Annotated in this window: 198 protein-coding genes, 1 tRNA gene and 1 pseudogene (2 of these 200 running past the window's edge); 124 read left to right on the forward strand and 76 right to left on the reverse strand. The window is 68.5% G+C overall.

All coding sequences use genetic code 11. The features are described from left to right. A protein-coding gene (locus ACFCQI_RS11175) for a ribose-phosphate diphosphokinase (protein ID WP_395116671.1) crosses the window boundary here: on the forward strand, window positions 1-68 show its 3' portion. Its footprint begins 826 nt before the window's first position; the window shows 68 of its 894 coding nt (coding positions 827-894); the start codon falls outside the window, past its left edge; it ends in the stop codon at window positions 66-68. 110 nt (window positions 69-178) lie between these two features. Further along, on the forward strand, window positions 179-382 hold the full coding sequence (locus tag ACFCQI_RS11180) for a dodecin family protein (protein WP_395116673.1): 204 nt from the start codon (window positions 179-181) through the stop codon (window positions 380-382). 221 nt (window positions 383-603) lie between these two features. Here ACFCQI_RS11180 and ACFCQI_RS11185 read toward each other — a convergent pair whose 3' ends face one another. The 3 genes from ACFCQI_RS11185 to ACFCQI_RS11195 are packed head-to-tail and all read right to left on the reverse strand — an operon-like array spanning window position 604 to window position 3,607. After that, window positions 604-1,284 carry an ABC transporter ATP-binding protein gene (locus ACFCQI_RS11185; RefSeq protein ID WP_395116675.1) on the reverse strand — a complete coding sequence of 227 codons (681 nt, stop codon included), beginning with the start codon at window positions 1,282-1,284 and terminating at the stop codon, window positions 604-606. Continuing rightward, on the reverse strand, window positions 1,284-2,531 hold the full coding sequence (locus ACFCQI_RS11190; RefSeq protein ID WP_395116677.1) for an ABC transporter permease: 1,248 nt from the start codon (window positions 2,529-2,531) through the stop codon (window positions 1,284-1,286). Before ACFCQI_RS11190 ends, ACFCQI_RS11185 begins: the two co-directional genes overlap by 1 nt. Beyond that, the gene (locus ACFCQI_RS11195) at window positions 2,528-3,607 is read right to left on the reverse strand and encodes an efflux RND transporter periplasmic adaptor subunit (RefSeq protein WP_395116679.1); all 1,080 of its coding nucleotides are present in this window, start codon (window positions 3,605-3,607) and stop codon (window positions 2,528-2,530) included. Before ACFCQI_RS11195 ends, ACFCQI_RS11190 begins: the two co-directional genes overlap by 4 nt. Before the next feature lie 242 nt (window positions 3,608-3,849). Between ACFCQI_RS11195 and ACFCQI_RS11200 the strand changes: the two genes are divergently transcribed. Next, window positions 3,850-4,293: an Hsp20/alpha crystallin family protein gene (locus ACFCQI_RS11200; protein ID WP_395116681.1), complete on the forward strand. Its 444-nt coding sequence runs from the start codon at window positions 3,850-3,852 to the stop codon at window positions 4,291-4,293. A gap of 387 nt (window positions 4,294-4,680) precedes the next feature. Further along, window positions 4,681-5,187 carry a single-stranded DNA-binding protein gene (gene ssb / locus ACFCQI_RS11205; RefSeq protein WP_395116683.1) on the forward strand — a complete coding sequence of 169 codons (507 nt, stop codon included), beginning with the start codon at window positions 4,681-4,683 and terminating at the stop codon, window positions 5,185-5,187. A 57-nt stretch (window positions 5,188-5,244) separates the two neighbouring features. Here ssb and ACFCQI_RS11210 read toward each other — a convergent pair whose 3' ends face one another. From ACFCQI_RS11210 to ACFCQI_RS11230, 5 genes are all read right to left on the reverse strand, one after another. Then, window positions 5,245-6,549 (reverse strand): S8 family serine peptidase, encoded by a 1,305-nt coding sequence (locus tag ACFCQI_RS11210; protein ID WP_395116685.1) that lies wholly within the window; start codon window positions 6,547-6,549, stop codon window positions 5,245-5,247. Beyond that, window positions 6,546-7,181 carry a zf-HC2 domain-containing protein gene (locus tag ACFCQI_RS11215; protein ID WP_395116687.1) on the reverse strand — a complete coding sequence of 212 codons (636 nt, stop codon included), beginning with the start codon at window positions 7,179-7,181 and terminating at the stop codon, window positions 6,546-6,548. The genes ACFCQI_RS11210 and ACFCQI_RS11215 overlap by 4 nt, the downstream gene beginning before the upstream one ends. Further along, complete coding sequence (locus ACFCQI_RS11220) at window positions 7,178-7,762, reverse strand: RNA polymerase sigma factor (protein ID WP_395116689.1); 585 nt, start codon at window positions 7,760-7,762, stop codon at window positions 7,178-7,180. Before ACFCQI_RS11220 ends, ACFCQI_RS11215 begins: the two co-directional genes overlap by 4 nt. 76 nt (window positions 7,763-7,838) lie before the next feature. Beyond that, window positions 7,839-8,615 (reverse strand): hypothetical protein, encoded by a 777-nt coding sequence (locus tag ACFCQI_RS11225; protein WP_395116691.1) that lies wholly within the window; start codon window positions 8,613-8,615, stop codon window positions 7,839-7,841. Between the two features lie 316 nt (window positions 8,616-8,931). Continuing rightward, window positions 8,932-10,290: a cytochrome C gene (locus tag ACFCQI_RS11230; protein WP_395116693.1), complete on the reverse strand. Its 1,359-nt coding sequence runs from the start codon at window positions 10,288-10,290 to the stop codon at window positions 8,932-8,934. A 226-nt stretch (window positions 10,291-10,516) separates the two neighbouring features. Here ACFCQI_RS11230 and ACFCQI_RS11235 point away from each other — a divergent pair, with 226 nt between their 5' ends. From ACFCQI_RS11235 to ACFCQI_RS11305, 15 genes are all read left to right on the forward strand, one after another. Next, the gene (locus ACFCQI_RS11235) at window positions 10,517-10,954 is read left to right on the forward strand and encodes a sugar 3,4-ketoisomerase (protein ID WP_395116695.1); all 438 of its coding nucleotides are present in this window, start codon (window positions 10,517-10,519) and stop codon (window positions 10,952-10,954) included. Next, on the forward strand, window positions 10,939-11,604 hold the full coding sequence (locus tag ACFCQI_RS11240; protein ID WP_395116697.1) for an acetyltransferase: 666 nt from the start codon (window positions 10,939-10,941) through the stop codon (window positions 11,602-11,604). The genes ACFCQI_RS11235 and ACFCQI_RS11240 overlap by 16 nt, the downstream gene beginning before the upstream one ends. A gap of 6 nt (window positions 11,605-11,610) precedes the next feature. Further along, a complete protein-coding gene (locus ACFCQI_RS11245) occupies window positions 11,611-12,564 on the forward strand; it encodes a hypothetical protein (RefSeq protein WP_395121344.1) in 954 nt (317 codons plus the stop codon). After that, window positions 12,551-13,483 (forward strand): GNAT family N-acetyltransferase, encoded by a 933-nt coding sequence (locus ACFCQI_RS11250; RefSeq protein ID WP_395116699.1) that lies wholly within the window; start codon window positions 12,551-12,553, stop codon window positions 13,481-13,483. Before ACFCQI_RS11245 ends, ACFCQI_RS11250 begins: the two co-directional genes overlap by 14 nt. After that, entirely contained in the window at window positions 13,483-14,640 is a 1,158-nt protein-coding gene (locus ACFCQI_RS11255) for a DegT/DnrJ/EryC1/StrS family aminotransferase (RefSeq protein WP_395116701.1), read from the forward strand. The genes ACFCQI_RS11250 and ACFCQI_RS11255 overlap by 1 nt, the downstream gene beginning before the upstream one ends. Further along, window positions 14,637-15,890: an O-antigen translocase gene (locus ACFCQI_RS11260; RefSeq protein ID WP_395116703.1), complete on the forward strand. Its 1,254-nt coding sequence runs from the start codon at window positions 14,637-14,639 to the stop codon at window positions 15,888-15,890. The genes ACFCQI_RS11255 and ACFCQI_RS11260 overlap by 4 nt, the downstream gene beginning before the upstream one ends. Beyond that, window positions 15,887-16,816: a glycosyltransferase gene (locus ACFCQI_RS11265; RefSeq protein WP_395116705.1), complete on the forward strand. Its 930-nt coding sequence runs from the start codon at window positions 15,887-15,889 to the stop codon at window positions 16,814-16,816. Before ACFCQI_RS11260 ends, ACFCQI_RS11265 begins: the two co-directional genes overlap by 4 nt. Then, window positions 16,813-17,973 carry a hypothetical protein gene (locus ACFCQI_RS11270; protein WP_395116707.1) on the forward strand — a complete coding sequence of 387 codons (1,161 nt, stop codon included), beginning with the start codon at window positions 16,813-16,815 and terminating at the stop codon, window positions 17,971-17,973. Before ACFCQI_RS11265 ends, ACFCQI_RS11270 begins: the two co-directional genes overlap by 4 nt. A gap of 10 nt (window positions 17,974-17,983) precedes the next feature. Continuing rightward, window positions 17,984-18,802 (forward strand): Wzz/FepE/Etk N-terminal domain-containing protein, encoded by an 819-nt coding sequence (locus ACFCQI_RS11275; protein WP_395116709.1) that lies wholly within the window; start codon window positions 17,984-17,986, stop codon window positions 18,800-18,802. A 144-nt stretch (window positions 18,803-18,946) separates the two neighbouring features. After that, complete coding sequence (locus ACFCQI_RS11280; RefSeq protein ID WP_395116711.1) at window positions 18,947-19,831, forward strand: class I SAM-dependent methyltransferase; 885 nt, start codon at window positions 18,947-18,949, stop codon at window positions 19,829-19,831. Between the two features lie 4 nt (window positions 19,832-19,835). Further along, window positions 19,836-21,056 carry an amidohydrolase family protein gene (locus ACFCQI_RS11285; RefSeq protein ID WP_395116713.1) on the forward strand — a complete coding sequence of 407 codons (1,221 nt, stop codon included), beginning with the start codon at window positions 19,836-19,838 and terminating at the stop codon, window positions 21,054-21,056. A 2-nt stretch (window positions 21,057-21,058) separates the two neighbouring features. Continuing rightward, the gene (locus tag ACFCQI_RS11290) at window positions 21,059-21,760 is read left to right on the forward strand and encodes a class I SAM-dependent methyltransferase (protein WP_395116715.1); all 702 of its coding nucleotides are present in this window, start codon (window positions 21,059-21,061) and stop codon (window positions 21,758-21,760) included. 25 nt (window positions 21,761-21,785) lie between these two features. Further along, window positions 21,786-23,303, forward strand: coding sequence for a B12-binding domain-containing radical SAM protein (locus ACFCQI_RS11295; protein ID WP_395116717.1), 1,518 nt, complete (start codon window positions 21,786-21,788; stop codon window positions 23,301-23,303). 4 nt (window positions 23,304-23,307) lie between these two features. Beyond that, window positions 23,308-24,444: a glycosyltransferase family 4 protein gene (locus ACFCQI_RS11300; RefSeq protein ID WP_395116719.1), complete on the forward strand. Its 1,137-nt coding sequence runs from the start codon at window positions 23,308-23,310 to the stop codon at window positions 24,442-24,444. Continuing rightward, window positions 24,441-25,580, forward strand: a complete 1,140-nt coding sequence (locus tag ACFCQI_RS11305) for a glycosyltransferase family 4 protein (protein WP_395116721.1) — start codon at window positions 24,441-24,443, stop codon at window positions 25,578-25,580. Before ACFCQI_RS11300 ends, ACFCQI_RS11305 begins: the two co-directional genes overlap by 4 nt. Here the strand turns inward: ACFCQI_RS11305 and ACFCQI_RS11310 are convergent. Genes ACFCQI_RS11310 through ACFCQI_RS11320 form a run of 3 tightly spaced genes read right to left on the reverse strand, consistent with a single transcriptional unit; the run spans window position 25,542 to window position 29,217 of the window. Then, window positions 25,542-26,480, reverse strand: a complete 939-nt coding sequence (locus ACFCQI_RS11310; RefSeq protein WP_395116723.1) for a methyltransferase domain-containing protein — start codon at window positions 26,478-26,480, stop codon at window positions 25,542-25,544. The two genes, ACFCQI_RS11305 and ACFCQI_RS11310, sit on opposite strands and share 39 nt — an antisense overlap. Window positions 26,481-26,510: 30 nt before the next feature. Beyond that, entirely contained in the window at window positions 26,511-27,728 is a 1,218-nt protein-coding gene (locus tag ACFCQI_RS11315; protein ID WP_395116725.1) for a nucleotidyltransferase family protein, read from the reverse strand. Next, on the reverse strand, window positions 27,703-29,217 hold the full coding sequence (locus ACFCQI_RS11320; protein WP_395116727.1) for a B12-binding domain-containing radical SAM protein: 1,515 nt from the start codon (window positions 29,215-29,217) through the stop codon (window positions 27,703-27,705). The genes ACFCQI_RS11315 and ACFCQI_RS11320 overlap by 26 nt, the downstream gene beginning before the upstream one ends. Window positions 29,218-29,453: 236 nt before the next feature. Here ACFCQI_RS11320 and ACFCQI_RS11325 point away from each other — a divergent pair, with 236 nt between their 5' ends. From ACFCQI_RS11325 to ACFCQI_RS11335, 3 genes are all read left to right on the forward strand, one after another. Beyond that, on the forward strand, window positions 29,454-30,476 hold the full coding sequence (locus ACFCQI_RS11325) for a serine kinase (protein WP_395116729.1): 1,023 nt from the start codon (window positions 29,454-29,456) through the stop codon (window positions 30,474-30,476). Window positions 30,477-30,582: 106 nt separating this feature from the next. Next, the gene (locus ACFCQI_RS11330) at window positions 30,583-31,194 is read left to right on the forward strand and encodes a peroxiredoxin (protein WP_395116731.1); all 612 of its coding nucleotides are present in this window, start codon (window positions 30,583-30,585) and stop codon (window positions 31,192-31,194) included. Window positions 31,195-31,381: 187 nt separating this feature from the next. Next, on the forward strand, window positions 31,382-33,148 hold the full coding sequence (locus tag ACFCQI_RS11335; RefSeq protein ID WP_395116733.1) for an ATP-binding cassette domain-containing protein: 1,767 nt from the start codon (window positions 31,382-31,384) through the stop codon (window positions 33,146-33,148). Window positions 33,149-33,328: 180 nt separating this feature from the next. Here ACFCQI_RS11335 and ACFCQI_RS11340 read toward each other — a convergent pair whose 3' ends face one another. The 8 genes from ACFCQI_RS11340 to ACFCQI_RS11375 are packed head-to-tail and all read right to left on the reverse strand — an operon-like array spanning window position 33,329 to window position 42,894. Further along, the gene (locus ACFCQI_RS11340; RefSeq protein ID WP_395116735.1) at window positions 33,329-34,765 is read right to left on the reverse strand and encodes an APC family permease; all 1,437 of its coding nucleotides are present in this window, start codon (window positions 34,763-34,765) and stop codon (window positions 33,329-33,331) included. 49 nt (window positions 34,766-34,814) lie between these two features. Next, window positions 34,815-36,203: a sugar porter family MFS transporter gene (locus ACFCQI_RS11345; protein ID WP_395116737.1), complete on the reverse strand. Its 1,389-nt coding sequence runs from the start codon at window positions 36,201-36,203 to the stop codon at window positions 34,815-34,817. A gap of 59 nt (window positions 36,204-36,262) precedes the next feature. Further along, window positions 36,263-37,177 (reverse strand): SMP-30/gluconolactonase/LRE family protein, encoded by a 915-nt coding sequence (locus ACFCQI_RS11350; RefSeq protein ID WP_395116739.1) that lies wholly within the window; start codon window positions 37,175-37,177, stop codon window positions 36,263-36,265. Further along, a complete protein-coding gene (locus ACFCQI_RS11355) occupies window positions 37,174-37,938 on the reverse strand; it encodes an SDR family NAD(P)-dependent oxidoreductase (protein WP_395116741.1) in 765 nt (254 codons plus the stop codon). The genes ACFCQI_RS11350 and ACFCQI_RS11355 overlap by 4 nt, the downstream gene beginning before the upstream one ends. 40 nt (window positions 37,939-37,978) lie before the next feature. Then, a complete protein-coding gene (gene dgoD / locus ACFCQI_RS11360; protein WP_395116743.1) occupies window positions 37,979-39,127 on the reverse strand; it encodes a galactonate dehydratase in 1,149 nt (382 codons plus the stop codon). After that, on the reverse strand, window positions 39,124-39,768 hold the full coding sequence (locus ACFCQI_RS11365) for a 2-dehydro-3-deoxy-6-phosphogalactonate aldolase (protein WP_395116746.1): 645 nt from the start codon (window positions 39,766-39,768) through the stop codon (window positions 39,124-39,126). The genes dgoD and ACFCQI_RS11365 overlap by 4 nt, the downstream gene beginning before the upstream one ends. Continuing rightward, window positions 39,762-40,706 (reverse strand): 2-dehydro-3-deoxygalactonokinase, encoded by a 945-nt coding sequence (locus tag ACFCQI_RS11370; protein ID WP_395116748.1) that lies wholly within the window; start codon window positions 40,704-40,706, stop codon window positions 39,762-39,764. The genes ACFCQI_RS11365 and ACFCQI_RS11370 overlap by 7 nt, the downstream gene beginning before the upstream one ends. Before the next feature lie 40 nt (window positions 40,707-40,746). After that, on the reverse strand, window positions 40,747-42,894 hold the full coding sequence (locus ACFCQI_RS11375) for a beta-galactosidase (protein WP_395116750.1): 2,148 nt from the start codon (window positions 42,892-42,894) through the stop codon (window positions 40,747-40,749). Window positions 42,895-42,969: 75 nt separating this feature from the next. Here ACFCQI_RS11375 and ACFCQI_RS11380 point away from each other — a divergent pair, with 75 nt between their 5' ends. Further along, the gene (locus ACFCQI_RS11380; RefSeq protein WP_395116752.1) at window positions 42,970-43,992 is read left to right on the forward strand and encodes a phosphotransferase; all 1,023 of its coding nucleotides are present in this window, start codon (window positions 42,970-42,972) and stop codon (window positions 43,990-43,992) included. Continuing rightward, window positions 43,985-45,307 (forward strand): aminotransferase class III-fold pyridoxal phosphate-dependent enzyme, encoded by a 1,323-nt coding sequence (locus ACFCQI_RS11385; protein WP_395116754.1) that lies wholly within the window; start codon window positions 43,985-43,987, stop codon window positions 45,305-45,307. The genes ACFCQI_RS11380 and ACFCQI_RS11385 overlap by 8 nt, the downstream gene beginning before the upstream one ends. A gap of 21 nt (window positions 45,308-45,328) precedes the next feature. Here ACFCQI_RS11385 and ACFCQI_RS11390 read toward each other — a convergent pair whose 3' ends face one another. After that, on the reverse strand, window positions 45,329-46,102 hold the full coding sequence (locus ACFCQI_RS11390) for a FadR/GntR family transcriptional regulator (protein WP_395116756.1): 774 nt from the start codon (window positions 46,100-46,102) through the stop codon (window positions 45,329-45,331). Between the two features lie 449 nt (window positions 46,103-46,551). Here ACFCQI_RS11390 and ACFCQI_RS11395 point away from each other — a divergent pair, with 449 nt between their 5' ends. Together ACFCQI_RS11395 and ACFCQI_RS11400 are read left to right on the forward strand one after the other, a co-directional pair. Next, complete coding sequence (locus tag ACFCQI_RS11395; RefSeq protein WP_395116758.1) at window positions 46,552-49,107, forward strand: TonB-dependent receptor; 2,556 nt, start codon at window positions 46,552-46,554, stop codon at window positions 49,105-49,107. A gap of 217 nt (window positions 49,108-49,324) precedes the next feature. Further along, on the forward strand, window positions 49,325-51,241 hold the full coding sequence (locus ACFCQI_RS11400; protein WP_395121345.1) for a trehalase family glycosidase: 1,917 nt from the start codon (window positions 49,325-49,327) through the stop codon (window positions 51,239-51,241). Window positions 51,242-51,388: 147 nt separating this feature from the next. On the opposite strand, the gene ACFCQI_RS11405 is transcribed toward ACFCQI_RS11400, so the two are convergent. The 5 genes from ACFCQI_RS11405 to fucP form a co-directional block, all read right to left on the reverse strand. Then, window positions 51,389-53,371: a M1 family aminopeptidase gene (locus ACFCQI_RS11405; RefSeq protein ID WP_395116760.1), complete on the reverse strand. Its 1,983-nt coding sequence runs from the start codon at window positions 53,369-53,371 to the stop codon at window positions 51,389-51,391. A 106-nt stretch (window positions 53,372-53,477) separates the two neighbouring features. Next, the gene (locus ACFCQI_RS11410) at window positions 53,478-55,871 is read right to left on the reverse strand and encodes a GH92 family glycosyl hydrolase (protein WP_395116762.1); all 2,394 of its coding nucleotides are present in this window, start codon (window positions 55,869-55,871) and stop codon (window positions 53,478-53,480) included. Window positions 55,872-55,892: 21 nt separating this feature from the next. Continuing rightward, window positions 55,893-57,092, reverse strand: coding sequence for an AGE family epimerase/isomerase (locus ACFCQI_RS11415; RefSeq protein WP_395116764.1), 1,200 nt, complete (start codon window positions 57,090-57,092; stop codon window positions 55,893-55,895). Continuing rightward, the gene (locus ACFCQI_RS11420) at window positions 57,089-58,081 is read right to left on the reverse strand and encodes a carbohydrate kinase (RefSeq protein ID WP_395116766.1); all 993 of its coding nucleotides are present in this window, start codon (window positions 58,079-58,081) and stop codon (window positions 57,089-57,091) included. The genes ACFCQI_RS11415 and ACFCQI_RS11420 overlap by 4 nt, the downstream gene beginning before the upstream one ends. Then, window positions 58,071-59,390 (reverse strand): L-fucose:H+ symporter permease, encoded by a 1,320-nt coding sequence (gene fucP / locus ACFCQI_RS11425; protein WP_395116768.1) that lies wholly within the window; start codon window positions 59,388-59,390, stop codon window positions 58,071-58,073. Before fucP ends, ACFCQI_RS11420 begins: the two co-directional genes overlap by 11 nt. A gap of 154 nt (window positions 59,391-59,544) precedes the next feature. Here fucP and ACFCQI_RS11430 point away from each other — a divergent pair, with 154 nt between their 5' ends. The 4 genes from ACFCQI_RS11430 to ACFCQI_RS11445 all read left to right on the forward strand — a co-directional run bounded on the left by ACFCQI_RS11430 (window position 59,545) and on the right by ACFCQI_RS11445 (window position 65,784). Next, on the forward strand, window positions 59,545-61,842 hold the full coding sequence (locus ACFCQI_RS11430) for a GH92 family glycosyl hydrolase (protein WP_395116770.1): 2,298 nt from the start codon (window positions 59,545-59,547) through the stop codon (window positions 61,840-61,842). A 66-nt stretch (window positions 61,843-61,908) separates the two neighbouring features. Next, on the forward strand, window positions 61,909-63,705 hold the full coding sequence (locus ACFCQI_RS11435) for an ATP-binding protein (protein ID WP_395116772.1): 1,797 nt from the start codon (window positions 61,909-61,911) through the stop codon (window positions 63,703-63,705). Next, window positions 63,702-64,148, forward strand: coding sequence for a response regulator (locus ACFCQI_RS11440; protein ID WP_395116774.1), 447 nt, complete (start codon window positions 63,702-63,704; stop codon window positions 64,146-64,148). The genes ACFCQI_RS11435 and ACFCQI_RS11440 overlap by 4 nt, the downstream gene beginning before the upstream one ends. Before the next feature lie 76 nt (window positions 64,149-64,224). Beyond that, on the forward strand, window positions 64,225-65,784 hold the full coding sequence (locus ACFCQI_RS11445) for a response regulator (protein ID WP_395116776.1): 1,560 nt from the start codon (window positions 64,225-64,227) through the stop codon (window positions 65,782-65,784). Window positions 65,785-65,934: 150 nt separating this feature from the next. Here ACFCQI_RS11445 and ACFCQI_RS11450 read toward each other — a convergent pair whose 3' ends face one another. Next, window positions 65,935-67,329 (reverse strand): sigma-54-dependent transcriptional regulator, encoded by a 1,395-nt coding sequence (locus ACFCQI_RS11450; RefSeq protein ID WP_395116778.1) that lies wholly within the window; start codon window positions 67,327-67,329, stop codon window positions 65,935-65,937. A 91-nt stretch (window positions 67,330-67,420) separates the two neighbouring features. After that, window positions 67,421-69,064 carry a sensor histidine kinase gene (locus ACFCQI_RS11455; RefSeq protein WP_395116780.1) on the reverse strand — a complete coding sequence of 548 codons (1,644 nt, stop codon included), beginning with the start codon at window positions 69,062-69,064 and terminating at the stop codon, window positions 67,421-67,423. Window positions 69,065-69,177: 113 nt separating this feature from the next. Here ACFCQI_RS11455 and sucC point away from each other — a divergent pair, with 113 nt between their 5' ends. The 3 genes from sucC to ACFCQI_RS11470 all read left to right on the forward strand — a co-directional run bounded on the left by sucC (window position 69,178) and on the right by ACFCQI_RS11470 (window position 73,268). Further along, the gene (gene sucC, locus ACFCQI_RS11460) at window positions 69,178-70,527 is read left to right on the forward strand and encodes an ADP-forming succinate--CoA ligase subunit beta (protein ID WP_395116782.1); all 1,350 of its coding nucleotides are present in this window, start codon (window positions 69,178-69,180) and stop codon (window positions 70,525-70,527) included. 14 nt (window positions 70,528-70,541) lie between these two features. After that, the gene (gene sucD / locus ACFCQI_RS11465; protein WP_395116784.1) at window positions 70,542-71,414 is read left to right on the forward strand and encodes a succinate--CoA ligase subunit alpha; all 873 of its coding nucleotides are present in this window, start codon (window positions 70,542-70,544) and stop codon (window positions 71,412-71,414) included. 183 nt (window positions 71,415-71,597) lie between these two features. Beyond that, entirely contained in the window at window positions 71,598-73,268 is a 1,671-nt protein-coding gene (locus tag ACFCQI_RS11470; protein ID WP_395116786.1) for an NAD+ synthase, read from the forward strand. Window positions 73,269-73,349: 81 nt separating this feature from the next. On the opposite strand, the gene ACFCQI_RS11475 is transcribed toward ACFCQI_RS11470, so the two are convergent. Next, complete coding sequence (locus tag ACFCQI_RS11475; protein WP_395116788.1) at window positions 73,350-74,216, reverse strand: outer membrane protein assembly factor BamD; 867 nt, start codon at window positions 74,214-74,216, stop codon at window positions 73,350-73,352. A 70-nt stretch (window positions 74,217-74,286) separates the two neighbouring features. Between ACFCQI_RS11475 and rluD the strand changes: the two genes are divergently transcribed. Together rluD and pgeF are read left to right on the forward strand one after the other, a co-directional pair. Further along, window positions 74,287-75,261, forward strand: coding sequence for a 23S rRNA pseudouridine(1911/1915/1917) synthase RluD (rluD, locus tag ACFCQI_RS11480; RefSeq protein WP_395116790.1), 975 nt, complete (start codon window positions 74,287-74,289; stop codon window positions 75,259-75,261). A gap of 75 nt (window positions 75,262-75,336) precedes the next feature. Beyond that, window positions 75,337-76,086: a peptidoglycan editing factor PgeF gene (gene pgeF, locus ACFCQI_RS11485; RefSeq protein ID WP_395116792.1), complete on the forward strand. Its 750-nt coding sequence runs from the start codon at window positions 75,337-75,339 to the stop codon at window positions 76,084-76,086. Here the strand turns inward: pgeF and otsA are convergent. From otsA to otsB, 3 genes are read right to left on the reverse strand one after another with little or no spacing between them, the layout of a single operon-like run. Beyond that, window positions 76,077-77,486 carry an alpha,alpha-trehalose-phosphate synthase (UDP-forming) gene (otsA, locus tag ACFCQI_RS11490; RefSeq protein ID WP_395116794.1) on the reverse strand — a complete coding sequence of 470 codons (1,410 nt, stop codon included), beginning with the start codon at window positions 77,484-77,486 and terminating at the stop codon, window positions 76,077-76,079. The two genes, pgeF and otsA, sit on opposite strands and share 10 nt — an antisense overlap. Then, entirely contained in the window at window positions 77,486-79,291 is a 1,806-nt protein-coding gene (locus ACFCQI_RS11495; protein ID WP_395116796.1) for a glycoside hydrolase family 15 protein, read from the reverse strand. Before ACFCQI_RS11495 ends, otsA begins: the two co-directional genes overlap by 1 nt. Continuing rightward, complete coding sequence (gene otsB / locus ACFCQI_RS11500; protein ID WP_395116798.1) at window positions 79,251-80,090, reverse strand: trehalose-phosphatase; 840 nt, start codon at window positions 80,088-80,090, stop codon at window positions 79,251-79,253. Before otsB ends, ACFCQI_RS11495 begins: the two co-directional genes overlap by 41 nt. Window positions 80,091-80,250: 160 nt before the next feature. Here otsB and clpB point away from each other — a divergent pair, with 160 nt between their 5' ends. After that, complete coding sequence (gene clpB, locus ACFCQI_RS11505) at window positions 80,251-82,836, forward strand: ATP-dependent chaperone ClpB (protein ID WP_395116800.1); 2,586 nt, start codon at window positions 80,251-80,253, stop codon at window positions 82,834-82,836. 113 nt (window positions 82,837-82,949) lie between these two features. On the opposite strand, the gene ACFCQI_RS11510 is transcribed toward clpB, so the two are convergent. After that, window positions 82,950-85,370 carry a TonB-dependent receptor plug domain-containing protein gene (locus tag ACFCQI_RS11510; protein ID WP_395116802.1) on the reverse strand — a complete coding sequence of 807 codons (2,421 nt, stop codon included), beginning with the start codon at window positions 85,368-85,370 and terminating at the stop codon, window positions 82,950-82,952. Window positions 85,371-85,719: 349 nt separating this feature from the next. Further along, window positions 85,720-86,448, reverse strand: a complete 729-nt coding sequence (locus tag ACFCQI_RS11515; protein WP_395116804.1) for a CsgG/HfaB family protein — start codon at window positions 86,446-86,448, stop codon at window positions 85,720-85,722. 425 nt (window positions 86,449-86,873) lie between these two features. On the opposite strand from ACFCQI_RS11515, the gene ACFCQI_RS11520 reads away from it, so the two are divergent. From ACFCQI_RS11520 to ACFCQI_RS11605, 18 genes are all read left to right on the forward strand, one after another. Further along, a complete protein-coding gene (locus tag ACFCQI_RS11520; protein WP_395116806.1) occupies window positions 86,874-87,197 on the forward strand; it encodes an FmdB family zinc ribbon protein in 324 nt (107 codons plus the stop codon). Between the two features lie 128 nt (window positions 87,198-87,325). Then, window positions 87,326-89,089, forward strand: coding sequence for an aspartate--tRNA ligase (gene aspS / locus ACFCQI_RS11525; RefSeq protein ID WP_395116808.1), 1,764 nt, complete (start codon window positions 87,326-87,328; stop codon window positions 89,087-89,089). A gap of 49 nt (window positions 89,090-89,138) precedes the next feature. Next, entirely contained in the window at window positions 89,139-89,837 is a 699-nt protein-coding gene (locus tag ACFCQI_RS11530; protein WP_395116810.1) for an esterase/lipase family protein, read from the forward strand. 39 nt (window positions 89,838-89,876) lie between these two features. Next, the gene (locus tag ACFCQI_RS11535; RefSeq protein ID WP_395116812.1) at window positions 89,877-90,611 is read left to right on the forward strand and encodes a YebC/PmpR family DNA-binding transcriptional regulator; all 735 of its coding nucleotides are present in this window, start codon (window positions 89,877-89,879) and stop codon (window positions 90,609-90,611) included. Between the two features lie 33 nt (window positions 90,612-90,644). Further along, window positions 90,645-91,166: a crossover junction endodeoxyribonuclease RuvC gene (gene ruvC / locus ACFCQI_RS11540; protein WP_395121347.1), complete on the forward strand. Its 522-nt coding sequence runs from the start codon at window positions 90,645-90,647 to the stop codon at window positions 91,164-91,166. After that, complete coding sequence (gene ruvA, locus ACFCQI_RS11545; RefSeq protein ID WP_395116814.1) at window positions 91,163-91,759, forward strand: Holliday junction branch migration protein RuvA; 597 nt, start codon at window positions 91,163-91,165, stop codon at window positions 91,757-91,759. Before ruvC ends, ruvA begins: the two co-directional genes overlap by 4 nt. 15 nt (window positions 91,760-91,774) lie before the next feature. Next, a complete protein-coding gene (locus tag ACFCQI_RS11550; protein WP_395116816.1) occupies window positions 91,775-93,691 on the forward strand; it encodes a potassium transporter Kup in 1,917 nt (638 codons plus the stop codon). Between the two features lie 110 nt (window positions 93,692-93,801). After that, entirely contained in the window at window positions 93,802-94,851 is a 1,050-nt protein-coding gene (gene ruvB, locus ACFCQI_RS11555; RefSeq protein WP_395116818.1) for a Holliday junction branch migration DNA helicase RuvB, read from the forward strand. Then, window positions 94,844-95,263: a tol-pal system-associated acyl-CoA thioesterase gene (ybgC, locus tag ACFCQI_RS11560; protein WP_395116820.1), complete on the forward strand. Its 420-nt coding sequence runs from the start codon at window positions 94,844-94,846 to the stop codon at window positions 95,261-95,263. Before ruvB ends, ybgC begins: the two co-directional genes overlap by 8 nt. 40 nt (window positions 95,264-95,303) lie before the next feature. Further along, a complete protein-coding gene (gene tolQ, locus ACFCQI_RS11565; RefSeq protein WP_136260021.1) occupies window positions 95,304-95,987 on the forward strand; it encodes a protein TolQ in 684 nt (227 codons plus the stop codon). Window positions 95,988-96,000: 13 nt separating this feature from the next. Next, a complete protein-coding gene (tolR, locus tag ACFCQI_RS11570) occupies window positions 96,001-96,465 on the forward strand; it encodes a protein TolR (RefSeq protein WP_136260022.1) in 465 nt (154 codons plus the stop codon). Further along, window positions 96,452-97,393, forward strand: a complete 942-nt coding sequence (gene tolA / locus ACFCQI_RS11575) for a cell envelope integrity protein TolA (RefSeq protein WP_395116822.1) — start codon at window positions 96,452-96,454, stop codon at window positions 97,391-97,393. The genes tolR and tolA overlap by 14 nt, the downstream gene beginning before the upstream one ends. Next, complete coding sequence (gene tolB / locus ACFCQI_RS11580) at window positions 97,390-98,718, forward strand: Tol-Pal system beta propeller repeat protein TolB (protein WP_395116824.1); 1,329 nt, start codon at window positions 97,390-97,392, stop codon at window positions 98,716-98,718. The genes tolA and tolB overlap by 4 nt, the downstream gene beginning before the upstream one ends. 249 nt (window positions 98,719-98,967) lie before the next feature. Beyond that, window positions 98,968-99,477, forward strand: coding sequence for a peptidoglycan-associated lipoprotein Pal (gene pal / locus ACFCQI_RS11585; RefSeq protein ID WP_395116826.1), 510 nt, complete (start codon window positions 98,968-98,970; stop codon window positions 99,475-99,477). 41 nt (window positions 99,478-99,518) lie between these two features. Next, window positions 99,519-100,316 (forward strand): tol-pal system protein YbgF, encoded by a 798-nt coding sequence (gene ybgF / locus ACFCQI_RS11590; protein ID WP_395116828.1) that lies wholly within the window; start codon window positions 99,519-99,521, stop codon window positions 100,314-100,316. Window positions 100,317-100,323: 7 nt separating this feature from the next. Continuing rightward, entirely contained in the window at window positions 100,324-101,016 is a 693-nt protein-coding gene (gene queE / locus ACFCQI_RS11595; protein ID WP_395116830.1) for a 7-carboxy-7-deazaguanine synthase QueE, read from the forward strand. Between the two features lie 103 nt (window positions 101,017-101,119). Continuing rightward, window positions 101,120-101,806 (forward strand): 7-cyano-7-deazaguanine synthase QueC, encoded by a 687-nt coding sequence (gene queC, locus ACFCQI_RS11600; RefSeq protein ID WP_395116832.1) that lies wholly within the window; start codon window positions 101,120-101,122, stop codon window positions 101,804-101,806. Between the two features lie 76 nt (window positions 101,807-101,882). Continuing rightward, a tRNA-Lys gene (locus tag ACFCQI_RS11605) sits at window positions 101,883-101,958 on the forward strand. Window positions 101,959-101,995: 37 nt separating this feature from the next. Here ACFCQI_RS11605 and ACFCQI_RS11610 read toward each other — a convergent pair. The 4 genes from ACFCQI_RS11610 to ACFCQI_RS11625 form a co-directional block, all read right to left on the reverse strand. Then, a complete protein-coding gene (locus tag ACFCQI_RS11610; protein WP_395116834.1) occupies window positions 101,996-103,894 on the reverse strand; it encodes an ATP-binding protein in 1,899 nt (632 codons plus the stop codon). A 126-nt stretch (window positions 103,895-104,020) separates the two neighbouring features. Next, the gene (locus tag ACFCQI_RS11615; RefSeq protein WP_395116836.1) at window positions 104,021-104,731 is read right to left on the reverse strand and encodes a TVP38/TMEM64 family protein; all 711 of its coding nucleotides are present in this window, start codon (window positions 104,729-104,731) and stop codon (window positions 104,021-104,023) included. Continuing rightward, complete coding sequence (locus ACFCQI_RS11620) at window positions 104,728-105,288, reverse strand: nucleoside deaminase (RefSeq protein ID WP_395116838.1); 561 nt, start codon at window positions 105,286-105,288, stop codon at window positions 104,728-104,730. The genes ACFCQI_RS11615 and ACFCQI_RS11620 overlap by 4 nt, the downstream gene beginning before the upstream one ends. A 10-nt stretch (window positions 105,289-105,298) precedes the next feature. Further along, window positions 105,299-107,047, reverse strand: a complete 1,749-nt coding sequence (locus ACFCQI_RS11625) for a glutamine--tRNA ligase/YqeY domain fusion protein (protein WP_395116840.1) — start codon at window positions 107,045-107,047, stop codon at window positions 105,299-105,301. 113 nt (window positions 107,048-107,160) lie between these two features. Between ACFCQI_RS11625 and ACFCQI_RS11630 the strand changes: the two genes are divergently transcribed. The 14 genes from ACFCQI_RS11630 (at window position 107,161) to folE (ending at window position 118,330) form a co-directional block, all read left to right on the forward strand. Next, on the forward strand, window positions 107,161-107,430 hold the full coding sequence (locus ACFCQI_RS11630) for a DUF2007 domain-containing protein (protein WP_395116842.1): 270 nt from the start codon (window positions 107,161-107,163) through the stop codon (window positions 107,428-107,430). Between the two features lie 100 nt (window positions 107,431-107,530). After that, the gene (gene ldcA, locus ACFCQI_RS11635; RefSeq protein ID WP_395116844.1) at window positions 107,531-108,481 is read left to right on the forward strand and encodes a muramoyltetrapeptide carboxypeptidase; all 951 of its coding nucleotides are present in this window, start codon (window positions 107,531-107,533) and stop codon (window positions 108,479-108,481) included. 39 nt (window positions 108,482-108,520) lie between these two features. Continuing rightward, window positions 108,521-108,985 (forward strand): 6,7-dimethyl-8-ribityllumazine synthase, encoded by a 465-nt coding sequence (gene ribE / locus ACFCQI_RS11640; protein WP_136259631.1) that lies wholly within the window; start codon window positions 108,521-108,523, stop codon window positions 108,983-108,985. After that, window positions 108,982-109,428, forward strand: coding sequence for a transcription antitermination factor NusB (gene nusB / locus ACFCQI_RS11645; protein ID WP_395116846.1), 447 nt, complete (start codon window positions 108,982-108,984; stop codon window positions 109,426-109,428). Before ribE ends, nusB begins: the two co-directional genes overlap by 4 nt. Next, entirely contained in the window at window positions 109,428-109,973 is a 546-nt protein-coding gene (locus tag ACFCQI_RS11650; RefSeq protein WP_395116848.1) for a GNAT family N-acetyltransferase, read from the forward strand. The genes nusB and ACFCQI_RS11650 overlap by 1 nt, the downstream gene beginning before the upstream one ends. Before the next feature lie 30 nt (window positions 109,974-110,003). Next, a complete protein-coding gene (thiL, locus tag ACFCQI_RS11655) occupies window positions 110,004-110,972 on the forward strand; it encodes a thiamine-phosphate kinase (protein WP_395116850.1) in 969 nt (322 codons plus the stop codon). Continuing rightward, a complete protein-coding gene (locus ACFCQI_RS11660; RefSeq protein WP_395116852.1) occupies window positions 110,969-111,490 on the forward strand; it encodes a phosphatidylglycerophosphatase A in 522 nt (173 codons plus the stop codon). Before thiL ends, ACFCQI_RS11660 begins: the two co-directional genes overlap by 4 nt. A 246-nt stretch (window positions 111,491-111,736) precedes the next feature. Beyond that, on the forward strand, window positions 111,737-112,846 hold the full coding sequence (locus ACFCQI_RS11665; RefSeq protein WP_395116854.1) for a catalase family peroxidase: 1,110 nt from the start codon (window positions 111,737-111,739) through the stop codon (window positions 112,844-112,846). Beyond that, window positions 112,843-113,409 (forward strand): cytochrome b, encoded by a 567-nt coding sequence (locus tag ACFCQI_RS11670; protein ID WP_395116856.1) that lies wholly within the window; start codon window positions 112,843-112,845, stop codon window positions 113,407-113,409. The genes ACFCQI_RS11665 and ACFCQI_RS11670 overlap by 4 nt, the downstream gene beginning before the upstream one ends. Window positions 113,410-113,521: 112 nt before the next feature. Continuing rightward, window positions 113,522-114,091, forward strand: coding sequence for a lipocalin family protein (locus ACFCQI_RS11675; RefSeq protein WP_395116858.1), 570 nt, complete (start codon window positions 113,522-113,524; stop codon window positions 114,089-114,091). Beyond that, the gene (locus ACFCQI_RS11680; RefSeq protein ID WP_395116860.1) at window positions 114,088-114,849 is read left to right on the forward strand and encodes a hypothetical protein; all 762 of its coding nucleotides are present in this window, start codon (window positions 114,088-114,090) and stop codon (window positions 114,847-114,849) included. The genes ACFCQI_RS11675 and ACFCQI_RS11680 overlap by 4 nt, the downstream gene beginning before the upstream one ends. 24 nt (window positions 114,850-114,873) lie before the next feature. Continuing rightward, window positions 114,874-116,397 carry a cryptochrome/photolyase family protein gene (locus ACFCQI_RS11685; RefSeq protein WP_395121348.1) on the forward strand — a complete coding sequence of 508 codons (1,524 nt, stop codon included), beginning with the start codon at window positions 114,874-114,876 and terminating at the stop codon, window positions 116,395-116,397. Window positions 116,398-116,446: 49 nt separating this feature from the next. Further along, complete coding sequence (gene hemH, locus ACFCQI_RS11690) at window positions 116,447-117,481, forward strand: ferrochelatase (protein ID WP_395116862.1); 1,035 nt, start codon at window positions 116,447-116,449, stop codon at window positions 117,479-117,481. Between the two features lie 123 nt (window positions 117,482-117,604). Further along, window positions 117,605-118,330: a GTP cyclohydrolase I gene (gene folE, locus ACFCQI_RS11695; protein ID WP_395116864.1), complete on the forward strand. Its 726-nt coding sequence runs from the start codon at window positions 117,605-117,607 to the stop codon at window positions 118,328-118,330. A gap of 74 nt (window positions 118,331-118,404) precedes the next feature. On the opposite strand, the gene ACFCQI_RS11700 is transcribed toward folE, so the two are convergent. Together ACFCQI_RS11700 and ACFCQI_RS11705 are read right to left on the reverse strand one after the other, a co-directional pair. Next, complete coding sequence (locus ACFCQI_RS11700) at window positions 118,405-119,073, reverse strand: oxidoreductase (RefSeq protein ID WP_395116866.1); 669 nt, start codon at window positions 119,071-119,073, stop codon at window positions 118,405-118,407. Window positions 119,074-119,236: 163 nt separating this feature from the next. Next, window positions 119,237-119,962, reverse strand: a complete 726-nt coding sequence (locus ACFCQI_RS11705) for an SDR family NAD(P)-dependent oxidoreductase (protein WP_395116868.1) — start codon at window positions 119,960-119,962, stop codon at window positions 119,237-119,239. A 234-nt stretch (window positions 119,963-120,196) separates the two neighbouring features. On the opposite strand from ACFCQI_RS11705, the gene ACFCQI_RS11710 reads away from it, so the two are divergent. Beyond that, the gene (locus tag ACFCQI_RS11710; RefSeq protein ID WP_395116870.1) at window positions 120,197-120,964 is read left to right on the forward strand and encodes a MipA/OmpV family protein; all 768 of its coding nucleotides are present in this window, start codon (window positions 120,197-120,199) and stop codon (window positions 120,962-120,964) included. 90 nt (window positions 120,965-121,054) lie between these two features. Here ACFCQI_RS11710 and ACFCQI_RS11715 read toward each other — a convergent pair whose 3' ends face one another. Next, window positions 121,055-121,951 carry a LysR family transcriptional regulator gene (locus ACFCQI_RS11715; protein WP_395116872.1) on the reverse strand — a complete coding sequence of 299 codons (897 nt, stop codon included), beginning with the start codon at window positions 121,949-121,951 and terminating at the stop codon, window positions 121,055-121,057. 104 nt (window positions 121,952-122,055) lie between these two features. Here ACFCQI_RS11715 and ACFCQI_RS11720 point away from each other — a divergent pair, with 104 nt between their 5' ends. From ACFCQI_RS11720 to azu, 7 genes are all read left to right on the forward strand, one after another. Next, window positions 122,056-123,642: a proton-conducting transporter membrane subunit gene (locus tag ACFCQI_RS11720; RefSeq protein ID WP_395116874.1), complete on the forward strand. Its 1,587-nt coding sequence runs from the start codon at window positions 122,056-122,058 to the stop codon at window positions 123,640-123,642. Between the two features lie 10 nt (window positions 123,643-123,652). Further along, window positions 123,653-126,169 carry a YbcC family protein gene (locus ACFCQI_RS11725; protein ID WP_395116876.1) on the forward strand — a complete coding sequence of 839 codons (2,517 nt, stop codon included), beginning with the start codon at window positions 123,653-123,655 and terminating at the stop codon, window positions 126,167-126,169. Continuing rightward, a complete protein-coding gene (locus ACFCQI_RS11730; RefSeq protein WP_395116878.1) occupies window positions 126,166-127,170 on the forward strand; it encodes an L-threonylcarbamoyladenylate synthase in 1,005 nt (334 codons plus the stop codon). The genes ACFCQI_RS11725 and ACFCQI_RS11730 overlap by 4 nt, the downstream gene beginning before the upstream one ends. Next, complete coding sequence (cysD, locus tag ACFCQI_RS11735; RefSeq protein WP_395116880.1) at window positions 127,157-128,083, forward strand: sulfate adenylyltransferase subunit CysD; 927 nt, start codon at window positions 127,157-127,159, stop codon at window positions 128,081-128,083. The genes ACFCQI_RS11730 and cysD overlap by 14 nt, the downstream gene beginning before the upstream one ends. 17 nt (window positions 128,084-128,100) lie before the next feature. Then, a complete protein-coding gene (locus tag ACFCQI_RS11740; protein ID WP_395116882.1) occupies window positions 128,101-128,925 on the forward strand; it encodes a DUF6671 family protein in 825 nt (274 codons plus the stop codon). A 360-nt stretch (window positions 128,926-129,285) separates the two neighbouring features. Then, on the forward strand, window positions 129,286-129,912 hold the full coding sequence (locus tag ACFCQI_RS11745; RefSeq protein ID WP_395116884.1) for an OmpW family protein: 627 nt from the start codon (window positions 129,286-129,288) through the stop codon (window positions 129,910-129,912). A 298-nt stretch (window positions 129,913-130,210) separates the two neighbouring features. Continuing rightward, the gene (gene azu, locus ACFCQI_RS11750) at window positions 130,211-130,825 is read left to right on the forward strand and encodes an azurin (protein ID WP_395116886.1); all 615 of its coding nucleotides are present in this window, start codon (window positions 130,211-130,213) and stop codon (window positions 130,823-130,825) included. Window positions 130,826-130,861: 36 nt separating this feature from the next. Here azu and aroB read toward each other — a convergent pair whose 3' ends face one another. Together aroB and ACFCQI_RS11760 are read right to left on the reverse strand one after the other, a co-directional pair. Next, on the reverse strand, window positions 130,862-131,980 hold the full coding sequence (gene aroB / locus ACFCQI_RS11755; RefSeq protein ID WP_395116888.1) for a 3-dehydroquinate synthase: 1,119 nt from the start codon (window positions 131,978-131,980) through the stop codon (window positions 130,862-130,864). Further along, window positions 131,977-132,534: a shikimate kinase gene (locus ACFCQI_RS11760; RefSeq protein WP_395116890.1), complete on the reverse strand. Its 558-nt coding sequence runs from the start codon at window positions 132,532-132,534 to the stop codon at window positions 131,977-131,979. The genes aroB and ACFCQI_RS11760 overlap by 4 nt, the downstream gene beginning before the upstream one ends. Before the next feature lie 35 nt (window positions 132,535-132,569). Here ACFCQI_RS11760 and ACFCQI_RS11765 point away from each other — a divergent pair, with 35 nt between their 5' ends. The 3 genes from ACFCQI_RS11765 to ACFCQI_RS11775 all read left to right on the forward strand — a co-directional run bounded on the left by ACFCQI_RS11765 (window position 132,570) and on the right by ACFCQI_RS11775 (window position 134,090). Further along, window positions 132,570-133,403 (forward strand): NAD-dependent epimerase/dehydratase family protein, encoded by an 834-nt coding sequence (locus ACFCQI_RS11765; RefSeq protein WP_395116891.1) that lies wholly within the window; start codon window positions 132,570-132,572, stop codon window positions 133,401-133,403. A 32-nt stretch (window positions 133,404-133,435) separates the two neighbouring features. Then, window positions 133,436-133,777, forward strand: a complete 342-nt coding sequence (locus ACFCQI_RS11770; RefSeq protein WP_395116893.1) for a YbjQ family protein — start codon at window positions 133,436-133,438, stop codon at window positions 133,775-133,777. Between the two features lie 109 nt (window positions 133,778-133,886). Further along, window positions 133,887-134,090, forward strand: a complete 204-nt coding sequence (locus ACFCQI_RS11775) for a dodecin family protein (RefSeq protein WP_395116895.1) — start codon at window positions 133,887-133,889, stop codon at window positions 134,088-134,090. Window positions 134,091-134,129: 39 nt separating this feature from the next. On the opposite strand, the gene ACFCQI_RS11780 is transcribed toward ACFCQI_RS11775, so the two are convergent. Further along, window positions 134,130-134,960 carry a kinase gene (locus ACFCQI_RS11780; protein ID WP_395116897.1) on the reverse strand — a complete coding sequence of 277 codons (831 nt, stop codon included), beginning with the start codon at window positions 134,958-134,960 and terminating at the stop codon, window positions 134,130-134,132. 212 nt (window positions 134,961-135,172) lie between these two features. Here ACFCQI_RS11780 and pdxH point away from each other — a divergent pair, with 212 nt between their 5' ends. Next, window positions 135,173-135,760, forward strand: a complete 588-nt coding sequence (gene pdxH, locus ACFCQI_RS11785; RefSeq protein ID WP_395116899.1) for a pyridoxamine 5'-phosphate oxidase — start codon at window positions 135,173-135,175, stop codon at window positions 135,758-135,760. Then, the gene (locus ACFCQI_RS11790; protein ID WP_395116901.1) at window positions 135,757-136,200 is read left to right on the forward strand and encodes a secondary thiamine-phosphate synthase enzyme YjbQ; all 444 of its coding nucleotides are present in this window, start codon (window positions 135,757-135,759) and stop codon (window positions 136,198-136,200) included. The genes pdxH and ACFCQI_RS11790 overlap by 4 nt, the downstream gene beginning before the upstream one ends. Window positions 136,201-136,206: 6 nt before the next feature. On the opposite strand, the gene ACFCQI_RS11795 is transcribed toward ACFCQI_RS11790, so the two are convergent. From ACFCQI_RS11795 to ACFCQI_RS11820, 6 genes are all read right to left on the reverse strand, one after another. Continuing rightward, window positions 136,207-138,474 carry a molybdopterin cofactor-binding domain-containing protein gene (locus tag ACFCQI_RS11795; protein ID WP_395116903.1) on the reverse strand — a complete coding sequence of 756 codons (2,268 nt, stop codon included), beginning with the start codon at window positions 138,472-138,474 and terminating at the stop codon, window positions 136,207-136,209. Beyond that, a complete protein-coding gene (locus ACFCQI_RS11800) occupies window positions 138,471-139,001 on the reverse strand; it encodes a (2Fe-2S)-binding protein (protein WP_395116905.1) in 531 nt (176 codons plus the stop codon). Before ACFCQI_RS11800 ends, ACFCQI_RS11795 begins: the two co-directional genes overlap by 4 nt. 113 nt (window positions 139,002-139,114) lie before the next feature. After that, window positions 139,115-140,443 carry an APC family permease gene (locus tag ACFCQI_RS11805; protein WP_395116907.1) on the reverse strand — a complete coding sequence of 443 codons (1,329 nt, stop codon included), beginning with the start codon at window positions 140,441-140,443 and terminating at the stop codon, window positions 139,115-139,117. Window positions 140,444-140,512: 69 nt separating this feature from the next. Then, entirely contained in the window at window positions 140,513-141,400 is an 888-nt protein-coding gene (locus ACFCQI_RS11810; protein ID WP_395116909.1) for a PhzF family phenazine biosynthesis protein, read from the reverse strand. Between the two features lie 101 nt (window positions 141,401-141,501). Further along, window positions 141,502-143,406: a protease pro-enzyme activation domain-containing protein gene (locus ACFCQI_RS11815; RefSeq protein WP_395116911.1), complete on the reverse strand. Its 1,905-nt coding sequence runs from the start codon at window positions 143,404-143,406 to the stop codon at window positions 141,502-141,504. An 89-nt stretch (window positions 143,407-143,495) separates the two neighbouring features. Continuing rightward, a complete protein-coding gene (locus tag ACFCQI_RS11820; RefSeq protein WP_395116913.1) occupies window positions 143,496-143,726 on the reverse strand; it encodes a hypothetical protein in 231 nt (76 codons plus the stop codon). Between ACFCQI_RS11820 and ACFCQI_RS11825 the strand changes: the two genes are divergently transcribed. From ACFCQI_RS11825 to murD, 4 genes are all read left to right on the forward strand, one after another. Beyond that, the gene (locus ACFCQI_RS11825) at window positions 143,725-145,242 is read left to right on the forward strand and encodes a fumarate hydratase (protein ID WP_395116915.1); all 1,518 of its coding nucleotides are present in this window, start codon (window positions 143,725-143,727) and stop codon (window positions 145,240-145,242) included. The genes ACFCQI_RS11820 and ACFCQI_RS11825 overlap by 2 nt on opposite strands. A 282-nt stretch (window positions 145,243-145,524) precedes the next feature. Continuing rightward, window positions 145,525-148,140, forward strand: coding sequence for a bifunctional aspartate kinase/diaminopimelate decarboxylase (locus ACFCQI_RS11830; protein ID WP_395116917.1), 2,616 nt, complete (start codon window positions 145,525-145,527; stop codon window positions 148,138-148,140). A gap of 122 nt (window positions 148,141-148,262) precedes the next feature. Further along, entirely contained in the window at window positions 148,263-149,636 is a 1,374-nt protein-coding gene (murL, locus tag ACFCQI_RS11835) for a UDP-N-acetyl-alpha-D-muramoyl-L-alanyl-L-glutamate epimerase (RefSeq protein ID WP_395121349.1), read from the forward strand. Beyond that, the gene (gene murD, locus ACFCQI_RS11840) at window positions 149,636-150,991 is read left to right on the forward strand and encodes a UDP-N-acetylmuramoyl-L-alanine--D-glutamate ligase (protein ID WP_395116919.1); all 1,356 of its coding nucleotides are present in this window, start codon (window positions 149,636-149,638) and stop codon (window positions 150,989-150,991) included. The genes murL and murD overlap by 1 nt, the downstream gene beginning before the upstream one ends. A 413-nt stretch (window positions 150,992-151,404) precedes the next feature. Here murD and ACFCQI_RS11845 read toward each other — a convergent pair whose 3' ends face one another. Together ACFCQI_RS11845 and ACFCQI_RS11850 are read right to left on the reverse strand one after the other, a co-directional pair. Next, the gene (locus ACFCQI_RS11845; protein ID WP_395116921.1) at window positions 151,405-151,839 is read right to left on the reverse strand and encodes a type II toxin-antitoxin system death-on-curing family toxin; all 435 of its coding nucleotides are present in this window, start codon (window positions 151,837-151,839) and stop codon (window positions 151,405-151,407) included. Between the two features lie 3 nt (window positions 151,840-151,842). After that, window positions 151,843-152,062: pseudogene (locus ACFCQI_RS11850) on the reverse strand (AbrB/MazE/SpoVT family DNA-binding domain-containing protein). A 208-nt stretch (window positions 152,063-152,270) separates the two neighbouring features. Between ACFCQI_RS11850 and ACFCQI_RS11855 the strand changes: the two are divergent. From ACFCQI_RS11855 to ACFCQI_RS11935, 17 genes are all read left to right on the forward strand, one after another. Further along, complete coding sequence (locus ACFCQI_RS11855) at window positions 152,271-153,242, forward strand: potassium channel beta subunit family protein (RefSeq protein WP_395116923.1); 972 nt, start codon at window positions 152,271-152,273, stop codon at window positions 153,240-153,242. An 85-nt stretch (window positions 153,243-153,327) separates the two neighbouring features. Next, complete coding sequence (gene hemP / locus ACFCQI_RS11860) at window positions 153,328-153,528, forward strand: hemin uptake protein HemP (protein ID WP_395116925.1); 201 nt, start codon at window positions 153,328-153,330, stop codon at window positions 153,526-153,528. 2 nt (window positions 153,529-153,530) lie between these two features. Continuing rightward, entirely contained in the window at window positions 153,531-154,136 is a 606-nt protein-coding gene (locus tag ACFCQI_RS11865; protein WP_395116927.1) for a hypothetical protein, read from the forward strand. A 182-nt stretch (window positions 154,137-154,318) separates the two neighbouring features. Then, window positions 154,319-155,590 (forward strand): efflux RND transporter periplasmic adaptor subunit, encoded by a 1,272-nt coding sequence (locus tag ACFCQI_RS11870; RefSeq protein WP_395116929.1) that lies wholly within the window; start codon window positions 154,319-154,321, stop codon window positions 155,588-155,590. A gap of 173 nt (window positions 155,591-155,763) precedes the next feature. Continuing rightward, the gene (locus ACFCQI_RS11875; protein WP_395116931.1) at window positions 155,764-156,480 is read left to right on the forward strand and encodes an ABC transporter ATP-binding protein; all 717 of its coding nucleotides are present in this window, start codon (window positions 155,764-155,766) and stop codon (window positions 156,478-156,480) included. 67 nt (window positions 156,481-156,547) lie between these two features. After that, window positions 156,548-157,858: an ABC transporter permease gene (locus tag ACFCQI_RS11880; RefSeq protein WP_395116933.1), complete on the forward strand. Its 1,311-nt coding sequence runs from the start codon at window positions 156,548-156,550 to the stop codon at window positions 157,856-157,858. Window positions 157,859-157,868: 10 nt separating this feature from the next. Next, window positions 157,869-159,110 (forward strand): ABC transporter permease, encoded by a 1,242-nt coding sequence (locus ACFCQI_RS11885; RefSeq protein ID WP_395116935.1) that lies wholly within the window; start codon window positions 157,869-157,871, stop codon window positions 159,108-159,110. A gap of 141 nt (window positions 159,111-159,251) precedes the next feature. Beyond that, window positions 159,252-160,568 carry an ABC transporter permease gene (locus ACFCQI_RS11890; RefSeq protein WP_395116937.1) on the forward strand — a complete coding sequence of 439 codons (1,317 nt, stop codon included), beginning with the start codon at window positions 159,252-159,254 and terminating at the stop codon, window positions 160,566-160,568. A 31-nt stretch (window positions 160,569-160,599) separates the two neighbouring features. Beyond that, window positions 160,600-161,856: an ABC transporter permease gene (locus tag ACFCQI_RS11895; protein WP_395116939.1), complete on the forward strand. Its 1,257-nt coding sequence runs from the start codon at window positions 160,600-160,602 to the stop codon at window positions 161,854-161,856. 120 nt (window positions 161,857-161,976) lie between these two features. Continuing rightward, window positions 161,977-163,284, forward strand: coding sequence for an ABC transporter permease (locus tag ACFCQI_RS11900; RefSeq protein ID WP_395116941.1), 1,308 nt, complete (start codon window positions 161,977-161,979; stop codon window positions 163,282-163,284). A gap of 11 nt (window positions 163,285-163,295) precedes the next feature. Further along, complete coding sequence (locus ACFCQI_RS11905; RefSeq protein WP_136256885.1) at window positions 163,296-164,525, forward strand: ABC transporter permease; 1,230 nt, start codon at window positions 163,296-163,298, stop codon at window positions 164,523-164,525. 117 nt (window positions 164,526-164,642) lie between these two features. After that, window positions 164,643-165,965 (forward strand): ABC transporter permease, encoded by a 1,323-nt coding sequence (locus ACFCQI_RS11910; RefSeq protein WP_136256886.1) that lies wholly within the window; start codon window positions 164,643-164,645, stop codon window positions 165,963-165,965. Window positions 165,966-166,051: 86 nt separating this feature from the next. Beyond that, the gene (locus ACFCQI_RS11915; RefSeq protein ID WP_395116943.1) at window positions 166,052-167,263 is read left to right on the forward strand and encodes an ABC transporter permease; all 1,212 of its coding nucleotides are present in this window, start codon (window positions 166,052-166,054) and stop codon (window positions 167,261-167,263) included. Between the two features lie 180 nt (window positions 167,264-167,443). Further along, window positions 167,444-169,270 (forward strand): DUF885 domain-containing protein, encoded by a 1,827-nt coding sequence (locus ACFCQI_RS11920; RefSeq protein ID WP_395116945.1) that lies wholly within the window; start codon window positions 167,444-167,446, stop codon window positions 169,268-169,270. 266 nt (window positions 169,271-169,536) lie between these two features. Continuing rightward, window positions 169,537-170,880, forward strand: a complete 1,344-nt coding sequence (locus tag ACFCQI_RS11925) for a sigma-54-dependent transcriptional regulator (protein ID WP_395116947.1) — start codon at window positions 169,537-169,539, stop codon at window positions 170,878-170,880. A gap of 67 nt (window positions 170,881-170,947) precedes the next feature. Next, complete coding sequence (locus ACFCQI_RS11930) at window positions 170,948-171,283, forward strand: hypothetical protein (RefSeq protein WP_395116949.1); 336 nt, start codon at window positions 170,948-170,950, stop codon at window positions 171,281-171,283. Window positions 171,284-171,347: 64 nt separating this feature from the next. After that, window positions 171,348-172,766, forward strand: a complete 1,419-nt coding sequence (locus tag ACFCQI_RS11935; protein ID WP_395116951.1) for a sensor histidine kinase — start codon at window positions 171,348-171,350, stop codon at window positions 172,764-172,766. Here ACFCQI_RS11935 and phoU read toward each other — a convergent pair whose 3' ends face one another. The 5 genes from phoU to pstS form a co-directional block, all read right to left on the reverse strand. After that, window positions 172,767-173,513, reverse strand: coding sequence for a phosphate signaling complex protein PhoU (phoU, locus tag ACFCQI_RS11940; protein ID WP_395116953.1), 747 nt, complete (start codon window positions 173,511-173,513; stop codon window positions 172,767-172,769). It abuts the gene before it with no gap. Window positions 173,514-173,656: 143 nt separating this feature from the next. Next, a complete protein-coding gene (pstB, locus tag ACFCQI_RS11945; protein WP_395116955.1) occupies window positions 173,657-174,451 on the reverse strand; it encodes a phosphate ABC transporter ATP-binding protein PstB in 795 nt (264 codons plus the stop codon). Next, the gene (gene pstA / locus ACFCQI_RS11950; protein ID WP_136256896.1) at window positions 174,444-175,310 is read right to left on the reverse strand and encodes a phosphate ABC transporter permease PstA; all 867 of its coding nucleotides are present in this window, start codon (window positions 175,308-175,310) and stop codon (window positions 174,444-174,446) included. The genes pstB and pstA overlap by 8 nt, the downstream gene beginning before the upstream one ends. Then, window positions 175,310-176,317: a phosphate ABC transporter permease subunit PstC gene (pstC, locus tag ACFCQI_RS11955; RefSeq protein ID WP_395116957.1), complete on the reverse strand. Its 1,008-nt coding sequence runs from the start codon at window positions 176,315-176,317 to the stop codon at window positions 175,310-175,312. Before pstC ends, pstA begins: the two co-directional genes overlap by 1 nt. A 146-nt stretch (window positions 176,318-176,463) precedes the next feature. Next, window positions 176,464-177,498, reverse strand: a complete 1,035-nt coding sequence (pstS, locus tag ACFCQI_RS11960) for a phosphate ABC transporter substrate-binding protein PstS (protein ID WP_395116959.1) — start codon at window positions 177,496-177,498, stop codon at window positions 176,464-176,466. Between the two features lie 260 nt (window positions 177,499-177,758). Here pstS and ACFCQI_RS11965 point away from each other — a divergent pair, with 260 nt between their 5' ends. Beyond that, window positions 177,759-179,012, forward strand: coding sequence for a porin (locus ACFCQI_RS11965; protein WP_395116961.1), 1,254 nt, complete (start codon window positions 177,759-177,761; stop codon window positions 179,010-179,012). Between the two features lie 158 nt (window positions 179,013-179,170). On the opposite strand, the gene ppk1 is transcribed toward ACFCQI_RS11965, so the two are convergent. The 5 genes from ppk1 to phoB form a co-directional block, all read right to left on the reverse strand. Beyond that, on the reverse strand, window positions 179,171-181,279 hold the full coding sequence (gene ppk1, locus ACFCQI_RS11970) for a polyphosphate kinase 1 (RefSeq protein WP_395116963.1): 2,109 nt from the start codon (window positions 181,277-181,279) through the stop codon (window positions 179,171-179,173). Between the two features lie 28 nt (window positions 181,280-181,307). After that, window positions 181,308-181,871 carry a phosphatase PAP2 family protein gene (locus ACFCQI_RS11975; protein WP_395116965.1) on the reverse strand — a complete coding sequence of 188 codons (564 nt, stop codon included), beginning with the start codon at window positions 181,869-181,871 and terminating at the stop codon, window positions 181,308-181,310. Further along, window positions 181,846-182,991: a glycosyltransferase family 4 protein gene (locus ACFCQI_RS11980; protein ID WP_395116966.1), complete on the reverse strand. Its 1,146-nt coding sequence runs from the start codon at window positions 182,989-182,991 to the stop codon at window positions 181,846-181,848. Before ACFCQI_RS11980 ends, ACFCQI_RS11975 begins: the two co-directional genes overlap by 26 nt. Before the next feature lie 315 nt (window positions 182,992-183,306). Then, on the reverse strand, window positions 183,307-184,587 hold the full coding sequence (phoR, locus tag ACFCQI_RS11985) for a phosphate regulon sensor histidine kinase PhoR (protein ID WP_395116968.1): 1,281 nt from the start codon (window positions 184,585-184,587) through the stop codon (window positions 183,307-183,309). 17 nt (window positions 184,588-184,604) lie between these two features. After that, on the reverse strand, window positions 184,605-185,309 hold the full coding sequence (gene phoB, locus ACFCQI_RS11990; protein ID WP_395116970.1) for a phosphate regulon transcriptional regulator PhoB: 705 nt from the start codon (window positions 185,307-185,309) through the stop codon (window positions 184,605-184,607). 173 nt (window positions 185,310-185,482) lie between these two features. On the opposite strand from phoB, the gene ACFCQI_RS11995 reads away from it, so the two are divergent. Genes ACFCQI_RS11995 through ACFCQI_RS12005 form a run of 3 tightly spaced genes read left to right on the forward strand, consistent with a single transcriptional unit; the run spans window position 185,483 to window position 188,169 of the window. Further along, on the forward strand, window positions 185,483-186,436 hold the full coding sequence (locus ACFCQI_RS11995; protein WP_210772072.1) for an SPFH domain-containing protein: 954 nt from the start codon (window positions 185,483-185,485) through the stop codon (window positions 186,434-186,436). 15 nt (window positions 186,437-186,451) lie between these two features. Next, a complete protein-coding gene (locus ACFCQI_RS12000; protein ID WP_395116972.1) occupies window positions 186,452-186,898 on the forward strand; it encodes an NfeD family protein in 447 nt (148 codons plus the stop codon). Further along, on the forward strand, window positions 186,895-188,169 hold the full coding sequence (locus ACFCQI_RS12005) for a threonine/serine exporter ThrE family protein (RefSeq protein ID WP_395116974.1): 1,275 nt from the start codon (window positions 186,895-186,897) through the stop codon (window positions 188,167-188,169). The genes ACFCQI_RS12000 and ACFCQI_RS12005 overlap by 4 nt, the downstream gene beginning before the upstream one ends. A gap of 272 nt (window positions 188,170-188,441) precedes the next feature. On the opposite strand, the gene ACFCQI_RS12010 is transcribed toward ACFCQI_RS12005, so the two are convergent. The 3 genes from ACFCQI_RS12010 to ACFCQI_RS12020 all read right to left on the reverse strand — a co-directional run bounded on the left by ACFCQI_RS12010 (window position 188,442) and on the right by ACFCQI_RS12020 (window position 191,176). Continuing rightward, window positions 188,442-188,762 (reverse strand): H-NS family nucleoid-associated regulatory protein, encoded by a 321-nt coding sequence (locus tag ACFCQI_RS12010; RefSeq protein WP_395116976.1) that lies wholly within the window; start codon window positions 188,760-188,762, stop codon window positions 188,442-188,444. Window positions 188,763-188,974: 212 nt separating this feature from the next. Beyond that, entirely contained in the window at window positions 188,975-190,675 is a 1,701-nt protein-coding gene (locus tag ACFCQI_RS12015) for a proline--tRNA ligase (protein WP_395116978.1), read from the reverse strand. 69 nt (window positions 190,676-190,744) lie between these two features. Continuing rightward, window positions 190,745-191,176, reverse strand: a complete 432-nt coding sequence (locus ACFCQI_RS12020; RefSeq protein WP_395116980.1) for a DUF4124 domain-containing protein — start codon at window positions 191,174-191,176, stop codon at window positions 190,745-190,747. 109 nt (window positions 191,177-191,285) lie between these two features. On the opposite strand from ACFCQI_RS12020, the gene ACFCQI_RS12025 reads away from it, so the two are divergent. The 3 genes from ACFCQI_RS12025 to rimI are packed head-to-tail and all read left to right on the forward strand — an operon-like array spanning window position 191,286 to window position 193,018. Then, window positions 191,286-192,068: a CDP-alcohol phosphatidyltransferase family protein gene (locus ACFCQI_RS12025; protein WP_395116982.1), complete on the forward strand. Its 783-nt coding sequence runs from the start codon at window positions 191,286-191,288 to the stop codon at window positions 192,066-192,068. Between the two features lie 8 nt (window positions 192,069-192,076). Then, complete coding sequence (locus ACFCQI_RS12030) at window positions 192,077-192,532, forward strand: hypothetical protein (RefSeq protein WP_395116984.1); 456 nt, start codon at window positions 192,077-192,079, stop codon at window positions 192,530-192,532. A gap of 3 nt (window positions 192,533-192,535) precedes the next feature. Further along, on the forward strand, window positions 192,536-193,018 hold the full coding sequence (gene rimI, locus ACFCQI_RS12035) for a ribosomal protein S18-alanine N-acetyltransferase (protein WP_395116986.1): 483 nt from the start codon (window positions 192,536-192,538) through the stop codon (window positions 193,016-193,018). Window positions 193,019-193,069: 51 nt separating this feature from the next. Here the strand turns inward: rimI and ACFCQI_RS12040 are convergent, their stop codons facing one another. The 3 genes from ACFCQI_RS12040 to proC all read right to left on the reverse strand — a co-directional run bounded on the left by ACFCQI_RS12040 (window position 193,070) and on the right by proC (window position 197,478). After that, entirely contained in the window at window positions 193,070-195,904 is a 2,835-nt protein-coding gene (locus ACFCQI_RS12040) for a valine--tRNA ligase (RefSeq protein ID WP_395116987.1), read from the reverse strand. 177 nt (window positions 195,905-196,081) lie between these two features. Then, a complete protein-coding gene (locus ACFCQI_RS12045; RefSeq protein WP_395116989.1) occupies window positions 196,082-196,657 on the reverse strand; it encodes a YggT family protein in 576 nt (191 codons plus the stop codon). Beyond that, on the reverse strand, window positions 196,654-197,478 hold the full coding sequence (gene proC, locus ACFCQI_RS12050; RefSeq protein WP_395116991.1) for a pyrroline-5-carboxylate reductase: 825 nt from the start codon (window positions 197,476-197,478) through the stop codon (window positions 196,654-196,656). Before proC ends, ACFCQI_RS12045 begins: the two co-directional genes overlap by 4 nt. Window positions 197,479-197,826: 348 nt before the next feature. Between proC and ACFCQI_RS12055 the strand changes: the two genes are divergently transcribed. Continuing rightward, complete coding sequence (locus ACFCQI_RS12055; protein ID WP_395116993.1) at window positions 197,827-198,852, forward strand: type IV pilus twitching motility protein PilT; 1,026 nt, start codon at window positions 197,827-197,829, stop codon at window positions 198,850-198,852. Between the two features lie 154 nt (window positions 198,853-199,006). Next, entirely contained in the window at window positions 199,007-200,176 is a 1,170-nt protein-coding gene (locus ACFCQI_RS12060) for a PilT/PilU family type 4a pilus ATPase (protein ID WP_136256917.1), read from the forward strand. Between the two features lie 68 nt (window positions 200,177-200,244). On the opposite strand, the gene ACFCQI_RS12065 is transcribed toward ACFCQI_RS12060, so the two are convergent. The 7 genes from ACFCQI_RS12065 to gshB form a co-directional block, all read right to left on the reverse strand. Next, on the reverse strand, window positions 200,245-200,655 hold the full coding sequence (locus tag ACFCQI_RS12065) for a BON domain-containing protein (protein ID WP_395116995.1): 411 nt from the start codon (window positions 200,653-200,655) through the stop codon (window positions 200,245-200,247). Window positions 200,656-200,904: 249 nt separating this feature from the next. Further along, entirely contained in the window at window positions 200,905-202,689 is a 1,785-nt protein-coding gene (locus ACFCQI_RS12070) for a hypothetical protein (RefSeq protein WP_395116997.1), read from the reverse strand. A gap of 276 nt (window positions 202,690-202,965) precedes the next feature. Then, the gene (locus ACFCQI_RS12075; RefSeq protein WP_395116999.1) at window positions 202,966-203,892 is read right to left on the reverse strand and encodes an aspartate carbamoyltransferase catalytic subunit; all 927 of its coding nucleotides are present in this window, start codon (window positions 203,890-203,892) and stop codon (window positions 202,966-202,968) included. A gap of 32 nt (window positions 203,893-203,924) precedes the next feature. Continuing rightward, on the reverse strand, window positions 203,925-204,374 hold the full coding sequence (gene ruvX / locus ACFCQI_RS12080; RefSeq protein WP_395117001.1) for a Holliday junction resolvase RuvX: 450 nt from the start codon (window positions 204,372-204,374) through the stop codon (window positions 203,925-203,927). After that, window positions 204,371-204,940, reverse strand: a complete 570-nt coding sequence (locus ACFCQI_RS12085; RefSeq protein ID WP_395117003.1) for a YqgE/AlgH family protein — start codon at window positions 204,938-204,940, stop codon at window positions 204,371-204,373. The genes ruvX and ACFCQI_RS12085 overlap by 4 nt, the downstream gene beginning before the upstream one ends. Window positions 204,941-204,975: 35 nt before the next feature. Further along, window positions 204,976-205,845, reverse strand: a complete 870-nt coding sequence (locus tag ACFCQI_RS12090) for an energy transducer TonB (RefSeq protein WP_395117005.1) — start codon at window positions 205,843-205,845, stop codon at window positions 204,976-204,978. Further along, entirely contained in the window at window positions 205,842-206,819 is a 978-nt protein-coding gene (gshB, locus tag ACFCQI_RS12095) for a glutathione synthase (protein WP_395117007.1), read from the reverse strand. Before gshB ends, ACFCQI_RS12090 begins: the two co-directional genes overlap by 4 nt. Before the next feature lie 385 nt (window positions 206,820-207,204). Between gshB and pilG the strand changes: the two genes are divergently transcribed. From pilG to ACFCQI_RS12135, 8 genes are all read left to right on the forward strand, one after another. Beyond that, window positions 207,205-207,570, forward strand: coding sequence for a twitching motility response regulator PilG (gene pilG, locus ACFCQI_RS12100; protein ID WP_395121350.1), 366 nt, complete (start codon window positions 207,205-207,207; stop codon window positions 207,568-207,570). Between the two features lie 22 nt (window positions 207,571-207,592). Next, window positions 207,593-207,964, forward strand: coding sequence for a response regulator (locus tag ACFCQI_RS12105; RefSeq protein WP_395117009.1), 372 nt, complete (start codon window positions 207,593-207,595; stop codon window positions 207,962-207,964). After that, window positions 207,961-208,500, forward strand: coding sequence for a chemotaxis protein CheW (locus ACFCQI_RS12110; RefSeq protein WP_395117011.1), 540 nt, complete (start codon window positions 207,961-207,963; stop codon window positions 208,498-208,500). The genes ACFCQI_RS12105 and ACFCQI_RS12110 overlap by 4 nt, the downstream gene beginning before the upstream one ends. Before the next feature lie 134 nt (window positions 208,501-208,634). Beyond that, window positions 208,635-210,665, forward strand: coding sequence for a methyl-accepting chemotaxis protein (locus tag ACFCQI_RS12115; protein ID WP_395117013.1), 2,031 nt, complete (start codon window positions 208,635-208,637; stop codon window positions 210,663-210,665). A gap of 103 nt (window positions 210,666-210,768) precedes the next feature. Beyond that, window positions 210,769-216,648 (forward strand): Hpt domain-containing protein, encoded by a 5,880-nt coding sequence (locus tag ACFCQI_RS12120; protein WP_395117015.1) that lies wholly within the window; start codon window positions 210,769-210,771, stop codon window positions 216,646-216,648. Continuing rightward, window positions 216,641-218,422 (forward strand): chemotaxis protein CheB, encoded by a 1,782-nt coding sequence (locus tag ACFCQI_RS12125; protein ID WP_395117017.1) that lies wholly within the window; start codon window positions 216,641-216,643, stop codon window positions 218,420-218,422. Before ACFCQI_RS12120 ends, ACFCQI_RS12125 begins: the two co-directional genes overlap by 8 nt. Beyond that, a complete protein-coding gene (locus tag ACFCQI_RS12130; RefSeq protein ID WP_395117019.1) occupies window positions 218,419-218,952 on the forward strand; it encodes a chemotaxis protein CheW in 534 nt (177 codons plus the stop codon). Before ACFCQI_RS12125 ends, ACFCQI_RS12130 begins: the two co-directional genes overlap by 4 nt. A 182-nt stretch (window positions 218,953-219,134) precedes the next feature. After that, on the forward strand, window positions 219,135-222,032 hold the full coding sequence (locus ACFCQI_RS12135) for a TonB-dependent receptor (protein WP_395117021.1): 2,898 nt from the start codon (window positions 219,135-219,137) through the stop codon (window positions 222,030-222,032). A 6-nt stretch (window positions 222,033-222,038) separates the two neighbouring features. Here ACFCQI_RS12135 and ACFCQI_RS12140 read toward each other — a convergent pair whose 3' ends face one another. Both ACFCQI_RS12140 and ACFCQI_RS12145 read right to left on the reverse strand, forming a co-directional pair. Then, the gene (locus ACFCQI_RS12140) at window positions 222,039-222,788 is read right to left on the reverse strand and encodes a 16S rRNA (uracil(1498)-N(3))-methyltransferase (protein WP_395117023.1); all 750 of its coding nucleotides are present in this window, start codon (window positions 222,786-222,788) and stop codon (window positions 222,039-222,041) included. Between the two features lie 51 nt (window positions 222,789-222,839). Next, a complete protein-coding gene (locus tag ACFCQI_RS12145; protein ID WP_395117025.1) occupies window positions 222,840-224,210 on the reverse strand; it encodes an adenosylmethionine--8-amino-7-oxononanoate transaminase in 1,371 nt (456 codons plus the stop codon). Window positions 224,211-224,275: 65 nt separating this feature from the next. On the opposite strand from ACFCQI_RS12145, the gene ACFCQI_RS12150 reads away from it, so the two are divergent. The 5 genes from ACFCQI_RS12150 to mazG all read left to right on the forward strand — a co-directional run. Next, entirely contained in the window at window positions 224,276-225,073 is a 798-nt protein-coding gene (locus tag ACFCQI_RS12150) for a type II secretion system protein N (protein WP_395117027.1), read from the forward strand. Beyond that, window positions 225,070-225,846, forward strand: a complete 777-nt coding sequence (locus ACFCQI_RS12155) for an inositol monophosphatase family protein (RefSeq protein ID WP_395117029.1) — start codon at window positions 225,070-225,072, stop codon at window positions 225,844-225,846. The genes ACFCQI_RS12150 and ACFCQI_RS12155 overlap by 4 nt, the downstream gene beginning before the upstream one ends. Before the next feature lie 23 nt (window positions 225,847-225,869). Continuing rightward, a complete protein-coding gene (nudE, locus tag ACFCQI_RS12160) occupies window positions 225,870-226,427 on the forward strand; it encodes an ADP compounds hydrolase NudE (protein ID WP_395117031.1) in 558 nt (185 codons plus the stop codon). Window positions 226,428-226,429: 2 nt separating this feature from the next. Continuing rightward, window positions 226,430-227,236: a 3'(2'),5'-bisphosphate nucleotidase CysQ gene (cysQ, locus tag ACFCQI_RS12165; protein WP_395117033.1), complete on the forward strand. Its 807-nt coding sequence runs from the start codon at window positions 226,430-226,432 to the stop codon at window positions 227,234-227,236. A gap of 94 nt (window positions 227,237-227,330) precedes the next feature. Further along, a protein-coding gene (gene mazG / locus ACFCQI_RS12170; protein WP_395117035.1) for a nucleoside triphosphate pyrophosphohydrolase crosses the window boundary here: on the forward strand, window positions 227,331-228,054 show its 5' portion. The gene runs 80 nt beyond the window's last position; only the first 724 of its 804 coding nucleotides appear in the window; it begins with the start codon at window positions 227,331-227,333; the stop codon falls past the right edge of the window.

A 228,054-nucleotide genomic window follows, 5' to 3' on the forward strand; every position in this document is an offset into this window, starting at 1 on the left:
TGGCCGTCATCGACGTGAGCACGACCGTGGCCGGGGCGCTTGCCGCGATCAGCGGGCAGGGCGGGTAGTGCATCACCGGCATGTGCCGGCAACCAACCGGCTCAAAGATTGATCGAAATCAAGATGGGCAGGCCCGCCAGGCCCAGGCTGATGCTTCCGTGCCCGCTGGAGCAAGTCCATGAGCGTAGCAAAGGTCATCGAGATCATTTCCGAATCGCCCGACAGCATGGAGGACGCCGTCCAGAAAGGGCTGGAGAAGGCCGCGTGCACCCTGGACGGGATCAAGGGAGCCTGGCTCAGCGAAACCAAGGTCGTCACCGGACCTGACGGGATCATCACGGCCTGGCGTGTGTGCATGCGCGTCAGCTTCCAGCTGGACTGAGCGCCATGCGCAGACGTGTCGTGCAGGGGCGTCACGGTCATCGGGGGCGACCGTGGACGACTCTCCGCCATCGGGGGCCGGGTGCGACGCCAGCCGCGCGGAAGCGGGCCGGCGCCCCTGCGGCTCGATCTGTTGGCCCCGGAGGGGATCGGTCGCGCTGCCGCGTTCGACGTTCGACGTTGCCGCGTTGACCGACCGGCTCGCGTCAGTGGTGGCCCAGCTCACGAGGGAGGCTGGATACGGCCATCGACGACGAGGATGCGGCGATCCATCCGGGCGGCGAAATCCGGATCGTGCGTCACCACCGCGACGGCGCGCCCCTGTTCGCGCGCAAGCGCCAGCACAATGCGCTGCACGTTGCGGCTGGTGACGCTGTCCAGGTTGCCGGTCGGCTCGTCGGCCAACACCAGCATGGGGTCGTTGGCCAGCGCACGGGCGATCGCCACACGCTGGCTCTGGCCGCCCGAAAGCTGGCGCGGCCACTTGTCGCCCTGGGCCTCCAGGCCGAGTCCGTCGAGCAGCGCGAGTGCGCGCTCGCGGATCGTCGTTTCGTCGTGGGCGCCCAGGCGCCGCATCGGCAGCATCACGTTCTCGCAGGCGCTGAACTCGGGCAGCAGGAAGTGCGACTGGAACACGAACCCGATCGTGTGCAGCCGGGCCTGGGAACGAGCGGCATCGTCGTAGTCGGCGGTATCGGCGCCGCCCAGCCAGATCCGCCCTGCACTGGGCAGGTCGAGCAGGCCCATCAGATAGAGCAGGGAGGACTTGCCCGAGCCGGAGGGCCCCGTGATCGCCACGCACTCGCCGCCGTCGATGTGCAGGCTGGCATCGTCCAGCAGCGTCACCGGCACTTCGCCCTCCAGCCGGCGGGTCACGTGCTCCAGGCGGATCGCCTCGGCCATCACGTGCCGCCCCGCAGCACATCGACCGGCTCGACCTTGGCCGCGCGCCGCGCGGGCAGGTAGGCGGCGGTCATCGCGGCGAGCATCGCCACGCCGGCGGCCAGGGCGAACTGGAACAGGCTCCAGTCGATCACCAGGTAGCTGATGTCCGTGCTGCCCGGGATACGGAAGTGGATGCGCATCAGCCCGGCCATCAGCAGGCAGCCCAGGCCGATGCCGAATGCGTTGCCGATCGCGCCGATCAGCACGCCCTGCGCCAGGAACATGCGTTCGATATCGCGCGCCTCGAAGCCCATCGCCCGCAGTATCGCGATGTCGCGCTGCTTCTCCAGCACCACCGTGGAGATCACGTTGTAGATGCCGAACGCGGCAACCACCAGCACGGCGCCGACCACGGCGTACATGATGACGCTGCGGATCGCCAGCGCGCTCATCAGGTCTTCCGAGCGCTCCTGCCACGACACGGTCTTGTAGCGCACGCGCTGCTCGATGCGCGCCGCTTCGGTGCGCGCGGCGTTGGGATCGGGCAGCTTGATGACAATGGTATTGATGCGGTTGGGCCGGTTCAGCAGGGATTGCACCCGCTTCAGGGCAACGAATGCCTGGCCCGCGTCGAAGTCGGACCGGCCGGTGTGGAACAAGCCGATGATCTTGAACGTGCGCAGCTGGCCGGTCGTGCTGGCGATGCTGAGGTTGTCGCCCATCGACAGGCTCATCAATCGCGCCAGTTCATCGCCGATGACGATGCCGTTGGGATTGATCTCGAGGTCGTCCAGTGAGCCGCGCACCATGTACCGGCGAATCGTCGAGACCCGGGTGTATTCGCCGGCAACGATGCCGTTGAGGCCGATGGCGCGATCCTTGCCCGCGAAGCTCGCCAGCGCCTGGCCGCTGAGCACGGCCGACGCCTGCAGTCCGGGCGTGCGACGAAGATAGTCGAGCATCTGCGGGTAGCCGCGGATGCCGCGTGTCTCGGTCTGCGGCACGACATGGTGCAGCTGCACCAGCGCGCCGGGAAACGATTGTGCCGCCGGCTGCAGCGTCGGATGGCGGTAGTCGTCCTCGATGGTGATGTGCGGTGCGCTGTCGACCAGCCGGTGGATGATGTCCAGCTCGGAGCCGCGCATCATGGCCGAGATCGACAGGAAGAATGACACGCCGAGCACCACGCCCAGCAGCGAGACGATGCTCTGGCGGCGGCGCGACAGCAGGTGCCGGGCAGCGATGCCGACGAGCAGGCGGATCACGGGGACGCTCCGGTGGCGGCGACCCGCACCTTCGCGCCATCGCGCATCCCTTGCGCCGGCGCCGCGACCACGGCGTCGCTCTCCGAAAGTCCGGCGACGACCTCCGTCTGCCGCTCGTCACGGATTCCGGTGACGACCCGACGCGACTGCAGACGGCCTTGGCGCACCACCCACACCCGGTCGCCGTCGATGACGCCCTCGGGAACCAGGATGGCGTCATCGTGGCGGCGCACGATGATGTTGACCTCGGCCGTCATGCCCACGTGCAGCGGCGTGTTCCCGTCGAGCGCGATGCGCACGCGATAGCTGCGGGCGGTCGGATCGCCCTTGGGCGTGACGCTGTGTACGTGGCCATGGAATACCTGGCCGGGGAAGGCGTCGGCGCGTATCAGCACCGGTTGTCGGGCGGTCACGCGCGCGATGTCTTCTTCGTCGACATCGGCGGTGACGCGAAGCGGCGAGTCGACGGCAAGCCAGAACACCGCATCGCCCGGCCTGACCAACTGGCCGATCTCGCCGTCGCGGCGGATCACGGTCCCTGCCGTCGGTGCCAGCAGCCGGGCGTAGCGCAGCTCGGCGACGGCGCGGTTGGCGGCCGAATGCGCCGACAGCCAATCTGCACGGGCCCGGTCATATTGCACACGCGCGATCACTCCGCGCGAGAGCAGTGCGGCATAGCGGTCATATCCGGCATGCGCGAACGCCTCTTGCGAGCGCAACTGCGCCAGGTTGCTGGCCAGGTCAGTGTCCTCCAGCCGCGCCAGTTGCTGGCCGGCGCGCACACGGTCGCCTTCATCCGTATCCAGCTCGACCAACCGGGCAGTGATGCGCGCAGCAATAGGCAGCATGATGGAAGGCTCCACCGTGCCAGTGGCGTAAACCGCCTCGATCGCCAGCCCCCGATGGGCATGTATGACGGCAACGCGCGGCGGCAGCAGTCGCCACGCCGCCCATCCCGCCAGGCCGAAGACGAGCGCGGCTCCCACCAGCCATCGCACGACATGGCGCTGCCGTGTCGGGCGGGGGGTTGGGTTGCGGGTGGTGGAGGCCGCTTTGGCGTGGAAGGGATCGGGCATGCGTCAGGCTCCGGACGGTGGCGGCCGTCGGAAAACGCGCCGAACCGTTCATCGCGAAGCCTAGTCGGTTGCCCTGCAGCGGTTTTGATGCACGTCAACGGAATCGGGCAGTCCCCTGCAACGCCGGTGCACTTGACGTCGATCAATCCCGGCAGCGCCCTGCGGCGTACCGTTCCAGTCGGTCCCCCCGGGACATGGCGCCCAGGGGGCTCTCCCCCCACATCCCATTGGAGACTCGCATCATGACCATGCTTACCCGCTGGAATCCCCTGAAGCCACTTTCGCGCAGCGCAACCCATGACGTCGACGATTTCTTCCGCAGCTTCGGCCTGCGCCCGATGTTCAGGGATCTGGAGCTCTCGCCCGAGATCCGCATTGATGTCAGCGAGAGCGATGACGCCTATGACGTCGAGGCCGACATGCCAGGCGTGCGCAAGGACGACATCGACATCACGATCGACGGCAACCAGGTGTCCATCACCGCCGAAGCACGACGGGAATCGGAGAAGAAGGAGGGAAGCCGCGAGGTGCGCACGGAACGCTATTACGGACAGGTATTCCGCTCGTTCACCCTGCCCGGCGAGGTGGACGATGCCAAGGCGCAGGCCCGCTACGAGCACGGCGTACTGAGCCTGCACCTGCCCAAGAAGGAAAACGGACAACAGCGGCGGATCAAGGTCGGCTGAAGCCGCGGAGCCCGTGCCGGGAGGGTGCTCTTTCGAGCGCCCTTTCCTGGTCAAGATGGTTCAAGGCCGATCCGAGGCCGGAGCATGGGCCGGCTTGCGGGAACTGCCGGGTGACGGCGACCGCGCCCGAGATGGCCGCCCGGCGTGGCCGCCGCCCGGCGGGCCGGGAGCCTGGCCCGCCGCCGGCTGCGGCATCGAACACCTGCCGGGCGCGACGCTGGCCCGAGGCGTCGCCGGCCACGCACGGCAGGCTGGGCAGGCGCCCACGCCGGTGTCGGCTTCCGGCCGCTCGACGGCGGCCCGCTCGCGGTTATGATAGCCAGCCAGGTTCACCACTCCGGCTGCAACCCATCGCAGACTTGCCGCCGGCTCAACGAGGACACTCCTATGGCACGTGGCGTCAACAAAGTCATCCTGATCGGCAACCTGGGCTCGGACCCCGAGGTACGCAGCACCGGCAGCGGCACTACCGTATGCAGCTTCAGCCTGGCCACCTCCGAGTCGTGGACCGACAAGCAGAGCGGCGAAAAGCAGGAACGCACCGAGTGGCACCGCATCAAGATCTTCGGCCGCCTCGGCGAGATCGCCGGCGAGTACCTGAAAAAGGGCCGCCAAGTCTATATTGAAGGCTCCATCCGCACCGACAAGTTCACCGGCAAGGATGGCGTGGAAAAGTATTTCACCGACATCATCGCCAACGAGATGCAGATGCTCGGCAGCAATGAGGGCGGCGGCGGTGGCGGCTACCAGCGCGAACGTCCGCAGGGCGGCCAGCGCCAGGGCGGCGGCAACTACGGCGGCCAGTCCCGCGGCAACGACGATCGCGGCTCCTCGCGCCCGTCCTCGCCGGCCCCGGCCGACAACGGCTTCACGGACGACGAGATTCCGTTCTAGGACACGCCCGCCGAGGCGGTTGCCCCCGACAGCCCGCCCTCCGGCGGGCTGTTCTCGTCAGGGCCCGCCTTTTTCCTCGCTGCGCAGGCGCGCGACGGCCGACGCGGCATTCACCTGCAGCGTGCCGTCGGAAACCCGGCTGCTCTGCAGCAGCAGGTCATGCACCGAACGCGCGTCCAGTCCGGGCGCCATCGACAGCAGCAAGGCGGCGATGCCGCTCACGTGCGCGGCGGCCATGGACGACCCGGAGGTGAAGTCGTAGCCGCCGTCCGGCTGGGTGGTGAGGATGTCGTTGCCCGGGGCGCTCAGCACGCCGGGTGGCGCCCGCGACGCGTTGCTGGTGCGCACGACGATGACGCCCGGCGCGCTGTCGGGAAAGCCGCCGACGTTTCCGTCCGGCGGCATCGCCGCGATCACGATGCGGCCCTGCTCCAGCAGCCGTGCAAGCAGTTCATTGAGCAGCGGGTCGGCCGGGCCACCCAGGCTCAGGTTGATGATGCGCGTATCGGTGTCGATGATCGCGGCCAGTGCCTTGGCCAGGGTGAAGGTGTTGCAGCGTGCGCCGGCGTGGGACGCCGGCGGATACCAGCACGCCTTGTAGACGCTGAGGAAGGCCTTGGGTGCGATCCCCACGATGCCCTGCCGGTTGTTGGCGTCGGCGGCGATGATGCCGGCCACTTCGGTACCGTGGTTGTCGCGGTCGAATGCCGTGCGGTTCGCGTCGACCAGGTTGCGCGTGTCGCGGATGCGTCCGTGCAGGTCGGGATGCGCCAGGTCGGCACCCGTGTCGACGATCGCGACCTCGACCCCGGCGCCCTGGCTGAGGTTGTGCGCGAGCGCGGCATCGGTTTCGACAAAGCCGCGCTGCAGGCCGGCATAGGGATCGTTGTAGCGCGGCGCATCCCGCGGCGGCGGGTTGGCGTAGACGGAATAGTCCTGCAGCGGCTCGACAAGCCGCACCCGGGCGTCGGCGGCCAGGGCCTTGAGCAGGGCGTCGCGGGGCATGCCGGCCGGCGGCGTCAGCACGATGCAGTACAGGTCCAGCGCCTTGACCGGCCAGCCGGCCACCTCCTGCCATCCGTAGGTTTTCTTCAGCGCGGCGAGTGTCGACGCCGCCCGCTGGCCGATGCCGTAATTTCCCGACGAGACATAACCGAGCACACTGGAACCGGCATGCGTGGCGGGGGGCACCAGCGGGTTGGCGACGGCCAGCACGATATCGCGCCGGCTGTCCATGGAAGACACGCCGGCGACGGCTGGGCGCCCGGCGCGAACCGGGTCGTCGCCGGCTGGCGCGGGCCGCAAGTGTGCGCAGGCACTCAGCGCCATCGCGGCGGCGAGGGCGAGGATGCCGACCTTCATGGCGTGCTGGTGACGGGCTCGGCCAGGCGGATGCCGTGGGCGGCGCGCAGTTGCTGCAGCACGTGTTGCTCGGTCGAGGTGGAGTCCTGCGGCACGACCGTGTAGGCACCGACGTCGTTGGGGCCACCCACCACTTGCAAGCCGATGGCGTGCAGCAGTGCGTCCCAGTCGGCCAGTTTCATGCTGGCGTCGGGCACGACGCGGATCGAACCCGTGGGGGCGGGTTGGGCCGTTTCGCTGAGGGTGCGATAGCGTGGGAGGCTGCCTTCCGACCACAGCTTCATGCCCAGCACGCCGATGCCGAGCGCCTGGACCAGCACCGCGGCGACCAGGGCGCGAGTCAGCCAGCCGGCCGTCCGCGAACGGCCGGGGGCTTCCTGCGGCGCCGGTGCATCGAGGCGGCCCAGCAAGTGTTTCAGCCCCACGTTGGCGTCGAGAGGCACATCGGAGGGCAGCGACATCGCCAGCTGCAGCCGGCTCTGCCGCGCAAACTCGGCGCGACACTCCTCGCAGTGCACGAGGTGGCTCATCAGCGCCTGGCCCTGCTCGCGCGGAGCACTGCCCTGCAGCACCCAGGGCATGGCTTCCCAGGCCTGGGCGCAGTCCCGATCGGGATTCGTCTGGAATGTCATGGCACATTCTCCTCGCGCATCGGCGAGTCTCCAGCCAGAGAGGGAAGGACGTTGCGCAGCTTCACGCGCGCATGGAACAGCCGCGCCTTCACCGTGCCGACCGGACATTGCATGATCGCGGCAACGTCATCCAGCGAGTGTCCCACGCCATAGACCAGCTCGATCACCACTCGCTGATCCACCGAGAGGTGGACGAGGCCCTTGCCCAGCCAGTCGCGCAATTCGCGGTCCTCATCCGGGTTGTGCGCCGGAACGCGGCTTTCCGGCACGGCATCCTCGGCGACGGGTTCGTCGCCATGCTGGCGCAGTGCCTTCAACCCGCAGCGGTAGGCGATGCCCATGATCCAGGTGGAAACGCGCGAATCGCCGTGGAAGTTGCCTGCTTTCTGCCAGGCGATCCAGAAGCAGTCGTTGATGACCTCTTCGATGATGTCGGGACGCCGGGTCAGGCGGGACAGGAAGCGGCACAACCTGCCGTGGTAGCCGCGATACAGCACCGCCAGTGCGGCGCGGTCGCCCGTCGACATGCGCTGGAGCAGCATGCGGTCGGTGGCATCAGCATCGGTATCAGCGTCGTTCATGGCTTCGCCGGAGGTGGTCGGAACGCGGTCGGTCGGTGCATGCGTGCCGTTTCGGCCGCAAAAGGTTGCCGGTGCATCAGAACGATCGCGAGATCGTGGCCATCCAGGGCTGCGCTTTCACGTATCCGGTCGATTGCCACGATCCCAGGTCGGTCACGACACGATCGAGCTCCAGCCGCCATGGCCCGTTGACCCACATCAGGCCGATCTGGCCATAGCGGTAGAAGCCGTCGCGATCGTAGCTCCGGTAATGCCCATGACGGCGGTAGCGCGCCGGCGGGACGTGGGCGACACCGGCGCCCGCGGAGAGGAAGGCATGCTCCGTCAACGGCCAATGGAAATCGAGGTCGGCGGCAACACGCGTCCGCCGGTCGCCGGGGCCGATGAAGCGGCTGGCCGACAGGCCAAACGCCAGGGTGTCCCGGTACAGCCAGTGGACCCCGACTTCGCCGCGGTCATGGACGGACGAGCGGGTGCTCCCGGCGTAGCGGTAGTAGAGCAGACCGGCCTGCACCTGCCAGTCGGCGGAGAGCGACCAGTGGCGCGCCCCCTGGAGCAGGGTCTGGGCGATGCGCCCCGGCGAACGGGCTTCGGCACTCCCGGACAGGCCCACCGACCAGCCGGTCGACGAGGTCCACGAGGCGGCCGCCTGGACGATGGGCGTGGCCGGCGTGATCGCCAGCCCACGGTCGACCAGCTGCGAGCTGAGCGCGACCGTTCCGGTGGTCCCTGGCGCCGACTGGGCGTGCAGCAGCGCGGGATGGCAGGCGACCACCGCCAGCGCAAGCCAGGCCAGCCCGGTGCGGGCGAGGTGCCCGCCGCGGCGGCCGAACCCGGTGCGGCATCGGTGCAACGCGATGCTTGCGTGTCGTGGGCAACCTGCGGCCATGGGATCTATCTGGTGTCCAGGTGCATCGCTGCCGTGCGGTGGACGTGCGCAGCGACGATGCGCAGCGTCGGAAGACCTGGCCGGGAGGCCATCGGGCCACATCGCTTCATTGTTCGACTGACCGGGCATGGCTGCCTTGCATGACCTGCTCGCGCCACGAAAGGCGCGCGCCCGTTATAGCCGATCCGCACGGTGAAGAGAGGGCCCGTCGGCGGAGTCGGTCCTGAAGGCCCACCCGCCCGGCAGCGCGGGCCCCGCGTGCCGGCGTCCGTGCACGTCTTCAGAATGCCGCGCTCGCGGAAATCGTGAACGCGCCCAGATCCGCCGCATCGGTCTTCGGTGCCCCGGGCGGCGCGCCGAAGACGTTCGTGCGGGCGCCGTTGAACCGGCTGAAACGGAACCAGGTGGCGTAGATCCTGAAGTTGGCCAGCGAGCTGAAGGACTCCTTGCCGAATGGCACCCAGAACACGCTGACCAGGTTGCTGGTGCTGTCGGGGCTGCCGTAGGGCACATAGCGGGCGGGGTCGCGCGAGCCGGTGCTCACCATGTGGGACACGGCGATGCCGTAGCTTTGCCTGAAGGTGTAGATGGCGGTCGCGATCTGGTCGCGGGCGGAACCCTGCGGCAAGGCGAGCAGACCCGGCACGACGGGACTGGGCGGCGTACTGCCGTAATCGCGCTTCTCGAAGATGTTCACGTAGCTGAGCTGCAGGATGTTCTGCCGGTTGCCCAGGTACTGGTAGCTCAGGTCGTAACCCAGGTCGGTCACGTCGTCGGCCAGTCCTTGCCGAGGCCGCTGGCGTCTGGTCGACAGGCCCACTACGCCGGCCGAGACGAACTGGGTTTTGAACTCTTTCATGTAGGCGAAGCGGAAGTATCCCGTGTCGCTCAACTTGCCCGGATCGCCGCCGGTCGAATAGCCCAGGCGATCCTGCACCGAGGGCTGCATCGAGTTGTACGTGCCGACCTCGCCGTACCAGTTCGAGTCGAACAGTGTGTAGACCGTGGCGCCGATGACGCGGTTGGCCGGTGCCGCGGGGCTGGAAAGGTTGAGCAAGGTGCCGGTGACGCCCGGCGGGCCCAGGTTCGATGCTGCAGGAAGGACGGCCAGCGGGTCGTTGAAGCCGGGACTGTTGTTGACGCTCACGCCGAGGGTCAGGTCCTTGCCGATGAACTTGAGCGTACTGGCGACGAAGCGCAGGTCGAGGTTGCGCAGCCGGGTGTTGTATTTGCCGTCACCGACGTTGTCGGCCTCGATCTTGACGAAGCCGCCCACGTGGTCGGTGAGTCGTCCGGCCAGGTAGAGGTCCGCCTCGCTCAGCCGGGTCTGGCTGTCGCCGCGCAGCGGGTTGGTGTGCGCCAGCGTGACCTGCGCGGCCAGCGGCAGGGCGCCGCTGATGTTCGCCTCGGTATAGCCACCGAGCTTGAAGCGCATGCCGGCCGGCGTCAGCGCCGGTCCGTTGTCGCCGCCGCCGTACGCACTGGAGTGGCAGACCGCGCAGACGTAACCGGTCTGCCGCGCAAACGCGGGAACGGCCTGGGCAGCGCCGCTGGCGAGCAACAGCAGCAGCGCGAGGCCGTACCACGGGTATCGGGTTCCGGATCGGCGAATCGCGGGTCGGTGCGGGAAAGGCAGCATGGGGTTTCCTTCGTCTTGAACGGATGCGGCAGCCGCTGAGCGGCCGTGAGCCCGTCGGCGATGCCGCCCGGCCGTGCCGGTGCGTCGCCGCAAGATGCGGGTAAGTGCCGCACGGGCCGCGAAAGGTTGTGCCGGCCCTTCGCGCGCTTCGACGCAACCTTCGGCCGGCCAGGCGGCACTCAGCCATGTAAGTCGCCATCCCATGATTTGCAGCCGGATCCGACCCATGGAAATCCAACGCGTCCCCTTGCTCAAGCATGGCGACCACCGCGGCATGCTCGTCGCGCTGGAACAGGGCGGCAACGTGCCTTTCGCGATCCGGCGCGTGTACTACATCTTCGCCACGAAGGACGGCGTGCACCGCGGTCGGCACGCGCACCGTCACCTCACCCAGCTGGCGGTGGCGGTGCGCGGTTCGGTGACCTTCCTGCTGGATGACGGCAGCGGTGCGGTCGAGGTCGTGCTCGATGATCCTGCCCAGGGCCTGCTGCTCGGCAACATGGTGTGGCGCGAGCTCTACGATTTCAGCGACGACTGCGTGCTGATGGTGCTGGCCGATCACCTGTTCGATCCGGACGATTACATCACCGACTACGCCGACTTCATGCGTGAGGTCAGCGGCACCATGCAACTGGCGGACATGACAGCATGCCAAGGCCGCTAGTCCTGGTCGGCGCCGGCGAGTTCGCGCAGATCGCCTGCGAGTACTTCGAACACGACAGCGACCACGACGTGGTGGCCTTCAGTGTCGAGCGCGACTACCTGGTGCAGCCGACGCTGGCGGGGCGTCCGGTGGTCGCCTTCGAAACACTCGAAGCGGATTACCCGCCGGCCGATGTGGACGTGTTCGTCGCCGTCCCGTCCAGCCAGCTCAACCGCTTGCGCACGCGCCTTTACCGGGAGGCGAAGCGTCGCGGGTACCGGCTTGCCACCTATGTCAGCACGCGTGCCTTCGTGTGGCGCAATGCCGAGGTGGGCGAGAACAGCTTCATCTTCGAGGGCAACGTGATCCAGCCGTTCGTGCGTGTCGGCAGCAATTGCATCCTGTGGAGCGGCAACCACGTAGGGCATCGCACGGTGGTGCGCGACAACGTGTTCATCGCCTCGCACGCGGTCATTTCCGGTTACTGCGAAATCGGCGAGAGCAGCTTCGTCGGGGTGAACACCACCTTCAACGACCACGTCAAGGTGGCGCCTGACAACGTTATCGGCGCCGGCGCGCTGGTGACGCGCGATACCGAGCCGGGCCGGATCTACGTCGGCTCGCCCGCGCGTGCCGTGCCGGACAAGTCCAGCTTCGACGTGAAGCTCTGAATGCGCATGTTCGAGTGGAGCAAAAAGGGGCTGGTGTTCGAGACCGCGCGGCATGGCGTGGGCGGCTGGATGCGCCACTCGGCGCTCACGCCCACGCCGTATCGCCTCGACGAGGAGTGCATCCGCGTCTACGCGGGCTTTCGCGATGGTGACGGCGTCAGCCGCATCGGCTATGTCGACGTGCGGGCGGATGATCCGGCGACGATCGTGCGCGTCAGCGCCGAGCCGGTGCTCGACATCGGCCGGGGCGGCTGCTTCGACGACAACGGCATGATCCTCGGCGACGTGGTCGACGGACCGGGCGGCCTGCACCTGTTCTACGTCGGCTTCCAGCATGTGGCCAAGGCCAAGTTCCTGGCCTTCACCGGCCTGGCGCTGTCGACCGACGGCGGCGAACATTTTCGACGCGTGCAGGAAACGCCGATCCTCGATCGCGCGCCCGGTCGCAGCACCATCGGTGCGGTGCATTCAGCGCTCCACGAGGGTGGTCGCTGGCGGCTGTGGTACGCCGTGGGCGACGACTGGGAAATCATCGGCGGCCAGCCGTTTCCGCGTTACCACATCCGCTGTGCACAGACCGATGATCTGCGCGTCATGCCGCGCGAGGACCAGGTCTGCCTGCTGCCGCGCGGCAGCGAGTACCGGATCGGGCGGCCGCGCGTGTACCGCTTCGACGGCAAGTACGTCATGTACTTCACCCGCGGCAATCTCGGCGGCGAATACTTTCCCGGCATGGCGTGCAGCGACGATGGCGTCCACTGGGAGCGCCGCGACGAGTCGCTGGGCCTGACACTCTCCGCCAGCGGCTGGGATGCGCGAACCCTCTGCTACCCCGCGCTTGTCCGCCAGCGCGACAAGCTGCTGATGTTCTACAACGGCAACGACATGGGCGTGGACGGCTTCGGCGTGGCCGAAGCCCCCGCGTCGCACCTCGCCGGTGGCGCCGATGCTGGCGGTTAGGCCTTACGTGGCTGCCGATGCCGGCGCCTGGGATGCCGTGGTCGAACACTCGCGCAACGGCAATCTGCTGCATCGGCGCGGCTACATGGATTACCACGCCGACCGCTTCATCGACGCCTCGCTGATGATCGAGCGCCGCGGAGAGGCCGCGGCGGTGTTTCCGGCGAGCAGGCTGGGCGACGTGGTGACCAGCCATGGCGGGCTCACCTATGCCGGCCTGATCAGCAGCCACGCCCTGCGCGCCGAATCGACGCTCGCCGTGTTCGAGCAGATGGCCGGCTGGTATCGCGCGCATGGCGTGCAGCGCATCGTCTACAAGGCGGTGCCGCACGTATTCCACGCGTATCCGGCGGAGGAGGATCTGTACGCCCTGCAGCGCATGGGTGCGCGCCTGGTGCGCCGCGACCTGTCGTCCGTCATCGCGCTGCAGGAGCCGTTCCGCTTCACCGAGCCGCGGCGCCGCGCGATCAGGAAGGCTGGGCGGGCAGGCATCGAGCTGCACGTGGCCACCGATCCGGCATCGTTCCACGCGCTGCTGTCGGACGTGCTGCGCAAGCATCAGGTGACGCCGACCCACAGCCTGGCGGAACTGCGCCTGCTGCAGGCGCGCTTTCCGCGCCGGATCGTGCTGCACGAGGCGCACAGGCAGGGTGTGCTGCTGGCCGGTGCCCTCGTCTACGATTTCGGCCGCGTGGTGCATACCCAGTACCTGGCCGCCTCCGAGGAGGGGCGGCAGCTCGATGCGCTCAGCTTCCTGCTCGCCGCGCTGATCGGCAGCACGTATGCGGGCCGGCAGTATTTCTCCTTCGGGGTATCCACCGAGCAGGCCGGGACGGTGCTCAACAGCGGGTTGGTCGCGCAGAAGGAATACTTCGGCGCGCGCGGGATCGCGCACGATTTCTACGAGTGGCCGCTGTGATGGGCTCCGTCGTGATGAAGAACGGACCGGCAGGCGCTGCCTCGGGCGACGTCCCGTTCCTGAACCTCGGTGAGGTCAATGCGCGGTACGCCGACGAGTTGAAGGCTGCGGCGGCGTGCGTCATCGATTCGGGCTGGTATGTGCTGGGCGACGAACTGAAGGCCTTCGAGCGGGAGTTCGCCGCCTGGTGCGGTGCACGCCATGCCGTGGGCACGGGCAACGGGCTGGATGCGCTGTCGCTGATCCTGCGCGGCTACAGGGAGCTCGGTGTCCTCGCCGAGGGCGACGAGGTCATCGTGCCCGGCAACACGTTCATCGCCAGCTTCCTGGCGATCAGCGAGAACCGCCTGGTGCCGGTGCCGGTGGAACCCGGCGCGGCGACATTCAACCTCGATCCGGCCTGCGTGGCGGCGGCGATCGGGCCGCGCACGCGCGCGATCATGGCGGTGCATCTGTATGGCCAGCTGGCCGACATGCCGGCGCTGCGGGCGCTGGCCCGGCGGCACGGCTTGCTGCTGATCGAGGACGCGGCACAGGCGCATGGCGCCGCACGTGACGGGCGCAAAGCCGGTGCGTTCGGCGATGCGGCCGCCTTCAGCTTCTTCCCGGCCAAGAATCTCGGCGCGCTGGGCGACGGCGGCGCGGTGGTGACCGACGACGACGCGCTGGCGCAGCGCATCGCGGCGCTGCGCAACTACGGCTCCGACGTGAAATACCACCATCTGTTCCAGGGTGTGAACTCGCGCCTGGACGAAATGCAGGCGGCGCTGCTGCGGGTAAAGCTGAGGTATCTCGATGCGGACCTGGCATGGCGTCGCCGGGTGGCGCGTCGCTATCGCGATGGCATCCGCCATCCGCAGATCCGGCTGCCGGACGTGGCCCGCGAGGAGCAGCACGCCTGGCATCTGTTCGTGGTGCGCTGCGCACGGCGCGATGCGCTGCAGCGGCATCTGCACGTCCACGGTATCCAGACCCAGGTGCACTATCCGGTGCCGGCGCATCGGCAGCCGGCGTATCCCGCGCTGCGGGATTGCCGCCTGCCGCGGACCGAACAACTGTGCGATGAGGTGCTGAGCCTGCCGCTGGGGCCGACCTTGCGCGATGGCGACGTGGAGCGGGTGATCGAGGCCTGCAACGCGTTCGGGCGTGGCGCATGAACATCGCCCGCACCGGTTTCTACACGAGCATCGCCACCGCCGCGCGGCTGCTTGCCGGGCTGGTGGCGATCAAGCTGGTGGCGTGGTTCGCCGGGCCCGAGGGCGTGGGCAAGCTCGGCCAGTTCATGAGCCTGATGTCGCTGCTGGCGGTGCTGGCTGGCGGCGGCATCAGCTCGGCCGTCGTCAAGTACGTCGCCGAGTACCGCGACGATCCGCAGCGGCTGTCGCGCCTGCTGTCCGCCGCGCTGTGGTACGCGTTCCTTGCCTCCTGCCTGATGGGCGGTCTTGCCCTGTTGCTGAGCCGGCAGCTCGCGCTGTGGCTGCTGGACGATGCGGGCTATGCCGGCCTGATCCGCGTGCTCGCCGTCGCGCAGCTCGGCATTGCGCTGCTCAACTACATTCTCGCGGTGGTCAACGGCTTCATGGACGTGCGCCGGCTGGCCCTGATCCAGGTGAGCGGATCGGTGATCGGCATCGTGATGATGGTCTGGCTGGCGCGCTGGCTGCATCTGTATGGCGCGCTGCTGGCGCTGGTGCTGAGCCAGGTGCTGTGGCTGGTCGTCGGCGTGCCGGCGTGGTGGCGCAGCTCGTACTTCCGCCGCGGCATGCTGCGGCTGCGCTACGACCGTGAAATGACCTTGCGGCTGGCGACGTTCTCGGTGATGACTCTCACTTCCGCGCTGCTGCCGCCGCTGGTCAACATCGCCGTTCGGGACCACCTCGCGCTGCAGTTCGGCTGGAGCCAAGTCGGCTACTGGCAGGCGGTGGGCAAGGTGTCGGATGCCTATCTGCTGTTTCTCACCGCGGCGATCAACATCTACTACCTGCCCAAGCTGGCATCCACGCACGGACGCGAGGCGCTGCTGGCCGAGCTGCGCACCGCCTGCCGCTACGTCCTGCCGGCGGTGGTGGTGCTGGCGGCCATGGTGTACCTGCTGCGCGAGTGGGTGACCTGGCTGCTGTTCACGCCGGATTTCGCCGCCGCCAACGCGCTGTATGGCCCGCAGCTGGTCGGCGACGTCATCAAGATCGCCTCCTTCGTCCTTTCCTACCTGATGCTGGCCAAGGCGATGACGAAACTGTTCGTCATCTCCGAATGCGTGTTCGCGGCCAGCTATCTCGCGCTGGTCTGGGTGCTGGCGGCGCGCTTCGGCGTGGTCGGGGCGATCTACGCGTTCGCGGCGAACTATGTGCTGTATCTGGTCTTCAACCTGCTGGTGGCCCGGCGTTACCTGGGAGGGCTGCGATGATGAGCGACGACGTGCCGCTGGTATCCGTGCTGATACCGGCGTTCAACCACGAGCGTTTCGTGCAGCGCTGCCTGGACAGCGTGCTGCAGGACCCGTATCCGGCCAAGGAGCTCATCGTCATCGACGACGGCTCCACCGATGGCACCGCCGAGCGGATCGCCGACTGGGTCGCGACGCACTGCATGGATATCCCGATCGAGTACGTGCGGCGGGAGAACCGCGGCATCGCGGCGACGCTGAACGAGCTGGCGGCGCGCGCGAGCGGCGAGTTCCTGCGTCCCGGCGCGAGCGATGACTACCTGCTGCCCGGCGGGCTCGATGCGCAGGTGCGCTACCTGCTGGCGCATCCGGACAAGGGCGCAGTGATCGGCGATTCGGTCGTCGTCGACCAGGACGACAACAAGCTGCATGACAGCGGCATGGGCCTGCTGCACGGCGGCAGCAAGACGCTGTACCGGTCCGACGACGGCATCCGCCGCGCCATCATCAGCCACTGGGCGATCGGCGGGCCGGTGGCGCTGATGCGGCGGAGCGCGCTGGACACCGTCGACCGCTGGAGCGAGGGCCTGCGCATCGAGGACTGGGACATGTTCCTGCGCCTGGCGGCCCGCGATGCGCTCGGTTTCATCGACGTCGGCGTGTGCGCCTACCGCATCCACGGCACCAACCTGAGCCGGACGCGGCACACCGCCACACGGATCGGCAACCTCGCCGAATCGCGCCAGGTCGCGCTGCGCCGGGCGTGCCTGTTCGACGAGCCGTACCGAACCCTGCTGCGGGCGCAGGCGCACTACATCGGCGCCAAGATCGCGTTCCTGCAGGGTCAGCCGTGGTCGCTGGCGCGGCATCTGCTCGCCTGGTCCTGGTTGCGGTTGCTGTCGAGGCTGCGGCCTTCATCCGGCCACCGCGGCGCGGAGGCGACATGAAACGGTTGCCGTGTCTGCCCTCGGCGTATCTCGCACTGCCGCTGCTGCTGGCCTGCGCGCTGACCCTGCTGACCTACGATCTTCCCGTCGACTACCTGTCGGGCCTGTTGCTGCTGGCGGTGGTCGCCGCGGCGATCCTGCTGTTCGATGTCCAGGCGGGGATCAGGATTCCGTCGCCCGCGCGGTTTCGCGCGCGCAGCTACGTCGGCACCCGCGATGCGTTCGTCGCGCTGGCCTTCGCGGGCGTCGTCGCGTTGTTCTGCGTGCTCGACCTGGCGCTGTTCCCGATACCGCTGTTCAACAATCCCTCGTCCTATGCCGCGATGGGGGACGGGCGCGAACATGTCCGGCACGTGTCGGACATCTGCTGGGTACTGCCGCCGATCGGGCTGCTGTGCGCCAGGAGCCGGTGGTTGCGCACCACGCTCGTCGCCATCGGTTTCCTGTTTCCGATCCTGGTGATCGACCGCAACCGGGTATTCGCGACGGTGTTCTCGTTCGCGCTGGTGATCCTGCTGCGCCGGGACGAGGCCAGGCCCTTGCCGTGGAGGGCCGTCGGCCTGCTCGGCGTTGCCGGCGTCAGTGTCTTCTCGGTACTCGGCATGTTGCGGTCCGGGACGCTGGCTTACATCACCCTGCCGTTCAGCGCGATGTATCGCGCGGTGCCGGAAGGCGTCAAGTGGCTGCTGCTCTACGCCAGCGCCGGGCCCTACAACTTCAGCGCGATCCTGGCCAAGGGCTACGTCAACACCAGCTTCCTCACCCATCAGGTCGTTCCGCTGAGCGGGTCCGTCGCGACAGCCGGCACCGGCATTCCGCTGGACGCGCCGACCATCAACGTGGGCACGGAGTTCTTTCCGTTCCTGATGGCGTGGGGGCCGATCGGCGCGGTGGCTGCCATCGTCGTGCTCTACGCGATGCTGCGCTGGAGCGTGCAGCGCCTGCGGGCCTCGGTATCGCTGTTCGCGCTGCTGATCTTCCTGCGCGTGTCCTACGTTTGCGTGATGGCGCCGTTCGCGCCGCAGGCCTACACGTGGACGAACGCCGGCTTCATCGGCCTGTGCCTGCTCATGCAGGCGTTCGCGGCCTGGCTGCCGAATCGGGGAGCGGCAGCGTCGGGCACCGCGCGAATCGCGTCTCCCCCTTCCACCCAGTGAGTGCCCAACCATGGAACAAGACGAAATCTATCTGATCGACCTCTGGCGGATCTTCACCCGCGGATGGATCTGGTTCGCGGGCGTGCTGATCCTGGTCCTGGTCTGCACCTATGTCTTCGCGCACACGGTGAAGCGCCAGTGGGAGGCGACTGCGTGGATCCAGATCGGGCAGGTCGGGCAAGTGCTGTCGGGCCAGGACCCCAAGGTGGAGCCACTGCTGCGCGTGACCGAACGGCTGGAACTGGTGCCGTTCGAGAACGAGGTCCTGCAAGGCGCCGGCTACGCGCGCGATTCGTCGGTGGCAAAGCTCTATCGCAGCAGCCTGAAGCTGGAGCCGCTGCCCTATGCCGGCCCGTTGATCCGCCTGCGGGTGCGCGCCTATTCCCGCGAGCAGGCCGCCGAGCTGGCCACGGCGACGGTGGCCCGGTTGGGTGCGATCCACCAGCGCTTGGAAGAGGTGCCGCTGAAGGCGGCGCGTGAGCGCCTGGCCCGCAACGAGGTCGAACTGCGGACCGCCGAGGCCGACCGGGACCGTTATCGGCAGGCGGCTGTGCCGGGCAGCAAGGACGCCCAGGGCCCGGTGCTCGCCAGCCTGCTGCTGGCGAACAAGAACGAGGAGATCCGCGGCTTGCGGCAAGTGAGGATGGATCTCATGGAACGCCTCGGCCCGACCTACACCTACCAGACCTCGATGGTGTGGCCGGTCTACGTGCCCGACAGGCAGGCGTTTCCGAATCCCGAGCTGACCTGGGGCATCGGCCTGCTGCTGGGTCTGTTCCTCGGCGCATGCGCGGCCGTGGCGAAGGCCGGCCGGCGACGGATCGCCTGAACGTTTGCCGGTGCGTTCAACCAAAACGGCATCTGCATGCACTCACCGGTCAGGCCCGTGACGTGTCGCGGGCGACCCTGGCTGCACCCGAAGGTGTCGTGCTGAAGGAAAACCGGCGTCATGGCGGGACGGAGTTCGTTCGATATGCGTGGAGTGCACAAGCAGGAATCCGGGCACCGCGCCACGCCCGCCGGCAGCGTCCGCCGTCCCCCGCGGCGCGCGCCGCTGGACGAGGCGCAGCTGCTCGACACGCAGCGCGCGTTCGACAGCGTGGCCGCCGACTACGACGGGCCGCGCGGCAACAACGAACTGATCCAGCGCATGCGCACGACCTTGTGGGATGTCGTGCACAGCGAGGTGCAACCCGGCGCCCGCCTGCTCGACCTGGGCTGCGGCACCGGCATCGACGCACTCGAGTTCGCCCGGCGCGGCTTTCGCGTCGTCGCCACCGACTGGTCGCCGCTGATGGTCGAGCGCACGCGGGCGCGCGCGGCGGGTGCGGCCATGCAGTCGCGCGTCACCGTCGCCCACCTCGGCGTGCAGCAACTCGATCGGCTCGACGGCGAGTTCGACGGCATCTATTCCAACTTCGGCCCGCTGAACTGCGCGCCGGATCTCGCTGCCGTCGCCGCCGAATGCGCGCGCCTGCTGCGCCCCGGCGGCAGCCTTGTCTTCTCGGTGATGGGCCGGATCTGTCCGTGGGAGCTGGGCCACTACGCGTTGCGCGGCCGCTTTCGGCGGGCCGGCGTGCGCGCCGCGCGCGGCGCGACGGCGGTGGGCATGAACCACCACACGATCTGGACCTGCTACTACCTGCCGCGCGAGTTCTACCGCGCCTTCGCCGGGCACTTTTCGCTGGCGGGCTATCGCGCGCTGAGCCTGTTCATGCCGCCGCCGTACCTGGTGGACTGCTACCGTCGCCGGCGCCGCTGGTACGAACGGCTGGGCCGGCTTGACGACCGCCTCGGCGCGCTGCCGTTGCTGCGCGACATGGGCGACCACTTCCTGATCGTGATGCGGCGGCGCTGAGCGCATGGACTTCCTGCAGGCCGCGATGGACGTCAGCTTGTGCCGGGCCGTTTCGGTCACCGCGGAGGCCAGCTCGCGCGTGCCGCTGCCGATCCGCGCCGGACGGATCGGTTCCTCGCTGGCCGCGCGGGCGTACCGGATCGACCTGCGCGACCACCTGGCCTTTCCCGGGCTGATCAACGCGCACGATCATCTGCACGTCAACGCCGTGCCGCCGCTGCAAGCCCGCGCGCCGTTTCCCAACAGTTATGCGTGGATCGCCGCCTTCCGGACGCATTTCGGGGAGCCGGCGGTGATCGCCGCGCTGCAGGTGCCGAAGGCCTTGCGGCTGCGCCACGGCGCGCTGAAGAACCTGCTTGCCGGCACCACCTGCGTGGCGCATCACGACCCCTGGCATGCGGCGCTCGACGAGCCGGATTTCCCGGTTGCGGTGCTGCGCGACTACGGCTGGAGCTATGCGCTGGGCTGGCCCGATTACGGCCCGCCGATCCGGCAGAGTTTCGCCGCCACGCCCGCCGACCGGCCCTGGCTGATCCACCTGGCCGAAGGCACCGACGCGATCGCGCAGGCGGAACTGGCCCGGCTCGACGCGATGGGCTGCCTGGCGGCGAACAGCGTGCTGGTCCACGGGGTCGGCCTGAGCGAGCGGGACATCGATCGGGTGATCGAGCGCGGCGCGGCGGTGGTCTGGTGTCCGACCAGCAATCGCAACCTGCTCGGGCGCTCGCTGGACCCGCAGCGCCTGTGCGCGGCGGGCCGGCTTGCCCTGGGCAGCGACTCGCGGCTCAGCGGTGCCCGCGACCTGCTCGATGAAATGCGCGGCATCGCCGCGCGCGGCGAGCTGAGCCCGGATCAGCTGCTCGGCCTGGCCACCAGCCAGGCCGCGCGCATCCTGCGGTTGCCCTCCGGCGGCAGCCTGGCGCCGGGCGCGCCGGCGGACCTGGTGATCGTCGAGGATCGCGGCGGCGACGAACGCTGCGGCCTGGTCGGCATCTCGCGCAGCGAGATCCGGGCGGTGGTGCGCCACGGCGTGCCGCGCATCGCCGATCCGGATTTCGCCGAATGGTTCGACGTCGCCGGCATGGACGCCGTACCGGTGACGCTGGACGGCAGACCGAAACTGCTGGCCAGGCCGCTGGCCGAAGCGGCGCTGGTGGCGCTCGAACCCGGCCTCGAACTGGTAGCCGCGCACCACGCGCGCGATCTCGTCATGGAGGCCGGCTAGCCATGCTGCCGCGTTTGCCGATGCTGATGCCGGCCGAGGCGTATGCCTTGTGGGCATCCAGTTATCCCGCCCGCGCCCACAACCCGGTGATGCAGGCGGAGGAGCGCGCCATGCTCGCGCTGATGCCGGACCTGCTGCAGGGAGCGGCCGTGCTCGATGTCGGCTGCGGCAGCGGGCGCTACATGCTGCACGCGCTGCGACGTGGCGCGGCGCGCGTGATCGGCGTGGATCTGTCGGCGCCGATGCTCGCGCGCGCCGGCACCGAGCTGGCCCGGTGGCAGGCCGCCGCGGACATCGACCTGGTGCAAGGCAGCCTCGAAGCCCTGCCGATACCCGATGCGCGGGCCAACCTGACGCTCTGCGGCCTGGTCGTCGGCCATCTCGACAATCTGCAGCGATCGCTCGCCGAGCTGCGCCGGGTGACCCGGCCCGGCGGCACGCTGTTGTGCAGCGACGTGCATCCGATCGGGCATGCGCTGGGCTGGCTGCGCGATTTCAAGTCGGACGGCCGGCACTACGCCGTGCAGCACACGCAGCACCTGTACAGCCACTGGCACGCGGCCTGCGCCGCGCTCGGGCTGCGCATCGAACAGGTACTGGAACCGATGCTCGACCCGGCCGGCATCCCCGCCGATGCGCGCTTCGACCGCACCGCGCTGGAGGTTCCCGTGGCACTGGTGTTCCAGCTGCGGCGCGAGCCGTGACTCCCCGAATTCGCAGGCTCCTGCCATGACCCTTGCCTCACGCACCTTGCTGATCAACCCGACCATCACCTCGCGGCGCAGCGCGCGCTTTCCGCTGTCGCTGCTGCACCTGTCGGCGGCGCTGGAGCGCAACGGCCACGACAGCCAGATCATCGACGGCAACGTCGACCGCGATTTCGTCAGCGACACCTTGCGCGCGATGGAACAGGACGCCTTCGACGCCGTCGGCGTCAGCGTCATGGGCGGCCCGCAACTGGCGCCGGCAATCGCCGTGTCCGGCGCGATCCGCGCACGCTTCCCGGCGGTGCCGATCATCTGGGGCGGCTATTTCCCCACGCTCAACCCCGACGCCGCGTTGGCTGCGCCCTACGTCGACTACGCGGTGCGCGGGCAGGCCGAGGAAACCCTGCCCGAGCTGATTGCCGCGCTGGACGGCAAGGCCGACGCGAAGCTGGCGACCATCGGCGGGCTGTCGTGGAAGCGCGGCGGCGCGGTCGTGCACAACCCGAATCGCCGTTTCAGCCTGGCCGACCACGGCATGGTGCTGCCCTACGACAAGCTCGGCGACCCGCGGCGTTACCTGGCGCGCACCTATCTCGGCCGCCGCACCGTGGCGCACCAGGCGTCGGTCGGCTGCCGCTTCCGCTGCACCTTCTGCGGCGTGGCCGCGATGTTCGGCGGCACCACCGTGCTGCCGGCGGCGGAACAACTCGAGCGCGACCTGGGCTATCTCAAGCACGAGCTGGGCGCGGATTCGGTGCAGTACTTCGACAACAATTTCTTCGACCGCGAGCGGGACATGCTGCCGCTGCTCGAAGTGATGGCCAGGTTCGAGATGCCCTGGTGGTGTTTCGCCCGCGCCGACGCGCTGCTCAACCTGTCGGAGGAGGCGTGGAGGCTGGTGCGCAAGAGCCGCTTGCGGATGGCGTACATCGGCGCGGAATCACCGAACGGCCAGATGCTCAAGGAGATCCGCAAGGGCACGCGGCCGGATCAGACAATGGCGGTGGTCGAGTTGTGCCGCCGGCACGGCGTGATCCCCGAGTTGTCCTTCATGGTCGCACCGCCGGAGAACACCGAGGAGGAGACCGAGCACACCTTCGAGTTCATCCGCGCGCTGAAGCGGATCAATCCGCAGTCCGAGATCGTCATCTACGTCTACACGCCGTTGCCGGAGAACAGCCGGCACGAGCAGGACCGCGCGAGGCGGCCGGGCAAGCCGCTGCTGGACCTCCATGGCGCGCCGGTGGTGTTCCCGACGACGGCGGAGGAATGGGCGCAGCCGCGCTGGGTCGACTACACCTGCCACGCGGACGCGCCCTGGCTCGACGACCGGCTGCGCCGGCGCATCCGGGATTTCGTCACCGTGCTGCGCTGCCGCTTTCCCACCGTGCAGGACCTGCGCTCGCCGCCGTGGGCCAAGCGCAGCCTGAGCGCGATGGCGCTCTGGCGCTATCGCTACGGCAGGTACGATCGGCCGTGGGAACTGGAGCTGGCCAACCGCCTGGTGCGCCTGCGCATGCCGCAGGTGTCGGGCCTCTAGCGCGGTGCGCGCCGTGCACGTCGCGCAGCTCAATTTCCTGCCCGCGCCGGCGGGACTCGCGCCGGCCGAGGTGCTGGAACGGTGGCACTCGCTGGCGGACATCGCCGAGGCGGCCGCCAGCGCCGGCACCCGCGTGTCGGTGATCCAGGCGGCGGCGCGCGAGGAGCGGATCACGCGTGGCGGCATCGACTACCACTTCGTCGACATCCGCGGACTGGAAACGGCGACCAACCGGGGCCGCCGCTTCGCCAGCCTGCTCGGCGACATCCGGGCCGACGTGCTGCACGGGCACAGCCTGGGTTTTGCCGAGGACGCCTTCGCGATCGCACAGTGCCTGCCGCAGCTGCCGATCATCCTGCAGGACCACGCCGACCGGGCACCGCGCTGGTGGCGCCGCCGGCGCTGGCGGCGCTGGTATGCGGCCGCCACGGGGGTTGCCTTCACCGCGCGCGAGCAGGCGCAGGCGTTCGCCGTCGCCGGCATGTTCGGGCCGCGCATGCGGGTGTTCGCGATACCGGAATCCAGCAGCCGCTTCACGCCTGGCGACCGCGCCGCGGCCCGCGCCGAAACCGGCCTTCACGGCGAGCCCTGCGTGCTGTGGGTCGGCCACTTGAACCGCAACAAGGACCCGCTGACCGTGCTCGAGGGCGTGGCGCGAGCGGCGACGCGCTTGCCCGGCCTGCAACTGTGGTGCGTGTTCGGCCATGCGCCGCTGCTGGAGGACGTGCGCCGGCGCATCGTTGGCGATCCGCGGCTCGCCGGCCGCGTGCATCTGCTGGGCAAGGTGACGCATGCGCAGGTCGAGCAGCTGATGCAGGCGGCCGACGTGTTCGTCTCGGGCAGCCATGCCGAAGGCAGCGGCTACGCCCTGCTGGAGGCGCTGGCCTGCGGCGTCGTGCCGGTGGTTACCGACATCCCGTCGTTCCGCGCGCTGACCGATGGCGGCCGCATCGGCAAGCTGTGGCCTTGCGGCGACGCGGCGGGGCTCGTCGCGGCCCTGCTCGACGTCGGGTCGAGCCGGATGCCGCCGGCACGGGTGCGCGCGCATTTCGACGCCGCGCTGTCGTTCGCCGCCGTGGGCCGGCAATGGGCCGAGGCGTACGCGCAAGTGCGCGAGGACCGGCGCCGGGGCGCGTCGTGAAACTCGCGCTGGTGGTGCCGGGCGGGGTGGATCGCGGCGGCGAGTTCCGCGTGATCCCCGCCTTGCTGGCGCTGATCGAACGACTGGCGCGCATGCATGAGGTGCATGTCTTCGCGCTGCAACAGGAAGCGGTGGCCGGTCGCTGGGAACTCGCCGGCGCCACCGTGCACAACATCGGCACCGGCTGGACGCGCCTGCGCGCGATCGCGGCGGTCCGCGCCGAGCATCGCCGCGCGCCGTTCGGCCTGGTCCACGCGATCTTCTCAGGCTCGTGCAGCCTGGTTGCCGTCGCCGCGGCGAAATGGCTGCGGCTGCCCAGCCTGGTGCATGTCGCCGGCGGCGAGCTGGTTGCGTTGCACGCGATCGGCTACGGCGGGCGCCGAAAGTGGAAGGGCAGGCTGCGCGAGGCGTGCGTGCTGCGCGCCGCCGATGTCGTCACCGCGGCCAGCGCGCCGATCATCGACGCATTGCGGGTGCTCGGCATCGAGGCGCAACGTGTGCCGCTCGGCGTCGACCTGCGAGCCTGGCCGCCGCTCGCGCCGCGTGCGCGCAGCGTCGGCCCGGCGCGGCTGATCCATGTGGCCAGCCTCAACCGAGTGAAGGATCAGCCGACCCTGCTGCGTGCCCTGGCCAAGCTGCGCGAGGACGGCCCGGCTTTCCGCATGGCCATCGTCGGCGTGGATACCTTGCGTGGCGAGACGCAGCGGCTGGCGCGCCAGCTCGGGCTGCAACACTGCGTGGATTTTCTCGGCTTCAAGACGCAACGCGAATTGCGTCCGTGGCTGGAAGCGGCCGACCTGCTGGTGATGTCGTCGCAGCATGAAGCCGGCCCGCTGGTGTTGCTGGAGGCCGCGGTGGCCGGCGTGCCGGCGGTGGGCACGGCGGTCGGACACTTCGTGGAGTGGTCGCCCGCGGCGGCGTGCAGCGTGCCTGTCGGTGACGCGGGCGCGCTGGCCGATGGCATCCGGCAGCTGCTTGCCGACGAACCACTGCGGCAGCGCATGGCCGCGGCCGCGCAGTGCCTGGCGCTGGCGGAGGACGCCGACTGCACCGCGCGCCTGTTCGAAGTGCTGTACCGGCGCGTCCGTGGACACGGATCACGCGGGCTTGCGTGCGAGGTAAAGGCGGAACCGTGAAGGCTCGCGGCGGCCGCGAAGTTTCGCCATGAGCGGGCGCATTGCCCAGCGCGGGCCGTACCACGGGCGATGCACCTCCCACCGGATCGACAGCGCATCCGCCAGACGGCGCAGCCGCTCGTCGGTGAGGTAGCCCAGGCTGGCGATGGCATCCGCCGCGATGCCGTGGCGGCGCAGGAACACCTCGCGACGCTCGGTGAGCATGCGCCGGCCGCTTTCATCGCGGGCGTACCACGGCGTGTCGGCGATGATCACCGTGCCGCCGACTTTCACGCAGCGCAGTGCTTCGCGCAGGCAGGCCTCGCCGTCTTCGGCGTAGTGGAACGAGGCGTTGAACACGGCCGTGTCGAACTGCGCGTCGGCGAACGGCAGGCGGCGCATCTCGGCCTGGAAGCGCGGGAACAGCGCCGGCAGCCGCGCCCGGTAATGCCGGGCCGCGCCCAGCCCGTCGCGGTCATGGGCAAGCAGGTCGACCGCCACCGGCCGGTAGCCGGCCAGGGCCAGGCGATAGCTCATCCAGCCGTTGCCGGCGCCGAGATCGAGCACGCGATTGCCTTCCAGCAGATGCCGCACGATGTAGTCGTAGCTGCGCGCGCGCATCCGCCATTGGTCGCGATCCGTTCCGCCGGTGTCGCGGTAGGGCAGGCCGAGGTAGAACGCCTCGCTTTCGCTGCCGCGGCCCTCCGCCATCCTGATCCGCTCGTAATCCGCGATGAAGCGTGCCAGGTGCGCGGCCGATTCCGGCGGCAGCGCACGGGTGATGCCGTTCTCGACGGCGATGACGAAGCCGCATGCCGGGCAAGCCAGCATGTCGATCGAGGTCCTGCAGCGGGGGCAGTGCAGGCGCAGCTCCGCCAGCGCCGCCGCGTCCGCGGCATGGCGGGCGGGCGAGGCGTCCATCGCTGGCTGCGTTCGCGGCATCGGTGGCTGCTACGGTGCGTGGAGCGGTGGTTCCAGCGCCGCGCGCACCGCGAACATGGTGTCCATCCGCGGCACCGGTCGGGTGAGCCAGGCGAGGATGCGCCGCCGCTGCGACAGGCCAGCCCAGGCCGGGCCCTGCTGCAGCCACAGCTGCGTGCGCACCATGTCGGCCCGTTCGCGGCTGGCTTCCGGCGTGGGCCTGATCCGCTGGCGGAGGCAGCGTGCGAGTTCGCCGGGGGAGCGCGACCACTCCATGCCGTGAAGCGCATGCAGCCACAGCTCCGAAGAGGAAACGCGGGTCAGCGTCTGGCGGCGCGAGACCATCCGCAACAGCGGATGGCAGTCGACGGCGAGTCGCGCAAGCGCATCTGGCGGAACCACATCGCCGTAGTAGCGCGCAGCCAGCAGCAGCGGCGGCAGCGCATACCAGGGCGCGTCGGCGTGCTCGTCCCACAGCACGTCCCAGTCGCGCGCGGACAGGCGCGCCGACAGCAGCGCGATGTCGTGCAGATGGAGCAGGCGCAGGCTGCGGTTGCAGAGGTTGCCCGCGGCGTGCAGCAGCAGGTGGTTCATCAGCGCGCCGGGCGACGGGTAGGGGTTCAGCCCGGGTTGCGGCTGCGGCGGACGGATGCGCACGGTGATGTCGACCGCAGTGACCGGCAGCCGCTCCTGGATGCGCGTGTGCAGCTCGATGTTGACCGGCGTGTCGCGGTGCTCGCCCAGGCCGGCAAAGGGCGCGCCGGTCGCCGGCTTGAACACCCGGTGCTTCCACGCGGCGAACGACTCCACGTAGCCGAGTTCCTGCAGCAGCCCGATCGCCGGCGCGACATCGTCCTCGCGAACCAGCAGGTCGATGTCGGCCATCGGCCGCTCGCCGGCCGCGTAGATGCCCAGCGCGTGCAGGGCGCAACCCTTCAGCGCGACGATGGCGATGCCGCTGGCACGGGCGCCGACATCGATGCCCTGCAGCAGCGTCTCGATGCGCCGATGGCGATGCTCGACATGCGCGCGCTGCTCTGCCAGAAACGCCTGCCATGGCGGGTGCCGCCACGCGGAGAGACTGGATAGCAGTGGCGACACGCCGTGCACGGCAGCGGCGGCGGCGGCCAGCTGCCATTCGAGATCGCTCCACGGCGGCGTGGCGCCGCCGGGCCGCGCCAGCTCTGCGGCAAGCGTCTCGGTGGTGCGGCGCAGGCCGGCCCTAACGACGTTGAGCGGTGGCAGCATGAGGCAGCAGCCGGATGTCGATTCGCGGGGCCTGGGACGGCGAGGGCGTGGCGTCGTCGCAACGATGCGCCCGTTCGGACGCGACCAGCGCGTCCCATTTGGCGTCCAGTGCCGCGCTCGCCTGCCGGTGATGCTCCAGCGAGTCGATTGCCTTCAATTGCTGCAGCGTGACCTGCTCGTGCAGCAGGTCGCGTACGCTGCGGTAGAAATCCGAGTCGTAGGCGCCGTGGAACATCATGGCCAGGTCGCCGCTGTCCCGCCAATGCGTCTTGTCGCCAAGCTGGGCCTTGACCTTGTCGTAGAACCTGGTTCCCGGCAGCGGATAGGAGACGCTCACGCCGATGTCGTCGGGCGCGGCCTGCGCCACCAGCTCGCGGGTGGCCAGCAAGTCGTCCAGCTGCTCGCCCAGATAACCGAGCTGGATGAAGAAGCCCACGCGGATGCCACGCTGGCCCAGCCGCACCCGCGCCGCAATCAGGTCGGCGACCCGGGTGCCCTTGGACATGCTGTCCAGCACGCGTTGGCTGCCGCTTTCCGCGCCCAGCCACGCCTCCGCGCAGCCGGCCTGTTCAAGCGCGTCGGTCATGCGCTCGCTCATCAGGTCGGCACGGGTCTGGATGGTGAACGGAACCGATCCGCCGGCGGCGCGAAGGCGAGCCCCGAACTGCGCGACCCAGTCGACATGGAAGCCGAAGATGTCGTCCGCCATCCAGATGTGGTCGGGTTTGAACGCCTGCTTCAGGTGGATCATTTCCGCCGCCACGTCGTCGGCGCTGCGCTGCTTGTAGTGGTTGCCCCAGATCGGCTTGGCGCACCAGTTGCAGCGGAACGGGCAGCCGCGCGACGCGGCCATGTTGAGGCTGAAGTAGCCGTGCCGCTCGTGCCACAGGTTCCGGTAGCGTTCGACGTCCACCAGGTCCCAGGCGGGGCAGCCGATCAGCCGGGGATCCGGCGGCATCGCGCCCATGCGTCGCGCCTGGGTCGCGCCGTCCACCCGCGTCGCGATGCCGGCGACGCCGTCGAGCCAGGGGCGGTCGTCGATGGCTGGGTCGCGCGCCAGCCGCCCGGTCAGTTCGAGCAGCGCCGCAATCCCTTCGCCCATCAACACGGCGTCCGCGCCGGCGTCGAGAAACGGGTCCGGCTGGTCGGAGGCGTCGGAACCGGCGACGATCACGCGGGCCCCGCGCGCACGCGCCTGGGCGATCATCCGGCACGCCGCCTCGCGCATGCGGCCCAGGCACATCTTGGTCAGGTAATTGAAGTTGTCCTCGTAGAGAACCACCACGTCCGGTTGCGCGGCACGCACGGCGCCTTCGTAATCCTCGACGCCATCGGCGAGCATCGCGTCGAACAGCGTGACCTCGTGACCCATCTGCCGGAGGAGTGCGGCAATCTGGATCGTGGCGAGCGGGGGATAGGGCTTGCCGCGTTCCCATTGCTTGGGGTCGTACCTCAGGAAATAGGAGTGACCGACCTGGATCTTCAGCATCGCGAAAGGGCCTCGAACGTCGCCGCGGAATTCAGCATCGACGGCGGAGAAACCGGCCCCGTCGTCGATGCTGCCGGCAGGTGAGTGCCGCGGCGTGCGGCTTCGGTTGCCCTGCGGGGCGAAGCTGGTTGGCGTGCAACCTTTCCGCGGCGACTGCGCACTCAGCAGCAGACCACCGCCATCGGATTCGCCGCACCGTGCAACTCCCCCCGCGCTGGGCAACTCGTTCGATGGCGATGGCATCGACTTTCCATGGCGCTGATGCCGGCGCCGACCCGTTCGGCGAGCGATCGGTCGGTCGCCGTGTCGTGCGCCGGCGGATACTCGGCGGGCGTTTCTGTTTCGGCAGCGCCAGCGAGGCACTGCTGCATCTGGTCGAGGCCGCTTATGGCGGCCTGCCGCGGCACCGCGTGTCGATGGCGATACCCGAGTTCCGCATCGAGTTGCGCCTGTCTCCGCCGCGGGCTTCGCCGCCCGCGGGCGAGCCGCCGCCGGTGCAGATGCAGTCGGGCGCGGGGGTGATCTGCGGCGTGATGGACGCCTCGAACTACGTCGTGCTGGCGCCCGCGCAGCAGCGGGCGCTGGTGGTGGCATCCGTCGACATGCTGGAGCGGCCCTACCATCTTCGCTACGAACTCATCGAGTTCGCCGTTTTCACATTGGCCACGCGCGGGCAGGGACTGGTTCCGCTGCACGGTGCCTGCGTGGGGTGGCAGGGCCGGGGCATTTTGCTGCTGGGAGCCAGCGGCTCGGGCAAGTCGACGCTGGCCCTGCAGGCCTTGCTGCAGGGTCTGGATTTTCTCGCCGAGGACGCGGTGTTCGTGGCGCCGCAAGACATGCTCGCCACCGGCGTGGCCAACTACCTGCACGTGCAGGCCGATGCGCTGCGCTTCGTCGAGGACGCCGGCGCCCGGCGCTGGATCGGCGAGGCGCCGGTCATCTGCCGCCGCAGCGGGGTGCAGAAATTCGAGGCCGACCTGCGGCTCGGGCCCGGCCGGCTCGCCACGGCTCCGCTGCAGCTGGTCGGTGCCGTGCTGGTTTGCGGCGAGCCTGCCGCCGACCGCGCCGCGGTGCTGCGTGCCGTGCCGGTGGCGGAGGTCGCCGCGCGATTGGCCGCCACCCAGCCGTATGCGTCCGGGCAGCCGGGCTGGGCCCGCTTCGAACAGAAGATGGCGGCGCTGGGCGTGCATGAGCTGCGCCGCACCGACCATCCGCGGGATGGCGTGGCGGCGTTGCGCCGATTGCTGGGCGACGGGTGACCGCCTTGCGCCACCGACCGCCGACGCGGCGGCGAGTAAGCTGGGGTTTCCCCGGGCTCACGTTCCACCTCCGGCAGACCACGAACCCCTCACGAGGACTACGACCATGAAGATGCATTTCGCGGGATCGATGGCAGTGGCCGCGCTGTTCGCGCTGGCTTCGGCGACGGCGACCGCCGCCGTGCTCGCCCCCGGCACCATCGCGCCGACCTTCACCGCCCAGGCCAGCCAGGCCGGCAAGCAGTTCACCTTCTCGCTGGCCGACGCGCTGAAGAAGGGGCCGGTGGTGGTGTATTTCTATCCCTCGGCCTATACCAGCGGCTGCGACCTCGAAGCGCACACGTTTGCGGTCAACCGGGACAAGTTCGATGCCGCCGGTGCGACCATCATCGGCGTGTCGGCCGACAGCATCGACCGGCTCGACGTGTTTTCGGCCGACCCGGACTACTGCGCCGGCAAGTTCCCGGTCGCGTCGGATGCCGAGGTCAAGGTCGCGCTTTCCTACGGCCTGGAGGCGATGAAGGCACGCCCGGGCATGAAGGACGTGCGTGGCATGGCCATCGACCACGCCTTCATCCCGCGCACGACCTTCGTCATCGCCGGCGACGGCAAGATCGTCGCCACGCTTTCCTCGGAGGCCGATCATCTGCGCCCCGACGAGCACGTGAAAGAGGCACTGGCCATCGTGCAGAAACTGCACGCCGGCAAGGCGCCGTAAGCGGAACCCCGGCGCGCAGGTAATGACGTGCGCGCCGGCCTGACCGGGTGACGATGCAACCGTGTGCGTGCCGGAGGGCACTCACCGCCATCGCGGTCGCCCGCGGTGACGAGGCGCTGCCGTCGATCGTGACGGAGCGTCTCCGCACCGCGGCGCGCTCGCGGGCCATCCACCCGGATCAGCAGCGATGCCTGACGAACCCTCGGCGCCCGGCCGCACGCTCGACCTGCTGCGTTCGCTCGCCCGCACGCTCACGGCGGATGACGTCGCGGAGATCGTCGCCTATGTCGTGCTGTCGCTGGCGGCGGCACTGGCCGGCAGCCTCGCCGCGGTGCTGCTGGTGCCGCTGGTGCAGCCGGGGCATCCCCTGCAACTGGCGGGCGGCATGTTCGACGCCGGTGGTGGCGTCGAGAGGCGGGCCACCGCGTTTGCGGCGGCCACCGCGGCTTTCGCCGTGCTGCGCTGGCTGGTCGCGTGGCTCGGTGCGCGGCTGACCAGCCGTTACGGCGTGGCCCGGCGGCGTCTGGTGCATGCGCGGCTGGTCGATGCGCCACTCGCCTCGCTGGCCGACTCGACCTCCGCCGAAATCGCGAACGTCCTGACCTACAACGTCGAGTTCCTCACCCAGGGCTTCGCCGCGCTGCTGCAGTTGCTGGTCGCCGGGGTCACCACGGTGGTCAGCCTGGCCTTCGCGTTCTGGGTGTCGCCGCCGCTGATGCTGGCGGCACCCCTGCTGGTCGGTTTCGCGCTGGTCGCGTCGCGCAGCTTCGGCCGCGAACAGTCGCAGGTCGGCCGTCGCTATGTCGCCGACATGACGCGGCTGTTCTGGCTGAGCGAGGATTTTCCGCGACGCCTGCGCCACATCCGTTCGTTCGAGCGCGCGGATGCGGAGAAGAAGAGTTACGGCGCCATTTCCGCGGCGCTGGGCCATGGCTACCGGCGCCAGCTGGAGCTGGTGGCGGCCGGCCGGCTGGTGCTCGAACTGCTGGCGGCGGTCGTGATCGCCGCCGTCTTCGTGCTCGCCTGGCGCTGGAACGGCGTCGACCAGTCGTCGCTGATCGCGGTGTGCCTGCTGCTCGGGCGCCTGTTGCCCTACCTGGTATCGACGCGGCAGTGCTTCCAGCAATTGCGCTCGGCCGTGCCGGCCTTCGCGCTGTGGCAGCGCTACATGAACCTGGACGCGGTGCGTGCGCCGTCGGCGCCGTCGCCGGCCACGCCGTCGGGCCGGAGCGCGCTGCACGTCGAGCGGATGCAGCTGGCGCCGCCGCTTGCCGGCATCGACGTCCGTCACCTGAGTCTGCGGCCGGGTGAACTGACCCTGGTCTGCGGCGACTCCGGCATCGGCAAGAGCAGTCTGGTCGACGTGCTGGCCGGCATGAGCATGCCCGGCGCTTTTGCCGCGCGCGTGGATGGACGCGCCATCGACTTCGGCGAATACCGGGAACTCGTGCGGCATGGCGCCTATGTCAGCCAGAGCGTGCGGCCGTGGCAGCACTCGGTGCGCGAATGCCTGCGCTGGGCCGCGCCCGAGGCCGATGACGCGGCGATGCAAGCCGCGCTGCGGGACGTCGGCCTCGGCCCGCGACTGGCCGCTTCGCCGCAAGGGCTGGACACCGTGCTGCACGGCACGTCGAGCCGGCTCTCCGGCGGCGAGCTGCAGCGACTGCTGCTCGCCCAGGTGATCCTGCGCCAACCTTTCCTGGCCGTGCTCGACGAAGCAACCAGCGCGCTCGACGCCGCCTCCGAAATCCACGTGCTTGCCGCCATCAAACGCCGGCTGCCGCAGACGATACTCGTCGTGGTGTCGCACCGGGCCAGCGTGGCGGAGCTGGCCGACCAGTGCCTGGCCATCGACGCCGATCTCGTCGCGACGGTCGCCACCCGCAGCGACCCGCGCGGCCCCGTGCCGCTGGAACCCGGCAGGCGCGGGCGCCCGCACGACAGCCTGGCCTGAGCCGTCAGCCGGCGCCCTGCCGTCGATCCCGCCTCGCTGCGATCACCCTTGCACTGCCTGACTGCGCAAGTGGGTCGGCGTCGAACGTCTTTGCGGGTTTGCAGCCTGCAGGCGCGTCGGAACGTGGACCCGTGGTCGCGCTCCATGCCAAAGCCCGTTTTGCGGCGGGCTTTGGCCGTTTCAGGGGGCGGGGCGCATCTGTTCTTGCCGCCGCTGGCCGCGCCGGTAGAACATCAGCCCGATGCCGATCAGCAGCACCGAGCCGCCCACCACCTTGAGCAGGAACAGGCCGGGATTGCTGCTGTTGGCGGGTGGGATCATCGAGGTGACGATCGCCAGCGAGGTGACCGCGAAACCGGTGAGCCCGGCCAGCCAGCAACCCAGGGTGCCGCCGGGCGACAGGTTGACGCCTTCGTTGCGACCGGCGGCGCGGCGGCGCAGCAGCGGGAAGGCCAGCAGGATGTAGAGCAACGGCAGCAGCGACATGATCGCGGTCATGTCGACCAGGATGATATAGGCCTCGTGGATGCTGGCGCCGGACAATGCCGCCGCCAGCACCAGCGACACCAGGATGCCCTGGGTGATCAAGGCCACATGGGGCGTGCCATGCCTGGGGTGCAGGCGGCCCAGCGCGGCGGGCAGGTAGCGGTCGACGCCCACCACGAAGGGCAGCCGCGCCGTGCCCGTGACCCAGGCGGAGATGGAGCCGATCGTGCCGACCGTGACGAGTGCCGCGGTCAGCGGGCCGAATATCGGCAGGCCGATCCGCTCGCCGATCGCGGACAGTGCCTGGGGAATGCCGGCGATGATGTCGATCGTCGAGGCGGGCAGCGCGATCAGCAGGGATGCCGTGCCGGCGATATAGATGGCCGCGATGACCACGCAGGAAATCAGCGTGGCGCGCGGAATCTGCCGGCGCGGATCCTTGATTTCCCCGCCGAGTATCAGCCCGAGTTCGAGCCCCTGGAAGGCGAGGGCCATCGTCGCGAAGGTGGAAAAGGTCGCGAGCTTGCCGAAGTCCGGCATCACGTTCGCCGCGGTGATCGTCGTGGCCGGACCGAAGCGGTACGCGGCCAGCGCGCCGGCGGCGAGGATGAGCGCCGCCGCCGACCAGGTCGCGATGCCGCCGATGTTCTGCAGCCACTTGGCGCGTTCCAGGCCGAGGATGCCGAGCCCGGTCGCGGCCCACAGCACCGTCAGGCAGTAGACGAGGTGGTAGCTGCTGTCGCCGGCGTGCGCCAGCCAGCGGTCGCCGCCGACATGCAGGAAGATGCCGGCGCTGAACAGCAGCGCGAACGGAAAATAGACCAGGTTGGAGACCCAGTACGTCCAGCCGGCGATGAAGCCGTGCATGTCGCCGAACGCCGCCTTCGACCACAGGTACAGGCCGCCCTCTCCGGGCACGCGCGAACTCAGTTCGAGCACCGCCAGCGCCAGGGGGATGAAGAAACCGACGAGTCCCAGCAGCCACAGCAGCAGGCTCGACGGCCCCACCTGGGCGGCCATCGACAGCCAGCGCAACGCGACGATCGCCGCGATGTTGAACAGCACCAGATCCCTGGTGCCGAGCACGCGACGCAGGCCCGGTTCGTTCTTCCCTGCCGATGTTGCGGCCATGATGCGTTACCCCCGGAAAACGGCGACGGATGCGGTGACCAGGCGTGCCTTATTGCCCGATTTCGCGCAGCGGCTTGCCGGCCATCAGGTTGCGCTCGATCTGCTCCAGCGTGACGTTCCTGGTCTCCGGGATCAGCCAGAAGGTGATCAGCAGGAACACCCCGTTGAGCGCCGCGTAAAGCCAGAACGTGGCGGCGTTGCCGATGCTGTTGAGCAGGGTCAGGAAGGTGGCGCCCACGATCATGTTGGCGACCCAGTTGGTGAAGGTGGAGCAGCCGATGCCGAAGTCGCGGCCCTTCAGCGGCTGCACTTCCGAGCACAGCGTCCAGATCAGCGGGCCGGCCGACATCGCGAAGCCCACGATGAACAGCAGCAGCATCGCCACCGTGAAGAGCTGCTCGCCGTGCGTGGCGATGCCCAGGTGCATCATCGTGCCGACCAGGCCCATGCCCAGCGCCATCACCGCGAAGCCGGTGTAAAGGATCGGCTTGCGACCCCAGCGGTCGACCAGGCCGATCGCGATGAAGGTGGCCAGCACGTTGGTCAGGCCGACGATCGCGGTGAACCACATCTGCGCCGCGGTGGCGTAGCCCATGTCCCGGAAGATCCGCGGCGCGTAGTACATCACCACGTTCATGCCGGTGAACTGCTGCATCACCTGCAGCAGCACGCCCAGCCCCACCGAGCGGCGGAAGTTGCGGTTCTGCAGGAACAGGTGCCAGCCGCGCTGCGGCGTCTTCAGCTGTTCCTCGATGTCGGCCACTTCGCGCGCGACATGGTCGGTGTCGCCGCGCAGCTTCTGCAGCACGCCGGTGGCCTCCTGCTTGCGCCCGCGCATCATCAGCCAGCGCGGGCTGTCCGGCAGCAGGAACAGGCCGAGCAGGAACAGCACGCCGGGCAGCGCGATGATGCCCAGCATCCAGCGCCAGTTGCCGCTGTAGCTGAACGCGGTATCGGACAGGAACGCCACCAGGATGCCGATGGTGATCATCAGCTGGTACAGCGAGATCATCGCGCCGCGGATGTTCTCCGGCGCCACCTCGGCCAGGTACAGCGGCGCGGTGAAAGTGGCCACGCCGATCGCCAGGCCCAGGATCACGCGGGCCACGATCAGCGCCTCCGGCGACCATGCGCCGCCGCTGAGCAGCGAGCCGAGAACGAACAGCACGCCAGCCAGGATCAGTGACCGCTTGCGCCCCAGCGCCGCCGACATCCAGCCCGCGCCCAGCGCGCCGATCGCCGCGCCCAGCATCATCGCGCTGACGATCCACTCGATCATGTGGTCGGAGATCTGGAACTCTGTCTGGATGAACTGGGTGGCGCCGGAGATGACACCGATGTCCAGGCCGAACATCAGCCCGGCCAGCGCGGCCAGTGCGCAGGTGAAAACGGCGGTTGTCTTCGGTCGCACGATGGCGCTTGCGGCGATGGCGTTCATGAATTCTCCCCAGGTTCGGAATGCGGTCGGCGGTGTGGATAGAGAGGATCGAGCGGGGCCTACGATGGCGACAGGAGCGCCTCCGGCATGCCGGCGAAACGCGCTTCGGCCAGGCCGCGCACGCCGGCGGCGGTGGCGAACACGGCACCGTTCAGCGGCTCGTCGCGCAACGCATCGGCCGAGAGGCCGTCGCGCGCGCTGGTCATGTAGAGCGTGTCCAGCGCCGCGCCACCCAGCGCCGGTCGCGTGGGCTGCCGGGCCGGCAGGCGGACGATGCTGTCCTCGCTGCCGTCGGCGCGGTAGCGCACCACGCGTGCCATGCCCCATTGCGCACTCCACAGGCCGCCGTCGGCGTCCACCGTCGCGCCATCGGGCTCGCCCGCGATGCCGCGCAGGTCGACGAAGCTGCGCGGCGGACCGATCGTGCCGTCGGCGGCGTAGTCGCAGCACTGGATGCGCCGCGTGGGCGAATCGCAGAAATACATGGTGCCGCCGTCGGGGCTGAAGGCGAGGCTGTTGCTGATCGCCACCGTCGGCAGCGGCAGGCGCTGCAGCGAGAGGTCGGCGTTCAAGCGGTAGAAGCTGCCGATGGCGCGTTTCGTTTCGCCGGCCGGCGGCTCGTGCAAGGTGCCGAAGACGAAGCGGCCCTGGCGGTCGCACACGCCATCGTTGAGCCGCGTGGGCAGGTCGGCCTCGACCTCGACGATGGGTTGCAGCGTGCCGCTGTCCAGATGAAAGAATGCCAGCCGCGAGGCCAGCCCCAGCAGCAACCAGCCGTCCGCCTCGCACAAGGCGAACGAGGCCAGCCGCTCGGGCAACGCCCACTGGCGGGTGGCGCCATCGTGCGGCGTGTAGCGCCAGAGCGTGGCGTTCGGGATATCGGTCCAGTACAGCGCCTGCGTGCGCGGACACCACAGCACGCCCTCGCCAAGCTGGTTGGCCGCATCGACGACAACGCGCGCCGCGCCGCTCACACCCAGCCGCCGTCAACAATGAAATCCTTGGCGGTGATCATGCGGCTGTCGTCGGCAGCAAGGAACAGGGCGGCGCGGGCCAGATCCTCGGCCAGCACGTGGCCGGGCAGGCATTGCTCGCGGGCAATCTCGGCCTCGCCCGCGGCATCCAGCCACAACCGCTGCTGCTTCTCGGTGATCACCCAGCCGGGCACCAGGCAGTTGATGCGGATGCGCTGGCGGCCCAGTTCGCGCGCGAGGCCGGCGACCAGGCCGTGGATGGCGGCCTTGGCCATGGTGTACATCGGGTAGCCGCCGTTCTTGATCAGCCAGCTGGTGGAGCCCAGGCAGATCACCGAGCCACCGCCCAGCGCGGCCATGTCCGCCACCACGGCCTGGGTGGCGAAGTACTGGTGGCGCAGGTTCACCGCCACGCTGCGGTCGAACTCGGCCGGCGTGGTGGCCGCGAACTCATGCCGCACGTCGTTGGCGGCGTTGTTGACCAGCACCGCGATGGGGCCGATCGCCGCGCGCGCCTGCGCGATCGCTTTTCCCAGCGCAGCGAGATCGGTGAGGTCGCAGGCGATGAACAGCGGTCGGTGGGCGACGTCGGCGAGACCGTCGAGCAGCGATTGCGCCGACGCGGTATCCACATCGAGGAAGGCGACCCGCGCACCCTGCCGCGCAAAGTGCCCGACGAAGGCCGCGCCGATGCCGCTGGCGCCGCCGGTGATCAGCACGCTGCGGTCGATCAAGCTGGGATAGCTGGCGAACGAAGGCATCAGCAGGCTCCGGGGTCGGGGAAAGGCTCGGCGGGCATGCTCACCATTCGGCGACGCTGCCGTCGTCGTGGCGCCACAGCGGATTGCGCCAGCGGTGGCCGACCTTGGCGCGCTCGCTCACGTAGGCTTCGTTGATCTCGATGCCGAGGCCCGGGCCGCCGGGAATCGCGACGTAGCCGCCCTCGTAGGCGAAGACGTTGCGGTCGACCACGTAGTCGAGCAGGTCGTTGGCGGCGTTGTAGTGGATGCCCAGGCTCTGCTCCTGGATGAAGGCGTTGTGGCAGACCGCATCGAGCTGCAGGTTGGCCGCCAGTGCGATCGGGCCCAGCGGGCAGTGCAGCGCCAGCGCCACGTCGTAGGCTTCGGCCATCGCCGCGATCTTGCGCGTCTCGGTGATGCCGCCGGCATGCGAGGGATCGGGCTGGATGATGTCCACGCCGCCGCGCTCCAGCACGCGCTTGAAGTCGTAGCGCGAATACAGCCGCTCGCCCAACGCGATCGGCGCCGGCGCAATGGCGGCGAGTTCCGGAATCGCATCCAGGTGTTCGGACAGCACCGGCTCCTCGATGAACATCAGCTTGTACGGTGCCAGCTCGCGCATCAGCACCTTGGCCATCGGCTTGTGCACGCGGCCGTGGAAATCGAGGGCCAGGCCGATGTGCGTGCCGACCGCCTCGCGCACGGCCTGCACGTTCTCGAGCACGCGCTCGACCTTGGCGTAGCTGTCGACGAAGTGCATCTCCTCGGTGCCATTCATCTTGACCGCGGTAAAGCCGTGTTCGACCGCGGCCCTGGCGGCCTTGGCCGTATCCGCCGGGCGGTCGCCGCCGATCCACGAGTACACGCGGATGCGCTCGCGCACCGGACCGCCGAGCAGCTCATGCACCGGGACGCCGAGATGCTTGCCCTTGATGTCCCACAGCGCCTGGTCGACGCCGGCGATGGCGCTCATCAGGATCGGGCCGCCGCGATAGAAGCTGCCGCGGTACATCACGTTCCACAGGTCCTCGATGTGGCGCGGATCCTTGCCGACCAGGTAGTCGGACAACTCCTCGACCGCAGCAGCCACGGTATGCGCGCGGCCTTCCACCACCGGTTCGCCCCAGCCGCAGATGCCGGCATCGGTGTCGATGCGCAGGAAACACCAGCGTGGTGGCACCAGGAAGGTGGTGAGTTTGGTGATCTTCATGCACGGTGTTCCTGGGACTTTGGAGAGACCGCTGCCCACGCCTGCGCGAAGGCACGGGCGCGGCTGGCGACTTCATCGGCGTCAAGGCCGGGCGCATACAGCGCGGCACCGATGCCGAACCCTTGTGCGCCGGCGGCAACCCATGCCGCCATGTTGCCGGGCGCGATGCCACCGACCGGCAGCACCGCCGCCGGGGCTGGCAGCACCGCCCGCCAGGCCTTGAGCCCGGCGGGCGTCACCTGGTCGGCGGGAAACAGCTTCAGTCCGTCGGCACCGGCCGCCAGCGCGGCGAAGGCCTCGGTGGGCGTGGCGACGCCGGGCACGCAGACCATGCCGGCCGCCTTGGCGGCGCGGATCACGGCGGTATCGGCGTGCGGCATCACGATCAACCGACCACCGGCGGCAGCGACCTCAGCCACCTGCGCGGGCGTCATCACGGTGCCGGCGCCGACAAGAATGCTGTCGCCCAGGGACTGGCTGAGTCGACGGATGCTTTCCATCGGCTGCGGCGAGTTGAGCGGCACTTCCAGCATGCGAAAGCCGGCCTCGGCGAGTACGCGGCCGATGCTCACGGCTTCGCCAGGGGCGATGCCACGCAGGATCGCGACCAGCGGCAGCGGATTGAGCCAGGAGCTCAGCATGGAGAAGTTTCCTTGGCTGCCGTGGACGAGCCAGCGCCGATCAGGCCGATATCGCAGGCGATCTGCCACAGTCCGTGCGCGGCGGCGTCCGGCAGGGATTCGACGAGGTCGATGTCGAAGTGGACCGCGGCCAGCCGATAGCGCGCGCACAGCGCGGCATCGCCAATCAGCTGCAGCGGCGCGTCATGGCGGAAACGATTCGAGGCAAGACCGGAGCGAAGCTCCTCGCCGATCAGCAGGCCGGAGAGATACTCGGGCACGGCGTCCGGCGCCAGCACACCGTCAAGCATCAGGGCGCGGGCGGAGAACAGCCGGCTGAATCCTCCGGCGCTGCCGCTGTCGCGTGCCGCGATGACCCCGCGCGCAAACGCGTCTGGACTCGCCGCCGCATCGCCCACGCCGGCACAAAGGATCGAATGCTGCCGCAGCAGCGCAAACAGTTCGCCCGTCATCAGGGTACAGAAGTCGGTCACGGCACCATCGCGGACGCGGGCCCACTTGCTGTGCGTGCCTGGCATGATCCAGCTGGAATCGGGGATCAGTGCCGGGCGCAAGGCCAGGGCGCCCAGCAGTTGGGTTTCCTCGCCGCGAATCACGTCGGGGCTTTGCGGGTTGCGCAGGCCGGGAACGATATGGACGTCCGAACCATCATGGGCGCGCAGGCTGCGGACGGCGCTGCCGAGCTGCGCCGTGTCGGCGGGAAGGTCCATGTACGGCACTTCCATCCAGCCCTGGCGGCTGCCGACCATGCCGCAGGCCAGTCGGGGCAACTGCGGCCAGCCTGCGGTGATGTCGGCCAGCGCGGCATCGAAGCCGCCATCGGGCAGATGGCGAATGCCCCAGGGGCGCGTCCGCGTCTCGCGGATTTCGCCAGCCGTGTCGAGCCAGTAGGCGCGCAGGCTGGAGGTGCCCCAGTCGAGTCCGATCAAGCCACTCATGGATTCAGGCTTCCCCCATGGCAGACGGATGTCGCGCGCGTCATGGCGAGGTGTCCTTCCAGATCAGCGTCTGCGCCGGGGCCAGCGGCGTCTGGCCATGCACGATTTTCGCCGCTGGCGGAAGCACGGGCGCAAACGGCTGCGGGTTGTAGTTCACCATGAAATCGAATCCGCCGCGCCAGTCGACGAACACACCCTTCGGCAGATCCTCGATCGCCACGCCGGCGCGCTGGTAGACGCTGCGCACGATCTCGCGTTCCAGTTCGCCGTCATCGGTCGACACGCCGATCATGGTGACGCTGCCCTTGCCCAGCTTGCGGGTGGTCGCCGCCGCCTTGCCGGCGTAGTAGTGATCGGCATAGGTGGCGAGCACCTGGGTGCCGGGACGCGGGGTGAGGATGTCCGCCCAGCGGTGCCACTCGTGGGTCTTGCCGCCAGCGGTCACCTGGGCGCTGGCGCTGGGCGGCAGCATGTCGAAACCATCGACATCGTCGCCGATCAGATCGAGAACCGGTGCATACCATGGCCCCTCGGGGAACTGGCCGAGTTCGTTCTTCTGGCCGGTGCGGCTGGTCAGGATCAGATGGCCGCCTTGCTCCACATAGCGCCGCCACTTCCTGGCCAGCGCCTTGCTGACCATCTGATACGCCGGCGCGATGAGGAACGGATAGCGGTTGAAGTCATCGTCCTCGGCGATGAAATCCATCGGCGCGCCGGTGCTCTTTACGGCCAGTGTGTAGCCGTTGCGGTAGGCCCAGCTGTGCCACAAGGTGGTTTGCGGCTGGATCTCCAGGTCCCAGAACACGTCGTGGCTCCACAGATAGCCGGTGTATCGCGCGGCCATCCGTGCCGGCAGCTTGGCCTTGGCATCGAGCTGCGTTTCGAGCGACTTGATGTCGTGCATCGTGTCGACGAATTCGCGCCCGGTGCGCGAGAGTGTCACGCCATCCGTGCCGACGATGCCTTCGTGGTACATCTCGCTGCCGCGCAGCGGGTGGCGATAGCGGTAGGTGCTGAGCAGGGACGCGCCGGAAGAGAAGGCATGCCAGATCCACATGCTGACGGCGCCGGGCATCGGTTGCGGATTGATCTCGCCCCAGTTCACCTGGCCCGGCTGCAATTCCATCACGCCGAAGGTGCCGTTGATCGAGCGGAAATACGCCGCGGCTTCCATCAGGTTGGCGGGCTTGCCGATCTCGTAGCTGTTGCCGCCCAGCACGTTCGAGCCCTGTACCGGATACAGGGTGAAGGTCGGGAAGTCCAGATGATGTGCGCGCCGCGGATCGGTGGCGATGGTGACATTGGTGTAGTTGGTCGTCACCCATTGGCCGGGGCGGGCGTACTTCTTGATGATCAGTGCCTGGTCGTCGAGGAAGTTCGCGGTGACATCGGCCTGGTAGCGGGCGAAATCCAGCTGCGCATGCGGGCTCAGCTTGTCTTCGGCGGCGAGCGTGGCATTCGGGAGATGCACCTGCTTGAAACTGCCATAGCGGGTGCTCCAGAACGAGCCGGCCCATGCGGTATTCATCGCCTCGATGCTGCCGTATTTCTTCTGCAGCCAGGTTTGGAACGCGGCACGCGCGCTGTCGCTGTAGTCGAGGAAGGTGCCGGGCTCGTTGTCGACCTGCCAGCCCCAGACGCGCGGATCGTGGCCGTAATGCTCGGCCATGGCGGTCACCAGCCGGGTCACGAACGCCCGGTACTTCGGATTGGCCAGGGACACTTCCGCGCGGATGCCGTGTTCATGGCGCTGGCCATGCTCGTCCACGCGGTAGACCTCGGGATAGCGCTCGTCCATCCAGCTCGGCGGCGCCGCCGAGGGCGTGCCCAGGATGACTCGCAACCCGGCCTTGCTGGCCAGGTCGATGGCGTGGTCGAGCCATGCGAAATCGAAGTGGCCTTCCTGCGGTTCCAGGTAGGTCCAATCGAATTCGGCCATGTGGGTGAAGTCGAAGCCGAGTCTGGCCATGCCGTCGAAGTCGCGTCGCCATTGGCTGCGCGGCCATTGCGTGGGGTAATAGAACACGCCGAAGCTCATCGCCTCGCGTTGGTGCAGCAAGGCCGCGCCTTGCAGGCGCGCGGGATGCGGACCCCCGGCATCGGTCGGTCCGCTGGTCGCCGGGTTCGCATTGGCGGCGGTGATCGTCATGGCGGCGGCCAGTACCGCCGCCAGGAAGAGCCGAGACATGAGATGGGCCTTTGGTGAGATTCAAATGTCAACTTATATTACAATTCGGAATCCCGCAATCTTCGTGTGCGCCCCATGGATTTCCTGACCCCTGATGCGGCACTGGCGCTGGCCGAGCGGCACTGGCGCATCCGTGGCGATATCTGCGCCCTGCCATCCTATGCCGACCAGAACTTCCGCATCCGCACCGATCATGGCGAGTATGTGCTGAAGATCGCGCATCCGTCGTGGTCGCGGATGGACGTGGACCTGGAGAATCGGGCCATGATGACGCTGGCTGAGCGCGAGCCGGCGTTGCAGTGGCCGCGGGTACAGCTCGCCGTCGACGGCGGGCACCTGTTGACCTTGCCGATGGCGGGGCAGCCGTGCCAGGTGCGCATGCTGAGCTTCGTACCCGGCACGACCTATGCGGATGCCATCGGGGCACTGCCGCCGATCCGGCGCGCGGCCTTGCACGAGAGTCTCGGCAGTGCGGTAGGCCGGCTGACGCGTGGGCTGCAGGACTTTCATCATCCTGCCGCCGATCGCCAGCACGACTGGAACCTGCTGCGCTTGCCGACGCTGCGTGGCGAAATCGCCCATGTCGAGGATGCCGGGCTGCGCGCCATCGTGCAGGCGCACGTCGAGGCGTTCTGCGCCCGCCTGCCGCAATGGCGCACGCAGTTGCCGATCACCGTGCTGCACAACGATGCCAACGACCTGAACGTGATCGTGGCCGATGACGGCGGTGGTGGAAAGCGGGTCAGCGCGGTGATCGATTTCGGTGACATGTGCACCAGCTTCCGCCTGGCCGACCTGGCGATCGCCTGCACCTACGCCATGCAGCACGAGGCCGACCCGGTGGCGTGCGCGCGCACCATCGTTCAAGGCTATCTGGCGCAGTGTCCATTGCTGCGCGTGGAACTCGAGCAACTGCGCCGATTCATCCTCGCGCGTCTTTGCCACAGCGTGCTGATGGCGACGCGCGCGCATCGGGAAGACCCCGCCAACCCATTTGTCCTCGTGTCGCAACAAGGTGTCCAGGCATTGTTGCGCGAACTTGCCGACGCCGATGACGACGCCCTCGCCGGCCCCTTTCCGGAATCCAGCCATGATTGATCCCACCGCTCCCGGCCACGTGCCCCAACGCAGCAATGCCGACATCCTGCGCTTGCGCCGGCAGGTGCTCAACCCGACCTTGAGCGTGTCGTACAACGAGCCGCTCAAGATCGTTCGCGGCGAAGGCATCCACTTGTACGATCAGTACGGCCAGCCCTACCTGGACATGGTCAACAACGTCTGCCACGTCGGCCATTGCCATCCGCGCGTGGTCGCGGCGGGGCAAGCGCAGATGGCGCAACTCAACACCAACACCCGTTATCTGCACGACAACATCGTCGAGTACGCGCTGCGCCTGACGGCGACCTTGCCGGCGGCGCTGTCGGTGGTGTTCCTCACCAACTCGGGCACCGAGGCGAACGACCTCGCGCTGCGCCTGGCGCGGGCGCATACACGCGCGCAGGGCGTGATCGTGGTGGATCACGCCTACCACGGCCATTCGCCCTCGATGGTCGAACTGAGCCCGTACAAGTTCAACGGCAAGGGCGGGCAGGGGCAGGCATCGCATGTGGGCGTGGTGGCGATGCCCGACGTTTATCGCGGGCCTTTCCGCGAGCCTTCCGAAGCCGGTCGGCAGTACGGCGCCCTGTTGCAGCCCGCCATCGAAAGCCTGCGCCGGCATGACATCGCAACGGCGGCGTTCTACTGCGAATCGCTGCTGGGTTGCGGCGGCCAGATCGTGCTGCCGGAAGGCTATCTGGCCGAGGCCTACGCGGCCGTGCGCGCGGCCGGTGGCGTGTGCCTGGCCGACGAGGTGCAGGTCGGCTTCGGCCGGGTGGGCGAACATTTCTGGGCGTTCGAACGCCAGGGCGTGGTGCCGGATATCGTCACCATGGGCAAGCCGATGGGCAACGGCCATCCCATGGGCGCCGTGGTCACCACGCCGGAGATCGCCGCCAGCTTCGTCAACGGCATGGAGTACTTCAATACCTTTGGCGGCAACCCGGTGTCCTGCGCGATCGCGCTGGCCGTACTCGACGTGATCGCCGACGAAAAGCTGCAGGAGAACGCGCGCCGCGTCGGCGGTTTCCTGCTGGACGGACTGCGCGAATTGCAGCAGCGGCACGATGCCATCGGCGACGTGCGCGGCTGCGGACTGTTCATCGGCGTCGAGCTGGTGCGCGACCGCGCGGCGCGAACCCCCGACCGGCCGAAGGCCAAGGCGGTGGTGGAGGCGATGAAGGCACGCCACGTGCTGCTCTCCACCGAAGGCCCGGACGACAACGTGCTGAAGATCAAGCCGCCGATCGTGTTCAGCCAGGCCAACGCCGAGGAGTTCCTGGACAAGCTCGACCAGGTGCTGCGCGAGTCGTAGCCGGTTCGGTCCGGGCGTGACTCAGGAGGTTTTCCGGGTGCTCTTCCTGCGCTTCCTGTGCAGGTTGGCCAGCGAGTCGGCAATCATGTTCTGCATCGCCTTGCGGGCCACTTCCGGCTGCTTGCGACGGATGGCTTCGAGCACCTTCAAGTGGTGCGGCAGCGAATAGCTGAAGTCGCCGGCGGTCTGTGCCGACAGCACGAAAAACATCCCGAGCGCGCTCTCGATTACCGAGAAGAGCGAGATCATCAGTTCGTTGCCGGTGGCCTGGAGCAGGGCGTCGTGAAAGCCGAGGTCCGCCACGGCCCATGCTTCGGAATCCCGCGCCACCTCCATCTGCCGATAGGCCTGCTCCACCTTGGCCAACTGCGCCGCAGTGCGCCGGCGTGCCGCGGCCGCCGCCGCCGCCGGCTCGATGATCTCGCGCATTTCCACCAGTTTCGCGATGAAGTCGTCGGTCGGCATCGAGGCGCAGCGCCACGACAGGACGTCCGCATCGAGCTGGTTCCAGAAGTGCGTCGCGCGTACACGGGTACCCACCCGCGGGCGGGATTCGATCAAGCCCTTGGCGGAAAGCACCTTCAGCGCCTCGCGCAGCGCCGTGCGGCTCACCGCCATGCTTTCGGCCAGATCCTCCTCGCGCGGCAACAGATCCCCGGGGCGCAAATCGCCGACGACGATCCGCTTGCCCAGTTCACGGATCACGTGGCCGTGCAGACTGCGTGAATCCGTGGCCTTCATCATCAACCTCTCAACGTGGCAAGGGCTTCCGCATGCCACGCCGGCTCCGCGCAAGGTCGGGTGCATCGGGCGGAACAGCGTGCTGCAGTGTGGGTCAGCGCTCGAAATTTATCATACAAACGCGCGGGCGAAGTTCGCCGGGCAGCCGGGAATGCCCTGCGCGGCACTGCAGGATGAGTGGCCACGGCCCGGCGCGGATGTTCCGCCGCACCGGTCGCGCAGGCGCAACTTCGCCGCCGCAGAGAGTCTCGTCCACCAGGGAGGCAACGCCATCGGCACCCGTGGCGTACGCCTCCGTATTATGTGCATTTTATATTATGGTAGTACAAATCAAATTTTCTGGGTTAGGATGCGCACTCGCCGGGCGGAATCCATGACATGGACCGCGGTTGAAGCGGCGAGTCGGCGCAAGGGGCTCACGGGAGTGGCTGGCCTGCAGGCGCAGCGGCCATCGGCCCAGGCAAACAACCATCATTCACGTGTCTCGGGGAGGAAAGTTCATCATGAGAAGTCGCAAGCAGGCCAACCGGCGGGCACTGAGCACCGCCATCGCCATCGCTGTCGTGCTGATGGCCGGCGCAGCCCGGGCGCAGGACCCGTCGACCCAGACCACGCCGTCCCCGATGGCACCGTCGGCAGATCGCGGCAAGCAGAAGCCCGCCGAATCGACGTCGGTGACGACGCTCAACCAGGTCGTGGTCACCGGCAACTCCGCCTTCGGCGGCATCAAGAAGATCGACGCCAGCTACTCGATCACCACGGCGACCAGGGAGCAGATCAAGGAGCTCAACCCGATCAGCGTGGCCGACCTGCTGAAGATATCGCCGGGCGTGTTCCCGGAATCCTCCGGCGGCCAGACCGGCGCGAACATCGAAGTGGCGGGTTTTCCGTCGGACAGCGGCGCCCCATTCGTCACCTTCCAGATGAACGGCTCGCCGCTGTTTCCGAAGTGGGACTACTTCACCGACGCCATGTTCCGGCTCGATGACACCATCGACCGCCTCGAGGCCGTGCAGGGTGGTCCCTCGGTTCTGTATGGCAACGGCCAGCCCGGGCTCATCGCGAACTTCATCCTCAAGGAAGGCACGGCCACCCCCTCGGGAAGCATCGGCCTGACCTATGGCTCGGAGGGCATGGTTCGGCTCGACGGTTTCTACGGCTTTCCCGTCGGCGGCAAGGACAGCGGTTGGTACGGAAGCGTTGGCGGGTTCTGGCGGAAATCCGATGGCGTGCGCAGTCCGCAGTTCCCTGCCGACAAGGGCGGGCAGCTCACGGCCACGTTGAGCCATGATCTCGAGCACGGCTCGATCATGTTCTATGCGCGCGTGTTGAAGGACAAGAACCAGTTCGTCACCGACACGCCGATCTTCAACCCCGCGCCGGGCAAGTTCTCGGCCTACCCGGGCTTCAGCCCGTTGACCGGCACCTTCGGCAGCGACGCGAATCGCCGCCAGTTCCTCGAGACCACGCCGTGCTTCACCGCAGGCTGCAAGCCGGGCGGCGTCAATATCGACATGGCCAACGGCGAGGGTGGCGACATCCACATACTGGGGGCCAATCTGGACATGTATTTCGACAACGGCTGGTCGCTGTCGGACAAGGCGTTCTTCGTCGCCGGCCGCATGGACATCAACGCGTTCTTCAGCACAGGCGACAACCCGACCACGCTGGGCAACTACATTGCCGGCGCCGCGGCGGATTTCGGGCTTCCCGCCAATCTCGCCGCCACCGCCACCTACACCAATGGCAAGCCGGCGGACATGAACGAGAACGTGACGGTCCAGAACCCCGAGTTCATTCCCAAGAAGATCCGTTCGGCCAGCAACGAATTTCGCCTGAGCAAGGAGCTGTTCGAGGGCAACACCCTGACCGTGGGCAACTACACGGCGGTGTATTCCATGGACCATGCGGAGTACGACGGCCTCAACCAGCTGCTGCAGGCGAAGAGCAACCCGAACCCGATCGTGGTCAACCTGAGCGATGGCACGAACAACTACGCCTTGACCGACGCGCAAGGCCTGTTCTGGAATGCCAACCCGCAGTCGTGGATGGCGTTCAACGAGAGCTGGCACGCAACGACCACGGCGTTCTTCGTGGCCGACGAATGGAACATCGGCAGGTGGCGGCTCGACGGCGGCATGCGCATCCAGCACGACAGCATCGGCGGCCGATTCCAGCACACGACCTCAGGCGACCTCGACGCCAATCCGTACACCGTGTACAACAACAACGCCGAGTATCTGGCGGACAGTTACGATCATCCGTCCGGTTCGCGCAGCGCGCCGTCGTGGACCCTGGGAGCCAACTACGCGCTGAGCGACCACATGAGCGCCTATGCGCGTGTCAATGAGGGCGTGTTCCTGCCCAGTTTCGACGACATCGTGAACCAGGGGAATCCGCCGGTGGAGAAGATCCACAACATGGAACTCGGCTTCAAGTACCAGGCGCCGTGGATCTATGCCGACATCAGTGTCTATCGCCGGCTGTTCCATGGCATACCGTATTCGATCGACCTCCCCACCGGACAGGTCAACCTCGTCTATGGCTCGGTGACCAAGGGCGTCAATACGCAGGTGACGATCACGCCGTTCGAGCATTTCTCGGTGACGCTGGGCGGCAACTACATGGATGGCCACTACTCCGGCTACGACAGCTGCGTGCCCTACGTCGCGCAGGACGGCAGCGAACGGTGCGACACCATCAGCGGCATGCGCCTGAGCCGCCAGCCGAAGTTCCAGTACCGACTGACCCCGGCCTATGTGGTGCCGACCGGCTGGGGCAGCATGAAGTTCTGGCTCACTTATGAAAGCGTGGGCAATCGCTATGGTGACCGGCTGCAGCAACAGCCGCTGGGCAGCTATCACGACCTCGCTGTCGGCGCCATCGCCAACATCGGCGAGAACTGGATGCTGACCTTGCGGGGCACCAACATCACCAACGAGATCGGCATCACCGAAGGCAACGCGCGCCTGTTCGGCTTTGCCAGCGGCGGCGGGGTGATCCTCGCGCGCTCGATCGAGGGGCGCGAGGTCAACTTCCAGGTCAAGTACAAGTTCTGACAATCCCGGGATCGGCAACCATCGGGAGCTGCAAACCCGCGTCGCGTCGGTCGCATCCGCGGCCGACGCGACGTTTTCACGGGTGGTCTTCGCCAGGGAGCGATTCATCATGCGTCCATTCGCCACTATCCTGATCGTCGCTGCGGCCATCATCGCGTCAAGCCTCGCCGGCGCGCGCGCCAGCGCGGAGCCGGCGGGCCATCGGGCCGATGCCGCCATGGACTATCTCGACGTGCTTGACCTGCATGGTTCGCCGCAGGCACCGACGGACCGGAGCTTCAACATCTTCTTCGACGCCGGCGCCTGGCATGGTTACAGCCTGCCTCCTGCCGGCGAGGCGGAAACGGGCTTTTCCGGCCCGTTCGTGCACAGCCTGGCCAATGGCCAATGGGTCGGTGCGCGCTTTGCCCAATTGACCTTGCAAGGCGCCGCGAGCGGGAAGGGCATCGCCCTGTCCGAGATAGCAAGCCACGCAGCGCCGGGCTATCTGGTTCGCCGCTTTTCCGGTCCGGGCCTGACGGTGAGCCAGACCCTGTTCTATGCCGATTCCTGGCATGCGCTGGTGCGCATCGAACTGACGGCGAAGACGTCGCAGGACGTGGATCTTTCCGTCGGCGGGCGCGCGATGTCGCCGCAGGAGGCGAACCTCGCCAAGGTTGGCGACGCGGTGACGCAAACCTTCAGCCATTCGAACTCGATGCTGCGCACACGACTTCATGCTGATGGCGTTTCCGCCTATCGGATCACGTTGTCGGGGTCCGATTATCGAATCGCCCTGAACCGCCCCCTGCATCTGGAGTCGAATCAGACGGTGACGGTTTTTGTCGAGCAGACCCTGCTTTACGACGCCCATGCCGAGACCCCGCCGCCCGTCGATTACGCCACTGCCTGGGCCGGGAATCGCGCGCGCTGGGCCGGTTACCTGAAGTCCGTCGCATCGAGTAACCTCGCCGGCTTGCCCGACGCCACGGCACGGCGGGTGTCGGTCAAGGCCATCCTGACCTTGCTGGGAAACTGGCGGGCGGCGCGCGGCGACCTGCATCACGACGGGGTGATCCCCTCGTACTCCAACCCCGATTTCAACGGGTTCTGGGCCTGGGATTCATGGAAGCATGCGGCGGCGCTGGCCTGGTTCGCGCCGGAGCTTGCGCGCGACCAGATGCGCGCGATGTTCGACTACCAGCGCGCCGACGGCATGGTTCCCGACTGCATCTTTCTGCGCAAGGCGGACAACAACTGGCGGGACAGCAAGCCACCGATGGCGGTGTGGGCGGCGTTGGAAATCCATCGTGCCACCGGCGACAAGGCCTTCCTGGCCGAGATGTACGACAAGCTGGTGCGTTATCACCGCTGGTGGTTCACGGCGCGCGATCACGATCACAACGGCGTGGCCGAATACGGTTCGACCGATGGAACCGAGATCGCCGCCAAGTGGGAAAGCGGCATGGACAACGGCGTCCGCTTCGACGCCATCAGCATGCTGAAGAACGGCGATGGCGCCTGGTCCATGGATCAGGAGTCGGCCGATCTCAATGCCTATCTCTACAGGGAAAAACTCGATCTGGCGCAGGTCGCGGCCATCCTCGGCAGGACGCGGGATCAAGCGCAATGGCTGAAGGAGGCGGCAACGATGAAGGCCGCCATCCAGGCACGCATGTTCGACAAGGCCGGCGGCTACTTCTTCGACGTCAAGCTGGGCAGTGGCGATCCCGTGCGCGTCTATGGTTCGGAGGGCTGGACGCCGTTGTGGGCCGGCGTGGCAACGTCCGATCAGGCCAGGTCGGTGGTGCGGACCATGCTCGATCCGCGCAAGTTCGCCACCGTCATGCCGTTCCCCACGCTCGCCGCGGACGATCCGCGCTTCTCCCCGATCAAGGGCTATTGGCGCGGCCCGGTCTGGCTCGACCAGGCCTTGTTCGGCATCGAGGCGCTCCGCCGTTTCGGCTATCGCCGGCAGGCCGACGTCATGGCCCGTCGCCTCGTGCTCAACGCCAAGGGGCTGGCGCAGCAGGCCCCCATGTACGAAAACTACGACCCGCTGACTGGCCAAGGCTATCAGTCGCCCAATTTCAGCTGGTCTGCCGCGAGCTATCTGCTGTTGCTGCAGAAAAGTCGCGACCGACCGGGTCGATGATCGAACTGGCCCCGATCTCCTGCGAAGGGTTGTCGGGCGCCCCTGCACGGGACGGGCAGGCTGACGACGTGTCGCTGGGGGCGATCGACATGCAGGCCGAACGCGGTGGTCGACCGGTCGCCGCCCCCTCCATTCGCGCGCCGCTGGCTACGGCATCGTCAACGTGTTGTTGCTGCGGTCGGCATCGGGCAGATCCCGTGCCGGGTCCAGCGTGGCCGATTGCAGCTTGCGCGTGCCGTCGACGTGGATCACGTAGCTGCGGTGCTGCATCCAGGTTTCCCACGGCACGCGCACGTCCTGTTTGCTGCCGTCGTCGTAGACGAGTTGCAGCGTGGCGGGCAGCACCAACTGGTCGAGGTTGGCCACGGTGACGTCGACGCCCTTGCGGTAGTCGCCGTCGGTGTAGGCGGCCTTCTGTACGGCCATGTCGAATTGCCAGTTGTGTTCGAACCAGCCGCGCCAGAACCAGCCGAGATCCTCGCCGGTGTCGCTTTCCATGAAGCGGAAGAAGTCGGACGGGCTGGGGTGCCTGCCGGCCCAGGTGGCGATGTAGCGGCGGAAGGCGGGGTCGAAGCGTTCCGGGCCGATGATTTCCTCGCGCAGCAGCACCAGGCCGAAGGCGGCCTTGAAGTAGGTGATCGGGTGGCGGTATTTCTCCGGGATCGCATCGGCCAGGGTCATCGGCGGCGGCGCGTCCGCATCCTTCAGGATGGCGGCGATCTGCTCGGCCGGGGTGCCCTTGCCGGGGGCGTATTCGCTGTCGCGCTTGGGCGCGAACTTGCCGCCGTCGAAGGCCTCGGCTTCATACACGTCGACGAAGGTGTTGAAGCCCTCGTCCATCCATGCGTCGCGCCGCTCGTTGCTGCCCACCACCATCGGGAACCAGGTGTGGCCGATTTCGTGGGCGATCAGCATGCGCAGGACGGCGCCGGCAGCCTTCTTGTGGTCGAAGGTGATGCCCGGGTATTCCATGCCGCCGGCGGTGCCGGCTTCGTTGATGGCGACGGGGTACGGATACGGGTAGTAGGTGCGCGAGAAGAACTCGACCGATTTCTTCAGGTTCTGCGTGGCCACGCCCCAGGCCTTGTCGCCGGCGCTTTCCACCGGGTAGGCAGACATCGCCAGCGCGGTCTTGCCGTCGGGCAGGTTGATGCGCGCGGCGTCCCAGATGTACGCCCTGGACGCGCCGAAGGCCACGTCGCGGGTGTTCTTCATCGCGAAGTGCCAGGTCAGCGTGCCGCCGCGCTTCGGACGGCTGGCCGGGTCGTCGACTTCGGCGGCGCTGCGGATCATCACGGTGGCGTCGCTGTGGCGGGCCTGGTCGAGGCGCTTGCGCTCGGTGGCGGTCAGCACGTCCTGCGGGTTGAGCAGTTCGCCCGAGCCGACCACCAGCATGTCCGAAGGCACGGTTACGCGATAGTCGAAGTCGCCGTATTCGAGGTAGAACTCGCTGTTGAGGTAGGGCTGGGTGTCCCAGCCGCGCAGGTCGTCGTAAACGGCCATGCGCGGATACCACTGCGCCATCTCGAAGATGTCGCCTTGCCTGTTCGCGTTGACGTCGGTGCGCCCGCCGAACTCGCCGGGCACGGTGTAATCCCAGGCGATGTGCAGCTTGAGCTGGCCGCCATGGCCTTTCAGTGCGGTGGGCAGGGTGACCTGCATGCGGGTGTCGCTGACGACCCAGTGCGCTTTCTGCCTGTGGCCGCCGGCGTCCTCCACCTCGACCGAGCGGATGTGTTCGCCGCTGGTGAACTCGGTGGGGAACTTGGCGCCGCCGAACGCGCCGCGGGCGTCCTTGCGGTAGCGGTTCTGTTCGATCTGCAGCCACAGCACCGGCAATGCGTCGGGGCTGTGGTTGGTGTAGCTGATCACTTCGCTGCCGCTGAGCTTGCGCGTCGACGGATCCAGCGTCGCCTCGATGCGGTAGTCGGCGCGGTTCTGCCAGAACGCCGGGCCGGGCTTGCCGCTGGCATCGCGCATGGCGTTGGCCGCTTGCGGGTAGGTGAACGGGGCGAAGGTCTGCTGCGGGTCGAAGCCGTGCTTCGGCGCGTCCGCCGCGTGTGCGGACAACGCCGCGCCGAGCAGCAGCGCGAGGCTCGTGGTCAGTCGTTTCGTCAGTGCCTTTGCCATGTGTCCGGTTCCCCATTCCTGAAATGAGCGATGGAACGGCCGCGACCGTTCCCTAAATATGCGATGAAACGGCCGCGACCGTTCCCTGACCTTTTGCGACCGCGCATCAACCATGCGGCGGAGGAAATGACGGTGGTTCGCCGGCGTCGCCCGCGCCCCACGAGGTATTGGCCTTCGCGCCCAGCGCGTAGCGCAACGTGCCGCCGTGGGCGACCAGCGCCGGTGTCAGCCATGGTGCGTCGTGCGGCTTGCCGTCCACGGTGAGCGACTGCACGAACGGTGTCCGTGCCGAGGCGCCGGGCGCGTCGATGATCACCTCGCCGCCGCTGCCGTGCACCACGGCGTGGGGAAACAGCGGGCTGCCCAGCAGCAGTTCGGCGCGCCCGGGGATCTCGGGATACATGCCCAGCGCAGCCCAGACGTACCAGGAGGACATCTCGCCGAGATCGTCGTTGCCGGGGATGCCGTCGGGCGCGTTCTTCCAGATCGTGTTGGCGACGATGCGCACCGCCTCCTGGGTCTTCCACGGTTGCCCGGCGTAGTCGTAGAGCCAGGGCGTGGCCACCGAGGGTTCGTTGTCCAGCTCGGCGTGCAGCGGGCCGGCCTTGGTCAACGCCCACTGGCCGTCGGGCGTGTGGAAGAACGCATCCAGCCGCCGGGTGGCGGCAGCCTTGCCGCCCAGCGTGTCGAACAGGCCGTGCACGTCGAACGGCACCATCCACAGATAGACCGCGGCGCTGCCCTCGACGAAGCCGTCGTCGGTGGCCGGCGTGAAGGCCGGCCAGCTGCCGTCGGCGTTGCGGTTCTGGATGTAGCCGGCCTGCGGCGTGGCGCTGGGGTTGAACAGGTTGCGCCAGTAGCCGGCGCGGGTCAGGAACCGGGCGCGGCCGCTGGCGTCGCCCACCTGGCGGGCGAGTTCGGAAAGCGCGAAATCGGCGGTGCTGTCTTCCAGCGTTTCGCCGGCGCCGCCCCACGCATGCGACTTGCTGGCGATGTAGTGCAGGTCGAGCCACTGGTCCAGCGACGGACGCTGGCCGACGCACTCGACGTTGCAGCCGTCATCGGAGAGATCGTTGGCAGTGACCACCGTGGCTGCCTTCACCAGCGAGGCATAGGCGCCGTGCAGGTCGAAGTCGCGGCCGCCGAACGCCACGATGTCGGCCAGCGCGGGCACTGCCGGGTCGCCGCTCATCACGTGGGTGCCGCCGGAGTTGTGCGTCCAGCGATCCCATTCGCCGTGGTTCTGCCGCGCCTGGTTGTAGAGCGACTGCGCGATGTCGCTGCCGCGCTTCGGGTCGAGCCAGCTGACCAGTTGCAGGTGCGAGCGGTAGATGTCCCAGCCGGAGAAGTTGGCGTACTGCATCGCCTGCCGGCCTTCGACCGTGTGCGTGCGCTGGTCGAAGCCGCGGTACTGTCCGTTGACGTCGCTGTAGACGTTCGGATGCATCATCACGTGGTACAGCGCGGTGTAGAAGGTGGTGCGCTGGTCCGGCGTGCCGCCGTCGACGGCGATGCGGCCGAGATCCCGGTTCCACGCCTGGACGGCCTTCTCGCGCACGCTGGCGAACGTCGTGCCCTGTGGAATTTCCGCTTTGAGGTTGGCGCGCGCATTGGCGAGGCTGACGTAGGAAATGCCCACGCGCAGGCCGACCTTCGCGCCGTGGTTGCCGAAGTCGAGCCACGCGCCGGAACCCTTGCCGATGGCAAAGAAACCTTTATCGCCATAGCCGGTGCCGCCGCTGGCAGTGCGCGCGCCAGCGCGCACCTGGCCGTCCACCCAGGTGCCGCCGGTGCGGAACGGCTGGTCGAACTCGGCGACGAAATACAGCGTGTAGTAGCTCTTGCGGTCCGCCTCGGCGAGATAGCCGCAGAAGTTGCCGCTGGTGACCGAGCCGGTGACCGTGCGCGTGGCCGGATCGACGCGCACGTCGGCGGCGCTGCTGCCGACCTCGGAGTCGGAGGTGCGGATCAGCAGGTTGGCTGGCTTGCCGGCGGGGAAGTCGATGGTGGCGATGCCGCTGTGCATCGCGGCGGTGAGTTCAACGGAGCTGCCGTTGGCCAGCGCCACCCGGTAGTAGCCGGCCTTGGCTGTTTCCTCGGCGTGGGAGAAATCGCTGGCGTAGACGCTGTCGGTGGCATCGGCCGAGGGCGAGCTGGTGACGGCCGTGGTGATCGGCATGAACGGGATGTCGCCGCTGGCGCCGGCACAGCCGGTGCCGGACAGATGGGTCAGGGCGAAGCCGCGCACGCGCGGGTGGTCGTAGGCGTAGCCACCCGGCGCGGCGGTGCGATTGTGCTTGCCGCGGGTCGTCTCCGGGCTCCACTGCAGCATGCCGAACGGCAGCATCGGACCGGGAAAGGTGTTGCCGCCGTTGCTGCTGCCGATCAGCGGGTTGACCGCGGTGGCCGGCGAGCCCTCGGCCGCCTGCGCGAAGGCGAGCGGCGCGACCAGCAACAGCGGGGTCGCGAGCGCGAGGCGAGCGGGCAAACGTCGGATCATGAGGGCTTCCCTTGGCAGGGTTCAACGCGCGAGCAAGGCGAGCACTTCGTGACACGCGCCCATGGTGTGGTAGTCGGTCTTGCCGGCCGGGCTCTTCTCGTCGCTGATCTTGCGGTTGTCGGGGGTGAGGATGCGGTACCAGGCGCCATGCCGGTGATCCACGAAATGCTCCCACGCGTAGGTCCACAGGCGCCTGTACCAGTCGTCATAGACGGCCTCGCCGGTACGCGCGTGCAGCAGGGCGGCGGCGGCCAGCGACTCGGCCTGCACCCAGAAATATTTTTCGTCGTCGCAGATGCTGCCATCCGGCGCGAAGCCGTAGCAGATGCCACCGTGTTCGTCGTCCCAGGCGTGGGCCAGGGCGCGGTCGAACAGTTCCTTCGCGCGCGGCAGCAGCCAGTCCTGCGGCGTGCCGCGCGCAGCCAGCAGCGGCTCCATGATCAGCAGCAGCTTGGCCCATTCGGTCTGGTGGCCGGGCTGGAAGCCCCACGGCTTGAACAGGTTCTTCGGGTCGTGGCGGTTGAACTCGCGGTCGATGTTCCAGTGGCGATCGTAGTGTTCCCATACCAGGCCATCGGCCTTGGCGGCCTGGTCGCGGGTCATGCGGTCGGCGAGGGTGAACGCGCGGTCCAGATAGCGCGGTTCACGGGTGGCCTGGTAGGCGGCGATCATCGCCTCGCACATGTGCATGTTGGCGTTCTGGCCGCGGTAATCGCTGAAATGCCAGTCGGCATCGGCCTCGTCGCGGTACAGCCGCGCGTCGGCCTCCCAGTAGCGTTGCTCGAGCAGGTTCCAGGTCTCGGTCATCCAGCCGCGGGCTTCCTCGATGCCGGCCTTCAGCGCGGTGGCGTAGGCCAGCAGCACGAAGGCGACGCCGTAGGCCTGGTTGGAGCTGTCTTCCGGCCGGCCGTCGCGGATGGTCCAGTGATAGCCGCCGTTGGTGGGGTTGCGATGGACCTCGCGCAGGTAGCGCAGGCCGTGCCGCGTGGCCTCCAGGTATTCGGGGTTGCCGAAGGCCAGCCATGCCATCGCGTAGTTGAAGACGAAGCGCGTGCTGCTGACCAGGTGGCGATGACTGCGGTCGTAGATCGTGCCGTCGTCCTTGAAGTAGTGGAAGAAGCCGCCTTCCGGATCGATCGCGCGCGGATGGTAGAACGCCATCGTCTGCGCGATGTGGCTGCGCAGGAAGTCAGGCGAGCGGAAATCGGGTGCGGCAGTCATGCCTGCTTCTCCATGAAGTCGAGCACCTCGGCGCCACTGGGCATCGCGGCGAACGAGCCCTGGCGGGTGACCGTGAGCGCGCCGCAGGCGGCGGCGAAACGCAGCATCGCGTGCAGCCGCGGCAGCTGGCTCACCAGGTGGTCGAGCCGGTCGGGCGTGGCGTCGAGTTCGGCCAGGCGGCACAGCAGGCCGCCGACGAAGGCGTCGCCGGCGGCGGTGCTGTCGACCACGGTCACGGCGTAGCCCGGCAGCTCCCCTTCGGCATCCGGATGGAACCAGCGCATGGGCCGCGCGCCGTCGGTGACCACCAGCAGCCGGGCGCGACCGCGCCACAGGCGGTCCAGCGCGGCCTGCTCGCCGTCCGGTGCCAGCCACGCGAATTCCTCGGCCGAGAGTTTCACCACGTCGGCCAGATGCAGCGCCGGCCACACCTGCGTCAGTGCATCGGCGCCGGCCGGCCACAACGCAGGGCGCAGGTTGAGGTCCATGCTGACCAGCGCGCCGGCGCCGTGCGCGCGCTGCATGCCTTCGCGGGTCGCGTCGGCGATGGCCGGCCCGGTCAGGCAGTTGGAGCAGACGTGGAACACCGCCACGCCGTCGAATGCCCCGGCGCGGAAATCGGCAACGCGGAATTGCAGATCGGCCGTGCGCTCGCGATGGAAGATGAAGCTGCGCTCGCCCGCGGCATCCAGCGTGACCAGCGCGAGCGCGGTGGGTGCGGCCGTGCGCGACACGTCCGCCGTGCCCACGCCGGCGCGTTGCAGGCCATCCAGCAGGAAGTCGCCGAAGCGGTCGGTAGAGAGCATCCCGGCGAAGCGCGCGTTGCCGCCCAGGCGCGCCACCGCCACCGCGACGTTCGCCGGCGCGCCGCCGGCGAACGGGACGAAGCTGGCGGCGAAGCCGTGCGCGTCGACGCCGCTGGCGTGCAGGTCGATCAGCGCCTCGCCGAAACAGAGGATCGGCCGGGGCGGGGCGGGATCAGTCGACACTGCTGCGGATCTTCGAGCCGCTGATGCCGTAGAACACGATGTACAGGTAGCACAGCAGCGGCAGGAAGAACGCGTGCTGCAGGCCGATGTGGTCGGCCAGCACACCCTGCAGCTGCGGGATCACCGCGCCGCCGACGATGGCCATGATCAGCAGGCTCGATGCCTTGCTGGTCATCGGGCCAAGCCGCTCGATGCCGAGCGCGAAGATGGTCGGGAACATGATCGAGTTGAACAGGCCGATCGCGATGATGCTGTACATCGCCGTGGTGCCGCTGCTCAGCATGGTGGTCAGCACCAGCAGCGCGTTGATCGCGGCGAACGTGGCCAGCAGCTTGCGCGGCGAGATCCTGGCCATCAACGCCGAGCCGACGAAACGGCCGAGCATGGCACCGCCCCAGTACCACGAGACGTACTTCGCCGCCTGCTGCTCGCTCATGTGGCCGATGTCGGGCATCGACAGGTAGTTGACCATGAAGCTGCCGATCGACACCTCGGCGCCGACGTAGAAGAAGATGCCCAGCACGCCGAACAGCACGTGCGGGTGGCGCAGCACGTCGGCGAAGCCATGGCGGCCGTGATCGTCCTTGTCGGTGGACTCGGTCAATGCCGGCAGCCGGAACATCCACACGAACAGCGCCAGCAGGAACAGCACCACCGCCAGCCCGATGTACGGGAACTGCACCGCCTGCGCCTGCTGGGTGTCGTAGAGCAGGCGTTGCGCCGGTTCCAGCGCGGCGAGTTCCTCCGGGTTCTTGACCACGTTGGAGAGAATCAGCAGGCCGCCGAACAGCGGCGCCAGCGTGGTGCCCAGCGAGTTCAACGCCTGTGCCAGGGTGAGCCGGCTGGAGCTGGTCTTCTCCGGGCCGAGCAGGGCCACGTACGGATTGGCGGCCACCTGCAACACCGTGATGCCGGTGGCCAGCACGAACAGCGCGCCGAGGAAGGCCGGGTAGAGATGCAGCGCCGCGGCCGGCCAGAAGCCCAGCGCGCCGATGCCGGCGATCGCCAGCCCGGCCACGATGCCCTTCTTGTAGCCCAGTGCCGCGACCATGCGCCCGGCCGGCATGCCCATCAGGAAATACGCACCGAAAAAGGTGAGCTGCACCAGGATCGCCTGGGCGTAGTTGAGCTGGAAGATCGACTTCAGGTGCGGGATCAGGATGTCGTTGAGGCAGGTGAGGAAGCCCCACATGAAGAAGATCGTGGTGAGCACGCCCAGCGCCAGCCAACTGCTGGTGTAGGGCGCGCGGGGCGCACCGTGGTCCGGCGCGAGGGGAGTGGGGCGGGGCGGCGTAACGACAGGGGCCATGGCGATTCCGGTGCGGGAGGCGGTCGGGCGTGTGTCGCTCGGCGGGCAAGCAACCGGGGCAATGTAACCGTTTCCATGCGCCGACCGATCACGCGCTGCAACATGCCCGCGCGGGTGCTACTTTCGCAGCTTGCCCCGCTGCGCCGAGATCGCCATGACCCTCCGCATCCCGATGTTGTTCGCCCTGCTGGCCTGTGCCGCCTGTTCGTCCGCACTGGCCGCCAGCGGCCACGCCGGCAATGTCGATCCCCGCATCGGCACCGGCGGCGACGGCCACACCTTCCCCGGCGCCACCGTGCCCTTCGGCATGATCCAGCTCTCGCCTGACACCGCGATGCCGGACTTCAAGCACGCCTACAAGTGGGCCGCCGGCTACCAGTACGGCGACAGCAGCATCATGGGTTTCTCGCACACGCATTTCTCCGGCTCCGGACATTCGGACCTGGGCGACGTGCTGGTGATGCCGATCGCCGGCGACGTGCGGCTGGAACCGGGCGACCCGGCCACACCGGGCAGCGGTTATCGCTCGCGCTTCTCGCACGACAGCGAAGTGGTGCAGGCCGGCTATTACGCGGTGACGTTGAGCGACTACGGCATCCGCGCCGAACTCACCGCCGGCCGCCGCGTGGGCTGGCATCGCTACACCTTTCCGAAGGACAAGCCCGCGCACCTGCTGCTCGACCTGCGCCCGAGCATCTACGACTACCCCGGCAAGGTGCTGTGGTCGAAGCTGCAGGTGGCCGACGACGGCACCGTCACCGGTTGCCGCACCACCCGCGGCTGGGCGCCGGGACGCGAGCTGTGCTTCGCCATGCGCTTCAACCAGCCGATGACGTCGCGCACGTTGTACGACCGCGAGAGCGACGTCCTCTACAAGGGCTTCAAGGGCCCCGGCAACCAGCCGGTGGACCACGACGCGCAGAACGGCCGCGCGCTGGTCGGCGTGTTCGACTTCGGTGCGCTGAAGCAGCCGCTGGAGGTGAAGGTGGCGATCTCGCCGGTCAGCGCCGCCAACGCGGTGGCCAATCTCGATGCCGATGGCAAGGGCTGGGATTTCGACGCCCGCCGCGCGCAGGCAGGGGCCGCGTGGGATCGGGCGCTGGCGGTGGTCGACGTCGATGCCTCCGCCACCGTGCGCAAGCAGTTCTACACCGCGCTCTACCACGCCATGCTGTCGCCCACGTTGAGCATGGACGTCAATGGCGAATACCGTGGCCCCGACCATGCCGTGCACAAGGCGGACGGCTACGAGTTCTACTCGACCTGGTCGCTGTGGGACGTCTACCGCGCGCAGCAGCCGCTGATGGTGCTGCTCAATCCCGAACGCAGCACCGACTTCATCCGCTCGCTGATCGCCGCGCGCGAGGCGAGCCCGTTCGGCATCCTGCCGGTGTGGGCGTACCAGGGCCTGGAGACCTGGTGCATGATCGGCTACCACGCCGTGCCGGTGATCGCCGATGCCTGGATCAAGGGCGTGCGCGGCTTCGATGCGGACAAGGCGCTGCAGGCGATGGTGGCCAGCGCCACCTACGCGCCCTACGGGGATCTCGCCGACTACATGAAGCTCGGCTACGTGCCGATCGACAAGGAGCCGGAGGGCGCCTCCAAGACGCTCGAATACGCCTACGACGACTGGTCGCTGGCGCAGATGGCGAAGGCGATGGGCAAGAACGACGTTGCCGCCACCTTCGGCAGGCGCGCCGGCAACTGGAAGAACGCGTGGGACCCGAATACCGGTTTCATGCGCGCGCGGCTGGCCAACGGCAAGTTCCGCGAACCGTTCGACCCCACCGCCGCCGGCTACGGCAGCGACTTCACCGAAGGCAACGCCTGGCAGTATTCGTGGTACGTGCCGCAGGACGTGGCGGGCCTGATCGAGGCGATGGGCGGAGCCGCGAAGTTCGTGGCGAAGCTGGACGCGTTGTTCGACGCGAAGGTCGACCCGGCGCACTTCAAGCACGTCGAGGACATCACCGGCCTGATCGGCTGGTACGCGCACGGCAACGAGCCCAGCCACCACATCGCCTATCTCTACGACTACGCCGGCGCGCCGTGGAAGACGCAGGAGAGGCTGAAGCAGATCATGGACAGCCAGTACGCCGCGCGGCCGGACGGACTCTCGGGCAACGACGACCTGGGCCAGATGTCGGCCTGGTACGCGTTCACCGCGCTGGGCTTCTACCCGGTCACGCCGGCCAGCGACGTCTACGCCATCGGCCGGCCGTTCGTCGGGCGTGCCACGCTGCACCTGACCGACGGCAAGGACTTCACCGTCAGCGCGGCGCCGCTGGATGACGCGCACCCTTACGTCGGCGAGGTCACGCTCAACGGCAAGCCGCTGGCCGCCCCCTTCCTGCATCACGCGCAGATCCTCGCCGGTGGCGAGCTGCACTTCCGCATGCAGGCCACGCCCAACCGCCACTGGGGCGTGGGCGCCCCGCCGCAGGGATGATGATCCGCCGGGTCGTGCCAGAATGGGGCGGGCGTTGATGCTGGCCGTCGCGGAGGGCTGGATCGAATGAATTTCCGCAGCTTCATGAGTTGGCGGGTCGCCGGACTGCTGTCGGCCATGCTGATCATCGTCGGCCTGCCGTACGTGGTGACCCGGCTGAACACGCAGGACACCGTGCTGGCCAACAGCTGGGTCACCCACTCGACCGAAGTGCGCTCGGTCGCCTATCGCATCGCCTACCTGATCCGCAGCAGCGAGGCGGCGACCTACCGCATGCTGGTCGGGGACGTCGGCACCGAGACGCGCGCCGAGGCCGAGAGCGCCGCGGCACAGGTGCCGCAACTGCTGCAGCGGCTGCGTGCGATGACCCGCGACAACCCGGCCCAGCAGACCCTGATCGGCGCGCTGGAAAACAGCGTTACCGGCCGCCTCACCCTGATGGCTCGTGCGCGCGAGCTGCAGCGGCGCGGCGACGTGGGCCGCGCCGGACAAGCGATGGGCGAGGCCACCGACCTGTTTCCGTTCGCCACCAAGATCGACGGCATCGTCGCCAACGAAGATGAGTTGCTGACCGCCCGCAAGCAGGCCGCCCACCACCGCGAGTTCAACGGCCAGCTGGTGCAGGGCATTACCGCGCTGGCGCAGTTGGTGCTGCTGGCGATCATCGTGATCGCCTCGGAACGGCAGATTCGCCAGCGGCGCCGGGCCGAGACGCGCGAGGGCCGCGCGGTGCTGCGTTCGCGGCTGATCCTGCAATCGGTGCGCGAGCCGATCGCGCTGTTCGACGCCAACCTCAACAGCCTGCTGCTGAACAACGCTTTCGGCGACCTGTACGGCGAGGACCCGCAGCAACCGTCGCGCACGCTCGTCGAGATCGGCGGCGGCGTGTGGAACGACAGCGCGCTGCTGCAGCGTTTCCGCGACGTGCTGCTGAGCGACCGCGAGCTGTGGGACTACGACCTGGTGCAGCGCACCGCCGACGGCGAGCAGCGCCACATCGTGGTCAACGCGCGCCGGCTGCAGCAGGATCTCACCGACGAACCGGCGCTGCTGCTCACGGTCAGCGACGTCACCGTGCGCGCGCTGACCGAGGAGAAGGTGATCGAGCTCAATCGCCAGCTCGAGGGCAAGATCAACCAGATCTCCGACATCAACCGCGAGCTGGAGGCGTTCAGCTACTCCGTCTCGCATGACCTGCGCGCGCCGCTGCGCCACGTGGCGGGCTTCGTGCGCAAGCTGGAGCACCACCTGGCCGGCCAGCTCGACGACAAGGCCAGCCACTACATCGGCGTGATCGACAGCGCGGCCCAGCGCATGGCGCTGCTGATCGACGACCTGCTGGTGTTCTCGCGCCTGGGCCGCGGCCCGCTGCGGTTGCAGGCGGTGGACATGCAGTCGCTGGTGGAGGAGGCACGGGCACTGGCCGAATCCTCGGCGGAGGGCCGGCGCATCGTGTGGACGATCGGGCCCTTGCCGATGGTCATCGGCGACGCCAACATGTTGCGCACGGTGTGGCAGAACCTGCTCGGCAACGCGGTGAAATACACCGGGCGCCGTGAGGTGGCGCGCATCGAGGTCAGCGCCGGGCGCAGCAGCCGCGGCGATTACGAGTTCGAAGTGGCCGACAACGGCGCCGGCTTCGACATGCAGTACGCGGACAAGCTGTTCGGCGTGTTCCAGCGCCTGCACCGCGCCTCGGATTTCCCGGGCAACGGCATCGGCCTGGCCAACGTGCGGCGCATCATCACGCGCCACGGCGGCAAGGTCTGGGCCGAGGCCGTACCGGACCAGGGCGCCACGTTCCACTTCTCGCTGCCGGCCATCGACGTGGCCGGGGCGCAAAACGGAGAGTCAGCGGCATGAACAAGAAAGAACTGCGCACCGTGCTGCTGGTCGAGGACAGCCTGGCGGACGCCGAGATGGCGATGGACGCGCTGGCCGAAGCCCACCTGGCCAATCCGGTGGTGCACGTCGAGGATGGCGTGGAATGCCTCGACTACCTGCATTGCACCGGCGCCTGGGCCGGGCGCGATCCGGGCGACCCGGCGGTGGTGCTGCTGGACATCAAGATGCCGCGCATGGACGGACTGGAAGTGCTCACCCGCATGCGCCACGACGAGCACCTGCGGCGCGTACCGGTGGTGATCCTGTCCTCCTCGCGCGAGGAGAGCGACCTGGCGCGCAGTTGGGACCTCGGCGCCAACGCCTACGTGATCAAGCCGGTGGACGTGGACCAGTTCTTCGAGGCCGTGCGCACGCTGGGCCGGTTCTGGGCGGTGCTGAACGAGGCGCCCGAGGCGAATTGACGCATGAACAGACGCGCCCGGGCGGTCGCCCGCGGTGTAGACAACGATGGCCGCACGGCCAGTGACGGAGAACCCCATGCCCAACCGGCAGATCAAGTCGATGCCGACGATACGGGTGCTGCAAGTGGAGGACAGCGAGCTCGACGCCGAGCTGGTGCTGGCCGAGCTGGACGCCGACGGCATCCCGCACGAGGCGCGGCTGGTCGACGACGAAGCCGGCTACCTGGCCGCGCTGGACGAGTTCGCCCCGCATATCGTGCTGTCCGACCTGAGCGTGCCGGGTTTCTCCGGGCAGCGTGCGCTGGAGCTGCTGCGCGAGCGCGACGAGGACTTGCCCTTCATCTTCGTTTCCGCGACGCTGGGCGAGGATGCCGCCATCGAGGCACTGCGCAACGGCGCGACCGACTACATCCTCAAGCAGAACCCCGTGCGCCTGGCCAGTGCGGTGCGTCGGGCGCTGGTCGAGGCGGATGCGCGCAAGGCCAACCGCCGCGCCGAGGCCGACCTGATCCGCGCGCAGCGGTTCGAGAGCCTGGCGATGCTCGCCGGCGGCCTCAGCCACGACCTGCGCAACCTGCTGCAGCCGCTGTTGCTGGCCGGTGACAGCCTGCGCGACTACCAGGACGACCCGCGCCTGATGCGGCTGGGCAACCTGGTGCGCGATTGCGGCAAGCGCGGGCTGGAGATGGTGCACTCGATGCTTTCCTTCGCCCGCGGCGCCCGCCGCGCCGAGCGCGTGCGCGTGGGCACCCTGATGAGCGCGTTCGGCCTGCTGATGCAGGGCAGCGTGCCCCGTTCGGTGGTGATGGACCTGGCCATCGACGACCCCGAGCTGGCCTTCGAGGGCAACCACACCGAGCTGCAGCAATGCCTGCTCAACCTCTGCCTCAACGCGATCCAGGCGATGCCCGACGGCGGCAACCTGCGCATCGAGACCAGCCAGCAGCGGCTGGCCGACGACTTTTTCCTGCCCGAGGAGGTGCCGCACACCGGCTGCTACCTGCGCATCAGCGTGATCGACTCCGGGCCAGGCATGGACCAGGCCGTGCTGGAGCACCTGTTCGAACCGTTCTTCACCACCAAGGACGCCGGCACCGGCCTGGGCCTGATCTCGTGCAAGCGCATCGTGGCCAGCCACGGCGGCGTGATGCGGGTGGACAGCAAACCCGGCAGCGGCACCCGTTTCGACCTCTACATCCCGCTGGACGAAATGGAAGCCGACGCCGAGGCGATGGACGACATGCAGAGCCTTGAAGGCGCCGCCGAACGCGTGCTGGTGGTGGTGGAGGAGGCCGGCCAGCTGTCGCTGCTGTCCGATACGCTCGATGCCTACGGCTACCAGGCGCACGCCAGCCAGAGCGGCACCGCCGCGCTGCAGTGGATCGAGGCCGGCGGCCTGCCCGACCTGGTGCTGCTCGACGCCGACATGAACCTGTTCACCGGCGTGCGCACGCTGGCCGCGCTGGTCGAACAGGGTTACCAGGGCGGCGTCGTGCTGCTCGCCCGCCCGGACGCGCCACCGGACCCGCAGGAACTGCCCCCGCTGGACAACCTGCAAATCGTGGACAAGCCGGTCAGCACCGCGGCCCTCCTGCGCGCGCTGCGCAAGGGATTGGAGGGCGACGACTCCGCGTAGGCCAGGCACGGCGCGCCGCTTTGCGTTCCACGTGGCCGGAGCCGGCGGTTGCCGCCCTGCGCGGCGGTCGCGGGACATTCCCCGTGCGAACGCCTTCCCTCGCTGCGCGGCGGAAAGCCGTCGCGCGCAGGGAGGCGTCGGGTTGCGCCTTCAGTCGATGCCGAGCTTCTTCAGCTTGTAGCGCAGGGCGCGGAAGGTGATGCCGAGTTTGCGGGCGGCGGCGGTCTTGTTGTAGCGCGATTCTTCCAGCGCCTTGACGATGGCGGTGCGCTCGATGTTGCTGATGTAGTCGTCCAGCCCGCCATCGGCGCTGGGTGCCGCGGCGGCGGCAGCGGCCGGAGCGCCGGCGGTGGCGGCGACCTCCGTCGGCGCCGGGCGCGCGCCGCGCTGGGGCAGCATCAGGTCGGAGGCCTCGATGCTGGCGCCGTCGCTCATCGCCATGGCGCGTTCGAGGATGTTCTCCAGCTCGCGCACGTTGCCGGGGAAGTCGTAGGCTTCCAGCGCGTCGAGCGCGGCCGGCGTCAGCCGCCCGACTTCCTGGCCGCTCTTGCCGGCCAGCGACTTGAGGATGAACGCGGCCAGCTGCGGCACGTCGCCGCGGCGTTCGCGCAGCGGCGGCACGCGCAGCTCGATCACGTTGATGCGGTAGAACAGGTCCTGGCGGAACTGGCCCTGCTCGACCAGTTGGCCGAGGTTCTTGTGGGTGGCCGAGAGGATGCGCACGTCCACCGGGATCTCGTCGCGGCCGCCGATCGGGCGCACCGCTTTTTCCTGGATCGCGCGCAGCAGCTTGACCTGCATGTGCAGCGGCAGTTCGGCCACCTCGTCGAGGAACAGCGTGCCGCCCTGGGCGGCCTGGAACAGGCCTTCCTTGTCCGCGCTGGCGCCGGTGAAACTGCCCTTGCGATGACCGAAGAACTCGCTTTCCATCAGCTCGGACGGGATCGCGCCGCAGTTGACCGGCACGAACGGGCCGCCCGCGCGCGGACCGCGCTCGTGGATCAGCCGCGCGACCAGCTCCTTGCCTACGCCCGATTCACCGGCGATGTAGACCGGCGCCTGGTTGCGTGCCAGCTTGGCGATGGTGGCGCGCACCTGTTCCATCGCCGGCGAGTCGCCGATCAGGCGGTCGCCGGAGCCGCCGGCCTTGGCGGCGCCGCCGCCTTCGCGCTTCTCCTCGGCCAGCCGCAGCGCGGTGCGCACCAGGCCGCGCAGCATCTGGATGTCGACCGGCTTGGAGACGAAGTCGAACGCGCCGGCCTTGAGCGCGTTCACCGCCGCGTCGACGTTGCCGTAGGCGGTAATCATCGCCACCGGCGTGTCCGGGCAGGTTTCGGCGATCAGCTCGATGATCTCCTGGCCGTTGCCGTCGGGCAGGCGCATGTCGGTGAAGCAGAGGTCGTAGCTGTTTTCGCTCAGCGCGCGGCGGGCGTCGGCGACGGTGCCGACGGCTTCGACCTGCAGGTCCATGCGCCCGAGGGTGATGGTGAGCAGCTCGCGGATATCGCGTTCATCGTCGATGACCAGGACGGTCTGGAGGCTCATGGCATGTCGCGAGGGGAGGGTGGCTCAAGAATAACCGCGGCCCAAGTCAAGAGCAAAGCCGGCGCGCGGCGTCGGCGGCCTGCCGGAGCGTTCAGGCTTCGGGCTCGCCGTCGCCGGCGCCGCGGTTCATCTGCGCCGGCGTCAGGGTAAGCCGGAAGCAGCTGCCACCGCCGGCCACGCGCACGTACTCCAGCGCGGCCTGGTTGGCCTCGCTCATCTGCTTGGCCAGGTACAGGCCCAGGCCGGTGCCGTATTCGTGGGTGGTGTAGAACGGCTCGAAGATCTGTGCGGCCACCTTGGGCGCGATGCCGGGGCCGCGGTCGATCACCTCGAGGATCGGCACGCCATGCTCGCCCTGGCGTGCGACCACCATCACCCGCGCCGGCTCGCCGGGCAGGCGGCCGTAGCGCAGCGCGTTCTGCACCAGGTTCCACACCACCTGTTGCAGCTGCTGCGGATCGGCCAGCGCGACCACCGCCACGCCGGTGCTGGCGATCGCGCGCAGCGAGTCGGCGCCGAGGTCGTTGCCCTGGCGGTATTCCTCCACGAAATCCTGCGCCCAGTCGCCCAGGTCCAGCGCTTCCGGGCGCGAACGCTCGCGGCGCGACAGCTGCAGGATGTTCTCGATGATCTCGTTGAGCCGCACGCAGTGGTTGTTGATGATCTCGACCATGCGCTGGTCGGCGCCGTCCATGGTGCGCGATTCGGCCAGCAGCTGCGCCGAGTAGCGGATCGCCGCCAGCGGGTTGCGGATCTCGTGGGCGATCGAGGCCGAAAGCCGGCCGAGCGAGCTGAGCGTGAGCTCCTCCGCGCGGCGCGACAGCAGCGAGGTGTCGTCGAGGAAGATCAATACGTGCGAGTCGTCGTTCGGCGCCAGCCGGGTGAAGCGCGGCACCACTTCCGGGACGCCGTCGGCGAGCTGGGTGGCGGTTTCGTCGAGCTTGCCCGAGGTCATCCAGTGGTACAGCCGGCGCGACAGTTCCGGCGCCAGCAGCCCGAGGTCGCGCTGGTCGGCGCCGGGATTGCCCAGCAGCATCCAGGCCGATTCGTTGATCTGGTGGATGCGGTTGGCGTCGTCCACCAGCAGCACGCCGGTCTTCATGCGGCGGATGATCAGTTCGTTGATCTGCGACAGGTTGGCCAGGTCGGTGCTGCGCTGCTCGGCCAGCGCCTCGGTGGCGCGCAGCTGCTGGCCCAGCACGCTGCACAGGGCGGTGGTGGCGAAATAGGCCAGGCCGAACAGCGCCGCTTCGAGCAGGTCGCGGTCACCGGCGTGGGGCGACAGCGACCAGCCGAACAGCGAGATGCCCAGCATGCCCAGCGTCGCCAGCGCGGCGAAGAAGCCGGACATGCGCAGCGGCAGGATCAGCGCGCCGGCGCAGAGGTTGACCGCCAGCATCATCGCGATACCGATGCGCGCATCGTGCATCGCCACGATCGCCAGCACCGCGGCGACGACGTCGACCACCAGGGTGGCGGCCACGGCGGTCTTTGCGTGGGCCATGCTGCGCCGGTTCAGCAGCAGCGCCAGCAGCGCGAAGATCAGGTACAGCGTGGCCAGCGTGCGCGCGAAGCCCGGCGCGGCCAGCTGCGGCCAGCCCATGCCGGGCGGGCTGAATGCCAGGGCGACGTACACCAGCGCCTGCACCAGCCTGAAAACATTGAGGAACGACAGCTCGTGGCGGATCGTGGCCGTCCCTGCGCGCGGATCGTTTAACGTAGCTAAGGTAGACACGTAGGCTGCGATTCCGGTGCGGTTGCGGTCGAGTATATGACGCCCCGGGCAAGCCCGGGCGGGGGCCGCGCCACCTTCGTGGAGGCCGGAAAATCGCCGCCCGGCCGGTCGCGATGGGGCCGCGCCCTTTCCATTGCGGCCCGCTTCCGCGAAAATGGGCGGCCGTTTGCTGCGGTTCGGCCCGTGTCCGGCCCTTGTGCCGCGACCGGGTCGTGTGTGATTCCACCGCCGATCCCCTGACCCACGCCTTTCTTCATGCGTGCGGCCGTCATCGTTTCTCCGTTCGCTCGAGGTATCGAATGAATTTCCACGAATACCAGGCCAAAGAACTGTTCGCGCAGTACGGCATCGCCGTGCCGCCGGGCAAGGTCGCCAACTCCCCCGACGCCGCCGTCGATGCCGCCAAGGCGCTCGGTGGCACGCAATGGATGGTCAAGGCGCAGATCCACGCCGGCGGCCGCGGCAAGTCCGGCGGCGTCAAGTTCTGCAAGAGCTTCGACGACGTGCGCGCCGCCGCCAAGGGCATGCTCGGCACCAACATGGCAACCTATCAGTCGGCCGGGCGTGCGCTGCCGGTGAACCTGGTGCTGGTGACCGACGCCACCGACATCGCCCGCGAGCTGTACCTGTCGATCCTGGTGGACCGCGATTCCAAGGCCATCTCGTTCATCGCCTCCAAGCATGGCGGCGTGGACATCGAGCAGGTGGCGCGCGACACGCCCGAAGACATCCACACCATCGTGGTCGATTTCGTCGAAGGGCTGCAGCCGTACCAGTGCCGCCAGCTCGGCTTCGCGATGGACCTCAACAACAAGCAGGTCAACCAGCTGACCAAGATCATGCTGGGCCTGTACAAGCTGTTCAACGAGCAGGACCTGGCCCTGGTCGAGCTGAACCCGCTGGCCGTGCTGGAAGACGGCAACCTCGCTGCGCTGGATGGCAAGGTCAACTCCGACGACAACGCGGAGTTCCGTCATCCGAACCTGGCCGCGATGCGCGACCTGACCCAGGAAGACGCCGCCGAAGCCGCCGCGCAGCAGAGCAACCTCAACTACGTGACGATGGACGGCAACATCGGCTGCATGGTCAACGGCGCCGGCCTGGCGATGGCCACCATGGACGTGATCAAGCTGGCGGGCGGCGAGCCGGCCAACTTCCTCGACGTCGGCGGCGGCGCCACCAAGGAGCGGGTGACCGAGGCGTTCAAGCTGATCACCTCCTCGGACAAGGTCAACTGCATCCTGGTCAACATCTTCGGCGGCATCGTCCGCTGCGACATGATCGCCGAGGGCATCATCGCCGCGGTCAAGGAAGTGGGCCTGAAGATTCCCGTGGTGGTGCGCCTGCAGGGCACCAATGTCGATCAGGGCCGCGAACTGCTGGCCAACTCCGGCCTGGCGATCACGCCGGCGGATGATCTCAACGACGCGGCGCAGAAAGCCGTGGCTGCGGCCAAGGCCTGAGGAGCAATCGAAACATGAGCGTTCTCGTAAACAAAGACACCAAGGTGCTGGTGCAGGGCTTCACCGGCCAGCAGGGCACCTTCCACGCACAGCAGTGCATCGACTACGGCACCAAAGTCGTCGGTGGCGTGACCCCGGGCAAGGGCGGTTCGGAGCACATCGGCCTGCCCGTGTTCAACTCGGTGGATGAAGCGGTGCTGGAAACCGGCGCCGACGCCTCCGTCATTTTCGTGCCGCCGCCGTTCGCGGCCGACTCGATCCTCGAGGCGATCGACGCGGGCATCAAGACCATCGTGGCGATCACCGAAGGCATCCCGGTGCTCGACATGCTGCGCGTCAAGAACGTGCTGCAGCAGCATCCGGAGATCGTGCTGATCGGGCCGAACTGCCCCGGCATCATCACCCCCGGCGAATGCAAGATCGGCATCATGCCCGGCCACATCCACAGCAAGGGCAGGGTCGGCGTGGTCTCGCGCTCCGGCACGCTCACCTATGAGGCGGTGTTCCAGACCACCAACGAAGGCCTCGGCCAGAGCACGGTGATAGGCATCGGCGGCGATCCGATCAACGGCCTGAACTTCATCGACTGCCTCAAGCTGTTCCAGGACGATCCGCAGACCGAAGGCATCATCATGGTCGGCGAGATCGGCGGCAGCGCCGAGGAAGACGCCGCCGAGTTCATCGGCGAATACGTGAAGAAGCCGGTGGTCTCGTTCATCGCCGGCGCCTCGGCCCCGGCCGGCAAGCGCATGGGTCATGCCGGCGCGATCATCTCCGGCGGCAAGGGCACCGCCGCGGCGAAGTTCGCCGCGCTGGAGAAGGCCGGCGTCACCACGGTGAAGTCGCCGGCCGACCTGGGCAAGGCGCTCGCCAAGCTGATGAAGTAGGCGTTGGCGCAGGAGAACAAGGGCCGCGCATTGCGCGGCCTTTTTTTTGGCTTCGGCGCCGTCACGCGCCGGCAACGATCCGCCGCACGATCGGCGGATCTGAATGCAGCGCCCGCGTGGACGGGCCACCCGGCGCGGCATTCCACTACCATTCGCCGATTGAATCCAAGGAATGCTGCGTCCATGGCAAAGCTGCGACTGGCGCTGGCCCAACACGATTTTGCCGTCGGCGCGGTGGCGGCCAATGCCGCCAAGGCGGCAGGACTGATGGCGCAGGCGCGCGAAGGCGGCGCCGCGCTGGTGGCCTTTCCCGAGCTGACCCTGAGCGGCTATCCGCCGGAGGATCTGCTGCTGCGGCCGAGCTTTCTCGCCGCCTGCGAGCGCGAGCTGTGCGCGCTGGCCTGCGCGGCGCAGGGCGTCGCGGCGCTGGTCGGCCATCCGCACAGCGCCGGCGAGGTCTACAACGGCGCCAGCCTGCTGCGCGAGGGGCGGATCGAGTGCACCGCGCACAAGCAGGCGCTGCCCAACTATGGCGTGTTCGACGACCTGCGCTATTTCCGCCCCGGCAACGGCACCACGACGCGCGTGATCGAGGGCGTGAGCGTGGGCCTGCTGATCTGCGAGGACGTGTGGCAGCCCGAGCCGGCCGCGCAGGCCGCGGCTGCGGGCGCGCAGCTGATCGTGGTGATCAATGCGTCGCCGTGGGACGACCGCAAGCAGGCCGAGCGCGAGGTCGTGCTGGCGGCGCGGGCGCGCGAAACCGGCTGCGCGATCGCCTACCTCAACCTGGTCGGCGGCCAGGACGAGGTGGTCTACGACGGCGCCTCGATCCTGGTCAACGGCGACGGGTCGATCGCGGCACGGGCGCCGGCCTTCGTCGACGCGCTGCTGTGGGCCGAGTTCGACCCGGCCACGCGCACGCTCGCGGCGATCGACTGGCCGGTGCCGGCCGACTCGTCGATGGAGGCGACGCTGTACGCGGCGCTGGTCCGCGGCGTGCGCGACTACATCGACAAGAACCGCTTCGACGGCGTGCTGCTGGGCCTTTCCGGCGGCATCGACTCGGCGCTGACGCTGGCGCTGGCGGTCGACGCGCTGGGCGCCCGGCGCGTCACCGCGGTGATGATGCCCACCCGCTACACCTCGCAGCTCTCGCTCGACGGTGCCCGCGCGCAGGCCGAGCAGCTGGGCGTGGACTACCACGTGATCCCGATCCAGGCGACGTACCAGTCGTTCATGGATGCGCTCACTCCCGCCTTCGCCGGCAAGGCCGCCGACACCACCGAGGAAAACCTGCAGTCGCGCACGCGTGGCGTGATGCTGATGGCGCTGTCCAACAAGCACGGCCGCCTGCTGCTCGCCACCGGCAACAAGAGTGAAATGGCCGTGGGTTACGCCACCCTGTACGGCGACATGTGCGGCGCCTACGCGCCGCTCAAGGACGTGTACAAGACGGTGGTGTATCGGCTGGCGCGGTGGCGCAATGGAGCCGGTAACCGGGAACGCATGTCCTCGCCGACATCCGGCTCTTCGACGATGCCCGATTCCCGATTGCCGATTCCCCCCGAAGTCATCGCCCGTCCGCCCTCGGCCGAGCTGCGCGACAACCAGGTCGACCAGGATTCGCTGCCGCCGTACGACGAGCTGGATGCGATTCTCGAACGCTTCATCGAGGGCGAGCAGTCGCAGGCGGAGATCGTGGCCGCGGGCCACGATGCCGCGACGGTGCAGCGGGTGGCGCGGCTGGTGTTGCTCAACGAGTTCAAACGCCGCCAGTCCGCCCCCGGCCCCCGCGTCACCACGCGCGCCTTCGGCCGCGAACGCCGTTACCCGATCACGTCAGGGTGGCGCTGAGCCGGGATTCCCGGGAGGACCGCCCGGCGGTCGTGCGTATGTCCTTCCTGTTTACCGTTCCCGGCCGCGCAGCAGCCGGCATCAATGATGCCCGGAGAACGGAATCATCTTGCGCACCAGCGAGGGTGCGTGCGGCCACTTGGGATCGGTGAGATAGGGGTGGTTCGGATAGTTCAGCGCCAGCACTTCGCGGGTCTGCGCAGCCAGTTCCTTGCGGTCCAGCGCCAGGTAGCTGCGGGCGAGGATGGCCAGCGCATCGCCGGTCTGCGGCGCCTGCTGGTAGTGCTCGATCACGTACTGCGAGCGGTCGGCCGCCGCGATGTAGGCCTTGTTCTGCAGGTAGAACTCGGCCACGTTGATCTCGTACTGCGCCAGCAGGTTGCGCAGGTAGATCATGCGCTGGCGTGCGTCGGCGGTGTAGGCGCTGTCGGGGAAGCGCCGCGACAGTTCGGAGAAATCGTCGAACGCCTGCAGGTTGTAGCCCTGGTCGCGGCGAGTCAGCCCGCCGGCGCGCTTGGTGAAGCGCTCGATGAAGCCGCTGGTGCGGTCGAAATTGATCAGGCCGCGCAGGTAATAGGCATAATCGACGTGTTTGTTGGCCGGATAGGTCTTGATGAAGCGGTTGATGGTGGACAATGCCTCGTCCGGCTGGTTGTCCTTGTACTGCGCATAGGCCAGCTCAAGCTGGGCCTGCTCGCTGTACGGACCGGACGGGAAGCGCGCGATCAGGCGCTGGAACGCCCGCACCGCGCCGGAGTAATTGCCCGCCTCCAGGAAGCTGTGGGAGCGGTTGTACAGCGGCTCCAGCGGCATCGTGTCGATGGTGTTGCCCTTGCGGCCGAACATCGAACAGGCGCCAAGCACGGCCACCAGGGCGACCACGGCGAGCAGCCTGGCGGCGTGCAGCGGGAACAACGATGGCGTGGTCGAGCCACTGGATGGGCGCATAGGAATGAATTCGGATGTCGGAACGAACAGGCATGATAACTGAAACCGGTTGCCGCCCGCGGGGGCTGGCATGACCACCATACGGCAGCAGGCGGAGGTTCCGCTGAGTGCAGCAGGCCGTCGCTTCGACCAGGCTTTGGCCGAGATGTTCCCCGCCTATTCGCGTTCGCGGCTCAGCGGCTGGATCAAGGCCGGCGCGGCGACCCTGGATGGCGCCCCGGCTGCGCCGCGGCAACTGCTGCGCGGCGGCGAGCGGGTCGAGCTGGATGTCGAACTGGAAACGGAAGTGCACAGCCAGCCCGAGGCGATTGCGCTGACGATCGTGTACGAGGATGCCGACCTGCTGGTGCTGGACAAGCCCGCCGGACTGGTGGTGCATCCCGGCGCCGGCAACCCGGCCGGCACGCTGCTCAACGGCTTGCTGCACCACGACCCGCAGCTGGCCGAGCTGCCGCGCGCCGGCATCGTGCATCGGCTGGACAAGGACACCTCCGGCCTGATGGTGGTGGCCAGGACGCTGTCCACCCATACCGCGCTGGTCGATCTGCTCTCGCGGCACGAAGTGGAACGCCAGTACGAAGCCGTGGTGATGGGCACGATGGTGGCCGGCGGCACGGTGGACCAGCCGATCGGCCGCAGCATGGGCGACCGCCTGCGCCAGGCCGTGCGTGACGAGGAGGACGGCAAGCGCGCGGTGACCCATTACCGCGTGCGCGAGCGCTTCCGCGCGCACAGCCTGCTGCAATGCCAGCTGGAAACCGGCCGCACCCACCAGATCCGCGTGCACCTGGCGCACATCGGCCACCCGCTGATCGGCGACCCGTTGTACGGCGGCGGCCTCAAGTTGCCCAAGGGCGCCAGTGACGGCCTGGTCGCCGCCTTGCGCGGCTTCCGCCGGCAGGCGCTGCACGCGGAGAAACTCTCGTTCGTGCATCCGGTCACCGGCGAGGCGCTGTCGGTCACGGCCGAGCGCCCCGCCGATCAATTGGCCCTGATCGAGGCGCTGCGTGCGGATCTGGCCGAACACGGTCCGGACCCGTATTGATGGGTCGGTACGCGCCGCCGCCAGCCGTGCGATGCTTGGGGAATCCCCGATCCCCGATCTCCAATCCCGGCCCCCATGACTGAAAGCTGGATCTTTCCCGACTGGCCCGCGCCGCCGCAAGTCCACGCGGCCGTCACCACGCGGCTGGGACCGGGCGTGTCTTCCGCGCCGTTCGAGCGCTTCAACCTCGGCCTGCGCAGCGGTGATGCGGCCGAGGCCGTGATGGCGAACCGCGGCGCGCTGCAGCAGGCGCTGCGACTGCCGGCCGCGCCGCGCTGGTTGCATCAGGTGCACGGTTGCGGCGTGGCCGAACTCGGCCCGCTGCCCAGCGCACACGAGCCGCAGGCGGATGCGGCGGTCTCGCACATTCCCGGCACGGTGCTGGCGATCCTCACCGCCGATTGCCTGCCGGTGCTTTTGTGCAGCGAGGATGGCGGCGAGATCGGTGCGGCCCATGCCGGCTGGCGCGGCCTCGCCGCCGGCGTGCTGGAGGCCACCCTGGCGCAGATGGTCAGCCCGCCAGCGCGCGTGCTGGCGTGGCTGGGCCCGTGCATCGGCGCGCCGTCGTACGAGGTGGGCGAGGAAGTGCGCGCCGCGTTCGTCGCGCGCGACGCGGCTGCCTCGGCGTGCTTCGAGGCCACGCGCCCGGGCCACTGGCGTTGCGACCTGGTCGCACTGGCGCGGCAGCGCCTGGCGCGCGCGGGAGTGACGCGCGTCTACGGCGGCGGCGACGATACCCATGCCGACCCGCGTTTCTACTCGTACCGGCGCGACGGCGCCGCCAGCGGCCGCTTCGCCAGCCTGATCTGGCTCGCTCAGGGCTGATCCGGCGCGGGTTTCCCGGGCGCGCGCAACGCCTCCAGGAAACCGGTGCGCCAATGCGTGATGTCGTTGTGGCGCAGTACCCGCATCATCGCCTTCCAGCGCCGGCGCCGTTCGGTCAGCGGCATGTGCAGCGCCTGCTCCAGGGCGTCGGCGACCTCTTCGGTGTCGGCCGGGTTGACCAGCAAGGCATCGCCCAGCTCCAGCGCGGCTCCGGCGAAACGCGAGAGCACCAGCACGCCGGGGTCTTCCGGGTCCTGGCAGGCCACGTACTCCTTCGCCACCAGGTTCATGCCGTCGCGCAGCGGCGTGACCAGGCCCACGCGCGCGCTGCGGTAGTAGCCGGCGAGCAGGCGGTGCGGGAACGACTTGTTGATGTAGCGGATCGGCACCCAGTCCGGCGCGGCGTACTTGCCGTTGATGTGGCCGGCGCTGCGCTCCAGCTCGCGGCGGATCGCGCGGTACTCCAGCACCGCGCCGCGCGAGGGCGGCGCGATCTGCATGAAGGTGACGTGGCGGTGCAGCTCCGGGTCGCGTTCGAGCAGCCGCGCGTAGCCCTGGAAGCGATGCGGCAGGCCCTTTGAATAGTCCAGCCGGTCGACCCCGATGATCAGCGCGATGCCGCGGGTGCTTTCGCGCAGCTGCACGATTTCCTTCAGCCCCACGGCCTTCTGCGCGATCCCGGCGATGTGTTCGGTGTCGATGCTGATCGGGAAGGCGCCGGCGCGGAATTCGCGCCCGCCGGGCATGCGCATGCGCCCGCCCAGGCGCATCACCGCACCGGCCTCGTGCAGGAAATAATCCTCCAGCGCGCGCAGGTCGCGATGGGTGTGCACGCCGATCAGGTCGTAACTGGCCAGTGTTTCCAGCAGCTCGTGGTGGTTGGGCAGGGCAATCAGCAGGCCGGCGGCGGGCAGCGGCGTATGCAGGAAGAAGCCGATGCGGTTCTTCACGCCGAGCTTGCGCAGCATGGCGGCCAGCGGGATCAGGTGGTAGTCGTGGACCCAGATCGTGTCGTCCGGGCCGATCAGCGGACGCAGGCGCTCGGCGAAGGTCCGGTTGACCCGCAGATAGCCGTCCAGATGGCTGCGCTGGTAGTCGACCAGGTCCGGCCGGTAGTGCAGCAGCGGCCATAGCGCGCCATTGGAAAAGCCGGCGTAGAACGCGTCGTGGTCGGCGCGCGAGAAGTCCACGGTGGCGTAGTCGATGCCGTGGTCGCTGGCCTGGTGCAGTTCGGCGCCGGTCTCGGCGGCGCTCACCTTGCCGCTCCAGCCGAACCACAGCCCGCCGTTTTCGGCCAGCGCCGCGCGCAGGGCCGAGGCGAGCCCGCCAGCGGCGGTCTGGTGGGGCAGTGCGACGCGGTTGGAGACCACGATGAGCCGGCCGGGAGTCTTGCGCGCCATCACATGGCGTCCTCCCAGCGGCGGGAGAGGCGCATCGCCGACTGGATCAGCCCCACCAGCGAATAGGTCTGCGGGAAGTTGCCCCACGGCTCGCCGGTCTTCGGCGCGATGTCCTCCGAGAGCAGGCCCAGCGTGGTGCGCTGGGCGAGCATGTTCTCGAAGGTGGTGCGGGCGCGCTTCTCGCGGCCGGTGGCGGCAAGCGCGTCGATGTACCAGAACGTGCAGATGTTGAAGCTGGTTTCCGGCGCGCCGAAGTCGTCCGGCGCGATGTAGCGGAACATGTAGTCGCCATGGCCGAGCTTGTCGCCGATCGCGTCGACGGTGGCGACGAAGCGGGGGTCGCTCGCCTGGACGAACCCGATGTCGGCCAGCAGCAGCAGGCTGGCGTCCAGCCGCTCGCCGTCGTAGGCGTCGACGAAATGGCCAAGCTTTTCGTTCCAGGTGCGCGCTTCGATGCGCCCGTGCAGCGCGGCCGCCTCGTCATGCCACCAGCGCGCGCGGTCCTCCAGCCCCAGCTCGGTGGCGATGTGCGCCAGACGGTCGCACGCGGCCCAGCACATCGCCGCCGAGTAGGTGTGCACGGCCATGCGCCCGCGGTACTCCCACAGGCCGGCATCGGGCTCTTCGGCCATGCGCAGTGCGGTCTTGCCCAACTGCTCCAGCCGCTCGAACGTCACCTTGTCGCCGCGATGCTGCAGGCGCTGGTCGAAGAACAGTTGTGCCGAGGCCAGCAGCACCGAGCCGTAGACATCGTTCTGGCGCTGCTGCCATGCGTCGTTGCCCACGCGTACCGGCCCGTCGCCGCGGTAGCCGGCCAGCGTGTCGACCTGCCGCTCGGGCAATTGCTCGGCAAAGGTGATGCCGAACACCGGGCCGAGTTCGGCCTGCCCGCGGTTGGCGACCAGGTTGAAGGCGTAGCGGATGTACTCCTCCATCGAGCGCGTGGCGCCCAGCCGGTTGAGGCCGCGCACGGTGAAGGCGGCGTCGCGCAGCCAGCAGTAGCGGTAATCCCAGGTGCGCCCGCTGCCGGGCGACTCCGGGATCGAGGTGGTCAACGCCGCCACGATCGCGCCGGTGGCCTCGTACTGGCACAGCTTCAGCGTGATCGCGGCGCGGATCACCGCCTCCTGCCACTCGAACGGGATGGACAGGTAGCGGGTCCATTCGCGCCAGTAGTCCAGCGTGCGTTCCAGCGCCAGGTGGATGAAATCCGACACGTTGCCTTCCAGCGTCTCATCCGGACCGAACAGGAAGTGCGCAGGCTGCTCCAGGCCGAATGGCAGGCCGCGTTCGACCATCAGCGGCGCCACGTCGCAGGTCAGTCGCTGGATGGTGTCGCTCAGCAGGTAGCGGATGTGGTTGCTGCCGGAGGTGGTCTGCGGCGTGCGCGCGCCGTAGTCGCACAGCGGGCGCATGCGGACGCGGATGCGCGGCGAACCGGAGATCGGCGCCACGCGCCGCGCCAGCATTTCGGGATGGTAGAGCCGGCCGGAGGCGCGGTGTCGCGGGGCGAAGTCGGTGATCTCGATCGCGCCGCCCTGGCGGTCGAACAGCCGCGTGACCAGCACCGCGGTGTTGCGCAGGTAGAACTGCTCGGCATGGTCGAAGTGCTCCAGCTCGATCGCCCAGTCGCCGCCGGGAAGGGTCGGCGAGAGCAGGCTGCAGAAGCTGGCGTCGGCATCGAACCGCGGCAGACAACACCAGACGATGCGCGCGTGGCTGTCGACCAGCGCGGCCACGCTGCCGTTGCCGATCACGCCCAGTTCAAGACTGGCGCGAGGTTTCTCGTTCGGATGGTCGGGCATGGGTGGGGGCTCCTTGCATCAGTGCGCCCAGGACGCGGGCCAGCCAGGCGATCGTGGCGACCGGATCGGGCAGGGTGAAGCGCGCGGCGCTGGGATGGCGGTCACCGACGCGGACACTGAGTCCGTGCGCGCGATTGACCGCGTCGAAGGCGTGCTCGTCGGTGAGGTCGTCGCCGAGGTAGACCGGCAGCCGGCCCTTGAACGGTTCGCCTTGCAGCAGTTCGGCGACGGCGCGGCCCTTGTCCATGCCGCCGGGCTTGAACTCCAGCACGCGGCGACCGGCCTGCAGTTCGTAGCCGGGCAGATGGGCGATCGCGCCGATGGCCGCCTCGCGCAACTGTTGCCACTCGTCCGACGACCCGCGGCAGTGCAGCGCAACCGCCTGCTGCTTGTTTTCCAGCTGCACGCCGGCAAAGCGCGCGGCCAGCGCCTGCGCCTCGTGTTGCATGCGCGCCTGTTGCAGCGGCATCACCACGTGGCGGCGCAGTTCGCCGGTAGCCGCGCGCAGCTCCACTCCGTGCAGGCCGATGGCGGCCCGGTGCGGGCGCTCGAACAGGCGGTCGATGTCGTCCAGCCGGCGCCCGCTGACCAGCGCCAGCGCGCCGCCGGTCGCCCCGTGCAGCGCGTCGAGCAGGGCGAGCAGCTCGTTGTCCACGCGCACCGCATGCGGGTCATCAGCGAAGTCGAGCAAGGTGCCGTCCACGTCCAGCAACAGCGCCCAGGCAGTGTCTGCGGTGGGCAGCGGCGGAGGGGGAAGCGGCGCGTGGGTCGTGGCGTTGGCGGGGCGTGGCGTGGACATCGGGCCGCACCGTAACAGGGTGAATGTGAAGAGCCGGCCATGCGCCGCGTGCGGCCACGGTGAACGGCGATCGGCCGACCGGGCCAGCTTGAATCGGTGCATTCCGGCCACACGTTTGCGCCGTGGCGATTGCCGCCCTACCGATGCGGGGATTCTCGACATGCGAATGGACAAACTCACCTCGCGGTTCCAGCAGGCGCTGGCCGACGCGCAGTCGCTGGCCGTGGGCCGCGACAACAACATGCTCGAACCGGCGCACGTGATGGCCGCGCTGCTCAACCAGCAGGGTGGCTCGACCGGCCCGCTGCTGACCCAGGCGCAGGTCAACGTGCCGATGCTCATGCAGCGCGTGAACGAGTTGCTCGATCGCCTGCCGCAGGTCCGCGGGCAGGAGGGCAACATCAATCTCGGCAACGACCTCAACCGCCTGCTCAACCTCACCGACAAGCTGGCGCAGCAGCGCGGCGACCAGTTCATCGCCAGCGAACTGTTCGTGCTCGCGGCGCTGGAGGACAAGGGCGAACTGGGCGCGGCACTGAAGGCTGCCGGGGCGACCCGGGCGCATCTCGAAGCGGCGATCGAGAAGCTGCGCGGCGGCGAGAAGGTGCAGAGCGAGAACGCCGAGGAACAGCGTCAGGCGCTGGACAAGTACTGCATCGATCTCACCGAGCGCGCCGAGCGCAACAAGCTCGACCCGGTGATCGGCCGCGACGAGGAAATCCGCCGCACCATCCAGGTGCTGCAGCGGCGCACCAAGAACAACCCGGTGCTGATCGGCGAGCCCGGCGTGGGCAAGACCGCGATCGTCGAAGGCCTGGCCCAGCGCATCATCAAGGACGAAGTGCCCGAGGGCCTGCGCGGTCGCCGGGTGCTGGCGCTGGACATGGGTGCGCTGATCGCCGGCGCCAAATTCCGCGGCGAGTTCGAGGAACGGCTCAAGGCCGTGCTCAACGACCTGGCCAAGCAGGAAGGCCGGGTGATCCTGTTCATCGACGAATTGCACACCATGGTCGGCGCCGGCAAGGGTGAGGGCGCGATGGATGCCGGCAACATGCTCAAGCCGGCCCTGGCGCGCGGCGAGCTGCACTGCATCGGCGCCACCACGCTGGACGAATACCGCCAGTACATCGAGAAGGACGCCGCGCTGGAGCGGCGCTTCCAGAAGGTGTTCGTGGGCGAGCCATCGGTGGAGGACACCATCGCGATCCTGCGTGGCCTGAAGGAGCGCTATGCCGTGCACCACGGCGTGGAGATCACCGACCCGGCGATCGTCGCCGCCGCGACCTTGTCGAACCGCTACATCGCCGACCGCCAGCTGCCGGACAAGGCGATCGACCTGATGGACGAGGCCGCCAGCCGCATTCGCATGGAGATCGACTCCAAGCCGGAGGAACTGGACCGGCTCGAACGTCGGCTGATCCAGCTCAAGATCCAGCGCGAGATGCTGAAGAAGGAGAAGGACAGCGAATCGAAGCAGCGCCTGGCCGACCTGGAAGCCGACATCGAGAAGCTCGAACGCGAGTTCTCCGACCTCAACGAGGTGTGGAAATCCGAGAAGGCCGCGCTGCAGGGCACGACCAAGGTCAAGGAGCAGATCGAACAGGCCAACCAGGATCTGGAAGCGGCGCGGCGCGCGCAGGATTACGCGCGGATGAGCGAGATCCAGTACGGCAAGTTGCCCGAACTGGAAAAGCAGCTTGCCGCGGCGCAGGCCGCCGAGACGCAGGATTTCAAGCTGGTGCAGACGCGCGTCACCGCCGACGAAATCGCCGAAGTGGTGTCGCGCTGGACGGGCATCCCGGTCAGCAAGATGCTGGAAGGCGAGCGCGACAAGCTGTTGAAGATGGAAGACGAGCTGCACAAGCGCGTGGTCGGCCAGGACGAGGCCGTGCACGCCGTGGCCGACGCGATCCGCCGCTCGCGAGCCGGCCTGTCCGATCCGAACCGGCCGAACGGCTCCTTCCTGTTCCTGGGCCCCACCGGCGTGGGCAAGACCGAGCTGTGCAAGGCGCTGGCCGAATTCATGTTCGACACCACCGACGCGATGGTGCGCATCGACATGAGCGAGTTCATGGAGAAACACTCCGTCTCGCGCCTGGTCGGCGCGCCCCCGGGCTACGTCGGCTACGAGGAAGGCGGCTATCTGACCGAAGCCGTGCGGCGCCGGCCGTACAGCGTGATCCTGCTCGACGAGGTGGAGAAGGCGCACCCGGACGTGTTCAACATCCTGCTGCAGGTGCTGGACGACGGCCGCCTCACCGACGGCCAGGGCCGCACCGTGGACTTCCGCAACACCGTCATCGTGATGACCTCGAACCTCGGCTCGCAGATGATCCAGGACGCGGCGGAAAGCGGCGGCGACGCGGAGGAGCAGTACACCCAGATGAAGGCCTCGGTGATGGGCGTGGTGCAGGCGCACTTCCGCCCCGAGTTCATCAACCGGCTCGACGAGATCGTGGTGTTCCGGCCGCTGGACAAGAACCAGATCCGCGCCATCGCGAAGATCCAGCTCGAATACCTGGAGAAGCGCCTGGCCGAGCGGCAGCTCAAGCTGGACGTGGGCGACGACGCGCTGACCCTGCTCGGCAACGTCGGCTTCGATCCGGTCTACGGCGCGCGGCCGCTGAAGCGGGCGATCCAGCAGCAACTGGAGAATCCGCTCGCGCGGCAGATCCTGGAGGGTCGTTTCCAGGGCGGCGACACCATCCACGTGTCGACCGCCGGCGGCCAGCTGGTGTTCCGGTAGCCGCGGGTCAACCCGGCGCGGCGGATGCTTCCGGCGCGCCGGGTTCGGTGTCGGTTCCCGTGTGGAGGCCGCAGCGCAGATCCCGCGCGTCGACCTTGCCCCAGCCGATCAACTCACCAGTGATAGGCCACCGTGCCGTAGTAGTACGCGCCGCTGAAGCCGAACGGCGACGAGCCCGAGTAGGTCAGGATGCCGCGGAAGTTGTTGGCGGCGCTGCTGCGTTCGGGGTAGGCGTTGTTGAGGTCGTTGGCGCCCACGGTGAAGGTCCAGTTGTTCCAGGCGTAGTTCGCGTTGGCATCGAGCACGAAGCGTGCGCCGTAGGTCTGGTCCGTGGCCGGGTTGTTGCCCAGCGTGGTGAACTGGCCGTAGCGGGTCAGCTGGCCGTGGAAGCTCCAGTTGCCGACGTTCCAGTCGGTGGCGAGGAACGCCTTGGTGCGCGGGGCACCCTTGGTGATGCGGCCCTGTTCGGTGCGGTCGATGATCGGCAAGGTCAGCCCGACCAGGCCCAGTTGCGGCGGGTTCGGCGCGATCGCGCGGATGTCGGTCTTGTTGTAGTTCACCCCGCCGGTGAACTTCAGCGCGGAGTGTTCCAGCTGCAGCGGCCAGGTGGCCACCAGGTCGACGCCTCGCGTGCGCGTGTCGACCGCGTTGGTGAAGAAGCGGCCGCCGCTGACGAACGGAATGCCCACGGAGGTGAGGTAATCCTGCACGGGCGTTCCGACCAGGTTGCCGCTGAGGATGATCCGGTGGTCGATGTCGATCTGGTAGAAATCCAGTGTGGTGTACAAGCCGCTGGAAGGGGTCAGCACTAAACCGAGGCTGTAGTTGCGTGATTTCTCCGGCTTCAGTGCCTGCGCACCCAGCGCCTGCGCGGCGGGGTTGCTGACCGGGAAGGTACGGATCGTGTACGGGATCAGGTTGCCGCTGCCGTCGGCGACGAAGTTGATCGCGGTGCTGGAGTAGTACTCCTGCTGCAGCGACGGCGCGCGGAAACCGTTCGACACGGTGCCGCGCAGGGCCAGCGTGTCGGTCAACGCGAAACGCCCGGACAACTTGGCCGAGGTGGTGCCGCCGAAATCGCTGTAATGCTCGCGGCGCACCGCCAGCCCGGCAGAGAGCTTGTCGGTGAGGTCGCTCTCCAGGTCCACGTAAAGCGCGCGGCTTTTGCGCGAGTGCGAGCCGGCGTCGCCGGGCTGGTAGCCGGGGAACACCTGCGCGCCGGAGCCGGCGTACGAGGCGGCGTCGCCCTGCTTGAGGGTGAACTCCTCGCGGCGGTATTCCAGGCCCCAGGCCACGGACAAGCCGTTCGGCAGCATGGCGGGCTGGAAGTCGCGGCTGAAGTCGGCGTTGTAGACATCCTGCCGGTTGGTCAGGGTGCCGATGTAGAAGCCGGTGGGCGAATCCGGGTCCAGCGAGTAGTTGTAGGTGTCGCTGGTGTGCAACTTCCAGTGGTTGCCGCCGGTGTTGGCGCTGAGGTCGTAATGCCAGCCGGCCACCGTGCCGCGCAAGCCGAGCACTTCGCTGTCGTCGCGGATCGCGCTGTTCTCGATCGGCAGATAGCCGTCCGGATAGACCGCCGCCGCGCCGGGGTAGCTGCCGGCATAGGTCGACAGCGAACGGAAGAAGCCGCCGGCGCTGACGTCGCGCTTGTTGAACAGGCTGAAGGCGTAGAGCTGCGCGTTCGGGGTGAAGTCGTACTGCAGGTTGATCGCCGCCTGCCTGGCCCGCACCAGCGGGATGCCGTAGTGGAAGGTGACTTGCCCGTAGCTGGGATCACCCGGGTAGCGCACGTCGGCACCGGCACGATTGGTCGGGTCCTGGTGGCTGGCGTTCGCGCTCAGGTGCACCCAGCCCTTGTCGCCGAGTTTGAAGCCGCCATCGGCGCCGCCCTGCCAGGTGGTGCCGTCACCCTTGCTGTACTGGCCGCCGGTGAGGCTGAGCGAGCCGTGTTGCGCGCCACCCTTGAGGATGATGTTGATCACGCCGGCGATCGCGTCCGAACCGTATTGCGCCGCGGCGCCGTCGCGCAGTACCTCGACGCGCTCGATCGCGTTGACCGGGATCGCGTTGATGTCCACCGGCGAGGAGCCGCGGCCCAGTGAGCCGTTGACGTTGACGATCGCGGTGGTGTGCTGGCGCTTGCCGTTGATCAGCACCAGCGTCTGGTCCGGCGAGAGCCCGCGCAGTTGCGCGGGCTGGATCGCGTCGGTGGCGTCAGTCACCGAGGGCTGCGGAAAGTTGAACGAGGGCAGCAGCACGCGCAGCGCGGTGGCCAGGTCGGTGGCACCGGTACCGACCAGGTCCTTCGGCGTCAGCACGTCGATCGGCGCCAGCGAGGTGGCTTCGGTGCGGTCGAACACGCGGGTGCCGGTGACCACCACCGCCTGCAATGCGGTGACATCCTTGGCGGCAGGCTTGTCCGGCGCGGCGCCGGGGTCCTGGGCGCGCGCGGGCAGGGAGAGGGCAAACGAGGACAGGACGAGGGCGATGGCGGCGGCGAGGCCGCCCCGGATCGGGAATGATTTGGCTTGCATGCGCGAACCCCGGGCAATGGCGAGCATGTAGTCGGCGGGTCCATGACTGCGACCTGGCACGCGCATTCGCTCGGGGATGTGGTGTCGTGCGTCCCTGACGGGCTCGAACTTAGGTTGCTGCAGAATGACCTGTCAAGCGCGGCGCCGTCGGCGCGGCGAAGGAACTTGCGAGGGGCTTGCGCCATCCTCCGCACGAGCGCCTCGCGAACGCATCATGGCGCCATCGGCGCCACGCAAACGGCGACATGATGCAAGCGTGGCTGCGCTCGCGCGGATCGGGCACCGGTGTGCCCGATCCGCATCCGGTGGTGCGCGGCCGGGCTTCGACATCGAGAACCCGGCGACCTCTTCAGTCGAGATCCAGCGAATCGCGGTCGCCCTGGCGACGCTTCTGTTCCTTCTGCTCGTAGCGGGCCTCGCAGCCGTCGCGCTTGACCATGGCGCAGTCGAGATAATCGGTGGCCTCGATCAGCGCGGCGCGCACCGCCTTGCTGGCCGGCGTCTTCTCCTTGTGGCCGAAGTCGCCGCCGACGCCGCGGGTGTAGCCGCTCAGGCGAATCGCCTTGTCGGTGCTGCGCCCTTCCACCGTGCGCGAGAACACGACCTCCGAGGTTTCCGCGTCGATCACGCGCAGGTCGATCGCCACATAGGCCTTGGCCTGGCCGCCGCCGACGTGGAAGCCGGCGAAGCTGAGGCCGCCGCCGGTGTTGGAGGTGTCTTCCGTGTACGAGGCGACGCTGCCGGTGATCAGGTACTGCGCACCGGTGATGTTGCCGGTGTGCGGACTGCTGCCCGGGCGCATGCGGTAGGAGCTGGCCAGATCCTGCTCGGCCAGCACGGCGTTGATCTTCTGCCGCTCGATCACCTTGAAGTCGCCGGTGGCGCTGAGTTCGTTGCTGAGCACGTCAGCCAGTTGCGAGCCGACGCCGCCGTGCCACCAGGCGACGGAGTCACTGTTGTTGGTGAAGTCGACCACCGCGACGGTCAAGGTCGGTGCTTCGCGGGCCATGGCGGCGCCACTCGCCAGCACGGCAAGCGCCAGCATGGTGCCGGTGGCAAATCGTCGTGTTCGTTTCATCGTTGTCCCCTCCGCTTGATGGAGCGCTGATAACCCCCTGATTGCCGGCCCTCGCGCCGGCAAGCCGCGGCGCCGACGGCGTGGCCGACGCCGTGGCGGCGCCCACCCGGCTGCACCGCGTGCGGCGCAGGCCATAGTGGCCGTTTTTCGGCTCCCTGTTCAAGCGTGGCGCGCCGTGGACGTGTAGGCGCCGGCCGTGAAACCCTGTCCGCGGGATTCCGCCGGCCAGGTCGTCGCCCCTCCCGCGGCCGCCGGGAACCGCCGCCGCCCGCGGATCTGGCGACCACCCGGTGGCGCCGCTACGATGACGCCCTGTGCGTGCCGGCCCCGCGGCCCGGTCGCGCCGCCCGCGTTGAAATCGGCGCCGGCCCACCCGATATTGCGACCAGTCCCGCTCCATCCTGGTCCGGAGTCCAGAAACCACCATGCCCATCTACGAATTTGAATGCAGCGGCTGCGGCCATCGTTTTGATCGCCTGCAGAAGCTGTCCGATGCCGATCCCACCGTCTGCCCCGCCTGCGCGGCAGCCAAACTGCACCGCCGGGTCAGTGCGCCGGCGTTCCGCCTGGCCGGCAGCGGCTGGTACGAGACCGATTTCAAGAAGGACGGCGAGAAGAAGAACAACCTCGCCGGCACCACGGCGGGCGAGGGCAGCAAGTCGGCCCCGGAAGGCAAGCCGGCGTCGGCGCCGGAGGCGTCCACCGCCAAGCCCGCTGCACCCGCCAAGGCGGCCGCCGCGGCGGATTGAGTCCGCCCGCGCGTCCTCCCGTTCGGCTCCAGCCGCGGCGGCCCGGCGTTTGCCGGAAGGCCGGCGATGCTAAGATTCCGGGTCTTTTCCCCCGTTCATGCCGCCAGCCGGCCCGGAGTTTCCAGCGCATGCGCACGCATTACTGCGGCCTCGTCAACGAGGCCCTGATCGACCAGACCGTCACCCTCTGCGGCTGGGTCAACACGATCCGCCTGCAGGCGCACGTGGCTTTCGTCGACCTGCGTGATCACGAGGGCGTGGCGCAGGTGGTGATCGAGCGCGACAACGTCGCGGCTTTCGCCATCGCCGGCGACATCGGCAACGAATACTGCCTGCGCGTCACCGGCACGTTGCGCCGCCGCCTGGCCGCGAACGACAAGCTCAAGACCGGCACGGTCGAGCTGCTCGCCGACACCGTGGAGGTCCTCAACGCGGCGAGGGACCTGCCGTTCGCGCTGCACGAGAATCCCAACGAGGACATGCGGATGACCTACCGCTACCTCGACCTGCGCCGCCCCGAGATGCAGGCGATGCTGCGCAAGCGCACACGGCTGGTGCAGACGCTGCGGCGCTACCTCGACGCGCGCGGTTTCCAGGACATCGAGACGCCGATCCTGACCAAGGCCACGCCCGAGGGCGCGCGCGACTACCTGGTGCCCAGCCGCGTGCATCCGGGCCAGTTCTACGCGCTGCCGCAGTCGCCGCAGCTGTTCAAGCAGATCCTGATGATGGCCGGCTTCGACCGCTACTACCAGATCGCGCGCTGCTTCCGCGACGAGGACCTGCGCGCCGATCGCCAGCCGGAGTTCACCCAGCTCGACATGGAGTTCGCCTTCGTCGAGGAGAAGGACGTGCAGGACATGGTGGAGGACCTGATCCGCCACGTGTTCCGCGAGGTGCAGGGTGTGGAGCTCGATGCGAGCTTCCCGCGCATGACCTGGGCCGAAGCCATGCGCCGCTTCGGTTCGGACAAGCCGGACCTGCGCATCGCTCTGGAACTGGTCGACGTGGCCGACGCGCTGAAGGGCGTGGAGTTCAAGGTGTTCGCCGAACCGGCCAACGATCCGGCCGGCCGCGTGGCCGCGCTGCGCGTGCCCGGCGCTGCGGCGCTGTCGCGCAAGGACATCGACGGGCTCACCGAGTACGTCGCCCGCTACGGCGCCAGGGGGCTGGCCTGGATCAAGGTCGAGGATCGTGCGAAGGGCCGCGAGGGCATCAGCTCGCCGGTGGCCAAGTTCCTCGATGACATGGCGCTCGATGCCGTGCTCGATGCGACCGGCGCGCAATCCGGCGACATCGTGTTCGTCGGTGCGGGCAAGTGGAAGACCGTCACCGACTTCATGGGCGCGCTGCGGCTCAAGGTCGGCAAGGATCGTTCCCTGGTCGAGGAGGGCTGGAAGCCGCTGTGGGTTACCGACTTCCCGATGTTCGAGTACGACGAGGGCGAGCAGCGCTACGTGGCCCTGCATCATCCGTTCACCGCGCCGAAGATCGACGACATCGCCGACCTGAAGAGCCATGCAGCCACTGCCGTCAGCCGCGGCTACGACATGGTGCTCAATGGCAACGAGATCGGCGGCGGCTCGATCCGCATCCATCGCCCGGAGATGCAGAGCGCGGTGTTCGGCCTGCTGGGCATCGGCGCCGACGAAGCGGAGGCCAAGTTCGGCTTCCTGCTCAAGGCACTGAAGTTCGGCGCGCCGCCGCACGGCGGCATCGCCTTCGGCATCGACCGCATCGCCGCGTTGATGGCCGGCACCGAGTCGATCCGCGACGTGATCGCCTTCCCCAAGACCACCAGCGCGCAGGACCTGATGACCGACGCACCGTCGCCGGTATCCGCCGCCCAGCTGAAGGAGTTGTCGGTGGCGACCGTCGAGGGCAAGCCCTGAGGCGCGAGGCGCGTACCCTTGCCGACAGCCGGTGGTGGCGAGACGCGTGATGACCGAATCCCGAAATCCCGATCCCGCGTCCCGGCTGCAGGCCCACGTGATCCTGCTGCACGGCCTGTGGATGCGCGGGTTCGCGCTGTCCATGCTGCATCACCGGTTGATGGAGGCCGGCTTTCGCGTGCACCGCTTCGATTACCTGAGCGTGGCCGCCAGCCAGCAGCACATCCTGGATCGCCTGCACCAGCGCATCGCCACGCTGGCCGGCGAGGCCGACGCGGTGCACCTGGTCGGCCACAGCCTGGGCGGGCTGCTCGCGCTGCGGGCCTGCAGCGACGGCAAGGCGCTGCCGCCGGGACGCATCGTCTGCCTCGGCTCGCCACTGCGCGGCAGTGCCGCCGCGCGCGGTTTTGCCCGCTGGGGTCGCGGCGGCGAGCTGTTGCTGGGACACAACCGCCAACTGCTGGAAGAAGGGTTCGAGCGCTGGGATGGCGAGCGCGAGGTGGGCGTGATCGCCGGCCGCGTCGCGCTGGGGCTGGGCGCCGTGCTGGGTCAGCTGGAGGGCGAGCACGACGGCACCGTGGCGGTGGCCGAGACGCGCCTGCCGGGGTTGGCCGACCATTGCGTGGTCGAATCGAGCCACACCAGTCTGCTGTTCTCGCCGGAGGTGGCGCGGCGGGTGGCCTGTTTCCTGCGCGAGGGGCGATTTGCCGCGGAGCCGGGCGCCGGCACACCTGCCGATTTCAGGTAAAATTGCCCGCTTGTCCAATCGCTTCATGCAGGAATCGCCATGGGTAGAGGCCCGTCCATCGAAGGTCGCAAGAACGCCGAGGACGCCAAGCGCGCCAAGGTGTTCACCAAGCTGATCCGCGAGATCACCGTGGCTACCCGCGCGGGCGTCGCGGACCCTGGCGGCAACCCGCGCCTGCGCGCGGCGGTGGACAAGGCGCTGTCGGCCAACATGACCAAGGACACCATCGAGCGCGCGATCAAGCGCGGCTCCGGTGCCGACGGCGGCGCCGACATGCAGGAGCTGCGCTACGAGGGCTACGGCCCGGCCGGCATCGCGCTGATCATCGACTGCTTCACCGACAACCCCACCCGCACCGTCGCCGACGTGCGTTACGCGCTGACCAAGCACGGCGGCAACCTGGGCACGTCCGGTTCGGTCGCGTTCCAGTTCACCCGCTGCGGCGAACTGGTGTTCGCCACCGACAACGACGCCAGCGCCGAGGAGTTCGTGCTCGATTCGGCGCTGGAAGCGGGCGCCGACGACGTGATCAACGAGCACGGCGAGAGCATCGTGCTGTGCGCGCCGGAGCACTTCGAGGCGGTGCAGCAGGCCCTGATCGACGCCGGCCTCAACGCCGTGCACGCCGGCGTGGTGATGCGCCCGAACAATCGCGTCGAGGTGCCGGCGGAAGCGCTGGAGCCACTGCTCGACCTGCTCGAGAAGCTCGATGCGCTGGACGACGTGAGCGAGGTCTCGCACAACGCCCTGCTGCCCGCCGGGACGGCCGAATAAGTCGGAGGCCTCGCGCCTTCGCATCGCATCGTGATGATCCGCATCATCGGCATCGATCCCGGCAGCCAGCGCACCGGCGTGGGCATCATCGACGTGGACGAGGCGGGCCGGCTCGCCCATGTCTTCCATGGCGCGCTGGCGGTGGCCGGCGAGGCCAGCTTCCCGCTGCGCCTGAAACGCATCTTTGACGAACTGTGTGACATCATCGCCGCCCATCACCCGGTCGAGTGCGGCATCGAGCGCGTGTTCATGGCGCGCAATGCGGATTCCGCGCTGAAACTGGGGCAGGCACGCGGCGCCGCGATCTGCGCGGTGGTCAGTCGGGGGATCGTGGTGCACGAATACGCGGCAACCGAGGTCAAGCAGTCCGTGGTCGGCAGTGGCCGCGCCGACAAGGCGCAGGTGCAGCACATGATCGGCGTGCTGCTCGGCCTCAAGGGCCCGCTGCAGGCCGACGCCGCCGATGCATTGGCCATCGCGGTGGCGCATGCGCACACCCGCGCCAGCCTGGCCCGCGTCGGCATCCCGCGCACGGCGTGGAGGCGGCGCCGGTGATCGGCCGACTGCGTGGCACCCTGGTTTCCCGCCAGCCGCCCTCGCTGCTGGTGGAGGTGGCCGGCGTCGGCTACGAGGTCGAGGCGCCGATGTCCACGATCTACGACCTGCCCGCCACCGGCACCGAAGTGACCTTGCTGATCCATCACGCGGTGAAGGAGGACAGCGTCGCGCTGTACGGTTTCCTGCGCGAGAACGAGCGCACGCTGTTCCGCAGCCTGCTCAAGGTCAGCGGCATCGGCGCGAAGATCGCGCTGGCGGTGCTGTCGGGGGTTTCCACCGATCACTTCGCCCGGCTGGTGCATGCCGGCGACGTGGTGGCGCTGACCAAGATCCCCGGCATCGGCAAGAAGACCGCCGAGCGCATCGTGGTGGAGCTGCGCGACCGCGTCGACGGCTTGTCCACTCCCGGCGGCGTATCCCTGCCCGGTGCCGCCGCGGTGCTGGACGCGGCGGGCGAGGCCACGGTGGCGCTGCAGCAGCTCGGCTACAAGCCGGCCGAGGTGAGCCGGCTGGTACAGAAGGTCGCCGCCGACGGCGACAGCGCCGAGGCCATCATCCGCAAGGCCTTGCGCGCTGCGTTGGGCAACTAGGCCGTCAGGATTTTCATGAGCGAACAAGTGCACGACCAGGCGCCCGCTTCCAGCGGCACCGACAACGGCCACGGCGCCAAGTCGGCCTTGATCCTCGGGGCGCTGGGCGTGGTGTTCGGCGACATCGGCACCAGCCCGCTGTACACGATGCACGAGACCTTCCTGCCCGACCACGGCCTGCACCCGCACCCGAGCACGGTGCTGGGCATCCTGTCGCTGGTCACCTGGTCGTTGATCATGGTGGTGGCGGTGAAGTACGTCAGCCTGGTGATGCGCGCCGACAACAAGGGCGAGGGCGGCATCATGGCGTTGATGACCCTGGCCCAGCGCGCGGCCGGCAAGTCGGTGCGTGCACGGCGGGCGATCATGCTGATGGCCTTGCTCGGCGCCGCGCTGTTCTTCGGCGATGGCGTGATTACGCCGTCGATCTCGGTGCTCTCGGCGGTCGAGGGCCTGCAGGTGGCCGCGCCGGCGCTGTCGCACTACGTGGTGCCGATCACGGTGGCGATCCTGCTCGGCCTGTTCTGGCTGCAGCGCCACGGCACCGCCCGCATCGGGGTGCTGTTCGGGCCGATCATGGTGTTGTGGTTCCTGGCGCTGGCGGTGATCGGCGTGCACAACATCATCAAGGCGCCGGGCGTGCTGTGGGCGCTCAATCCGTATCATGCGGTGCAGTTCTTCATGAGCCATGGGGCGGCGTCGTTCCTGGCGCTGGGTTCGGTGGTGCTGTGCGTGACCGGCGCCGAGGCGCTGTATACCGACATGGGCCACTTCGGTCGCTACCCGATCCGCGCGGCGTGGTTCGGTTTCGTGATGCCGGCGCTGCTGCTGAACTACTACGGGCAGGGTGGCTTGCTGCTCAACCACCCCGAGGCGATCGCCAACCCGTTCTACCATTCGGTGCCGGGCTGGGCGTTGTACCCGATGATCGGGCTGGCCACGCTGGCTACCGTGATCGCCTCGCAGGCGGTGATCTCCGGCGCGTTCACCGTGTGCCGGCAGGCGATCCAGCTCGGCTTCCTGCCACGCATGCAGGTGGTGCACACCTCGCGCGAGGCGATCGGGCAGATCTTCCTGCCGTGGGTCAACCGCGGCCTGATGGTGGCGGTGATCGCCACCGTGATCGGTTTCGGCTCCTCCAACGCCCTGGCTGGCGCCTACGGCATCGCGGTGACCGGCACCATGGCGATCGACACCGTGCTGACCATGATCGTGGCGCGCCGCATGTGGCACTGGAGCCGCACTGTGGTGATCCTCACCGGCCTGCTGCTGCTGGTGATCGACCTGAGCTACTTCGGCGCCAACACGCTGAAGATTCCCGACGGCGGCTGGTTCCCGCTGGTGCTCGGCGTGCTGTTGTTCACCGTGATGACCACCTGGCGCCGCGGCCGCGAGCTGGTGGTGCGCGAGATCAAGCAGGGCGGCTTGGCGCTGGCGCCGTTCATCGAGAACATGACCGAGCATCCGCCGATGCGGGTGCCGGGCACGGCGGTGTTCCTGACCGCCAACCAGGAGGCCGTGCCGCATGCGCTGCTGCACAACCTGAAGCACAACAAGGTGCTGCATGAGCGCAACGTGCTGCTCACCGTGGCAATCCTGGAGACGCCGGTGGCCGATGCCGAGGAGCGCATCCACATCAGCCGGCTGAGCGACGATTTCTACAGCCTGGAGTTGCGCTTCGGTTTCGCCGAGGACCCCAACATCCCGCTGGCACTGTCGCGCTGCACCCGCGAAGGGCTCGGTTTCGACATGATGGATACCACCTTCTTCCTGTCGCGCGAGAGCATCGTTTCCAGCGAGCGGCGCCCGGGCATGGCGCCCTGGCGCGACAAGCTGTTCGCCTTCATGGCGCGCAATGCGCTGCCCGCCACCGCCTTCTTCCAGATCCCCGGCAACCGGCTGATCGAGCTGGGCGCTCAGGTGGAAATCTGAAGCTGCAGGACAGCGCCCTGTGTGCGCGAAGCTTTTGCGCGCCGTGAAGACGGGCATCGGGCACAAGGTGCGCTCCTACATACCCGGTGTGAGCCTGCCATAATCCCCGCATGACCGAAGCGCGCATCATCACCGCCGCCGCCCAGCTCGACGACGAAGCGCTGGAGGCGACCATCCGCCCCAGGCGGCTGGCCGAATACCTGGGCCAGCAGGCGGTGCGCGAGCAGCTCTCGATCTACATCGAGGCGGCGAAGAAGCGCGGCGGCGCGCTGGACCACGTGCTGGTGTTCGGTCCGCCGGGCCTGGGCAAGACCACGCTCAGCCACGTGATCGCCAACGAGCTGGGCGTGAACCTGCGCTCCACCTCCGGCCCGGTGCTGGAACGCGCCGGCGACCTCGCCGCGCTGCTGACCAACCTGGAGGCGAACGACGTGCTGTTCGTCGACGAGATCCACCGCCTGTCGCCGGTGGTCGAGGAGGTGCTCTATCCGGCGATGGAGGATTTCCAGATCGACATCATGATCGGCGAAGGCCCCGCCGCGCGCTCGATCAAGCTCGACCTGCCGCCGTTCACCCTGATCGGCGCCACCACCCGCGCCGGCATGCTCACCGCCCCGCTGCGCGATCGCTTCGGCATCGTGCAGCGGCTGGAGTTCTACACCACCGACGAGCTCACCGCGATCGTGCGGCGGGCGGCGAGGATTCTCGGCATCGTGTGCGCGGCGGACGGCGCGCAGGAGATCGCCCGCCGGTCGCGCGGCACGCCGCGCATCGCCAACCGCCTGCTGCGTCGGGTGCGCGACTACGCCGAGGTGCGCGCCGGTGGCGAGATCACCCTGGCAGCGGCGCAGGCGGCGCTGGACATGCTGAAAATCGATCCGCAGGGTTTCGACGAACTGGACCGACGCCTGCTTGCCCTGATCATCGAGAACTTCGACGGCGGCCCGGTCGGGGTGGAATCGCTGGCCGCCGCCCTGAGCGAGGACCGCGGCACGCTGGAAGACGTGGTCGAGCCGTACCTGATCCAGCAAGGCTACCTGGTACGCACCGCCCGCGGCCGCATGGTCAGCGCCCGGGGCTGGCGCCATCTTGGGCTGACCCCGCCGCCGCGGCAGGCGCAGGCGGCCGACCTGTTCGACGGCGGGACCGACGATGCCTGAGCTTGCCGCGGAGCCCCCCTTCAGCTGGAAGGTGCGCGTCTATTGGGAAGACACCGACGCCGGCGGCGTGGTCTACCACGCCGGCTACCTGCGTTTCATGGAACGCGCCCGCAGCGAGTGGATGCGCGCGCTGGGCGTGGACCAGATGGCCTACAAGCAGGCCACCGGGCTGGCCTTCATGGTGCGCGACATGCACATCGACTTCCTGCGTCCCGCCCTGCTGGATGATGAACTGTCGGTAACGGTGGAAGTCAAAGAACGCCGCGCTGCCAGTATCCTGTTCGCCCAGACGATCATGAAGGCGGACGGCAACTGCCTGGTTCGCGCCAGCGTGCGCGTGGCGTGCGTGGAGCTGGAACGCATGCGGCCGGCGGCGATACCGCCGGATCTGATCCCGCAACCCGAAGCCTGACACCCGTCCCTCGTCGAAATCCGCGGAGTACCTGCAAGCCATGAATGGTGGACTGAACATTTTCACGCTGGTGGCCGATTCGAGCCTGCCGGTGCAACTGGTGCTGCTTATCCTGCTGGTGTTCTCGTTCCTGTCGTGGGTGATCATCATCCGCAAGTACACCCAGACCAAGGCAGCGCTGGAAGACGCCGAGGCGTTCGAGGAGCGCTTCTGGTCCGGCGGCGACCTGGCCCAGCTGTTCCGCGAGGTCAGCAATCGCGGCGACAGCGGCGGCATCGAGAACATCTTCGAATCGGGCTTCCGCGAGTTCGCCCGCCAGCGCCAGCGCAAGACGCACGACGCGCGCGCGGCGATCGAGGGTTCCGAGCGCGCGATGCAGGTGGCCGGCACCCGCGAGATCGGCCTGCTCGAGCGCAACCTGGAGTTTCTCGCCAACGTCGGCTCGATCAGCCCGTACGTGGGCCTGTTCGGAACCGTGTGGGGCATCATGGGCGCGTTTCAGGGCCTGGGCGACATGAAGGACGTGACCATCGCCGTGGTCGCGCCGCACATCTCCGAGGCGCTGATCGCCACCGCCATGGGCCTGTTCGCCGCGATTCCGGCGCAGTGGGCGTACAACCGCTACGCCACCAAGGTCGAGCGCATCGCGTCGCGCTACGACGTGTTCCAGGAGGAGTTCTCCTCCGTGCTGCAGCGGCAGATCCAGACCGACGACGCAGCCTGAGCGGAGAGCGATCATGCGAACCTCCGGGCGCCACAAGCGCTACAAGCTGAAATCCGAGATCAACGTCGTGCCCTACATCGACGTGATGCTGGTGCTGCTGATCATCTTCATGGTCACCACGCCGATGCTCAACAACAGCGTCGACGTCCAGCTGCCGCAGTCCGATGCCAAGTCGCTGCAGCAGAAGAAGGACCCGGTGCTGGTGTCGGTGCTGCAGGACGGCCAGCTCTACCTCACCCTGAGCGGGGCGAAGAAGGAGCTGGTGGACGAGGACACGCTCAAGCTCAAGGTCGGCGCCTTCGTGCGTGAAAATCCGCAGGTGAACGTGCTGGTCGGCGGCGACGAGCGCGGGAGCTATGGCGGCGTGTTCAAGGTGCTGGCCGACCTGCAGGCCGCCGGCGTGGCCAAGGTCGGCCTGATGGGCCAGCCGGGCCCCGCGAACGAGCCAGGCAAGGGCGCGTCCGATGGACGAAAGTAGGGCGACGCCGAAGGCGGTCGTGCTGTCCGCCGTATTGCATATCGGCATCGTGGGGTTCCTGTTCCTCGCCGTGCTGCCGTGCGCGTCGTACGAGAGCTTCTTCAACGCGCTGCACCTGCCGTCGTGGATGAACCCGATCACCTGCTCGGCACCGCTGAAGCTGCAGGGTCCGATCATCGAGGCCACCCTGATCGGCCCCACCGGCAGCCCGCCGCCGAAGGCGGTCAAGGTCAAGCCGGTGCCGAACACGGTCCCGCCGCCGCCCACCGTGACCCCGCCCAAGCCGACGCCGGAGAAGCCGGCGGTCAGCCAGTTGCCGCCGCCGCCGAAGCATCCGGACACGGTCGACCAGGAGCGCGTGGTCGAGGATGCAGCACTGAAGGCCGAAGAGGCCAAGAAAGTGCAGGAGGAGAAGGAGCGCCAGCGCCAGGCCGAACTGGACGCCCAAGCGGCCAAAAAGAAGGAGGAGGAGCGCAAGAAGCTCGACGCGATCTTCGCCAAGATGGCGGCCGCTTCCGCGCAGACCCGGCAGCTGGACAACAAGGCCAAGCAGGCCCAGCAGCAGCTGGCCGACCTGAAAAACGCCCAGGACAACGCCCGTCCCGACCTGCCGGCCACCGACCAGCTGCAGAGCGGCAACAACAATCCGGACAGCGATCTGAGCAGCGAGTACGCAGCGGCCATTCAGAATGCGGTCACACCGAACTGGCTGCGTCCGGATAACATGCCTGAGGCTCCCTGCGATGTTCACATCGTGCAATCACCCGGTGGTGACGTCCTGAGCGCCACAGTCGACTCCAGCTGCCCGTACGACGAGGCCGGAAGGCGCTCGGTGGAAAACGCCGTGCTGCGCACCAAGACCTTGCCGTACAAGGGTTTCGAAAAAGTGTTCCGGCGCAATCTCACCTTCACCTTCAGGCCGCAATGACCAAGCCCACGCGAAAGTTCAGCCTAGGCATCGCCCTACTCATGGTGGCCGCGGCCGCGCTGTTTGCCGGCCCGGTGGTGGCCCAGTCGCCGCTGACGGTGGACATCATCGGCGGCGTCAAGACCGCCACGCCGATCGTGGTGGTGCCGTTCGCCCAGCAGGGCGGTGCGCCGCTGTCGACCGACGTGGCCGACGTGATGCGCAGCGATTTCAACCGCTCCGGCAAGTTCCGCTCGCTGGCCAGGAGCGACATCGTGGAGACGCCGGCGCAGGGTTCGGAGATCAAGTTCGCCACCTGGCGGCTGCTCAAGCAGGATTACATCGTGGTGGGGCGTATCGCGGATGCCGGCAACGGCACGCTCACCGTCACCTACGAGCTGTGGGACGTCAACAAGCAGCAGGAACTGCTCGGCGGCACCTTCACCACTCCGGCCGGCGACCTGCGCGGCGTGGCGCACCGGATGGCCGACAAGGTCTACGAGAAGATCACCGGCGTGCGCGGCGCGTTCTGGACGCGCATCGCCTACGTCACCTCGGTGGGGCTGGGCAACAGCACGACCTATTCGCTGATCGTCGCCGATTCGGATGGCTACAACCCGCAGGTGGCGGTGCGCTCGCGCGAGTCGCTGCTGTCGCCGGCGTGGTCGCCGGACGGCTCCAGCATCGCCTATGTCTCGTTCGAGGACGGCAACTCCTCGATCCGCATCCAGAACATCCTCACCGGCGCGCGCCAGCTGGTATCGGCCCGCAAGGGCATCAACGGCGCGCCGTCGTGGTCGCCGGACGGGAAGAAGCTGGCGGTGTCGCTGTCCTATGTCGGCAACCCGGAGATCTTCGTGATCGACCTGGCCAGCCGCCAGGCCACCCGGTTGACCAACAGCCTGTCGATCGACACCGAGCCGGTCTGGGCGCCGGACGGCCAGAGTATCTACTTCACCTCCGACCGGTCCGGCCGGCCGCAGATCTACCAGGTCCCGGTCGCCGGGGGCACGCCGCAGCGGATCACCTTCCAGGGGCAGTACAACGCCAAGGCCTCGGTGAGCTACGACGGCAAGCAGATCGCGATGGTGCAGGGCGGCGGGAACGTGTATCGTATTGTCATTCAGGATCAGAGTCTGGGCGGGCAGCAGCGGTTCATTTCGCCGGGCCCGCTGGACGACTCGGTCAGCTTCGCACCCAATGCCAGCATGCTGCTGTATTCAGCCACCGAAGGTAGTCGTGGAGTCCTGTATTCCGTGTCCAGCGACGGCATGGTGCGTGATCGCCTGCGCCTCGCCGAGGGCAACGTGCAGGAACCCGCCTGGGGGCCTTATCGGGAACCTTGAATTTTCATGTCGCCGTGCGGTCAGCCGCACGGCGGCATGATGCCCATGGAACGGGCCCGGACGGCGCCATCGGCGCGTTTCGGTTTCGGGTGGGACGCAGTTGCGGACCCGCCGGGCAGAGCGGCATGCAGCGTCACGCATCGTCGATCTTTCGCATGTGAAAATAACAGCCGGTCAACCGGCGGCCAGCGTTTGTAACCTCCTCGTCATCTGTTTGTCGGAACTCAACTCGTTATAAGGAACGTCACCATGAACAAAACCGTTCGCATTGCCCTGGTTGCCTTGCTCTGCGTGGGTGCAGCAGCGTGCAGCAAGAAGCAGGAAGTCAAGCCGCAGCCGCCGGTCGAGCAGACCGCACCGGCGCCGACCGCGCCCGCGTCCGATGGCAAGTACACCCCCGCCGACCTCGATACCGATGCCTGCCTGCGTCAGCGCGTCGTGTACTTCGACTTCGACAAGTCCGAGATCAAGCCGGAGTTCCAGCAGATCATGGCGTGCCACGCCAAGTACCTGCAGGATCGCCCGAGCGCCCAGCTGCGTCTGGAAGGCAACACCGACGAGCGCGGCACCCGCGAGTACAACCTGGGCCTCGGCGAGCGTCGCGCCAATGCCGTTGACAGCGCGCTGCAGGCCAACGGTGCCTCGGCCAGCCAGATGACGGTCATCAGCTACGGCAAGGAAAAGCCGGTCTGCCGCGAGCACAATGAAGACTGCTGGAGCAAGAACCGCCGCGTCGAGATCGTCTACACGGCGCAGTAATGATGAAGCGACTGGCTAAGGGTTTTTCGGCCAGGATCAGCATGGCGGGCGCCTTGGCGTCCGCCATGCTGTTCGCGTTCCCGGTACTGGCCCAGGACGCCCGGCTCAGCCTGGCGGATCGTGTCAGCCGGCTGGAGCAGCAGACGCAGAATCGCGACCAGAGCGGCACCGGCCTGGTCAACCAGATCCAGCAACTGAGCTCGCAGGTACGCCAGATGCAAGGTCAGATCGAGGAGCTGCAGCATCAGTTGCAGGTGCTCGAGGACAAGAACAAGGCCCAGTACGGCGACCTCGACGCGCGCCTGGCGCGCCTCGAAGGCGGCGGTGCGGGCAATCCGCCGGCGCCATCCGGCACCCCGGCAGCGGCAGCGGCGACGACAGCGGCGACTTCCGCCAGCGCGTCGAGCGCGCCAGCGCCGGCGTCGAGCAGCGCTGCCACGGCCGATCCGGCCGCGGCACAGGCAGCTTACGACACGGCATTCCAGTCGATCCGCGGTGGCAATTACGCGGCGGCCTCGCGGCAGTTCCGTGCCTTCATCCAGCAGTATCCGAACCATGCGCTGGTACCCAATGCCTGGTACTGGCTGGGGCAATCGTATTTCGTCACCACCAACTATGGCGTGGCGCTGGATGCGTTCAAGCAACTGGTCGGGCAGTTCCCGCAGAGCGACAAGACCCCCGACGCGCTGCTCAAGATCGGCTATTGCCAGATCGAGTTGAAGCAGGTCGACGCGGCCAAGGCCACGCTGAAGCAGGTCATTGCCAAGTATCCCGGATCGGACTCGGCGAGCCTGGCGCAGGAGCGCCTGCAGCGCCTGCAAGTCCAAGCCGGCGGTTGAGGCGGCGGTGAGTGGTGACGATACGCGCGTGGCCTCCGCCACGCCTGCGACGGCAGTTGCCGAGCGCCTGCGCATCACCGAGATCTTCCACTCGATCCAGGGCGAAGCCGACGCCATCGGCTGGCGCACCGTGTTCGTGCGCCTCACCGGTTGCCCGCTGCGCTGCGTGTGGTGCGACACCGAGTATTCGTTCCACGGCGGCGACTGGCACGCGATCGACGACATCATGGTCGAGGTCGCGCGGCACGGCGCGAAGCATGTCTGCGTCACCGGCGGCGAGCCGCTGGCGCAGAAGCGCTGCCTGATCCTGCTGCGCAAGCTGTGCGACGCCGGCTATGAGGTGTCGCTGGAGACCTCCGGCGCGCTGGACGTGTCCGCCGTGGATGCGCGCGTGCACAAGGTGATGGACCTGAAGGCGCCCGATTCCGGCGAGAGCGGCCGCAACCTGTGGTCCAACCTGGATCATCTGCTGCCGCACGACCAGATCAAGATCGTGCTCGCCAGCCGCGATGACTACGAGTGGGCGCGCGCCATGCTGACCGAGCACGCCCTGACCGGTCGCTGCATGGTGCTGTTCTCCCCGGTGCACGGCGCGGTCGAACCGCGCGAACTGGCCGAGTGGATCCTCGCCGACAAGCTCGACGTGCGGTTCCAGCTGCAGCTGCACAAGCTGCTGTGGAACGACGCGAAAGGCAAGTAGAGGAAGCGAGAAGTGAGAGAACAGCGGCGAGCAACGCCTTTTCCCACTTCTCACTCCTCTTCACTCGCTTCTCGCCGTTTTTCTTTTTCCATGGATGCAAACCATGCCTGACCCACAATCCCGCAAGGCCGTCGTACTCGTTTCCGGCGGCATGGATTCGGCCGTCACCATCGCGATCGCCCGCGAGCAGGGCTACCAGGTGCACGCGTTGAGCGTGGCCTATGGCCAGCGCCACCGTTCCGAGCTGGCGGCATCCGATCGGGTGGCGAGCATGCTCGGTGCGGTCGAGCACAAGACCGTGGCGGTCGACCTGCGCAGCATCGGCGGGTCGGCCCTCACCGCCGACATCGAGGTGCCGCTGGATGCGGGCGACAGCAGCGAGATCCCGGTGACCTACGTGCCGGCACGCAACACGATCATGCTGTCGATCGCGCTGGGCTGGGCCGAGGTGCTCGGCTCCAGCGACATCTGGTGTGGCGTCAACGCGGTCGACTACTCGGGCTATCCAGATTGCCGGCCTGCCTTCGTCGCGGCGTTCGAAGCGCTGGCCAACGTGGCCACGAAGGCCGGGGTCGAGGGGGCGGGTATCCGCGTGCACGCGCCGCTGATGCACATGAGCAAGGCCGACATCGCGCGCGAAGGTCGTCGCCTCGGCGTCGACTTTTCGGCTACGGTCAGCTGCTACCGCGCCGATGACGAAGGTCGCGCCTGCGGCCACTGCGACGCCTGCCGGCTGCGTGCGCAGGGCTTCCGCGAGGCGGGCATGGCCGATCCCACGCGCTACGCCTGAGCGCGCGTTTGCTTGTGCCATCATGGAGCACACCGTAAAATCGAAGGCTTGCCCGGCCACGGCCGGGCGCTTGCACGGGTCGTTAGCTCAGTTGGTAGAGCAGTAGACTTTTAATCTATTGGTCCCGGGTTCGAATCCCGGACGACCCACCAACTCCCCACGCGCCGCCGTTCGCGAATCCAGGCGGCGTCACGCCCCGTCACGGGCGGCCAGCGCGGCCAGCATCGCACTGCGCAAGCGCTGCGGCGAGACCGGTTTGTACAGCACCGTCAGCTTGTCGGCGAGCACCTCCTGCAGGCGCTCGGCGCGCGTCTCGCCGGTCACCAGCAGACGCGCGAAGCGCGCTTCGCCGTCGCGCTGGTAGAGGCGGTCGAGTTCCGCGAACAGGTCGATGCCGCGCTCGCCCGAGCGCAGGTGCAGGTCGCAGATCACGATGTCGACCGGCGCCGGCCAGTTCTCGATCGCCTCCTGCGCCTGCTGATGGTCTTCGGCCACCGCCACGTCGCAGCCCCAGCTGCGCAGCAGGAAGCGGATGCCGGAGAGGATCGCCGGATCGTCGTCGAGCACCAGCACCCGGCGGCCAGCCAGGTCGCCGGCGGGCTCTTCCTCCGCCTCCGTCGGCGGCGGCAACATCTGCGCGCTGGCCAGCGGCAGCTCGAAGTGGAACATGCTGCCGCGGCCGGGGCGCGAGTCCACCCCGACCACGGTGTCGAGCAGTTGCGCCAGGCGCTGTACCGTGGCCAGGCCCAGGCCGAGGCCCGACTGGGAGCCGTCGGCGAGCCCGGGGTCGCTGTGGTCGTCGATGCGGTAGAACTCGTCGAACACGTGCGCCAGGTGTTCGGCGGCGATGCCGCTGCCGGTATCCCACACCTCGATGCGCAGGCGGTCGCCGCCGCAGCGGCGCGCACCGATCAGGGCGCCGCCGCGGTGGGTGAAGCGCAAGGCGTTGCTGACCAGGTTGTTGAGCATGCGCGTGAGCATCGTGCGGTCGCTGCGTACCCAGTCGCGCACGGGGTGGAGGCGCAGCACCAGCCCGCGTTGCTCGGCCACCATGCTGAAGGTGCGGCTGACCGCGGCGAACACCTGGTTGAGCGGAAATTCGCTGATCTCGACCTGCACCGCGCCGGCTTCCAGCCGCGACAGGTCCAGCAGCTCGCCGAACAGATGGTCGAGCGAGTGCACGCATTCCTGGATGTGTGCGATGCGGTCCAGCCGCTGCGGGTCGTGTTCGTCGAGCGCCAGCGCGGCCGAGAACAGGGTCAGCGCGTACAGCGGCTGGCGCAGGTCGTGCGCGGCGGCGGCGAGGAAACGCGAACGGGCCTCGCTGGCCGCTTCCAGCGCGGCATTCTTGTGTTCCAGTTCGAGCGTGGCCTCCTCGATGCGCTCGCGCAGGCCGCGGCGACTCTCGAACAGCGCGGCGGCAGCGTGGTTGAAGCCCCGCTGCAGCTCGCCGATCTCGGTGTGATCGGTCACCGGCACGCTGGCGGGCTGGTCGTCCCGACCCAGTTGCCCCACCGCGCCGGCCAGGCGCCGCAGCGGTGCGCTGATCCAGCGCGCCGCCTGCCAGCCGATCACGCCGGCCACCAGCAGGCTCAGCAGCAGCGCGATCAAGGCGTGGCGCAGCGTGGCCCGTTGCGCGGCGACGGCGTCGCGCAGGCTCACGTTGACCAGTACCGAGCCCAGCACCTGGGGCGTCGCCTGCGCGGTGTCGACGACCTCGCGCACCACGCTGGTGACGTCGTGGCCGTCGTCGGCGGCGCGATGATCGGCCAGGATCTGGCCGTCCGCGGTGCGGATCTGCACGCGTGTCACATGGGGCAGTTCACCGATCGAATCGGCGATGCGCAGCAGTTCGCGCAGCCGCATCGTCCGCAGAGGCTGCACGCACACCGACGCGGTCTGGGTGGCGATGGCGTTGGCGTTGCCGCGCGCCATCTGATGCAGGGTGTCCAGTTGCCGCTGGGTGAGCAGGGTCACCAGCAATGCAGCCGTGATCAGGGTGGGCACCAGCGCCACGAAGGCCATGCGCTGGACCAGCGACGTGTGGTGCCACAACCTTGCCAGCCACGAGTTGCCCGCCAGATCCATCGTCTGCCCGCCCCGTCGGAACACCCCGCCGATACCCCGGTACCGCCGCGGGATGCGTCGTGCACGCCGGGCGCCGTTGCCGGGAATGTAGCGCAACCCCGCGCAAAGGGAAGCGCCGGCGCGCGCTTACTCCCCCGTGCGGCGACGCCGGCGGCGGGCCAGCCGCTCGAACAGCAGCGGCAGCAGGGCGAGCAGGGCGATCGCGCCCAGCGGCAGCAGGACTTCGCGGTGCATGAACAGGCCCAGGCCGATGCGGTCGCTCTCGCTCATCGCGTCGGCCAGGCCGGCGCCAACCGACGTCTCGAACACCAGCGACACCGTGCCGCCCAGCCAGCTGGCGCCGAGGAACAGCCACAGCGGACAGCGCAGCCAGGCCAGTGCCACGGTGACCGCGCCGAACGGCAGTACCGGCACGAAGCGCAGGAACAGGGTGTAGCTGACCGGATGGCGTTCGAAGCCGTGGTGCAGCCGCGCGACCAGCGGCGGCGGCTGCGCGCTGCCCGGGCCGAACGCCTGGCGGCTGGCGAGATACAGGATCAGCGCGCCAAGGGTGAGCCCGAGCGACGAGGTCAGTGTCGCGTCGACCACGCCGAAGGCGAAGCCGCCGGCCAGGATGATCACGATGGTGCCGGGGATGCCGGTAGCCACGCCGAGGGTCAGCAGGCCGACGTAGGCCAGCCGGGCCAGCCACGGGTGTTGCTCGATCAGGGCGTGCAGCTCGGCCTGGTGGGCCAGCAACTGGCGCGGGGTCAGCGCGTGCAGCGAGCCCGAGGCGAACAGCAGCACGCCTGCCAACAACAGCAGGGCCAGCGGCAGCGCGGCGCGCCAGCGGCTCAATACGGCGTGCCGGTGGCGCCGTAGCTGGCGAGCACGTCACGGGCCTGGTCGCGCAGGATGTCGCGGCGCACGGCGATATGGCGGCGGGCCAGTTCGCCGATCCAGTCCGCCGGCAGCGGGCCTTCGTCGAACTGGGTGAGCTCCTCCACGTCTTCCGCGCGTGCGCCGATCAGCAACTCGTCGATGCCTGCCCACACGCTGGCGCCGTAGCACTGGCAGCACGGCTGCGAGCTGGTGGCCAGCGCGTATTGGCTGCCGTCCTCGTTGAGGCGGTGCCGGCTGAGCCGCTGCTGGGCGATCATGATCGCCATCATCTCGGCGTGGGCGACCGAGCAGCCTTGCGGCACCACGCGGTTGACGCCGACGGCGACCAGCCGCCCGCTGTGGTTGTTGAACACGGCCGCGCCGAACGGCCCGCCGCCGCCGCGCTCCACGTTCTGCCGGGACAGCTCGATCGCCAGCCCCACGCGCTCCTCGTCGCTGTGGTAGCGCTTGTTGGTATCGGCCACGTCGCCGATCCAGGGCGGCAGGGTCAGGTGGATCTGCAGCGGCAGCATCGCGGTCTTCCTACTGGCCGGCCGCGCGCGCCCAGACGTCGCGCAGGGTCACGGTGCGGTTGAACACCGGCGCGTCGGCGCGGTGGTCGTGGCGATCGGCGACGAAGTAGCCCAGCCGCTCGAACTGGAAACGTTGCTCGGGGTCGACGTTCGCGGCGGCCGGCTCCAGCCAGCCGCTGACCACGCGCTTGGCCTCGGGGTTGATGTGCTCCAGCCAGCTCTTGCCATCGTCCTCGCCATCGGGCGCGGGCACGCTGAACAGGCGGTCGTACAGGCGCACCTCGGCGGCCACCGCGTGCTTCGCACTGACCCAGTGGATCGTGCCCTTCACCTTGCGGTCCGCGCCGGGCAGGCCGTGGCGCGTGTCCGGATCGAGCGTGCCGTGCAGTTCGGTCACGTTGCCCGCGGCATCCTTGACGACTTCGGTGCACTTGACGATGCCGACGCCGCGCAGGCGCACCTCGCCGTCCGGCTTCAGCCGGTGGAAGCCCTTCGGCGGCACCTCGGCGAAATCGTCGCGCTCGATCCATACCTCACGGGCAAACGGCACCTGACGGGTGCCGAAGCTTTCGTCCTTGGGATGGTTGGGGAAGGTCAGGGTTTCCTCATGGCCCGCGGGCAGGTTGGTCAGCACCAGCTTGAGCGGGTCGAGCACCGCCATGCGCCGCGCGGCCGTGGCGTCCAGGTCCTCGCGGATGCAACCTTCCAGCACGGCGTAGTCGATCACGCTGTTCTGCTTGGAGACGCCCACGCGCTCGACCAGCAGGCGCAGCCCGGCCGGGGTGAAGCCGCGCCGGCGCAGGCCGCGCAAGGTGTTCATGCGCGGGTCGTCCCAGCCGTCGACGAAGTTCTCGCTGACCAGCTGCGCCAGCTTGCGCTTGCTGGTGATGCAGTAGCTGAGGTTGAGCCGGGAAAACTCGATCTGCCGCGGCTTGGCCGGCTTCGCCTCCAGCCCGGCCTCGACCACCGACTGCCACAGCGACGGGTTCGCGGGCAGGTCGACGTTGTCCACGCACCAGTCGTACAGCGGCCGGTGATCCTCGAACTCCAGCGTGCACAGCGAGTGGGTGATGCCTTCCATCGCGTCGGAGAGCGCGTGCGCGTAGTCGTACATCGGGTAGATCGGCCAGGCGTCGCCGGTGTTCTGGTGGGCGATCTTGCGGATGCGGTAAAGCGCGGGATCGCGCAGGTTGATGTTGCCGGCGGCCATGTCGATCTTCGCGCGCAGGGTCTTGCTGCCGTCGGCGAATTCGCCGGCGCGCATGCGCTTGAACAGGTCGAGATTCTCTTCGATCGATCGCGTGCGATACGGCGAGTCGCGGCCCGGCTCGGTCAGCGTGCCGCGATAGGCACGCACCTGCTCGGCGTCGAGGTCGTCGACGTAGGCCTTGCCGTCCTCGATCAGCTTGAGCGCGCCGCGATAGAACACGTCGAAGTAGTCCGACGCGTGGCGCAGCTCGCGCCACCGGAAGCCGAGCCAGCGCACGTCCTCCTTGATGCCTTCGACGAACTCGGGGTCTTCCCTGCCGGGGTTGGTGTCGTCCAGGCGCAGGTTGCACCAGCCGTCGAACTCGCGGGCGATACCGAAGGAGAGGCAGATCGCCTTCGCGTGGCCGATGTGCAGGTAGCCGTTGGGCTCCGGTGGAAAGCGGGTATGGATCTCCACGTGCTTGCCCGAGGCCAGGTCGTCGCGCACGATCTGCCGGATGAAGTCCTGCGGCGCGGAGGCGGGGATGGGGGCGGGGTGGTCGGTCGGCATCGAGTGACGCTCGCGCGCGGTGGTGGAAACCGCAAAGTTTACCCCGTCGCCCGGACCGGGCGAAGAACGCCGTGGCCTTGCCCCGCGCCGCGCCGCGGGGTAGCTTGCCGCTCATGCACACCGTCTACCGCGCGCAGAACCTGTTCGACGCCCATCTGGTCAAGGATGCGCTGGAGGCGGCCGAGATTCCGGCGTTCATCGCCGGCGAGTACCTCACCGGCGGCGTCGGCCAGTTGCCGGCGATGGATTTCATCGCGGTGATGGTGCCGGAAGCGGGGCTGGCACGGGCGCAGGACGTGGTGCGAGAGGTCGAGGCGGTGCTGGGCGAAGCCCGCCACGCGATCGACGAGATGCCCGACGATCCGCTGGCCGTACCCTGCTGAGCGGCGTGCGCCCGAACCGCCGAACCGCCCTGCGGTTGCCCCTGCGCCGCCCGGTCGTGCGCGGGATACTTGCCGGCATTCCGGTCGCCGAGAGCTTGCGATGCATCCCGCCCACATCCGCCTGATCGCCCCCTCGGGCCATGCGCATGATCCTGTCGCCATGGCGCGCGGCGTGGCGCGCCTGCGCGAGGCGGGCTGCACGGTCGACGGCGAGGAGGTGCTGGCGCGTTTCGCGCAGCGTTTCGCCGGCAGCGACGCCGAGCGGGCGGCCGACATCAACGCGCTGGCGACGGCGCCGGTGCTGCCGGACATCGCGCTGACCACGCGCGGTGGCTACGGCGCGGCGCGCTTGTTGCCGCAGCTCGACTACCCTGCGCTGCGCGAGCGCCTGCACGGCGCACCGATCGCGCTGGTCGGCCACAGCGATTTCACCGCGCTGCAACTGGCCCTGCATGCGAAGAGCGGCCTGTGCACTTTCAGTGGCCCGCTGCTGGCCGACCTCGGCGCCGAGGTGCCGGATGACTTCAGCTGGCGCCAGTTCTGGGCCACGCTGACCGCGCCGACGGCGCAGGTGTCCTGGGCGACTTCCGCCCGCGCCGAGCTCGACCTGCACGGCCCGCTGTGGGGCGGCAACCTGGCGATGCTGTGCAGCCTGCTCGGCACGCCGTACTTCCCCGTCATCGACGACGGCATCCTGTTCGTCGAGGACGTCGGCGAGGCGCCGTACCGGGTGGAGCGCATGCTGTACCAACTGCATCTGTCCGGCGTGCTGGGGCGGCAGCAGGCGTTGCTGCTGGGCAGCTTCAGCCAGTGCGCGCCCGGCCATCGCGACAACGGCTACGAATTGCGCGACGCGTTCGCCCAGATCCGCGCCGTCGCCGGCGTGCCGCTGGTCGACGGCCTGCCGCACGGCCATGGCGCCGAACAGCTCACGTTGCCGTTCGGCGCGCCTGCGCGCCTGCGCGTCGAGGACGGCCGCGCGCGGCTGGAAATCGGCGGCTATCCCCACCTCGATTGCGCCAACCCGGCCGGCCCGCCCGAAAAGCCGTAAAATGGCCGGCCCGCACGGGCTTGCTCCCAGGAACAGACCATGAAGACCATCGAAGGCGATTTCGCCACGCCCAACGGCCGCTTTGCCATCGTCGCCGGACGCTTCAACGGTTTCGTGGTGGAGCCGCTGGTTGCCGGCGCCCGCGATGCGCTGCTGCGCCATGGCGTGGCGGATGACGCGATCGAGCTGGTGCGCGTGCCCGGCGCCTGGGAAATCGCGCTGGTCGCGCACAAGCTGGCGCATTCGGGTGAGTACGCGGCGGTGATCGCGCTCGGCGCGGTGATCCGCGGCGCCACCCCCCATTTCGATTTCGTCGCCGGCGAATGCGCCAAGGGCCTGGCCTCGGCCGCGCTCGGCTCCGGCGTGCCGGTGGCGTTCGGCGTGCTCACCACCGACTCCATCGAACAGGCGATCGAGCGCGCCGGCACCAAGGCCGGCAACAAGGGCGCCGACGCCGCCCTGGCGGCGCTGGAGATGGCCAACCTCTACCGGAAACTCGGATGAGCGCGCGCGTCCACGGCCTCGACCTGCAGGCGCGCTCGCGGGCACGCCGCCGTGCCTTGCAGGCGCTGTACGCATGGCAGCTCAGCGGCAGCCACATGGATGCGGTGATCGAGCAGTTCCGCCACGAACAGGACATGGAAGTGGCCGACCTGGAGTATTTCGAGGACCTGCTGCACGGCGTCGATCAGCACGTCGACGAGCTCGATGCCTGCCTGCGTCCGCACCTGGATCGCGAGGTGGCGCAGGTCGATCCGATCGAACGCGCCGCGCTGCGGCTGGCCGCCTACGAACTGAAGCATCGGCCCGACGTGCCTTACCGCGTGGTGCTGAACGAGGCGATCGAGGTGACCAAGCGCTTCGGCGCCGATCACGGTCACAGCTACGTCAACGGCGTGCTGGACAAGCTGGCCGCCGAGTTGCGCGCGCTCGAGAAGGGCGCTTGATGCAGCCCGCCGTCGTGCCTGCGGGCATCGATCCGGTGCCTCCGCTCGAAACCGCGCGCCTGCGCCTGCGCGGCCATCGCGCCGACGACCACGACGCCCTGCTGGCGATCTGGTCCGATCCGGTCGTGGTGCGTTACATCGGCGGTCGCCCGTCCACGCGGCAGGAAGCCTGGTTGCGGCTGCTGCGCTATCCGGGCCTGTGGTGCGTGCTCGGCTACGGCTACTGGGCGATCGAGGAGAAATCCAGCGGTCGCTGCATCGGCGACATCGGCTACGCCGATTTCCGGCGCGAGATCGAACCCTCGCTCGAAGGCATGCCCGAACTCGGCTGGGTGCTGGCCGCGGACAGTCACGGCAAGGGTTACGCCAGCGAAGCGCTGGCGGCGGTGCTGGCCTGGGGCCAGGCGCATCTGGGCGACCACACCGCGGTATGCATCATCGATCCGGACAACGCCGCCTCGATCCGCCTTGCCGAAAAGGCCGGCTTTGCGCTGCGCCAGCAGACCACCTACATGGGCGACCCGGTGCTGCTGTTCACGCGCTGACGGGCCCGGCAACAGAGGCGAGCGACGCTGATGGAATTCGACCTGATCGAGCTGATCCGGCAGCGCACCGTGCAGGCGCGCGACGACGTGCGGCTGGGCATCGGCGACGACGCGGCCGTGCTCGCCGTGCCCGCCGGGCAGGAGCTGGCGGTGGCGATCGACACGCTGGTCGAAGGCGTGCATTTTCCGCGCGGTACCGATCCGGCCGACATCGGCTGGAAGGCGCTGGCGGTGAACCTCTCCGACCTGGCGGCGATGGGTGCCACGCCAGCCTGGGCGCTGCTGGGGCTGACCCTGCCGCAGGCGGATCGCGCCTTCGTCGAAGGCTTCGTCGACGGATTTTCGCGGCTGGCCGCTGTGCACCGGCTGGCGCTGGTCGGTGGCGATACCACGCGCGGCCCGCTGACCGTGAGCGTCGCGGTGCACGGCTTCGTGCCGCCGGGCAAGGCATTGACCCGGGCCGGTGCGCGCGTGGGCGACGCGGTGCTGGTCACCGGCACGCTGGGCGATGCCGCCGCCGGCCTGAACGTGCTGCAGCAATGGCGCCGTGAAGAGGATGATCGCGGCCAGTTGCGCGACTACCTCGTCGAACGGCTGAACCGGCCGACGCCGCGGCTGGCCGCCGGTGTCGCGCTGCGTGGGCAGGCGCATGCCTGCGTCGACGTTTCCGACGGCCTGCTCGCCGACCTGGGCCACATCTGCGCCGCCAGCGGCGTGGGAGCCGAGATCGACGCCGCGCTGCTGCCGCGCTCGTCGGCGCTCTTGGGCCTCTACGACGACGCCACCGCGCTGCACTTTGCGCTGGGCGGCGGCGACGATTACGAGTTGTGCTTCTGCGTGCCGCCCGACCGGTTGAGCCAGGTGCAGGCCGACCTGTCGCGGCTCGGCTGCGGTGCCACTCGCATCGGCCGGATCGTGGCCGGCACCGGGGTGCGCGTACGTGGCCACGACGGTGGCTGGATGGAGCCCGGCACGCCGGGCTGGGAGCATTTCGCGTGAATGACAGAAAGCGCCTGAGCGCCACGCAAAGGCGTGCCCTGCTGGCCACGCCGTGGGGCTGGCTCGCCTGCGGGTTTGGTTCCGGCCTGGCGCCGCTGGCGCAGGGCACGTTCGGTTCGCTGGCCGCGCTGCTGCCGTGGCTGGTCCTGCGCGGCCTGCCCGCGTGGGGCTACGTGCTGGTGCTGCTGACGGGCTTCGCCGTCGGCGTGCGTGCCTGCGACATCGCCGGCCGCGCGCTGGGCGTGGACGATCATCGCAGCCTGGTCTGGGACGAGTTCATCGGCCAGTGGCTGGCGCTGCTGCCGCTGCTGGGCGCGCTGCTTCCCGCCGATGGCCTCGCGTGGTGGATGCCGGTGGCCGGTTTCGCGCTGTTCCGCCTGTTCGACGTCTGGAAGCCGTGGCCGATCCGCTGGCTGGACCGGCGCGTGAAGGGCGGTTTCGGCGTGATGGTCGACGACGTGATCGCCGGCGTGTTCGCCGCGATCGCGCTGGCCGCGCTGCTGCGCATCCTGGCCTGAGTCCCGCCGGCCTCGGGCATTCGGCCCGGGCCGGGATGCACAACCGCGTGCGCATGGGACGAAGCGATGTTCCGGCACGGCGGTTAGCCGGCGCCGATGGTCGATCAGGGGCAGTCGCGGCAGCAGGCGCCGGACGCGTACGCGGCGTTTCCGGCCGGTGCCGGCGGCGCGTCGGGGTAACCGCGGCCGTCGTACCAACGAAAGGAACCAGGCACCCTCGTTTCATCTCCATTGACCGGAGGCTCCATGCTTGATTCCGACCACGCCGCCACTCCCGCCAGCCGTCGGCGTGCGACCTTGGCATGGCTTGCCATCGCGCTGATCGTCGCCGCCGTCGCCCTTGCGTTCGCATGGGTCGGCGGCTGGCTGGGTTCCAGCCGTCTCACGTCGCAACGTTTCACCAACGCGATCGAAACCGCCAACGGCCAGGTCTGGCGCGGGTTTCGCCGGGCTCACGCCAAGGGCGTCTGCGTGGCCGGCTATTTCGAGGGCAACGGGCAGGGAACGGCGCTGTCGAGCGCGCGATTGTTCGCGCCGATGCGCACGCCGTTCGTCGGCAGGTTGTCGATCGGCGGCGGCTCGCCTTACGGCCTGGATGCCAAGGCGCGCGTGCGCAGCATGGCGCTCCGGCTCGACAGTGACGACGGCCAGCAATGGCGCATGGCGATGAACAGCTTTCCGTTCTTCGGCGTGTCCTCGGTCGAGGCCTTCTACGAGCAGACCCGCGCCAACACCCCTGATCCCGCCACCGGCAAGCCCGATCCGGCGCGCCAGGCGGCGTTCGTCAAGGCGCATCCGGAATTCGCCCGCTTCGCCGATTGGGCCGCCCACGCGCCGTGGTCCACCAGCTGGGCCAACACCACGTTCAACGGCGTCGACACCTTCCGCTTCGTCAACCGCGCCGGCGAGGTGCGCAACGTGCGCTGGTCGATGCAGCCGCAAACCCCGTTTGCCGGGATGACGCCGGAACAACGCGAGCAGGCCGATGCCGATTACCTGGCCGAGGATCTTGCGGCGCGTCTGGCGAAGGGCGATCTGCGCTGGGACATGGTGGTGACGCTGGCGCAGGCCGACGACCCGGTGAACCCCTCGCAGAGCTGGCCGGAGGATCGCCCGCGGGTCACGGTCGGCACCGTGGTGGTGGAGAGCAGCAGCGCGCAGGCCACCGGCGCCTGCCGCGACATCAACTACGATCCGCTGGTGCTGCCCACCGGCGTGGAGGCTTCCGACGATCCGATCCTGGCGGCGCGTTCGGCCGTCTATTCGGTGTCGTTCAACCGCCGCGAGCACGACATCGCCAGCGGCGAGGCCGGCGCCGCCACCGGTCACGCCGCGACACCGGAGTCGGACCGATGAACCGCGCCGGCAGCTCCGCCCATTTCAACCTGCTCGCCCGCGTGCTGCACTGGACGATGGCGCTGGCGATCCTGGCGATGCTCTTCGTCGGCGTCGGCATGGTCGCCTCGCTGAGCCTGCGTCCCACCCTGGTGAGCCTGCATCGCCCGCTGGGCATCGCGATCCTCCTGCTGGTGGCGGTGCGCCTGGCCAATCGCCTGCGCCATCCGCCACCGGCGTTGCCGGCCGACCTGCCGGCCATCCAGAAGGCTGCAGCGACGGCCTCGCACATCCTGCTGTACGCCTTGATGTTCGCCATGCCGCTGGTGGGCTGGGCCATGGTGTCGGCTGGCGGCTATCCGGTGACCATGCCCGGCGGGTTCAGCCTGCCGGCGATCGCACCGCACGACCCGACGGTGTACGCCGTGCTGCGCACGGCCCACACCTGGCTGGCGCTGCTGCTGTTCGCCGTCGTGCTCATGCATCTGGCGGCGGCGCTGTACCACGCCTGGATACGCCGCGATGGCGTGTTCGTCAGCATGGCAAGGGGAGCGGGGCGGCACCGGAGCGATATCGGCTCCTAGGCCGCCGACACCGCGCCTGGTGGCGACAGGGCATCCAAATGCGAACGTGCGCCGTATGAGCTGCATGTAGCGGTCCTGATCGCAGCAGACGAGATTGCCCCGGGTGAAACGCTTGGTCATCCTGACGCTCCTCGCCGTGTGGGTGCTGCCCACGCCGGCAGCGCGTGCGCGCCAGTTCGACCCGATCCGGCCGGTGCACACCGCGGATGTGGGTCGCTACCTGGGGCGCTGGCATGTCCTCGCTGCCATCACGCCCCGTTTCGAGCGCGACAGCTACAACGCGGTGGAAACCTTCCGGCGCAACGACGACGGCTCGCTCTGCATCTGGCTGCGCCAGCGCCACGGGGGGTTCGACGCGCCGGCAAGGCTGTTCAAGTCGACCGCGAGCGTGGTCGAGGGCAGCGGCCATGGCGAATGGCGCGTACGCTTCTTCGCCTTCCTGAGCGCCCGGTATCTGGTCGGCTGGCTGAAGGCCGACGGCACCCAGGCGATGGTGGTGCGCGATGCGCGCGACTATCTCTGGTTCCTTTCCCGTACGCCCACCGTGTCGGAGGCCGACTACGCCGCCATGCTCGATCGGGCGTCCGCCATGGGGTACGACCCGACCGCGATCCGCCGGGTGCCCCAGCGCTGGCCCGAGCTTGGCGCAGACCGCGATCGCTTTGCTGGAGAATGCCCGTGAAATACCTCGTCGTCTTTCTCGCCTGGGCGATGCCCGTCGTCGCCTGGCTGTCCAACACCGGCGCGTTCGGGCCGACCAACGGCGAGATCTCGGATCGCTATCCCACCTTGATCGTGGCCGCCGGCTACGCGTTCGCCATCTGGGGGCCGATCTTCGTGCTGGACGCGATCTTCGGCACGCGACAGCTGTTCGAGCGGGACGCCACGGCGGCGCTGCGCCGCATCCGGGGGTTGACGGCGGCCGGCTTCGCGCTGACCTCGGCATGGATGATCGTGTTCTCGCAGCAGTGGTTCTGGCTCGCACTGTTCGTCATCTGGGCCAGCCTGGCGTGCCTGCTCGCCGCCGCCTGGCAGGCATCGCACACCGCCGGCCACGCGCGCGGGCCGTGGTGGCAGTGGGTCCCGCTGTCGCTGCACGCCGGCTGGGTGTCGCTGGCGGTGTTCCTCAACCTGGCCCAGGTGATCGTGGCGTTCCGCCTGTTGCCGGTGGCGGACATGCTGGCGTGGACGCTGGTGCTGTTCGCGCTGGCGGCGGCGCTGGTGCTGACCATGATCGTGCGCATGCGCGGCAACCCCTGGTATGCGCTCGCGGCGCTGTGGGGCCTGCTGGGGGTTTGCGTGAAACAGCGCAGCGCCGGCCTGGCCGGCGCGGATGCGGCCGCCAGCGTGGCCCTGCTGCTGGCCGTGGCGGTGCTCCTGGTGTCGCTGGTCTCGACGCTGCGCCAGCGCCGGGCGGCGACTTCGCCCACGGCGCGCTGACCCGGACGGCTGCGCACCGTGACCATGCTGCGCCTGCTGCTGGGAGACCAGCTCGACCCCGGACATTCCTGGTTCGCGGCCAGCGATCCCGACGTGCTCTACGTGCTGATGGAAGTCCGCCAGGAAACGCATTACGTCCTCCACCACGCGCAGAAGATCCTGGCGACCTTCGCCGCCATGCGCGACTTCGCCCGCGGGCTGGAGGCGAACGGCCATCGCGTGCGCTACCTCGCGATCGACGCCGCCGCCAACCGTCAGTCAATCACCGCCAACCTCGACCAGCTGATCCGGGAGTACCGCGTGCGCACGTTCGAGTACCAGGCACCGGACGAGTGGCGCCTGGACCGGCAGCTGGCGGAGTACGCGCAGCAGCTGCGCATTCCCGCCCGGCAGGTGGACAGCGAACACTTCCTGACCCGGCGCGACGAGGTGGCGACGTTCTTTGCCGGCCGGCGGCGCTGGAAGATGGAGCTGTTCTACCGGCACATGCGCGCGAAGCACCAGGTGTTGCTGGACAGGCAAGGGCGGCCGGTGGGCGGTCAATGGAACTTCGATGCCGACAACCGCAAGCGCTGGCCGGGTACGCCGAGCGAACCGGCCGATGCCCGACCGTCGCACGACCACCGCGCGCTGTGGCGACGCATCGTGGCCGCCGGCGTGCAAAGCTTCGGCATGCCCGCGGCCGGGACGTTCCGCTGGCCGCTCAACCGGGACGAGGCGCTGCTCCAGCTCGATGCCTTCCTGCGCCACGGGCTCGCCGGGTTCGGCGACTACCAGGACGCGATGAGCACGCAGGCGACGCGCCTGTTCCATTCGCTGATCTCGTTCGCGCTCAACGTCAAGATGCTTTCGCCACGCGAGGTGATCGAACGCGCCGAAGCGTGCTGGCGCGAGGGTCGCGCGCCGCTGGCGGCGGTCGAGGGTTTCATCCGCCAGATCCTCGGCTGGCGCGAGTACGTGCGCGGCGTGTACTGGGCGCGCATGCCCGCATACGCCGAGGCCAACTTCTTCGGCCACCGGCGCGATCTGCCGGCCTGGTTCTGGACCGGCGAAACCGGCATGAACTGCCTGCACCAGGCCATCACGCAATCGCTGGAGCATGCCTACGCGCACCACATCCAGCGGCTGATGGTGATCGGCAACTTCGCGCTGCTGGCCGGCCTGGACCCCGGACAGGTGCACCGCTGGTATCTCGGCATCTACGTCGATGCCTTCGAGTGGGTGGAGTTGCCCAACACGCTGGGCATGAGCCAGTTCGCCGATGGCGGCCTGCTGGCGACCAAGCCCTATGTTTCGTCGGCGAACTACATCCACAAGATGAGCGATTACTGCGCCGGCTGCCGCTACCGGCACGATCAGCGCACCGGCGAACGCGCCTGTCCGTTCAACGCGTTGTACTGGGATTTCCTGGCACGCCATCGCCGCGCACTGGCATCCCATCCGCGCCTCGGCATGGCCCTGCGCCAGCTCGAGCGCATGCCGCCCGCACAACGCGCCGAAGTGCAGCGGCGGGCGGAGGTCGTGCTCGGCGATCTCGACGCCTTGTGACCGGCAACGCACCTCGCACCCGCTTCCTTCCTCCACCGGAAAACCATCGATGCCCGACCAAGCCCTGATCCTGGTGAACCTCGGCTCCACGCCCTCCACCGACGTGGCCGACGTGCGGCGCTATCTCGACCAGTTCCTGATGGATCGCCACGTCATCGACGTGCCGTGGCCGCTGCGCCGGCTGATCGTCTCGCTGGTGTTGCGCACGCGCCCGGCGGCATCGGCCGCGGCCTATCGCTCGATCTGGTGGGACGAAGGCTCGCCGCTGCTGGTGATCGGCCGGCGCCTGCAGGCGCGGGTGGCCGAACGCTGGCACGGCGCGCCGGTGGAACTGGCGATGCGCTACGGCGAACCCTCCATCGAGAAGGTGCTGTGCGACCTCGCCCGCCGCGGCATCCGGCGCGCGACCCTGCTGCCGCTGTATCCGCAGTTTGCCGACAGCACCGTCACCACGGTCCTGGAAGAGGCACGGCAAACCCTGCAGCGCCATCGCTTGCGGCTGCAGCTGGATGTGGTTGCGCCGTTCCATGACCGGCCGGAGTACCTGTCCGCGCTGGGCGCCAGCATGCGGCCCTATCTGGCGCAGCCGCACGACCATCTGCTGCTGAGCTATCACGGCTTGCCCGAGCGTCACATCCGCAAGGCGGACCCGACCGGCCGGCACTGCCTGTGCGGTCCGTCGTGTTGCCTAGAGCCTCCGGCAAACGTGCTGGAGCGCTGCTATCGCGCCCAATGCGTGCGCACCAGCGAGCGCCTGACCGCCGCACTCGGCATCCCGCACGAACGCTGGTCGCTGGCGTTCCAGTCGCGGCTGGGCCGCGCGAAGTGGATCGAACCGCATACCGACGTCGTGCTCAAGGAGCTGGCTGCGCAGGGCGTACGCCGATTGCTCGTGGCTTGCCCGGCGTTCGTGGCCGATTGCATCGAGACCCTGGAGGAGATCGGGATCCGCGGACGCGAAACCTTCCTCGCCGCCGGCGGCGAGGAGCTCACCCTGATCCCGTGCCTCAATGACCAGCCACAGTGGGCCGATGCCGTCGCGGCGCTGTGCCGACAGCCTTCGGGCCAGACCCTGGCCGCCTGAATCCGTCGATGGACGGCAAGCATGCATCCGGATGGCCCGGTGCTGCGTATGAGCTGATGGTGCATGCCGGGCATTCGGGTTCGACAGCGCACGACGCCATCCGCCGCTGCCAAAGGCCTGATCATGCAAACAGCACCCTCCGATGTGGCATCCATTCGCCATGCCGATGCCACCGCCATGTCGGACCGCATCCGCCACCGCCTGCGCGAGGCCGGCGCACGGTTCCACGCCAACGACAACCTGGCGGATTTCATCCGGCCCGGCGAGCTGGACGAACTGCAACGGGAGGTAGAGGACAAGGCGGACGCCCTGCTGCGCGCCCTGGTGATCGACGTCGAGCACGACCACAACACCCGCGAGACCGCCAGGCGGCTGGCCAAGATGTTCGTGCGCGAGGTGTTTGCCGGCCGCTATCAGGCCGCGCCCGAGGTCACCGAGTTTCCCAACGTGCAGCATCTGAACGAGCTGATGATCATCGGGCCGATGCGCGTGCGCAGCGCCTGCTCGCACCACCTGTGCCCGATCATGGGGCGCGCGTGGGTGGGCGTGATGCCCCATGCCGCATCCAACCTGATCGGCTTGTCCAAGTACGCGCGACTGATCGACTGGGTGATGAGCCGGCCGCAGATCCAGGAGGAAGCGGTGGTGCAGATCGCCGACCTGCTCGAATCACGCCTGCGGCCCGACGGCCTCGCCGTGGTGCTGGAAGCCGATCATTACTGCATGCACTGGCGCGGCGTGAAAGACGATGGCGCCAGGATGGTGAACAGCGTGATGCGCGGATCCTTCCTCGCGGACACCTCGTTGCGGAAGGAATTCCTGAGCCTGTTGGCCGAGCGCAGGGCTTGAGCCTCGCCGTCGTGCATGGCCGCTCGGCTGCACGAAACTTGCCGGGCGCTCCGCGCTAACCACCTCGGGCCCGATCAGGGCGCGGCGAATGTGTTGATCTGCCTGTTCTCGACCACGACCATCCCGGTTCCTGAGGTCTCGGCCCTCGCCATGGCCAGCATGCACCTTCCCACGGCCGCGCTCGTGGTGAAGCTGCCGGGCATCAGGCGCACTGCCACGAACAGCACGGGACCGGCCAGCGCATAGAGCACCCGCCGCGAGCGATGCGGCGATCGCTCGCCCTGCACGGGGCAGATGGCACCGGGCCGCAGTACCGTGGTGGCCAGCGCGAAGCGGCCGGGCACCTGCTCGGCCTCGCCCTTGATCCGCAACGGCATCCAGCGGCTGCGGATGTCGGCGCCGGCGCCGGAGACATAGATCATCCGTCCTCGCGGATTGGCGCGCGCAAAGGCCCGCGACACACACTCGAGGGTGGCCACCGTCGCCTCGCGATACGCCGCTTCCGAGAGAAGCAGGGGCAACGGCCCGGCGCAGTACAGGCAGGCGTCGATGTCGCCAAGGTCGAGTCCTTCCAGTGCCTTGTCGCGGAGTTCCGGTACTTGCAGCACGCGCACTCCCTGCGGCACGTCTGGCGACCGGCGGCGGACCAGCAACGTCACCCCGGGTCGCGCGGCGTCCTGCAGCAGCACCTTGAGGACGCCTTGTCCGACCAGTCCGCTCGCTCCGACCAGCAGTATCTTCATGGGTGACCTCCCGGGCAGGCCCGCCATCGACAGCGCCTGGACCAGTATTCCACCCCGGCCGGCCCGCGTGCCCATCTTCCGCACCCGTGGACCCCGCGGCGAGGGTGCACGCCAGGCTTGCCAGGCAACTCGCGATTGCTGCGCATTGCGCTGCCTGCTCCGGTCACTTTCCGGCGATGGCCGCGCGCCCGCCATCCACGCCGATCACTTGCCCGGTCATCCAGCCGGAGCGCGGCCAGAGCAGGTGGGCAGCAAGTTGGGCGATGTCTTCGGGTTCTCCCAGGCGGCCCAGGGGATGGGCTGCGGCGAACGCCTCGCGAAGCTTCGGGTTGGCCACCATGCGTGCGGCCAGCGGCGTCCGGATGAGCGATGGCGCAATCGCGTTGACCCGCACCGCGGGTGCCAGTTCGGCGGCAAGCGACCGGGTCAGACCCTCTACCGCCGCCTTGGCCATGGCGATGGACGCATGCGACGGAAAGCCGCGCGATGCTGCTACGGAGGAAAACAGCACCACGGACGCACCAGTGGTGCTTTTGCGCAGCGACGGCAGGGCCGCCCGGACGGCCAGCGCGGCGCCGATCGCGTTCAGCCGGTAATCGTGGGCCAGGTCAGCTTCGGAGACGCGCGAGATCGGCTTCACCGCGATGTTGCCGACCGCATAGACCAGGCCATCGAGGCTCGCGGGCGCAGCCTCGGTCACCGCGGCAAAGGATGCTTCATCCAGTACGTCGGCCACCGTCCATGTCGCCCCCAGGGATTGCGCCAATGGTCGCAACGTCTCCTCATGGCGCGCCACCAGGTGCAACTGCGATCCCGTATCGGCGAGTAGCCGGGCCAGGCATGCGCCGACGCCGCCGGTGGCGCCGTAGATGAGTATGGATGAGGACATGGCCAGAGCCTGTGGGTGCCTGATTCCAGATACGGAGATCCGGTGCGAATGGATGCAAGGCTTTCGGCAGCGCCGGCGGAGAAGCACAAGGAACGATCAGCGTCGAGGACGTCCTTCATCGCCGGTGAATGCGCATCCGCCGGTGGACGCGCTCCGTATGGATGGATATGCCCTTCTGCGTGGCAACGTCTGCAGGCGAGCGTCGCCTTCCCCATCCGATCGGAGTGCCGACCCATGCTTCCCCCCTTCTTCTGGATCGTTGTTGCCGGGCTTCTCTGCGCGTGCTGCTCGGAGGCCTTCGCCGCCGGGGAGACGGCCTCGCGCCGGCTACAGCGAGGCTGGCAAGCCGGTGCCATCGCGCTGGTCAGCAACGGTGGCTATGCCGGTTCCTCCCGTCGCCAGCTGGTGGTTCCCGCGGCGGCTTACGAAGGCGAGCACGTCTTCCTGCGCGGCCTGCAACTCGGTTGGCATGCCTGGCAACGCGACGACTGGCGGCTGGACCTGGTGGCGCAGGCGCGGCTCGACGGATTCGATGCCGACGACATTCCCCTGGACGGTCTTCGGGACCGGCGCCGGAGCATGGATGTCGGTGCCGTGTTGACCCGCTCCGGCAGGCTGGGAAACCTGCAGCTGACCGTGCTGACCGATGCCTTGTCGCGAAGCCGCGGGCAGGAGCTCGCCCTGCAATACGGCTACCCGCTGCAGTTCGGCAAATGGCGCGTCACGCCCGGCCTGGGCGTGCGCTGGTGGTCGTCCCGGCTCGCCGACTACTACTACGGCATCCGCCCCTCCGAGGCAGCCAACGGCGCACCGGGGCCCTATGCCGTTCCCGGCGTGCTGGTGCCGGAAGCCAGCCTCGGCGCGGTGGCTCCGATGGGTCGCCGCTGGACGTTCTGGAGTGCCCTGAAGTACCAGCGGCTGCCTCGCGCGATCACCGACAGTCCGCTGGTGGAGCGCTCCTCGGCAAGCACCGTGCTGGTGGGTTTCGTCTACGCCTTCTGAGGCCGAACAGATTCCGTTGCCGGCGGATGGCGGCACATGCACGACGGCGTGGCGGTCGATGTCCCTCGGGTCGCTCGGCGCACGCCCGCGCTAATCGGCGAGCTCAAGCGCCGCACGTGGACGGATCAGCTCGCGCAACAGCGGATTGGGAAAACGCCGCTTCATGGTGACCGCGAAAAAGGTTTCGCTGAGCTGCGGCAACTGGTGAACCTCCACCAGGCGGCCGCTGCTCAATTCATCCTTGACCACGATCGGCGGAACCACCGCCAGGCCGATGTCCTCCCGGGCGATCAGTCGCAGCATCGCCATGTCGTCGATCTCCGCCGCCACCCGCACTTTCCAGCCCATGCGTTCGACCAGCGCGTCGAATCCGATGCGCACGCTGCTCTCCATCGTCGGCAGCACGAGGGGTTGCCTGGTCAGCAGTGTCTTCAGCGTGCCGCCCTTGCCGATGCGTTTCGGCGTTCCGATCAGGCTGACGGGTTGTTCGGCAATGGCGTGGGAAACCCAGGGAGTGGCCGCATCGCGGGCGGGCGCGACATTGACCAGCGCCACGTCCAGCCGGTGTGCTTCCAGGCTTTGCAGAAGGAAGGCGGTGGTGCCCGAGCGAACGATGACCTCGACATTCCGGCGTCCCAGCAATGGCCGCAGGAAACCGATCTGGAAATTGCGCGACAGCGTGGCCAATGCCCCGACCCTGAGAATCGAACGCCGGCCGCCGGAGCGCTGCTTGAGCGTGGCGAGCAGGTCGCCACCGGTGGCGAAGATCGATTCCGCGTGGTCGAAGGCGATGCGCCCGGCTTCGGTCAGCACGAGTTGCCGGCCGCTGCGTTCGAACAGGTCCTGCCCCAGTTGAGCCTCGAGCTTCTTGATCTGGATCGACAGCGCCGACTGCGAGACCAGCAGCTTCTCCGCGGCGCGGGTGAGGTTTCCCTCGCGGGCAACCGCCCAGAAGTAGCGCAGGTGGTTGTAGTTCAGTGCGGCCATGCAATCATTCTATTTTGTATATCGACAGGTTTCGTTAAATGAATTTTTTAGAATGATGCGCGAAGCGTAGGCTTGCCGCGGCTCACCTGACCGCGGAGTGATTGATGTTGCCTGCCCTTGCGACGCTGTTTCTGCTTGCCCCCGCCAGCCTGTTGCTGGCGACCCTGTTTCCTTCACGGCCGGGACCTCGTCGGCCGCACGCCATGCTTCTCGCAAGCCGCCTGGCGACGTGGTTTTGCCTGGTACTCGCGGTGCTGGCCTGCCTGCTGACCGCGTGGGAAGGCCCGGCCACCAGCGGGTTGCTGGGAGCCAACGGCATCGGCTTGTCGGTCAGGCTGGATGCCATCAGTTGCACCATGTTCCTGCTGGTCGCCTTCGTCGGCGTCATCGTGGTCCAGTACAGCCGCAACTACATGGACGGTGAGCCGCGCCAAGGCGCCTTCATGGCCGGCCTGTGCCGGACGCTGGCCGCCGTGACGCTGCTGGTCTTCGCGGGCAACCTCGTGCAGCTGGTGGTTGCGTGGGTGGCGATGAGCCTCTCCCTGCACCGCTTGCTGGTGTTCTACCCGGAGCGCCGACCCGCAAGGATCGCCGCCCGCAAGAAGTTCCTCGCCGCTCGCCTCGGTGATGCGTGCATGCTCGGTGCCGCCGCCCTGCTGGTGACCACCTTCGGCACCACCGACCTGGCTACCGTGCTGGCCCGGGCGCAGGCCATCGCCGCCGAGGCCGCGCCGCCCGCACTCTCGCTGGCGGCCTTGCTGCTGGGCGTCGCGGCGCTCATGAAGTCGGCGCAGTTCCCCACCCACGGCTGGCTGCCGGAGGTGATGGACACGCCGACGCCGGTGTCGGCCCTGTTGCATGCGGGCATCATCAATGCGGGCGGATTCCTGCTGATCCGCTTTGCCGACGTGATGGTGCTCTCGATGCCGACGCTGCACGGCGTTGCCATCGTGGGCGGCTTCACCGCCTTGTTCGGCGGCGTGGTGATGCTGACCCAGACCAGCGTGAAAGGATCGCTGGCTTTCTCGACCGTGGCGCAGATGGGTTTCATGACACTGCAATGCGGGCTCGGCGCGTTCGCGATCGCGCTGCTTCACCTGGTTGCCCACTCGCTGTACAAGGCCCACGCCTTCCTCTCGGCCGGGGGCGTGGTGGAAACCGAGACGCTGCCGCGTTTCGCCAGGCCCCGCCTGCGCCCCGTCCTGCTGAGCCTGTTGCTGGCGACTGCGATCTACGTGCTGTTTGCCTGGGTATTCGGAACCTTCGTGCGGGCGGAGCCCGCCGTGCTGACCCTGGGCGCGATCCTGGTGATGGGCGTCAGCATGCTGCTGGCATCGTCACTGCAAGGGGCCACCACTTCCCGCCTGGTTGTGCAGACCCTGCTCGGGGCCGCCGGAACCACGCTGGCCTATTTCATCCTGGAAACCGCCTTCACGCGGCTGACCGCCGGCAGCCTGCCGGCGATTCCCCGGCCAAGCGGCACGGGCCTGCTGATCATGGGACTGGCCATCGCATCGTTCACCGCGGTGACCGTGCTGCAAAGCCTGGTCGTGCTGTGGAACCAGCGGCCGCTCTGGCGGGCGGCACGCGTCCACCTGGCCAACGGCCTCTATGTCAACGCCATCTTCAATCGCCTGGTGGGCGCCTTGCGTCGGGAAGACGCGCGCCATCACGCCCGGACCATCGCCTGAGGAGCCGCCCATGAACGCCATCGCATTGAAGATCAGGGAACAAGCCGATCCCATCCCACCTTCCTCCGACATCGGGGCAGGGCGTGCATGCGAAGCCGCGCAGCGCGCGTGTGGACGCATCGCGCCACTGTGGCCGCTGAAGAACTTCGTGGCCGTCAATCCCTTCCTCGGCATGGCCGACCGCCGCTTCGGCGAGGTCGCGCGCGTCATGGCCGAGGTGGCAGGCGCCCGCATGACCATGCCGCGCGCGTTCTACCGCGATGCCATCGCCCAGGGCCGCATCACCGACCGGGATCTTGGCCAGGCCCTGCTGCGCAAGGGAAGTGCAGCCCCTCGCACCCTCGACGTCGCGGCGCTGCGCCGCCAACTGCAAACCGAGGATGTGGCAACGCATGCGCCGCTGCCGACCGTTGCCGACGTCGCGGGCAAGCTGACCGGGCGAGACTGGGCCAGCTTTGCCTGCGAGCGGATCTCGCTGTGGGCGGCCGGCTACTTCGACGCGGGGCAGGCGCTGTGGCCAGCGTCGACACGGCACCTGGGTCCCTATGCGGCCTGGCGTGAGGAGGCCGCCATCGATCGCACGCCCCAGGTCATGGGGCTTGCCGGATTCCACCGCAGCATCGGCGCGCTTCCCGCCACTGCCGAAGCGATGATCGCCCATGGGGCGGCCCGCCTGAAGATGGACGAAGCGGGCCTTGCCGATTATTTCCACCGGCTGCTGATGAGCGTCGGCGGCTGGGCCGGCTACGCCCGCTACCAGGTCTGGCAAAGCGGCCTGGCGGGGCGCCGCGACGACACCTTGCTCGAACTGCTGGCGATACGGCTGGCTTTCGAGGTGGCGCTGCTGGAAACGTGCCAGCCGGTCGCTGCACTGGCGGCCGGATGGGAGCAGGCCCGCGCCTGTTTCGCTGCATTGGCCCGCGAGAACGAGCCGGCCGCGCCGACGCTGGAAGAAATCCTGCAGGACGCCTACGAAATCGCCTGGCAGCGATCCTTCCTCGCCAAGCTCGCCGCACCGCGGCCATCCGTGATCGCCATGCGCCCGGCGGTGCAGGCCGTGTTCTGCATCGACGTGCGCTCCGAAACCTTCCGGCGTGCGCTGGAGAACGTGGCGCCCGGCGTGGAGACGCTGGGCATGGCCGGATTTTTCGGCATGCCGATGGAGTATGTGCCGCTCGCCCGGGGCCAGGGTGGTCCCCGCTGCCCGGTGCTGCTGGCACCCAGCCTGACGGTGCACGAGACCGCCAAGGGCGCGACGGCGCAGCAGCAGGCCGACATCGCCACGCGGCGGCGGCGCCGGCTTCGCGCCATCGGCCAATGGCGCTGGTTCAAGCTGGCCGCGGTGTCGTCGTTCACCTTCGTCGAAGCGATGGGATGGAAATTCGCCGGCAAGCTCATCGCCGACAGCCTGGGCTTCACCCGGCTCGAATCGCACCCGGCGGAGCGCGGTATCGACGACGCGGCACTCGCGCGCCTGGCGCCGGACATCACGCCCTCGACCGCGAACGACCGCGCCACCGGCATGCCACTGGAAACCAGGATCGCGCTGGCAGAGGGCGCCCTGCGCGCCATGTCGCTGCGGCAGCAGTTCGCGCGCGTGGTCCTGTTCGTCGGGCACGGCGCCAGCTCGGTCAACAACCCGCATGCCAGCGGCCTGGATTGCGGGGCCTGCGGTGGGCACGCGGGCGACGCCAATGCGCGGGTGGCGGCTGCCGTGCTGAACGACCGCCAGGTGCGCCAGGCCCTGGCACGACGCGGCACGGTGATTCCCGACGAGACGCATTTCCTCGGCGCACTGCACGACACCACCACCGACCAGGTGACGATCTTCGACACCGACGGCTTGCCGGCGACGCATGCCGACGACCTGGCCCGACTGCAGGCAGCGCTGGCCGAGGCTGGCCGGCTGACCCGGCAGGAACGCGCCGCCATCCTGACCCTGCACGACCGGCGCCCGGTCGAGCGCCAGCTCCTGGCGCGCAGCAGGGACTGGAGCGAGGTGCGGCCGGAGTGGGGCCTGGCCGGCTGCGCGGCCTACATCATCGCCCCGCGCAGCCGCACCGCGGGCATCGACCTGGCGGGGCGTGCCTTCCTCAATTCCTACGACTGGCAGCGCGATGACGGCTTCAAGACCTTGGAATCCATCATGACCGCGCCGATGATCGTGGGCGCGTGGATCAGCCTGCAGTATTACGGCTCGACGGTGGACAACCGGGTCTTCGGAAGCGGCAACAAGGTGCTCCACAACGTGGTCGGCAAGCTGGGCGTGCTGGAGGGCAATGGCGGCGACCTGCGCACCGGCTTGCCATGGCAGTCGCTGCATGACGGCGAGCGCTACGTCCATGAGCCGCTGCGGCTGTCCGTCGTCATCGCCGCTCCGCTGGACGCCATCAACGCCATCGTCGCCAGGCATGAAGCCGTGCGGCATCTGTTCGACCACGGCTGGGCCCACCTGTTCGCCTTCGGCGACAAGCCGGGCTCCATGCATCGCTACACCGGCCATCTGACCTGGGAGGACGCGGCATGAACATCAAGGATCGGGAAGACATCGGGCTCTCCGGGAGTGCTGGCGTGCGCGACGCGGTGGATGCGCTGCGCCGCGGCGCCCTGATCGCCCTACCGACCGAGACGGTCTACGGACTGGGCGCGGACGCCGGCAACCCCGCCGCGGTCGCGAAGATCTTCGCGGCCAAGCAGCGCCCGGCCGACCATCCGCTCATCGTGCACCTGCATCAGGCCGCGCAGTTGGCGCAGTGGGCACGGGACATTCCCGCGCTCGCCTGGAAGCTTGCCGAAGCCTTCTGGCCCGGGCCGCTCACGCTGGTGTTGCCCCGCGCCGCCACGGTGAGCGACGCCGTGACGGGTGGCCTGGATACGGTGGCGCTGCGCGTGCCCGCGCACCCCCTGGCGCTGGACGTGCTGGAAGCCTTCGGCGGGGGGATCGCCGCGCCCTCCGCCAACCGGCACAAGAAGATCAGTCCGACCACGGCCCGGCACGTCCGGGAAGAGCTTGGCGACGCGGTGGAGGTGCTGCTGGATGGCGGCCCCTGCCGCGTGGGCATCGAATCGACCATCGTCGATCTTTCCACCGGTCTGCCGCGGCTGCTCCGGCCCGGTGCGATCACCGAGCAGGACCTGGAACGGGTGACCGGCAAACCGGTCGAGTCGCCCATCGACACGTCGATACGCAGCCCCGGCCGCATGAAGCTTCACTACGCCCCCAACGCCCGCGTGGTGCTGGCATCGATGGAACAGGTGCCCGAGCGCATCGCCGAATACGCCGCGCTCAGCGCTCGCGTGGGCGTGCTCTCCGCGCGGCGCGCCGAGAGCTGGCCGGCACAGGTGCCCTGGTTGTCCATGGGTCATTCTCCGGACCAGCAGGCGCAGCAGCTGTACCGGCGGCTGCGCGAAGCAGACGACATGGATCTCGCCGTGCTGATCGTGGTGCCGCCGGATGGCCGCGGACTGAACCATGCCCTGCGCGACCGGTTGTGGCGGGCGGCGGGCCTCGGCCATGCACTCGCGTGACGAGGATGCCTTCCCGGACACCAGCCATCTCGCGCACCTGGAGAACGAGGCCGTTTTCATCCTGCGCGAGGCCGTGGCGCAGGCACGCAAGCCGGTGCTCCTGTTTTCCGGAGGCAAGGACTCCACCGTGCTCGCCCATCTCGCGCTGTGCGCCTTCCACCCCGCGCCGCCACCCCTGCCGCTGCTCCACGTCGACTCCACCTGGGAGTTTCGCGAGGTGCTCGCATTCCGCGACAGCTTCGCGCGCAAGCATGGGTTCCAACTGCACGTACACGCCAATGAACAGGGCCGCGCCGCCGGCGTGAATCCCTTCGACCATGGCGATGCCTACACCACGGCCATGCGCACGGATGCGCTGAAGCAGGCGCTGGACAGCGGCGGGTACGACGTGGTCTTCGGCGGGGCGCGCCGCGACGAGGAAAAAGCCCGGGCAAAGGAACGCGTGTTCTCGCTGCGCGAGCATGGGCACACATGGAACCCTCGCCGGCAGCGGCCGGAGTTGTGGAACCTCTACAACACCCGGTTGGCCGAGGGGCAGTCGTTGCGCGTCTATCCGTTGTCCAACTGGACGGAAGCGGACGTCTGGCATTACGCCATGCTGAGGAAGGTCGAGCTGGTGCCTCTGTATTTCGCGGCCTGGCGACCGGTGGTTCAACGCGATGGCGTGCTCATCGTGGTGGACGAACCCGAGCGCATGCGCTTCCTGGCCGGCGAGACGACGAGTCGCCGCCGCGTGCGTTTCCGTACCCTGGGTTGCTGGCCGGTGACCGGCGCCATCGAGTCGACTGCGGCGGATCGTGGAGCGGTGTTGGCCGAGACCCTTGCTTCATCTGCATCCGAACGCCAGGGTCGGCTGGGTGGCCAGGATCCGGGCGCAAGCCTGGAAAGGCAGAAGCGCGAGGGTTACTTCTGATGCCGCCGGATCGCGTCGTGATCGCCACCATGCACGGCAAGGAGGCGGTGATTGCCCCTTTGCTGCAGCGGGCCCTGGGGCTGCAGCCACTCTTGCCGGCCGGATTCGATACGGACCGGTTCGGTACCTTCAGCCGAGACATTCCCCGCCTCGATTCCCCGCATGCAACGGCAAGGGCCAAGATCGCGGCAGCCCTGGAGTGCGTGCCCGAGGCGCATGCCGGTGTTGCCAGCGAGGGCAGCTTCGGCCCCCATCCACAAATCCCGTTCGTGCCGATCGACAGCGAGCTGGTGATGCTTGTGGATCGTCGCGATGGCGTCGAAATCGTCGGAACGCATGTCACGCCGCGCACCAATTACGCCCAGCGCGTAGTGGTGGATGCACGCCTGGCCGTCGCCTTCGCCGAAGGCATCGGCTTTCCCCGGCATGGGGTGATCGTGACGGCTGCGGTTGACGGCAAGTCCCACCCGGCGCTCTTGCTGCGCAAGGACAACCTGAGCCGGGCGCAATTGCTGGCCAATGTCGCCGATGCCATTGCAATCAGCGGCGCGGCCTGCGTGGAAACAGACATGCGCGCATGCCGCAACCCGACGCGGATGCGTGCGATCAAACGCGCGACCATCGATCTCGTGCGGCGCTACCGATCCTGTTGCCCGCAATGCGGACGACGCGGATTCGTGCCCACCGAACGCATCGCCGGCCTGCCGTGCGGGGCCTGTCACGCACCCACCGACATGATCCGTGGCGTGGTCGCGATCTGCGCGGGCTGTGGTCATCGCCGCGAGCAATCGTACGGGGCGGCGTGGGCCGATCCCGGGCGCTGCGATTTCTGCAATCCGTGACCCGCCATCCGGAGGTCGATGATCCGGAACGTGGCCTCTGGTGATGGTTTCTCCCGCATCCGGCCTGCTCGTGCCGTGGCGGGGATCAGCGCAATTCCTTCCTGCATCGCCTCAGGCATCCCTGAGGACTGGCGTGAGTTCAGCCCCCTCACGACCACGCCGGCATGCCCACGCCCGGAGCGATCCGCTTTTCACGAGCATGTCGCGCGATCCACAGCGTGCACATCGGTTCCGCACAAATTCAATCCAAAACTCGCGGCCAACCGTATAGACACTCGCGTCGGGGCATTTCCCAGCGCGAAGCAGGACTCTCTGCCCGAGGGTCCCGAACCGGTTTGTCCCCCTATTGGAGATGCCAACATGAAAGTTTTCCCCCTGATCGTCGCCGCTTGCGCCTTGGCTGTTGCCGGTGCCGGCAGTGCCCGGGCCCAGGATTACAGCGCGCCAGGCTTCTACGGCGCGGTGGGTTACAGCGGTGTCGCACCCAAGAGCAACAACGGCGTGCTGGCGGGCGCCTTCCAGTCCAGCATCGGCGATGACTGGGAGCCGACCCTCACGCTGGGCTATCGCTTCGCGCCGAACTGGGGCGCCGAGCTGTGGCTGCCGCTCGTGAAGTTCGAGCACGACGTGAAGCTCGATGGCGCGAAGTCGGCCACCATCAAGCACATGCCGCTGCTGCTCACCGCCCAGTACCACTTCCTCGCCGACCAGGCATGGCAGCCCTTCGTCGGCCTGGGCTATGGCTGGGTGAACGTGAGCGACGAGCGCACCACGGGCCCCATCGCGGGCACGAACCTGGACGTGAAGGACGGCAGCGGTGTCGTCGGGCAGCTGGGCCTGGATTTCCACGCCACGCCGAACGTGTTCGTGCGTGCCGACGCGAAGTACCTCGACTGGAGCAGCGACGTGAGGCTCAACGGGGCGGGCATCGGCAAGGCGAAGGTCGATCCCTGGATCTACGGCATAAGCGTCGGCTACAGCTTCTGACGGTTCCGCTGCACGAAACCGCTCGACCCTGCACGCGCGGTGCACGCGAACGCACGTGGGGCATGGCCCGCACGCCGACCATCTCGCCGGCCGACTCCGACGCGCTGGTCGTCTGCGTCGTGCCGGCGGGCCGTTCCGGCGCGTAAATCCGCAAGCTGCCGCCGTCGCGGCCCGACAGCGCACCCGCAACGCCAGGTCGTCGTCGGCGAATCGACGCCGACCTGTTGCGGGCCCGTCTTCACGGGATGCAGAGCCTCGCCGGCCGATGATGCAATTTTGCAACGCAGGAGAACTGTCGATGAACGTGAAATTGAGTCTGCTTGCGGCTGCCTGTGCGCTGGCGCTGGCCGCCTGCAGCGACAACTCGTCCTCGCCGAAGGCACCCGAATCGGCTCCGACGCCGTCCGCCACCACGGCCCCGGGCGAGGCACCGGTGACGATGGCGCCCGCGCCGGCGGCGACCGCCGGCATGGCCGCTGCGCCGGCCGTGTCCGCGATGGACACCAGCAAGGGCGCTGCGGTGGTCACCGATTGCGCCACCGAGATCGAGGGTTCGGATGCGATGCAGTACAACGTGTCGTCCATTGTGGTGCCGTCGTCGTGCAAGGACTTCAAGATCACCCTCAAGCACACCGGCACCATGCCGGTCACTGCGATGGGCCATGACGTGGTGATCGCCAGGCAGTCGGACCTGCAGGCCGTGGACGCCGACGGCGTGGCCGCGGGCGCAGCCGCCGGCTACGTCAAGGAAGGCGACTCGCGCGTGATCGCGCACACCAAGCTGATCGGCGGTGGCGAAACCACCTCGGTGAGTTTCCCGGTCAGCAAGATCCAGAGTGGCGGCCCGTACGCGTTCTTCTGCAGTTTCCCGGGTCACTCGGCGCTGATGAAGGGCACGATCAGCGTGCAGTGACGTGTCTGCGCCGGGTTCCGTGCGAACCCGGCGCGGTCAGCTCGCAGGGACTTGCCGCCCGTTAGCCATGGCGGCGTCCAGCGTCAGCGCGACCTCGCGTTCCGGCACCGCGCCGACGATCTCCGCGCGGCCGATGCCGCGCCACAGGATCAGGCGCAACCGGCCGGCGGTGTTCTTCTTGTCCAGCCGCATCCACTGCAGCAACTGCTCCGTATCCATGTCCGGCGGGATCGCCAGCGGCAGGCCGAGTGCGTGCAGCAGGCGTTGCAGTCGCGCGGTGTCGCGCGGCTCGCTCATGCCGGAACGTTCGGACAATTGCGCGGCCAGCAGCATGCCGATCGCCACCGCCTCGCCGTGCAGCAGGCTGGCGTAGTGGCCCGCGGTTTCCAGCGCGTGGCCGAAGGTGTGGCCGAAATTGAGCAGTGCGCGTTCGCCTTGTTCGGTCTCGTCGCGGGCCACCACGCCGGCCTTGTACTGCACCTTGCGCGCGATGGCCTCCAGCACGGTGTCGACGTCGCGTGCGGCCAGCGCGTCGGCGTGCTGCTCCAGCCACGCGAAGAACGCCTCGTCGCCGATCGCTGCGCCCTTGACCACCTCGGCGAGGCCGGCGCGGTACTCGCGCGCGGGCAGGGTGGCGAGCGTGTCGATGTCGGCGATCACCGCGCGCGGCTGGTGGAAGGCGCCGGCCAGGTTCTTGCCCACCGGCAGGTTCACCCCGGTCTTGCCGCCGACCGAGGAGTCGACCATCGCCAGCAAGGTGGTCGGCATCTGGATGAAGTCGATGCCGCGCATCCAGCAGGCGGCACTGAAGCCGGCGAGGTCGCCGACCACGCCGCCGCCCAGTGCGATCACGCAGGCGTCGCGGGTGGCGCCGAGCTGGCCCAGCGCGTCCAGCACGCGGCCGACGTTGGCGAAGCTCTTGTGCACCTCGCCGTCGTCCAGCAGGAACGACGACCAGTGCAAACCCTCCAGCCCCGCCTCGACCCGCGGCAGGTACAGCGGCGCCACCGTGGTATTGCTGACCACCAGCGCATGGCGCCCGCGCAGCAACGGGCGCCAGCGCGCGGGATCGTCGAGCAGCCCGCTGCCGATCCATACCGGGTAGCTGCGCAGGCCGAGCGAGACGTTGATGCTGTGCAGGGGCGGCTTGTTCATGCGTGGTGCGGGGGACAGGAAAGAGGGGCGCGTTGCCAGTGCGCATCGATCAGGGCAATGCAGCGCTCGCTGGCGGCGCCGACACTGCCATGGTGGCCGGGCACGGCGAGGTCGGCAAGTTCGCGGTAGATCGGCTCGCGCACGCCGGCCATCGCCTGCAGGCGCGCGAGGCGGTCGGGCACGGCCAGCAGCGGGCGACGATGGTCGCGTTCGAGGCGTTCGAGTTGCTGCTCCACGCTGGCCTGCAGCCACACCACGAAACCGCGCTGGCTCAGCCAGCGGCGGTTGTCGCTCGCCAGCACGGCACCCGCGCCGGTCGCCAGCAGCATGCCGCAGCGCTGGCTCAGCGCGTCGAGCTGCGCGCTCTCGCGCTGGCGGAAGCCGGCTTCGCCCTCGACCTCGAACACGGTGCTCACGTCCACGCCGCAATGCTGCTCGACCTCCTGGTCGAGATCGATGAACGAGAGCCCATAATGCACGGCGAGCCGCCTGCCGACCGAGGTCTTGCCGGCACCGGTCGGACCGACGATGAACAGGTTGCACGACGGATTCATGGCTTGATGCTAACAGGCGCCGGAGGAGGGCTGCGGTGAGCGAAAGGGTACTGCTGGCCGGTTGTGGCGATCTCGGTCTGCGCGTGGCGCAGCGGCTGCGCGGGCGCGGTGACGAGGTATGGGCATTGCGCCGGCACCCGCCTGCGGCAGGGGGCCCGGACATCCGCTGGCTGCAGGCGGACCTCACCCGGCCGGACAGCCTCGCCGCCTTGCCGCGCGCATTCACGCAGCTGGTTTACCTGCCCACGCCGGACCACCGCGACGCGGCAGCCTATCGCGCGACTTTCGTCGACGGGCTGCGCCATCTGCTGGCCGCGCTCGACGATGGCAGGTTGCAGCGTGTGCTGCTGGTTTCCTCCAGCGCGGTGTACGGCGCGCACGACGGCGACTGGGTGGACGAGGACACGCCGCCCGCCCCACCCGGTTTCAACGGCGCCACCTTGCTCGAGGCGGAGCGCTGGCTGGCCGCGCAACCGGTGTGCTCGGTGGTGCTGCGCCTGGCCGGGCTGTACGGGCCGGGGCGAACCCAGCTGTTCGAGCGCCTGCGCGCCGGCACGGTGCAGGTGCCGCGGGCCGCGCCGCACTGGGCCAATCGCATCCATGTGGACGATGCGGCCGCGGCGATCGCGCACCTGCTGGCGCTGCCCGATCCGCAGGCGTGCTATCTCGGCGTGGACGACACGCCGCTGCCGCTCGACGTGCTGCACGATCATCTGGCGCGACTGCTCGGCGTACCCCCGCCGGCCGCCGGCGCGCCGCCGCCGGGCATCGGCAGCAAGCGGCTGAGCAATGCGCGGCTGCGCGCCAGCGGCTTCGTGCCGCGCTGGCCGGATGCGCGCCTCGGCTACGCCGCGCTGCTCGACAGCTGATCTTCGTTCCACCCGCCATCCAGGAGAGCGCCATGACTGCATCCATCCCGCATCACCAGGTCAGCACCGGCAACGACATCCCCGGTTGCCGCATCGTGCGCTCGTTCGGCATCGTGCGCGGCATTACCGTGCGTTCGCGCAGCGTGGTCGGCAACCTCGGCGCCGCGTTGCAGACCATCGTCGGCGGCAATATCTCCATCTACACGGAACTGTGCGAGAAGGCGCGCGAGGAAGCCTTCGAACTGATGCTGCAGCATGCCGCCGCGATGGGCGCCAACGCCGTGGTGGCGATGCGCTACGACGCCAACGACGTGGCCCAGGGCGTCACCGAAGTGCTGGCCTATGGCACCGCCGTGCAGGTGCAGCCCGCCTGAGCGCATGACGCGGTGCGGCTTGTGCCGCGTCGTGCGTGCGGGCCAGACTCGGGCTTCGGGACAGGGAGCGCCGCGTGCCGCTTGCACGCCCGGACGGGAGGTTCACGCCATGTCAGTAGCCAAGGTCATCGAGATCAACGCGTCGTCGAAGCAGGGCATCGAGGATGCCGTGCAGCACGGGTTGCGCAAGGCCGGGGAGTCGGTGAAGAAGATCAAGGGAGCCTGGATCAACGAGATCAAGGTGGTTACCGCCGACGACGGCAGCGTCACCGAGTGGCGCGTCAACATGAAGGTCAACTTCGTCGTCGACTGAGGGCGCGCGGCGTCAGGGCGGCGCCTCGACGCTGCCCTGTCAGCCGTGCGTGAGTCCGGTCACGTGGCGGTCGTCGTCGTACTCCACCACCGTGTCGGCCAGCGCCGGCAGCGTCGCCAATGCGTGGCGGCTGAGGCGTTCGAAGTGCATCAGGAAGCGGCCCATGCTGGCCGCGTCCATCGCCAGCGGGGCGTGGCGTGCGACCAGTTCCTCCTCCTGCTCGCCGCGCCAGCGGCGCACGATGTCCCAGTTCGGTGCCTGCAGCACGATCAGCGCGTCGAACTTGCGCCATAGCGGCTGGTAGCCGCGCAACTGCTTGTTGACCCAGCGCCGCCAGGCGCCGTCCGGGTCCTCGTCGCGTTCCAGTGCATTGATCGGCCGGGCCAGCGCCGTCAGCGGCTGCGGCCGGATGCCCAGCGCCCAACCCTCCACGATCACCAGCGCGGGTCGCTTGGTGATCCGCGGCCAGCGCGAGGGCGGCAGGCGCGTGTCGCGGCCCTTGTCGAAGCGCGGATGGGTCACCGCCAGCCGGGCGGAGGCGTGCGGCACCGCCGCCAGCACCGACAGCAGCAGCTCGATCTCGTGGGTACCCGGCACGCCGCGCGAACGCAGCAGCGGGTGCACGTCGCGCGCCAGCGCCTCGCGCTCGCTGCGGGCGTAGTAGAAATCGTCCAGCGAGAGCACCTCGGTGTCCCAGCCGCGCGCCTTGGCCTGCGCCTTCATGACTCGCGCCAGGGTGCTCTTGCCGCTGCCCTGCAGGCCCGACAGGCCCAGGATGTAGGGCCTGCGCGAGCGCGCAATGCGCCCGGCGTACTGGTCCAGAAGGTGTCCGGCCAGCGCCTCGTTCTGCTGCTGCGCCAGCGACATCATCGGCGGCGACTCCCGGCCTGGCCCGGGCCGGCACGACGGCAGGCCGGCGCATGGCCATTGCCGCCATTTTCACCTTGCGTGGAGAAGCATCGCGCCGTTGCCGCCGGGGGCGGGATGCGGGGTGCGGGGATCATTGCACTATCATCGGACAGTTTCATTCGCTCCATGATGGCGCGCTTTGGCCACGACGCAAAAGGGAAGTTTCACACATCATGCTCAAACCTGAAATCCTGGACACTTTCATCCGGCTGCTGGACGAGGCCAAGGCCAGCGGCGACCCCGAACCCACGGCGATGAACCTGGCCACCGCGGAAAGCGCCGGCCGGGTTGCCTCGCGCATCGTGCTCCTGAAGGGCGTCGACGAGCGCGGCTTTCGCTTTTTCAGCAACTACCAGAGCGACAAGGGCGGCCAATTGGAGGCGCACGCGCAGGTCGCGCTGTGCTTCCACTGGAAACACGTGCGCCAGGGCGTGCAGGTGCGCGTCGAGGGAGTCGCGCGGAAACTGCAGGAGGAGGAGTCCGACGCCTACTTCGCCAGCCGCCCGCGCGGCAGCCAGATCGGCGCCTGGGCCTCGCTGCAGTCGCAGACCCTGCCCGACCGCGAGACCTTCGAGCGGCGCGTGCAGCACTACGAGGAGGAGTTCGCCGGGCGCAACGTCAGCCGGCCGCCGCACTGGGGCGGTTACCTGGTGGAGCCGGACATGATCGAGTTCTGGTATGGCGCCGAGTTCCGCCTGCACGAGCGCGTGCGCTGGAGCCGCCACGGGCAGACCTGGACGTCCCGGATGCTGTACCCGTGAGCGCGTCGGCGGTGGTGGCGGCGCAGCGCGAGTTCGTGGTCGACACCCGCGGCCGCGGCTTCCACGACATCACCGCCGAAGTCGCCGATGCGGTCGCGGCCAGCGCGGTGCGCATCGGCACCGCGCTGGTGTTCACGCCGCACACCAGTTGCTCGCTGCTGCTCGGCGAGAATGCCGACCCCGCCGTGCGCGCCGACCTCGAGCGCTGGTTCGCCCGCGCGGTGCCGGATGGCGACCCGCTCTTCCGGCATGACGCCGAAGGCCCCGACGACATGCCCGCGCACGTGCGCTCGATCCTCACCGGGGTCAGCCTCGGCGTGCCGGTGCGCAACGCCGCGCCGACGCTCGGCACCTGGCAGGGCATCTACCTGTGGGAACACCGCCACGCCGCGCACCGGCGCCGGGTGGTGGTGACCGTGACGGGCATGCCGACGGACTGATCTCGCTCAGAGCAGCCGCATCAGTTCCTTCATCAGCGGCAACCGGCGCACGCGCACGGCGCTGGCGCGGAACACGGCGTTGGCCAGCGCGGGCGCGACGCTGGGCATCGCCAGGAAGCTCGCGCCACTGGGGTCGCGGTCGCCGGGCACGGTGATCACTTCCACCTCGCGCGGCAGCTCGGTCATGGTGGCCAGCGGGTAATCCTTGTAGCCGTGCTGCTGGACCTGGCCATCCTTGAAGGTGATCGCCGGGTGCAGCGCGAGCGACAAGGCGTCCAGCGTGGCGCCGGCGATCTGTCCTTCCAGGCCCAGCGGATTCACCACGCGACCCACGTCGACGGCGCAGGCCACGCGGCGGACCACCAGCGTCTGGCCTTGCAGCGCGACCTCGATGGCGTGCGCCACGTAGGCGCCGTCGACGTGCCAGCAGGCGAGGCCCAGGCCGTTGATGCTGTGCAGCCAGTTCTTCCACACGATGCGGTCGGCGACCAGTTGCAGCACGTTGCGAAGGCGGCCGACATCGAGCACGGCGTCGCCGCCCAACGGCAGCTGGCGCGGTTCGCCGAGGATGCGCAGCCGCGTCTTCAGCGGATCTTCGCGCAGCTGGTGGGCGATCTCGTCGATGAAGCTTTCCACCGCGAACGCGTTGCTGAGATGCGGCATGCCGCGGAACGGTCCCCGCGGCATCGCCGAGGCCTGCGCGTACCAGTCGCTGCGGTAGTTCGGCACCAGGCCGGCGGGCAACTGGTCGGCGCGCAGCTCGGAGCGCCACAGTCGATCTTCCGGCACGCCGCGCAGGCTCGCCGCCGAGGCGCTGACCATGCGCTGGTTCCAGCCGATCAGCCGGCGCTTGCGGTCGACGACGGCGTTGAGCTGGTGCACGCAGCCGGAGCGGTAGAAGTCGTGGCTGAAATCCTCGTCGCGGGTCCACAGCAGGCGTATCGGCTTGCCGACCGCCTGCGCCAGGATCACCGCCTCGGCGACGAAATCGTGGTCCAGTCGGCGACCGTAACCGCCGCCCACGCGCGGCACGCGGATGTCGATCTGCGCCGGCTGCAGACCGGTCAGGCGCTGCACCACCGCCCAGGCTTTCTGCGGCGCCTGGGTCGGCACCACCAGGCTGGCGCGATCCTTGTCCAGCCGCACCAGGCAGTTCATCGGCTCGGCGGTGGCGTGGGCCAGCCAGGGCTGCACGTAGGTGGCCTGCAGGCGGCGCGCGGCTTTCTTGCCGGCGGCGTCGACGTCGCCGTCGTCGCGCACGCGCGTGGTCGGCGCATCGGTGCCGGCGAGCGTGGCCAGCGCCTGTTGCTCCAGCCCGCTGCTGCTCTCCCCGCCGCCTGCGCCGGGCTTCCATTCGAGCTTGAGCTTGGCGCGGCCCCGCAGCGCAGCCCAGGTGTCGGCGGCCAGCACGGCGACGGCCGGGGCGATCACCGTCATGCCGCGCGGCTGGCCCGGCTCGGGCTTGAGCTGGATCACCTTGACCACGCCGGGCTGCGCCAGCGCGTCGCCGGTGTCGATGCGCGCCAGCGTGCCGTCCGGCCACTGGCAGTGCACCAGCACGGCGACCAGTGCATCGCCGAGATGCTCGTCGATCGCGTAGCGCGCCTGGCCGGTGACGATGGCATGCGCGTCCACGTCGCCGGCGGGCCGGCCGATCAGCTGGTAGCTGCTGGCGGCCTTCACCGGTGGCGCCTGCGTGGGCAGCGCGACCTGGCTGGCGTCGGCGGCGAGACTGCCGTAGGTGGCCCGGCGCCCGTCGGGCGCGATCACGGTGCCCGCATCGCAGCGCAGCCGGCTGGCGGAAACGCCGAGCCGTCGCGCCGCCGCCTGCAACAGCAGCCAGCGCGCCAGCGCGCCGACCTGGCGCAGGTCGCGCCACGCGGCCGGGATGGAATTGCCGGTACCGCCCACCTGGTGGCCGTAGGTCCACTTCGGCCGGCCGTTGTCGTTGCTGACGCCCAGCCCCAACGCAACCACGCGGACCCGCTCCCAGTCGGCGTCGAGTTCGTCGGCGATGATTCGCGGCAAGGCCGTGGCCACGCCGGTGCCGGTATCCGGGTCGCGCGCACCGATCAGCACCAGGCCGTCGGCGTCGATGCGCACATAGGCGCCGAGGTCGTGGAAGTCGTCGCCGAGCAGCGCTGGCGGCAACGGAGCGTCGGCGGCGTCGGCCAGGCGGATGCCGACCACCAGCGCACCGGCGGTACCGGCCAGCACCTGCAGGAATCGACGGCGATCGAGGCGGATCGTGGAGTTGCCGCGCTCGCTGCTCACGACTGGCCCGCCTTGCCGGCCGCCGCCCGCTTGATCGCGCGGCGCACGCGGGTCTGGCAGCCGCAGCGGCACAGATTGGGCAACTGGTCGATGTCGTCGTCGCTCGGCTTGGGCTTGCGCCGCAGCAGCGCCACGCCGGCGATCAGCCAGCCCGGCGTGCAGTAGCCGCAGCCGATCGCGTCCTCGTCGATGAAGGCCTGCTGCAGCGGATGCAGGCTGTCGCCGCCGCCGGCCAGCCCCTCCACCGTGGTGATCGACTTGCCGGCCAGTGTCTGCATCGGCACCGTGACCGCGGAAACCGCCGCGTCCGCCACCAGCACGAGGTCGGCGCCGTTCTCGCCGTGCGCGCCGCCGTACTTGGTGCCGGTCAGCCGCAACACGTCGCGCAGGTACCACAGCAGCGGCATCTGCGGGTCGCCGGTGTGCCGATAATGCTCGCCGTTGATCTGCACATCGATGCCCTCGCGTGCCTTCTCCGGCACGATGGCGCTGGCCGGTTCGGCCGGCAGGATGTGGGATTGGAGCATCGGGACTTCTCCGCGGATCGTCTGCCTATTGTGGCATTGCCGTGTGGCCGCAGCAGCCCCGCAGCCACATGCCGTTCATCGTCGACGGCAGCGAGCGGTGCGCCGGGCCGGCGTCACGCGCCGCGGTGCTGCTCGCCCAGGCGGCGCCAGATGCCGTACACCGGGATGCCCGCGGCCATGATCAGCAGGCCCATGCCCGCGTTGCGCGGGTTGTCGAGCAGGGTGGCCACCACCACCGCGCCAACCGTCGCGATGAACAGCCACGGCAGCCACGGGTAGCCGGGCACGCGGAAGCCGGGGTTGGCCGGATCGTGCCGGCGATACCAGAACAGCGTGGCCACGCCCACCGCGCAGGCCAGCCAGTCGCCGAAGGTGGCGTAGTCCAGCAACTGGCCGTAGCCGCCCGAAAGGGCCAGCACGATGGCCCAGCCGGTCAGCAGCAGCAGCGCGGTGTTCGGCGTGCGCCAGCGCGGATGCAGCCGCGCCACCGCGCGGAAGAACAGCCCGTCCTCGCCCATCACCTGCAGCACCCGCGCACCGGCGACCAGGGTGATGTTGCAGAAGCCGAGGGTGGAGATCGCCACGCCCAGCGCGATCACCTTCGCGCCGACCGGGCCGGCCACCTGCTGCATCACGTCCGCCGCCGGCGCGGTGCTGGCGGCGAGCCCGGCGTGACCGAGCACGGCGAGGTAGGCCACGTTGACCAGCGCGTAGGCGCCGATCACCAGCAGCATGCCCAGGGTCAGCGCGCGCGGCAGCGTGCGCTGCGGGTCGCGCACTTCGCCGGCCAGGTTGTTGAGGTAGGTGAAGCCGGAATACGCGAACAGCACCGGCAGCGCCGCGCCCATGAAGCCGACGCCGTGGCGCGCCGGATCGGCGGCCAGCACCTGGCCGTGGCCGGCGCCGGCGAGGAACAGGCCGCACACCACCAGCACCGCCACCGCCAGCAGCTTGAGCAGGGCGAACAGGTTCTGGATCTGCGCGCCGAGGCGGATGCCGAACAGGTTGATGCCGCCGACGAAGACCAGCGCGCCGACGGTCAGCGGCAGCGCCCAGGCCGGCGGCAGCCCGAACAGCGAAGCGGCGTAGCTGGCGAAGATCGTCGCCACCGCCGCGCTGGAGCCGGAGTAGATCACCAGCAGCATGGTCCAGCCGAACAGGAAGCCGGCCAGCGGCCCGAACGCCTCGCGCAGGTAGACGTAGGTGCCGCCCGCGTGCGGCCGGCGCGCGCCGAGCTCGGCGTAGCACAGCGCGCCGATCAGGGTGAGCACGCCGGCGGCCACCCACATCAGCAGCAGCGCCAGCCCCGACTCGGTGCGCTGCGCCACGATGCCGGGGTTGAGGAAGATGCCGCCGCCGATGATGCCGCCGACCACGATCAGGGCGGCGTCCCACGGGCGCAGGCTGCGCAGGTAGCTGCCGGAGGGATGGGCTGAGGGCATCGGTCGGGTCATGTGGATGGCGGCGCGACAGCATGGCGGCGCGCCGCGCGTTCGGCAAGGCGGCGGTGATCAGTCCGCGGCCGGAAACAACAGCTCGCCGCGCACGCCGATGACGCAGGCTCCGCCGATGGTGACGGCGCCGGTGGCGGCGTCGCGCGCTACATCGACCAGGCCGTCGCGACCCACCTCGCGCCCCTGGCTGGCGCGATAGTTCAGGCCATGGCCGTCACGATCGCCGCGCGCGCCGAGCCAGGCCATGATCGCCGCATTGGCGCTGCCGGTGACCGGGTCCTCCGGGATGCCGTCGGCGGGACAGAAGGCGCGCACCGCCATGGCCGCGACATCGGAACGTTCATGCCCGAACACACTGACGCCGACCGCGTCGTGCCGGAGGCACAGCGCCGCCAGCGCCGCCATGTCCGGCGTCAGCGCGCGCACCGGTGCCGCCTCGCGCAGGTTGCACAGGATCCAGTGCGGTCCGTTGTCGACCAGGACGACGTCGTCGCGCGCAAGTTCCACCCGCAATGCAGATGCGAGCTGCGCACGCAGGGCATCATCGATCTCGCCCAACCGGGCCGGCGGCGCCTGCACGTGGATGATTCGTGCCGGGCCGTCGCCGACCACCTGCACCGGCAGCAGGCCGGCCTCGCACTGCTGGGTCAGTCTGCGCTTGCCGGCATCGACCAGCCCCGCCTCGATCGCTGCATACGCGCTGCCCACACTGGGGTGGCCGGCGAACGGCAACTCCTGGCGCGGCGTGAAGATGCGCACGCGGTAGTCCGCCTGCGGCTCGGTAGGCGGCAGCAGGAAACTGGTTTCGGAGAGGTTGGTCCAGCGCGCGATGCGCTGCATCGCTGCGCCATCCAGCCCCTCGGCGTCCACCACGACGGCCAGCGGGTTGCCGTTGAGCAGGCGGTCGGCGAAAACGTCCAGTTGCAGGAAACGGCGTGCTGGCATGGCGGTTCCGGGGGAGGGAGTCGCCGGAAGATCGCATTGATGGCGTTCGCCGACAAGCCGGCGAACCGGCCCGCGCATTCGGCGCGGGCCGGGGCGTTCGCTCAGAAGCCCACGCGCAGGAACGTGTCGAAATTGGCCACGTCCAGGGTGCCGATGCCGGCGCCCGGGTTGTAACGGCCATTGCCGGCGTAGAACCAGTTGTCGCCGGCACTGATGCGGTTGAACGCCGACCACTTGCCGTAGCCGAAGAGGTTCTGCAGCAGGTACATGTGCGGGTTCCACAGGCCGATGCGATGGCCCGTGCTCTGCCGCAACAGCGCGGTGATGCCGTTCAACTGCGGTGCGACGAAGCTGGTGCCGCCGGAGCTGTACAGGCCGCCCTGGAACACCAGCAGGTAGCCGGTTTCCGGATCCGCGTTGAGCGAGATGTCCGGCAGGTTGCGACCCTTGAAGTTGCCGGGCAGCTTCAGGTAGGTGTACGGGCCGGTGGCCGGATCGTTGTAGGTCAGCTCCTGGTTTTTCTCGCTGCGCTCCATGCCGCTGGTGAAGAGCTGGTACATCGGCTGGCGCCAGTAGACGCTGACGCCACCGCCGCCGCCGACCGAGAACACATAGTCACGGCTGGGCACGAACGGCAGCAGGTAATCCCAGCCCCACACGCTCTCCTGGTCGATCGACAGCACCACCTGGCCGGAGGAGTTGACGAACTTCACCGGCACCGTGGTGCCGCCGGCAGCGGTGATGTACGGATCCGACGCCGGGGCATCGACGGTGAGCGGGGCGCTGAACTCGCCCGGTCCGTCGCCGGTGCCGAGGGCGCGTACCGTGTCGTAGGCGCCGGAGTCGCCGCTGGCGGCGAACATCGACTGCCCCTGCGCGGCTGCCTCCAGGAAAATCTGGTGATAGGCACGCAGGTCGCCGACGTCGGTGGTGTCGGTGTTGCGCGCGCCGTCCACGTTCAGCGCCGCGAAGTTGAAGATCTCGCCCAGGCCCCAGCTGGCCGAGATGCTGTCCGCCCGGTTGTCGGAGACCGCGCGGGCGAACGCGTCGACGAAGCCGGAGCCGGCGTTCGGCGCGTCGTAGACGATGATGTTGGCCTGCGGCGCCAGCCCGCCGGCCTGCTGCACGTCGAGCGTGGTCTCGTCCGCGCCGTTGGTGCCGCCGCCGCCATCGACATGCACCTGGGTGATGCGGTTCGGTTTGGTGTCGAGCCCGATCGCGGTCCAGTAATCCTCCGCGTCAGACGGGTCGAAGGTGGCCAGGGTGACGATGGCCAGGGTCGAACCCTTGCCGGTGATGCCGCGCCGGTACAGCGGGTTGATGTTGTACAGGTTGGCCACGTCGCCCACGGTGTACTGGCCAGGCACCCCGGTGGCGGTGGGATTGCCGGTCGCTGCCGCACCTGCCTGCGCCGACAGCGTGGTCGGCGGGTTGGCCAGCCGCAGGTTGGTCACCGGCAGCTTCGACGTGTGGTGCGGCACGTAATGCCACTCGTTGCTGAGGCCGCTGGCCAGGATCACGTTGTCGCCCAGGCCGACCGGCATCACCAGCGGACGCGCCGGGCGATGGAAGCGCTGGCCCGTCTTGCGCGACACGTAGTTGTGCACCGGCGTGCCGAACAGCTGGCTGAACTGGCCGATCGTGCCGCGCACACTGATTACCAGGTGGCTGTCCAGCAGCTCGCCCTGCAGCCCATGCTGGCTCAGGTAGCCCTGCACTTTGGCGATTTGCGCATCGGTGGCGCCGTAGCGTTCGGCGAACTGCGCCGTGGTGAGGAACTTCTGGAAGTTCGCGCTGCCGGGCGTGGCGGTCTGACGAACGTAGTTTTCAAGCTCGGCCTCGTGGCGCAATCGCAGCACGAGGCTGACGGTGACGCTCTGGTCGGTGGGTGCCAGGCCCTGGTCGGTGACGGCCTGCAAACCCGCGGCGGAGACCGAGGTGGCCACACCGGCCAGCATGGCCGCAAGGCTGATAGCGAGAACTTTCCTGCGCAATTTGAAGTGCATGAGTGCTTCTCCCTGGAGTGGACAGGGCTGGCTGGAAAGCGGATGCACTTTCGGCAGGCAACGAACGGAAGGTGGCGGCGCTTTGAAGCTCAGCCCTGCGTTTCACGTGCGAATTGCAACTTCCCCAGCGACGTCGTCAGTTCCCCCTGACGACCGGCGTTGCGCCGCTCGCGCGAGATTAGTACCAAGTGCCTGCCGAGATAAAGACGCCCGGGTGCCTTCGTCCGCAGGCCGGCCTGCGCTGCGCCCGGCCGGGTTTTGCCGCCGGTGGCCGGTGCGGCACAATGGCGGTTTTCCCGGTCTGCCCACAGCGAATCCATGGCCTCCATCAAGCAAGAAGACCTGATCCAGTCCGTCGCCGACGCGCTGCAGTACATCAGCTACTACCACCCGGTCGACTACATCAAGAGCCTGGCCGCCGCGTACGAGCGCGAGGAATCACCCGCCGCCAAGGACGCGATGGCGCAGATCCTGATCAACTCGCGCATGGCCGCCGAGGGCCACCGGCCGCTGTGCCAGGACACCGGCATCGTCACCGTGTTCCTCAAGGTGGGCATGAACGTGCGCTGGGACGACGCCACCATGTCGCTGGAGGACATGGCCAACGAAGGCGTGCGCCGCGCGTACATGGACCCGGACAACAAGCTGCGCGCCAGCGTGCTGGCGGACCCGGCCGGCAAGCGCATCAACACGAAGGACAACACGCCGTCGGTGGTCAACATGTCGATCGTGCCCGGCGACACCGTCGAGGTGATCGTGGCGGCCAAGGGCGGCGGCTCCGAGGCGAAGTCGAAGTTCGCCATGCTCAACCCGTCCGACTCGATCGTCGACTGGGTGCTGAAGACCGTGCCCACGATGGGCGCCGGCTGGTGCCCGCCGGGGATGCTCGGCATCGGCATCGGCGGCACCGCCGAGAAGGCGATGCTGATGGCGAAGGAGGCGCTGATGGAGGAAATCGACATCCAGGAACTGATCGCGCGCGGCCCCGCCAATCGCGCCGAGGAGCTGCGCATCGAGCTGTTCGAGAAGGTCAACGCGCTGGGCATCGGCGCGCAGGGGCTGGGCGGCCTCACCACCGTGCTCGACGTCAAGGTGAGGGATTTCCCGACCCACGCGGCGAACCTGCCGGTGGCGCTGATCCCGAACTGCGCCGCCACCCGCCACGCGCATTTCGTGCTGGACGGCTCCGGCCCGGTGATGCTCGACCCGCCGTCGCTGGAAGACTGGCCCAAGCTCACCTACGACGCCTCCAAGGGCCGCCGGGTGAACCTCGACACGGTGACGCGCGAAGACGTGGCCAGCTGGAAGCCGGGCGAGACGCTGCTGCTCAACGGCAAGCTGCTCACCGGCCGCGACGCCGCGCACAAGCGCATGGTCGAGATGCTCAACCGGGGCGAGCCGCTGCCGGTGGATTTCAACGGCCGCTTCATCTACTACGTCGGCCCGGTCGATCCGGTGCGCGAGGAAGTGGTCGGCCCGGCCGGCCCCACCACCGCCACGCGCATGGACAAGTTCACCGAACAGGTACTGGCGCAGACCGGCCTGCTCGGCATGGTCGGAAAGGCCGAGCGCGGCCCCGCCGCGATCGAGGCGATCAGGAAGCACCGCTCGGTGTACCTGATGGCGGTGGGCGGCGCCGCGTACCTTGTCTCCAAGGCGATCAAGGCCTCGCGCGTGGTCGGTTTCGCCGACCTGGGCATGGAGGCGATCTACGAATTCACCGTCGAGGACATGCCGGTCACCGTGGCGGTCGACTCGGGCGGCAGCTCGGTGCACCAGACCGGTCCGCGCGAATGGCAGGCGAGGATCGGCAAGATCCCCGTCTTCATGCAGTAAAAGCAGTGCGCGCAGCGCACGCGTTTGCCTCCTTCCCCTCCGGGGGAGGATTGAGGAGAGGGAGTTTCAGGATCACCTCAGCTCTCCATCGAAACCCCGAACACCCCGCAGGGGGGCACTGCCCGCCGCCCCGCACGAGGCAAGGAAGGGCCGGAGGGTACTGCCCGCATACGGCAAACAGCAGTCTAGACGTCCAAACGAGTCGTCCTCGAAAAACCATTTGCAATTCCAATGTCGCAGCGCAACACTGACTGAACAACCATCCCCTGACAGCGAACCCCCGTGACCTCGCCAACCTCCGCGCCGCTGCCCGCCGACGCTCCCTGGATCGTGATGAAGTTCGGCGGCACCAGCGTCGCCACGCTGCCGCGCTGGCAGAACATTCGTGAGCTGGTCGCCAGCCGCCGCGCCGAAGGCGCGCGCGTGCTGGTCGTCGTTTCCGCGCTGACCGGCATCACCGACGCGTTGAAACAACTGTGCGGCGAGGGCGGGCAGGACAAGCGCAAGGCGGCGGCCGGCGCGATCGCGCAGCGCCACTACGACCTGCTGGAGCACATGCAGCTGGCCTTGCCGGACACGCTCGGCGAGCGGCTGGGCGAGCTGGCGCGGCTGGCCGAGGACGGCCCCGCGGCGCGCGGCGAGCTGGCCTGGCAGGCGCAGGTGCAGGCCCACGGCGAGCTGATGTCCAGCGCGCTCGGCGCCGCCTTCCTCAGCCACAGCGGCCTGCCCACGCAGTGGCTGGACGCGCGCGACTGCCTGGCGGCGGTCGCGTTGCCGAACCAGAACGAGCGCACCCGGCTGCTGTCGGCGATGGTCGAGGCGAAGCCCGACCCGGCCTTGAACGCGCGCCTGGCCGCGCTCGGCGAGGTGTTCATCACCCAGGGCTTCATCGCGCGCGAAACGCATGGCCGCACCGTGCTGCTCGGCCGGGGCGGCTCGGATACCTCGGCGGCGTACTTCGGCGCGCTGCTGAAGGCGGCGCGGGTGGAGATCTGGACCGACGTGGCCGGCATGTTCACCGCCAACCCGCGTCAGGTGCCCGGCGCGCGCCTGCTGCAGCGGCTGGATTACGAGGAGGCGCAGGAAATCGCCTCCACCGGCGCCAAGGTGCTGCACCCGCGCTGCCTGTCGCCGCTGCGCGAGCCGCGTGTGCCGCTGCTGATCAAGGACACCAACCGGCCCGAACTCGACGGCACCGTGATCGGCCCGGAGGTGCGCGCGCACGCGCCCAGCGTGAAGGCGATCAGCGCGCGCAAGGGCATCACCCTGGTCTCGATGGAGTCGGTCGGCATGTGGCAACAGGTCGGCTTCCTCGCTGACGTGTTCGCGCATTTCAAGCAGCACGGCCTGTCGGTGGACCTGATCGGTTCGGCCGAGACCAACGTCACCGTGTCGCTCGATCCCACCGAGAACCTGCTCGACTCCGACGCGATCGCCGCGCTGGCCAGCGACCTGGCCAAGGTGTGCCGGGTCAAGGTGATCGCGCCGTGCGCGGCGATCACCCTGGTCGGCCGCGGCATGCGCTCGCTGCTGCACACCTTGTCCGGCGTGCTGGCCGAGTTCGGCCAGCTGCGCGTGCACATGATTTCGCAGTCGTCGAACAACCTGAATCTCACCTTCGTGGTCGATGAGGAAGTGGTCGATGCGTTGCTGCCGCATCTGCACGACTTGCTGATTGGCGCCGGCGCCCTGCGCACGGACGACAGCGCGCTGTTCGGTCCCAGTTGGCAGATGCTGTATGGCGGCGGCGAAGTGGTTCCCGCCGTGCCGGCATGGTGGCGCCAGGCGCAGCGTTCGCGCCTGCTGGAACTGGCCGCCGAAGCCACGCCGCGTTACGTCTACCACCTGCCCACGGTGCGCCAGCAGGCGCGCGAGCTGAAATCGCTGGCGGCGGTGGATCGGCTGCACTACGCGGTGAAGGCGAACACCCATCCGGCGATCCTGCGCGCGCTGGCGGCGGAGGGCTTCGCGTTCGAGTGCGTGTCGCCGGGCGAATTGGACGCGGTCGCCGCGTTGGTGCCGGAATCGGTGCCGCTGCTGTTCACGCCGAACTTCGCGCCGCGCGAGGATTACGTCCATGCGCTGGGCACCCGCGCCAGCGTCACGCTGGACGCGTTGCATCCGCTGCAGCACTGGGGCGAGCTGTTCCGCGGTCGCGAGATCGTGTTGCGGGTCGACCTGGGCCGCGGCCTGGGCCACCACGAAAAAGTGCGTACCGGTGGCAGCGCCAGCAAGTTCGGCCTGCCGCTGGATCAGTTGCCGACATTCCTGCAGCTGGCCGATGCGCATGGCGTGGCCGTGCGCGGCCTGCACGCGCATCTTGGCTCGGGCGTGCTCGACGCCGCGCATTGGGGCGAGGTGTATGCGCAGTTGGCCAGCCTGGCCGAGCGCATCGCCAGCGTGGTGTTCCTCAACATCGGCGGTGGCCTCGGCGTGCCGGCGCACCCGGGCGAGGCGCCGCTGGACATCGCCGCGCTCGACCGTGCGCTGCGTGAGGTCAAGGCGGTCTATCCGCAATACCAGCTGTGGATGGAGCCGGGCCGCTACCTGGTCGCCGACGCCGGCGTGTTGCTGACGCGGGTGACCCAGCTGAAGGACAAGGGCGGGTTCCGCTATCTCGGCGTGGACACCGGCATGAACAGCCTGATCCGCCCCGCGCTGTACGACGCCTGGCACAAGATCGTCAACCTCACCCGGCTTGGCGAACCGGCCACCGCGCTTTACCAGGTGGTCGGCCCGATCTGCGAGTCCGGCGACGTGCTGGGCACCGACCGCCGATTGCAGGAGGCGGCCGAGGGCGACGTGATCCTGATCGCGCAGGCCGGTGCCTACGGCAAGGTGATGTCCTCGCATTACAACCTGCGCGACGAGGCCGACGAGGTGGTGATCGACGACTGATCCGGAGCGCGCCTGTTCCGCTCTTTGGCCGGCGAAAGCCATCGAGCGGGCACCGCCTGAAGCTAGAATCAGCCTGTTCGCTCCCGACGATGCGGGCGATGGAGAAAGATGTGAGCAACACGATGCAACCGCGCCTCACCCGGGTCTTCCGCTTCGTGCGTGCGAGCTACACCGACGGCGTGGCCGAGCTGGCGTATGCGTTCGACGACGGCGAGGAACTGGTCGAGACGATCCGCTTTCCGCAGGCGCCGGCGGTTCCCGCCGAGCGGCGCGCGGCGTTCGGTGCGGCGCTGAAACTGCTGCATCTGGTCGCCGGCGTCAGCTACTACAAGGCCGGCGTGCCGCCGAAGATCGAGCTGGCCGATGGTCCGCTCGACGATGCCACCGCCGAACTGCTGGAACAGCTGTACCTACACGGGCTGGCCGAGTTCGCCTATCGCAACGGGCTGGACCTGCGCGGGCGCATAAGTTTTCCGCGAAGCACAGCGTCTCCCTTTCCCCAAGAGGGAGAGGGTCGGGGTGAGAGCACGGCCCCGTCGGAAGCCTCCTCGCTCGGTCTGCCCAAACGCACCCTGGTGCCGATCGGCGGCGGCAAGGATTCGCTGGTGGCGGTGGAGGCGATCAAGTCCATCGGCGGCGAGGCGACTGCGGTATGGGTCGGCAGCTCCGCGCTGATCGCCGGCTGCGCCGAGCGGACCGGCCTGCCCACCTTGAACATCCAACGCGAACTGGCGCCGAGCCTGTTCGAGCTGAACCGGCTCGGCGCGTGGAACGGGCACATTCCGGTGACCGCGGTGAATTCGGCGATCCTCGCCGTCGCCGCGGTCCTGTACGGCTACGATTCGATCGCGTTCGCCAACGAGCGTTCCGCCTCGGCTGCCACCTTGGAATACGACGGCCAGCAGGTGAACCACCAGTGGAGCAAGAGCCTCGCGTTCGAGACGCTGCTGGGCGACTGGCTGCACACGCACGTGGCCAGCGACCTCGACTACTGCTCGCTGCTGCGGCCGTACTCTGAGCTGGCGATCACCCATGCGTTCGCGAAGCTGACGCCGTATTTCGACGTGTTCTCCAGCTGCAACCGCAACTTCAAGCTGCTCGGCCCGAAGCCGGTCGACCGCTGGTGCGGGCAGTGCCCGAAGTGCCACTTCGTGTTCCTCGCGCTGGCGCCGTTCCTGCCCAAGCCGCGGCTGCTGGCGATCTTCGGCCGCAACCTGCTGGATGACGAAAACCAGGCCGCCGGCTTCGACGCGCTGCTGGAATACCAGGACCACAAGCCGTTCGAGTGCGTGGGCGAGGGCGCCGAGGCGCGCGCGGCGATGCATGCGCTGAGCCAGCGGCCGGAGTGGCAGGAAGATGCGCTGGTCGAACGCTTCCGCAGCGAAATCCTGCCGCAGCTCGACGCAACGCAGCTGGCGCTGGAGCCGTGGCTGCAGCCGTCGCCCGAACACCGCGTGCCGGCACGCCTGCAGCCGGCGCTGGCGGCGATCGGTTGATGCGCTTCGACGAGCTTCGCGATCGCCGCGTCGCGATCTGGGGTTTCGGCCGCGAAGGTCACGCGGTGATCAAGGCGCTGCGTTCGCGGCTGCCGACGCAGGCACTGACCTTGTTCTGCAGCGCCGCCGAAGTCGAGGCGGCGCGTGCGTTCGACGCGGCGCTGGATATCGTCGTCGGCGAGCCGGATGCGGTGGCGCTGGCCCGCTTCGAGGTGGTGGTGAAGTCGCCCGGCATCTCCGCCTACAAGCCGGCGTTGCTGGCCGCGCAGGCGCAAGGCACGCGGTTCACTTCCGGTACCGCGCTTTGGTTTGGCGAGCATCCGGATGCGCGCGTGATCGCGGTCACCGGCACCAAGGGCAAGAGCACCACCAGCGCGCTGCTCGCGCACCTGGCGCGCGCACTCGGCGTGCGCACCGCGCTGGCCGGCAACATCGGCCTGCCGTTGCCGGAGCTGCTCGACCAGCACGCGGACCTGTGGGTGATCGAACTGTCCAGCTTCCAGACCGGCGAAGCCGGCCCGCTGGAACTGGGCGTGGTCACCAGCCTGTACGAGGAACACCTGGACTGGCACGGCTCGCGCGAGCGCTACGTGGCCGACAAGCTGAAGCTGGCCGACGTGTCGCGCACGCTGCTGGTCAACGGCCTGCAGCCGAATCTGCTGCAGTACACCGCCGCGCATCCGCATCGCCTGGTGTTCGGCACGCCGGAAGGCTGGCATGTGCGCGATGGCATGGTCTGCCGCGGTGCGCAGCCGGTATTCGACAGCGTCGCGCTGGCGGCGCCCGGCCTGCACAACGCGCTCAACGCCTGCGCCGCGCTGGCCGCGCTGGAAACGATCGGCATGGACGCGCTCGCCGCCGCGCCGGCACTGGCCACCTTCCGCCCGCTGCCGCACCGGCTGCAGCCGCTGGGCGAACACGACGGCTGGCACTGGGTCAACGACTCGATCAGCACCACGCCGCTGGCCACGCTGGCTGCACTGGAAAGCCTGCATGGCCGCACAGTGACCGTGCTGGTCGGCGGCCACGACCGCGGCCTGGACTGGACGCCGTTCGTCGAGGCGATGCGCAGCGCGCCCGCGCACGCGATCGTCTGCATGGGCGCCAACGGCGCGCGCATCGAGGCGGCCCTGCGCGAGGCGGAAGTACGTTGTCCGATCCTGCCTGTCGACGACCTCGCCGGCGCCGTCGCCGAGGCGAAGACGCACACCCCGCGTGGTGGCGTGATCCTGCTCTCTCCGGGCGCGCCGAGCTTCGACCAGTTCAAGGACTACGCCGAACGCGGCCGTCGCTTCGCCGCGCTCGCCGGGTTCGATGTGGCCATCACCGGCATCGAAGGCCTGGGCATCGACTGAGCCGGTCCACCAACCGCGTGGCATGTCGCGAAGGGCACCGGTCGACTTGTCGCGTCTGCAGGTGTCTGCCATTCGACCCGCTGCGCATGTTTCATGGATGACCTGCGCGGGGGAAACCGATGCAGAGGGGCGGGAGCAGGGAATTCACGATGGCCGTCCGTGGCACGGCGGATGTGTACAAGGGCTGGCATTTCGGACTGACTGGCCCGCGCTGATCGGCGAGCGGCGATTCGCCGAGTCGGTGTCGGGGCGTTCTGAAATACTGCCGAGGGCAGGTGACACCTGGGCGCAGTCATCCACGCGAGTTGTTCGACAACGAGGCTGGACAAGCTCGGACAGTGTTTCGGTTCGACCCGAGAATGACCGAGGACATCGGATTCCCACTTTCGAGGGAATGACGGAAAAGCGGGGCTTCAGCACGCGCAGCGCTTACGCGGCTCGTTCACGCGCTTCTTGTCGTCGAGCTTGATGTGCTGGCGCAGCCAGGCGGCGAACTCGGCTTCGGCCAGGCTGCCTTCGGCGAGGGCCAGGTAGCGCGGGTACAGTTCGAGATCGTCGGCATCGAGGGTGCCGCCGTTGAGCAGGACGAAGGTTTCGCAGAACACAGCGACCGTGCGCTTGTTGCCGTCGACGAAAGGATGGTTGCGCGCCAGGCCGAACGCGAGGCTGGCCGCGAGGTCGGCGAGATCCGGCGGTGGATCATCATGGGCGTGGCCTTGCTGCGGTCGGGCGAGTGCGGAGTCCAGCCGGCTGTCGTCGCGCACGCCGGCACTGCCGCCATGTTCCGCCAGCTGGCGTTCGTGGGTGGCGATGGCGAGCGGCTTTTCGATCCAGATGATGACGGTCATCTGCTACTGCGCCAGTTTGTGCAGCAAGGTGCGCCGCTTGCGCACGACCTCCTCCGCCACCTCCATCTGCCTGGCCAGGGTGGGGTCGTAGGTAGTGAGGCGGATGCCGTCGGGGGTTTCCAGCGCGAACAGCTCGTCGCCTTTCTCCAGCCGCAGGCGGGCCAGCAGTTCGCGGCAGGATGACACCGGCGGAGTTGCCGATGGTGGTGATCTTCAGTTTCATGGCGGCCTCCAGAATGGTTATAACGTATGTCATACGCTCGATTTCCCGGCTGCAGCGCGTGGCACGTTGCGGTGCAGCCGCATTGCCGCCAGCGCGCGAGAATACGGACTTGGCATGACAGGCATCGTTGCCGACCTTGCCGTGACGTCCGCCATGCCATGCTCGGGCATTTCCCGCTCATTCCGTTCCTGATCTAAGGAGTCATCCCATGCAATACCGTCGCCTCGGCCGATCCGGCCTGCAGTTGTCCGCGTTGTCGTTCGGCGCCTGGGTCACCTTCGGCAGGCAGGTCGGGCGCAGCGAGGCGCGCGACATGCTGGCGCTGGCGCACGATCGCGGGGTGAACTACTTCGACAACGCCGAGACCTACAACAACGGCGTGGCCGAGCAGGTGATGGGCGACGTGCTGGCCGATCTGCGCTTTCCACGCGACAGCTACTGCGTATCCAGCAAGGTGTTCTTCGGGGCCGTGGACGAGCCGCTGCCGACCCAGCGCGGCTTGTCGCGCAAACACGTGATCGAGGCCTGCCACCAGGCCATGCAGCGCCTGCACGTGGACTATCTGGACCTGTATTTCTGCCATCGTCCCGATCCGGACACGCCGGTCGACGAAACCGTGGCGGCGATGGATACGCTGATTCGCCAGGGCAAGGTGCTGTACTGGGGCACCAGCGAATGGCCGGCCGAGGCGATCGAAGAGGCCCATCGGGTGGCGCGCGAGAATCATTTCTACGCGCCGGTGATGGAGCAGCCCCAGTACAACCTGCTGCACCGCGAGCGAGTGGAGCGCGAATATGCGCCGCTGTACGAGAAGTACGGCATGGGCACCACGATCTGGTCGCCGCTGGCTTCGGGCCTGCTGAGCGGCAAGTACGACCGGGGCATCCCCGCCGACTCGCGGCTCGCGCAACCGGGCTACGAATGGTTGCGCAAGAGCGTGCTGGGCGAGGGCGACGAGCGCCTGGTGCAGGTGCGCGCGCTGCAGCCGATAGCCGACGAGCTGGGCACCAGCCTGGCGCAACTGGCGATCGCCTGGTGCCTGCTGAACCCGCACGTATCCACCGTGATGCTGGGTGCGAGCAAGCGCGAGCAGCTGGCGCAGAACCTGGACGCGCTGGAGCTGCTGCCGCGACTGGATGCGGCGCTCGCCGGGCGCATGCGGCAGGCGGTGGGTGGCTGACCCGTCGCGCATGGAGTCCGCGAGGGTGGTTGACTCTCAAATGAGAATGATTATTATTTGAGTATCCGCCACCGCAGGAACTCCGATGCCCGTCCTCTCCTTGCGTCCGTCCCCGTTTCCCCCTTCTGCCGTGCACCGCGGCGCGGCGCCGCGGCTCGCCACCACCACGCGCCGGGTCGCCAGCGATCTGCTGCTGGCCGGCGGGCGCGAGCTGGTGATCCAGCATCAGGGCAGCGAGTACCACCTGCGCCTGACCCGCAACGACAAACTGATCCTGACCAAATAGCCATGGGCATGCGGCTGGATCGTGCCGCCCTGTTGCGGCGGATGACGGCGCAGTTCGCCACAGGCAGGCGAACCGGCATCTGCGGCTCGGAGGAGGCCGCCGCCACGTGCAGGTCGTGGTTGTGCCTGTCCACTGCGCGATGGCTGGCCGGACTGCCGGCGCTGGGCAACGTGTTGTATGCGCCGAGTGTGATGCCCTGCATGTTGCGCGGCAGGCCGTTGTCGGGCTTGCTGGTCGAATCCGCCGATCTCGCGCCGTTGCTGCATACGCGCACCCTGGCGTTCGCCAGCGCAGTCACTGCCGATGGCCCGCGCGAGTGGATGGAATGCCGCGATGCGCACGAGTGCCTGCTCGCCCGGCTCTACCTGTTGCCGGATACCGACTATCTGGCCTGGGACGCCTTGTGCGCCGGTGCCGACATCGCGGCGGCCGGCGCTCGCGCGGACGCGTTCGCATCGCCGCCGGCCGCGGTGCGGGTGCTGCGTTTCCGATTGCGCCGCTTTGCCGCCGGCCTGAAATTGCTGGGCGCAGATGCCGTGGCGTCCGCTTCGCCGCTGGGGCGCGACGTGGCAGCGCGCATCGCCCGCGACGCGGCCACGCTCCGCTGAACCCGCCGGTCGTCGCCAGCGGCGGCGTCCGGCTGTCCGTGCACTGTCCGCGGACACTGCGCCACCGCCACGGGTGCGTCGCAACACATTGAAAAAATGGTGTTTTCTCGGCATCGCGTCGATGGCATGCGGATTGCTCTGTCTCCTGCGTAGCCGCCCTGCACGCGGCCGGGAACGACACGATGATTCGCGACACATCGGCACAGGACAAACTGGTAGAGGTCAAACCCAATCGCAAGCGGCAGCTGATCCTCGCTGCCGTCGGCGTGCTCGTGATCGGCCTGCTGGCCTGGCTGGCGCCGGGGATCGGCCGGCTGTTCTCCGCCTCCGGTTCGGTGAGCGCCTCGCGGCTGTCGTTCGCCACCGTCGAGCGCGGCCCGTTCGTGCGCGACATCGCCGCCGAGGGCAAGGTGGTGGCCGCGGTCAGCCCCACCTTGTACGCGACCTCCGGCGGCGCGGTGACGCTGCAGGTGCACGCCGGCGACACGGTGAAGAAAGGCCAGGTGCTGGCCACCATCGACAGCCCCGAGCTGACCAACAAGCTGGCGCAGGAACAGAGCAACGCCGACGCGATGCAGGTCGACTACCTGCGTGCGCAGGTCGATGCGCGCAAGCAGCGCTCCGCCCTGCAGAAGGCGTACGACAACGCCAAGATCGACCTGCAGACCGCGCAGCGCGATCTCGCCCGCTACCAGAAGGCGTTCGCCCGCGGTGCCGTGCCCAGCATGGACGTCGACCGCGCCAAGGACACCCTGGACAAGGCCAACATCGCCCTGGAACACGCGCGCAGCGACCTGGGCATGGACAACGCCAGTCTCAACTTCGACATCCAGTCCAAGAAGCTGGCGCATGACCGCCAGCTGCTGCTGGTGGCCGACCTCAAGCGCCAGGTCGACGACCTCCACGTGAAGTCGCCGGTGGATGGCCAGGTCGGCCAGTTGTTCATCGCCGAAAAGGCCACCGTGGCCAAGGATGCGCAGCTGCTCAGCGTGGTCGACCTGTCCGCACTGCAGGTGGAGATGCAGGTGCCGGAGAGTTTCGCCCGCGACCTCGGCATCGGCATGACCGGCGAGATCAGCGGCAACGGCCACACCTGGAAGGGCATCGTCAGCGCGATCTCGCCCGAAGTGGTCAACGGCCAGGTCGCCGCGCGGCTGCGCTTCGACGGCACCACGCCGAACCAGCTGCGCCAGAACCAGCGCCTGTCGGTGCGCGTGCTGCTGGACAAGCGCGACAACGTGCTCACCGTGCAGCGCGGCTCCTTCGTCGACGAATCCGGCGGCAGCTACGCCTACCTGGTGCACGACGGCATCGCCACGAAGACCCCGATCCGCATCGGCGCCTCCAGCATCGACAAGGTGGAGATCCTCGAAGGCCTGAAGGAAGGCGACAAGATCGTGATCTCCGGCACCGACAGCTTCAAGGGCGCAGCCACCGTCGCGATAAGCAACTGACTATTTTCCTTCTCCCCCGGGAGAAGGTGCCCGAAGGGCGGATGAGGGTACGGGGCCTGCGCAGACTTTCTCGCGATAGCCGAACCCTCTCCCCAACCCCTCTCACCCGCAAGGGGACTCCCAAGGTCGCCGATGGGAGAGGGGCTCAAGATCACCACCACCGAGGAACCAGCATGCTCAAGATGACCCACCTGTCCAAGGTCTACCGCACCGAAGTGGTGGAGACCTATGCGCTGCGCGATTTCAACATCGACGTGAAGGAGGGCGAGTTCGTGGCCGTGACCGGGCCGTCCGGTTCGGGCAAGACCACCTTCCTGACCATCGCCGGCCTGCTGGAGACGTTCACCGGCGGCGAGTACCACCTCGACGGCGTGGAGGTCAGCAACCTCAACGACAACGCCCGCTCGAAGATCCGCAACGAGAAGATCGGCTTCATTTTCCAGGCGTTCAACCTGATCCCCGACCTCAACGTGTTCGACAACATCGAGGTGCCGCTGCGCTATCGCGGCATGAAGTCGGCCGAGCGCAAGCAGCGGATCATGGACTCGCTGGAACGCGTGGGCCTGGCCTCGCGCGCCAAGCACTACCCCGCCGAACTCTCCGGCGGCCAGCAGCAGCGCGTGGCGATCGCCCGCGCGCTGGCCGGCTCGCCGCGCCTGCTGCTGGCGGATGAGCCCACCGGCAACCTCGACACCCAGATGGCTCGCGGCGTGATGGAGCTGCTGGAGGAGATCCACCGCGACGGCGCCACCATCGTGATGGTCACGCATGATCCGGAGCTGGCCGCCCGCGCCCAGCGCAACGTGCACATCATCGACGGCCAGGTGGTGGATCTGGCCGAGGAGCCGCGCTTCCACGCGGTGAAGCAGGGGGCGGGAACCCGGGAATAGGGGAATCGGAAAGGCTCGCGTACCGCGTCGGCCTTGACGAATCCCGCACCCGGCTCCAGGGAACCACATGTTCAGCTACTACCTCCAACTCGGACTGCGCAGCCTGCGCCGCAACCCCGCCCTCACCGCGCTGATGGTGATGGCGATCGGTTTCGGCGTGGCCGCGTCGATGATCACGTACTCCGTGTTCCGGGCCGTGTCCGGCAACCCGATACCTGGCAAGTCGGCGCAGCTGTTCACGCCGCAGGTGGACGGCTGGGGGCCGCAGCAGAACCTGAAGGGCGAGCCGGCCGAAGCACTGGCTTACATCGACGCGATGGCGCTGATGCGGGCGCACGAGGCGAAGCGCCAGACCCTGTTGTATCCGGTGCAACTCTCGGTGATGCCGGGCGGCAACCGCGACCTTCCCCTGAACGCCAACGGCTATGCCGTCACCGCCGACTTCTTCACCATGTTCGAGGTGCCGTTCCGCTTCGGCAGCGGCTGGAGTGCGCAGGACGACGACGCGCGAGCCAGCGCCGTCGTCATCAGCGGCGAACTCAACCGGAAGCTGTTCGGCGGCGCCAACAGCGTGGGGCGCACGTTCAACCTTGGCGGGCATGACTACCACGTGGTGGGCGTCACCAGCCACTGGAATCCGCGCCCGCGTTTCTACGACCTGTTCAGCACCAGCGGGTTTGCCGACGAGCCGGACATCTACATGGTGTTCAACCGTGCACTGGACTTGCAGATGCGCTCGGGCGGCCGCAACAGTTGCCGCGGTTCGATCACCTACACGAGCTGGCAGGGTTATCTGCAGAGCAACTGCGTGTGGATCACGCCGTGGGTGGAACTGGACAGCGCCGCCGAAGTCGCCGCCTATCGCCGTTTCCTCACCAACTATGCCGCCGACCAGCAGCGCGCCGGTCGCTTCGGCTGGGCCGCCAACGTGCGTCTGCGCGACGTGATGCAGTGGCTCGAATACGAACACGTGGTGCCGCCGGAAAGCCGCATCTCGCTGGCGGTGGCGCTGGGCTTTTTCCTGATCTGCCTGGTCAACACCATCGGCCTGCTGCTGGCGAAGTTCATGCGCCGCGCCGGCGAGATCGGCGTGCGCCGCGCCCTGGGCGCAACGCGGCGCGAGATCTACACCCAGTATCTGGTCGAGGCTGCCACGGTAGGCCTGGCCGGTGGCGTGCTGGGCTTGCTGCTCACGGCCGCGGGCGTGTCCGGCGTGGGCATCCTGTTCCAGCCGGAGATCGCCCGGCTGGCCCGGCTCGATCTCTCACTGGTGGGCCTGACGTTCGTCGTCGCCATCATCGCCACCGTGCTGGCGGCGTTCTACCCGGCGTGGCGCGCGGCACACGTGCAACCCGCCTGGCAACTGAAATCGAGCTGAGGAGAGCGCCATGAATTTTCAGGTCAGGCCCATCCTCACCGCGCTGCGCCAGCACAAGGCAGGCACCTTGCTGATCGCGCTTCAGATCGCGTTGACGCTGGCCATCGTGTGCAACGCGCTGTTCATCATCCACCAGCGACTGGGCAACCTCTCCGCGAGCAGCGGCGTGGACGAGGCCAACGTGTTCGTCATCACCAACATGTGGGCCGACATGGGCCAGTCGACGTCGCAGGTCGATGCGCAGGTGCGCGCGGACCTGATCGCGCTGCGGCAGTTGCCCGCCGTGCGCGACGCCACGCCGGCCAGCGGGTATCCGCTCAGGGGCGGCGGCTGGGACAACTTCGTCACCATGACGCCCGAGCAGGTCAAGCCGACCACGGATGCCGCGGTGTACACCGGCGACGAGCACTTCATCGACACGCTGGGCCTGAATCTCGTCACGGGCCGCAACTTCCGCCCCGATGAGGTGATGGTGATGGGCACCCAGGAAGCCGTCACCCCGCCGACGGTGATCGTGAGCAAGGTGCTGGCCGATCGCCTGTTTCCCGACGGCGACGCGCTGGGCAAGAGTTTCTATGCGATGGGCGCCACGCCGACCACCATTGTCGGCATCGTCGATCCGCTGCACCGGCAGGGCGTGGACTCGTGGAGCAACGGCTATGCCGGCCAGGCGCTGATCTGGCCGTTGCGGGCGGATGATTCGCGCGGCGTGTTCTACATCGTGCGCGCCAGGCCCGGCCAGCTTGCCGACGCCATGCGCGAGGCGCCCAAGGCGCTGTACGCGCAGAATCGCCTGCGCATCATCGATTCGAAGGACGGCATCCAGGACTACGCCACCATCCGTCACAAGGTCTACGACCGCGACCGCGGCATGGCGATCCTGATGGGCATCATCAGCGTGGTGCTGCTGGCGATCACCGCGGCTGGCATCGTGGGCCTGACCAGCTTCTGGGTCGGCCAGCGCCGCAAGCAGATCGGCGTGCGCCGCGCCCTGGGTGCCCGGCAGCGCGACATCCTCGCCTATTTCCTCACCGAGAACTTCCTGATCAGCGTGTCGGGCACGTTGCTGGGCATCGTGCTGGGCTTCGCCTTCAACTTGTGGACGGTGACCCGCTTCGCGATGGACCGGATGTCGCTGGCCTACGTGGGCGCGGGCGTGCTGGTGCTGGTGCTGCTCGGCCAGGCCGCCACGCTGGCGCCGGCGCTGCGCGCCTCGCGCGTGTCGCCGGTGGAGGCGACGCGGAGCGTGTGATTTTTCCCCTCTCCCTCCGGGAGAGGGGGCCCTGAAGGGGTGGGTGAGAGTACGGGCGGAGCGAAGTGTTCTCGTTCACGCCGAACCCTCACCCCAACCCCTCTCCCGACGGGAGAGGGGCTCAAACGACGGAGAGACAGAATGTTTGCCTACTACCTCGAACTGGCGATGCGCAGCCTGAAACGCAGCCCTGGCCTCACCATACTGATGGTGCTGGCGATCGGCTTCGGCGTGGCTGCGTCGATGACCTCGTGGTCGGTGTTCCGTGCGGTGTCGGGCGACCCGATTCCGTGGAAGTCGTCCAAACTCTTCGTGCCGCAGATCGACATGTGGGGGCCGAACGGCCGCAGTCCCGACGGCGAGCCGCCGAACGCGATGGACTACACCGACGCGGTCGCCCTGATGCGCGATCACCGCGCCAAGCGGCAGTCGGCGATGTACCAGATTTCGCCCTCGATCGTGCCGACCGACGCCAGCAAACATCCGCTCAACGTCAGCGGGCATGCCGTGTATGGCGAGTTCTTTCCGATGCTGGACGTGCCGTTCCGGTATGGCCGCGGCTGGAGCGCCAGCGACGACAGCAACCGCGCGCAGGTCGTGGTGATCAGCAGCAAGCTCAACCAGAAGCTGTTCGGCGGTATCGACAGCGTCGGCCGCATCGTCAATGTCGAAGGCCGCGATTACCGGGTGGTTGGCGTGCTCGACCAGTGGAACCCGCAGCCGCGCTTCTACGACGTGGTCAACAGCGGTGGCTTCTCCACCATCGACGCCGACGTGTTCCTGCCGTTCCAGACCGCGATCCAGACGGGCATCACCAACGACGGCAATACCAACTGCAACGCGGTGCCGGACGAACCGGGCTTCGTCGGCCTGCAGCATTCGCCCTGCGCGTGGATCGCGTTCATGGCCGAACTGGACGATGCCGCGGCGGTGACGGCGTATCGCGCCTATCTCGACGGCTATGCCAAGGATCAGCAGTCCGCCGGGCGCTTCCGCTGGGCGCCGAACAACCGCCTGCGCGACGTGCCGGCGTGGCTGGAAAACCAGCACGTGGTGCCCAGCGACACCAGGGTGTCGTTGCTGGTGGCACTCGGCCTGCTGCTGGTGTGCCTGGTCAATACGGTGGGCCTGCTGCTGGCCAAGTTCCTGCGCCGCAGCAGCGAGATCGGCGTGCGTCGCGCGCTCGGCGCGCCGCGTGCGGCGATCTACACGCAGTTCCTGGTCGAGGCGGGCATCGTCGGTGCGGCCGGCGGCGTGCTCGGCTTGCTGCTGACCGGCGCCGGCGTGGCCAGCGTGGGCTGGGTGTTGCCGCGCGACATCGCCTCGCTGGCGCGGATCGACGTGTCGCTGCTGGTGCTGACCCTGCTGGTGGCGGTGGTCGCCACGATGCTGGCCGGCCTGTATCCCACCTATCGGGCTTCGCGGGTGCAGCCCGCCTGGCAACTGAAGTCGAATTGACGCCGTCAGATCTCCGCAAGGAACAAAGCTCATGAAACTGCATCCCATCCTCGCCGCCCTGCGCAAGCACAAGGCCGGCACCGTGCTCATCTCGCTGCAGATCGCGCTGACCCTGGCGATCGTGTGCAATGCGATCTTCATCATCGGCCAGCGCATCGAGCGGGTGAACCGGCCCACCGGGCTGGACGAGAGCAACCTGTTCCTGGTCACCCAGCAATGGGTGGGCGCGCCCAGCGCCGACACCGCCGACGGCGTGGAGAAGCTCGACGCGATGCAGCGCGAGGATCTCGCCGCGTTGCGCAACCTGCCCGGCGTGACCTCGGTGGCGCCGATCAATTCGCTGCCGCTGCTCAACTCGTCGTGGACGGGCTCGATGTCGCACGATCCGGGCGCCAAGCTCGGCGGCAAGGACAACACCCGCACGGCGTACTACTTCACCGACGACCAGGCGCTGGATACGTTGGGCCTGAAGCTGGTGGCCGGCCGCGCGTTCACCGCCGGCGACGTGCAGCACCAGGGCTTTCGCGACCAGCCGCCGCGTCCCATCGCGATCATCACCAAGGCGCTGGCCGACAAGCTGTTCCCGAACGGCGGCGCGGTGGGCAAGGTGATCTACAGCGACGGCAGCAATGCGCCGACCACCATCATCGGCGTGGTCGAGCGCATGCAGACGCCCGCCAGCGGCAGCTGGGGCAACGATTTCGCGTGGTACTCGACGCTGATCCCGACCCGGCTCGACGCCAACTTTGCCCGCTACGCCGTGCGTACGCGGCCGGGCCAGCTCGACACGGTGATGCGCGCGGTGACGCCGCTGCTGTACAAGGTCAATCCGCTGCGCGTGCTCGATGACGACAGCGTCAGGCCCTTCAGCGAGATCCGCGCCAAGGCGTATCGCGCCGACGTGGGCATGGCGATCCTGATGGGGGTGATCTGCCTGATCCTGGTCGCGGTCACTGCCGCCGGCATCGTGGGTCTGACCAGCTTCTGGGTCGGCCAGCGTCATCGCCAGATCGGCGTGCGCCGCGCGCTGGGCGCACGCAAGATCGACATCCTGCATTACTTCCAGATCGAGAACCTGCTGATTGCCGGCATCGGCGTACTGCTCGGCATCGCGCTGGCGATAGCCCTGAACCTGTGGCTGATGACGCGCTACGAGATGACCCGCCTGCCGGTGTCCTACGTGCTCGTCGGCGTGCTGGCCATGCTGGTGATCGGCCAGGCCGCCGTGTTCGTGCCCGCGCGGCGCGCGTCCAACGTGCCGCCGGTGTCGGCGACGCGGGCGGCGTGACTTGGGCCGGGAATGGGGAACAGGGAACAGGGAATCGGCAAGAGCAACCACCGGGCGCCACGGCTTTTCCCATTCTCGACTCCCCATTTCCTGTTCCCTCCTCCGAAGGAGACACCGAAGGTGCTTGCCTACTACCTCGACCTGGCCCTGCGCAGCCTCAAGCGCAACAAGGCGCTCACCGCGCTGATGGTGCTGGCGATCGCGCTGGGCATCGGTGCGTCGATGACCACGCTCACGGTGCTGCACGTGCTGTCGGGCGATCCGCTGCCGGGGCGCAGCGGCACGCTGTACTACCCGCAGATCGACCCGCGCGACAACAGTGGCCAGCTGCCCGGGGTCGAGCCGCCGGAGCAGGTCACCCTGATCGATGGCCTGAACCTGCTGCACGCCGGGCGCGCCGATCGCCAGGCGCTGATGACCGGCGGCTCCGTGCCGATCCAGCCTGACTCCTCGGCCGTGGACCCGTTCTACGTGGAGTCGCGTTACACCACTGCCGACTTCTTCCCGATGTTCGGCACGCGGTTTCGCTACGGCCGCGGCTGGAACGCCGCCGACGACGAGGCCAAGGCGCGCGAGGTGGTGATCAACGGCGAGCTCAACGAGCGCCTGTTCGGCGGCGCCGACAGCGTGGGCCGCAACCTGCGCATCGCCGACGCCAGCTTCCGCATCGTCGGCGTGCTCGACGACTGGGAGCCCAACCCGCACTTCTACGATCTCAACACCGGCTCCTACGGCCGTGCCGAGCAGGTATTCGTGCCGTTGCAGACGGCGCTGGACCTGAAGATGGAGCACAACGGCTCCAACGACTGCTGGGGCAGGGGCGCCGGTGGCGTGGGCCGGATCTACCCCTCGGAAAGCTGCGTGTGGCTGCAGTTCTGGGTGCAGCTGGACAGCTCGTCCAAGGCGGCCGACTACCAGCAGTTCCTGGTGCATTACTCGCAGGAGCAGAAGGCGCTGGGGCGTTTCGCGAAGGCGCCGAACGTGCGCCTGCGCAACGTGATGCAGTGGCTGGCCCATGAACGGGTGGTGCCCGACGACGTGCGCCTGCAGACCGGTCTGGCGTTCGGCTTCCTGCTGGTGTGCCTGGTCAACACGGTCGGGCTGATGCTGGCCAAGTTCATGCGGCGCGCCGGCGACCTCGGCGTGCGGCGCGCGCTGGGCGCCTCCAAACGCTCGCTGTTCGGACAACTGCTGGTCGAGTCCGGCGTGATCGGCGTGGTGGGCGGCGTGGGCGGCCTGCTGCTGGCGGGACTGGGCCTGTGGGTGGTGCGCCAGCGTCCCTCCAGCTATGCCGCGTTGGCGCACCTGGACGGCACGATGCTGCTGACCACCTTCGCGCTGGCGCTGGGTTCGACCCTGCTGGCCGGCATGCTGCCGGCGTGGCGCGCCTGCCAGGTGCCGCCGGCCCTGCAGCTCAAGAGCAACTGAGGGTTACCGACATGGAACTGCGACCGATCCTCTCCACGCTGCGGCGGCACAAGACCACCGCCTGGTTGCTGATCCTGGAGATCGCGCTGACCTGCGCGATCGTGTGCAACGCGGTGTTCATGATCAACCACCGCCTGCAGCACATGGAGATGCCCACCGGCATCGACGAACATGCGCTGGTGCAGATCCAGCTGGCCGAGGTGACGCCGTCGCCGGACATCTACGCGCGGGCAAGGGAGGATCTTGCCGTGATCCGGCAAGTGCCCGGCGTGCTGGACGTGGCGCTGGTCAACCAGTTGCCGCTGGGCGGCTCCTCGTCCAATGCCAGCATCAAGCTGGACCCGGAGCAACGCCAGCCGACCCTCAGCGCCGGCACCTATTTCGGCGGGAACCTGGCGCAGACGATGGGTCTGCGCCTGCTGGCGGGGCGCCACCTGCAGCCCGACGAGGTGCTCGACGCCGACGTGGTGCTCAAGGCGCTGGCCACCGGCGACACCAAGGTCATCGCACCGGTCACGGTCATCACGCAGGCCATGGCGCAACGGCTGTGGCCGGGCGCCGACGCGCTCGGCAAGACGATCTACGTCGGCCCGGTCGGCGTGCGCGTGGTCGGCGTGGTCGCCGACCTGGCGCGCGCCAATGCCTACGATGACGCGACCGCGCACTACTCGATGATCCTGCCGATGTTCATGGGCGCCGGCAAGGACCAGAGCTACCTGATCCGCACGCGCCCGCAGGATCGCCAGGCCGTGCTGAAAGCCGCCGTGGCGGCGCTGAAGAAAGCCGACCCGCGGCGGGTGGTGACCGAGCAGCGCACCTACGACGAAGTGCGCGACAAGTTCTTCGAGAACGACCGCTCGATGGCCGGCATCCTGGTGGGCGCGATCGCCGCGCTGCTGATCGTCACCGCGCTGGGCATCGTCGGCCTGGCCAGTTTCTGGGTGGCGCAACGCCGGCGCACCATCGGCGTGCGCCGCGCGCTGGGCGCCACGCGCCGCAACATCCTCAACTATTTCCAGACCGAGAACCTGCTGCTGGCCACGATCGGCATCGTGCTCGGCATGGTGCTGGCCTACGCCATCAACCTGTTCCTGATGCTGCACTACGAGCTGCCGCGATTGCCGGCGATCTATTTCCCGGTGGGCGCGATCGCGCTGTGGCTGATCGGCCAGCTCGCCGTGCTCGGTCCGGCGCTGCGCGCCGCGGCGGTGCCGCCTGTCGTGGCAACGAGGTCGGTGTGACGCAGGAGCCCGCTCGCGGGCGATGCCCTTGATTTGATCTGCGTCGCGCATTTGAGCAGGAGCATCGCCCGCGAGCGGGCTCCTGCGAAAGAACGAGTCAACAGGAGTAATTCGGACGTGTTCACCTATTACCTCGATCTCGCCCTGCGCAGCCTCAAGCGCAACAAGGTGCTCACCGCGCTGATGGTCATCGCCATCGCGGTGGGCATCGGCGCCAGCATGACCACGTTGACGGTGATGCATCTGCTCTCCGGCGACCCGGTGCCCACGCGCAGCGGCACGCTGTTCTATCCGCAGGTGGACGGCAACCCGACGCCCGGCGATTTCAAGCAGCCGCTGGACGTGATGGATTACCAGTCGGCAGTGGACCTGTGGGGCGCGCATCGGGCCGATGCCCAGACGCTGGTGGTGGACAGCCCGGTGCGGCTGAGCGCGCCGGGGGTCAACCTGCCGACCTTGATGCCGAGCATGCTGTCCACCACCAGCGACTTCTTCCCGATGTTCGACGTGCCGTTCCGCTACGGCAGCGGCTGGAGCGCGGATGACGATGCCCGGCACGCGCGGGTGGCGGTGATCTCCGACGATCTCAACCACAAGCTGTTCGGCGGCCGCGACAGTGTCGGCCAGGTGCTGCGCCTGCGCGACACGGACGTGCGCATCGTCGGCGTGCTGCGTCCATGGCGCCCGTCGCCGGTGTTCTACACCGTGGCCGGCGGCCGCTTTGCCAATGGCGACACCGCGGACTTCTACGGCAAGACGCAGGACGTGTTCACGCCGTTCTTCACCGGTCTCGAACTCAACGACGGCAACTTCCAGCAGTTCACCTGCTGGCACATGCCCGAGCGGCCCGGCCATCTGCAGAACTCGCCGTGTGCGTGGGTGCGCCTGTGGGTGCAGCTTGGCGACGCCGGCAAGGTCGCCGCGTACAAGCAGTTCCTGGATGGCTACGCGGCGCAGCAGGCCGCGCTGGGACGCATCGTGCGGCCGCAGAACACGCGCCTGCGCAGCCTGATGCAATGGCTGGACTACAACGGCGTGGTGCCCGGCGACGTGCGGCTGCAGACCTGGCTGGCGTTTGCGTTTCTCGCCATCTGCCTGTTCAACATGATCGGCCTGCTGCTGGCGAAGTTCCTGCGCCGCAGCGGCGAGATCGGCGTGCGCCGCGCGCTCGGCGCCAGCCGCGGCGCGGTGTTCGCGCAATGCCTGGTGGAGGCCGGGCTGGTCGGCCTGATCGGCGGCATCGGTGGCCTGGGCCTGACTCTGCTCGGCCTGTGGCTGGTTCGCCGGCAGCCGGTGGCGTACGCCGATCTGGCGCACCTGGACGTGTCGATGTTCGTCGCCACCTTCGTCACCGCGATCGCCGCCAGTCTGCTGGCCGGGGTCCTGCCGGCGTTCCGCGCCAGCCGGGTGGCGCCGGGCCTTCAGCTAAAGACTTTGTAGTGCGCTGTTCCTGCGCAGGAGCCCGGCCATCCCTGGCCGGACATCTCAGACAGGCACCGTTTTCACCAGGCATCAGGTAACGAGACATGCAGATTCGACCCATCCTCGCCGCGTTGCGCCGCCATCGCATGGCCACCGTGCTGATCGCGCTGGAGATCGCGCTGGCCTGCGCGGTGCTGTGCAACGCCTGTTTCCTGATCGCCGGCCGGATCGACGCGATCCAGGTCGACAGCGGCGTCGACGAGGCCTCGCTGGCGACGGTGCAACTGGCCGGCTACGAGAACGCGCACGCGGTCGACCTCAACGCCCGGGTGCTGGCCGGGCTGGGCAGCATTGCGGGCGTGCAGTCGGTGAGCCTGCTCAACTCCATCCCGTTCGGCGCGCGCCGCGGCACCGCGGGCATCACCACGGACATGGCCGGCAAGCACTTCGGCGGCGTGGTCGAGTTCTACGTCGGTGGCCCGGGCAGCCTTTCGGCGTTGGGCACGCGGCTGGTTGCCGGGCGCAATCCGCAGCCCGACGATTTCCGTCCGTTCACCGCCTTGATGCCGGACGACGCCTCGGTGCAGGTGACGGGGGCACTGGCCGAGCACCTGTGGCCGGGCGCCGATCCGCTGGGCAAGGAATTCTGGCTGGACAAGTCGCACTTTCGCGTGGTCGGCGTGATCGACCACCTGGTGCGACCCGACCCGGGCGGCTGGCCGGGCGACAGCCGCGACTGGTCGGTGTTCGTGCCGGCGCAGTCGAGTGTCTATCTCTCCGGCAGCTACCTGCTGCGCGCCGCGCCGACGGACCTGCCGCGGGTGTTGCGCGATGCCCGCGCCGCGATCGCGAAGATCGCCCCGGATGCCGTGCTCGACCAGGACGGCACGCAGACCCTCGGCGACCTGCGCACCCGCAGTTTCCAGAAGGACCGCGCGATGATCGGCATGCTGGTGGGCGTGATCGTGGCGCTGCTGCTGGTCACCGCCCTGGGCATCGTCGGCCTGGCCAGTTTCTGGGTGGCGCAGCGGCGCCGGCAGATCGGCATCCGCCGCGCCATCGGCGCCACCCGCCGCGACATCCTGCACTACTTCCAGACCGAGAACTTCCTGATCGTCAGCTTCGGCATCGTGCTGGGCATGGTGCTGGCCTATGCACTCAATCTGTTGCTGATGACGCACTACGAACTGCCGCGCCTGCCGCTGGCCTACCTGCCGATCGGCGCCGTCGCACTGTGGCTGCTCGGCCAGCTCGCCGTGCTCGGCCCCGCGTTGCGCGCCGCGGCCGTGCCGCCGGTGGTGGCGACGAGGGGGTAGCGGTGCCGGGAATGGAGGGTCGGCAATGGGAAACGGGAAAGACCAGAGCGTGAAGCGTCACGGCCTTGCGATTCCCCGATTCCCCCCTCCCGGCTCCGTGCATTCCGGCACGGGCTGACCGCCCCTCGACGCGATCACAATCCACCGTATCGATTCACCACGACCCAAAGGACGCTGCCGATGAAAACCCTGCCGTTGTTGATCTGTCTGGCCCTCGCGGGCTCGGTGACCCTGGCCGCTCCGCTGCAGGCGGCGCCCGCGGCGCAGTCCGTCGCCAAGGGCGACGTGGCCACTCGCGTGCAGGCGCTCAACGCGCTGCTGGCGGAGCAATGGGAGTACACGCTGAAGAACAGCCCCGAGTTCGCCACCATCCTGGGCGACTTGCGCTACAACGACCATTGGAGCGATGTCTCGCTGGCGCACATGCGCGCGGACCATCAGGCGACGCAGGATTTCCTCAAGCGCTTCGAGGCGATCGACACCAGCGGTTTCCCCGATAGCGACAAGCTCAACCAGCAGTTGATGGTGCGCCAGCTGAAGGATTCGCTGCGTTCTTACGACCTCAAGCTCTACGAGATGCCGCTGGACCAGATGAGCGGCGTGCACATCGCGCTGGCCGGCTTCGTCAGCTCGATCCCGTTCAACAGCACCAGGGAATACGACGACTACCTGGCGCGCCTGAAGGCAGTGCCGAAGCTGTTCGACCAGGTCACCGCGGTGGCGCGGCAGGGCATGGCCGACAAGATGATGCCGCCGAAGTACCTGCTGGAAAAAGTGGTCAAGCAGATCGCCAGCATCGAGCAGCCGGCCGGCATGGACAGCGTGTTCGCCGAGCCGCTGAAGCATTTTCCCAAGTCGGTCTCGGCGGCCGACCAGAAGCGCCTGCATGACGCCATCGTCGCCGCGATCGACCACGACGTGCGCCCGGCCTACGCAAAGCTGGGCAAGTTCGTGGCCGACGACTACGCCCCGCACGGGCGCAGCCAGCCCGGCGTGTGGGATCTGCCCAACGGCGAGGCGATCTACCGCTTCCAGGTCGAGCAGATGACCACTACCAGGGAAACCCCGCAGCAGATCCACGAGATCGGCCTGGCCGAGGTCAATCGCATCGAGGGCGAAATGACGAAGATCGCCCACGCGCAGGGCTTCAAGGACCTGGCCAGTTTCCGCGCCTCGCTGAAGACCAACCCGAAGACGCACGCCACCTCGCGCGAGGACATCCTCAATCGCTATCGCGGCTACATCGCCGGCATGGAGCCGGAGCTGCCCAAACTGTTCGGGCGCCTGCCCAAGACCGAGGTGGTGGTCAAGCCGGTGGAGAAGTTCCGCGAGAAGGAGGCCGCGGCGGCCGAATACCATCAGGGCACGCCGGACGGCTCGCGGCCCGGGCAGATCTTCGTCAACACCGGCGATTTCGCCAACCGCAGCGTGCTGACTATCGAATCCACCGCCTACCACGAGGGCATTCCGGGCCATCACCTGCAGATATCGATCGCGCAGAGCCTGCCCAAGCTGCCGCCGTTCCGCCAGCAGGCCGGCTACACCGCCTATGTCGAGGGCTGGGCGCTGTACGCCGAGCAGCTGGGCAAGGAGGTGGGCTTCTACAAGGACCCGCTGTCCGACTACGGCCGCCTGTCCGATGAGCTGCTGCGCGCCGATCGCCTGGTGCTCGACACCGGTGTGCACTACAAGCACTGGACGCGCCAGCAGATGGTCGATTTCTTCCACGCCCATTCCAGCGAGGACGAGCCGGACGTGCAGGCCGAGACCGACCGCTACATCACCTGGCCCGGGCAGGCGCTGGCGTACAAGACCGGCGAGCTGAAGATCCTGGCGTTGCGCGCGCGAGCCAAGCAGGCGTTGGGCGACCAGTTCGACATCCGCGCCTTCCACGACGAGATCCTCGGCGGCGGCGCGCTGCCGCTGGACGTGCTGGAGGACCGCGTCAACGACTGGATCGCCGCGGTGAAGGCCGGCAAGGCGCCGGTGCATCCGGCGGCGATCTGATTGGAAGGGCGCTTGTGCAAACCCCGTTTGTCCTGGGCGTAGGCCGAAGGCCGAAGTCGAAGGACGTTCCAGTGATGGCTTGGCTGCGTCGGTGGGCGCTTCGACTCCGCCCGCTGCGCGGGCTACGCTCGGCGGGAACGCAGGGGAGGTCTGAGTGGATTGCCGCCCCGGTTCGCCGGGGCGGCAATCCGGTGCTTGAATAGTTCGTTAGTCATGGCAACCTTGCGGACACGAGCGGCATCCATGTCCGCATGTGCAGAAAACGAATGACCCGAACCGTACTCATCATCGACGACAATCCCGCCGTGGGCGAGGCGCTCTCGCTGGCGCTGTCGCTGCACGAGATCCTCCCGCTGACCGCGCTGACGCCGGAAGACGGCCTGGCCATGCTGGAGCGCGACACCGTCGACGTGGTGATCCAGGACATGAACTTCACCGCCGACACCACCTCGGGCGAGGAGGGCGTGGAGCTGTTCCGCGCCATCCGCGAGCGCCATCCCGACCTGCCGGTGATCCTGCTCACCGCCTGGACGCACCTGGAAACCGCGGTGGAGCTGGTCAAGGCCGGCGCGGCCGATTACCTGGCCAAGCCCTGGGACGACCACAAGCTGCTGGCCACGGTGGAGAACCTGCTGGAGTTGTCCGAATCCAGCCGCGAGCTGACCCGCAGCCGCCGCGAGCGGCGCCAGCGGCGCGAGCACCTGCGCAGCAAGTACGACCTCGACGGGCTGGTATTCGCTTCCGAGGCAATGGGGCGCACGCTCAACCTGGCCTGCCAGGTCGCCCGCTCCGACGTGCCGGTGCTGATCACCGGTCCCAACGGCACCGGCAAGGAGCGCATCGCGGCGATCGTGCACGCGAACTCCGCGGTGAAGCGCGGGCCGTTCGTGGCGGTCAATTGCGGCGCACTGCCGGGCGAGCTGATCGAAGCCGAGCTGTTCGGTGCCGAGGCCGGCGCCTACACCGGCGCCAACAAGGCGCGCGAGGGCCGCTTCGAGCTGGCCGACGGCGGGACCCTGTTCCTCGACGAGATCGGCAACCTGCCGCTGCCCGGCCAGATGAAGCTGCTGCGCGTGCTGGAAACCGGCCAGTTCGAGCGGCTCGGTTCGGGCAAGACGCGCCACGCCAAGGTGCGCGTGCTCAGCGCCACCAACGCCGACCTCAAGGCGATGATCCAGGCCGGTACCTTTCGCGAGGACCTGTACTACCGGCTCAACGTGATCGAGGTGAACCTGCCGCCGCTCACCGAGCGCACCGACGACATCCTGCCGCTGGCGGAATTCTTCCTCGACGGCCGCGCGGAACTGGGCGACGCCGCGCGCGAGGCGATGCAAAGCTATCCGTGGCCGGGCAACGTGCGCGAGCTGAAGAACGCGATCGAGCGCGCCGCCCTGCTGGCGGGCGGCAACCCGATCACGCCGGAGCTGCTCAACCTGCCGCAACATGCGGCAGCGAGCAACCGCAACCTGGACGAACCCAGCCGCGACGCCGTGGAGGACGCCTTGCAGCATGCCGGCGGCGTGGTCAGTCGCGCCGCGCAGCAGCTTGGCCTGTCGCGCCAGGCGCTGTATCGGCGGATGGAGCGCTACGGGCTGGCCACCTCGGGCTGACCGGAGCGGGCTTGCCGCCGCGCGTGCGGCGGACAAAGATGCGCGATCGAGAAGGCGGAGGTGTGCGATGAAGTTTCGAGGTCTGTTGATCCCTTGCGCGATGTTGCTGGCCGGCGCCGTGGCCGCGCAGTCGGCCGCGCCGCAGAGCGACTCCCGCGACGATCGCTGGGATGCCGCACCGCCGGCGGCCGGCTCGACGAATTACCGCAGCGTACCGGTGCTGCCCGGCAACGACGCCCATGGCGTGTTCCAGTTCAGGCAGGCGAAGCATCAGGGCCCCGCCTATGAGCCGCCGCCGCAGGCCAACGACAAGGCCGCCGTGATGGGCAAGTCGCGGCCGTGGCAGAACGGCCGGCCGCCACTCGATTGCGCGATGCATCCGAGGGCGCCGGGATGCCGCTGATGCGGTGGACGCGCGGGCCGGGGTCGGTGCCTGCCGCCGTGCGCAGCGGCCGGAGCGGCGCCCCATGTGGCAACTGCTGAACTCGCTGCGCGCGCGGCTGAGTCTGCTGCTGGTCGCCGCCGGCGTGGTCGGCGCACTGATCCTCGTCGGCGTCACCCGCTGGCCACTGCCGCAACTGCTCGCGTGGTTGCATGGCGGCGCGGCCGGCGCCGACGAGGCGGCATCGGCCGCGGTCACCGCGACGCCGCCGCCGCAGGATGTCTACATCGCACTGGCCGTGGGGCTGGTGTTGCTGATGCTGGCCGCGATCTGGCTGGCCGGGCGCGCGCTGGACCCGGTGAGCCGTCTGCTGCGGGCGCTGGAAGGCGCGGTGGCCAGTTATCGCGACGGTGATTTCAGCTTCTCCATCGCAGCCAACCGCCGCGACGAACTGGGCAAGCTGATCCGCATGCACAACGAGCTGGGCCACACCTTGCGCGAGCAGCGCCAGCACCTGGCGCAACGCGAGCTGCTGCTGGACACGGTGGTGCAGAACACGCCGGTGGCGCTGGTGCTCACCGATGCCGCGGGCCGCGTGGCCTACGCCAACATCGCCTCAAGGCACCTGTTCAATGAGGGGCGCAGCCTGGCCGGGCTGGATTTCGCCGAACTGCTGGCCGAGGCGCCGCAGGTGCTGCGCCAGGCGGTGGAGAGCGGCGAGGATGCGCTGCTCACGGTGGACATGGACGGCAGCGACGAAACCTTCCACCTGTCGCAGCGTGCGTTCCGCCTGCAGGGGCGGCCGCATCGCCTGCATTCGTTCCGGCGCATGACGCGCGAGCTGTCGCGGCAGGAGGTGGCGACCTGGAAGCGGGTGATCCGGGTGATCAGCCACGAGCTCAACAACTCGCTGGCGCCGATCTCCTCGCTGGCGCACTCTGGCGCGGAGCTGGCGCGGCGCGGCGACGTCGATCGCCTGCCCAGCGTGTTCGCCACCATCGGCGAACGTGCCCGCCACCTGCACGGCTTCATCGCCGGCTATGCCAGCTTCGCCAAGCTGCCGACACCGCGACCGGTCGCGGTGGAGTGGGCGGCCTTTCTGGAAGGCCTGTCGCTGCACTGCCGCTATCGTCTGGCCTCGGCGGTTCCGGAGCGGCCGGGCTGGTTCGACGCCGCGCAGGTCGAGCAGGTGTTGATCAACCTCATCAAGAACGCGCACGAAGCCGGCGGCCCGGACGACGAGGTCACGCTGTCGATCCACGATGTCGGCGCCGAGATGCGCGTGGAGGTGGCCGACCGTGGCCCGGGCATGAGCGAAACGGTGCTGGCGCAGGCGCTGCTGCCGTTCTATTCGACCAAGCGCTCCGGCACCGGCCTGGGCCTGGCGCTGGCGCGCGAGATCGCCGAGGCGCACGGCGGGCGCGTGTTGCTGGCCAACCGCGAGGGCGGCGGCCTGCGCGTGACCTTGCTGTTGCCGACCGCCAAGGCGCCGCCGCGCGGCTGATCACGGGCGCGCGGGCTTGTCCCCCGATCCGGCCAGGCCGGAAAAGTCCGCGCTGGAGGTCTGGTCGAGTTTCCTGCGCTGCGATTGCAGCGGTTCGCCGGTGACCTGGAACCACACGTTCTCGGCGATGTTGGTGGCATGGTCGCCGATGCGCTCGATGTTCTTGGCCATGAACAGCAGGTGCGTGCACGGGGTGATGTTGCGCGGGTCTTCCATCATGTAGGTCAGCAGCTGGCGGAAGTAGCCGGTATAGGCCTCGTCCAGCACGGTGTCGTTCTTCCACACCGCGTGCGCGCGCTCGGCATCGCGCTCCTGGTAGGCCGCGAGCACCTCGCGCACGCCGGTGGCCGCCAGCCGCGCCAGGTGTTCCAGGCCTCTGGCCGGCTGCACCGGGGCCACCATCGACAGGGGGATCGAGCGTTTGGCCACGTTGGCGGCGTAATCGCCGATGCGCTCGATGTCGGCCGCCGTGCGCAGCGCCGCGAACACGTTGCGCAGGTCGCCGGCCATCGGCGCGCGCAATGCCAGCAGACGCACCACGTCGTGGCTGATGTCGTGCTCCATCTGGTCGATCGTGTCGTCGTTGTCGACCACGCGCTGGGCGGCGCGCTCGTCGCGCCGCTCGACCACGTCGATCGCCGCCTCCAGCTGTTTCACCGACAACTCGCCCATGCGCACGATCTCGGCGGTGAGCCGGCTCAGTTCGGTGTCGTAGCTCTTGATGATGTGGTCTGTGCCAGTGCTCATGATGTGCCTCTGCTTGTTCCTTCTCCCTTTGGGAGAAGGTGCCCCGAAGGGGCGGATGAAGGTTCGGGCGGAGCGGGGCGCCGAGGCCCCGCCCGTACCCTCACCCCACCCCCTCTCCCGGAGGGAGAGGGGCTTTCAATCGTCTAGCCGAATCGCCCGGTGATGTAATCCTCGGTCTGCTTCTTGTCCGGCTTGGTGAAGATTTTCTCGGTCTTGTCGAACTCGATCAGCTCGCCCAGGTACATGAAGGCGGTGAGGTCGGAGACGCGGGCGGCCTGCTGCATGTTGTGGGTGACGATGACGATGGTGAACTGGCTTTTCAACTCTTCGACCAACTGCTCGATGCGGCCGGTGGCGATCGGGTCGAGCGCCGAGGTGGGTTCGTCCAGCAACAGCACTTCGGGTTTCAGCGCGATCGCGCGGGCGATGCACAGGCGCTGCTGCTGGCCGCCGGAGAGGCCGAGCGCGTTGTGCTTGAGCTTGTCCTTCACCTCGTCCCACAGCGCCGAGCTGCGCAGTGCCTGCTCGACGCGGCCTTCCATGTCGGACCTGGACAGCTTCTCGTGGTGGCGGATGCCGTAGGCGACGTTCTCGAAGATCGTCATCGGGAACGGCACCGGCTTCTGGAACACCATGCCGATCTTGCTGCGCAGGCGGTTCATCGAATAGCGCGGGTCGAGGATGTTCTCGCCGTCGAGCAGGATCGAGCCGGTGGCCCGCAGCTTGGGGTAGATGGCGTAGATGCGGTTGAAGATGCGCAGCAAGGTGGACTTGCCGCAACCGGACGGCCCGATGATCGCAGTGACCTGCTTCTCTGGGATATCCATGTCGATGCCTTTCAGCGCATGGAAATCGCCGTAGTGGAAGTGCAGGTCGCGCACGGTGAACTTGGGCGACGCCACCGGCAACGGCCGGGCGGCGAGGGCGGGATCAGTCATGGGACACCTTGGTGCGGGAAAGGATCAGGCGCGAGGCCAGGCTCAGCAGCAGCACGAACATGGTGATCACGAACGCGCCGGCCCACGCCAGCGCGTGCATCGATTCGCCCGGGTCGTTGGCGTACTGGTAGATGATCTGCGGCAGGCTGGACATCTTCTCCATCGGGTTGATGGCCATGTAGTTGTTGCCGAACGCGGTGAACAGCAGCGGCGCGGTCTCGCCGCTGATGCGCGCCAGCGCCAGCAGCACGCCGGTGATGATGCCCGAGCGCGCCGCGCGGATCAGGATCTGCACGGTCAGCTTCCACTGCGGCACGCCCAGCGACAGCGCGGCTTCGCGCAAGGTGGAGGGCACCAGCCGCAACATCTCGTCGGTGGTGCGCACGATCACCGGCAACGCGATCAGCGCCAGCGCCACGCCGCCGGCGAAGCCGGAGAAGGTGGTGTTGCCGTGGGTCAGCGCCGTGCTGGGCAGCACGATGATGGTGTAGACGAACAGGCCCATCACGATCGACGGCGCCGACAGCAGGATGTCGTTGAGGAAGCGGATCGACTCCCCCAGCTTCGTGCGGTTGGCGTACTCGGCCAGCCAGGTGCCGGCCAGCACGCCGATCGGCGTGGCGATGCCGATGCCGATGAAGTTGATCACCAGGCTGCCGACCATCGAGTTCAGCAGGCCGCCGTCCTCGCCGTAGGCGGTGATTTTGGTGAACAGCTTCAGGTCCAGCGCGCTGATGCCCTGGCGCAGCGTTTCCCAGAGAATCCAGGCGAGGAAGGCCAGCCCCACCAGCGTGGCCAGCATGCTCATGGTCATGGCCAGCGCATTGGTGATCCGCCGGCGCAGGTAGAGCGCGTTCATCAACGACCCTCCTTGCTCGCCAGGCGGCGCAGCATCAGGCGGGCGATCAGCAGCACGATGAAGGTGACCACGAACAACAGGAAGGCCAGCGCCATCAGCGCGGACTTCTGCAGGCCGGCGGCTTCGCTGAACTGGTTGGCGATGGTCGAGGCAATCGAGGTGCCGGGATCGAGCAGCGAGGCCGACAGCTGCATCGCGTTGCCCAGCACGAAGGTCACCGCCATCGTCTCGCCCAGCGCGCGGCCGAGGCCGAGGAAGATGCCGCCGATCACCGCCGAGCGGGTGTACGGCAGCACGATGTCCCACGACACCTCCCAGGTGCTGGAACCCAGCGCATAGGCCGATTCCTTCAGCCGCGTCGGCACGGTCTGGAACACCTCGCGCATCACCGAGGAGATGAACGGGATGATCATGATCGCCAGCACGATGCCGGCGACCAGGATGCTGGCGCCGAACGGATAGCTGCTGCCGAACAGCTTGCCCACGAAGGGCACGTGCTCGGCCACCCACGACAGCTGGCCGTCGTCGGGCTGGTTGCCGAGGTTGTTGGTCAGCCACGGCTTGACGTGTTCGGCGAAGAACGGGGCGAAGATGAAAAGCCCCCACATGCCGTAGATGATCGAGGGGATGCCGGCCAGCAGTTCGATGGCCGAGGCCACCGGCGTGCGCAGCCAGGCCGGCGCCACTTCGGAGAGATAGACCGCGATGCCGAAACTCACCGGCACGGCGATCAGCAAGGCGATGAAGGAGGTGGCCAGGGTGCCGTACACCGGCACCAGGGCACCGTAGACCTCGTTGCCCGGGTCCCATTCGGAGCTGACCAGGAAGTGCCAGCCGAACGTGGCGAACGCGTCGCGCCCGCCCCACAAGGTGGCCGCGGCGGCGCCGAGCAGGGACGCCAGCACCAGCAGCGCGCAGGCCTTCAACAGCCAGCGGAACAGCCGCTCGTGACGGGCGTCACGGCGGCTGCGCTGTTCCAGGATGTCGGTGGTGATGGCTGTCGTCATGCGGGACTCGGTGACCGGCTTGTGATTGAACAAACCCCGTTCGCCCCGAGCGTAGCGCAGCGGAGCCGCAGGGCAGTCCCCTTCGGCTCCGACCCTGCGCCACGCGCTCGGGGCGAACGGGGCGGGTGGCGGCTTCGATCAAGCCATCAATGCTTGAACTCGGACGTCCAGTACGCCTCGATCTGGCTGACCAGCGACGCCGGCAGCGGCACGTAGTCGAGTTCGCTGGCGGCTTGCTGGCCATGCTCCAGCGCGTACTTGAAGAAGTCGAAGGCGACCTTGCTGTTGCCCGCGTTCTTCGGCGACTTGTACATGATGATCCAGGTGGTGGCGGTGATCGGCCACGCCTTGGCGCCCGGCGCGTTGGTCATGATCAGGTTGAAGTCCTTGGCGCTGGCCCAGTCGGCGGTAGCCGCGGCGGCCGCGAAGCTCTCCGCTTCCGGCGCAATCACGTTGCCGGCGGCGTTCTTCATGTTCACCCAGCTGATCTTGTTCTTCACCGCGTAGGCGTATTCGACGTAGCCGATCGAGCCCTTGATCTGGCGCACGTACTGCGACACGCCCTCGTTGCCCTTGCCGCCCACGCCGGTCGGCCATTCCACGGCGGTGCCGAACTTGACCTTGCCGGCCCACTCCGGGCTGACCTTGGACAGGTAGTTGGTGAAGTTGAACGAGGTGCCCGAACCGTCCGAGCGATGCACCACGGTGATCTTGCCGGCCGGCAGGGCCAGGCCCGCGTTCAGCGCGGCGATCTTCGGATCGTTCCAGTTCCTGATCTTGCCCAGGAAGATGTCGGCCAGGGTGGCGCCGTCCAGCTTGATCTGGCCGGCCTGCACGCCGGCGATGTTGACCACCGGCACGATGCCGCCGACCACGATCGGGAACTGGCCCAGGCCGTACTTCTTCAGGTCCTCGGCCTTCATCGGCGCGTCGGAGGCGCCGAAGTCGATGGTGCCTTCCTTGATCTGCGCGATGCCGGCGCCGGAACCGATCGACTGGTAGTTGAGGCGGTTGCCGGTCTTCTCGGCATACGCGGCCGACCACTTGGACATGACCGGGTAGACGAAGCTGGAGCCGGCGCCGGTGATGTCGGTGGCGTGGGCGGCCACGCCGAAGGTCGAGGCCACGGCGAACGTGGCGACGGCGGCGAGCCGGACTGGCAGTTTGCGGAGGGTCAACATGGAAGCTCCTTTCGAGTGGGGTCGGATGCGACCCCGCCATTTCAGGCTTTTCGTGTTGCCATTGAATGAAATGAATGTTGCAGCAAGATGACAGCCCCTGCGACAGTGCCGGCGGGCCACGCGCGGGAGTGTCTCGAATCTGTCATGTCAGTGGCATCCAGCCGTAAAAGTCCGTCTGCAAACTTTTAACCAATCGCCGGCCAGGCCCCTCCGGTTCGGGCGGCGATCCAGCGATTTCCCACCCACTTGCGGAGAAAGACATGCGTTCCAAACTGATTGCGGTGGCGATTGCCGCCGGCCTCGGGGTTGCCAGCTTCACGGCCGCGGCCGCGCCGCAGAACCGGACGTCGGCGACCACCAGCGCCGAGGTCGAGTCGCTGAAGGCCCAGCTCGCCGCACTGCAGGCCAAGGTGAACGAACTGGAACAGCGCACCGATGCGCAGTCCGACATCAACGTCAGCACCGGCCAGGCGGTGGAGAAGGCGACGGCGGTGACCACCGCCAGCGACAAGAAACTCGAGTCGCTGGAGAAGCTGGTCAACAACACCAAGTTGTCCGGCCGCATGTACTTCGACTTCACCAACATCGACCAGAAGGACAGCGACAGCGGCAAGACCGACAAGTCCGGCATCGGCATGGACGTCAAGCGCTTCTACCTCGGCGTCGACCACAAGTTCAACGACATCTGGTCGATGAACCTGACCACCGATTTCAACTATTCCAGCAGCGACGGCCAGACCAGCCTGTTCGTCAAGAAGGCCTACGTGCAGGGCAAGTTCGACGACGCGGCGGTGCTGCGCATCGGTTCGACCGACATGCCGTGGATTCCGTTCGCCGAGCAGTACTACGGCTTCCGCTACGTCGAGAACACCATCACCGACCGCCTGAAGTACGGCAACTCGGCGGACTGGGGCCTGCACCTGGGTGGCGAGCTGGGCGCCGGCAAGTCGTTCAACTACGCGGTGTCGGTGGTCAACGGCAACGGCTACAAGAATCCGGGCCGCAGCAAGGGCGTGGATGTCGAGGGCCGCCTCGGCTTCGTGCCGTTCGAGAACATGGTGGTGGCGATCGGCGGCTACCGCGGCCATCGCGGCCAGGAGACCGAGAACGTCAACGCCGTGAACACGGCCGAGCGCGGCGACATCATGGTCGCCTATGCCAGCGACGCGTTCCGTCTCGGCGCCGAGTACTTCACGGCGAAGAACTGGAACAACGTGCTCACCACGGCCACCGACAAGGCCGACGGTTACTCGCTGTGGGGCAGCGTGGCGGTGGCCGACGACGTGAGCCTGTTCGCCCGCTACGACAACGCCAAGCTCAGCAAGACGCTGGATGGCGCCAACAAGAACGTCTACTACAACGCCGGCGTCGAGTACCAGGTGACCAAGGGCTTCAAGCTGGCCGGCGTGTGGAAGCACGAGAAGGCCGACAAGTCCGTCAGCACGCCGGTACCGCCGCACGTGCGCAACGTGAAGACCAACGAGATCGGCGTGTTCGGCGAAGTGCGCTTCTGAACCCCGTGCCGCCGCGGCAGTCCGCGGCGGCGCGGCGGGGCAAACGGTTATCGTGAGGGAGTTCCACCCAGGGATGGAGAGCGGCGGGCCAGGATGCCCGCCGTTTCTTTTTTTGCGCGGATGATGGCGATGACGCTGCGCGCGCGTCCGCCGAGGCGTCAGGTCTTGTACCGGTCCAGCAGCCAGCCCTGCGCCGCATGCGCCGGTGCGTCGCCCGGCGTGGCGCGGCGATAGTGGCCATCGGCGTCCAGCAGCCAGGCCTGCACGTTGTCGTCCAGGTAGTTCTGCAAGGTTTCGCGGAAGACGCGTGTCGCCAGGCGCGGGTCGCGTATCGGGAAGCACGCCTCCACCCGGCGCAGCAGATTGCGCTCCATCCAGTCGGCCGAGGAGCCGTAGATCTCGGCGTGGCCGTCGTTGGCGAACCAGTACACGCGGCTGTGCTCGAGAAAGCGGCCCAGCACCGAGCGCACGCGGATGCGCTCGGAGACCCCGGGCAGGCCCGGGCGCAGGATGCACGCGCCGCGCACGATCAAGTCGATCTCGACGCCGGCGCAGGAGGCGCGGTAGAGCGCGGCGACCATGGAGGGTTCGTTCAGCGCGTTCATGCGCGCGATGATCCGCGCCGGCTTGCCGGCGCATGCGTGCGTGATCTCGCGCTCGACCAGGGCGAGCAGGCCGCGATGCAGGCTGAAGGGCGACTGCAGCACGTGCTCCAGCTCCACCGCCGGTCCGAGGCTGCACAGCTGCTGGAAGATCCGGCCCACGTCGGCGCAGATGCCCGGGTCGCGGGTCATCAGGCCGATGTCGGTGTAGAGCCGGCTGGTGGCCAGGTGGTAGTTGCCGGTGGACAGGTGCGCGTAGCGGCACAGCACGCCCCGTTCGCGGCGCACGATCAGCAGCATCTTGGCGTGGGTCTTGTAGCCGACGACGCCGTACACGACCTGCACGCCGGCCTCCTGCAGACGGTCGGCCAGGCGGATGTTCGCCTCCTCGTCGAAGCGGGCGCGCAACTCGATGACCGCCGTCACCTCCTTGCCGGAGCGGGCCGCATCGGCAAGGTAGCCGACCAGCGGCGAGTCCTCGCCGACCCGGTACAGCGTCTGCCGGATCGCCAGTACGTCGGCGTCCGTGCTGGCCTGGCGCAGCAGTTCGAGCACGGGCGTGAACGAATCGAACGGGTGATGCAGCAGCAGGTCGCCCTGGCTGATGGTGTCGAACATGCCGGCGTCCGCCGTGAAGGCGCGAGGCACGGCCGGCACGAACGGCGGATATTTCAGATCCGGGCGATCGACCATGTCATAGACCGCCGACGCGCGATGCAGGTTGACCGGGCCGCTGCACAGGTACACGTCGGCATCGGTCAGGCCGAAGTTCACCAGCAGCATCTGCCGCACCTCGGGCGTGCAGCCCTCGCCGAGTTCCAGCCGCACCGCGTCGGCGTAAGCCCGCTCGCGCAGTTCCATGCTCAGCACGCGCGCCAGGTTCTCGGTGTCGCCTTCTTCCAGCTCCAGTTCGGAATCGCGCGTCACGCGGAACTGGCAGGCGCCGCGGATCGTCATGCCGGGGAACATCGCGTCGGCGAAGCGCTCCAGCAGCGTGGAGAGGAACACGAACTGGTGTGGCGCGCCGGCGACCTCCGGCGGCAGGCGGATCACGCGCGGCAGCGAGCGCGGCGCGCGCACGACCGCGACATGGCCCTCGCGACCGAAGGCGTCCTCGCCGTCCAGCACCACCGCGACATTGAGGCTCTTGTTGAGTATCCGCGGGAACGGGTGGGCCGAGTTCAAGCCCAGCGGCGAGAGCACCGGCAGGATCTCGCGCTCGAAGTGCGTGCGCGCCCAGCGCGTCTGTGCGGGCGACCAGGGCGCGCCGTCGATGAACACGATGCCCTCGCGCGCCAGCGCCGGGCGCAGCTCGTCATGCCACGTTTCGTACTGGGTGTGCATCAGCCGGGTGGCGTTGTCGCGCACCTGCGCGAGCACCTCGGCCAGGGGCATGCCGTCCGGGCCCGGGCGCGCGTCGCCGTAGGCGATCCAGTGCCTGAGGCTGGCCACGCGCACCTCGAAAAACTCGTCGAGGTTGCGCACCGAGATGCACAGGAAGTGCAGCCGTTCCAGCAGCGGTACCGTGGCGTCGCGCGCCTGGGCCAGCACGCGGGCATTGAATTGGAGCGCCGAAAGTTCGTGGTTGAGGCAGAGGTTCGCCGCGCGGAAACCGACGCTGGCCGGCTCCGGCTCGACGTGCTGCGGCGCGCTTGCGATGGTCATGGGCGGAGGGTCGGCGGGTGAGGGCGGTTCAACCCGCCAGGGTGCCGACGAGTGCGGCGTCGAGCCCGCGCGAGGCGAGGCCGAGCAGCGCGCCGAGTGCGGCACCGGCGAGCACGTCGCTGGGGTAGTGCAGGCCCAGCACCACGCGCGACATCGCCACCAGCACGGCGAACAGCGCCAGCGGAAGGGCCAGCACGGGAAACCAGCCGGTGGCGACGATGCCGAAGCTCACCGCGTGCAGCGTATGCCCCGACGGGAAGCTGAACTCGTCCAGCGGCGGTGCGCGCGCGATCACTTCGCGGTGCACGCGGAACGGCCGCGGGCGACGCGTGCGGCGCTTCAGCGTGCGGTAGAGCAACCACGCCACGATGCCGGTGCCGGCCATCTGCAGTGCGGCGTGCCGACCGCGGTCACCGCCGCCGATGGCCAACGCGGCGATCAGGCCGTACCAGAGCCAGCCATCGCCGAGGCGGCTGGCCGCGCCGAAGATCCGTTGCACCGCGCGACGCGCGCCCCAGCGGCTGGCCGCGCGGCACAGCAGCGCGTCCAGCGACAGAGTTGCCGGTTCAGGCGACGGCGCGGAGACGGTCATCGGGATGGCCATGCAGCAGCGAGACCAGCAAAGTCTCGAATTCCGCGATCACCATGTCCGGCGGGCACCGCAGCGCGGCGCGCCGCGCATTGGCGCCGAGCCTGCGGCGGGTCGTCGGGTCGACGCCGAGCTGGTAGGCCGAGGTGATGAAACTGCGCGCGTCCGAGGGCGGCACAATGCGCCCGGAGATGCCGTCGACGACGTGCTCCTGCGCCGCGGCATGGTCGAACGCGACCAGCGCCAGCCCCGAGGCCATCGCTTCCAGTACCACGTTGCCGAAGGTTTCCGACAGGCTCGGGAACAGGAACACGTCCGCGCTGGCGTAGTGCGCGGCCAGATCCGCGCCGTGCCTGGTGCCGACGAACAAGGCCTCCGGGCAGGCGCTGGCGAGCGCCGCGCGTTGCGGACCGTCGCCGACCATCACCAGGCGCGCGGCGGGCGTGCGTGCCTGCAACGCGCGGAAAGCCTGCACGGCGAGGCCCAGGTTTTTCTCCGCGGCGATCCGTCCGATGCACAGCAGCACCGGCGTCTCGTCATCCACGCCCCAGCTGCGGCGCAGCGCCGGATCGCGCCGCTCCGGCGAGAACAGCCGGACATCGACGCCGCGGCGCAGCTTGCGCACGTGGTCGACACCGGCATCCGTCAGCTCGGCGTGCAGCGCGTTGGTCGGCACCAGGGTCATCTGCGCGCGACGGTGGAAGCCGAGCAGGTGGTTGCGTACCAGCGGCGCCAGCAGGCCGACGCCATAGTGGGCGGCGTAGTCGTGGAAGCGCGTGTGGAACCCGCTCACCACCGGGATCTGCAGCGCGTTGGCCACGCGCAGCGCCGACGCGCCCAGCGGACCTTCCGTGGCGATGTACACCGCATCGGGCCGCTTCGCATGCCAGCGCCGGCGCAGCGCACTGCCGGCGGGCAGGCCGAACTGCATGCCCGGGTAGCGCGGCAGCGCCACGCCGCGTGCGCGTACCAGTTCGACCTTGCCGTCGCGGCCGTCGCCGCCGGGGCGGACCACGTCGACGCCCAGCCCGCGTGCGGCCAGTCCGGCGGCAAGCGTGCGCACGGTGAGGGCGACACCGTTCACCTGGGGCGGCCAGGTTTCCGTGACGAAGCTGACGCGCATCGCTGTTCTCCGATCGGAACTGGCACCGATCGTGGCGCCGCCCTGTTGCACGCGAACGACGGCTGCATGACGCTTGTGTGCTTGCCGACTTGCGCGCGCTGCGGGAAGGCATCGCGAACTGCCGTCGTGACAAAAAAGCGAGCCCCGCATGTCATCGGCTTGTCACGCGGCGTTGCGACAATGCCTGCGCCTGCCAGGCACTCCCCTCCATGGCAGGCATCTTCGAGATGCCGCTCCCCCTCCTGAATCGGCTCCCGGCGTGGATTTTCTCCACGCCGTTTTTTTTGCGACAAGGGGGTTGCGCGCAGGCGCGGCTCAGTTGGCCGGGGTCTCGGCGCGGAAGATGCCGCCGCGGTCCGGCGGCAACACGCGCGAGGCTTCCATCACGCAGGAGAAGGTCGAGCCGCGGCCGGGCTCGCTCTCGATCACCAGGCGCCCCTGGTGCAGGTTCAGCACGTGCTTGACGATGGACAGGCCCAGGCCGGTGCCGCCGGACTCGCGCGAGCGGCTGGACGACACGCGGTAGAAGCGCTCGGTGAGTCGCACCAGGTGTTCGGCGGAGATGCCCAGCCCGCTGTCGCGCACGGAGAAGATCGCGCCGCCATCGGCGGTCTGCCGCCAGCCGATCACGATCTCGCCGCCGCTGGGCGTGTAGCGCACGGCGTTGCTGGTCAGGTTGGAGAACGCGCTGTGCAGGTGATGGATCGAGCCGCGCAGGCGCACCGCAGTGGTCGCCTCCACGCTGATGCGGTGCCGGCCCTGGCTGAGCGCCACCGCCTCGCGGCGCAGCGTCTCCAGCAGCGGAATCATGGCCACTTCCTCGTCCGGCAGGGCCTCGCGCGTTTCCAGCCGCGACAGGGTCAGCAGATCCTCGACGATCTGCTGCATCCGCTGCGACTGCATGCGCATCTCGCCGAGCACCGGCGCCAGCTCGGGCACGTCCACGGGGTCCAGCAGTTCCAGATAGCCGTGGATCACTGTCAGCGGCGTGCGCAGCTCATGCGAGACGTTGGCCACGAAATCGCGGCGCACCTGCTCCAGCCGGCTCAGCGTGCTGATGTCACGCGCCAGCAGCACCTTCAGCTGCTGGCCGAAGGGGATGATCGTCGCGGCCAGGCGCAGCGACGCATCCGCCGGCGCCGGCAGGTCGGTGGCCGGCTGCGTGGCATTCGTGCGCAGCCACGTGCCCAGCTCGCTGCCGTCGAGCCATTGCGCGAGCGGCTGTCCGACGTGTTCGCGCCGCACGCCGAGCAGACGGGTAGCGGCCGCGTTGAACCAGCGCACGCGCCCCTGATCGTCGAACAGCACCACGGCATCGGCCAGTGCGCCCACCGCGTCGCGCACGTCGTGCAACTGCGCGCGCAGGCGCGACTGGCGCAAGGCGCGTGCGGCGCGGAGTTGGCCAGGTGTATCGGGTCGCGTCCGGCGTGCACGGCGTGCGCGCAGCCACCACCCCAGCGCGACGGCTTCACCGCCCAGGGCGACGCCGAGCGCCCACCATGGCGACGCCCACAGCGCGGCGACGATCGCGCCGGCCATCGAGCCGATCACGATGACGAGGAAGCCGGTGTCGAAGGAGGTGCGGATGCTGCGCATGCGCCGGCCGGAGCTGCTCAGGGCCGCACGGGTGCGGGCTGGGCGGAGAAGCGGTAACCGGTGCCGCGCACTGTCTGGATCAGGGCATCCAGGCCCCATGCCTCCAGGGTCTTGCGCAGGCGCCGGATGTGCACGTCGACGGTGCGCTCCTCCACGTAGACGCTGCCGCCCCAGACATGATCGAGCAGTTGCGCGCGGGAATACACGCGCTCGCTGTGGCTCATGAAGAAGTGCAACAGGCGGTATTCGGTGGGACCCAGGTGCACCGGCTCGTCGCCGGCGAACACCCGGTGCGCCTGGCCGTCCAGACGCAGCCCGCCCAGCTCGATCATGCCGGCGCCGTCCTCGCCCTGGCTGCGGCGCAGCACCGCCTTGATCCGCGCCACCAGCTCGCGGGTGGAAAACGGCTTGACCACGTAGTCGTCCACGCCGGCATCCAGACCGGCCACGCGGTCGGTCTCCTCGCCGCGGGCGGTCAGCATGATGATCGGCAGGTCGCGGGTCAGCTCCTCGCGGCGCAGGCGCCGGGCCAGGTCCATGCCGCTGATGCCCGGCAGCATCCAGTCGAGCAGGATCAGGTCGGGCACCGCCTCGGCGATGGCCAGCTGCGCTTCACCGGCATCGGCGGCGCAGACCGGCAGCATCTCTGCGCGGCGCAGCGCGAACGCCACCATGTCGCGGATCGGCGCCTCGTCTTCGATGATCAGGATGCGTTTTTGCATGCATATGCCCAGTGGCAGCCGGCGCCATGGAATCACGGCCATGTTACGCGACGATGACAGCGCCGGGCTGCCCGGTCGCGGTCGTGATGATCGTTCCATGACGCCGTGGTCCGGCCCGCTCGACGGCGCTGCGCTCGCCTATACTGACATCTTCACGGAAAGGGGAGAGCTTCATGGGTATCGCACAACTGCTGGCGCTGGTCATCCTGGTCGTGGTCGTCATCGGCATCGTCAAGCTGGTGCGCATCGTGCCGCAGGGTTACGAATGGACGGTGGAGACGTTCGGCAAGTACACCGGCACGTTGAGCCCGGGGCTGCATTTCCTGATCCCGATCTACCAGGCGATCGGGCACAAGATGAACATGATGGAGCAGGTGCTGGACGTGCCCTCGCAGGACGTCATCACCAAGGACAACGCGGTGGTGCGTGTCGACGGCGTGGTGTTCTACCAGGTGCTGGATGCGGCCAAGGCGGCCTATGAAGTGGCCAATCTGGAGCAGGCCTCGCTGGCGCTGGTGATGACCAACATCCGCACCGTGCTCGGCTCGATGGACCTGGACGAAAGCCTGAGCAAGCGCGACGAGATCAACGCCCGCCTGCTGCGCGTGGTGGACGAGGCGACCCACCCGTGGGGCGTCAAGGTCAACCGCATCGAGATCAAGGACATCTCGCCGCCGCGCGACCTGATCGACGCGATGGCACGGCAGATGAAGGCCGAGCGCGAGAAGCGCGCCAACATCCTCGACGCCGAGGGCTTCCGCCAGGCGGCGATTCTCAAGGCCGAGGGCGAGAAGCAGTCGGCGATCCTCTCTGCCGAGGGTGAGAAGGAGGCCGCGTTCCGCGCCGCCGAGGCGCGTGAGCGCACCGCCGAGGCCGAGGCCAAGGCCACCACGATGGTCTCCGACGCGATCGCCGGCGGCAACATCAATGCGCTGAACTATTTCGTCGCCAACAACTACATCGGCGCGCTGAAGGAAATGGCCAATTCGCCCAACCAGAAGATGCTGCTGCTGCCGATCGAGGCCACCGGCGTGATCGGCGCGATGGCCGGCATCGCCGAACTGGCCAAGGAATCCCTCACCCAGCAGCAGCGCCCGGCGGCCGCGCCGGTGCCGCCGCTGCGCTGAGTGGAGTCCTCGACCATGTGGCAACTTGCCGTGCATTACCTGTGGTGGATCCTGGCGCTGCTGCTGATTGCCGGCGAGCTGCTGCTGCCGGGCTATTTCCTCCTGTGGATCGGCCTGGCCGCGGCGGCGATGGGCGTGCTGCTGTGGGCCGTGCCGACGCTGGGCCTGCTGGCGCAGGCGATCGTGTTCGGCCTGCTCGCATTCGCCTTCTGCGTGGCCTACGCGCGCTGGCTGCGGCCGAAGCTGGAGCGTCGCGTGCCGGGCAGCGAACGCCTCAACCGTCGCGCCGAGCAGATGATCGGCCAGCGTTATGAGCTGATCGAGGCGATCGTCAATGGTCGCGGCAAGGCCCGCGTGGGCGACGGCCAGTGGCTGGTCAACGGGCCGGACCTGCCGCTGGGCGCCACCGTGGAAGTGGTTGCCGTCGATGGTTCCACCCTGCAGGTGCGCGCGGTGGCATGAGCGGCACCATCAGCCAGCAGCAATTCGCCACCACCGCGCTGAACACGCGCATGGCGTTCGTGCTGGAGCTGGCGCGGCGCCTGCACCAGTACGGCACCACCGCGCCGCGACTGGAGATGGCCGTGGCCGGCGTGGCGCAGCGGCTGGGCTTGTCCGCCGACGTGTGGTCCAGCCCTACCGCGGTCATCATTTCCTTCGCCGACCTCGCCCAGGGCGAGGAGCGCGTGGCGACGACCACCCAGGTGGTGCGGCTGCCGCCGGGCGAGGTGAACCTGGAACGGCTGTGCCAGGCCGACGACATCGCCGACCGCGCGATCGCCGGCGAGCTGGGCCTGCGCGAAGGCTTTCGCCTGCTGCGCGAGCTGGGGCGGCCGGACAGCCGACGCGAGAAAATCGGCCTGATCGCCAGCTACGGCTTGTCCGCGGCTTCGATTGCGGCGCTGTTCCTGCACAGCTCGTGGGTGGACCTGGTGGTCGCGGCGGTGATCGGCACGATCATCGGCTGCATCACCCTGGCGGCTGCCGTGCGGCCGCAGCTGGCGGCGGCCAGCGATGCAATCAGTGCGCTGGTGGCGACCATGGTGGCGATCCTGGTCAGCGCCTTCATCGTGCCGCTGGCGATCAAGTCGGTGGTGCTGGCCAGCCTGATCATCCTGATCCCCGGCATGTCGCTGACCACCGCCGTGCGCGAGATCTCCAGCCAGCACCTGGTTTCCGGCATGGCACGCATGGGCGGCGCGATGGCGACCCTGCTCAAGCTCACTTTCGGGGTCATCGCCGCGACCGAGTTGTGCAGCGCACTCGGCATCACTGCGCGCGATTTCGCCTTGCCGCCGCTGCCGTCATGGACCGATTACCCGGTGCTGCTGGTCGCCGCGATCGCCTTCGCGATCCTGTTCCGCGCCGCCCGGCGCGACTGGCCGGCAGTGATCGCGGCGGTGGTGGTGGGTTATCTGGCCACGCGCTGGGGCGGCGAGATCTCCACCTCGTTGCCGGGCGCGCCGGTAGGCGTGTTCCTGGGCGGCTTGCTGCTGGGCGCGCTGGCCAACGTCTACGCGCGCTATGCGCATCGGCCCGGCGCGGTAATCCGCGAACCGGGCATCCTGTTGCTGGTGCCGGGCAGCGTGGGCTTCCGCAGCATGTCGTTCCTGCTCGAACGCGACACCTCGCTCGGCCTGGACGCCGGCTTGCTGCTGGTCACCCTGCTGGTGTCGCTGGTGGCGGGGCTGATGTTCGGCGACTTGCTGATTTCGCCGCGGCGCTCTCTGTAAAACAAAAGCGACCGGGCTAGCCGGACTTCACGCCACCCGGTTCATCACGGGAGACGAACCCGCGCGGCACCTTCGCCTCCTCCCCTTTGAAGCAGGGGAGGATTGAGGAGGGTGCTCCTGGCCCCGGCAAGATCAAGAGCCGCGCCTTCCTGACCTACCTTTGCGTTGCGTCCGCATGAGCCTTGCGCGGCGAATGGACGTCGCATGGTTCAAGCCAAAAAAAAAAGCGCCGGCGCGAGGCCGGCGCTGTTTCCATGGCGTGGGGACGGCGATCAGATCGTCAGGTCCTTTTCCTTCTTGCCCGCCTTCAGCGCGTCGTTGAACCAGTGCGGACGCTTGCCGCGGCCGGACCAGGTCTGCGCCGGGTTGGCCGGGTTGCGATACTTCGGGGCAACCTTGGCGCCGGCGCGCTTGCTCTTGCGGGCACCGCCGAAAATGTCCTCGAACGAATAACCCTCGGCCTTGATCAGCGCGTGGACCTTCTCGCGCAGCTTGACGACCTTCTCCTTGCGCAATTCGTCCTGACGGATTTGTGCCTTGCTGATGAGATCGTTGAGCTGATTGTGGTTGAGATTCTTGATATCGACGGCCATGGACGGACTCCGGTGAGGGTGACGAATCATGCCTCATTATCGAGGCAATGCGGGCATGGTGAATGCCGGCCAGTCCGGATTCTCCATGATCGGACAAACATTTGTAAAGCGCCAAACTCCCCGACGCGCGCCACAGTTCATATTCGAAACGATTATGAAACAGGGTTGCAAGGGCAAATGTACCGATATTCGAAACCCGCCGGTTTCATTAATCAGGCCAGCAGTGCGAACAACTCATCCTGGCTCAACGTGCGGCTCTCGCTGTCCTCGCGGCCGCGATATTCCAGCGTGCCGGCGGCCAGCCCGCGTTCGCTCACCACCACGCGATGGGGGATGCCGATCAACTCCATGTCGGCGAACATGTTGCCGGGACGCAGGCCGCGATCGTCCAGCACGGTTTCGATGCCGCGCTGGACGAGTGCCTGGTACAGCGCCTCGGCGGCCTCGTTGACCGCGGCGGAGGCGTTCTTCGGGTTGATCACGCACACCGCCACCCGCCACGGCGCCATCGCCTCGGGCCAGATGATGCCCGCGTCGTCATGGCGCTGCTCGATGGCGGCGGCGACGATGCGGCTGATCCCGATGCCGTAGCAACCCATGGCCATCACCTGGGCCTTGCCGCCTTCGTCGATCACGGTGGCGCGCAGGGCGTCGGCATACTTCGTCCCCAGCTGGAACACGTGGCCCACTTCGATGCCGCGGGCCAGGTGCAGTTCGCCGTGGCCGTCGGGCGAGGCATCGCCCTCGACCACGTTGCGCAGGTCGGCGATGCGGCTGATGCGCGCGTCGCGCTCCCAGTTGGCGCCGGTGCAGTGCACGCCGTCGGCATTGCCGCCGCAGACGAAGTCGGCCAGTACGGCAGCGTCGCGATCGACGATCACCGGGATGGAATCGGGCAGGCCGACCGGGCCGATGAACCCGGGGCGCGTGCCGCAGGCGGCGCGGATTTCCTCTTCGCCGGCCAGCACCATCTCGCCCGGCAGCTCGGCCAGCTTGCCGGCCTTGACCTCGTTGAGTTCGTGGTCGCCGCGCAGGCACAGCGCGACCAGCCCTTCGACGCCGCGCACCAGCAGGGTCTTCACGCATTGCCGCGGCTCCACTTTCAGGAAGGCGGCGACGTCGGCGATGGTTTTCTGGGTCGGCGTGTCCGCGCGCTGCAGGCCGGCGGCGGGCGCAGGGCGTTCGACGGACGGGGGCAGCGCTTCGGCTTTCTCGAGGTTGGCGGCATAGTCGGAGCCGTCGGAAAACGCGATCGCGTCCTCGCCCGAATCGGCCAGCACCTGGAATTCATGGCTGGCATTGCCGCCGATGGCGCCGGTGTCGGCCTGCACCGCGCGGAAGCTCAGGCCGAGGCGGGTGAAAATGCGCACATAGGCCTGGTACATCGCGGCGTAGGTTTCCGCCAGCGACTCCTGCCCGAGATGGAATGAATAGGCATCCTTCATAAGGAATTCGCGCGCGCGCATCACGCCGAAACGCGGGCGGATCTCGTCGCGGAACTTGGTCTGGATCTGGTAGAAATTGACCGGCAGCTGCTTGTAGCTTTTCAGCTCGTTGCGGGCGTAATCGGTAATCACTTCCTCGGCGGTCGGCGCATAGCAGAATTCCTGCTCCTTGCGGTCGCGGATCTTCAGCAGCTGCGGGCCGAATTTCGCCCAGCGACCGGTTTCCTCCCAGAGTTCACGCGGCTGGATGGTCGGCATGAGCAATTCGATCGCGCCGGCGCGATCCATTTCCTCGCGCACGATGCGCTCGACCTTGCGCAACACGCGCAGGCCCAGCGGACTCCAGGTGTACAGGCCGGAAGCCAGCCGGCGGATCATGCCGGCGCGCAGCATCAGGCGATGGCTGGCGATCTCGGCGTCGGCAGGGACTTCCTTGACGGTGGCCAGGTGGAATTGGCTGAGGCGCATGCGGGCGATTCCGGCGTGTAAAGCGCCCATTGTAGCGGCGCCACCGCCGCCGGAGTGCGGCCCGGGGGCTTACTTGCCCTGGCAGTACTGGTCGTACTGGGCCTGGGCGGTGGCGATCTGTTGCTGGCGTTGCGAGGCGTCCAGTGCGTTGGGCTTGCCATCCTTCTCCATCACCACTGGACCGCTGCCCTGCAGGGTCGCCAGGTTGGACTGCAGCGAGGCGCACAGCGATTTGCGGTTCTCCGGGGTGTCGGCCATGGTCTTCGGCGCGACGGCGGGCTCGTTGCTGCCGCCCGCGACGTCCTCCGGATTGCTTCGTTCGGCCGGCTTGACCAGCGGCTCCACCGTGCCGGTCGTGGTGACCTTGCTGTACTTGACCCCCTGCGTCGGCGGCGCCTCGGAGTAGTGCACGGTGCCGCTGGCGTCGGTCCACTTGTAGACCTGCGCGGCACACAACGGGGCAAACAGCAGCAGTGCCACGACAATCAGCGAACGGCGCATGGGGGTCTCCGGACAGGGGAAAATCAGTCGTTCCTTGTTATCACTCCGGCGCCCCGGACTCAAGCAGGCAATGGTTTACACTGCGCCTACTCCGTCACGATCCTGCTTCATGAGTCCACCCATGCCCGTTCAACCGCCCCGGCACCGCGGCATTTACCTGTTGCCGAACCTGTTCACCACGGCGGCGATGTTCGCCGGGTTCTACGCGATCATTTCAAGCATCGGCGGCCATTACGTCGAGGCGGCCATCGCGGTGTTCCTGGCGGCGGTGCTCGACGGCATGGATGGGCGCGTGGCGCGCATGACCGGCACGCAGACCGAGTTCGGCGTGCAGTACGACTCCTTGTCGGACCTGGTCAGCTTCGGCCTCGCGCCGGCGCTGGTGATGTACACGTGGTCGCTGTCGGCGCTGCGCGACGTGGGGCCGCTGTGGGGCAAGCTGGGCTGGGCGTGCGCGTTCATCTATGCCGCCTGCGCCGCGCTGCGGCTGGCGCGCTTCAATACCCAGGCAGGGGTGGCCGACAAGCGCTATTTCCAGGGCCTGGCCAGTCCGGCCGCGGCGGCGGTGAACATGTCGTTCGTGTGGACCATGGAGAAGGCCGGCTGGAGCGGCGCCGAGCTGGCCTTCGCCAGCGCGGCGATCGTGGTGGTCACCGGCCTGCTGATGGTCAGCCGCTTCCGCTATTTCAGTTTCAAGTCGCTGCCGATGGGCGAGCGCGGCAACGTGCCGTTCGCCTGGATGGTGGTGGCGGTGCTGCTGCTTGCCTTGCTGTATCTGGCGCCGGCGCGGGTGCTGCTGGCGGGTTTCACCGTGTACCTGTTGTCCGGGCCGGTGTGGACCATCGCGGCGCGGATCGCGCATCGGCGCCGTGCACGGCACTCCGCCAGATGAACGCGCCCATGCCTGCCGCCCACCGCGCCCGCGTCCTGCACGCGCTGGGGCTGACGCCGTGGGTTCGCCGCGTGGCGAAAGTTGTGCCGGCCATGGCCGAGCCGGAGCTGGGCGACGCCGACGTGGCCTGCGTGGTGATCCTGCCGGCGTCGTGCAACGCCCGCGAGCTCGACCTGCTGGGCCGCGCGCTGCGTGCCGGCGGTGCGGCGCTGGCGCGCGCGGCGCGCATCAGCGTGCAAGGTGGCCAACTGGCGTCATCGGTGCCGGCGGCGCGCGCCTACCTGGTGTTCGGCGATGCGCAGGCGCATGCACTCGGCCGCGCCTTGCCGGCGGCAGTGATGAGCCAGGCGCTGATTGTGCTTGCCGATGAGCCGAAGCTGGTGCTGGCCGACGCGACGGCCAAGCGTCGGCTGTGGAACGCGCTGCGCAGCGTGCGCCGTGCGCTGGCCAGCGCGGGAGCCTGAACGATGGTCGCCGTGCCGAAGGCGGCGATCCAGGTGCGCGGCATGTACCTGGATGATCTGGCCGCAGTCAGCGCGCTGGAGAACGCCTCGTACGAATTCCCGTGGTCGCCCGGCATCTTCGGCGATTGCGTGCGGGCAGGGCATTCGTGCTGGGTTCTGTGCGTGGATGGCAGCGTGGCCGGCTACGGCATTCTCTCGACCGGCGCCGGCGAGGCGCACTTGCTCAATTTGTGCATCGGCCCGGAGCATCGCGGCCGCGGTCTCGGCCGGCATCTGCTGATGCGCCTGCTCGACGTGGCGCGCTGGAACCGGGCCGAGCGACTCTTCCTCGAAGTGCGCCCGTCCAACCCGGGCGCGAAAGCCTTGTACGAGTCGGTGGGCTTCCACGAAATCGGAAGGCGCCCGCGCTATTACCCGGCACGCGACGGACGCGAGGACGCGATCGTGATGGCGCTCGATATGGCCGCAGGCCATATCGAGAAATAAGCAAGAACCCGATCGCCAAAAAGCCCGGGGCGGCGTGCGGCGGTGCCCGCCCTACAGCTTGCCGGCCTGCTCGCGCAGCGCGCCCAGCGTGGTGTTCCAGTCGGCGATGCGCTGGCGCTCTTGTGCCACGACCTCGGCCGGCGCATTGGCGACGAAGTTCGCGTTGCCGAGCTTGCCTTCGCATTTCCTGATCTCGACCTCGATGCGACCGATTTCCTTGGCCAGGCGCGCTTTCTCGGCGGCCACGTCGATCAGCCCGGCCAGCGGGATCAGCACGCGCAACGTGCCGACCACGGCGGCCGCGGCGGCGGGTTCGTCGGCGCCAGCAGCGATCCACTGCGGAGTCTCGACGCGGGCGAGGAAGGCGATTTGTGCGGCAAACTTTGCCACCCGCGCACGATCGCCGGCGTCGCCGTCTGCGAGCAACAGCGGGATCGTCTTGCCGGGCGGGATATTCATCTCCGAACGGATCCGGCGGATGCCGGAGAGCACGTTCTTGAACCATTCGATCTCGGTCGTGGCCGCATCATCGGCGGTGATGTCTTCGGCGCGTGGCCAGGGTCGCTGCAGCAGGCTGCCTTCGCTGAGGCCGAGCACCGGCGCCACTGACGCCCATATTTCCTCGGTGATGAACGGGATCACCGGATGCAGCGCACGCAGCACGCTTTCCAGCACCACCAGCAAAGTGTGGCGGGTGGACGCGGCAGCCGCCGCGTCGTCACCGCTGAGCGCCGGCTTGGCCAGTTCCAGGAACCAGTCGCAATACTCGTTCCAGACGAACTCGTACAGCGCTTGCGCCAGATGATCGAAACGATAGCTGACAAAGTGCCTCTCGACCTCGTCCAGCGTCTGCTTGAGCCGCGTCAGAATCCACCGCTCCGCCTCGGTCACCGGCTTTTGATCTCTCCGATTCCCGATTCCCGATTCCCCGTTCCCCGCGTTCAAAAGAACAAACCGCGCCGCATTCCACAGCTTGTTGCAGAACGCCTTGTAGCCCTCGGCCCGCTTGATGTCGAAGTTGATCGTGCGGCTGTAGCTGGCCAGCGCGGCGAAGGTGAAACGCAGCGCATCGGTGCCGATCGCCGGGATGCCGTCGGGGTAGTCCTTGCGGATGCGCTTCTCGACCTTGGCGCGCACCTGCGGAATCAGCAGTGACTTGGTGGATTTCTCCACCAGCGGTTCCAGCGCGATGCCGTCGATCAGGTCCAGCGGGTCCAGCGTGTTGCCTTTGGACTTGGACATCTTCTGGCCTTCGGCATCGCGCACGATGGCGTTGATGTACACCTCGCGGAACGGTATCTGGCCGGTGAAGTACTTCGTGGTCATCACCATCCGGGCGACCCAGAAGAAGATGATGTCGAAGCCGGTGACCAGCACCGCGCTGGGCAGGAAGACCTTGTCCTGTGCCCAGTTCGCCACGACCTCGCCGCGCTCGTTCTTCACCGGGCCATCGGCCGGCCAGCCCAGCGTGGAGAACGGCCACAGCGCGGAGGAAAACCAGGTGTCCAGCACGTCGTCGTCCTGACGCAGGTCGCCGACCGGCACGGTCGCGGCATGTGCGCGTGCGTCAGCCTCGTCCTCGCCCACGAAGATGTTGCCGGCCTCGTCGTACCACGCCGGGATGCGATGGCCCCACCACAGCTGGCGGCTGATGCACCAGTCCTGGATGTTGTCCAGCCATTGTGTATACGTGTTCGCCCAGTTTTCCGGCACGAACCTGATATCGCCCGAACGCACGGCATCGAGCGCCGGCTCGGTGATCGCCTTGCGGCCGCCCGGGCGGCCATCCGCCTGGACGTCCGAAGTGAGGTCGACGAACCACTGGTCGGTCAGCATCGGCTCGATCACCGCGTCGGAACGCTGGCTCACCGGTACCTGCAGCTTGTGCGCCTTCGTTTCGACCAGCAGGCCGGCGGCTTCGAGATCGGCCAGCACGGCCTTGCGCGCGTCGTAGCGATCGAGTCCGCGATACTTCTCCGGCGCGTTGTCGCTGACCTTCGCGTCCAGCGTGAAGATGGTGATCGGCGGCAACTTGTGCCGCTGGCCGATGGCGTAGTCGTTGAAGTCATGCGCCGGAGTGATTTTCACGCAGCCGGTGCCGAAATCCTTGTCGACGTAGTCGTCGGCGATTACCGGAATCTGCCGGCCGGTGAGCGGCAAATGCAGCGTCTGGCCGACCAGGTGCGCGTAACGCTCGTCCTCCGGATGCACGGCCACGGCGACGTCGCCCAGCATGGTCTCCGGACGCGTGGTGGCGACCACCAGCGACGCGGCGCCGTCGGTGGTCATGTAGCGGATCGACCACATGTGGCCGTCGCGCTCGACGTTGTTCACTTCGAGATCCGACACCGCCGTGCCCAGCACCGGGTCCCAGTTCACCAGCCGGTTGCCGCGATAGATCAGGCCCGCGCGATACCAGTCGATGAACACCTTGCGCACCGCGGCCGACAGGCCTTCGTCCATGGTGAAGCGTTCGCGCGACCAGTCGGCCGCGGCGCCGATGCGGCGCATCTGGTGGGTGATGGTGGAGCCGGACTCCTCCTTCCACTGCCAGACCCGCTGGATGAACGCATCGCGGCCCAGGTCATGCCGGGTCTTTTCCTCGACGGCGAGCTGGTTCTCCACGATCTTCTGGGTGGCGATGCCGGCGTGATCGGTGCCGACCTGCCACAGCGTGTTCATGCCGCGCATGCGCTGGTAGCGCACCAGCATGTCCATCACCGTCTGCTGGAACGCATGCCCCATGTGCAGCGTGCCGGTGACGTTCGGCGGCGGCAGCAGGATGCAGTACGGCTCGCCCTGGCCGCTCGGCTTGAACGCGCCGCTGGCTTCCCAGCGCTCGTACCACTTCGACTCGATCCGGGCCGGCTCGAAACTCTTTTCCATCGGGAAACGCTCGCTGGCGCGCAGGCGCGCGCGTGGGTGTCGGGTAAGGATGTGATTGTACGGTGCGGGCCAGGGCCAGCCCAAGGCGGGGCGCGATGATTGCGCCGCGCGAGGTGGGCGGGCAGTCGTCTGCGTGGCGCAGGGCGGGTACTGCCCGCCGCCCGGGACAGGCCGGCCTCAGCCGCCCACGGCCAGCCCGGCGCCAAGATCCAGCAGCGGCGCGGCGATCAGCATGCGGGCGAGAAACAGCACGATGATCACCGCCATCGGCGCGAAGTCGATCTGGCCGAACACCAGCTTGCCGTCCAGCGGACGCAGCAGCGGGGCGACGATCTTCTCCGCCAGTCGCAGCATCGGCTGGCGGCGATCGACGGAAAACATGCTCAGCAGCGACCAGCCGAAGATGAGCACGATGTAGAACAGCAGCACGAAGTCGAACAGCTCGGCAAGCGACAGCACCAGCAGACCGGCAAGGTTGGGCATCGCCCCGACCAGCGCGAACAGCAGCAGGCGCTTGAGCAGCATCGCCAGCCACGCCAGCAGCAGGCCGGCAAGGTTGATCCTGCCCCAGTTCGGCACCACGCGGCGGATCGGCGCCAGCACCGGGTTGGTGGTGCGGTAGATGAACTGGCTCAGCGGGTTGTTGAAATCGGCGCGGCAGGCTTCGGCCGTCACCCGCAGCAGGAACAGGATCACCACGGCGTCGAACGCCAGGCCGATCAGCATCGAGAGTGCGTTGAACAGATAGCTCACGGCTGCGCGTCCAGTTCGGCGGCGAGCTCGGCGCCGCGGCGGGTGGCCGCGGCCACGGCCCTGGCCACGATGCGCGGCAGTCCGTCCGCGCCGAAGCTCTCCAGCGCGGCTTGGGTGGTGCCGTGCGGCGAGGTGACGCGCTGGCGCAGCACGGCCGGGTCGTCGCCGCTCTCGGTGAGCATGCGGCCGGCGCCGAAACAGGTCTGCGCGGCCAGTGCGCGCGCGGTGTCGCGCGGCAGGCCCTGGGCCACGGCGGCTTCCTCCAGCGCTTCCACCAGGGCGAAGAAATAAGCCGGCGCCGAACCGGAGATCGCGGTGACGGTGTCCATCAGGGCTTCGTCGTCGATCCAGCGGGTGAGTCCGGCAGCGTCCAGAATGTGCTGCGCCTGCGCCTTCTGCGCGGGGCTGACGCGCGCGTTGGCGCACAGACCCGTGGCGCCGGCGCCGATCAGCGCAGGCGTGTTCGGCATGCAGCGCACGATCGGCAGGCTCGCGCCGAACCAGCGTTCGAGCTGGTCCAGCCGCACACCGGCGGCGATCGAGATCAGCAACGGGCGCTGGCGCTGCAGGATGTCCTGCAACTCGCCATGGACGGAGGGCAGCACCTGCGGCTTGACCGCCAGCACGATCACCTCGGCCTCGGCCGCCGCCAGCCGGTTCTCCGCGTAGCAGGCGATGCCGAAATCGCGGCCCAGCTCCTGGCGCCCCTCGGCGCGGGGCTCGGCGACGCTGATCGTGGCGGAGGCGACGCCCGTCTTCAGCAGGCCGCCGATCAGGCTGCGCGCCATGTTGCCGCCGCCGATGAAGGCTAATCGTGTCATGCAGGACTCCTTGATCGTTGCAGCCGCCTACCTTACCGGAAGCCGGCGCGCCGGCGCGCGGACGACGCGCCGCCGCCGCCGCGACGAGGCCGACGGCGGGGCAACCTCGCGTTTTTCGACGGGATGCGCAAATCCCCGTTGCGGTTGCGGCATGATAGGCGGGAAAGGCTGGCCGCACAGCCGCTTGCGCGAGTAGTATCGACGCGGCTACAGGGGGATTCGGGTTGCCGGTCCGCAGGGTTCCAGGGGCAGCGGTTGCGCGCCCGGGCGGCGGCTGGCGGCGACAGTCCGGACCCCTGTGCATCCGCATTCATGCCACCAGACGATCGGTTGAGGGGAAACGACTTCATGGACATTGCCGAACTGCTTGCCTTCTCGGTAAAGAACAAGGCCTCGGATTTGCACCTGTCCGCCGGCCTGCCGCCGATGATCCGCGTCGACGGCGACGTCCGCCGGATCAACATCCCCGCGCTCGAGCACAAGCAGGTGCACTCGCTGATCTACGACATCATGTCGGACAAGCAGCGGCGCGACTACGAGGAGTTCTTCGAGACCGATTTCTCGTTCGAGATCCCCGGCCTGGCGCGCTTCCGCGTCAACGCGTTCACCCAGAACCGCGGCGCCGGCGCAGTGTTCCGCACGATTCCGTCCGAGGTGCTGACGCTGGAAGACCTGGGCGCGCCGCGCGTGTTCAAGGAGCTGATCGAGCAGCCGCAAGGCCTGATCCTGGTGACCGGCCCGACCGGCTCGGGCAAGTCGACCACGCTGGCGGCGATGGTCGACCACATCAACAAGAACGAATACGGGCACATGCTCACGATCGAGGACCCGATCGAGTTCGTGCACACCTCGCAGAAGTGCCTGGTCAACCAGCGCGAGGTGCATCGCGACACGCATGGTTTCAACGAGGCGCTGCGCGAGGACCCGGACTACATCCTGGTCGGCGAGCTGCGCGACCTGGAAACCATCCGCCTGGCGCTGACCGCCGCGGAAACCGGCCATCTGGTGTTCGCCACCGTGCATACAAGTTCGGCGGCCAAGACCATCGACCGCATCATCGACGTGTTCCCCGCCGGCGAGAAGCCGATGGTGCGCTCGATGCTGTCCGAAAGCCTGCGCGCGGTGATTTCGCAGTCACTGCTGAAGAAGGTCGGCGGCGGCCGCATCGCGGCGCACGAGATCATGGTCGGCATCCCGGCCATCCGCAACCTGATCCGCGAGGACAAGGTGGCGCAGATGTACTCGTCGATCCAGACCGGCCAGCAGTTCGGCATGCAGACGCTGGACCAGTGCCTGCTGGACCTGGTCAAGCGTGGCGTCGTGACGCGCCAGCAGGCGCAGGGCTACGCCAAGAACAAGGACAGTTTCAAGTGAGGCAGGGGATCGGCAGCCGGGAGCCGGGGATCGTCGATGAGCGGCAAGCCGTGCGCGGCCGCTCATCGGGTGCCCGCGGCCCGGGCGCCGGTCCGCGGCGTGCACCGGTTTTCCGATTCCCCATTCCCTGTTCCCGATCCCCGGGGTTAAAGCCATGAGCGACTTCGATTTCACCTCGTTCCTGAAACTGATGGTGCACAAGAAGGCATCGGATCTTTTCATCACGGCCGGCGTGGCGCCGTCGATGAAGGTGCAGGGGCGCATCGTGCCGATCACGCAGAGCCCGCTCAGCGTGCAGCAGGCGCGCGACATGGTGCTCAACGTGATGACGCCGGGCCAGCGCGAGGAGTTCGAGAAGACCCACGAGTGCCAGTTCGCAATTTCCGCGCAGGGCGTGGGCCGTTTCCGCGTGTCGTGCTTCTACCAGCGCAACTGCGTGGGCATGGTGTTGCGCCGGATCGAGTCGAAGATCCCCACCACCGAGGAGCTGAACCTGCCGCCGGTGATCAAGCAGCTGGCGATGACCAAGCGCGGCATCATCATCTTCGTCGGCGCCACCGGTTCGGGCAAATCGACCTCGCTGGCGGCGATGGTCGGCTACCGCAACCTCAACTCGACAGGGCACATCATCACGATCGAGGACCCGATCGAGTACGTGCACAAGCACGAGGGCTGCATCATCACCCAGCGCGAGGTCGGCATCGACACCGACAGCTGGGACGCTGCCCTGAAGAACACCCTGCGCCAGGCACCCGACGTGATCATGATCGGCGAAATCCGCACCCGCGAGGGCATGGACCACGCCATCGCGTTCGCCGAGACCGGCCACCTGGTGCTGTGCACGCTGCATGCGAACAACGCCAACCAGGCGATGGACCGCATCCTGCATTTCTTCCCGGAGGATCGCCGCCAGCAGTTGCTGATGGACCTGTCGCTGAACCTCAAGGGCATCGTGGCGCAGATGCTGATTCCGACGCCGGACGGCAAGGCGCGTCGGGTCGCGGTGGAAGTGCTGCTGGGCACGCCGCTGGCGCAGGACTACATCCGCCAGGGCGAGATCCACAAGCTGAAGGAGCTGATGAAGGAGTCGACCCTGCTCGGCATGAAGACCTTCGACCAGGCGCTGGTCGAGCTCTACCACGCCGGCGAGATCAGCTACGAGGATGCGCTGCGCTACGCGGACAGCTCCAACGAGGTGCGCCTGCGCATCAAGCTGGCCCAGGGTGGCGACGCGCACACCTTGTCGCAGGGGCTGGACGGCGTCGAACTGGAAGAAGACCCCAACGACAAGAGCTTCGGCGGCAGCAACCTGCTCAACCGCTGAGCAGATCCTGCGGCAAGGAAAAAGGAGCCTCGCGGCTCCTTTTTCCGTTCACGGGTTGTCGCGATCGATCAGTGGCTGCTCATGCTGGACGAGGGCCGGTCGTGGTGTTTCGTGGCGGCGGGGGTGATCGCCAGCGCGGAGGCGTCGACGCTCTTCACGCCCTTGACGCCCTGCGCCACGCGCACCGCGTTCATCTTCTCGCTGGCGCTGCCGACGTTGCCGGTCAGGGTTACCACGCCATCGTTGGTGGTCACGTTGATGTCGGTGGCGCTCACGCCCTTGGTGGTGCCGAATTCGGTCTTCACCTTGGTGGTGATCCATGCGTCGGCGGCCTTGTCCGGCACCGTCTGGTTGTCCGATGCCTGCGCGGCGGCCTCGCTGCTCTGCGCTGCCACGGCCTGGCTGAGTGGCACGGCGGCGAAGGCGAGCGTCAGGGCGGCGGCGATCATGCTGCGGCGAATCACGGGATGGTTGTGCATGGCAATCTCCTTGGAGAAGGGGTTGTCGGTGGTGACAACGGGGTCGCCGGGTTTGCGATCCTTGTGGCCATGACAGCAGCGGCGGAGTGAACGCCATGTGCGCAGGCGCCGCCGCGATTCAGGTGCCGCCACGGTTTGCGAAGGCGAGGTCACGAGCATGTTGGCGGTACGTTGCGTGCGCAAAAAAAGGCCGGGGTGCGCGCGGCGCCCCGGCCTGGAGTGGAACGACTTGCCCTGGCGTCGCTTATGTCACTTCAGCGTCGTCTGGCTGGTGATCACCATGCCGCCGGCCTCGACATGCATCTCGGCGTGGATGTCTTCCACGCGCTGCGCCTGCTGCTTCATCGCCTCGAACTGCGCCTTGGAACGCGCCGCCGCCTCTGCCGCCTGGGCGGCGCTGTCGTCGGGCTTGTCCGCCGATGCATCACCGCTGTTGTTCATCGCGCTGGCCGCGGCGGTGAGCGCGTCGACCTTGTCCTGCATCAGCTGCACCCAGGACAGGTACATCGCGCCGCTCAGGTGCATCCGCGCCATCTGGCCCGCGTTGCCGCCGGCTTCCTTCAGGGTGTCGGCCAGCTTGGCGTCCTCGCCGGCGCCCACGCCCAGCGCCAGCGCCTTGTCGCTCATCGCCACCCAGCCGGGCTGGCCGAGCATGCCGGCCATCTGCTGCGGCAGCGCCACCGGCTTGCCGTCATTGGTCAGCTTCAGCTGCGCCAGCGCGGGCACCATCATCTGGCCCATCGCCAGCAGGCCGGTCGGGTTGCTGGTGGCCAGCACCAGCCGGCCGCTGAAGGTGGGCAGGCTGGAGGTGGGGTTGTCAGTGAGCGTATCCAGCGCCAGGCGCACGCCCAGCAGGTCGCCGAACGGCGGGATCGCGGCTTTCTGCGTGGCCGGGCCGAGCTTGGCGAAGCCCTCGTTGAGATCGCTCAGCGCCGGGCAGGTGAACGGCTTGGCCGCCACTGCATCGGCCTGGGCCATCCAGAACGTGCGCAGGTTCGCGATCGGCAGCGCCAGGCTCACGTCGAATGGAGCGGTACCGGCCTGACCCAGCCCGGGCAGTTCGACCTTGAGCCCGGAGAACGCCTTGCTGATGTCCTCGGCCAGCGCGATGTCGAGGCGGCCGTCCTGATGACCGGCGTCGAGCCGGGTGTAGCCGAAGCTGATCGTCGGCACCCGTGCGGCGATGCGAGCGGCATCGGTGCTGCACGACGGCGGGACCTGCAACTGATTGGCCACCGGCTCGCCGGTCTTGGCCGACTCGGCCACCGCGTGCGCCTTGCGCATCGCATTGGCCAGTGCGTCCGTGCCGCCGATTGCCAACGGCAGCACGCGGGTCAAGTCGAGTTCGCCGACCAGCCACTTCTTGTAACCGTTGGCCTTGGCCAGGTCGGCCAGGCGACCGTCGTCCTGCATGCTCTTCTGCGGCCGATCCAGTCCCAGCGCCTCGCGCAGCATGGTTTTCGGCGCGCCGATCGGCAGCAGCGCTGCCACCGCCTGCTTGTCCACCGTGGCCAGGATCACCTCGGTGCCCGATTCGGTGGACGCGTAGCGGCGGTAGCTCTGCTTGCCTTCGCTGGCCACCTCGAACTTCTTGCCGTAGGCGGTCTCCAGGCGGCCCACGAACGCGTCGAAGGCGGCCGCGTCGGCGAGCTGGAAGCGCAGCACGGGCGCCAGGCCCAGGCCGTAGAGGGCCGAGTAGCCCTTCAGGTCGAGGCCGGCGGACTGGGCGAAGCCCTCCACCGTCTTGCCGTTGAACTCGGCGCGCAGCGCGCGCAGCAGGCGGGCGCCGTCAGGGTCCTTCTCGGCGAGCCGGTCGGCCGCGGCGTCCATCTGTTCCAGTTGCGACGGCAACTGGGCGTCGGCCTGGGCCAGCAGCGCCTTGCGGGTGTCGTCGTCGAGCACGTCCAGGTTGGCCACGACGTACGGCGTATCGGCCGGCACGAACGCCAGCGGTGCATCCTTGTCCTTGTGCGAACAGGCAGCCAGCAGGACGCTGGCCAGTCCCATCGCGAGATAGCGGGTTGTCGCGCGCATGTTGATCCCCGTGGTGAGCAGCAGCGGCCATTATGCCCGCTGGGAGCGTGGGCGGCAGAAACTTCGGAGACGAAAAAAAGGCTGCGCGAGGACGGGGTATCGACGGTTCGCCGACCCATGGTGGTTCCATGGCTCAAGAAGCGGCGAAGCGCTTTACAACAGCGAAGCTGGTCAAATGCGGACCGCGCAGCCGCTTTTGCAGCCCGGAAGATTTCTGCCGCCCTCGCTCCCGGGTTGCGTCCGTGGCGGGCGCGGCGCCGGCGCTGCAGCGGGCATTCAGCGCGCAAGCACCTCGTTGAGCACGGCCATGCGCACGAACACCCCGTTGCCGACCTGTTCGAGGATGCGTGACTGCGCGCCGTCGGCCACCTCCGAGGCGATCTCGATGCCCCGGTTGATCGGCCCCGGATGCATGACCAGGCAACCCTTGGCCGCGCGCGCCAGGCGGCGACGGTCCAGCCCGTAGCGGGTGAAGTAGGCGGCCTCGTCGGGCAGTTCGATGCGCGCCATGCGCTCCTTCTGCAGGCGCAGCATCACCACCGCATCGGCGCCTTCGATGGCCTGGTCGAAGTCGGTGAAGCGCTGGCCTTCGACGACTTCGTCGGTGGCCGGCATCAGCTCGGGCGGGGCGCACAGGCGGATCTCCTTCACGCCCAGCGCGGTGAAGGCATTGATGTCCGAGCGGGCCACCCGCGAGTGGCTGATGTCGCCGCAGATCACCACCGTCAGATTCTCGAAATCGGGTCGGTGTTGGCGAATGGTGAGCGCATCCAGCAGGCCCTGGGTGGGATGCGCGTGGTTGCCGTCACCGGCGTTGATCACCGACACGCCGCTCATTGCATGGCGTACCAGTTCGTCCGGCGTGCCGGACTGCTTGTGGCGCACGATGATCGCGTCCAGGTGCATCGCCTCGAGCGTATGCAGGGTGTCGAACAGCTCCTCGCCCTTGCTGGTGGAGGACAGCCCGATGTCGAAGTTGACCACGTCCGCACCGAGCCGCCGCGCCGCCAGTTCGAACGAGGTGCGGGTGCGCGTGGACGGTTCGAAGAACAGGTTCAGCACGGTGCGCCCGGTCAGCACGTCCAGCTTGCGGGTGCCGTGGGCGCAGGCATCGCGCAGCGCCTCGGCGCGGTCGAGCAGGCGCTCGATGGTCTCGCGCGGCAGGTTTTCCAGGGTGGTCAGGTGGCGCAGGCGAGGGCTCATGGGGGTTCGCGGATTGGGGAGGAAGGTGCTGATCAGTGCGGGGTGGCGTCGTGCGGGATCACGGCGGCCTCGAGCAGCCAGCGTTCGAGGATCACTGCCGCCGCCTCGGCGTCGATGGCGGCGCCTTCGCGGCGTCGCCGCAGGCCGGCGGCGCGTCCGGCGGCGAAACGTTCGGCAGCTTCGTGCGAGCTGTGGCGTTCGTCGACCAGCACCACCGGCAGGCGGTAGCGCTCGGTCAGCTTGCCGGCGAAGGCGCGTGCGCGCCGACTGGCGGGTTGTTCGGCGCCATCGAGGGTCAACGGCAGGCCGACCACCAGGGTGTCGGGCTGCCACTCGCGCTGCAGGGCGTCGAGCCGGTCCCAGTCGGGCCGATCGTCGCGGACGGCGACCACGGCGAGCGCGCGCGCGGTGGCGGTCAGGCGGTTGCCGATGGCCACGCCGGTGAGGCGACTGCCGACATCGAAGCCGAGCACACAGCTCATGCGTGGCCCGCGTAGCCGGACAACTGGCGCGGGTCCACCCCGACCAGGCCGGCGGCGGCGCTCCAGCGCTCCTCCAGCGGCGTGTCGAAGACGACCCGGCCGTTGGCTTCGGCGGTGAGCCAGGCGTTGGCCATCAGTTCCTGTTCCAGCTGGCCGGCATCCCAGCCGGCGTAGCCGAGCACCATGATGGCCTGGCGCGGGCCTTCGCCGGCGGCCATTGCCACCAGGATGTCACGCGAGGTCGTCACCGACCACTCGGCGTTGATGCGGTAGGTCGATTCCCAGTCGCCCGGTTCGTGATGCAGCACGAAGCCGCGCTCCTGCTGTACCGGGCCGCCGATCAGCACCGGTGCGTCAGCCAGGTCGGCGTCGGCGCATTCGAGTTTCATCTGCGCCAGCACGTCGCCGAAGCGGTATTCGGACAGCTGGTTCACCAGCAAGCCGACCGCGCCGTCCTCGTCGTGCTGGCACAGCAGCGCCACGCCGCGCGAGAACGGCGGCTCGGCCAGGCCCGGCATGGCGATCAGGAAGTGACCGGTGAGGGTCGCGGGTTGCATGGCAGCCATGGCGCCATTGTAGTCGCAGCCGAATCGCGGTGCTCCTAGCGCGTCTGCAGCACGTTGTTGGGCTGGAACTGCCAGGTGCGGGTGATGTTCAGCTCGTCGACGTGCTCGCCGGCCCGCGGTGCCGGCGGAAACGGTGCGGCCAGGCGCACGATGCGTTCGGCCGCGGCGTCGAGCACCGGCTGGCCGGAACTCTGGATCACGTCGATGCTCTTGATGCTGCCGTCGAGGTTGAGCACCACGGTGAGCAGCACGTTGCCGTGCAGGCCGCGGCGACGCGCCTCCTCGGGATAGTTCAGGTTGCCGACCCGCTCCACCCGATCCGACCATCCGCGCATGTAGGCGGCATAGGCGTATTCACGGGTGCTGGCGGTGAGGTATTTCACCTTCGGCCGCTTGGCGTAATCCACCTTCTTGCGGCGCAGTTCGGCGGCGAGCTGGGCGATCGCCTGCTGGCGCTTCAGTTCGGCCGCGGTGGGCGTGGCGTTTTGCGGGTCGACTTCGGTCTGCGCGGTATCGCTGGCGACGCTGAAATCGCTGCGGCCGCTGGTGGTGACCATGCGCGCGGGGGTGGCCGGGTGCGGCAGCGGCGTGGATTCCTGCACCGGTTGCGCCGCGACCCCGGGATCAGGTCGGGGCAACGCGCCGGAGAACAGCTGCGAGGGGCGCGCGGCACGGTCACTCTGGCCGCCGCCGCGGTTGTTGGCCTGGGCCAGGAAATCGGCCTTGTCCGGCGCCTCCTGGTTGGCCACGTTGACCAGCGCGACGTCGAGCGTGGGCAGGCTTGGATCAGGTTTGGCGAAGTGGAAGGTGATGCCCAGCAGCAGCACGCCGTGCAGCAGCAGCGAGAACAGCATGGTGGCGCCGATCGGCTCGGGTCGGGCGGTAACGGTTGCGGTTGCACTCACGCAGGACGATTTCCACTGGCGTGCCGCTCGATGACGTCGAACAGCTGGCCTGCAATGTTAAGCCCGAACTGTGCGTCGAGTTCACGTACGCAGGTCGGGGATGTGACGTTGATCTCGGTCAGGTAGTCGCCGATCACGTCCAGGCCGGTGAACAGCAGTCCGCGGCGACGCAGTTCCGGTGCCACCTGTGCCACGATCCAGCGGTCGCGGTCGGACAGCGGCACGCCCTCGCCGCGACCGCCGGCGGCGAGGTTGCCGCGAAAATCGCTGCCCTGCGGAATGCGCGCGAGCGCGTACGGCACCGGTTCGCCGTCCACGACGAGGATGCGCTTGTCGCCGGCGCTGATCTCCGGCAGGTATTTCTGGGCGATCGTCAGTTGCCGGTGCGCGCCATGGCCGTCGCCACCGAGCAGGGTTTCCAGCATCGAGTTCAGGTTGCTGTCGCCGTGGCGCACGCGGAAGATGCCGCGCCCGCCCATGCCGTCGAGCGGCTTGAGCACCACCTCGGCGTGTTCGGCGGCGAACCGGCGCAGTTCGGCCGGGTCGCGTGCCACCAGGGTGGGCGCGATGCACTGTGGAAACTCGAGCGCGAACAGCTTCTCGTTGCAGTCGCGCAGCGAACGCGGATCGTTCACCACCAGCACGCCGCCGCGCTGGGCCGCTTCCAGCACCATGGTGTCGTAGACGAACTGCGCGTCGACCGGCGGGTCCTTGCGCATCAGCACCATGTCCAGCTCGCGCAGGTCGTGCCAGCGCGGCTGGCCCAGCGTGTACCAGTCGCGCGGATCGTCGCGCACCTCAAGCGGGGCGCTGCGCACCCACGGCGCGCCGTCGCGCAGGGCGAGGTCGCCCTGTTCGAAATAATGCAGGGCGTGGCCGCGTCGGGCGGCCTCCAGCAGCATCGCCAGGGTGGTGTCCTTGGCCACTTTGATGGCGTCGATGGGGTCCATCAGGACGCCGACGGAGAAGGTCATGCGGGGTGCTCCGCGGATTGCCGGGTTTGTGCGGTCGCGCCGGCAGGGGCGCGACGACTGCCGGCTATACTAGCCGCGTCGTTCATGTTGTGCCGGTCGTGGTGCGCGCGGCATGAGGTGCCAATATGCGTCAATTAGTGCGATCGGCGGGCATCGCGTCGCGGCGGTCGCTTGACAGTTTCGACGGGCAGGCAGTAAACAGCAAAGCTTCGGGGATGCCGCCACGGTGCGGGTTTGCAGCAGCCGGATCACCGGGATTTCCACACGCGTACCATTGGGCACAACAGTTGCATGTCCTGATACTTGTCCTGAGCTCGTGGCGAGCCACAGGGGGGAGTGAGTGAATTTGAACGTGAGCGTTACCGATTTGGCGGGCCTCAAGGTCATGGTGATCGATGACTCCAAGACCATCCGCCGCACCGCCGAGACCCTGCTGAAGAAAGAGGGCTGCGAGGTGCTGACCGCGGTCGACGGGTTCGAGGCGCTGGCCAAGATTTCCGACCAGAAGCCGGCGATCATCTTCGTCGACATCATGATGCCCCGCCTCGACGGCTATCAGACCTGCGCCCTGATCAAGAACAACCCCGAGTTCCGCGCCACGCCCGTGATCATGCTCAGCTCCAAGGACGGACTCTTCGACAAGGCGCGCGGCCGCATCGTCGGCGCCGAACAATACCTGACCAAGCCGTTCACCCGTGACGAGCTGCTTGGCGCAATCCATCGACATGTCAGTACTGCAGCAAGTCACTGACTGCAGACCCTGAGGGGGAGCTGTGGCAAACATTCTCATCATCGACGACTCACCCACCGACGTACGCGTGTTCACCACGCTGCTGGAGCGGGCCGGGCACCACGTGGCAGCCGTGAGCACGGCCGAGGAGGGCATCGAGCGCGTGCGCGCCGAACAGCCTGACCTGGTCATCATGGACGTCATCATGCCCGGCATGAACGGCTTCCAGGCCACCCGTACGCTCACCCGCGACCCCAAAACCCAGCACGTGCCGGTGGTGATGATCACCACCAAGTCGATGGAAACCGATCGCGTCTGGGGCATGCGCCAGGGCGCGCGCGCCTTCATCACCAAGCCGGTGAACGAAAAAGACCTGCTGGCCTGCATCAACGATCTGCTGTCGAGCGGCTCATGAACCAGAGCGCCAACCGTACCCCGTTCGAGATTCTGGCGCGCTACGAGCGGCTGTCGCTGGCGCATGCCTCCGATACCCAGGACAAGTTCGAGGCACCGGGCCTGTGGCGCGGCATCGGTTTCCGGGTCGGTTCCAGGCTGCTGGTCAGCGGCATTGACGAGATCAACGAGCTGCTCGCCGTGCCGGTGCTGACTCCGGTGCCGGGCACCCAGCCATGGCTGCTCGGCGTGGCCAACGTGCGCGGCAACCTGGTGCCGGTGGTGGACATCGGGCGCTTCCTGTTCGGCGAACGCACCCAGCATTCCGATCGGAGCCGGTTGCTGGTGGTGCGCCAGGGCGGCGGCAGCGTCGCCTTGCTGGTGGACGAGGTGCTCGGCCAGCGCACGGTGGACGCGGAGCAGCGCCAGCAGGCGCAGGAAGAAGCCGATCCGCGGCTGGCGCGTTTCGTGGACAACCGGGTGGGCGAGCAGCAACTGGCGATTTTCAGCATGAACCGGCTCGTGCGTGCACCGGATTTCCGTCAGGCGGCTGCCTGACGACCGGGTGAAGCCGGCAGGGGATGCCGTGCGGTTGGAGCGGGGAGACCGGAAGGCCGGCACCCGCTTCGGGGCAGCGCGGCAGGGGCCGGTGCGTATGGGCGGCACATATCAGTTAGACCGATGAGGTGAACATGAGTACTACAGGGGGCGTCAGCCGGGAACGCGGATATACCGCACTCATTGTCCTGCTGCTGATCGCGATCGGTTTCGCGGCACTCGACTTCTTCATGCTCAACCAGAAGAACGGCGAGGATCGCCAGGCGGTCGCGCTGACCACGCAGATCCAGGTGCTGTCGCAGCAGACGGCGAAGTTCGCGCTGGAATCCGCCGACGGCAACGTGGACTCCTTCAAGGAACTCGAGTCCACCCGCAATGCCATCGACTCGGCGGTCAAGCGACTGGACAAGGGTGACCCCGACAGCGGTATGCAAGCCTATGCCGACGGCAACAAGTCGCCGGCTGGCCGTGCCGTGACCGCGCTGGACGCGGCCTGGGCGCAGCTCGACGCCGATATCGGCAAGATCCTTTCGAACAAGGCGGTGGTGCTCGACTCGGGCCAGCGCGCGGCGACGATTTCGCAGCAGATGCCGCTGCTCAACTCCAGCATGGAGCAGGTGGTCAACATCCTGCAGCAGCGCAACGGCAGTTCCGAACAGATGCTCGGTACCTCGCGCCAGATGCTGTCCGCCGACCGCATCATCCGCCGCGTGCAGGAGGTGCTGCAGGGTGGCGACAACGCCCAGTCCGCGGCCGACGGTCTGTCGCGCGACGCGCAGTTGTACGGCAGCGTGCTCAAGGGCCTGATCGAGGGCAACCCGGACAGCGGCGTGCGGCCGATCTCCGACGCCAATGCGCGCAAGATCCTTACCGAGATGGACGCCAGTTGGACGAAGCTGGCCGACCCGGTGGCCAAGCTGTCCGCCGCTGCCGCCAACATCGCCGACGTGAAGCGCGCCGGCAACCAGGCCTCGCTGGATTCGCAGACCGTCCTGCTGCGCGCCAACGACCTGTCCGACCAGATCGGCAAGCTGCCGCTGCGCCGGTTGTTCCCGAACGTGTGGTGGGGCCTGTTCGGCGCCATCGCCGCGGTCGCCTTCGCCCTGCTGCTGGTCATCGCCCTGGTCACCGACCAGCGCAAGCGTTTCGCCCAGAGTACCGAGCTGAACCAGCGCAACCAGGAGGCGATCATGCGCCTGCTGGACGAGATGGGTTCGCTGGCCGAAGGCGACCTGACCGTGAAGACCACGGTGTCGGAGGACATCACCGGCGCGATCGCCGACTCGGTGAACTACGCCATCGACGAGCTGCGATCGCTGGTGACCACCATCAACGAGACTTCCGAGCAGGTGTCGTCCTCGGCGCAGGAAACCCAGACCACCGCCCGCCACCTGGCCAACGCGGCCGAGCAGCAGGCGCAGCAGATCACCTCGGCGACCTCGGCGATCAACCAGATCGTGAGCTCGATGGACGTGGTGTCCAAGGATTCCGCCGAATCCGCCGACGTGGCCGAGCGTTCGGTGAAGATCGCCTCGCGCGGCGCCGAGGTGGTGCGCGAGACGATCTCCGGCATGGACTCCATCCGCGACCAGATCCAGGAGACCTCCAAGCGCATCAAGCGCCTGGGCGAATCCTCGCAGGAGATCGGCTCGATCGTGGAACTGATCAATGACATCGCCGAGCAGACCAACATCCTGGCCTTGAACGCGGCCATCCAGGCGGCCTCGGCCGGCGAGGCGGGTCGCGGTTTCGCGGTCGTGGCGGACGAAGTGCAGCGACTGGCCGAACGCTCCACCAGCGCGACCAAGCGCATCGAGACGCTGGTGCAGACGATTCAGTCCGATACCAACGAAGCGGTGAACTCGATGGAGCAGACCACCGCCGAGGTGGTCGCCGGTGCGCGACTGGCCGAGGACGCCGGCAGCGCGCTGGGCGACATCGAGCGCGTCTCGCACGATCTGTCCGCGCTGATTCAGAACATCTCCACCGCGGCGCGCGAGCAGTCCGCGGCGGCAACCGATATCTCGGTGTCGATGAACGCGATCCAGGAAATTACCTCGCAGACCTCGCAGGGCGCGAGCCAGACGGCCGACTCGATCGGTACCCTGGCGCAACTGGCAAGCGACCTGCGGCGTTCCGTGGCCCACTTCAAGCTGCCGGGATGATTTTGCTCGACGTGGGCAGCAGCCGGATGAATACACGCACAGTACGGGGGGCAGTCTCGCTGGTTTCGCAATGCCCGCATGGCGTGACCGCTGAGAGAGGCGCATGAGACTTCAAGACCACATCGATTTCACCACGCTGCAGTGGGTCAAGCCGGAACTCGACGACACCTTGTCGATCGCCCGCGAGGCACTGGAGTCGTACGTCGACAATCCGGGGAAGCGCGATTTCATGCGCACCTGCACGGATCATCTGCATCAGGTGCACGGCACGCTGAAGATGGTCGAGCTGTACGGCGCGGCGGCGGTCACCGCGGAGATGGAGGCCCTGGTCGGCGCGCTGTTGAACGACCAGGTGCTCCAGCGCGAGGAAGCCTACGCCGCCCTGATGCGTGGCCTGATGCAGCTGCCGGACTACCTGGAACGGCTGTCCAGCGGCCATCGCGACGTGCCGGTGGTGCTGCTGCCGCTGCTGAACGATCTGCGTGCCACCCGCGGGCTGGAGCCGCTGCCCGAGTCGTCGATGTTCCATCCGAACCTCGACGCCTTCCTGCCGGAGCAGGCTCCGGCGGCGATGAGCGAGGCTTATGCCGCGGCGCACCGCGTGGAGCTGGCCGGTTTGCGCCTGCGTTTCCAGCAGCAGTTGCTGGCGTGGTTCCGCGGCCAGGATGCGGCCCAGCAACTGGTCGCCATGCGCAAGACCCTGCTGGCGATCACTGCGCGTTGTTATCACGTGCATGGCCGGCGCCTGTGGTGGATCGCCGCCGGGGTGCTGGAAGGTCTCGAACAAGGCATGCTCAAGGGGCACGCCCCCGAAGTGCGCCAGCTGATCGGCAAGGTGGATCGCAACATCCGCCTGCTGATCGAACATGGCGAGAACAGCCTGCGCGCGAGCGATGCCGACGAGGTGGCCTGCAAGCTGCTCTACATCGTGGCCCAGGCCAAGCAGCGCAGCCCGCACATGGAGCTGTTGCGCAGCACCTACGCGCTGGACAGCCTGCTGCCCGATGCCGGTGAACTGGAACACGCCCGCGGCTCGATGGCCGGGCACAACCGCGCCCTGCTCGATTCGGTGTCGCGCGCGCTCAAGGACGACCTGCTGCGCGTCAAGGAAGCGCTGGACCTGTTCCTGCGCGAGCAGGACGGCGATCCGGCCCAGCTTGCCGCCCAGGGCGAAGTGCTCGAACGGGTCGGCGACACGCTGGGCATGCTGGCGCTGGCGGTGCCGCGCCGCGTGGTCGGCGAGCAGCGCCGCGTGCTCGACGAAATCGCCAACCGCCTGCGTCCTGCCGACGAGGAAACGCTGCTGGATGTCGCCGGCGCGCTGCTCTACGTGGAGGCGTCGCTGGACGACCACATCGAGAGCCTCGGCTCCGAAGGCGAACCTGCCGCTGCCGCCGACCCCACGCAGGGGCTGCCGCGCAGCGAAGCGCTCGGCGTGGTCTCCACCCTGATGCAGGAAGCGATCGGCAACACCGGCAAGGTGAAGGACGCGATCGTTGCCTTCGTGGAGTCGGGCTGGCAGCACGATCGCCTGGCCGGTGCGCCGCCGTTGATGGACGAGGTGGCCGGCGCCATGCGCATGCTGTCCTCGCCGCGCCCGGCCGAACTGGCCCAGGGCGTGGGCCGGTTCATCGACTACGAATTGCTGCAGGACCGTCGCGTGCCCAGCGGTGCGCAGATGGATCACCTGGCCGACGCGCTGGCCGCGCTGGAGTACTACCTGGAGGCGGCGCGCGAGCACCGTGGCGGCCTCGAACACATCCTCGACGTGGCCGAGCACAGCCTGGCCCAGCTTGGCTACTGGCCGGTCCCGGCGCAGCGCGCGGCCGTGGAGGAGCCCGCGCCGGTTGCCGAGGCACCGGCTTCCGCGTCGCTGGAAGCCGAGCAGCACCCCGACCTCTCCGAGTCCGTCAGCCTGCTGCCCGGCGCCGATCTCGGCAGCCTGTTCGTCGGCGACGCGCAGGCTTCGCCCGAACCCACGCATGACCTCGACGGGCTGCGACTGGCGGAGACCGGCGCACCGGCGAGCCCGGCCAGCGCCGTCGGCGAGGACTGGGTCGAGATCGAGGAGCAGGTCACCGAACAGGTGCCCGTCGCCGATCCGCTGGCGGCAAACACCCGCTTCAACGCCGATGCCGAAGGCATCGACGACGACATCCGCGACATCTTCCTGGAGGAAATGCAGGAGGAGATCGACAACCTCGCGGTGGCCCAGAAGGATTGGCTGGCCGACCCGGCGCAGACGCCGGCGCTGGTCGGCATCCGCCGCTCGTTCCACACCCTGAAGGGCTCCGGCCGCCTGGTCGGCGCCGGCGTGCTGGGCGAGTTCGCGTGGAAGGTGGAGGACATGCTCAACCGCGTCCTCGACCATACGATCGAGCCGGACCAGAACGTGCAGGACGTGGTCCGCCACGCCATCGACGCGCTGCCGCAACTGCTGGCTGCGCTCAAGGGCGAGGGCGATCCGCAGGTGCCGCTCAGCGCGATCATGCAGGCCGCCGAGCGGCTGGCCGCGGGCCAGCCGGCACGAGTGGAAGACTTCATGCAGCGCGGTACCGAAACGGTCACCCGCACGGTGGTCCGCCGCGTGCCGCGCGCCACCGTCGACGCGGCCGACGTGCCGCGGGCCAGCCTTACCGATGCCGACGTGGCAAGCGCGGCCGCCGCCGAGCCCGTGCCGGCCGAGCCGGAACCGCTGGTGGACATGCCGGCGATGCCGCCGATCGATCCGGTGCTGCTGGAGATCCTGCGCAGCGAAGTTGCCCAGTACCTGCAGACCATCCGCACCGCGATCCAGCGCAGCGAAGGCGCGTTGCCGGTCAGCGAGGAGCTGCTGCGGGCCGTGCACACCTTGCACGGCGCGATCGCGATGGTCGACATCCCGCTGCTGACACAGTTGCTGTCGCCGCTGGAAGGCCTGTTCAAGCGCCTGCGCGCATCCGGCCAGCCGCTGCCCGCGTCGGGCGTGCGCCTGCTCGGCCAGGCGGCCGACGTGGTCGACCAGGTAATGGCCCAGTTCGACGCCCCGGCGTTGCCGTTGCCCAACGTCGACGCGCTCACCGCGCAGATCACCGAGATGCGCGACGACTACCCCGAGTCGCAAGTCGCGCATGTGATATTCGAGCCGCAAGCGGGCGATGACGCGGTGGACGAGCCGGCCATCGAGGCCGACACCGCCCGCGAGTCGACTCCGACCCTCGCCGAGCCGTCCGCGCCGGAAGGCGTCGATGCGGAAACCGGTCACGACGAGCACATGGATGCCGCTGCCGAGATGACCGCTGCGCTGCGCGCCTTCGAGCCCGACGCGGCCATCGCCGCGGCCAACGCCGCCGCCGAAGCTGCTCGCCAGGCCGCTGCCGAGCAAGCCGCAGCCGAGCAAGCTGCGCAGGAGGAGGCCGCACGCGAGCGGGCGGCTGCCGAACAAGCTGCTGCGGAACAAGCCGCGGCAGAGCAGGCGGAACAACTGGCGGCGGCGCAGGCCGCCGCGGAACAGGCGGCAGCCGAACAAGCTGCGGCCGAGCAGGCTGCCAAGCAGGCCGCCGCCGAGCAGGCCGCCGCCAGGGCCGCCGCGACTCGGGTGGAACCGGCCCCCGCGTTCGTGCTGCCCGACGGTAGCCGCATCGACGCCGACCTGCTCGAAGTGTTCATCGACGAGGCGCGCGAGATTCTCGACAGCGCCGACGGCGTGCTCGCCAAGTGGCACGCCGATCCCGCCGATACGTCCTGCGTCGGCGAACTGCAGCGCGACCTGCACACGCTCAAGGGCGGTGCGCGCATCGCAGGCCTGGTGTCGGTGGGCGACCTCGCCCACGCGATCGAGACGGTGCTGGAAAAACCCATCCGCGACGCCGACAAGACCGGCACGCTGATCAGTGCGCTCGAGGCGAGCTTCGACCAGCTCAACACGATGGTCCAGCGCGTGTCGCAGGGCCACATGCCGGAGTATCCGCAGGCCGCGATCGACCACCTGCTGCAGCTTGCCGGCGCCACCGCGCTGGTCGGCGAGGCCGAACCCGCGACGGACGCGTCGCACGCGCCGGTGGAGGAGGCGCCGCAACCCGTCGCCCATGAGGACGAGCACAGCCTGCCCGAGCTGCTGCCCGAGACGGCGCGCGAGACGCACTCGCCGCAGGAGCAGATCCGCGTCCGCGCCGACCTGCTGGACAACCTGGTCAACCATGCCGGCGAAGTGGCGATCTACCGCTCGCGACTGGAACAGCAGGTGGCCGGCTACCGCTTCAACCTGGTCGAGCTGGAACAGACCGTGGCACGCCTGCGCAGCCAGCTGCGCATGCTGGAAATCGAGACCGAGGCGCAGATCATCGCGCGCTTCCAGCGCGAGCATCGCGAGGCGGGCCTGACCGCGTTCGATCCGCTCGAGCTCGATCGCTACTCGCAACTGCAGCAGTACTCGCGAGCGCTGGCCGAGTCGGTGTCCGATCTGGTGTCCATCCAGAACATGCTGGATGAGCTGACCCGCCAGGCCGAAACCTTGCTGATCCAGCAGTCGCGGGTCAGCACCGAACTGCAGGACGGCCTGCTGCGCACGCGCATGCTGCCGTTCGACACGATGGTGCCCAATCTGCGCCGCACCCTGCGCCAGGCCGCGCAGGAAGAGCACAAGCAGGCCCAGCTCTACGTCGACGGCGCGCACGGCGAAATGGACCGCAACCTGCTCGACCGCATCAAGGCACCGTTCGAGCACATGCTGCGCAACGCCATCGCGCACGGCATCGAGAGTCCGGCCGAGCGGCGCAAGCTGGGCAAGCCGGCCGAGGGCGCGGTGCGCATCAAGGTGGCCCGCGAGGCGACCGAGGTGGTGGTGCGGGTCAGCGACGACGGTCGCGGCCTCAATCGCGAGGCTATCCGCAAGCGCGGCATCGAGCGCGGCATGCTGCGTCCGGAAACGCGGCCTACCGACAATCAGCTGCTGTCGCTGATCACCCAGCCCGGCTTCTCCACCGCCAGTCAGGTCACCCAGCTGGCCGGTCGCGGCGTCGGCATGGACGTGGTCGCCAACGAGATCAAGCAGCTCGGCGGTTCGCTGTCGATCGAGTCGGAGGAAGGCCAGGGCACCACCTTCGTGCTGCGCCTGCCGTTCACCCTCGCCGTCACCCAGGCCATCCTGGTGCGCATCGGCGAGGCCACGTTCGCCATCCCGATGACCTCGGTACAGGGCGTGGCGCGAGTCAACCCGGAAGACCTGGCCGCACTGCTGGCCACCGACGAGCCCTCGTTCCAGTACGGCAACGAGGACTACGGCGTCCACGACCTGGCCGAGCTGCTCGGCCTGCCGCCCGGCCTCGCCACCGAGGACGAACAGCAGCCGCTGCTGCTGACCCGCGCGGGCGACCTGCGCGCGGCCATCCGCATCGACGCCGTGCTCGGTTCGCGCGAGATCGTGGTCAAGTCGGTCGGCCCGCAGATCAGCTCGGTGCCGGGCCTGCTCGGCGCCACCATCATGGGCGATGGTTCGGTGCTGATCATTCTCGACCTGGCGCCGCTCGTACGTCACGGCATGATCCGCCGCGAGCAGCGGCTGGCCGAAGGCCTCAGCGCGGTCAAGGCGCCGGTCATCGAGGAGGTGCTGGTACGTCCGCTGGTGATGGTGGTCGACGACTCGATCACCATGCGCAAGGTCACGGGTCGCGTGCTGGAACGCCACGAGTACGAGGTCAGCACCGCCAAGGACGGTGTCGACGCGCTGGAGAAACTGCACGAACGCGTACCCGACCTGATGCTGCTGGACATCGAGATGCCGCGCATGGACGGCTACGAGCTGGCCACTCACATGAAGGCCGACCCGCGGTTGCGCGACGTGCCGATCATCATGATCACCTCGCGCAGCGGCGACAAGCACCGCCAGCGCGCGTTCGACATCGGCGTGGATCGATACCTCGGAAAGCCCTACCAGGAGGCGGAACTGCTGCTGCAGATCGCCGAGGTGCTGGAGCAACGTGCCGCGGAGCCGATTCATGACTGATACGCCACCCGCGGTCGCGCTGCTGTTCGACGACAGCGAACTCGGTGGGCATTTGCGCGATGCGCTGCACGAGCGCGGCGCGCGGATCGTCCACGAGGGCGGCGTGGCCGGGCTGAACCGCGAACTGCTGCAGCAGGTGGGCGCGGACGTACTGGTGATCAACCTGGACGACGACGCCGACGATGCGCTCGACCAGTTGTACGACATCATCGACGGCGACCGGCCGCGGGTGGTGTTCAACGATGCCCAGGCCAGCCGCGCGCTGTCCGGCTGGGATCGTGCGCGCTGGGCGCGCCACCTGGCGGTGAAAGTGCTGGCGATGGGCGACATCGACCCGCCGCGGCCCGAGGATGCGCGCGAGGTGCAGGTCGCGCCTGCGGTGGTCGCACCGGTTGTGCCGGTGGTGACGGAGGCCCTTGGTCGCGACGCGGTCGACGAGTCCGCGATCTTCGCCACGCCGGCAGAAGACGATCTGGCAGCGCCGATCGCGCAGGACGCGGCGACGCCGGTGACGGCAGACGAGCCGCCGCCGGACCTGCCCGCCGACGAGCCGCTGCAGACCGCGGCCAGCGAAGACGACGCTCCCGGCGCTGCGTTCGATGCGCACGCCGGCATTCCGTTCGATGACGAGATCGAGCCGGCGACCGACCCCGGCATCACCGCCGAATCGGATGACCTGGCTGCCGAACTCGAGGCGCTGCTCGCCTCCGGCGAATTGCCGGACGAAGAGGACGAGCAGACGGACGGCGCGGGCTTGCGCTTCACCGGCGACGAAGAACTGCCGCCGTTGCACGACGGCGACTTCGGCGTGGTGGAACTGGCCGATTCCGACGACGACGGCATCGCACTGGACGAAAGCGCGCCGTCACCCGCGGTCGATGAGCTGGACTTTTCGGCGCTGGATGCTCCGGACCTGACCGCCGAGGCGATGGACGCCGCCGCGTCGGTCGTGCCCGCCGCACCCGAGACGCCGGTACGCGCGCCGGACAACTGGGCCTTGCTCGACGAGGAGGCGCCGGTCGAATCAAATGACAAGCCCGACGCCGCCGCGTTCGGCATCGAGAAACTCAGCGCCGCGGAATTCCTGGCGCCCGACGTGGAGCCGGTCGCCGCCGATCTGCAGCCGACCATGAGCCTGGAACTGGTCTCGATGGAAGAGGCGATTGCGCCGCAGGCTTTCGTGCCGGATCACGAGATGGTGCTGGACGAACTCGGCTCGGCGCTGAGCCGGATCGTGTTGCTCGGCGCGGCGGTCGATGGCGTCGACTCGGTGTGCGAGTTCATGCGCAGCTTGCCCGCCAGCACTCGCCTGACGTTCCTGCTGACCCAGCACCTGGGCAGCCACACCGAGCAGGAAATGCTCGCGCGGCTCGCCGAAAAGAGCCCGCTGCCGGTACGCGTGGCCGAAGCCGGCCGTCGCGTCGGCATGGGCGAGGTGCTGATGGTGCCCGCCGGCCAACAGGTTCGCCTGCGTCGCGACGGCAGCGTGGAGCTGCTTGCCGACGCCGCGCCGGAACCGTCGATCGACGCCAGCCTGAGCATGGCCGCGAACGGCTTCGGCCGCGATGCGGTGGCGATCGTCTTTGCCGGGCGCGGCAACGACGCGATCGCCGGCTCGCAGGCGATCCATGATCGAGGCGGCCAGGTCTGGGTCGAATCGTCGTCCGGGGATCATTTCGCCGACATGGTCAGCGGGATCTTCGCCGAGCGACTGGTCAGTTTCTCCGGTACGCCGTCCGAACTGGCGGCGCACCTGATCGAGGTGTTTCCATGAGTGATCCGTTGCCGCGTGAAATCCGCTGCGTGCTGGTGCCGGTCGGCGAAGCGCGCATGCTGCTGCCCAATGCCACGATCGCGGAGGTGGTGACGTACAGCGCGCCCGAGCCGGTCGAGGGCGCGCCGCACTGGCTGCTTGGCCGCATCGCCTGGCGTGGCTGGCGCGTGCCGCTGGTGTCGTTCACGCAGCTCGCCGGCACCGCCGAGGGCGACAGCGAGCTGGTGGTGCGCGTGGCCGTGCTCAAGGCGCTGGGCGGCGATCCGCGCCTGCCGTTCATCGCGGTGCAGACCCAGGGTTTCCCGCGCCTGACCACACTCAATGCCGAGCTGATCATCCCCACCCACGACGGCAAGGGCTTGCCCGACGGCGTGCGCGCGCACGTGCTGGTACGCGACGACGTGGCGATGATCCCCGATCTGGAGTGGATCGAGGCGCATCTGCTCGACCTGCTCGATGCCGGCCAGGATGACGCTGCCGCCGGCGAGATGCCGCCGGATGCACCCGGCGCGGCCGACATCCTGCACTGAGCCCACGGTATCGGCGCGACTGCGCGTCGGTGGCGGGCCGTGTACATCCCGGCCCGCAACATCCGGATGGCGAAATTTGACGCGTTGTGCACCTTGTTGGGGTGATCGTTCGCCCCGGCGAACTCGCTCGGGCCACCGGGCAGGGGGCTCGCCTGTGGGGTCCACTTCGAGGAGCCGTTGCCATGCCGAGTTCGTGCCTGTCGTTTCCTGCTGCTTTGCGTCTGGCCCGCCGTCACCCGGCGGGCCTGTTTTTGGCGGCCTTGACCTTCGCGCTGACGCCACTGCCTGCCGGCGCCTCGACGCCGCAGGACAGCGCCGGGCCGGCCAGCGCATCAAGCACGCCGCCACCGGCGGATGCGACGAATCCGCGCCTGCCGGTGAAGAACCTGCAGCGCGTCGTCGTCACCGGCATTCGCGGCAGCATCGAGAAATCGCTGCAGGTCAAGCAGCAGTCCAACGAGATCGTGGAGGTCGTCTCGGCCGAGGACATCGGCAAGCTGCCCGACCCGAGCATCGCCGACAGCCTGTCGCGCCTGTCCGGCCTGGCCACCCAGCGCGGGCTGGACGGGCAGGCCAACCAGATCTCGATTCGCGGCCTGTCGCCGGACTTCACCGCCACGCTGTTGAACGGCCATGAGCAGGCCTCGACGGGCGAGAACCGCGGCGTGGAATTCAACCAGTATCCGGCCGAGCTGATCAACCAGGTGGTGGTCTACAAGACACCCGATGCCAGCCTGCTGGGCCAGGGGCTGGCCGGCACCGTCGACATGCACACCATCAAGCCGCTGGACTTCGATGGCATGAAGCTGGCCGCGAACCTGCGCGGGCAACGCGGCAGCAACGGCTCGCTCAACCCCGGCTCCGGCGTGGGCGACTGGGGGAACCGCTTCAGCCTGTCCTGGATCGACCAGTTCTTCAACCACACGCTGGGCATCGCGCTCGGCGCGGCGCGCGAGGACGCGCCGATCCAGCAGCGGCAGTACCAGGCGTGGTGGTGGAGCGTGGACAACGGCACGGCCGGCATCGACCAGAACTGGGGCGGGCCGCATACGCCGGGCATGCCCGACAACGTGATCTCGCAGGAAGGCATGCAGTTGCGCGCGCTGTCGCAGGACCAGGTGCGCGACGGCGTGATGGGCGTGCTGGAGTGGGCGCCGAACGACACCTACTACTCGACGCTGAATCTGTTCTACTCCCGCTTCGACAAGCGCTCGTACAAGAACGGCCTGCAGTGGTCCAGCAGCCCGTACGACAACGTGTCCTACGCCAACGTCGGCACCGTGCCGCTGCAGCCCTATCCGTTGGTTACCTCGGGCACGCTCATGGGCATCGCGCCGATCCTGCAGAACGGCTACAACCGCGAGCGGGATTACCTGTTCTCCGCGGACTGGAGCAACCAGATCCATTTCGGCGACGACTGGGTCGTCAGCGGCGACGTGGCCTATTCCTCGGCGCGGGTGAAGCTGCTCGATGCCTACACCTTCACCGGCCTGCCCGGCGGTGCGCTCGGCGACGTGCAGTTCACCACGCCGCGCGATTTCGGTTTCCCCGACTTCCGCACCTCGTTCAACCCCGGTGACCCGGCCAGCCTGGTGTTCACCGACCCGGACAACTACAGCTACAACGGCCGCCAGGAATTCGACCGGCAGAAGGACCACCTGAAATCCGCGCGGCTGGCGATCTCCCATCCGCTGGGCTGGATCTTCTCCAGCGTCGAGGCCGGCATCGCCTGGTCCGACCGCGAGAAGACCAAGCAGGCCGACGTGTTCTTCGCCTACCTCAACGGCAACGGTTCCGACCCCGGCACCTACGACCACGCCTACGGCGTGCCGATCGACCCGGCGGTGCTGCGCGGCAGCACCTCGCTGGGCTATGGCGGCATCGGCCCGATCGTGGACTACGACGTGCTGGCCGCGCTGGAGCGGCAGTTCTACCTTACCCAGCGCAACGGCGCTGGCGACTACGATCGCAACTACACGGTACGCGAGAAAGTGCCGGTGGCCTACCTGAAGTTCAACCTGGACACCACGCTGGGCAGCATTCCCCTGCGCGGCAACGCCGGCGTGCAGGTGGTGCGCACCGAACAATCCTCGCAGGCATTCCAGACCACCGGTGACGACAAGGTCGGCACGCTCACCGGCGGCGCCACGTACACCAAGGTGCTGCCCAGCCTCAACCTGGTGGCCGAGCTGGGCGACAAGCAGTACCTGCGCTTCGGCTTCGCCAAGACGCTGACCCGCGGGCGCATCGACGACGAAAAGGTGGCTTCGTCCGCCTCGGTCTCCGAAGTCCAGAACGGTCCGGGTGCCGGCCAGGTGCGCTGGTCGGGCAGCGGCGGCAACCCGAAGCTGCGCCCGTACATCGCCGTCGGCACCGACCTGGCGTGGGAGAAGTATTTCGATGACGCCACCTATGTCGGCATCGACGTGTTCAACAAGAACATCCTCAATTACATCTACACCCGCACCGTGGCCGATTACGATTTCAGCGGCTACACCAACAACAACCCGCTGCTGACGCCGAGCAGCAATATCGGTACGTTCTCCACCCCGCAGAACGGCACCGGCGGCCGCATGCAGGGCGTCGAGCTGGAAGGGGCGCTGTCCGGGGCGCGGCTGTCGCCGGCACTGGCCGGGTTCGGCGTGCAGGCCAATTTCGCGCTGACCAACAGCACCATCCCCGACAGCACCATCTCGAACATTCCAGGTGGGCCGAAATCGCTGCCGGGCCTGTCGCGCAAGACCGCCAACCTGCAGATCTACTACGAGGCCCACGGTTTCGCGCTGCGGGTGGCCGAGCGCTACCGCTCCAGTTTCACCGGCGAGGCCGTGGCGCTGTTCGACCAGATCGGCTACACGCGCATCCGCGCCAACAAGGAGACCGACCTGCAGGCCAGCTACGAGTTTCCGGACGGACGGCTGAAGGGTTTGTCGCTGCTGCTGCAGGTGTCCAACCTGACCAACGAACCGTTCGAGTCGGAACAGGTCAGCGGCCTGCCCAACGGCGTGGAAGTCGCGCGTCCGCTGGAGTACGACACCTGGGGCCGCACCGTGCTGCTCGGCGTCAACTACGCCTTGTAGCGCGGCTCACGCGCCGTCGATCGCCAGATCGCCGTGGCAGGCCTGCAAGGCGCTGAGCGCCGCCAGGCCTGCCGTCTCGGTGCGCAGGATGCGTGGGCCCAGGCGCAGGCCGAGGAAGCCGTGCTGCGCCAGTGCGCGGGTGTCGGCTTCACCCAGGCCACCTTCCGGCCCGATCACCAGCACGCCGCCGGCGGCACCGAAGCGCAGCGCGCCGATCGTCTTCTCGGCGCCCGGCAGCAAGGCCAGTCGCAGCGCGCCATCGTCAGCCAACCCGCCCAGCCATGCCGCCAGCGGCTGGATCGGCGCGATGCGCGGAATGCGTGCGCGGCCGCTCTGCTCGCAGGCGCTGACCGCCACCGACTGCCAATGCGCCAGCCGCTTGGCGGCCCGTTCCGCGTCCAGGCGCACTTCCGATCGTTCGGTCAGCAGCGGCACGATGCCGGTCGCGCCCAGCTCGGTGGCCTTCTGCACGATCAGGTCCATCTTGTCGCCGCGCGCGATGCCCTGGGCGAGCAGCAGCGGCAGTGGCGACTCGTTGTGCACGGGGCTGCACGCCGTCACCTGTACCCGCACCGCGCGCTTGTCGATGCTGCCGATGGTGGCCGCGTAGTCGCAGCCGTCGCCGTTGAACAGCACCACCGGCGCGCCTGCGGGCAGCCGCAGCACCCGCGTGGCGTGCTCGGCCGCGTCGGGCGGCAGCACCAGGTCGGCGCCCACGGCAAGCGGCAGGTCGGCGTGGAATCGGATGGTGCGCATGCGTCAGGGCCGCAAAAATCCAAGCATAACGGAGCGCGTGGACGGTGTCGGTCAACCGGCCACGGCGTGCTCGATGCCTTGGATGGCGGTATCCACCAGCAGGTCGATCTCCTGCTCGGTGACCACGTACGGCGGCATGAAATAGACGACATTGCCCAGCGGGCGCAGCAGCACGCCGTGCTGCAGGCCGTGCAGGTAGACGCGCAGGCCGCGGCGCTCGTCCGCGGGGTACGGGCGTCGGCTGGCCTTGTCGGCGACAAGTTCGACGGCAGCGATCATGCCGGTCTGGCGCACGTCGGCGACCTGCGGATGCTCGCGCAGCGGCGCCAGCCGGCGCGCCAGGCGCGCGGCCAGCTGCCGGTTGCGTTCCAGTACCGGCTCGTCGCGGAAGATCGCCAGCGTCTCCAGCGCCACCCGGCAGCCCAGCGGATTGCCGGTGTAGCTGTGCGAATGCAGGAAGGCCTTGCCGGCGCGGTACTCGGCGTAGAACGCGGCGTAGACCTCGTCGGTGGTGAGCACCGCCGACAGCGGCATGAAGCCGGCGGTGAGTCCCTTGGACAGGCACATGAAGTCCGGCGACACGTGGCCCTGCTCGCAGGCGAACAGCGTGCCGGTGCGGCCGAAACCCACCGCGATCTCGTCGGCGATGAAGTGCACCGCGAACTCGTCGCACAAGGCGCGCAGTCCGGTCAGGTAATCCGGGTGATACATGCGCATGCCGCCGGCGCACTGCACCAGCGGCTCGACGATCACCGCGCAGGTTTCGCGGGCGTGGCGTTCCAGCAGCGTGCGCAGCTCGGCGAGCCGGCGCGCCGCTATCTGTGCCGGTGTCTCGCCCGGTTCGCCTTCATAGGTGTCCGGCGAGGGCGCCAGCAGCGGGGTCAGCAGCAGCGGTGCGTAGGTCTTGCGATACAGCGCCACGTCGCTGACCGACAGCGCACCCAGGGTTTCGCCGTGATAGCTGCCGCTGAGCGCGATGAAGCGGGTCTTCTCGCCGTGACCGCGGTTGAGCCAGTAGTGGAAGCTCATCTTCAGCGCCACTTCGATCGCGGACGAGCCGTTGTCGGCGTAGAACACGCGCTCCAGTCCGGGCGGCGTGATGCGCACCAGTTCCTCGGCCAGCCGGATCGCCGGTTCGTGGGTGAAACCGGCAAAGATCACCTGTTCCAGCGTGCGGGCCTGGTCGGCCAGTGCGGCGGCAATGCGCGCATTGGCGTGGCCGAACAGGTTGACCCACCACGAGCTGACGCCGTCGAGATAGCGCCGGCCCTCGGCATCGACCAGCCAGGCGCCTTCGCCGCGCACGATCGGCAGCATGGGCACCGCGCCTTCGCCGTGGTCGTGCATCTGCGTGCATGGATGCCAGACGTGCCTGAGATCGCGCTCGGCAAGCGCGGCGTTGTTGTTTGCGGGAATGGTCATCCGGCTATGATCGACGCTGCGCCCGGGATGCTCAAGCGGTGCGCGGGACATTCGGAACTGGACGCTTGATTCGACTTCGAAAAATTCTCGTCGCCCTGGCGGTGCTCGCGGCAGTCGTGCTGGTGCTGGCGTGGTTTCTGCCGGCGCGCTGGGTGATGCCGTGGGTCGAGCCGCAGTTGCACGGGCTGCGGCTGCAGCAGGTGCAAGGCACGGTTTGGAACGGTGCTGCCGGTAACGTCTTGGATGCCGATGGGCGACGGTTGGGACAGGTGCGCTGGCAGTTGTCGCGCCGCGCGCTGCTCGGCCGGCTGCAGATGCAGCTGGCCTTCGACGGACCGCAGGCGGATTTCTCCGGAACCGTGCGGCGCACGGCGCAGGGTCGCGTCGAGGGCGAAGGCTGGCGGCTGCATGCCGATCTCGCCGCGACGGATGTTCCGCTTCCGGTCGACTGGGGCGCGCCGCTGGGCGAGCTGCAACTGACGGTCGATCATGTACTGCTGCAAGGCGGCTGGCCGCTGCAGTTGCAGGCGCAGGGCCGGTGGCAGCGGGCCGCCGTGCACACGACCGAAGGCGAGCTGGCGCTGGGTGAATTGCAGGGAAGCGCGCAGGCGCAGGGCGGCGTGATCCACGCGCAATGGCACGATCAGGGCGACGGGCCGCTGCAGGTGCGCGGCGAATTGCAGCTGAGCCCGCTGGGCTGGCGTCTGGACAGCACGCTGCGCGCCCGCCATGGCGATCCGGCGTTGCAGCGCTGGCTGGCCCGGCTCGGGCCGGTCGCGCCGGACGGCAGCGTGCACATCCGGCAGGCCGGTGGCCTGGCCGCCAACCCTCCATCGAACCGCCAGGACGCCACGCTGCCATGAACCCCGAGACTACCGCCGTCGCGCTGGCCGCGGCACGCGAGGCTGCCGCCGCCGCCGCCGAAATCATCACGCACTACTGGCGTCGCGGCGTCGAGGTGGAGCTGAAGGCCGATGCCACGCCGGTGACGGTGGCCGATCGCGAGGCCGAGCAGGCGATTCGCCGCGTGCTGCAGGCCGCGCTGCCGCAGGCGGCGATCTACGGCGAGGAGTTTGGCCTGCAGGGCGAACGAGACGCTTTGCTGTGGCTGGTCGATCCGCTCGATGGCACCAAGAGCTTCGTGCGCCGCACGCCGTTCTTTTCCACCCAGATCGCGTTGATGGACCGCCACGAACTGGTGCTGGGCGTATCCAGTGCGCCGATCTACGGCGAGACGATGTGGGCCAGCGCCGGCGGCGGCGCCTGGTTCGAGGGCGAACGCGTGCGCGTGGCGGACACCACCGACATGGCGCAGGCGGCGATCTCGACCGGCAACATCAGGACGCTCGCCGGCGACGCCCGCTGGGCGGCGCTGGGCGGGCTGATCCGTGACAGCAACCGCATCCGCGGCTACGGCGATTTCTGCCACTACCACCTGCTGGCGCGCGGCAGCCTGGACCTGGTGATCGAGTCGGACGTGAACATCCTCGACATCGCCGCGCTCGCGGTAATCGTGCGCGAGGCCGGCGGTGTGTTCACCGATCTCGACGGCGCCCCGCCGACGCTGGATACCACCAGTGTGCTGGCCGGCACGCCGGCGCTCCACGCGCAGGCCTTGCAACGCCTGCGGCGCTGAGGCGCAAAGGTTAGAATCGCCGGATGCGCAAACTGCCGATCATCCACGCCATCCGCGACGTCACCGACAGCCGATTCCTGCAGGTCGAGCAGCTGGACCTGGAATTCTCCAACGGCGTGCGGCGCACCTACGAACGACTCAAGGGCAGCGGCCTGGGCGCCGTGATCATCGTGCCGATGCTCGATGACGAGACCGTGCTGCTGGTGCGCGAGTACGGCGGAGGCGTCGGCCGCTACGAGCTGGGCCTGCCCAAGGGCCGGCTCGACCAGGACGAAACCGCCGAGCAGGGCGCCGAACGCGAGATGAAGGAAGAAATCGGCTACGGTGCGCGCAAGCTGAAGATCCTGCACAACCTGTCGCTGTCGCCGTCGTACATGACGCACATGGCGCACGTGGTGCTGGCGCAGGATCTGTATCCGGAGAAACTCGCCGGCGACGAACCGGAGGAACTCGAAGTGGTGCCGTGGAAGATGTCCGAGCTGCACACCCTGCTCGGTCGCGACGACGTCACCGAGGGGCGCTCGATCGCTGCGTTGTTCATGGCCCGCGAATACCTCGCCGGGCGCTTCCAGAGGACCTGAGCTTGCCCCCCGAATTGGCACGGCAGGTGGGCGCGATTGCCCGCGCGGCGGCGGCGGCGATCCTGCAGGTGTACCACGGCGACTTCGCCGTGCAGACCAAGGGCGACGACTCGCCGTTGACCGCTGCCGATCTCGCCGCGCAGCGGGTGATCGTGGCCGGCCTGGCCACGCTGCAGGAGCAACTGCCGGTGCTGTCGGAAGAGGCCAAGGCCCTGCCCTGGTCCGAGCGCCGGCACTGGACGCGCTACTGGCTGGTCGACCCGCTCGACGGCACCCGCGAGTTCGTCAAGCGCAATGGCGAGTTCACCGTCAACATCGCGCTCATCGACGACCACCGCAGCGTGCTGGGCGTGGTGCTGGCCCCGGTCACCGGCGAGCTGTACGCCGCCGCTCAGGGCCAGGGTGCGTGGCTGCAGGAGCGCGAGGGTGGCCCGTGGCGGCGCATCCGCACGCGGCCGCTGGGCTCTCCGCCGCGGGTGGTCGGCAGCCGTTCGCATGGCGGCGCGCAGGGTGGGCTGCTCGAACAATTGATCGGCAACGACTACGACCATGTGCCGCTCGGCTCCTCGCTGAAGTTCTGCCTGATCGCGCGCGGCGAGGCGGACATCTACCTGCGCCTTGGCCTCACCAGCGAATGGGACACGGCCGCGGCGCAATGCGTGCTGGACGAAGCCGGGGGCGCGGTGCTCGATCTCGCCGGCCGACCGTTCCGCTACAACCGCGGCGAGTCCCTGTTGAATCCGGAGTTCGTCGCGGTCGGCGACCTCTCGATCGACTGGACCGCGCGACTGACCAGGAGCGAGGAGTGAGTGAAGAGGAGTGAGAGATGAGAGGGGTTCGTCCTCCGCCCGCTCCACCCCCGCACGCTCCTGCTTTCTCTCACTTCTCACTCCTCTCCACTTTATGACCCGACACAGTCTCGACGACCTCCTCGCCATCATGGCGCGCCTGCGCGATCCGCAGCATGGCTGCCCGTGGGACGTGCGGCAGGATTTTTCCTCGATCGCCGCCTACACGATCGAAGAGGCGTACGAGGTCGCCGATGCGATCGACCGGCGCGACTGGACCGACCTGTGCGACGAACTCGGCGACCTGCTGCTGCAGGTGGTGTTCCACGCGCAGATGGCCGCCGAGCAGGGCCTGTTCGAATTCGCCGACGTCGCCCACGCCATCAGCGCGAAGATGCTGCGCCGCCATCCGCACGTGTTCGGCGACACGCGTTACGCCGACCTGACCGAGCAGATGCAGGCGTGGGAGCAGATCAAGTCTGCCGAGCGCGTGGCGAAGGGCCGGACCGCCGATGACAGCGCGCTGGCCGGCGTCTCCACCGGGCTGCCGGAGTGGAAACGCGCCCACAAGTTGCAGCAGCGCGCTGCCGCCACCGGTTTCGAGTGGCCCGGCCCGCAGCCGGTGCTGGAGAAGCTGGCCGAGGAAGTGGAGGAGGTGCGCGTCGAGTTTACCCACGGGGCCGACCCGGCGCGCCTCGAGGACGAGATCGGCGACGTGCTGTTCGTGATGGTGAACCTCGCACGCCATGCCGGCGTCGATTTCTCGCAGGCGCTGCGGCATGCCAACGCGAAGTTCGAACGACGCTTCCGCCGCATGGAGCAACTGGCTGCGGCCGATG

It is taken from the genome of Rhodanobacter sp. FW102-FHT14D06 (assembly GCF_043950705.1).
Classification (GTDB): Bacteria; Pseudomonadota; Gammaproteobacteria; order Xanthomonadales; family Rhodanobacteraceae; genus Rhodanobacter.

Bases quoted from the DNA above. Each gene is read 5' to 3' on its own strand.
- ACFCQI_RS11180 (WP_395116673.1), top strand. From the start codon at position 179: ATGAGCGTAGCAAAGGTCATCGAGATCATTTCCGAATCGCCCGACAGC.
- ACFCQI_RS11185 (WP_395116675.1), bottom strand. From the start codon at position 1,284: ATGGCCGAGGCGATCCGCCTGGAGCACGTGACCCGCCGGCTGGAGGGC.
- ACFCQI_RS11195 (WP_395116679.1), bottom strand. From the start codon at position 3,607: ATGCCCGATCCCTTCCACGCCAAAGCGGCCTCCACCACCCGCAACCCA.
- ACFCQI_RS11200 (WP_395116681.1), top strand. From the start codon at position 3,850: ATGACCATGCTTACCCGCTGGAATCCCCTGAAGCCACTTTCGCGCAGC.
- ssb (WP_395116683.1), top strand. From the start codon at position 4,681: ATGGCACGTGGCGTCAACAAAGTCATCCTGATCGGCAACCTGGGCTCG.
- ACFCQI_RS11210 (WP_395116685.1), bottom strand. From the start codon at position 6,549: ATGAAGGTCGGCATCCTCGCCCTCGCCGCCGCGATGGCGCTGAGTGCC.
- ACFCQI_RS11215 (WP_395116687.1), bottom strand. From the start codon at position 7,181: ATGACATTCCAGACGAATCCCGATCGGGACTGCGCCCAGGCCTGGGAA.
- ACFCQI_RS11220 (WP_395116689.1), bottom strand. From the start codon at position 7,762: ATGAACGACGCTGATACCGATGCTGATGCCACCGACCGCATGCTGCTC.
- ACFCQI_RS11230 (WP_395116693.1), bottom strand. From the start codon at position 10,290: ATGCTGCCTTTCCCGCACCGACCCGCGATTCGCCGATCCGGAACCCGA.
- ACFCQI_RS11235 (WP_395116695.1), top strand. From the start codon at position 10,517: ATGGAAATCCAACGCGTCCCCTTGCTCAAGCATGGCGACCACCGCGGC.
- ACFCQI_RS11240 (WP_395116697.1), top strand. From the start codon at position 10,939: ATGCCAAGGCCGCTAGTCCTGGTCGGCGCCGGCGAGTTCGCGCAGATC.
- ACFCQI_RS11245 (WP_395121344.1), top strand. From the start codon at position 11,611: ATGTTCGAGTGGAGCAAAAAGGGGCTGGTGTTCGAGACCGCGCGGCAT.
- ACFCQI_RS11250 (WP_395116699.1), top strand. From the start codon at position 12,551: ATGCTGGCGGTTAGGCCTTACGTGGCTGCCGATGCCGGCGCCTGGGAT.
- ACFCQI_RS11255 (WP_395116701.1), top strand. From the start codon at position 13,483: ATGGGCTCCGTCGTGATGAAGAACGGACCGGCAGGCGCTGCCTCGGGC.
- ACFCQI_RS11260 (WP_395116703.1), top strand. From the start codon at position 14,637: ATGAACATCGCCCGCACCGGTTTCTACACGAGCATCGCCACCGCCGCG.
- ACFCQI_RS11265 (WP_395116705.1), top strand. From the start codon at position 15,887: ATGATGAGCGACGACGTGCCGCTGGTATCCGTGCTGATACCGGCGTTC.
- ACFCQI_RS11270 (WP_395116707.1), top strand. From the start codon at position 16,813: ATGAAACGGTTGCCGTGTCTGCCCTCGGCGTATCTCGCACTGCCGCTG.
- ACFCQI_RS11275 (WP_395116709.1), top strand. From the start codon at position 17,984: ATGGAACAAGACGAAATCTATCTGATCGACCTCTGGCGGATCTTCACC.
- ACFCQI_RS11280 (WP_395116711.1), top strand. From the start codon at position 18,947: ATGCGTGGAGTGCACAAGCAGGAATCCGGGCACCGCGCCACGCCCGCC.
- ACFCQI_RS11285 (WP_395116713.1), top strand. From the start codon at position 19,836: ATGGACTTCCTGCAGGCCGCGATGGACGTCAGCTTGTGCCGGGCCGTT.
- ACFCQI_RS11290 (WP_395116715.1), top strand. From the start codon at position 21,059: ATGCTGCCGCGTTTGCCGATGCTGATGCCGGCCGAGGCGTATGCCTTG.
- ACFCQI_RS11295 (WP_395116717.1), top strand. From the start codon at position 21,786: ATGACCCTTGCCTCACGCACCTTGCTGATCAACCCGACCATCACCTCG.
- ACFCQI_RS11310 (WP_395116723.1), bottom strand. From the start codon at position 26,480: ATGGACGCCTCGCCCGCCCGCCATGCCGCGGACGCGGCGGCGCTGGCG.
- ACFCQI_RS11315 (WP_395116725.1), bottom strand. From the start codon at position 27,728: ATGCTGCCACCGCTCAACGTCGTTAGGGCCGGCCTGCGCCGCACCACC.
- ACFCQI_RS11320 (WP_395116727.1), bottom strand. From the start codon at position 29,217: ATGCTGAAGATCCAGGTCGGTCACTCCTATTTCCTGAGGTACGACCCC.
- ACFCQI_RS11325 (WP_395116729.1), top strand. From the start codon at position 29,454: ATGGCATCGACTTTCCATGGCGCTGATGCCGGCGCCGACCCGTTCGGC.
- ACFCQI_RS11330 (WP_395116731.1), top strand. From the start codon at position 30,583: ATGAAGATGCATTTCGCGGGATCGATGGCAGTGGCCGCGCTGTTCGCG.
- ACFCQI_RS11335 (WP_395116733.1), top strand. From the start codon at position 31,382: ATGCCTGACGAACCCTCGGCGCCCGGCCGCACGCTCGACCTGCTGCGT.
- ACFCQI_RS11340 (WP_395116735.1), bottom strand. From the start codon at position 34,765: ATGGCCGCAACATCGGCAGGGAAGAACGAACCGGGCCTGCGTCGCGTG.
- ACFCQI_RS11345 (WP_395116737.1), bottom strand. From the start codon at position 36,203: ATGAACGCCATCGCCGCAAGCGCCATCGTGCGACCGAAGACAACCGCC.
- ACFCQI_RS11355 (WP_395116741.1), bottom strand. From the start codon at position 37,938: ATGCCTTCGTTCGCCAGCTATCCCAGCTTGATCGACCGCAGCGTGCTG.
- dgoD (WP_395116743.1), bottom strand. From the start codon at position 39,127: ATGAAGATCACCAAACTCACCACCTTCCTGGTGCCACCACGCTGGTGT.
- ACFCQI_RS11365 (WP_395116746.1), bottom strand. From the start codon at position 39,768: ATGCTGAGCTCCTGGCTCAATCCGCTGCCGCTGGTCGCGATCCTGCGT.
- ACFCQI_RS11370 (WP_395116748.1), bottom strand. From the start codon at position 40,706: ATGAGTGGCTTGATCGGACTCGACTGGGGCACCTCCAGCCTGCGCGCC.
- ACFCQI_RS11375 (WP_395116750.1), bottom strand. From the start codon at position 42,894: ATGTCTCGGCTCTTCCTGGCGGCGGTACTGGCCGCCGCCATGACGATC.
- ACFCQI_RS11380 (WP_395116752.1), top strand. From the start codon at position 42,970: ATGGATTTCCTGACCCCTGATGCGGCACTGGCGCTGGCCGAGCGGCAC.
- ACFCQI_RS11385 (WP_395116754.1), top strand. From the start codon at position 43,985: ATGATTGATCCCACCGCTCCCGGCCACGTGCCCCAACGCAGCAATGCC.
- ACFCQI_RS11395 (WP_395116758.1), top strand. From the start codon at position 46,552: ATGAGAAGTCGCAAGCAGGCCAACCGGCGGGCACTGAGCACCGCCATC.
- ACFCQI_RS11400 (WP_395121345.1), top strand. From the start codon at position 49,325: ATGGACTATCTCGACGTGCTTGACCTGCATGGTTCGCCGCAGGCACCG.
- ACFCQI_RS11405 (WP_395116760.1), bottom strand. From the start codon at position 53,371: ATGGCAAAGGCACTGACGAAACGACTGACCACGAGCCTCGCGCTGCTG.
- ACFCQI_RS11410 (WP_395116762.1), bottom strand. From the start codon at position 55,871: ATGATCCGACGTTTGCCCGCTCGCCTCGCGCTCGCGACCCCGCTGTTG.
- ACFCQI_RS11415 (WP_395116764.1), bottom strand. From the start codon at position 57,092: ATGACTGCCGCACCCGATTTCCGCTCGCCTGACTTCCTGCGCAGCCAC.
- fucP (WP_395116768.1), bottom strand. From the start codon at position 59,390: ATGGCCCCTGTCGTTACGCCGCCCCGCCCCACTCCCCTCGCGCCGGAC.
- ACFCQI_RS11430 (WP_395116770.1), top strand. From the start codon at position 59,545: ATGACCCTCCGCATCCCGATGTTGTTCGCCCTGCTGGCCTGTGCCGCC.
- ACFCQI_RS11435 (WP_395116772.1), top strand. From the start codon at position 61,909: ATGAATTTCCGCAGCTTCATGAGTTGGCGGGTCGCCGGACTGCTGTCG.
- ACFCQI_RS11440 (WP_395116774.1), top strand. From the start codon at position 63,702: ATGAACAAGAAAGAACTGCGCACCGTGCTGCTGGTCGAGGACAGCCTG.
- ACFCQI_RS11445 (WP_395116776.1), top strand. From the start codon at position 64,225: ATGCCCAACCGGCAGATCAAGTCGATGCCGACGATACGGGTGCTGCAA.
- ACFCQI_RS11450 (WP_395116778.1), bottom strand. From the start codon at position 67,329: ATGAGCCTCCAGACCGTCCTGGTCATCGACGATGAACGCGATATCCGC.
- sucC (WP_395116782.1), top strand. From the start codon at position 69,178: ATGGGGCCGCGCCCTTTCCATTGCGGCCCGCTTCCGCGAAAATGGGCG.
- sucD (WP_395116784.1), top strand. From the start codon at position 70,542: ATGAGCGTTCTCGTAAACAAAGACACCAAGGTGCTGGTGCAGGGCTTC.
- ACFCQI_RS11470 (WP_395116786.1), top strand. From the start codon at position 71,598: ATGGCAAAGCTGCGACTGGCGCTGGCCCAACACGATTTTGCCGTCGGC.
- ACFCQI_RS11475 (WP_395116788.1), bottom strand. From the start codon at position 74,216: ATGCGCCCATCCAGTGGCTCGACCACGCCATCGTTGTTCCCGCTGCAC.
- rluD (WP_395116790.1), top strand. From the start codon at position 74,287: ATGACCACCATACGGCAGCAGGCGGAGGTTCCGCTGAGTGCAGCAGGC.
- pgeF (WP_395116792.1), top strand. From the start codon at position 75,337: ATGACTGAAAGCTGGATCTTTCCCGACTGGCCCGCGCCGCCGCAAGTC.
- otsA (WP_395116794.1), bottom strand. From the start codon at position 77,486: ATGGCGCGCAAGACTCCCGGCCGGCTCATCGTGGTCTCCAACCGCGTC.
- ACFCQI_RS11495 (WP_395116796.1), bottom strand. From the start codon at position 79,291: ATGCCCGACCATCCGAACGAGAAACCTCGCGCCAGTCTTGAACTGGGC.
- otsB (WP_395116798.1), bottom strand. From the start codon at position 80,090: ATGTCCACGCCACGCCCCGCCAACGCCACGACCCACGCGCCGCTTCCC.
- clpB (WP_395116800.1), top strand. From the start codon at position 80,251: ATGCGAATGGACAAACTCACCTCGCGGTTCCAGCAGGCGCTGGCCGAC.
- ACFCQI_RS11510 (WP_395116802.1), bottom strand. From the start codon at position 85,370: ATGCAAGCCAAATCATTCCCGATCCGGGGCGGCCTCGCCGCCGCCATC.
- ACFCQI_RS11515 (WP_395116804.1), bottom strand. From the start codon at position 86,448: ATGAAACGAACACGACGATTTGCCACCGGCACCATGCTGGCGCTTGCC.
- ACFCQI_RS11520 (WP_395116806.1), top strand. From the start codon at position 86,874: ATGCCCATCTACGAATTTGAATGCAGCGGCTGCGGCCATCGTTTTGAT.
- aspS (WP_395116808.1), top strand. From the start codon at position 87,326: ATGCGCACGCATTACTGCGGCCTCGTCAACGAGGCCCTGATCGACCAG.
- ACFCQI_RS11530 (WP_395116810.1), top strand. From the start codon at position 89,139: ATGACCGAATCCCGAAATCCCGATCCCGCGTCCCGGCTGCAGGCCCAC.
- ACFCQI_RS11535 (WP_395116812.1), top strand. From the start codon at position 89,877: ATGGGTAGAGGCCCGTCCATCGAAGGTCGCAAGAACGCCGAGGACGCC.
- ruvC (WP_395121347.1), top strand. From the start codon at position 90,645: ATGATCCGCATCATCGGCATCGATCCCGGCAGCCAGCGCACCGGCGTG.
- ACFCQI_RS11550 (WP_395116816.1), top strand. From the start codon at position 91,775: ATGAGCGAACAAGTGCACGACCAGGCGCCCGCTTCCAGCGGCACCGAC.
- ruvB (WP_395116818.1), top strand. From the start codon at position 93,802: ATGACCGAAGCGCGCATCATCACCGCCGCCGCCCAGCTCGACGACGAA.
- ybgC (WP_395116820.1), top strand. From the start codon at position 94,844: ATGCCTGAGCTTGCCGCGGAGCCCCCCTTCAGCTGGAAGGTGCGCGTC.
- tolQ (WP_136260021.1), top strand. From the start codon at position 95,304: ATGAATGGTGGACTGAACATTTTCACGCTGGTGGCCGATTCGAGCCTG.
- tolR (WP_136260022.1), top strand. From the start codon at position 96,001: ATGCGAACCTCCGGGCGCCACAAGCGCTACAAGCTGAAATCCGAGATC.
- tolA (WP_395116822.1), top strand. From the start codon at position 96,452: ATGGACGAAAGTAGGGCGACGCCGAAGGCGGTCGTGCTGTCCGCCGTA.
- tolB (WP_395116824.1), top strand. From the start codon at position 97,390: ATGACCAAGCCCACGCGAAAGTTCAGCCTAGGCATCGCCCTACTCATG.
- pal (WP_395116826.1), top strand. From the start codon at position 98,968: ATGAACAAAACCGTTCGCATTGCCCTGGTTGCCTTGCTCTGCGTGGGT.
- ybgF (WP_395116828.1), top strand. From the start codon at position 99,519: ATGGCGGGCGCCTTGGCGTCCGCCATGCTGTTCGCGTTCCCGGTACTG.
- queC (WP_395116832.1), top strand. From the start codon at position 101,120: ATGCCTGACCCACAATCCCGCAAGGCCGTCGTACTCGTTTCCGGCGGC.
- ACFCQI_RS11610 (WP_395116834.1), bottom strand. From the start codon at position 103,894: ATGGATCTGGCGGGCAACTCGTGGCTGGCAAGGTTGTGGCACCACACG.
- ACFCQI_RS11620 (WP_395116838.1), bottom strand. From the start codon at position 105,288: ATGCTGCCGCTGCAGATCCACCTGACCCTGCCGCCCTGGATCGGCGAC.
- ACFCQI_RS11625 (WP_395116840.1), bottom strand. From the start codon at position 107,047: ATGCCGACCGACCACCCCGCCCCCATCCCCGCCTCCGCGCCGCAGGAC.
- ACFCQI_RS11630 (WP_395116842.1), top strand. From the start codon at position 107,161: ATGCACACCGTCTACCGCGCGCAGAACCTGTTCGACGCCCATCTGGTC.
- ldcA (WP_395116844.1), top strand. From the start codon at position 107,531: ATGCATCCCGCCCACATCCGCCTGATCGCCCCCTCGGGCCATGCGCAT.
- ribE (WP_136259631.1), top strand. From the start codon at position 108,521: ATGAAGACCATCGAAGGCGATTTCGCCACGCCCAACGGCCGCTTTGCC.
- nusB (WP_395116846.1), top strand. From the start codon at position 108,982: ATGAGCGCGCGCGTCCACGGCCTCGACCTGCAGGCGCGCTCGCGGGCA.
- ACFCQI_RS11650 (WP_395116848.1), top strand. From the start codon at position 109,428: ATGCAGCCCGCCGTCGTGCCTGCGGGCATCGATCCGGTGCCTCCGCTC.
- thiL (WP_395116850.1), top strand. From the start codon at position 110,004: ATGGAATTCGACCTGATCGAGCTGATCCGGCAGCGCACCGTGCAGGCG.
- ACFCQI_RS11665 (WP_395116854.1), top strand. From the start codon at position 111,737: ATGCTTGATTCCGACCACGCCGCCACTCCCGCCAGCCGTCGGCGTGCG.
- ACFCQI_RS11670 (WP_395116856.1), top strand. From the start codon at position 112,843: ATGAACCGCGCCGGCAGCTCCGCCCATTTCAACCTGCTCGCCCGCGTG.
- ACFCQI_RS11685 (WP_395121348.1), top strand. From the start codon at position 114,874: ATGCTGCGCCTGCTGCTGGGAGACCAGCTCGACCCCGGACATTCCTGG.
- hemH (WP_395116862.1), top strand. From the start codon at position 116,447: ATGCCCGACCAAGCCCTGATCCTGGTGAACCTCGGCTCCACGCCCTCC.
- folE (WP_395116864.1), top strand. From the start codon at position 117,605: ATGCAAACAGCACCCTCCGATGTGGCATCCATTCGCCATGCCGATGCC.
- ACFCQI_RS11700 (WP_395116866.1), bottom strand. From the start codon at position 119,073: ATGAAGATACTGCTGGTCGGAGCGAGCGGACTGGTCGGACAAGGCGTC.
- ACFCQI_RS11705 (WP_395116868.1), bottom strand. From the start codon at position 119,962: ATGTCCTCATCCATACTCATCTACGGCGCCACCGGCGGCGTCGGCGCA.
- ACFCQI_RS11710 (WP_395116870.1), top strand. From the start codon at position 120,197: ATGCTTCCCCCCTTCTTCTGGATCGTTGTTGCCGGGCTTCTCTGCGCG.
- ACFCQI_RS11715 (WP_395116872.1), bottom strand. From the start codon at position 121,951: ATGGCCGCACTGAACTACAACCACCTGCGCTACTTCTGGGCGGTTGCC.
- ACFCQI_RS11720 (WP_395116874.1), top strand. From the start codon at position 122,056: ATGTTGCCTGCCCTTGCGACGCTGTTTCTGCTTGCCCCCGCCAGCCTG.
- ACFCQI_RS11725 (WP_395116876.1), top strand. From the start codon at position 123,653: ATGAACGCCATCGCATTGAAGATCAGGGAACAAGCCGATCCCATCCCA.
- ACFCQI_RS11730 (WP_395116878.1), top strand. From the start codon at position 126,166: ATGAACATCAAGGATCGGGAAGACATCGGGCTCTCCGGGAGTGCTGGC.
- cysD (WP_395116880.1), top strand. From the start codon at position 127,157: ATGCACTCGCGTGACGAGGATGCCTTCCCGGACACCAGCCATCTCGCG.
- ACFCQI_RS11745 (WP_395116884.1), top strand. From the start codon at position 129,286: ATGAAAGTTTTCCCCCTGATCGTCGCCGCTTGCGCCTTGGCTGTTGCC.
- azu (WP_395116886.1), top strand. From the start codon at position 130,211: ATGAACGTGAAATTGAGTCTGCTTGCGGCTGCCTGTGCGCTGGCGCTG.
- aroB (WP_395116888.1), bottom strand. From the start codon at position 131,980: ATGAACAAGCCGCCCCTGCACAGCATCAACGTCTCGCTCGGCCTGCGC.
- ACFCQI_RS11760 (WP_395116890.1), bottom strand. From the start codon at position 132,534: ATGAATCCGTCGTGCAACCTGTTCATCGTCGGTCCGACCGGTGCCGGC.
- ACFCQI_RS11770 (WP_395116893.1), top strand. From the start codon at position 133,436: ATGACTGCATCCATCCCGCATCACCAGGTCAGCACCGGCAACGACATC.
- ACFCQI_RS11775 (WP_395116895.1), top strand. From the start codon at position 133,887: ATGTCAGTAGCCAAGGTCATCGAGATCAACGCGTCGTCGAAGCAGGGC.
- ACFCQI_RS11780 (WP_395116897.1), bottom strand. From the start codon at position 134,960: ATGATGTCGCTGGCGCAGCAGCAGAACGAGGCGCTGGCCGGACACCTT.
- pdxH (WP_395116899.1), top strand. From the start codon at position 135,173: ATGCTCAAACCTGAAATCCTGGACACTTTCATCCGGCTGCTGGACGAG.
- ACFCQI_RS11800 (WP_395116905.1), bottom strand. From the start codon at position 139,001: ATGCTCCAATCCCACATCCTGCCGGCCGAACCGGCCAGCGCCATCGTG.
- ACFCQI_RS11805 (WP_395116907.1), bottom strand. From the start codon at position 140,443: ATGCCCTCAGCCCATCCCTCCGGCAGCTACCTGCGCAGCCTGCGCCCG.
- ACFCQI_RS11810 (WP_395116909.1), bottom strand. From the start codon at position 141,400: ATGCCAGCACGCCGTTTCCTGCAACTGGACGTTTTCGCCGACCGCCTG.
- ACFCQI_RS11815 (WP_395116911.1), bottom strand. From the start codon at position 143,406: ATGCACTTCAAATTGCGCAGGAAAGTTCTCGCTATCAGCCTTGCGGCC.
- ACFCQI_RS11825 (WP_395116915.1), top strand. From the start codon at position 143,725: ATGGCCTCCATCAAGCAAGAAGACCTGATCCAGTCCGTCGCCGACGCG.
- ACFCQI_RS11820 (WP_395116913.1), bottom strand. From the start codon at position 143,726: ATGGATTCGCTGTGGGCAGACCGGGAAAACCGCCATTGTGCCGCACCG.
- murL (WP_395121349.1), top strand. From the start codon at position 148,263: ATGCAACCGCGCCTCACCCGGGTCTTCCGCTTCGTGCGTGCGAGCTAC.
- murD (WP_395116919.1), top strand. From the start codon at position 149,636: ATGCGCTTCGACGAGCTTCGCGATCGCCGCGTCGCGATCTGGGGTTTC.
- ACFCQI_RS11845 (WP_395116921.1), bottom strand. From the start codon at position 151,839: ATGACCGTCATCATCTGGATCGAAAAGCCGCTCGCCATCGCCACCCAC.
- ACFCQI_RS11855 (WP_395116923.1), top strand. From the start codon at position 152,271: ATGCAATACCGTCGCCTCGGCCGATCCGGCCTGCAGTTGTCCGCGTTG.
- hemP (WP_395116925.1), top strand. From the start codon at position 153,328: ATGCCCGTCCTCTCCTTGCGTCCGTCCCCGTTTCCCCCTTCTGCCGTG.
- ACFCQI_RS11865 (WP_395116927.1), top strand. From the start codon at position 153,531: ATGGGCATGCGGCTGGATCGTGCCGCCCTGTTGCGGCGGATGACGGCG.
- ACFCQI_RS11870 (WP_395116929.1), top strand. From the start codon at position 154,319: ATGATTCGCGACACATCGGCACAGGACAAACTGGTAGAGGTCAAACCC.
- ACFCQI_RS11875 (WP_395116931.1), top strand. From the start codon at position 155,764: ATGCTCAAGATGACCCACCTGTCCAAGGTCTACCGCACCGAAGTGGTG.
- ACFCQI_RS11880 (WP_395116933.1), top strand. From the start codon at position 156,548: ATGTTCAGCTACTACCTCCAACTCGGACTGCGCAGCCTGCGCCGCAAC.
- ACFCQI_RS11885 (WP_395116935.1), top strand. From the start codon at position 157,869: ATGAATTTTCAGGTCAGGCCCATCCTCACCGCGCTGCGCCAGCACAAG.
- ACFCQI_RS11890 (WP_395116937.1), top strand. From the start codon at position 159,252: ATGTTTGCCTACTACCTCGAACTGGCGATGCGCAGCCTGAAACGCAGC.
- ACFCQI_RS11895 (WP_395116939.1), top strand. From the start codon at position 160,600: ATGAAACTGCATCCCATCCTCGCCGCCCTGCGCAAGCACAAGGCCGGC.
- ACFCQI_RS11905 (WP_136256885.1), top strand. From the start codon at position 163,296: ATGGAACTGCGACCGATCCTCTCCACGCTGCGGCGGCACAAGACCACC.
- ACFCQI_RS11915 (WP_395116943.1), top strand. From the start codon at position 166,052: ATGCAGATTCGACCCATCCTCGCCGCGTTGCGCCGCCATCGCATGGCC.
- ACFCQI_RS11920 (WP_395116945.1), top strand. From the start codon at position 167,444: ATGAAAACCCTGCCGTTGTTGATCTGTCTGGCCCTCGCGGGCTCGGTG.
- ACFCQI_RS11925 (WP_395116947.1), top strand. From the start codon at position 169,537: ATGACCCGAACCGTACTCATCATCGACGACAATCCCGCCGTGGGCGAG.
- ACFCQI_RS11930 (WP_395116949.1), top strand. From the start codon at position 170,948: ATGAAGTTTCGAGGTCTGTTGATCCCTTGCGCGATGTTGCTGGCCGGC.
- ACFCQI_RS11935 (WP_395116951.1), top strand. From the start codon at position 171,348: ATGTGGCAACTGCTGAACTCGCTGCGCGCGCGGCTGAGTCTGCTGCTG.
- phoU (WP_395116953.1), bottom strand. From the start codon at position 173,513: ATGAGCACTGGCACAGACCACATCATCAAGAGCTACGACACCGAACTG.
- pstB (WP_395116955.1), bottom strand. From the start codon at position 174,451: ATGACTGATCCCGCCCTCGCCGCCCGGCCGTTGCCGGTGGCGTCGCCC.
- pstA (WP_136256896.1), bottom strand. From the start codon at position 175,310: ATGAACGCGCTCTACCTGCGCCGGCGGATCACCAATGCGCTGGCCATG.
- pstC (WP_395116957.1), bottom strand. From the start codon at position 176,317: ATGACGACAGCCATCACCACCGACATCCTGGAACAGCGCAGCCGCCGT.
- pstS (WP_395116959.1), bottom strand. From the start codon at position 177,498: ATGTTGACCCTCCGCAAACTGCCAGTCCGGCTCGCCGCCGTCGCCACG.
- ACFCQI_RS11965 (WP_395116961.1), top strand. From the start codon at position 177,759: ATGCGTTCCAAACTGATTGCGGTGGCGATTGCCGCCGGCCTCGGGGTT.
- ppk1 (WP_395116963.1), bottom strand. From the start codon at position 181,279: ATGACCATCGCAAGCGCGCCGCAGCACGTCGAGCCGGAGCCGGCCAGC.
- ACFCQI_RS11975 (WP_395116965.1), bottom strand. From the start codon at position 181,871: ATGACCGTCTCCGCGCCGTCGCCTGAACCGGCAACTCTGTCGCTGGAC.
- ACFCQI_RS11980 (WP_395116966.1), bottom strand. From the start codon at position 182,991: ATGCGCGTCAGCTTCGTCACGGAAACCTGGCCGCCCCAGGTGAACGGT.
- phoR (WP_395116968.1), bottom strand. From the start codon at position 184,587: ATGCGCAGCATCCGCACCTCCTTCGACACCGGCTTCCTCGTCATCGTG.
- phoB (WP_395116970.1), bottom strand. From the start codon at position 185,309: ATGCAAAAACGCATCCTGATCATCGAAGACGAGGCGCCGATCCGCGAC.
- ACFCQI_RS11995 (WP_210772072.1), top strand. From the start codon at position 185,483: ATGGGTATCGCACAACTGCTGGCGCTGGTCATCCTGGTCGTGGTCGTC.
- ACFCQI_RS12000 (WP_395116972.1), top strand. From the start codon at position 186,452: ATGTGGCAACTTGCCGTGCATTACCTGTGGTGGATCCTGGCGCTGCTG.
- ACFCQI_RS12005 (WP_395116974.1), top strand. From the start codon at position 186,895: ATGAGCGGCACCATCAGCCAGCAGCAATTCGCCACCACCGCGCTGAAC.
- ACFCQI_RS12010 (WP_395116976.1), bottom strand. From the start codon at position 188,762: ATGGCCGTCGATATCAAGAATCTCAACCACAATCAGCTCAACGATCTC.
- ACFCQI_RS12015 (WP_395116978.1), bottom strand. From the start codon at position 190,675: ATGCGCCTCAGCCAATTCCACCTGGCCACCGTCAAGGAAGTCCCTGCC.
- ACFCQI_RS12020 (WP_395116980.1), bottom strand. From the start codon at position 191,176: ATGCGCCGTTCGCTGATTGTCGTGGCACTGCTGCTGTTTGCCCCGTTG.
- ACFCQI_RS12025 (WP_395116982.1), top strand. From the start codon at position 191,286: ATGAGTCCACCCATGCCCGTTCAACCGCCCCGGCACCGCGGCATTTAC.
- ACFCQI_RS12030 (WP_395116984.1), top strand. From the start codon at position 192,077: ATGCCTGCCGCCCACCGCGCCCGCGTCCTGCACGCGCTGGGGCTGACG.
- rimI (WP_395116986.1), top strand. From the start codon at position 192,536: ATGGTCGCCGTGCCGAAGGCGGCGATCCAGGTGCGCGGCATGTACCTG.
- ACFCQI_RS12040 (WP_395116987.1), bottom strand. From the start codon at position 195,904: ATGGAAAAGAGTTTCGAGCCGGCCCGGATCGAGTCGAAGTGGTACGAG.
- proC (WP_395116991.1), bottom strand. From the start codon at position 197,478: ATGACACGATTAGCCTTCATCGGCGGCGGCAACATGGCGCGCAGCCTG.
- ACFCQI_RS12055 (WP_395116993.1), top strand. From the start codon at position 197,827: ATGGACATTGCCGAACTGCTTGCCTTCTCGGTAAAGAACAAGGCCTCG.
- ACFCQI_RS12060 (WP_136256917.1), top strand. From the start codon at position 199,007: ATGAGCGACTTCGATTTCACCTCGTTCCTGAAACTGATGGTGCACAAG.
- ACFCQI_RS12065 (WP_395116995.1), bottom strand. From the start codon at position 200,655: ATGCACAACCATCCCGTGATTCGCCGCAGCATGATCGCCGCCGCCCTG.
- ACFCQI_RS12070 (WP_395116997.1), bottom strand. From the start codon at position 202,689: ATGCGCGCGACAACCCGCTATCTCGCGATGGGACTGGCCAGCGTCCTG.
- ACFCQI_RS12075 (WP_395116999.1), bottom strand. From the start codon at position 203,892: ATGAGCCCTCGCCTGCGCCACCTGACCACCCTGGAAAACCTGCCGCGC.
- ruvX (WP_395117001.1), bottom strand. From the start codon at position 204,374: ATGAGCTGTGTGCTCGGCTTCGATGTCGGCAGTCGCCTCACCGGCGTG.
- ACFCQI_RS12085 (WP_395117003.1), bottom strand. From the start codon at position 204,940: ATGGCTGCCATGCAACCCGCGACCCTCACCGGTCACTTCCTGATCGCC.
- gshB (WP_395117007.1), bottom strand. From the start codon at position 206,819: ATGACCTTCTCCGTCGGCGTCCTGATGGACCCCATCGACGCCATCAAA.
- pilG (WP_395121350.1), top strand. From the start codon at position 207,205: ATGGTGATCGATGACTCCAAGACCATCCGCCGCACCGCCGAGACCCTG.
- ACFCQI_RS12110 (WP_395117011.1), top strand. From the start codon at position 207,961: ATGAACCAGAGCGCCAACCGTACCCCGTTCGAGATTCTGGCGCGCTAC.
- ACFCQI_RS12115 (WP_395117013.1), top strand. From the start codon at position 208,635: ATGAGTACTACAGGGGGCGTCAGCCGGGAACGCGGATATACCGCACTC.
- ACFCQI_RS12120 (WP_395117015.1), top strand. From the start codon at position 210,769: ATGAGACTTCAAGACCACATCGATTTCACCACGCTGCAGTGGGTCAAG.
- ACFCQI_RS12125 (WP_395117017.1), top strand. From the start codon at position 216,641: ATGACTGATACGCCACCCGCGGTCGCGCTGCTGTTCGACGACAGCGAA.
- ACFCQI_RS12130 (WP_395117019.1), top strand. From the start codon at position 218,419: ATGAGTGATCCGTTGCCGCGTGAAATCCGCTGCGTGCTGGTGCCGGTC.
- ACFCQI_RS12135 (WP_395117021.1), top strand. From the start codon at position 219,135: ATGCCGAGTTCGTGCCTGTCGTTTCCTGCTGCTTTGCGTCTGGCCCGC.
- ACFCQI_RS12140 (WP_395117023.1), bottom strand. From the start codon at position 222,788: ATGCGCACCATCCGATTCCACGCCGACCTGCCGCTTGCCGTGGGCGCC.
- ACFCQI_RS12145 (WP_395117025.1), bottom strand. From the start codon at position 224,210: ATGACCATTCCCGCAAACAACAACGCCGCGCTTGCCGAGCGCGATCTC.
- ACFCQI_RS12155 (WP_395117029.1), top strand. From the start codon at position 225,070: ATGAACCCCGAGACTACCGCCGTCGCGCTGGCCGCGGCACGCGAGGCT.
- nudE (WP_395117031.1), top strand. From the start codon at position 225,870: ATGCGCAAACTGCCGATCATCCACGCCATCCGCGACGTCACCGACAGC.